This is a genomic window from Nocardia iowensis, assembly GCF_019222765.1.
GTDB lineage: Bacteria > Actinomycetota > Actinomycetes > Mycobacteriales > Mycobacteriaceae > Nocardia > Nocardia iowensis.
The window spans coordinates 2,519,207-2,749,892 of sequence record NZ_CP078145.1 but is presented as its reverse complement, the minus strand read 5'-3'; the positions used below and the strand labels follow the sequence as shown (position 1 = coordinate 2,749,892).

At 67.8% G+C, this 230,686-nt stretch carries 210 protein-coding genes, 2 tRNA genes and 1 riboswitch (2 of these 213 cut by a window edge); of the genes, 84 read left to right on the top strand and 128 right to left on the bottom strand.

Going from position 1 to position 230,686, the window contains the following annotated elements; translation table 11 throughout:
- Positions 1-107, bottom strand: the beginning of a protein-coding gene (locus KV110_RS12640) for a helix-turn-helix domain-containing protein (protein ID WP_218476129.1). 325 nt of this gene lie to the left of the window's left edge; the window shows 107 of its 432 coding nt (coding positions 1-107); the start codon lies at positions 105-107; its stop codon lies beyond the left edge, outside the window.
- A 145-nt stretch (positions 108-252) separates the two neighbouring features.
- Here KV110_RS12640 and KV110_RS12635 point away from each other — a divergent pair, with 145 nt between their 5' ends.
- Positions 253-966 carry an alpha/beta fold hydrolase gene (locus tag KV110_RS12635; protein ID WP_218476127.1) on the top strand — a complete coding sequence of 238 codons (714 nt, stop codon included), beginning with the start codon at positions 253-255 and terminating at the stop codon, positions 964-966.
- A gap of 165 nt (positions 967-1,131) precedes the next feature.
- Here the strand turns inward: KV110_RS12635 and uvrA are convergent, their stop codons facing one another.
- The 3 genes from uvrA to KV110_RS12620 all read right to left on the bottom strand — a co-directional run bounded on the left by uvrA (position 1,132) and on the right by KV110_RS12620 (position 7,497).
- A complete protein-coding gene (gene uvrA, locus KV110_RS12630; RefSeq protein ID WP_218478404.1) occupies positions 1,132-4,164 on the bottom strand; it encodes an excinuclease ABC subunit UvrA in 3,033 nt (1,010 codons plus the stop codon).
- A 149-nt stretch (positions 4,165-4,313) separates the two neighbouring features.
- Positions 4,314-6,419: an amylo-alpha-1,6-glucosidase gene (locus KV110_RS12625; protein WP_218476125.1), complete on the bottom strand. Its 2,106-nt coding sequence runs from the start codon at positions 6,417-6,419 to the stop codon at positions 4,314-4,316.
- 25 nt (positions 6,420-6,444) lie between these two features.
- The gene (locus KV110_RS12620; RefSeq protein WP_218476123.1) at positions 6,445-7,497 is read right to left on the bottom strand and encodes a glycosyltransferase; all 1,053 of its coding nucleotides are present in this window, start codon (positions 7,495-7,497) and stop codon (positions 6,445-6,447) included.
- Positions 7,498-7,836: 339 nt separating this feature from the next.
- On the opposite strand from KV110_RS12620, the gene KV110_RS12615 reads away from it, so the two are divergent.
- Positions 7,837-8,472, top strand: coding sequence for a response regulator (locus KV110_RS12615; protein WP_218476121.1), 636 nt, complete (start codon positions 7,837-7,839; stop codon positions 8,470-8,472).
- A 6-nt stretch (positions 8,473-8,478) separates the two neighbouring features.
- Positions 8,479-9,678: a sensor histidine kinase gene (locus tag KV110_RS12610; RefSeq protein WP_218476119.1), complete on the top strand. Its 1,200-nt coding sequence runs from the start codon at positions 8,479-8,481 to the stop codon at positions 9,676-9,678.
- A gap of 6 nt (positions 9,679-9,684) precedes the next feature.
- On the opposite strand, the gene KV110_RS12605 is transcribed toward KV110_RS12610, so the two are convergent.
- Positions 9,685-10,461, bottom strand: a complete 777-nt coding sequence (locus tag KV110_RS12605) for a sigma 54 modulation/S30EA ribosomal C-terminal domain-containing protein (protein ID WP_218476117.1) — start codon at positions 10,459-10,461, stop codon at positions 9,685-9,687.
- Positions 10,462-10,575: 114 nt separating this feature from the next.
- On the bottom strand, positions 10,576-11,718 hold the full coding sequence (locus KV110_RS12600; protein WP_218476115.1) for a beta-ketoacyl synthase N-terminal-like domain-containing protein: 1,143 nt from the start codon (positions 11,716-11,718) through the stop codon (positions 10,576-10,578).
- Between the two features lie 256 nt (positions 11,719-11,974).
- Here KV110_RS12600 and KV110_RS12595 point away from each other — a divergent pair, with 256 nt between their 5' ends.
- Both KV110_RS12595 and KV110_RS12590 read left to right on the top strand, forming a co-directional pair.
- The gene (locus KV110_RS12595) at positions 11,975-13,321 is read left to right on the top strand and encodes a diguanylate cyclase domain-containing protein (protein ID WP_218476113.1); all 1,347 of its coding nucleotides are present in this window, start codon (positions 11,975-11,977) and stop codon (positions 13,319-13,321) included.
- 174 nt (positions 13,322-13,495) lie between these two features.
- Positions 13,496-15,784: a HelD family protein gene (locus tag KV110_RS12590; RefSeq protein ID WP_246634495.1), complete on the top strand. Its 2,289-nt coding sequence runs from the start codon at positions 13,496-13,498 to the stop codon at positions 15,782-15,784.
- 70 nt (positions 15,785-15,854) lie between these two features.
- Here the strand turns inward: KV110_RS12590 and KV110_RS12585 are convergent, their stop codons facing one another.
- The 3 genes from KV110_RS12585 to KV110_RS12575 all read right to left on the bottom strand — a co-directional run bounded on the left by KV110_RS12585 (position 15,855) and on the right by KV110_RS12575 (position 18,206).
- On the bottom strand, positions 15,855-16,307 hold the full coding sequence (locus tag KV110_RS12585) for a universal stress protein (protein WP_014983412.1): 453 nt from the start codon (positions 16,305-16,307) through the stop codon (positions 15,855-15,857).
- 484 nt (positions 16,308-16,791) lie between these two features.
- Positions 16,792-17,205 (bottom strand): DoxX family protein, encoded by a 414-nt coding sequence (locus tag KV110_RS12580; RefSeq protein ID WP_218476111.1) that lies wholly within the window; start codon positions 17,203-17,205, stop codon positions 16,792-16,794.
- A gap of 107 nt (positions 17,206-17,312) precedes the next feature.
- Complete coding sequence (locus tag KV110_RS12575; RefSeq protein WP_218476109.1) at positions 17,313-18,206, bottom strand: helix-turn-helix domain-containing protein; 894 nt, start codon at positions 18,204-18,206, stop codon at positions 17,313-17,315.
- A gap of 64 nt (positions 18,207-18,270) precedes the next feature.
- Here KV110_RS12575 and KV110_RS12570 point away from each other — a divergent pair, with 64 nt between their 5' ends.
- Positions 18,271-18,741, top strand: coding sequence for a VOC family protein (locus KV110_RS12570; RefSeq protein ID WP_218476107.1), 471 nt, complete (start codon positions 18,271-18,273; stop codon positions 18,739-18,741).
- Between the two features lie 26 nt (positions 18,742-18,767).
- On the opposite strand, the gene uvrB is transcribed toward KV110_RS12570, so the two are convergent.
- Positions 18,768-20,960 (bottom strand): excinuclease ABC subunit UvrB, encoded by a 2,193-nt coding sequence (gene uvrB / locus KV110_RS12565; RefSeq protein WP_246634494.1) that lies wholly within the window; start codon positions 20,958-20,960, stop codon positions 18,768-18,770.
- A gap of 337 nt (positions 20,961-21,297) precedes the next feature.
- On the opposite strand from uvrB, the gene KV110_RS12560 reads away from it, so the two are divergent.
- Positions 21,298-21,948: a ribonuclease FAU-1 family protein gene (locus KV110_RS12560; protein WP_218476106.1), complete on the top strand. Its 651-nt coding sequence runs from the start codon at positions 21,298-21,300 to the stop codon at positions 21,946-21,948.
- A 47-nt stretch (positions 21,949-21,995) separates the two neighbouring features.
- Positions 21,996-22,520 carry a ribonuclease FAU-1 family protein gene (locus KV110_RS12555; protein WP_218476104.1) on the top strand — a complete coding sequence of 175 codons (525 nt, stop codon included), beginning with the start codon at positions 21,996-21,998 and terminating at the stop codon, positions 22,518-22,520.
- A gap of 57 nt (positions 22,521-22,577) precedes the next feature.
- Here the strand turns inward: KV110_RS12555 and coaE are convergent, their stop codons facing one another.
- The 6 genes from coaE to KV110_RS12525 form a co-directional block, all read right to left on the bottom strand.
- A complete protein-coding gene (gene coaE, locus KV110_RS12550; protein ID WP_218476103.1) occupies positions 22,578-23,780 on the bottom strand; it encodes a dephospho-CoA kinase in 1,203 nt (400 codons plus the stop codon).
- A gap of 598 nt (positions 23,781-24,378) precedes the next feature.
- A complete protein-coding gene (locus KV110_RS12545; protein ID WP_218476102.1) occupies positions 24,379-25,923 on the bottom strand; it encodes a phospholipase C in 1,545 nt (514 codons plus the stop codon).
- A 212-nt stretch (positions 25,924-26,135) separates the two neighbouring features.
- On the bottom strand, positions 26,136-27,539 hold the full coding sequence (locus tag KV110_RS12540) for an MATE family efflux transporter (RefSeq protein WP_218476100.1): 1,404 nt from the start codon (positions 27,537-27,539) through the stop codon (positions 26,136-26,138).
- 3 nt (positions 27,540-27,542) lie between these two features.
- Positions 27,543-28,601 carry a PLP-dependent cysteine synthase family protein gene (locus KV110_RS12535; protein ID WP_393539161.1) on the bottom strand — a complete coding sequence of 353 codons (1,059 nt, stop codon included), beginning with the start codon at positions 28,599-28,601 and terminating at the stop codon, positions 27,543-27,545.
- Positions 28,602-28,657: 56 nt separating this feature from the next.
- Positions 28,658-30,007 (bottom strand): alanine racemase, encoded by a 1,350-nt coding sequence (locus KV110_RS12530; RefSeq protein WP_218476098.1) that lies wholly within the window; start codon positions 30,005-30,007, stop codon positions 28,658-28,660.
- Positions 29,998-30,975 carry an ornithine cyclodeaminase gene (locus tag KV110_RS12525; protein WP_218476097.1) on the bottom strand — a complete coding sequence of 326 codons (978 nt, stop codon included), beginning with the start codon at positions 30,973-30,975 and terminating at the stop codon, positions 29,998-30,000. The genes KV110_RS12530 and KV110_RS12525 overlap by 10 nt, the downstream gene beginning before the upstream one ends.
- A gap of 213 nt (positions 30,976-31,188) precedes the next feature.
- Between KV110_RS12525 and KV110_RS12520 the strand changes: the two genes are divergently transcribed.
- Positions 31,189-32,322, top strand: a complete 1,134-nt coding sequence (locus KV110_RS12520) for a hypothetical protein (protein WP_218476095.1) — start codon at positions 31,189-31,191, stop codon at positions 32,320-32,322.
- Between the two features lie 76 nt (positions 32,323-32,398).
- Here KV110_RS12520 and KV110_RS12515 read toward each other — a convergent pair whose 3' ends face one another.
- Positions 32,399-33,100 (bottom strand): TetR/AcrR family transcriptional regulator, encoded by a 702-nt coding sequence (locus KV110_RS12515; protein ID WP_218476094.1) that lies wholly within the window; start codon positions 33,098-33,100, stop codon positions 32,399-32,401.
- An 87-nt stretch (positions 33,101-33,187) separates the two neighbouring features.
- Here KV110_RS12515 and KV110_RS12510 point away from each other — a divergent pair, with 87 nt between their 5' ends.
- The 3 genes from KV110_RS12510 to KV110_RS12500 all read left to right on the top strand — a co-directional run bounded on the left by KV110_RS12510 (position 33,188) and on the right by KV110_RS12500 (position 36,935).
- Complete coding sequence (locus KV110_RS12510) at positions 33,188-33,874, top strand: NAD(P)-dependent oxidoreductase (RefSeq protein WP_218476092.1); 687 nt, start codon at positions 33,188-33,190, stop codon at positions 33,872-33,874.
- 138 nt (positions 33,875-34,012) lie between these two features.
- Positions 34,013-34,579, top strand: a complete 567-nt coding sequence (locus KV110_RS12505; protein ID WP_218476091.1) for a hypothetical protein — start codon at positions 34,013-34,015, stop codon at positions 34,577-34,579.
- A gap of 127 nt (positions 34,580-34,706) precedes the next feature.
- Entirely contained in the window at positions 34,707-36,935 is a 2,229-nt protein-coding gene (locus KV110_RS12500; RefSeq protein WP_218476089.1) for an MMPL family transporter, read from the top strand.
- Here KV110_RS12500 and KV110_RS12495 read toward each other — a convergent pair.
- Together KV110_RS12495 and rpsA are read right to left on the bottom strand one after the other, a co-directional pair.
- Entirely contained in the window at positions 36,922-37,557 is a 636-nt protein-coding gene (locus KV110_RS12495) for a TetR/AcrR family transcriptional regulator (RefSeq protein ID WP_218476088.1), read from the bottom strand. The genes KV110_RS12500 and KV110_RS12495 overlap by 14 nt on opposite strands.
- Positions 37,558-37,680: 123 nt before the next feature.
- The gene (gene rpsA / locus KV110_RS12490; protein WP_218476087.1) at positions 37,681-39,159 is read right to left on the bottom strand and encodes a 30S ribosomal protein S1; all 1,479 of its coding nucleotides are present in this window, start codon (positions 39,157-39,159) and stop codon (positions 37,681-37,683) included.
- Positions 39,160-39,404: 245 nt separating this feature from the next.
- On the opposite strand from rpsA, the gene KV110_RS12485 reads away from it, so the two are divergent.
- Positions 39,405-40,253, top strand: coding sequence for a class I SAM-dependent methyltransferase (locus KV110_RS12485; protein ID WP_218476086.1), 849 nt, complete (start codon positions 39,405-39,407; stop codon positions 40,251-40,253).
- On the opposite strand, the gene KV110_RS12480 is transcribed toward KV110_RS12485, so the two are convergent.
- Positions 40,250-41,488: an erythromycin esterase family protein gene (locus KV110_RS12480; RefSeq protein ID WP_218476085.1), complete on the bottom strand. Its 1,239-nt coding sequence runs from the start codon at positions 41,486-41,488 to the stop codon at positions 40,250-40,252. The genes KV110_RS12485 and KV110_RS12480 overlap by 4 nt on opposite strands.
- Before the next feature lie 113 nt (positions 41,489-41,601).
- On the opposite strand from KV110_RS12480, the gene KV110_RS12475 reads away from it, so the two are divergent.
- Positions 41,602-42,339 (top strand): MerR family transcriptional regulator, encoded by a 738-nt coding sequence (locus KV110_RS12475; protein WP_246634492.1) that lies wholly within the window; start codon positions 41,602-41,604, stop codon positions 42,337-42,339.
- Between the two features lie 76 nt (positions 42,340-42,415).
- On the opposite strand, the gene KV110_RS12470 is transcribed toward KV110_RS12475, so the two are convergent.
- From KV110_RS12470 to KV110_RS12460, 3 genes are all read right to left on the bottom strand, one after another.
- The gene (locus KV110_RS12470) at positions 42,416-42,568 is read right to left on the bottom strand and encodes a type II toxin-antitoxin system antitoxin (protein ID WP_141717931.1); all 153 of its coding nucleotides are present in this window, start codon (positions 42,566-42,568) and stop codon (positions 42,416-42,418) included.
- A 12-nt stretch (positions 42,569-42,580) separates the two neighbouring features.
- Positions 42,581-43,465, bottom strand: coding sequence for an SPFH domain-containing protein (locus KV110_RS12465; protein ID WP_218476084.1), 885 nt, complete (start codon positions 43,463-43,465; stop codon positions 42,581-42,583).
- 114 nt (positions 43,466-43,579) lie between these two features.
- Positions 43,580-44,935 (bottom strand): FAD-binding oxidoreductase, encoded by a 1,356-nt coding sequence (locus KV110_RS12460; protein ID WP_218476083.1) that lies wholly within the window; start codon positions 44,933-44,935, stop codon positions 43,580-43,582.
- Between the two features lie 71 nt (positions 44,936-45,006).
- Here KV110_RS12460 and KV110_RS12455 point away from each other — a divergent pair, with 71 nt between their 5' ends.
- On the top strand, positions 45,007-45,915 hold the full coding sequence (locus tag KV110_RS12455; RefSeq protein WP_218476082.1) for a LysR family transcriptional regulator: 909 nt from the start codon (positions 45,007-45,009) through the stop codon (positions 45,913-45,915).
- Positions 45,916-45,990: 75 nt separating this feature from the next.
- On the opposite strand, the gene KV110_RS12450 is transcribed toward KV110_RS12455, so the two are convergent.
- From KV110_RS12450 to KV110_RS12435, 4 genes are all read right to left on the bottom strand, one after another.
- Positions 45,991-46,743: an amino acid ABC transporter ATP-binding protein gene (locus tag KV110_RS12450; protein WP_218476081.1), complete on the bottom strand. Its 753-nt coding sequence runs from the start codon at positions 46,741-46,743 to the stop codon at positions 45,991-45,993.
- Between the two features lie 35 nt (positions 46,744-46,778).
- Positions 46,779-47,738, bottom strand: coding sequence for an amino acid ABC transporter permease (locus tag KV110_RS12445; RefSeq protein ID WP_218476080.1), 960 nt, complete (start codon positions 47,736-47,738; stop codon positions 46,779-46,781).
- A 3-nt stretch (positions 47,739-47,741) separates the two neighbouring features.
- Positions 47,742-48,605, bottom strand: a complete 864-nt coding sequence (locus KV110_RS12440) for an ABC transporter substrate-binding protein (protein ID WP_246634725.1) — start codon at positions 48,603-48,605, stop codon at positions 47,742-47,744.
- A 182-nt stretch (positions 48,606-48,787) separates the two neighbouring features.
- Positions 48,788-49,852 (bottom strand): isocitrate/isopropylmalate dehydrogenase family protein, encoded by a 1,065-nt coding sequence (locus tag KV110_RS12435; RefSeq protein WP_218478397.1) that lies wholly within the window; start codon positions 49,850-49,852, stop codon positions 48,788-48,790.
- A 267-nt stretch (positions 49,853-50,119) separates the two neighbouring features.
- Here KV110_RS12435 and trxA point away from each other — a divergent pair, with 267 nt between their 5' ends.
- Positions 50,120-50,494, top strand: coding sequence for a thioredoxin (trxA, locus tag KV110_RS12430; RefSeq protein WP_218476079.1), 375 nt, complete (start codon positions 50,120-50,122; stop codon positions 50,492-50,494).
- Positions 50,495-50,557: 63 nt separating this feature from the next.
- Here trxA and KV110_RS12425 read toward each other — a convergent pair whose 3' ends face one another.
- On the bottom strand, positions 50,558-50,992 hold the full coding sequence (locus KV110_RS12425; protein WP_218476078.1) for a 2-isopropylmalate synthase: 435 nt from the start codon (positions 50,990-50,992) through the stop codon (positions 50,558-50,560).
- Between the two features lie 351 nt (positions 50,993-51,343).
- Here KV110_RS12425 and KV110_RS12420 point away from each other — a divergent pair, with 351 nt between their 5' ends.
- Positions 51,344-51,655 carry a DUF6191 domain-containing protein gene (locus KV110_RS12420; RefSeq protein ID WP_218476076.1) on the top strand — a complete coding sequence of 104 codons (312 nt, stop codon included), beginning with the start codon at positions 51,344-51,346 and terminating at the stop codon, positions 51,653-51,655.
- Positions 51,656-51,921: 266 nt separating this feature from the next.
- Here the strand turns inward: KV110_RS12420 and polA are convergent, their stop codons facing one another.
- The 8 genes from polA to KV110_RS12380 form a co-directional block, all read right to left on the bottom strand.
- Positions 51,922-54,585, bottom strand: a complete 2,664-nt coding sequence (gene polA / locus KV110_RS12415) for a DNA polymerase I (RefSeq protein ID WP_218478396.1) — start codon at positions 54,583-54,585, stop codon at positions 51,922-51,924.
- A gap of 206 nt (positions 54,586-54,791) precedes the next feature.
- On the bottom strand, positions 54,792-56,468 hold the full coding sequence (locus tag KV110_RS12410) for a DUF885 domain-containing protein (RefSeq protein WP_246634491.1): 1,677 nt from the start codon (positions 56,466-56,468) through the stop codon (positions 54,792-54,794).
- Between the two features lie 53 nt (positions 56,469-56,521).
- The gene (locus tag KV110_RS12405; protein ID WP_218478395.1) at positions 56,522-57,217 is read right to left on the bottom strand and encodes an ABC transporter ATP-binding protein; all 696 of its coding nucleotides are present in this window, start codon (positions 57,215-57,217) and stop codon (positions 56,522-56,524) included.
- A gap of 95 nt (positions 57,218-57,312) precedes the next feature.
- Positions 57,313-58,308, bottom strand: a complete 996-nt coding sequence (locus tag KV110_RS12400; RefSeq protein WP_218476073.1) for an ABC transporter ATP-binding protein — start codon at positions 58,306-58,308, stop codon at positions 57,313-57,315.
- Positions 58,305-59,681 carry a branched-chain amino acid ABC transporter permease gene (locus KV110_RS12395; RefSeq protein WP_246634724.1) on the bottom strand — a complete coding sequence of 459 codons (1,377 nt, stop codon included), beginning with the start codon at positions 59,679-59,681 and terminating at the stop codon, positions 58,305-58,307. Before KV110_RS12395 ends, KV110_RS12400 begins: the two co-directional genes overlap by 4 nt.
- A gap of 47 nt (positions 59,682-59,728) precedes the next feature.
- Entirely contained in the window at positions 59,729-60,766 is a 1,038-nt protein-coding gene (locus tag KV110_RS12390; RefSeq protein ID WP_218476069.1) for a branched-chain amino acid ABC transporter permease, read from the bottom strand.
- 97 nt (positions 60,767-60,863) lie between these two features.
- Complete coding sequence (locus KV110_RS12385) at positions 60,864-62,060, bottom strand: branched-chain amino acid ABC transporter substrate-binding protein (RefSeq protein WP_218476067.1); 1,197 nt, start codon at positions 62,058-62,060, stop codon at positions 60,864-60,866.
- A gap of 231 nt (positions 62,061-62,291) precedes the next feature.
- Complete coding sequence (locus tag KV110_RS12380) at positions 62,292-62,909, bottom strand: ANTAR domain-containing response regulator (protein ID WP_218476065.1); 618 nt, start codon at positions 62,907-62,909, stop codon at positions 62,292-62,294.
- A 378-nt stretch (positions 62,910-63,287) separates the two neighbouring features.
- Between KV110_RS12380 and KV110_RS12375 the strand changes: the two genes are divergently transcribed.
- From KV110_RS12375 to KV110_RS12365, 3 genes are all read left to right on the top strand, one after another.
- Positions 63,288-63,371 (top strand) — tRNA-Leu (locus KV110_RS12375).
- Positions 63,372-63,910: 539 nt separating this feature from the next.
- Positions 63,911-64,531: an arsenate reductase/protein-tyrosine-phosphatase family protein gene (locus KV110_RS12370; RefSeq protein WP_218476064.1), complete on the top strand. Its 621-nt coding sequence runs from the start codon at positions 63,911-63,913 to the stop codon at positions 64,529-64,531.
- A 133-nt stretch (positions 64,532-64,664) separates the two neighbouring features.
- A complete protein-coding gene (locus KV110_RS12365; protein ID WP_218476062.1) occupies positions 64,665-65,084 on the top strand; it encodes a hypothetical protein in 420 nt (139 codons plus the stop codon).
- Positions 65,085-65,188: 104 nt separating this feature from the next.
- Here KV110_RS12365 and KV110_RS12360 read toward each other — a convergent pair whose 3' ends face one another.
- The 11 genes from KV110_RS12360 to KV110_RS12310 all read right to left on the bottom strand — a co-directional run bounded on the left by KV110_RS12360 (position 65,189) and on the right by KV110_RS12310 (position 76,854).
- The gene (locus tag KV110_RS12360; protein WP_246634723.1) at positions 65,189-66,016 is read right to left on the bottom strand and encodes an acyl-CoA thioesterase; all 828 of its coding nucleotides are present in this window, start codon (positions 66,014-66,016) and stop codon (positions 65,189-65,191) included.
- A gap of 93 nt (positions 66,017-66,109) precedes the next feature.
- Positions 66,110-67,528: a pyruvate kinase gene (gene pyk, locus KV110_RS12355; protein ID WP_218476060.1), complete on the bottom strand. Its 1,419-nt coding sequence runs from the start codon at positions 67,526-67,528 to the stop codon at positions 66,110-66,112.
- Positions 67,529-67,661: 133 nt separating this feature from the next.
- Positions 67,662-68,330: an amino acid ABC transporter permease gene (locus tag KV110_RS12350; protein ID WP_218476058.1), complete on the bottom strand. Its 669-nt coding sequence runs from the start codon at positions 68,328-68,330 to the stop codon at positions 67,662-67,664.
- Between the two features lie 12 nt (positions 68,331-68,342).
- Positions 68,343-69,071 carry a transporter substrate-binding domain-containing protein gene (locus KV110_RS12345; protein WP_343224198.1) on the bottom strand — a complete coding sequence of 243 codons (729 nt, stop codon included), beginning with the start codon at positions 69,069-69,071 and terminating at the stop codon, positions 68,343-68,345.
- A gap of 217 nt (positions 69,072-69,288) precedes the next feature.
- Positions 69,289-69,780, bottom strand: coding sequence for a TM2 domain-containing protein (locus KV110_RS12340; RefSeq protein WP_218476054.1), 492 nt, complete (start codon positions 69,778-69,780; stop codon positions 69,289-69,291).
- 256 nt (positions 69,781-70,036) lie between these two features.
- Positions 70,037-71,272: a prolipoprotein diacylglyceryl transferase gene (lgt, locus tag KV110_RS12335; RefSeq protein WP_218476052.1), complete on the bottom strand. Its 1,236-nt coding sequence runs from the start codon at positions 71,270-71,272 to the stop codon at positions 70,037-70,039.
- A gap of 87 nt (positions 71,273-71,359) precedes the next feature.
- A complete protein-coding gene (gene trpA, locus KV110_RS12330; RefSeq protein WP_218476050.1) occupies positions 71,360-72,160 on the bottom strand; it encodes a tryptophan synthase subunit alpha in 801 nt (266 codons plus the stop codon).
- A gap of 73 nt (positions 72,161-72,233) precedes the next feature.
- Complete coding sequence (gene trpB / locus KV110_RS12325) at positions 72,234-73,496, bottom strand: tryptophan synthase subunit beta (protein ID WP_218476049.1); 1,263 nt, start codon at positions 73,494-73,496, stop codon at positions 72,234-72,236.
- Positions 73,493-74,311, bottom strand: coding sequence for an indole-3-glycerol phosphate synthase TrpC (gene trpC, locus KV110_RS12320; RefSeq protein ID WP_218476047.1), 819 nt, complete (start codon positions 74,309-74,311; stop codon positions 73,493-73,495). The genes trpB and trpC overlap by 4 nt, the downstream gene beginning before the upstream one ends.
- 183 nt (positions 74,312-74,494) lie before the next feature.
- Complete coding sequence (locus KV110_RS12315; protein WP_218476045.1) at positions 74,495-75,298, bottom strand: TIGR02234 family membrane protein; 804 nt, start codon at positions 75,296-75,298, stop codon at positions 74,495-74,497.
- On the bottom strand, positions 75,295-76,854 hold the full coding sequence (locus KV110_RS12310) for an anthranilate synthase component I (RefSeq protein WP_218476043.1): 1,560 nt from the start codon (positions 76,852-76,854) through the stop codon (positions 75,295-75,297). Before KV110_RS12310 ends, KV110_RS12315 begins: the two co-directional genes overlap by 4 nt.
- 218 nt (positions 76,855-77,072) lie before the next feature.
- On the opposite strand from KV110_RS12310, the gene KV110_RS12305 reads away from it, so the two are divergent.
- From KV110_RS12305 to KV110_RS12290, 4 genes are all read left to right on the top strand, one after another.
- Positions 77,073-77,366: a hypothetical protein gene (locus tag KV110_RS12305; RefSeq protein ID WP_218476042.1), complete on the top strand. Its 294-nt coding sequence runs from the start codon at positions 77,073-77,075 to the stop codon at positions 77,364-77,366.
- 51 nt (positions 77,367-77,417) lie between these two features.
- The gene (locus tag KV110_RS12300; RefSeq protein WP_218476040.1) at positions 77,418-77,879 is read left to right on the top strand and encodes a peroxiredoxin; all 462 of its coding nucleotides are present in this window, start codon (positions 77,418-77,420) and stop codon (positions 77,877-77,879) included.
- 108 nt (positions 77,880-77,987) lie between these two features.
- Positions 77,988-78,569: a permease gene (locus KV110_RS12295; RefSeq protein WP_246634490.1), complete on the top strand. Its 582-nt coding sequence runs from the start codon at positions 77,988-77,990 to the stop codon at positions 78,567-78,569.
- A 201-nt stretch (positions 78,570-78,770) separates the two neighbouring features.
- Positions 78,771-79,211 carry a MarR family winged helix-turn-helix transcriptional regulator gene (locus KV110_RS12290; RefSeq protein WP_246634722.1) on the top strand — a complete coding sequence of 147 codons (441 nt, stop codon included), beginning with the start codon at positions 78,771-78,773 and terminating at the stop codon, positions 79,209-79,211.
- A gap of 15 nt (positions 79,212-79,226) precedes the next feature.
- Here KV110_RS12290 and hisI read toward each other — a convergent pair whose 3' ends face one another.
- Both hisI and KV110_RS12280 read right to left on the bottom strand, forming a co-directional pair.
- Positions 79,227-79,574 carry a phosphoribosyl-AMP cyclohydrolase gene (gene hisI / locus KV110_RS12285; protein WP_218476036.1) on the bottom strand — a complete coding sequence of 116 codons (348 nt, stop codon included), beginning with the start codon at positions 79,572-79,574 and terminating at the stop codon, positions 79,227-79,229.
- Positions 79,575-79,632: 58 nt separating this feature from the next.
- Entirely contained in the window at positions 79,633-80,049 is a 417-nt protein-coding gene (locus KV110_RS12280; protein WP_218476034.1) for a MarR family winged helix-turn-helix transcriptional regulator, read from the bottom strand.
- Between the two features lie 73 nt (positions 80,050-80,122).
- On the opposite strand from KV110_RS12280, the gene KV110_RS12275 reads away from it, so the two are divergent.
- Together KV110_RS12275 and KV110_RS12270 are read left to right on the top strand one after the other, a co-directional pair.
- Positions 80,123-80,479 carry a DMT family transporter gene (locus KV110_RS12275; protein WP_218476032.1) on the top strand — a complete coding sequence of 119 codons (357 nt, stop codon included), beginning with the start codon at positions 80,123-80,125 and terminating at the stop codon, positions 80,477-80,479.
- A gap of 35 nt (positions 80,480-80,514) precedes the next feature.
- Entirely contained in the window at positions 80,515-80,835 is a 321-nt protein-coding gene (locus KV110_RS12270) for a DMT family transporter (RefSeq protein WP_218476030.1), read from the top strand.
- Between the two features lie 139 nt (positions 80,836-80,974).
- Here the strand turns inward: KV110_RS12270 and hisF are convergent, their stop codons facing one another.
- The 5 genes from hisF to KV110_RS12245 all read right to left on the bottom strand — a co-directional run bounded on the left by hisF (position 80,975) and on the right by KV110_RS12245 (position 84,453).
- Positions 80,975-81,748, bottom strand: a complete 774-nt coding sequence (gene hisF, locus KV110_RS12265) for an imidazole glycerol phosphate synthase subunit HisF (protein WP_218476029.1) — start codon at positions 81,746-81,748, stop codon at positions 80,975-80,977.
- Positions 81,749-81,752: 4 nt separating this feature from the next.
- Positions 81,753-82,568 (bottom strand): inositol monophosphatase family protein, encoded by an 816-nt coding sequence (locus KV110_RS12260; protein ID WP_218476027.1) that lies wholly within the window; start codon positions 82,566-82,568, stop codon positions 81,753-81,755.
- A complete protein-coding gene (gene priA / locus KV110_RS12255) occupies positions 82,565-83,296 on the bottom strand; it encodes a bifunctional 1-(5-phosphoribosyl)-5-((5-phosphoribosylamino)methylideneamino)imidazole-4-carboxamide isomerase/phosphoribosylanthranilate isomerase PriA (protein WP_218476025.1) in 732 nt (243 codons plus the stop codon). Before priA ends, KV110_RS12260 begins: the two co-directional genes overlap by 4 nt.
- A gap of 147 nt (positions 83,297-83,443) precedes the next feature.
- Entirely contained in the window at positions 83,444-83,896 is a 453-nt protein-coding gene (locus KV110_RS12250; protein WP_218476023.1) for a MarR family winged helix-turn-helix transcriptional regulator, read from the bottom strand.
- A 50-nt stretch (positions 83,897-83,946) separates the two neighbouring features.
- Positions 83,947-84,453: a hypothetical protein gene (locus tag KV110_RS12245; protein ID WP_218476021.1), complete on the bottom strand. Its 507-nt coding sequence runs from the start codon at positions 84,451-84,453 to the stop codon at positions 83,947-83,949.
- Positions 84,454-84,686: 233 nt separating this feature from the next.
- On the opposite strand from KV110_RS12245, the gene KV110_RS12240 reads away from it, so the two are divergent.
- Positions 84,687-85,148: a hypothetical protein gene (locus tag KV110_RS12240; RefSeq protein ID WP_218476019.1), complete on the top strand. Its 462-nt coding sequence runs from the start codon at positions 84,687-84,689 to the stop codon at positions 85,146-85,148.
- A 10-nt stretch (positions 85,149-85,158) separates the two neighbouring features.
- Here the strand turns inward: KV110_RS12240 and hisH are convergent, their stop codons facing one another.
- The 10 genes from hisH to KV110_RS12190 all read right to left on the bottom strand — a co-directional run bounded on the left by hisH (position 85,159) and on the right by KV110_RS12190 (position 96,546).
- Positions 85,159-85,794, bottom strand: coding sequence for an imidazole glycerol phosphate synthase subunit HisH (gene hisH, locus KV110_RS12235; protein ID WP_218476017.1), 636 nt, complete (start codon positions 85,792-85,794; stop codon positions 85,159-85,161).
- The gene (gene hisB / locus KV110_RS12230; protein WP_218476015.1) at positions 85,791-86,444 is read right to left on the bottom strand and encodes an imidazoleglycerol-phosphate dehydratase HisB; all 654 of its coding nucleotides are present in this window, start codon (positions 86,442-86,444) and stop codon (positions 85,791-85,793) included. The genes hisH and hisB overlap by 4 nt, the downstream gene beginning before the upstream one ends.
- A gap of 20 nt (positions 86,445-86,464) precedes the next feature.
- Positions 86,465-87,598 (bottom strand): histidinol-phosphate transaminase, encoded by a 1,134-nt coding sequence (locus tag KV110_RS12225; protein WP_218476013.1) that lies wholly within the window; start codon positions 87,596-87,598, stop codon positions 86,465-86,467.
- Positions 87,595-88,932 (bottom strand): histidinol dehydrogenase, encoded by a 1,338-nt coding sequence (gene hisD, locus KV110_RS12220; RefSeq protein ID WP_218476011.1) that lies wholly within the window; start codon positions 88,930-88,932, stop codon positions 87,595-87,597. Before hisD ends, KV110_RS12225 begins: the two co-directional genes overlap by 4 nt.
- 113 nt (positions 88,933-89,045) lie before the next feature.
- A complete protein-coding gene (locus KV110_RS12215) occupies positions 89,046-89,648 on the bottom strand; it encodes a maleylpyruvate isomerase family mycothiol-dependent enzyme (protein WP_246634489.1) in 603 nt (200 codons plus the stop codon).
- 28 nt (positions 89,649-89,676) lie between these two features.
- Positions 89,677-91,296: a serine/threonine-protein kinase gene (locus tag KV110_RS12210; RefSeq protein WP_218476009.1), complete on the bottom strand. Its 1,620-nt coding sequence runs from the start codon at positions 91,294-91,296 to the stop codon at positions 89,677-89,679.
- Positions 91,297-91,395: 99 nt separating this feature from the next.
- Entirely contained in the window at positions 91,396-93,147 is a 1,752-nt protein-coding gene (locus KV110_RS12205) for a penicillin-binding transpeptidase domain-containing protein (RefSeq protein WP_246634488.1), read from the bottom strand.
- 73 nt (positions 93,148-93,220) lie between these two features.
- Positions 93,221-94,087 (bottom strand): arylamine N-acetyltransferase family protein, encoded by an 867-nt coding sequence (locus tag KV110_RS12200; RefSeq protein WP_218476006.1) that lies wholly within the window; start codon positions 94,085-94,087, stop codon positions 93,221-93,223.
- A gap of 150 nt (positions 94,088-94,237) precedes the next feature.
- Complete coding sequence (locus KV110_RS12195) at positions 94,238-95,209, bottom strand: alpha/beta hydrolase family protein (protein WP_246634487.1); 972 nt, start codon at positions 95,207-95,209, stop codon at positions 94,238-94,240.
- A 125-nt stretch (positions 95,210-95,334) separates the two neighbouring features.
- A complete protein-coding gene (locus KV110_RS12190) occupies positions 95,335-96,546 on the bottom strand; it encodes an MFS transporter (protein ID WP_218476002.1) in 1,212 nt (403 codons plus the stop codon).
- 107 nt (positions 96,547-96,653) lie between these two features.
- On the opposite strand from KV110_RS12190, the gene KV110_RS12185 reads away from it, so the two are divergent.
- Together KV110_RS12185 and KV110_RS12180 are read left to right on the top strand one after the other, a co-directional pair.
- Positions 96,654-96,995: an ArsR/SmtB family transcription factor gene (locus tag KV110_RS12185; protein WP_218476001.1), complete on the top strand. Its 342-nt coding sequence runs from the start codon at positions 96,654-96,656 to the stop codon at positions 96,993-96,995.
- A gap of 330 nt (positions 96,996-97,325) precedes the next feature.
- Complete coding sequence (locus KV110_RS12180; RefSeq protein ID WP_218475999.1) at positions 97,326-99,374, top strand: hypothetical protein; 2,049 nt, start codon at positions 97,326-97,328, stop codon at positions 99,372-99,374.
- Between the two features lie 124 nt (positions 99,375-99,498).
- Here KV110_RS12180 and KV110_RS12175 read toward each other — a convergent pair whose 3' ends face one another.
- The gene (locus KV110_RS12175) at positions 99,499-99,876 is read right to left on the bottom strand and encodes a MerR family transcriptional regulator (RefSeq protein WP_246634486.1); all 378 of its coding nucleotides are present in this window, start codon (positions 99,874-99,876) and stop codon (positions 99,499-99,501) included.
- A gap of 77 nt (positions 99,877-99,953) precedes the next feature.
- Here KV110_RS12175 and KV110_RS12170 point away from each other — a divergent pair, with 77 nt between their 5' ends.
- Positions 99,954-100,682 carry an SDR family oxidoreductase gene (locus KV110_RS12170; RefSeq protein ID WP_218475997.1) on the top strand — a complete coding sequence of 243 codons (729 nt, stop codon included), beginning with the start codon at positions 99,954-99,956 and terminating at the stop codon, positions 100,680-100,682.
- Between the two features lie 97 nt (positions 100,683-100,779).
- Complete coding sequence (locus tag KV110_RS12165) at positions 100,780-101,958, top strand: winged helix DNA-binding domain-containing protein (protein ID WP_218475995.1); 1,179 nt, start codon at positions 100,780-100,782, stop codon at positions 101,956-101,958.
- A 6-nt stretch (positions 101,959-101,964) separates the two neighbouring features.
- Here KV110_RS12165 and KV110_RS12160 read toward each other — a convergent pair whose 3' ends face one another.
- From KV110_RS12160 to nadA, 4 genes are all read right to left on the bottom strand, one after another.
- Positions 101,965-102,987, bottom strand: coding sequence for an alpha/beta hydrolase family protein (locus KV110_RS12160; protein ID WP_246634485.1), 1,023 nt, complete (start codon positions 102,985-102,987; stop codon positions 101,965-101,967).
- An 84-nt stretch (positions 102,988-103,071) separates the two neighbouring features.
- The gene (gene nadC / locus KV110_RS12155) at positions 103,072-103,932 is read right to left on the bottom strand and encodes a carboxylating nicotinate-nucleotide diphosphorylase (protein WP_218475993.1); all 861 of its coding nucleotides are present in this window, start codon (positions 103,930-103,932) and stop codon (positions 103,072-103,074) included.
- A 115-nt stretch (positions 103,933-104,047) separates the two neighbouring features.
- Complete coding sequence (locus KV110_RS12150) at positions 104,048-105,607, bottom strand: L-aspartate oxidase (RefSeq protein WP_218475991.1); 1,560 nt, start codon at positions 105,605-105,607, stop codon at positions 104,048-104,050.
- A 67-nt stretch (positions 105,608-105,674) separates the two neighbouring features.
- Positions 105,675-106,751, bottom strand: coding sequence for a quinolinate synthase NadA (gene nadA, locus KV110_RS12145; RefSeq protein WP_218475989.1), 1,077 nt, complete (start codon positions 106,749-106,751; stop codon positions 105,675-105,677).
- Positions 106,752-106,827: 76 nt separating this feature from the next.
- Here nadA and KV110_RS12140 point away from each other — a divergent pair, with 76 nt between their 5' ends.
- Positions 106,828-107,586 carry an NUDIX hydrolase gene (locus KV110_RS12140; RefSeq protein ID WP_281427763.1) on the top strand — a complete coding sequence of 253 codons (759 nt, stop codon included), beginning with the start codon at positions 106,828-106,830 and terminating at the stop codon, positions 107,584-107,586.
- Between the two features lie 21 nt (positions 107,587-107,607).
- Here KV110_RS12140 and KV110_RS12135 read toward each other — a convergent pair whose 3' ends face one another.
- The 7 genes from KV110_RS12135 to bioB form a co-directional block, all read right to left on the bottom strand.
- Entirely contained in the window at positions 107,608-107,790 is a 183-nt protein-coding gene (locus KV110_RS12135) for a hypothetical protein (protein ID WP_218475988.1), read from the bottom strand.
- Between the two features lie 123 nt (positions 107,791-107,913).
- Positions 107,914-109,050, bottom strand: a complete 1,137-nt coding sequence (locus KV110_RS12130) for an MAB_1171c family putative transporter (RefSeq protein ID WP_218475986.1) — start codon at positions 109,048-109,050, stop codon at positions 107,914-107,916.
- A gap of 9 nt (positions 109,051-109,059) precedes the next feature.
- Positions 109,060-109,512 carry a hypothetical protein gene (locus KV110_RS12125; RefSeq protein WP_246634484.1) on the bottom strand — a complete coding sequence of 151 codons (453 nt, stop codon included), beginning with the start codon at positions 109,510-109,512 and terminating at the stop codon, positions 109,060-109,062.
- Between the two features lie 168 nt (positions 109,513-109,680).
- Positions 109,681-110,214 carry a DUF1353 domain-containing protein gene (locus tag KV110_RS12120; protein WP_218475983.1) on the bottom strand — a complete coding sequence of 178 codons (534 nt, stop codon included), beginning with the start codon at positions 110,212-110,214 and terminating at the stop codon, positions 109,681-109,683.
- Positions 110,215-110,307: 93 nt separating this feature from the next.
- Complete coding sequence (locus tag KV110_RS12115) at positions 110,308-110,988, bottom strand: DUF2567 domain-containing protein (RefSeq protein WP_218475981.1); 681 nt, start codon at positions 110,986-110,988, stop codon at positions 110,308-110,310.
- Positions 110,988-111,215, bottom strand: a complete 228-nt coding sequence (gene bsaP, locus KV110_RS12110; RefSeq protein WP_246634483.1) for a biotin synthase auxiliary protein BsaP — start codon at positions 111,213-111,215, stop codon at positions 110,988-110,990. The genes KV110_RS12115 and bsaP overlap by 1 nt, the downstream gene beginning before the upstream one ends.
- A gap of 8 nt (positions 111,216-111,223) precedes the next feature.
- A complete protein-coding gene (gene bioB, locus KV110_RS12105) occupies positions 111,224-112,237 on the bottom strand; it encodes a biotin synthase BioB (RefSeq protein WP_218475979.1) in 1,014 nt (337 codons plus the stop codon).
- A gap of 196 nt (positions 112,238-112,433) precedes the next feature.
- Here bioB and KV110_RS12100 point away from each other — a divergent pair, with 196 nt between their 5' ends.
- On the top strand, positions 112,434-113,018 hold the full coding sequence (locus KV110_RS12100; protein WP_218475978.1) for a TetR/AcrR family transcriptional regulator C-terminal domain-containing protein: 585 nt from the start codon (positions 112,434-112,436) through the stop codon (positions 113,016-113,018).
- A gap of 27 nt (positions 113,019-113,045) precedes the next feature.
- Here the strand turns inward: KV110_RS12100 and KV110_RS12095 are convergent, their stop codons facing one another.
- Positions 113,046-114,215, bottom strand: a complete 1,170-nt coding sequence (locus tag KV110_RS12095) for an alpha/beta fold hydrolase (protein ID WP_218475976.1) — start codon at positions 114,213-114,215, stop codon at positions 113,046-113,048.
- A gap of 226 nt (positions 114,216-114,441) precedes the next feature.
- Between KV110_RS12095 and KV110_RS12090 the strand changes: the two genes are divergently transcribed.
- Genes KV110_RS12090 through KV110_RS12080 form a run of 3 tightly spaced genes read left to right on the top strand, consistent with a single transcriptional unit; the run spans position 114,442 to position 117,403 of the window.
- Positions 114,442-115,473 (top strand): FecCD family ABC transporter permease, encoded by a 1,032-nt coding sequence (locus KV110_RS12090; RefSeq protein ID WP_218475975.1) that lies wholly within the window; start codon positions 114,442-114,444, stop codon positions 115,471-115,473.
- Entirely contained in the window at positions 115,470-116,327 is an 858-nt protein-coding gene (locus KV110_RS12085; protein WP_218475973.1) for an ABC transporter ATP-binding protein, read from the top strand. The genes KV110_RS12090 and KV110_RS12085 overlap by 4 nt, the downstream gene beginning before the upstream one ends.
- 50 nt (positions 116,328-116,377) lie before the next feature.
- Positions 116,378-117,403 carry an ABC transporter substrate-binding protein gene (locus KV110_RS12080; protein ID WP_218475971.1) on the top strand — a complete coding sequence of 342 codons (1,026 nt, stop codon included), beginning with the start codon at positions 116,378-116,380 and terminating at the stop codon, positions 117,401-117,403.
- Positions 117,404-117,419: 16 nt separating this feature from the next.
- Here the strand turns inward: KV110_RS12080 and bioD are convergent, their stop codons facing one another.
- The 3 genes from bioD to KV110_RS12065 form a co-directional block, all read right to left on the bottom strand.
- The gene (bioD, locus tag KV110_RS12075) at positions 117,420-118,094 is read right to left on the bottom strand and encodes a dethiobiotin synthase (protein ID WP_218475970.1); all 675 of its coding nucleotides are present in this window, start codon (positions 118,092-118,094) and stop codon (positions 117,420-117,422) included.
- Between the two features lie 52 nt (positions 118,095-118,146).
- A complete protein-coding gene (locus KV110_RS12070) occupies positions 118,147-119,301 on the bottom strand; it encodes an 8-amino-7-oxononanoate synthase (RefSeq protein WP_218475968.1) in 1,155 nt (384 codons plus the stop codon).
- 61 nt (positions 119,302-119,362) lie between these two features.
- On the bottom strand, positions 119,363-120,640 hold the full coding sequence (locus KV110_RS12065; protein WP_218475966.1) for an adenosylmethionine--8-amino-7-oxononanoate transaminase: 1,278 nt from the start codon (positions 120,638-120,640) through the stop codon (positions 119,363-119,365).
- A gap of 169 nt (positions 120,641-120,809) precedes the next feature.
- On the opposite strand from KV110_RS12065, the gene KV110_RS12060 reads away from it, so the two are divergent.
- Positions 120,810-121,754 (top strand): bifunctional helix-turn-helix transcriptional regulator/GNAT family N-acetyltransferase, encoded by a 945-nt coding sequence (locus tag KV110_RS12060; RefSeq protein WP_218475964.1) that lies wholly within the window; start codon positions 120,810-120,812, stop codon positions 121,752-121,754.
- A gap of 79 nt (positions 121,755-121,833) precedes the next feature.
- On the opposite strand, the gene KV110_RS12055 is transcribed toward KV110_RS12060, so the two are convergent.
- Complete coding sequence (locus tag KV110_RS12055; protein ID WP_218475962.1) at positions 121,834-122,286, bottom strand: MarR family winged helix-turn-helix transcriptional regulator; 453 nt, start codon at positions 122,284-122,286, stop codon at positions 121,834-121,836.
- 36 nt (positions 122,287-122,322) lie between these two features.
- Here KV110_RS12055 and KV110_RS12050 point away from each other — a divergent pair, with 36 nt between their 5' ends.
- Genes KV110_RS12050 through treY form a run of 3 tightly spaced genes read left to right on the top strand, consistent with a single transcriptional unit; the run spans position 122,323 to position 127,494 of the window.
- Entirely contained in the window at positions 122,323-122,871 is a 549-nt protein-coding gene (locus KV110_RS12050) for a cupin domain-containing protein (protein ID WP_218475960.1), read from the top strand.
- 58 nt (positions 122,872-122,929) lie between these two features.
- Positions 122,930-125,050: a glycogen debranching protein GlgX gene (gene glgX, locus KV110_RS12045; protein ID WP_218475958.1), complete on the top strand. Its 2,121-nt coding sequence runs from the start codon at positions 122,930-122,932 to the stop codon at positions 125,048-125,050.
- Between the two features lie 11 nt (positions 125,051-125,061).
- Positions 125,062-127,494 carry a malto-oligosyltrehalose synthase gene (treY, locus tag KV110_RS12040; protein ID WP_218475956.1) on the top strand — a complete coding sequence of 811 codons (2,433 nt, stop codon included), beginning with the start codon at positions 125,062-125,064 and terminating at the stop codon, positions 127,492-127,494.
- Here the strand turns inward: treY and KV110_RS12035 are convergent.
- Both KV110_RS12035 and KV110_RS12030 read right to left on the bottom strand, forming a co-directional pair.
- Positions 127,480-128,622: a DUF2235 domain-containing protein gene (locus KV110_RS12035; protein WP_218475954.1), complete on the bottom strand. Its 1,143-nt coding sequence runs from the start codon at positions 128,620-128,622 to the stop codon at positions 127,480-127,482. The two genes, treY and KV110_RS12035, sit on opposite strands and share 15 nt — an antisense overlap.
- A 138-nt stretch (positions 128,623-128,760) precedes the next feature.
- The gene (locus KV110_RS12030; protein WP_246634482.1) at positions 128,761-129,372 is read right to left on the bottom strand and encodes an MspA family porin; all 612 of its coding nucleotides are present in this window, start codon (positions 129,370-129,372) and stop codon (positions 128,761-128,763) included.
- 120 nt (positions 129,373-129,492) lie between these two features.
- Here KV110_RS12030 and KV110_RS12025 point away from each other — a divergent pair, with 120 nt between their 5' ends.
- The gene (locus KV110_RS12025; protein ID WP_218475952.1) at positions 129,493-132,183 is read left to right on the top strand and encodes a helix-turn-helix transcriptional regulator; all 2,691 of its coding nucleotides are present in this window, start codon (positions 129,493-129,495) and stop codon (positions 132,181-132,183) included.
- Here the strand turns inward: KV110_RS12025 and KV110_RS12020 are convergent.
- A complete protein-coding gene (locus KV110_RS12020; RefSeq protein ID WP_218475950.1) occupies positions 132,180-132,410 on the bottom strand; it encodes a hypothetical protein in 231 nt (76 codons plus the stop codon). The two genes, KV110_RS12025 and KV110_RS12020, sit on opposite strands and share 4 nt — an antisense overlap.
- Positions 132,411-132,497: 87 nt before the next feature.
- On the opposite strand from KV110_RS12020, the gene KV110_RS12015 reads away from it, so the two are divergent.
- Positions 132,498-132,932: a nitroreductase family deazaflavin-dependent oxidoreductase gene (locus KV110_RS12015; protein ID WP_218475949.1), complete on the top strand. Its 435-nt coding sequence runs from the start codon at positions 132,498-132,500 to the stop codon at positions 132,930-132,932.
- Between the two features lie 60 nt (positions 132,933-132,992).
- The gene (ilvA, locus tag KV110_RS12010) at positions 132,993-134,348 is read left to right on the top strand and encodes a threonine ammonia-lyase IlvA (RefSeq protein WP_218475948.1); all 1,356 of its coding nucleotides are present in this window, start codon (positions 132,993-132,995) and stop codon (positions 134,346-134,348) included.
- Position 134,349: 1 nt separating this feature from the next.
- Here ilvA and KV110_RS12005 read toward each other — a convergent pair whose 3' ends face one another.
- Positions 134,350-135,597, bottom strand: a complete 1,248-nt coding sequence (locus KV110_RS12005) for a serine hydrolase domain-containing protein (protein WP_218475946.1) — start codon at positions 135,595-135,597, stop codon at positions 134,350-134,352.
- 105 nt (positions 135,598-135,702) lie between these two features.
- Positions 135,703-137,451, bottom strand: coding sequence for a malto-oligosyltrehalose trehalohydrolase (gene treZ / locus KV110_RS12000; RefSeq protein ID WP_218475945.1), 1,749 nt, complete (start codon positions 137,449-137,451; stop codon positions 135,703-135,705).
- Between the two features lie 243 nt (positions 137,452-137,694).
- On the opposite strand from treZ, the gene KV110_RS11995 reads away from it, so the two are divergent.
- Entirely contained in the window at positions 137,695-138,312 is a 618-nt protein-coding gene (locus tag KV110_RS11995; protein ID WP_218475943.1) for a class I SAM-dependent methyltransferase, read from the top strand.
- Positions 138,313-138,545: 233 nt separating this feature from the next.
- Here KV110_RS11995 and KV110_RS11990 read toward each other — a convergent pair whose 3' ends face one another.
- Both KV110_RS11990 and KV110_RS11985 read right to left on the bottom strand, forming a co-directional pair.
- On the bottom strand, positions 138,546-138,866 hold the full coding sequence (locus KV110_RS11990; protein WP_218475941.1) for a type II toxin-antitoxin system PemK/MazF family toxin: 321 nt from the start codon (positions 138,864-138,866) through the stop codon (positions 138,546-138,548).
- Positions 138,863-139,180: a hypothetical protein gene (locus KV110_RS11985; RefSeq protein ID WP_218475939.1), complete on the bottom strand. Its 318-nt coding sequence runs from the start codon at positions 139,178-139,180 to the stop codon at positions 138,863-138,865. The genes KV110_RS11990 and KV110_RS11985 overlap by 4 nt, the downstream gene beginning before the upstream one ends.
- Before the next feature lie 113 nt (positions 139,181-139,293).
- Between KV110_RS11985 and KV110_RS11980 the strand changes: the two genes are divergently transcribed.
- The 3 genes from KV110_RS11980 (at position 139,294) to KV110_RS11970 (ending at position 141,341) form a co-directional block, all read left to right on the top strand.
- A complete protein-coding gene (locus KV110_RS11980; RefSeq protein WP_218475937.1) occupies positions 139,294-139,866 on the top strand; it encodes a TetR/AcrR family transcriptional regulator in 573 nt (190 codons plus the stop codon).
- 79 nt (positions 139,867-139,945) lie between these two features.
- Positions 139,946-141,133 carry a Cmx/CmrA family chloramphenicol efflux MFS transporter gene (locus tag KV110_RS11975; RefSeq protein ID WP_218475935.1) on the top strand — a complete coding sequence of 396 codons (1,188 nt, stop codon included), beginning with the start codon at positions 139,946-139,948 and terminating at the stop codon, positions 141,131-141,133.
- Between the two features lie 127 nt (positions 141,134-141,260).
- A tRNA-OTHER gene (locus KV110_RS11970) sits at positions 141,261-141,341 on the top strand.
- Between the two features lie 16 nt (positions 141,342-141,357).
- Here KV110_RS11970 and dnaE read toward each other — a convergent pair.
- Entirely contained in the window at positions 141,358-144,906 is a 3,549-nt protein-coding gene (gene dnaE, locus KV110_RS11965) for a DNA polymerase III subunit alpha (protein WP_218475933.1), read from the bottom strand.
- A gap of 396 nt (positions 144,907-145,302) precedes the next feature.
- On the opposite strand from dnaE, the gene KV110_RS11960 reads away from it, so the two are divergent.
- The 9 genes from KV110_RS11960 (at position 145,303) to KV110_RS11920 (ending at position 155,524) form a co-directional block, all read left to right on the top strand.
- Positions 145,303-145,752 (top strand): hypothetical protein, encoded by a 450-nt coding sequence (locus KV110_RS11960; RefSeq protein WP_218475931.1) that lies wholly within the window; start codon positions 145,303-145,305, stop codon positions 145,750-145,752.
- 185 nt (positions 145,753-145,937) lie between these two features.
- Complete coding sequence (locus KV110_RS11955; protein ID WP_218475930.1) at positions 145,938-147,137, top strand: sensor histidine kinase; 1,200 nt, start codon at positions 145,938-145,940, stop codon at positions 147,135-147,137.
- 68 nt (positions 147,138-147,205) lie between these two features.
- The gene (locus KV110_RS11950) at positions 147,206-148,003 is read left to right on the top strand and encodes a LytR/AlgR family response regulator transcription factor (RefSeq protein WP_218475928.1); all 798 of its coding nucleotides are present in this window, start codon (positions 147,206-147,208) and stop codon (positions 148,001-148,003) included.
- Positions 148,000-148,368: a hypothetical protein gene (locus tag KV110_RS11945; RefSeq protein ID WP_218475926.1), complete on the top strand. Its 369-nt coding sequence runs from the start codon at positions 148,000-148,002 to the stop codon at positions 148,366-148,368. Before KV110_RS11950 ends, KV110_RS11945 begins: the two co-directional genes overlap by 4 nt.
- A 174-nt stretch (positions 148,369-148,542) precedes the next feature.
- Positions 148,543-150,297, top strand: coding sequence for a sodium/solute symporter (locus KV110_RS11940; RefSeq protein WP_218475924.1), 1,755 nt, complete (start codon positions 148,543-148,545; stop codon positions 150,295-150,297).
- Between the two features lie 167 nt (positions 150,298-150,464).
- Entirely contained in the window at positions 150,465-150,821 is a 357-nt protein-coding gene (locus KV110_RS11935; RefSeq protein ID WP_218475922.1) for a DUF485 domain-containing protein, read from the top strand.
- Between the two features lie 53 nt (positions 150,822-150,874).
- Positions 150,875-152,455, top strand: a complete 1,581-nt coding sequence (locus KV110_RS11930) for a solute symporter family protein (protein ID WP_218478386.1) — start codon at positions 150,875-150,877, stop codon at positions 152,453-152,455.
- A 66-nt stretch (positions 152,456-152,521) separates the two neighbouring features.
- Entirely contained in the window at positions 152,522-154,468 is a 1,947-nt protein-coding gene (gene acs / locus KV110_RS11925; protein ID WP_218475920.1) for an acetate--CoA ligase, read from the top strand.
- Positions 154,469-154,579: 111 nt separating this feature from the next.
- Entirely contained in the window at positions 154,580-155,524 is a 945-nt protein-coding gene (locus tag KV110_RS11920; RefSeq protein ID WP_218475918.1) for an extracellular catalytic domain type 1 short-chain-length polyhydroxyalkanoate depolymerase, read from the top strand.
- A 146-nt stretch (positions 155,525-155,670) separates the two neighbouring features.
- Here KV110_RS11920 and KV110_RS11915 read toward each other — a convergent pair whose 3' ends face one another.
- From KV110_RS11915 to KV110_RS11900, 4 genes are all read right to left on the bottom strand, one after another.
- Positions 155,671-156,063 (bottom strand): type II toxin-antitoxin system VapC family toxin, encoded by a 393-nt coding sequence (locus tag KV110_RS11915; RefSeq protein WP_218475916.1) that lies wholly within the window; start codon positions 156,061-156,063, stop codon positions 155,671-155,673.
- Entirely contained in the window at positions 156,060-156,314 is a 255-nt protein-coding gene (locus tag KV110_RS11910) for a type II toxin-antitoxin system Phd/YefM family antitoxin (protein WP_218475914.1), read from the bottom strand. Before KV110_RS11910 ends, KV110_RS11915 begins: the two co-directional genes overlap by 4 nt.
- A gap of 69 nt (positions 156,315-156,383) precedes the next feature.
- Entirely contained in the window at positions 156,384-156,965 is a 582-nt protein-coding gene (locus KV110_RS11905) for an NADPH-dependent FMN reductase (protein ID WP_218475912.1), read from the bottom strand.
- On the bottom strand, positions 156,962-157,870 hold the full coding sequence (locus tag KV110_RS11900) for an alpha/beta fold hydrolase (RefSeq protein ID WP_218475910.1): 909 nt from the start codon (positions 157,868-157,870) through the stop codon (positions 156,962-156,964). The genes KV110_RS11905 and KV110_RS11900 overlap by 4 nt, the downstream gene beginning before the upstream one ends.
- Positions 157,871-157,985: 115 nt before the next feature.
- Here KV110_RS11900 and KV110_RS11895 point away from each other — a divergent pair, with 115 nt between their 5' ends.
- On the top strand, positions 157,986-161,201 hold the full coding sequence (locus KV110_RS11895) for an AfsR/SARP family transcriptional regulator (protein WP_218475908.1): 3,216 nt from the start codon (positions 157,986-157,988) through the stop codon (positions 161,199-161,201).
- Here KV110_RS11895 and KV110_RS11890 read toward each other — a convergent pair whose 3' ends face one another.
- Positions 161,202-162,392, bottom strand: a complete 1,191-nt coding sequence (locus KV110_RS11890) for a Cmx/CmrA family chloramphenicol efflux MFS transporter (protein ID WP_218475906.1) — start codon at positions 162,390-162,392, stop codon at positions 161,202-161,204.
- Positions 162,393-162,853: 461 nt separating this feature from the next.
- Here KV110_RS11890 and KV110_RS11885 point away from each other — a divergent pair, with 461 nt between their 5' ends.
- Positions 162,854-163,303 (top strand): QcrA and Rieske domain-containing protein, encoded by a 450-nt coding sequence (locus tag KV110_RS11885; RefSeq protein ID WP_218475904.1) that lies wholly within the window; start codon positions 162,854-162,856, stop codon positions 163,301-163,303.
- Here KV110_RS11885 and KV110_RS11880 read toward each other — a convergent pair.
- The 3 genes from KV110_RS11880 to KV110_RS11870 form a co-directional block, all read right to left on the bottom strand.
- The gene (locus KV110_RS11880) at positions 163,300-163,761 is read right to left on the bottom strand and encodes a VOC family protein (RefSeq protein ID WP_218475902.1); all 462 of its coding nucleotides are present in this window, start codon (positions 163,759-163,761) and stop codon (positions 163,300-163,302) included. The genes KV110_RS11885 and KV110_RS11880 overlap by 4 nt on opposite strands.
- 82 nt (positions 163,762-163,843) lie before the next feature.
- A complete protein-coding gene (locus KV110_RS11875) occupies positions 163,844-164,572 on the bottom strand; it encodes a hypothetical protein (RefSeq protein WP_246634481.1) in 729 nt (242 codons plus the stop codon).
- Positions 164,560-165,501: a hypothetical protein gene (locus KV110_RS11870; protein ID WP_393539152.1), complete on the bottom strand. Its 942-nt coding sequence runs from the start codon at positions 165,499-165,501 to the stop codon at positions 164,560-164,562. Before KV110_RS11870 ends, KV110_RS11875 begins: the two co-directional genes overlap by 13 nt.
- A gap of 88 nt (positions 165,502-165,589) precedes the next feature.
- Here KV110_RS11870 and lspA point away from each other — a divergent pair, with 88 nt between their 5' ends.
- Genes lspA through KV110_RS11855 form a run of 3 tightly spaced genes read left to right on the top strand, consistent with a single transcriptional unit; the run spans position 165,590 to position 167,809 of the window.
- Positions 165,590-166,225: a signal peptidase II gene (gene lspA, locus KV110_RS11865; RefSeq protein ID WP_218475901.1), complete on the top strand. Its 636-nt coding sequence runs from the start codon at positions 165,590-165,592 to the stop codon at positions 166,223-166,225.
- Entirely contained in the window at positions 166,222-167,148 is a 927-nt protein-coding gene (locus KV110_RS11860) for an RluA family pseudouridine synthase (RefSeq protein WP_218475899.1), read from the top strand. Before lspA ends, KV110_RS11860 begins: the two co-directional genes overlap by 4 nt.
- Complete coding sequence (locus tag KV110_RS11855; protein WP_218475897.1) at positions 167,141-167,809, top strand: hypothetical protein; 669 nt, start codon at positions 167,141-167,143, stop codon at positions 167,807-167,809. The genes KV110_RS11860 and KV110_RS11855 overlap by 8 nt, the downstream gene beginning before the upstream one ends.
- A gap of 259 nt (positions 167,810-168,068) precedes the next feature.
- Here the strand turns inward: KV110_RS11855 and KV110_RS11850 are convergent, their stop codons facing one another.
- Positions 168,069-168,887, bottom strand: coding sequence for a PhzF family phenazine biosynthesis protein (locus tag KV110_RS11850; protein WP_218475895.1), 819 nt, complete (start codon positions 168,885-168,887; stop codon positions 168,069-168,071).
- Between the two features lie 64 nt (positions 168,888-168,951).
- Positions 168,952-171,390 carry an HAD-IC family P-type ATPase gene (locus KV110_RS11845; protein WP_218475893.1) on the bottom strand — a complete coding sequence of 813 codons (2,439 nt, stop codon included), beginning with the start codon at positions 171,388-171,390 and terminating at the stop codon, positions 168,952-168,954.
- A gap of 35 nt (positions 171,391-171,425) precedes the next feature.
- On the opposite strand from KV110_RS11845, the gene rarD reads away from it, so the two are divergent.
- A complete protein-coding gene (gene rarD, locus KV110_RS11840; protein ID WP_218475891.1) occupies positions 171,426-172,346 on the top strand; it encodes an EamA family transporter RarD in 921 nt (306 codons plus the stop codon).
- Here the strand turns inward: rarD and KV110_RS11835 are convergent.
- The 3 genes from KV110_RS11835 to KV110_RS11825 form a co-directional block, all read right to left on the bottom strand.
- Complete coding sequence (locus KV110_RS11835; protein ID WP_218478383.1) at positions 172,330-175,629, bottom strand: arabinosyltransferase domain-containing protein; 3,300 nt, start codon at positions 175,627-175,629, stop codon at positions 172,330-172,332. The genes rarD and KV110_RS11835 overlap by 17 nt on opposite strands.
- Positions 175,630-175,810: 181 nt before the next feature.
- A complete protein-coding gene (locus tag KV110_RS11830) occupies positions 175,811-176,347 on the bottom strand; it encodes a WKL family lipoprotein (protein ID WP_218478382.1) in 537 nt (178 codons plus the stop codon).
- 162 nt (positions 176,348-176,509) lie between these two features.
- A complete protein-coding gene (locus tag KV110_RS11825; RefSeq protein WP_246634720.1) occupies positions 176,510-177,847 on the bottom strand; it encodes a DNA polymerase IV in 1,338 nt (445 codons plus the stop codon).
- Between the two features lie 403 nt (positions 177,848-178,250).
- Here KV110_RS11825 and KV110_RS11820 point away from each other — a divergent pair, with 403 nt between their 5' ends.
- Positions 178,251-179,138 (top strand): UTP--glucose-1-phosphate uridylyltransferase, encoded by an 888-nt coding sequence (locus tag KV110_RS11820; RefSeq protein WP_218475889.1) that lies wholly within the window; start codon positions 178,251-178,253, stop codon positions 179,136-179,138.
- A 36-nt stretch (positions 179,139-179,174) separates the two neighbouring features.
- On the opposite strand, the gene KV110_RS11815 is transcribed toward KV110_RS11820, so the two are convergent.
- Complete coding sequence (locus tag KV110_RS11815) at positions 179,175-179,678, bottom strand: NlpC/P60 family protein (RefSeq protein ID WP_246634478.1); 504 nt, start codon at positions 179,676-179,678, stop codon at positions 179,175-179,177.
- Positions 179,679-179,957: 279 nt separating this feature from the next.
- Positions 179,958-180,608 (bottom strand): TetR/AcrR family transcriptional regulator, encoded by a 651-nt coding sequence (locus tag KV110_RS11810; protein ID WP_218475887.1) that lies wholly within the window; start codon positions 180,606-180,608, stop codon positions 179,958-179,960.
- A 42-nt stretch (positions 180,609-180,650) separates the two neighbouring features.
- Here KV110_RS11810 and KV110_RS11805 point away from each other — a divergent pair, with 42 nt between their 5' ends.
- Positions 180,651-181,067: an ester cyclase gene (locus KV110_RS11805; RefSeq protein WP_218475885.1), complete on the top strand. Its 417-nt coding sequence runs from the start codon at positions 180,651-180,653 to the stop codon at positions 181,065-181,067.
- 210 nt (positions 181,068-181,277) lie between these two features.
- Here KV110_RS11805 and ileS read toward each other — a convergent pair whose 3' ends face one another.
- From ileS to KV110_RS11695, 22 genes are all read right to left on the bottom strand, one after another.
- Positions 181,278-184,412 (bottom strand): isoleucine--tRNA ligase, encoded by a 3,135-nt coding sequence (gene ileS, locus KV110_RS11800; RefSeq protein ID WP_218475883.1) that lies wholly within the window; start codon positions 184,410-184,412, stop codon positions 181,278-181,280.
- Between the two features lie 293 nt (positions 184,413-184,705).
- Positions 184,706-184,909, bottom strand: coding sequence for a hypothetical protein (locus KV110_RS11795; protein WP_218475881.1), 204 nt, complete (start codon positions 184,907-184,909; stop codon positions 184,706-184,708).
- A 74-nt stretch (positions 184,910-184,983) separates the two neighbouring features.
- Entirely contained in the window at positions 184,984-185,841 is an 858-nt protein-coding gene (gene wag31, locus KV110_RS11790) for a DivIVA-like cell division protein Wag31 (RefSeq protein WP_218475879.1), read from the bottom strand.
- 68 nt (positions 185,842-185,909) lie between these two features.
- Positions 185,910-186,212 carry a YggT family protein gene (locus KV110_RS11785; protein WP_040733487.1) on the bottom strand — a complete coding sequence of 101 codons (303 nt, stop codon included), beginning with the start codon at positions 186,210-186,212 and terminating at the stop codon, positions 185,910-185,912.
- 89 nt (positions 186,213-186,301) lie between these two features.
- Positions 186,302-187,111, bottom strand: coding sequence for a cell division protein SepF (locus KV110_RS11780; RefSeq protein WP_218475877.1), 810 nt, complete (start codon positions 187,109-187,111; stop codon positions 186,302-186,304).
- Positions 187,112-187,378: 267 nt separating this feature from the next.
- Positions 187,379-188,152, bottom strand: a complete 774-nt coding sequence (locus KV110_RS11775) for a YggS family pyridoxal phosphate-dependent enzyme (RefSeq protein ID WP_218475875.1) — start codon at positions 188,150-188,152, stop codon at positions 187,379-187,381.
- Positions 188,149-188,877 carry a peptidoglycan editing factor PgeF gene (pgeF, locus tag KV110_RS11770; protein ID WP_218475873.1) on the bottom strand — a complete coding sequence of 243 codons (729 nt, stop codon included), beginning with the start codon at positions 188,875-188,877 and terminating at the stop codon, positions 188,149-188,151. The genes KV110_RS11775 and pgeF overlap by 4 nt, the downstream gene beginning before the upstream one ends.
- A 197-nt stretch (positions 188,878-189,074) precedes the next feature.
- Positions 189,075-190,301 carry a cell division protein FtsZ gene (ftsZ, locus tag KV110_RS11765; RefSeq protein ID WP_218475871.1) on the bottom strand — a complete coding sequence of 409 codons (1,227 nt, stop codon included), beginning with the start codon at positions 190,299-190,301 and terminating at the stop codon, positions 189,075-189,077.
- A 316-nt stretch (positions 190,302-190,617) separates the two neighbouring features.
- The gene (locus KV110_RS11760) at positions 190,618-191,301 is read right to left on the bottom strand and encodes a cell division protein FtsQ/DivIB (protein ID WP_218478379.1); all 684 of its coding nucleotides are present in this window, start codon (positions 191,299-191,301) and stop codon (positions 190,618-190,620) included.
- Positions 191,302-191,396: 95 nt separating this feature from the next.
- Positions 191,397-192,836: a UDP-N-acetylmuramate--L-alanine ligase gene (murC, locus tag KV110_RS11755; protein WP_218478378.1), complete on the bottom strand. Its 1,440-nt coding sequence runs from the start codon at positions 192,834-192,836 to the stop codon at positions 191,397-191,399.
- Positions 192,837-192,876: 40 nt separating this feature from the next.
- The gene (gene murG, locus KV110_RS11750) at positions 192,877-193,977 is read right to left on the bottom strand and encodes an undecaprenyldiphospho-muramoylpentapeptide beta-N-acetylglucosaminyltransferase (protein ID WP_218475869.1); all 1,101 of its coding nucleotides are present in this window, start codon (positions 193,975-193,977) and stop codon (positions 192,877-192,879) included.
- Positions 193,974-195,422 carry a putative lipid II flippase FtsW gene (gene ftsW, locus KV110_RS11745; protein ID WP_218475867.1) on the bottom strand — a complete coding sequence of 483 codons (1,449 nt, stop codon included), beginning with the start codon at positions 195,420-195,422 and terminating at the stop codon, positions 193,974-193,976. The genes murG and ftsW overlap by 4 nt, the downstream gene beginning before the upstream one ends.
- On the bottom strand, positions 195,419-196,855 hold the full coding sequence (gene murD, locus KV110_RS11740; RefSeq protein ID WP_218475866.1) for a UDP-N-acetylmuramoyl-L-alanine--D-glutamate ligase: 1,437 nt from the start codon (positions 196,853-196,855) through the stop codon (positions 195,419-195,421). The genes ftsW and murD overlap by 4 nt, the downstream gene beginning before the upstream one ends.
- Positions 196,856-196,904: 49 nt before the next feature.
- On the bottom strand, positions 196,905-197,981 hold the full coding sequence (gene mraY, locus KV110_RS11735) for a phospho-N-acetylmuramoyl-pentapeptide-transferase (protein WP_218475864.1): 1,077 nt from the start codon (positions 197,979-197,981) through the stop codon (positions 196,905-196,907).
- A gap of 156 nt (positions 197,982-198,137) precedes the next feature.
- The gene (locus KV110_RS11730; protein ID WP_218475862.1) at positions 198,138-199,652 is read right to left on the bottom strand and encodes a UDP-N-acetylmuramoyl-tripeptide--D-alanyl-D-alanine ligase; all 1,515 of its coding nucleotides are present in this window, start codon (positions 199,650-199,652) and stop codon (positions 198,138-198,140) included.
- Positions 199,649-201,241, bottom strand: a complete 1,593-nt coding sequence (locus tag KV110_RS11725) for a UDP-N-acetylmuramoyl-L-alanyl-D-glutamate--2,6-diaminopimelate ligase (protein WP_218475861.1) — start codon at positions 201,239-201,241, stop codon at positions 199,649-199,651. The genes KV110_RS11730 and KV110_RS11725 overlap by 4 nt, the downstream gene beginning before the upstream one ends.
- Positions 201,242-201,337: 96 nt before the next feature.
- Positions 201,338-203,230, bottom strand: coding sequence for a peptidoglycan D,D-transpeptidase FtsI family protein (locus KV110_RS11720; protein ID WP_393538931.1), 1,893 nt, complete (start codon positions 203,228-203,230; stop codon positions 201,338-201,340).
- Positions 203,227-204,054 (bottom strand): cell division protein FtsL, encoded by an 828-nt coding sequence (gene ftsL / locus KV110_RS11715; protein WP_218475859.1) that lies wholly within the window; start codon positions 204,052-204,054, stop codon positions 203,227-203,229. The genes KV110_RS11720 and ftsL overlap by 4 nt, the downstream gene beginning before the upstream one ends.
- 82 nt (positions 204,055-204,136) lie before the next feature.
- Positions 204,137-205,111, bottom strand: coding sequence for a 16S rRNA (cytosine(1402)-N(4))-methyltransferase RsmH (gene rsmH, locus KV110_RS11710; RefSeq protein ID WP_218475857.1), 975 nt, complete (start codon positions 205,109-205,111; stop codon positions 204,137-204,139).
- Between the two features lie 196 nt (positions 205,112-205,307).
- Positions 205,308-205,739, bottom strand: a complete 432-nt coding sequence (gene mraZ, locus KV110_RS11705; RefSeq protein ID WP_040733463.1) for a division/cell wall cluster transcriptional repressor MraZ — start codon at positions 205,737-205,739, stop codon at positions 205,308-205,310.
- 415 nt (positions 205,740-206,154) lie between these two features.
- Positions 206,155-206,583: a DUF3040 domain-containing protein gene (locus KV110_RS11700; RefSeq protein ID WP_218475855.1), complete on the bottom strand. Its 429-nt coding sequence runs from the start codon at positions 206,581-206,583 to the stop codon at positions 206,155-206,157.
- A gap of 147 nt (positions 206,584-206,730) precedes the next feature.
- Complete coding sequence (locus tag KV110_RS11695; RefSeq protein ID WP_218475853.1) at positions 206,731-207,171, bottom strand: SAV_6107 family HEPN domain-containing protein; 441 nt, start codon at positions 207,169-207,171, stop codon at positions 206,731-206,733.
- Positions 207,172-207,311: 140 nt separating this feature from the next.
- On the opposite strand from KV110_RS11695, the gene KV110_RS11690 reads away from it, so the two are divergent.
- The 5 genes from KV110_RS11690 to KV110_RS11670 all read left to right on the top strand — a co-directional run bounded on the left by KV110_RS11690 (position 207,312) and on the right by KV110_RS11670 (position 212,418).
- On the top strand, positions 207,312-207,923 hold the full coding sequence (locus KV110_RS11690; RefSeq protein WP_218475851.1) for a GNAT family N-acetyltransferase: 612 nt from the start codon (positions 207,312-207,314) through the stop codon (positions 207,921-207,923).
- A gap of 61 nt (positions 207,924-207,984) precedes the next feature.
- A complete protein-coding gene (locus tag KV110_RS11685) occupies positions 207,985-209,550 on the top strand; it encodes a phytoene desaturase family protein (protein WP_218475849.1) in 1,566 nt (521 codons plus the stop codon).
- A complete protein-coding gene (locus KV110_RS11680) occupies positions 209,547-210,380 on the top strand; it encodes a carotenoid biosynthesis protein (protein ID WP_218475848.1) in 834 nt (277 codons plus the stop codon). Before KV110_RS11685 ends, KV110_RS11680 begins: the two co-directional genes overlap by 4 nt.
- Positions 210,381-210,476: 96 nt before the next feature.
- Positions 210,477-211,223 carry an LppM family (lipo)protein gene (locus KV110_RS11675; protein WP_218478374.1) on the top strand — a complete coding sequence of 249 codons (747 nt, stop codon included), beginning with the start codon at positions 210,477-210,479 and terminating at the stop codon, positions 211,221-211,223.
- 7 nt (positions 211,224-211,230) lie between these two features.
- On the top strand, positions 211,231-212,418 hold the full coding sequence (locus KV110_RS11670; protein WP_218475846.1) for a glycosyltransferase family 2 protein: 1,188 nt from the start codon (positions 211,231-211,233) through the stop codon (positions 212,416-212,418).
- Positions 212,419-212,425: 7 nt separating this feature from the next.
- Here KV110_RS11670 and KV110_RS11665 read toward each other — a convergent pair whose 3' ends face one another.
- A complete protein-coding gene (locus KV110_RS11665) occupies positions 212,426-213,163 on the bottom strand; it encodes a hypothetical protein (protein ID WP_218475844.1) in 738 nt (245 codons plus the stop codon).
- A 361-nt stretch (positions 213,164-213,524) separates the two neighbouring features.
- Positions 213,525-213,619, top strand: a riboswitch (SAM riboswitch).
- A gap of 266 nt (positions 213,620-213,885) precedes the next feature.
- On the opposite strand from KV110_RS11665, the gene KV110_RS11660 reads away from it, so the two are divergent.
- The 15 genes from KV110_RS11660 (at position 213,886) to KV110_RS11590 (ending at position 230,364) form a co-directional block, all read left to right on the top strand.
- The gene (locus tag KV110_RS11660; RefSeq protein ID WP_218475842.1) at positions 213,886-214,926 is read left to right on the top strand and encodes an amino acid ABC transporter permease; all 1,041 of its coding nucleotides are present in this window, start codon (positions 213,886-213,888) and stop codon (positions 214,924-214,926) included.
- Positions 214,923-215,708 carry an amino acid ABC transporter ATP-binding protein gene (locus KV110_RS11655; protein ID WP_218475840.1) on the top strand — a complete coding sequence of 262 codons (786 nt, stop codon included), beginning with the start codon at positions 214,923-214,925 and terminating at the stop codon, positions 215,706-215,708. The genes KV110_RS11660 and KV110_RS11655 overlap by 4 nt, the downstream gene beginning before the upstream one ends.
- Complete coding sequence (locus KV110_RS11650) at positions 215,708-216,679, top strand: ABC transporter substrate-binding protein (protein ID WP_218475838.1); 972 nt, start codon at positions 215,708-215,710, stop codon at positions 216,677-216,679. The genes KV110_RS11655 and KV110_RS11650 overlap by 1 nt, the downstream gene beginning before the upstream one ends.
- Before the next feature lie 4 nt (positions 216,680-216,683).
- Positions 216,684-217,205, top strand: coding sequence for a GNAT family N-acetyltransferase (locus KV110_RS11645; RefSeq protein ID WP_246634477.1), 522 nt, complete (start codon positions 216,684-216,686; stop codon positions 217,203-217,205).
- Positions 217,202-218,305, top strand: a complete 1,104-nt coding sequence (locus KV110_RS11640) for an LLM class flavin-dependent oxidoreductase (protein WP_218475836.1) — start codon at positions 217,202-217,204, stop codon at positions 218,303-218,305. Before KV110_RS11645 ends, KV110_RS11640 begins: the two co-directional genes overlap by 4 nt.
- Positions 218,302-219,921: an ABC transporter substrate-binding protein gene (locus KV110_RS11635; RefSeq protein ID WP_218475834.1), complete on the top strand. Its 1,620-nt coding sequence runs from the start codon at positions 218,302-218,304 to the stop codon at positions 219,919-219,921. The genes KV110_RS11640 and KV110_RS11635 overlap by 4 nt, the downstream gene beginning before the upstream one ends.
- Positions 219,922-219,923: 2 nt before the next feature.
- The gene (locus KV110_RS11630; protein ID WP_218475832.1) at positions 219,924-220,934 is read left to right on the top strand and encodes an ABC transporter permease; all 1,011 of its coding nucleotides are present in this window, start codon (positions 219,924-219,926) and stop codon (positions 220,932-220,934) included.
- Complete coding sequence (locus KV110_RS11625; RefSeq protein WP_393538917.1) at positions 220,927-221,793, top strand: ABC transporter permease; 867 nt, start codon at positions 220,927-220,929, stop codon at positions 221,791-221,793. The genes KV110_RS11630 and KV110_RS11625 overlap by 8 nt, the downstream gene beginning before the upstream one ends.
- Positions 221,794-221,795: 2 nt before the next feature.
- The gene (locus tag KV110_RS11620; protein WP_218475830.1) at positions 221,796-223,430 is read left to right on the top strand and encodes a dipeptide ABC transporter ATP-binding protein; all 1,635 of its coding nucleotides are present in this window, start codon (positions 221,796-221,798) and stop codon (positions 223,428-223,430) included.
- Positions 223,430-223,684, top strand: a complete 255-nt coding sequence (locus tag KV110_RS11615; protein WP_218475828.1) for a hypothetical protein — start codon at positions 223,430-223,432, stop codon at positions 223,682-223,684. Before KV110_RS11620 ends, KV110_RS11615 begins: the two co-directional genes overlap by 1 nt.
- Entirely contained in the window at positions 223,684-224,829 is a 1,146-nt protein-coding gene (locus KV110_RS11610; protein ID WP_218475826.1) for an LLM class flavin-dependent oxidoreductase, read from the top strand. Before KV110_RS11615 ends, KV110_RS11610 begins: the two co-directional genes overlap by 1 nt.
- Positions 224,826-226,196, top strand: a complete 1,371-nt coding sequence (locus KV110_RS11605) for an NtaA/DmoA family FMN-dependent monooxygenase (protein WP_218475824.1) — start codon at positions 224,826-224,828, stop codon at positions 226,194-226,196. Before KV110_RS11610 ends, KV110_RS11605 begins: the two co-directional genes overlap by 4 nt.
- Positions 226,193-226,999: a DUF1684 domain-containing protein gene (locus tag KV110_RS11600; RefSeq protein WP_218475822.1), complete on the top strand. Its 807-nt coding sequence runs from the start codon at positions 226,193-226,195 to the stop codon at positions 226,997-226,999. Before KV110_RS11605 ends, KV110_RS11600 begins: the two co-directional genes overlap by 4 nt.
- Complete coding sequence (locus tag KV110_RS11595) at positions 226,996-228,147, top strand: LLM class flavin-dependent oxidoreductase (protein ID WP_218475820.1); 1,152 nt, start codon at positions 226,996-226,998, stop codon at positions 228,145-228,147. Before KV110_RS11600 ends, KV110_RS11595 begins: the two co-directional genes overlap by 4 nt.
- A 189-nt stretch (positions 228,148-228,336) precedes the next feature.
- Positions 228,337-230,364: a CocE/NonD family hydrolase gene (locus KV110_RS11590; protein ID WP_218475818.1), complete on the top strand. Its 2,028-nt coding sequence runs from the start codon at positions 228,337-228,339 to the stop codon at positions 230,362-230,364.
- Between the two features lie 73 nt (positions 230,365-230,437).
- Here the strand turns inward: KV110_RS11590 and KV110_RS11585 are convergent, their stop codons facing one another.
- Positions 230,438-230,686, bottom strand: partial view of a methylenetetrahydrofolate reductase gene (locus tag KV110_RS11585; protein WP_218475816.1) — the 3' end only. It continues 753 nt past the right edge of the window; only the last 249 of its 1,002 coding nucleotides appear in the window; its start codon lies off the right edge, out of view; its stop codon occupies positions 230,438-230,440.

The window sequence follows — 230,686 nt, the reverse complement described above, 5'->3', positions numbered from 1 at the left end:
ATGCGTACCGCGGTGAGCCGCCCGTCGCGCACGTAGTTGCGGATGGTGCGGACATGCAGTCCGAGGCGTTCGGCTACCTGCTCTACCGAGTAGAGTCGATCAGTCACTCAAAAGACTCTAAACTTCCCTATCATTCAGCGCAATAGGGAAGTATTAGGTAAATCGGGAGCAGCCGCACCGGTATCCTTCTCCCCCATGAGCCTCGTTGCGGTGCGGATGAAGATGTCGGCCCAATAGGGCAAAGTAGGCGCCATGGCTACACGGATCGTTTTGGTTCCCGGATTCTGGCTCGGCGCATGGGCCTGGGATGAGGTCGCGACCGACCTGCGGGAGCGCGGCAACGAAGTACAGGCGCTGACCCTGCCCGGACTGGATCCCGCCGATCCCGACCGCCTTTCGGCGACCATGGAGAACCAGGCGCAGGCGATCATCGACGCCGTCCCGGCGGGCGAAACGGTCGTGCTGGTCGCGCATTCCGGTGGCGCGTCCCCCGCCTATCTCGCCACCGACCGTGCGCCGCGGCTCTTCCACCGCGCGATCTACGTCGACTCCGCCCCGGTCCCCCACGGCTTCGTCATTGCCCCCGAACTCGCGGCGACCGGACCCGAATGGCTGCTACCGGACTGGCCCGAACTGGAAGCCACCGGCAACAGCATCGAGGGCTTGGCCGAGGCGACCCTGGCCCGCTTCCGCGAGCGCGCCGTCGGCGAGCCGACCACCATCACGTCCACCCCGCTCGAGCTCAGCGATTCCCCCGCTCGCCTGTCGATCCCGACCACCATCATCTGCAACAGCCTCCCCTCGGAACTGGCCAAGAAGTTCCGCGACGAAGGTGAAGTCCCCGCCTTCACCGAACTGACCCGCATCGACGCCGACTACATCGACCTCCCCACCGGTCACTGGCCCATGTGGTCCAAGCCCACCGAACTCGCCGAGCTCATCCACACCGTCGCCAACCGCCCCTGACTCGAGCCGGGGATCTCACAGCGGGTCCGTACGACTCATAGGGTGTGTGGACCCGGTGAGGCGTACGGACCCGCTGTGAAACCACTCGCTCGCGGCGCTCCCACACCTTTGAGGCGTGCAGACCCGCTGTGAAACCACCGGCGTTGCCGCTCGCCTCGCGGATGGTCAGCGCAGGGCGGCGGCCTTGCGCGCCAGGCGCTTGGTGGCGGTCTTCGCTGCCGCTTGCGCTTCGGTCGGCTTGTCGGCTGCCTTGGCGGCCTTCTTCGCCGGAGCCTTCTTGGCGGCCGCCTTCGTCGCGGACGCCTTCTTCGCCGGTGCCTTCTTGGCGGGGTTCGATGCGGGCGGCTGTTCCAGCGCCTCCCGGAGGAACTGGCCCGTGTAGCTTTCCGCAACGGCCGCAACGTCTTCCGGGGTGCCTTCGGCGACGACCATGCCGCCGCCGGAGCCACCTTCGGGGCCCATGTCGATCACCCAGTCGGAGGTCTTGATGACGTCCAGGTTGTGTTCGATCACGATGACCGTGTTGCCCTTGTCGACCAGGCCGTTGATCACCTTGAGGAGCTTGCGGATGTCTTCGAAGTGCAGGCCGGTGGTGGGTTCGTCGAGGATGTAGACGGTCCGGCCGGTGGAGCGCTTCTGCAGTTCGGCGGACAGCTTGACGCGCTGCGCCTCACCACCGGAGAGGGTCGGTGCGCTCTGACCGAGGCGCACGTAGCCGAGGCCGACGTCGACGAGGGTTTTCAGGTAGCGGTGGATCGAGCTGATCGGCTCGAAGAACTCCGCGCCCTCCTCGATGGACATGTCGAGGACCTCGGCGATGGTCTTGCCCTTGTAGTGCACCTCGAGGGTTTCCCGGTTGTAGCGGGCACCGTGGCAGACCTCGCACGGGACGTACACGTCCGGCAGGAAGTTCATCTCGATCTTCAGCGTGCCGTCACCCGAGCACGCTTCGCAGCGACCGCCCTTGACGTTGAAGGAGAACCGGCCCGGCTGGTAACCGCGCACCTTCGCCTCGGTGGTTGAGGCGAACAGGGTGCGGATCTTGTCGAACACACCGGTGTAGGTGGCCGGGTTGGAGCGCGGGGTGCGGCCGATCGGCGACTGGTCCACCTGGACCAGCTTGTCCAGGTTGTCCAGCCCGTTGATCCTGGTGTGCCGACCGGGCACCTGCCGCGCGCCGTTGAGCTTGTTCGCGAGCACGGTCGCCAGAATGTCGTTGACCAGGGTCGACTTGCCGGAACCCGAGACGCCGGTGACCGCGGTGAGCACTCCGAGCGGGAAGCTGACGTCGATGCCGCGCAGATTGTGCTCGGTCGCACCGACCACGGTGAGCTGGCGCTTCTTGCTGATCGGCCGCCGCACCATCGGCACCTCGATCCGCTCACGGCCGGAAAGGTAAGCGCCGGTGAGCGATTCGGGATCGGTGAGCAGCTCCTGATATGGGCCGCTGTGCACGACGCGGCCGCCGTGCTCACCGGCAAGCGGGCCGATGTCGACCACCCAGTCCGAGGCGCGGATGGTGTCCTCGTCGTGTTCGACGACGATCAGCGTGTTGCCGAGATTCCGCAGCCGCGTGAGGGTTTCGATGAGCCGCCGGTTGTCCCGCTGGTGCAGGCCGATGGACGGTTCGTCGAGCACGTACAGCACGCCGACCAGCCCGGAGCCGATCTGGGTGGCGAGCCGGATGCGCTGTGCCTCACCGCCGGACAGCGTGGCCGCGGCGCGCGAGAGCGACAGGTATTCCAGGCCGACATCGAGCAGGAAGCCCAGGCGTGCCTGTACCTCTTTCAGCACCTGCCCGGCGATCGCGGCCTCGCGCTCGCCCAGGGTGAGCGAGTTCAGGAACTTGGAGCAGTCGCCGATGGACAGGTCGCTGACATCGGCGATCGACTTGTTGTCCCCGCCCGCGTTGATGGTGACCGCGAGGATCTCCGGACGCAGCCGGGCACCGTTGCAGACCGGGCACGGTACGTCGCGCATGTAGCCGTCGTAGTGCTCCTTCATCTGCTCGGACTCGGTGCTCTCCATCCGCCGCTGCAGGAACGGCATCACGCCTTCGAAATCGGCGTAGTACGAACGCTTCCGGCCGTAGCGGTTGGTGTAGGAGACGTGCACCTGGTCGGAACTGCCCTCCAGCACCGCCTTGCGGGCCTTGAGCGGCAGGTCCTCCCACGGCGTGTCCATCGAGAATCCGACGGACGAGGCGAGCCCGGACAACAGCCGGGTGAAGTACTCCGCGGTCTGCCCGCGTGACCAGGGGGCGATTGCACCTTCGTTCAGGCTCAGCGCCGGATCGGGCACCACCAGTTCCGGGTCGACCTCTTTGCGGATGCCGAGACCGGTGCAGTCCGGGCAGGCGCCGTAGGGCGAGTTGAACGAGAACGACCGCGGTTCCAGATCCTCGATATCGAGCGGGTGCCCGTTCGGGCAGGCCAGCCGTTCGGAGAAGCGGCGCTCCCGGTCGTGCGCGTGCTCGTCGCGATCCACGAAGTCGAGCACCACGATGCCGTCGGCCAGCCGCAGCGCGGTCTCGATCGAATCGGTGAGGCGCTGTTTGGAAGCCGGCTTGACGGCCAAGCGGTCCACCACGACCTCGACGTCGTGCTTTTCCTGCTTCTTCAGCTTCGGCGGGTCGGTCAGCGGATACACCACGCCGTCGACCCGCACGCGGGAGTAGCCCTGGGTATTCAGCTGGTCGAACAGGTCGACGAACTCACCCTTGCGGGTGCGCACCACCGGCGCCAGCACCTGGAACTTGATGCCCTCCTCCATGGCGAGCACCTGGTCGACGATCTGCTGCGGCGTCTGCTTGGCGATCAGCTCGCCACAGACCGGGCAGTGCGGGGTACCGGCGCGCGCGTACAGCAGCCGTAGGTAGTCGTAGACCTCGGTGATCGTGCCGACAGTGGAGCGCGGGTTCCGGTTGGTCGACTTCTGGTCGATCGAGACCGCGGGCGAGAGGCCCTCGATGAAATCGACGTCCGGCTTGTCCATCTGCCCGAGGAATTGCCGGGCGTACGCCGACAACGACTCCACATACCGGCGCTGCCCCTCGGCGAAGATCGTGTCGAACGCCAGGCTCGACTTGCCGGAGCCGGAAAGCCCGGTGAACACGATGAGACTGTCGCGGGGAAGATCGAGGTCGACCCCCTTCAGGTTGTGCTCCCGAGCTCCGCGCACAGTGAGGCGTTCCGCCACCAGGTGAGTCCCTTCTCGATCGTGTTCGGCATCGACCAACAGCATCAGCAAACGACGGCGTCGTCAGCCGAGAGACGACGTTCAGACGTATCCCGCCGCCATGCTAGGCGCGCCCACCGACAAGTTTTCCGAGCGGACACCTGCCGAGGTCAGTAGTTCGTTCTCCGCAGGTCACCGGATAGACCGCGGACCTGCCAGCCATCCGCGTCGACGGTGACCGTCAGCACATCCGAGCCCACGCGCAGCCCGCCGACTCGAAGCGGCAGATAGCGGGCGGGAACCACCGGTGCGACCGACAGCACCCCCTCCGGAACGCTCGGTTCCAGTCTCAACAGCGTACGCAGAAACAGCAATGGCGCGGCAGCGGCCCACGCCTGCGGGGAGCAGGAGGTCGGGTAGGGCACGGGGATGTCGAATTCGGCGCGGTCGAAGCCGCAGTAGAGCTCGGGCAACCGGTAGCCGAATCGGGTCGAGGCGTCGAGCACGGCCGCGACGACGCGATTGGCGTGGTCGGTGAAGCCGTAGCGCATCAGGCCGGCGGCGCAGATCGCGTTGTCGTGCGGCCATACCGAACCGTTGTGATAGCTGACCGGGTTGTAGGCGCCCATCGAGGTGGCCAGGGTGCGAATCCCCCAGCCGCTGAACATCTCCGGCGAGAGCATGTGGTCGGCGACCCGCGCGGCCTTGTCGTCGTCGACGATCCCGGTCCATAGGCAGTGGCCGATATTGGAGGTGAGCGCGTCGATCGGCCGCTTGTCCCGGTCGAGGCCGATCGCGTACCAGCCTCGGTCCGGTAGCCAGAACGCCTGGTTGAACGCGATTTTCAGCTGTGCGGCCTTGGCCCGCCAGCGTTCCGCGGTCGGGTGATCGCCGACCCCGGCGGCCAGCGTGGCGCGGGCCAGATACGCCGCGTAGACGTAGCCCTGCACCTCGGCCAGGGCGATCGGCGCCTCGGGCAACGAGCCGTCGGCGAAGTTCACGCCATCCCAGGAGTCCTTCCAGCCCTGGTTGGCCAGGCCGTGCTCGGCGGCGCACTGGTATTCGACGAAACCGTCGCCGTCGACGTCGCCGTAGTGTTCGATCCACTCCAGCGCGCGATCCGCGTGCGGCAGCAGGTCGTCACGGATCCGCGTGTCCAGTCCCCAGCGGTGCAGTTCGCCGAGCAACATCACGAAAAGCGCAGTGGCGTCGGCGGTTCCGTAATACGCGGTGCCGCCGCCGAGCAGCAAGGTGGCCGCCCGCCCGAACCGCACCTCGTGCGGGATCCGGCCCGGCTGCTCTTCGGTCGTCGCCCGCACTTCGGTGCCCTGTAGGTCGGCGAGGCTTTGCAGCGTGCCGACGGCGAGTCTGCGGTCCAGCGGCAGCACCATCCACGAGGTGAGCAGCGAGTCACGGCCGAACAGCGCCATGAACCATGGCGCGCCCGCGGCCACTACCGAGCGCTCCAGATGGTTGGGGTCGAAGATGCGTAACGCACCGAGATCGGTGAGGGTCCGTTGTAGCACCGACGCGAGGGTCTTGTCCTCGGTGTGCACGGTCGGCGAGTTCGCGTACCACTCGCGCAGCCGTTGCGCGGGTGCGCTGCGGTTCACCGGTGTGCCGCACGGATAGCGCGGCGGCACGGCGTCGGTGCCGAGCGCGGGCAGGTACTCGATGCACGCGGACCATTCGCCGCGCCCGGGAAGGTTTATCTCCCAGCGCAATTCGCGGTCGGTGGTGGTGGCTCCGCTGCCGATGACGGTCACCGACATGGCCAGCTCGGGACGGCTGATCTGGACGGCGCCGTTCATCGCGCGCGCCGCGGTGACCACGTCGCGGCCGGTGCGGCCCTCCTTCACCTCGAACAGGTCGGCGAAGTCGGCGTCCACTTCCAGCACGATCGCGCAGTCGAGCGGTTGGCCGGACAGGTTGCGTACGACCAGGTCCTCGCGCATGCCGTCGCCGACATGGCGGCTGATCATCACCAGCGCGGTGCTGTCGGCGGTGCCCGCCCGCGGCGCGGTGCGTGCCAGCAACGTCGCGCTGTACGGTTCGTCGTAGCGCACGGTGAGCGGCTGCGGTTCCAGCCCGTCGACGGTCAGCCGCCAGTGCGACAACACTCTCGTATCGCGAACGAACAAGCCCTCCGCGCGATTCGCGCTGATCCGCCCGCCGGTTTCGCCGATGCAGAAGGTCGAGCCCTCCACCAGGGTGACGCCGGCGCTGATCGCCCGCGGCGTGCCCGTATCGGGTCCGTCGCCCCACGGATGGGTCACGAGCGCGTCCGCGCGGCTGCCCGGGTCACGCCACCGGCGCGGGCACCATCGCCCGGGTTGCCCGCTCGCCTGCCAGGATGCGGCGATACAGCCGCTCGTGATCGCGCGCCATGCGCAGCCTGCCGAACCGCTGCTCGGCCGCCGTGCGGCAGACACGGCGATCGATGGTGTGCACCTGCTCCAGGGCGTCCACCATCTCCTCCACGTCGCGGCACAGGAACCCGGTCTTGCCGTGGTCGACGATTTCCGGGGCCGCACCGTTGGGGAACGCGAGAACCGGTGTGCCGCAGGCCAATGACTCCGCCATCACGAGTCCGAAGGGTTCCGGCCACTCGATCGGGTTGATCAACGCGTCGGCGTGGCGCACCAGTTCGACCCGGCGCGACATCGGTTCCTCGCGCGGTTCAGGATCGTCGGGCCCCATCAGTGGACGCACCCGTTCAGTGTAGTAGCGCCGCTCCTCCGGTTCGCGCATCTTGGTGATCATGAGCAACTTGCGCCGGGCCAGCCGGGCTATCTGCACCGCACGGTGCACGCCCTTCTCCGCATTCATCCGGCCGACGAACACCACGTAACCGCCACCGCCCGGACCGTATCGGTAAGCGTTGAGGTCGATTCCGTGGTGGATCACCTCGGCGATCGGCACGCTGCCCGCCATCCGCCGCTGCGCCTCGGAAATCGCGACGATGTGGGCGTGGCGCGCCATGGAACGGAACAGTTCCTGGCGCATGGCCGAAAAAGGGCCGTGGTTGGTGACCACCACCGGTGGGCCGTCCTGGATGGCGCCGACGAACGGGCCGAGCGAGGTGTGGTCGTGGATGATGTCCATGTCGGCCAGCGTCTCGTAGGCCGCGAGCACGTGCATCAGCTCGGCCTCGCCGATCCCGATCTGCGCGGTCGGATGCTCGTACAAGGAGTATCGCCGCACCGGGCAGGTGGATTCACCCACCGTGAACAGATGCACGTCGTGGCCGAGCATGTCGAGACCGACCGCCAAATTGCCGACAACGGCTTCCGTGCCACCGTAGGCCGGCGGTGGTACCGGTACCCATGGCGGAACTATCTGCCCGATTCTCATGGCAGCCTGCGTTCTTCGACGCCCCGCCCTTTCTCGGCGGAACCCCAGTGCGCGCCGCAGCCGGCGCAACGCAAAAGGACATCCGGAACTTCTTCGAAAGTGCTGACGGCGCTGGATCCACATCCGGGACACGCACGCGGCGGTCCGAAGATCGTGCTGAAATCTAATGTCGCTGAATATGTCATCGCTCGAGTTCCCACACATACGTGAGCCTTATGGCTCCGATGCCCAGGCCCCCTCTGGTTGACTTCATTGCAAGCTTACCCGGAACCTCGTTGTCTACTCGTGGGATTCGCGGGAGCTACTTTCGACCGGACAAACGAAGACAGGGAGGCGGCCGTGCTCGAGGTATTTCTCGTCGACGACCACGAAATCGTCCGGCGCGGTCTGATCGATTTGCTGGAAGGTGATCCCGAACTGACGGTGATCGGCGAGGCCGGTGACGTGGCGCAGGCGATGGCCCGGATTCCGGTGCTGCGTCCCGATGTCGCGGTGCTCGATGTCCGGCTGCCCGACGGCAACGGCATCGAGTTGTGCCGCGACCTGCTCGCCGAGGTCGACGGGCTGCGCTGCCTGATCCTCACCTCCTACACCGACGAGCAGGCCATGCTCGATGCGATTCTGGCCGGTGCCAGCGGTTATGTCGTGAAGAACATCAAGGGCATGGAGCTGGCCGCCGCGATCAAGGCGGTCGGCGCGGGCCGTTCCCTGCTGGACAACCGGGCCGCCGCCGCATTGCGAGCGCGGTTGCGCGACAGCACGCCCGACGACGACGGCCCGCTGGCCGGGCTCACCGAACAGGAACGCCGACTGCTCGCCCTGCTCGGCGAGGGACTCACCAACCGGCAGATAGCGGCCCGAATGTTCCTGGCCGAGAAGACGGTGAAGAACTACGTGTCGAGATTGCTGGCCAAGCTCGGCATGGAGCGGCGCACCCAGGCCGCGGTGCTGGCCAGCAAGCTCGGCGAACGCTGAACGCCGATGCCGGACCCCGTCCCGCACGCCGTGCTCGACACGTTGCGCACCGTCGTGGACTTCGCCACCCGCATCGCCATCGAGAACGCCAGGCTGCACGAATGGGCCCGCACCCGGCAGGCGTGGATCGAGGCGACCAGGGACATCGCCACTGAGTTCCTGGCCGGCACCGAACCGCACCGGGTGCTCGCGCAGGTGGTCGAGAACGCGCGGGTGCTGACCGAGTCGGCGCAGGCGATGCTCGCGGTGGTCGAACCGGGCATCCCGCCCGAGGAGGCCACGGAACTCGGTGTGGCGCACTGGTCGAGGGCGGCCGCGCCGGTGGACGAGCACACCGTGCGGCTCATCGGCACCGCCGCGGGCCAGGCCTTCGCGGAGCGCGCGACGGTGCACCTGGCCGACGCGGGTGGCATCGACCTCGGAGCCGCGCTCGGCGCGACCGGCCCCGCGCTGATCCTGCCGTTGCAGACGGCGGGCGTGGTGCTCGGTGTGCTCATCGTCGTGCGTGCCCCCGCGGCCGCGCCGTACTCCGCTGAACTCGTCGCGCTCACCGCGGCATTCACCGATCAGGCCGCGCTGGCCATGCAGCTCGCCGACGCGCAGCGCCGGACACGCGAACTCGATGTGCTCGCCGATCGCGATCGGATTGCGCGGGACCTGCACGACCACGTGATCCAGCGCGTCTTCGCCGTCGGTCTCGGCTTGCAGGGCATGGCCGCGCGCGTCGATGATCCGCAAGTCCGGCAACGCCTTTCGGACGAGATCGATCGATTGCAGGAGATCGTGCACGAGATCAGGACGACGATCTCCGATCTGCACGGCGGCTCGGGCACCTCGCTGCGGCGACGGCTGGAGGACGCGATCCGGCAGCAGACCGCCGAGACCGCGATCCGGGCGCGGCTGCGCGTCGACGGGCCGCTGTCGGTGGTCGGTCCCACGCTGGCCGATCACGCAGAAGCCGTGGTCCGCGAATCGGTCAGCAATGCGGTGCGGCATTCCGGCGGTAACTCGGTGACGATCGAGATCACCGTCGCCGACGAGTTGACCATCCTGGTGCAGGACAACGGTTCGGGCGTGCCCGCCGACGTAAACCCCAGCGGCCTGGCCAATCTCGCGCAGCGAGCGGGCGAGTCGGACGGCCGGTGCAGCATCGAACGCGGTGCGACCGGTGGGACGCGGGTGCACTGGTCGGCCCCGCTGAGCTGAAGTTCGCTAGTGGACGGGTTCGACCAGCGTGAGATCGCCGTCGTAGCGGCGGTACAGCAGGCGGCCGCGACCCCGGGTCTGGTCGGTGAAGAACAGAAACGGCAGGCCGTGATGGCACAGGATGTGCGCGGCGCGGTCCTCGTCCAAGACGGGCGCTGGCTCGGTATCCATCGTGCGCGGAAGCGAATTGACCGTCGACGGGCTGCTCACCGCCGCATCCTGGCGGGCGAGCCGGACGCCGAGCGGATCACCCCAGTGCACCACGGCCTCGGTGCCGGATTCGCGGTCGATGAACAGGTAGGCGTCGTAATCCATCGCGTCCATCACCGCCGTCGCCTCGACGGGAGTGCCGGTGCGCAGCGCGCACCGCTTGCGGCGCACGATCGGGCGCGGCTCGGTGACCCGCGCGAGCGGTGGACGTGCGGGATCGGGCCAAGCCCTGGACTGGGTGGTGGCGAGCCTGGCCAGCTGCCGGTCCAGCCGCTCGGCGGCGAAGGTGACGGCGAACCCGCCGGGCCCGGGCACCTGCACCCGGGTGGCGAGGCCGCGGCAGCGAACGTTGGCCTGCACCACGGTGGCCGCGTCGGCATCGCCGGGCGCGGTGACACGCACCCTGGTCGCCGCGTCGAGGTGGTGCCTGCGCAGCACCCGGCCGATCGCCCGGACGGCCCGCGTCACGTCCACGTCCGGGACTGCACCGAAGGTGGTCACCGCCAGATCGAGATCGCTTGCGGTCAGCCAGTGTTGTGGCGACGACGACGGCAACAGTCCCGGTGACTTCATGTGACACGTCCTGCCCTCGATATTCACCGCCAAAACCCCATAGCACCATCGCAATGCCGTGGCGAACAGGGCCGAAAGTCCTCCAATGACCGGTCGTTGCGATGCGGGGCCGGCTCAGGCGGGTCCGAGCACCACCACAGAGTTGTTGCCACCCATGCCTAGCGACAGTTTCGCGGTGATACCGCCCTCGAACGGCGTCGGCCCGTCCAGCAATCGGAAGTAGGCGGGCGCGACGATCGGCGCGGCGGGCACGATGCCCAGGTCGTAGCCCATCGCGGCGGCCGCGACCTCGACGCCCGCTGCCGCGCCCTGGCAGTGGCCTGCCAGCGGTTTGAGCGCGTAGACGTGGGGCTGGTCGCCGAACAGGTTGGTCAGCAGATCCCGTTCCGCCTCGTCGCATTGCCGGGTGCCGGTGCCGTGGGCGTTGAAGTAGCGCACGTCCGCCGCGGTCACCCCGGCGTTGTCGAGGGCGCGTCGGGTGCACTCGAAGATCTGCTCGTGGGTGGGGTCGACGGACACCACGTGGTAGGCGTCGTTGCTCATGCCGCCGCCGAGCAGCGCGGCGTAGGGCCGCTGCACCGCGCGGCTCAGCACGAACGCCACCGACGCCTCGCCGAAGCTGAAACCGCGGCTGCCTTCCTGGAACGGGCGGCACCCGTCGAGTGGTTCGGTATCGGTGACCGCCGCGCCGAGTCCGACGAAGTGCTCGACCATGTCGGGGGTGGCGGACATGTCGGTGGCGATGCACACGACGTCGTCGGCGATGCCCGCGTCCAGCCAGAGTTGCGCGGTGATCAGCGCGACATTGGCCGAGCTGCACGCCGCGGAGACGTTCATGGCGGGACCGTGGAAGCCGTATTCCTGCATGAGCACCGAGAGCGGGGTGGACGGGATCAACCGCATGTAGTCGCGGGACCGCCGGTGTCCGTGGTCGACAAGGTAGAAATCGCGCCAGTTGACGACGTCACCGAGCACGATCGCGTGCAACAGACCGACCGTCCGGCCCGGTTGCCAGCCGCGTGCCAGCGCGTCGGCGATCGCCTCCCGCGCCGACTCGTGGATGGCTCGCCCGTACCGGCTCGTGCTGACCGTGTGATCGCCGCCGTCGGGGACCAGCGACACCCAGGCATCCTCGTCGCGACCCGGTCCGTACCCGGACTGCACCGAGGCGGCCGATTTCCCGCTCAACAGGCCGTGCCACAGCGCCTCACGACCCCAGCCGTAGGCCGTGACGGCACCGATTCCGGCGAACGTCATATGATCTTGATGCTGTGGTCGGTTGTTCGGGGTCGCGCCCGGCATAGCATCGCTCCTTCGCCGATTCCCCGGCCGATCAGCGATCGACCAGATATTTCGCAGAGAATCGGTTCTGTAATGATCACCGGACAGAGCCCGATTAAGTGCCCGAACTGTGATCGAAGCAATAGCGTCGACGCTGTGATCTTCTACACGTCGATACCAGAATAATCCCATGTTCCAATGGCCATAATCGGGTCGACGATCGGGGGTTCGAGTGGGTGAGGACAAGGTAGCCGCCGCGGTCGACGCCGCCGAGCAGCTAGCCGAGCGCTACCGTTCTCTGGTCGAGCACACGCCCGACGGTATCTGCGTGCACGAGCGCGGGATGGTCGTCTACGTCAACCCGGCTACCGTGCGTTTGCTGGCCGCCGACAGCGCCGACGACATCATCGGCAAGCCACTCACCGAGTTCGTCCACCCCGGCTCCATCCCCGGCATGCTGGAGCGGATCAGTCACCTCACCACCAAGGGCGCCGCCTCCGATCCCACCGAGATGACGCTGGTCCGGGTGGACGGGGTCACGGTGCCGGTGGAGACCGTGTCGGTGCTCACCGCCTGGCACGACCACCTCGCCTATCAGGTGGTCATCCACGACCTCACCGCCCAGCGCCACGCCGAGGCCGCGCAGCGGTTGGCCGAACAACACTTCACCACGGTCGTCTCGCAGTTGGAGGAAGGCGTGGTGGTCATCGATCCGGAGGGCCGGATCGAATCGATCAACCCGGCGGCCAAACGCATCTTCGGCACCGAGGGCTCCGACGACGAACTGCTCGGCGAGGTGATCCAGGCACTTCCGCTGACCCTGCTGGACGCGAACGCGCAGCCGCTGCCGCCGACCCGCCACCCCATCGCCCGCACCCTGGCCACCGGCGAGACGATCACCGGTTACGTCTTCGGCGTCGACCGGGCCGACGGGCAGCGGCGCTGGCTGTCCGGCAGCAGCCGCCTGCTCAATCCCGACGATCCGCGCTCGTCCGCGGTCTCGTCGTTCGCCGATATCACCGAGTTCCGAGCCAGCAGGCGGCAATTGGAGTACCAGGCCACCCACGACTCGCTGACCGGGCTGGCGAATCGCTCGCTGATCCTGTCCCAGCTGGCCGGCGCGCTGGCCACCAGCGAGGACCTGCCGGTGTCCACGGTGCTGTTCATCGACCTGGACGGGTTCAAGGCGATCAACGACACGCTCGGGCACGCGATCGGCGACACGGTGTTGCAGATCGTCGCGCAACGGTTGCAGCGGGCGCTGCGTGGCGACGATATCGTCGGCCGGCTTGGCGGCGACGAATTCCTGGTGCTGCTGTCCGGGGGCACCCGGCGGGTGGACATCGACGCGCTGGTGGCGCGGCTGCGCTCGACCATGGCCGAGCCGATCATCGCGCGCGGGCACCGGATCGAGGTGAACGCCTCGATCGGCGTCACGCCGCTCGCGGTCGGCGACCGCCGCACCCCCGAAGCCGTGCTGCACGACGCTGACCTGGCGATGTACCGGGCCAAGCCGTCCGGACACCGCGAGGGTTCGGTGAGCAAGGGCCGCAGACCCAACAGCACGCACGCTTCCTGATTTCATGGGCTCGCCGGAATACCAGCGGAGCAACGAAGTGTTGTTCACCAGCGAATACGGCGAGCCCGCCGCAATCGCAGTAGACTCGACAACTCTGTTTTCCGAGCGTTCGCGTGCGCCTTGCCGTTCGCGGGTACCGTGCGCTCGGCTCATCGCGGTGACAAGGAGTTCAGTTTGCCCGACCTCACTCAGGACCGTGCCTCGCAGGAGGGCGCGCCGGAGCTGACCCGCGAGACCGAGCAGGAACAGGCATACCTGTCGGGACTGTACGAACGGCTCGACGAAATGCGCGAATACGCCCGGAACCGGTTGAAAACCGTGCTGCTCGAATCCGGCGGTACCCCGCAGGCCCGCAGCGAACGCGAATCGTTCAGCCAGCTCTACACCGAGGACCTCGCCAAATACGATGCGGCAGAACACGGTCTGTGTTTCGGCCGGATCGACCTGGACGATGAATATCGCTACATCGGCAGGCTCGGCATCCTCGACGAAAAGGACGACTACGAGACGCTGTTGCTCGACTGGCGCGCTCCCCTGGCCCGGCCGTTCTACCTCGCCACCACCGCGGCGCCGGACGGGGTGACCCGGCGCAGGCACATCCGCTCGCGCAACCGCAAGGTCACCGCGCTCAACGACGAATACCTCGATCTGGACGCCGCGCGCCGAGCCGGGGTGACCGACGACGACGGCGGTGTCGGCAGTGAGAGCGCGCTGCTCGCCGCGTTGAATGCCGCCCGCACCGGGCACATGAACGACATCGTCGAGACCATTCAGCACGAGCAGGACGCGATCATCCGCTCGGAGCACAAAAGCGTCCTGGTGGTGCAGGGCGGGCCGGGTACCGGCAAGACGGCCGTCGCGCTGCACCGGGCCGCCTACCTGCTCTACACCTACCGCCAGCAGCTGGCCAAGAGCGGCGTGCTGATCATCGGGCCGAACGCCACCTTCCTGGACTACATCGGCCAGGTGCTCCCCTCGCTCGGTGAGACCGGCGTGCTGCTGTCCACCATCGGTGACCTGTACCCGGGAGTGAAAGCGACCAGGGAGGATTCGTTGCGGGCGGGCGAGATCAAGGGTTCGCTCGCCATCCTCGAGGTGCTCAAGCAGGCGGTGCGCGACCGGCAGGAGGTGCCCGCCGAACCGATCCGGCTCAGCTTCGACGGCTACCCGGTGACGCTGGACCGCAAGATCGCCACCAGGGCGCGCGGCCGGGCCCGCTCCTCGCGCCGCCCGCACAACCTGGCCCGGCCGATCTTCGCGAGCGCGGTGATCGACGCGCTCACCGACCAACTCGCCGAGACCATGGGCGCCGACCTGTCCGGCGGCGCCAGCCTGCTCAGCCGCACCGACCTGGCCGAGATCCGCGACGAGATGCGGGCCGACCAGGCGATCCAGCAGGCCATCGGCAAGCTGTGGCCGCTGCTGTCCCCGCAGGATGTGCTGGCCGATCTGCTGGCCGACCCGAAGCGGCTGGACCGAGCCGCGTCCGCGCTCGATCCGGACGATCGAGCCGAGCTGGTGCGACCGGACAACGGCGAATTCAGCGCCGCCGACGCCCCGCTGCTCGACGAGCTCGCCGAACTGCTCGGCGTGGACGACACCGAGGAACGCGAGCGTGCCAAGCGCCGCTGGCGGGCCCAGCTGGCCGAGGCGCAGGACGCGCTGGACATCCTGACCGGTTCGGCGCCACAGGATCTCGAAGACGAGATGGATCCGGAGATCCTGATGGCCTACGACCTGATCGACGCGAGCCAGCTCGCCGAACGCCAGGACGTGCGCACCAGGCAGACCACCGCCGAGCGCGCCGCGGGCGACCGCACCTGGACCTACGGGCACGTGATCGTGGACGAGGCGCAGGAACTGTCGGAGATGGCCTGGCGGATGGTGATGCGGCGCATTCCGAACCGCTGGATCACCGTGGTCGGCGATGTGGCGCAGACCGGCGATCCGGCAGGCGCCTCGTCGTGGCAGCGGATGCTGGAACCGTATGTGGCCAAACGCTGGAAACTCACCGAGTTGACGGTGAACTACCGAACCCCGGCCGAGATCATGGACGTCGCGGCGGACGTGCTTGCCGCGATCGACCCGTCGGCGTCCGCGCCGCGCTCGGTCCGCGACAGCGGAAACCCGCCGCGCGGGTACCGGGTCGCCGCGGACCAGGTGCACGACGAGGTCGCGCGATTGGTCGCCGCGGAGACCGGGCCGGGGACGACCGCGGTGATCGCGCCGCACGCGCTGGTCGAGGAGTTGGCCGACCTGGCCGGTGAATCGGTGCGGGTGCTCACCGTGCACGACGTGAAGGGCCTCGAGTTCGACGCGGTGTATCTGGTAGAGCCGCAAGGCATCCTGGCCGAATCACCGCGTGGCCTCAACGACCTGTACGTCGCGCTCACCCGCGCGACGCAACGGCTCGGTGTGGTGCACAGCGGTGAACTGCCGGAGGTGCTGCGCGCGCTGCGTTGACGGGTCACGGGAACGCGAAACTCCGCATTGCGCCACCATGCGGCGCAATGCGGAGTTCGTCGAAATTTTCCTAGCGGACGGTATGGACGATCAGGACGTCCGAGCGCGACTTGCGCGCGACGTCCGACGGCACGGAGCCGAGCAGGCGGCCGGTCAGCGTGTTCAGTCCGCGGTTACCGACCACGAGCAGGTCGGCGTCGACTTCCTTGGTCAGGGTGAGCAGCGACTCGACGGGCTCGCCGACCACAGCGCGCTCGACGATGTCCACCGCGCCCGCGGCGGCGGCCTTGTCCCGCGCGGTGCGCAGGATCTCGTTGGTGGGGGCGGACCCGCGCACCTGGTAGGCCTCTTCCTTGAGCACATCGGCGGCGGCGGCCACGTCGCGATCGTCGGTCGGGTAGTAAGCACACGCGATGACCAGGGTCGCGGCGGACACTCCAGCCAGAGCGGCGGCCTTCTCGACGGCGACGTACGACGAGTCCGAGCCATCGGTACCGACAACAATGGTCCGGTAGGCGGTCATTCTGTCCTCCAACTGTGCGGTGTCAGGGTGCCTACGCACGGTGCGAACCCAGGAACACGGCACCGGCGCAGCGACTCGGTTCGACCCTAGCGGCAAACTGAGCGGAAATATCAGAAATCGCAACACATCACATCTGGGGTGTTCCGGCATTGCCGCCACACGTTCGCCAGGAAATGCCGCAAGGGCCTGAGCAACCAGGGCAGACACAATTGCCGCGCCGCGAATCTGTGATCGAGCACAACTACGGCGAACGGTCTTGTCCCCGTGGGATATTCGTCACACACCAGCGACGATCGAACAGCCAGCGGCCCGTCTCGGCGCGCAAATCGCGCACCGGACGGGCCGAGGTGAGCCTGGGACTACCGTGCCATTACGGCCACGGTTGGTAGTTCGCCCAGAATAAGCCCAGAATCGCGCCGATGATGTCCATGCCTTCCTCTCCCTGCAGTAAAAAGGACGCGCAATATTAGCGCGGCACGCGGGGTCAGAGGTCGAAAAGCGGTCCGGTGATGGTCAATCCGAGGTCGTCGACATGCGCGAAGAAGGCAAACAGCATCAACGCGGCACCGGCAAGGGCAAGATTCTTGTTGAAGTGGATCATTTCACCCTGTTTGGCCTGCGGATCCGTCTCCTTCCAGAACGTGTGCATCAGCAGCGCGGTCACCAGCAGCAGCACCGCGAGCAGCAGCGAGCCGAGGTCGGCCCACACGCCGAGCAGCACACTCAACCCGCCCAGGCCGAACAACGCACCCGAGCCGAGCACCGAGAGCTTCGCCATCGGAACACCTTTGCTCTGCGCGTACCCCGCCATCGCCTCGGTCTGCATGACGTGCCCGAGCGCGGAGCTCAGGAACAACACCGAAAACAACACCCGTCCGATCAACACCACGACATCCATATCCAGCTCCTTGTTCGGCTGAGTTAGGTAGTGCAACATTCAACTAAGTGCCTCGGGAGTTATTCCCGGTCCCATGGCCGAATGGTCGAATACGGTCGGCTCAGCAACTATGCCCTGGTCGGCATGACCTTTGCTGTGACCTCGTTGCGCGAGCGTAGCGAATTCTTGGCGTATTCCAGTGGAGCCATTCCGACTTCCGCGGTGAACTCCCGCGAGAAGTGCGCCTGATCGAAGTATCCCAGCTCCACGGCCAATGCGGCGAGGTCTTCGGTACGGCCGCGGGCGAGCAGTTCGGCGCCGTCCTGCAGGCGATATCGGCGCAGCACCCATTTCGGTCCCGCGCCGACGTAGCGGCGGAACATGCGTTGCAGGGTGCGGATCGGCAGGTCGAATCGGTCGGTGAGCTGATCGACCCTGGTCAGGTCCTGGTCGGTGGCCATGGCGTCGACGATGCGGAGCACCAGCCGGTAGGTCGGATCGTCGGGGAAGGCGCGGGCCGCGAGGAAGTCGTGCAGGACGGCGCGGCGCTGGTGGTCGGTGGGGACGTCGAGGACGCGGTCGACCAGTCCGACCGCCTCGGGTATGACCTCGGTCAGTTCGACGTTGGCGTCCCGGAACGCACCGACGTCGAGTCCGGTGAACGCACCGAAACCGCCCGCCCGGAAGCGCACGCCGAACACCTCGCCCGCCCCGCTGAGTTCCCGGACGAACTTGGTCGTGCACACGCCGTTGACGAAACTGCCTGTGCGACTTGCCGATCGCTCGAAGGTGACATTCACGCTCGGATACGGCAGCACCTGCGCCTGATACGGCGGCCGTCCGCACAGATCCCAGCGCACCGACCAGTACCACTCGACGAATCGGTCCACCGGCGGCTCGGCGGGCAGCCGCGCCAGCGTCCGATATTTGGCTTGCTCGTCCGGGTGCAGGATGCCGGTGGTGTCGGCGGGGGCCACCGGGTTGCGGGGTGGCCGCGGGTCGGAATCAGCGCTGCCGGGCATGGTTTCGCTGTCCGTGTCGCTTTCTTACAAGACCGCAGCGAGGCCGCCGACCAGGATTGATGTCATGACGAACACCGTGAACCCCATTGCCGACGGCTACCACTCCATCACCTGTTTCCTCGCGGTCGGCGACGGCAACAAGGCCATCGACTTCTACTCCGCCGTGTTCGGTGCGGAGGTGGTCACCCGCAACGACCTGCCCGACGGCCAGCCCGCGCACGCCGAACTGAAGATCGGCGATTCGACGCTGCAGCTGGGCATGCCCATCCCGGACAACAATGTGCTCGCCCCGAACGGCGAGTGGGTGCACACCTCGATCGTGCACTACTGCCCCGACGTCGACGCGGTCATCGAGCGCGCCATCGCGCACGGCGCCCGCAGTGCCGAAGAACCCCAAACCTTCGTCACCGGTGACCGGTACGGCGTGGTGATCGATCCGTTCGGTCACCGCTGGGCGGTCATCACCAAGGTCGAGGACGTCGCTCCCGAGGAAGCGAAGCGCCGCGTCGACGAATGGATGGCCACCCAGGGCTGACGCCTCCGCCCGATGGGCGCCGCCGGTCAACTCAACCCGGCGGCGTCCATGCCGCGCAGTTCCTTCTTGAGATCGGCGATCTCATCGCGCAACCGGCCTGCGAGCTCGAATTGGAGTTCGCGGGCCGCGTTCATCATCTGCGCGGTGAGTTCCTTGACCAGGTCGGCGAGTTCGGCGCGCGGCATCGACTTGATGTCGCGGCCCTCGTAGACACCGGCGCTGACGGCGCGGCCCGGTTCACCCTGGGCGCGACGGCCGCGGCTGGCGTTGCGGCCGGAACCGCCGACCTCCACCTCGGTCTCGTCGGCCTCCCGGTACACCTGGTCGAGGATGTCGGCGATCTTCTTCCGCAACGGCGTCGGGTCGATGCCCATCTCTTTGTTGTAGGCGACCTGCTTGGCCCGGCGGCGATCGGTCTCCTCGATGGCGTGCTGCATCGAATCAGTGATCTTGTCGGCGTACATGTGCACCTCGCCGGACACGTTGCGCGCCGCGCGGCCGATGGTCTGGATCAGGCTGGTGCTGCTGCGCAGGAAGCCTTCCTTGTCCGCGTCGAGGATCGCGACCAGCGATACCTCGGGCAGGTCCAGACCCTCGCGCAACAGGTTGATGCCGACGAGCACGTCGTATTCGCCGAGGCGCAACTGCCGCAGCAGTTCCACCCGGCGCAGGGTGTCGATCTCCGAGTGCAGATAGCGCACCCGCACGCCGAGGCCGAGCAGGTAATCGGTGAGATCCTCTGCCATCTTCTTGGTCAGCGTGGTGACCAAGACGCGCTCGTCCTTTTCGGTGCGCAGCCGGATCTCGTGCACCAGATCATCGATCTGACCCTTGGTCGGCTTGACCACGACCTGCGGGTCGACCAGTCCGGTCGGACGGATGACCTGCTCGACGACCTCGCCGCCGACCTGGCCCAGTTCGTAGGGACCGGGGGTGGCCGACAGGTATACCGCCTGGCCGATCCGGTCGGCGAACTCCTCCCAGGTGAGCGGTCGGTTGTCCACCGCGGACGGCAGCCGGAACCCGAATTCGACCAGGTTGCGCTTGCGCGACATATCGCCCTCGTACATGCCGCCGATCTGCGGCACCGTCACGTGCGACTCGTCGATGACCAGCAGGAAGTCGTCGGGGAAGTAGTCGAGCAGGGTGGCGGGCGCCGACCCGGCCGGGCGGCCGTCGATGTGGCGCGAGTAGTTCTCGATGCCGGAGCAGAACCCGACCTGCCGGATCATCTCCAGGTCGTACTGGGTGCGCATGCGCAGGCGCTGAGCTTCGAGCAGTTTGCCCTGCTTCTCCAACTCGGCCAGCCGCTGCTCCAACTCGGCCTCGATGTCGCGCACCGCGCGCTCCATCCGGTCCGGACCGGCCACGTAGTGGGTGGCCGGGAAGATGCGCAGCATGTCGACCTGACGGACCACGTCACCGGTGAGCGGGTGCAGGTAGTACAGCGCCTCGATCTCGTCGCCGAAGAACTCGATGCGGACCGCGAGCTCCTCGTAGGACGGGATGATCTCGACGGTGTCACCACGCACCCGGAACGAACCACGGGTGAAGGCCATGTCGTTGCGGGTGTACTGCACGTCGACCAGCAGCCGCAGCAGCGCGTCGCGGTCCACCTCGGTGCCAACCTCGAGCTGCACCGAGCGATCGAGGTAGGACTGCGGGGTGCCGAGGCCGTAGATGCACGACACCGATGCGACCACCACGACGTCGCGCCGGGAGAGCAGGCTCGACGTCGCCGAATGCCGCAGCCGCTCGACGTCGTCGTTGATCGAGCTGTCCTTCTCGATATAGGTGTCGGTCTGCGCGATGTATGCCTCGGGTTGGTAGTAGTCGTAGTACGAGACGAAGTACTCGACGGCGTTGTTCGGCAGCATCTCGCGCAGCTCGTTGGCCAGCTGGGCGGCCAGGGTCTTGTTCGGGGCCATCACCAGCGTCGGGCGCTGTAGTCGCTCGATGAGCCACGCCGTGGTGGCCGACTTGCCGGTGCCGGTGGCGCCGAGCAGCACGACGTCGCGCTCCCCCGCCCGGATCCGGCGTTCCAACTCCTCGATGGCGGCGGGCTGGTCACCGGCGGGCACGTGCTCGCTGACCACCTGGAAGCGCCCCTCGGTGCGCTCGATCGCACCCACGGGACGGTGCTCGGAGTGCGCCAGCGGGGTCTCGCCCGCGGCCCTCTCCTCGTAGCCTTCCGTCGGAATCTCGGTTGCGAATGCCATGCTCACCAGCCTAAGCCCAGCCACCGACAGATTTCTCGGGTCGTCCGGCGGCCGAGGTAGGTCGTGCCGTCGACGAGCCGCGACCCGACCGATCGTGAGCCTGTCCATCGCGGCAGTGACGGTTGCCGCGGTCGGTCAGCGGGCGCGATAGCCGCCCCGTTGCCGCACCGATGCCGTTTCACATTTCTCCCCTAGGCTGTGTCCGAAATGTCCTTTGCGGCAACACAATTCGTGTCGGAAATGATGTCGCGTCATTCCCCCCACACGGCTTTTGCCAGGTGTACTCTGATTTGGTTGTTCGGACAACAAGTTCGGATGTGGCGAAGGACCAAGAGCCATGAGAGGTCTGATTCCATTGCTCAAAACCGTGCCAACCACCGGCTTCGCCGGAAACGTCGCCAGGCATCTCCGCGCCGCGGTACCCCGGCTGATGCACTCCGAACCCGCCGCCACCCCACCGACCACCGAATTACCGCCCGGTCACCCGCCGCACCGGCCCGAGGTCGAGTTCTTCAATCTCGCGGAGCTCACCAGCACCGACAGCAAGGGGTTCGTCCGCCAGGTCGAGCGCTACCAGCAGGAACCGTGGGGCGTGTACATGGCGCGGGTCGTCCCCGTTCCACACCACCACTACCTCGAGTGCTGGCTGCTGCCCGAGTTGTCGCTGCGCGTGTCGCTCACCCGCCGGAACCCGGCGCACCACGTGTGTCACGACTTCCACCTCGATATCGGCGAGTTCACCCAGCTCGAGCCGAAACTCTGGAAGGCCGTCGACCACTATCTCGACATCGAGGTGCACCGCGGCCACACCGTCGAACTGCGCGGCGTCGACGACCTGCTGGCCGCCCACGCGGCCGGATTGGTGGACACAGTGCAGGCGCACCGGGCCTTCGACTGCGCGACGGCCGCACTGGACGGACTCGCCGCCAACGACCACTGTGTGGAGGACTGGCTGGCCACCCAGGGCATCACGCTCACCTGGATGTAACCGCCAGGCCACTCGACGCGGTCGCCGCAGCGGTAGATTCTGAATGCATGACGCAGGCACCTTCCGTTGACGTACATCGACCCAAGGTCGAGTACTTCGACCTCGCGGACCTGACCAACACGGATCCGAAGGGATTCGTGCGGCCGGTCGAGCGGTACCACGTGGAGCCATGGGGCCTGTACATGGCGCGGACCTCCGACCATGAACAGTTCCACTACATCGAATCGTGGCTGCTGCCCGGCTTGGCGCTGCGCGCGACCGTCTTCCACTACCACCCCGAGCACCAACGCGACCAGGACTTCTACCTCGACCTCGGCGAGTACAACCAGGTCGGCCCGCAGCGGTGGAAGTCGGTGGACCACTATCTGGACATCGTCGTGCGCTCCGGCCGCGACACCGAACTGCTCGACGTCGACGAGCTCCTCGCCGCCCACGCCGCCGGACTCCTCACGGCCGCCCAGGCCCAGTCGGCCATCGAACACGCGACCACGACGATCGACGGCATCGCCGCCAACGGCTACAGCCTCGAGCGCTGGCTCGAACCGTTGGGCATCACCCTGACCTGGATCTGACCCGCTCTACCGACTGGACGCCGCGCCGCTCTGCCGACCGGCAGTGCTGGCGCGTCGCTAGCGATCCCGCCAGGCCAGCATGCGTGGATAAGCGGCCGCGAACCAAGGTTCCTTGACCTCCAGGTAAGCGGCCGTCGCTGCCGGACCGGACAAGCGGGACGCTTTCGCTTCACCCTCGCGCTTCACCTCGAGATATTCCGCGCGGGCCGCGGCGTCGGCGCGCAGCCAGTCGCGGAACAACAACGCGTACTGCTGCCCCGGTGACCCCTCGGCGCGCACGTGCACATTGGCGAGGCGACCAGGATCGGCATTCTGGTGAAAACGCTTGCCCCACAACGTGAGATCGGTTCCCGCCGGATCCTCCGGCGTCGGCCGGGGTTCATCCTGCGTGTTCTCCGGCCGGACCGGAAAACCCGCCGCCCCCAACGTATCCCGCAATCCATCGGCCGCCGCGAGGTCGGCGACCGTGATCTGGAGATCGATCACATCCTTGGCGGGAAAGTCCGGCACCGCGGTAGACCCGATATGGTCGATCCGCACCGCCGAAGACCCGCACGCCACCCACAGCCGGGCAATGAGTCGTTGCGCTTGGGCTGCCCATTCCGGATTCGGCGGCACCAGCCGTATCTCTTTGCGCCGCGCGGGGGTGCCCGTGCGCAGGTTGCGCTCGAATGGCACCAGCCGCGCGTGCCACAGCTCGCGCACTGCCTCCTCGACCTCTTCCGGCGCCCCGCTGTTGTCGAGTAACACATCCGCCACCGCATGCCGCTGCTCGTCGGTGGCTTGCGCCGCGATACGCGCCCGCGCGTCGGATTCGGTGACACCGCGGAATTGCACCAGTCGACGCAGCCGAGTTTCGGCATCGACATCGACGACAAGAACCAGGTTCATCAATGGCGCGAGACCATTTTCCACCAGCAATGGAATGTCCTGCACGACAATGGCATCCTGCGGCGCCGCGGAAATGAGTTCGGCGGTGCGTTTACCGACCAGCGGATGCGTTATCGAATTCAATGTCGCGCGCGATTCGTCGTCCGCGAATGCCTTGGCGGCCAAGGCGGGGCGATCCAGGCTGCCGTCGGCGGCCAGGATCTCGGCACCGAACGCATCGACCAGTGCCGCGAGGCCCTCGGTCCCGGGGGCGACGACCTCCCGTGCGATCAAGTCGGAATCGATGACCACCGCACCGAGGTCGGCGAGAATCCGCGCCACCGTCGACTTGCCCGCTCCCATGCCTCCGGTGAGGCCGATCCGCAACATTCGACCAGTCTCGCATCTCGCCCACCGCGGCCCACCCGCCGCCCGGTTGCGCACCGGGGCCGCTCGATGGGCGCGGTGGGCCCGTGTACAGGTTGCGACACAAACAGCTGGATTACCCATCGCGGCGGCACTTTCCACCTCCCGCCGCCGCAATTGCCCGATCCGTGACGAGCCCGAGACCAATTCGCAACAATTACGGCCGGACCCGGTCGACCAGCCACAACTTTTCGACACGCCGGGGCAATTACTTGCGCAAAATACTCTGCGGGGCCCTTTCGTTCGACTAATCTTCGCCGTGGCGATCCAGGCGCCAGCACCAGCAAGCAAAGGAACACCATTGGGCACCAGAAACAACCAGACGGCTCGCCACCGCCTGGGCATGGCGGGCGGAGTTCACTGCGTCCAGATTCCCGCCGTCGCAGCCGCGTTAGCCGAGCACCGTCGCACATGGTTCACCGCGTTGATCAGCCCGGCCCGGCACAGCTTCGCGGCCATGCGGAAACGCTCCGCCGTCTCCTCGGTCCGGTGGGTGCCTGCCACCGCCAGCTGACCTCATACTTCGAGAAGTGGCCCAGCCCCCGCCAGGGCTGGGCCACTCTCATGCCCGAATCAACCCACTCGGCCTGCGCCGGGTACCGGGTTGCTGTGTCGGCATCGCGTTCGGCGGCACCGGATAGGGAATCCCGGTGGTCACCGAACCCAATGCGATATTCGGGCCGCATTGGGCGACCGCGGCATCCATTTTCGGTTTCGGGTCGGGCAGCACCGGTTTCGCGGTATCCGGTGCCGAGCCGAAATCGAAGGTGGAGGTCATATCGCCGGTGACGCCGCGGCGCCACGCGGTCACATTCGGCACCTCCACACCGAATCTGGTTTCCAGCAGTCGCAGCTGTGAGGTGTGGTCGAACGTTTCCGAGGCGACGAGCCCGCCCCGGGCATACGGCGAAATCACCAGCGCGGGAACGCGATACCCCAAACCTATCGGACCGGCGATGCCCTCGGCCGCCGACACGCGGTCGAGCGGCACGGTGAGGAACTCGCCTGGGGTGCCCGGCGGTGGCGTGGGCGGGGTGACGTGGTCGAAGAAGCCGCCGTTCTCGTCATAACTGACGATCAGCGCGGTCTTCTCCCACACCTTCGGATTCGAGGTGAGGATGTCGAGCAGCCCGATGATGCCGAACGCACCGAATGCCGCGGGCAGCGCGGGATGTTCGCAATTGAGCAGCGACGGAATCACCCAGGACACGGCGGGCAGCGTGTCGTTGGCGACGTCGGCCTGAAAATCGTTGGGGTACACCGGCACCCTGCCGCGACGCGCCAATTCAGAGTTCGGGTCAGCGGATTGGGTGAAGCAGCCGAGCATGCCGTCGAGGATCACCGAGGACAGCGGGCCGACGTCGCGGTTGTTGTAGACCTTCCAGCTGACGCCGGCCTCGGATAGGTTCTCCGGATAGGTGCGCCAGCTGTAGACGTGCTGCGGGATCAGCCTGGGGGTTTCCACCAGCGGGCCGCCCGCGTTGCCGTCCGGGTCGATGGTGCCGCTGATCCAGTACAGCCGGTTCGGGTCGGTGGGGCCCAGTACCGAGCAGTGATAGTTGTCGCACAGGGTGAAGGCGTCCGCGAGCGCGGTGTGGACCGGAATGTCTTGCGGCAGGTAGTAACCCATCGCCGCGGGCGCGTTGGCCGCGCCGACGCTGGCGATCGACATCGGCATCCACTGATCGTTGCGTCCACCGTTCCAGGCCCGGTGCATGCCGCCCCAGCTGTGGTCCGGATCATTGATGCATTCGCCGTCGAGCGTTGCGCCGCGGGTGGTGTCGAGCCGGAACGGATTCACATAGCCGTCGGGTGTCGGGCCCGCGCCCGGCGTCCAGCCGTACTGCCGCCAGGCTGTCGCCGCCTCGTCGAACCCGCGCACGCCGGACAGGGTGCCGAAATAGTGGTCGAAGGAGCGGTTTTCCTGCATCAGCAACACGAAGTGCTCGATGTCGCCCAGGCCACCCATCCCGGCGGGGTCGGCGGCGTAGGCCCGTTCGATGATCGGGTCGGCCCAGGATGCCAACGCGCCCACCGCACCGGCCGCCGCCGCCTTCGCTAGGAATTGTCTGCGATTGAGCCCGCTGAACGGCCCTGCTGCGCACATCTCGTCGGCCGACCTTTCCGCCAGGGCTGTCGAGCAGAATTTCGCGATCCGCGCCGACCATACCCGACGTGCTGTGACGCCGCAGAGAAAGATCGTTTAGCCGGACCGTGAAGTGATCCGGACCACGCCGGTGGGCGACCGTTTCGGCGCGGTAGCCGAACAAATGCCCGAATTGCTCCGCGCTCCTGAGTGTTTCACCCCTTTTGCCCGTTTCATCCCGTCGCGGTCACGGATTCCCGCGTGGGCGTGGCCAAGTCGGCGGCACCGCGCAGAAACCTGCGCCACACCAACAATGCCGTGGCGCCGAAGCCGAAACACAGGCCGAGCCAGATGCCGGGGCCGCGCCAGCCGAGGCCGAACCCGAACACGGCCATGGCGGGCACGCCGATGGCGAAGTAGCCGATCAGCGTGCTCTGCATCCCCGCCTTGGTGTTTCCGATGCCGCGCAGCAACCCGATGGACAGGTTTTGCGAACCCTTGCAGTACTGCTGGACGATCGCGAACCACAGCAGCGTCGACGCCGCGGCGATGACGGCGGTGTCGTCGTGGTGCGAACTCAGGAACGGGGCGAGTACCGCGCCGGGAAACAGCACGTAGCCGAGGCCGACCACGGTCATGAACGCGAAGCCGAGCGCGAAGGTCCGCCGGGCGATGCCCGCCACCGCGGGCCCGTCCCCTTGCCCGACGGTTCTACTGACCAGAATCGAGGAGCCTTGGGAGAGGCCGATATTGACCTGATACACGATATAGGCCAGCTGGTTGACGATATTGCTCGCGGCCAGTGCCACCGGCCCGAAGCTGCCCATCAGCACCGCGGCAATGGATGTGATCGCCGCTTCCGCACCGTAAGTCAGCGATATCGGGGTGCCCATCCGGACAATTCGTGTGACCGTCGCGCGATCGGCCTGCCAAAAGCGCAGGGACAGCAGGTCACCGAGCAGTGGGTCACGCCGGACGGTGCGCAGGTACAGGCAGCACGTCCAGACCTGAACCAGCGTGGTGGACAGGCCGATTCCGGCAAGGCCCAGTTTCGGCATGCCGAACCAGCCGAAGATGAACAGCGCGTTCAGCAGCGCGTTGACACCGATCGACAGCAGCGTCACGCGCAACAGCGAGCCCGCGCGCCGCAGGCCGACGGCGAACTGGCGCAACACGTTCAGCCACAGCATGGGGATGAGCCCGGGGGCCAGTGTCCACATGATCGGGCGGGCCAGCGCCAGCACGTCGGGATCCTGACCGAGCCAGCGCAGCGCATAGCCGAGCGTGATCAGGATCAGCGCGCCCGCTGCCGATGTCACCGTGGCCACAAGTGCCGCGGCACGGACATATCCTTGGATCTCGATGCACGCTTGCTCATCGATATCGGCACTGCCGCTGCGTTTTTCACTACTCCCGACCGCCTGGGCGATCATGTTCCCGACACCGGTGATCATGCCGACACACATGGTGCGCAGTTGGTTGTACAGCAGCAACGCCAGTCCGCCTGCCGCGACGGAGGTGACACCGAGCAGTCCCATCATCGCCAGATCCACCGTGGTCAGCGCCACCTGGGCGAGCTGGATACCGGCGATCGGGGCGGCCAGCGCGACGATGGCCCGATACTCTCGAAAGGCCATGGGCTAGGCTCCCGTCCGCTCGACGCCATATGCCGCCAGCCGCACGGATTCGTCGTACGCCCGCAGCAGCCGGACGGTCCGCTGCTGTGCCGCCCGGTCGTACAACCCGCGCTCGTGTAACCAGTCGTCGTCGTACACGGTGTCGAGGTACTTCTCCCCCGCATCGCAGATCAGCACGACCACGGTGCTCCCCGCGGGCAGATGCACCAGTCGGCGCACCGCGACATGGATTGCCGCACCGCCCGTTCCGCCGACCAGGATGCCGGTGCGACGCGCGACCACTCGCGCGGTGGCGAACGCGTCGATGTCGCCCACTCGGCAGCCCTCATCGATCGCGTCGTATTTCACGTTGCCGCCCACCGAGAACCCGGCCGGGCTACCCGCACCGGACTGCCAGTAGCTGCCACCCGCGCCACCGAAGATGATGGAGCCCACGGGCTCGACACCCAGCGCGCGCACTCGCGAGCCGAGCCTGCGTAGTTCCTCGACTGTCCCGCAGAGTGATCCGCCGGTCCCTACAGCGCCCACCAGGTAGTCGATATCGGTGTTGAGATCGGCGAGCAGTTCGCCCGCGAGGTCGCGATAGCCCGCGTTGTTGTGCGGATTGTTGTGCTGGTCCGGTCGGTACGCGCCGGTGCGGGCCGCGATCTCATCGGCGACTCGCCTGCGCTCCACCGTGCTCGGACCGCCGCCGGTGCCGCTGTCGACCGAAACCAGCTGTGCGCCCATCGCTTTCATGGCGCGCAACTTGTCCTTGGCGGCGTGGTCGTCCACCACCGCGGTGAACGTGTAACCGCGTTCGATGGCCATCAGCGCGAGACCGGTACCGGTATTGCCGGAGGTCGGTTCGACGATGTGCCCGCCGGGACGCAATTCGCCGCTGCGTTCGGCCTGTAGCACCATCTCCCGCGCCATCCGCACCTTCGCGGAGCCGGTCGGGTTGAACTGCTCCAGCTTGAGCAGCAAACGGGTGCCCGCGCCGGTGCGCACGAGTTCGAGCAGCGGGGTGGCGCCGATCAGTTCGGAGGCGGCGCGGACGACGTTCTCTCGGCGGCGCGGCAATTGGGCGGACAGCGGTCGCGGCTGCACGGTGTGCGTTTTCACCTGTCCATGCGTGCTCACTTGTCCAAGCGCCACCGAAACCGGCCCTCCGCATCCGTGATAACTACCTTCGGGGGCAGTGGCAGCTGGTGGAATTCGCTCTCGTTCTTGTCCATCTGGTAGCCCGCCGTGTTCGGATACAGCAGTAGGTCGCCGTATTCGGGACGCTGCGGCAGCGGCACCTTGCGCCAGGTGAGCACGTCGTATTCCATGCAGCTCGCGCCGCCGACACAGCTGGCGATCGGCCCGGCCGCCGGATCGTGCTTGCGGGGCACCAGGATCGGGTCCGGCAGAAATTCGCTCCCTTTCCACTGTTCGGACACGCTCATGCTCAGGCCGTGCACAGTCGTGATGCCGTAGTCGGCATTGTGCTTGTAGCCGAGAACCGGGAACACCGTAAAGCCCGCATCGATGAGCAGTGCGCGGCCGGGTTCGATGAAGAGCTGGATATCGTTATCGCGCAGGTGCTTCGCCAACGTGCCGCCCTCGAACGTGGTCGCGAGGATGGCGTCCAGCATGTCGGCACCCGTCGGGTCCTGTGCGTACGGATAGAACTTGCCGAACTGTTTTCCGGCGTGGAACCAGTCGTCGCGCCGGTGGGCGAGGAAGCCGTTCCAGTCGTCCTCACGCAGGTAGCGGCAGGCGAAGCCGCCGCCGATCGACAGCGTGTCGACCGGCAGGCCCTGTGCTTTCGTCGAGGCGCACAACCGGATCAGGTCGAAGGCGAGTTCGGCTCGCGGTGCGACCGCGTAACCGTCCAGGTGGAAAGAGAACCCGATCAGTTCGACCCACGGTCGTAGCCGCACACATCGGGCGATCGCGGTGTCGAGATCCGCTGCCGACAAGCCGAATCGGCTGTCCGGCGCGTTCGGCGGCAACCGCCGCAACAGGATTCGCACCCGCCCCGCGCTGCGCGCGATCTCGGCGATCCGCTCCAGTTCGTCGAGCGCGTCGATGGCGACCACGCAGTCGTGCCGGGCGGCAAGCCGCAGTAGCGCATCGGTTTTGGCCGCGCCGGTCACCCCGATGTCGCGACCGCGGACGCCGTGCGCCAGCGCGTGCACCAGTTCGGGCTCGCTGGCGACATCCACCGCGCCGTCGAGGTCGGCGATCGCGGGCAGCCAGCAGCCCGCCTTATTGGCCTTCTTGCCGTAGTAGACCTGGCCGCGCACCCCGTGCCCGGCCAGCGTTTTCTGGAAAGAGCGGAGGTTCTCGGCGAACTGCGCGGGATAGACCACGTGGAACGGGCCGCCCACCGCGTGGTGGATGTCGAAGAGCAGATGTTGATCCGTCCGAACCCGCCGCTGCCATTCCTGTTCCACCGCGGGCAGCGCGGGGATATCGACGAGTGCGGCGTTCAGGACCACAGTTGCACCCGCTGTCCGCGTCCCGCCGCCACCGCGCGGGTCGCCAGTGCGTGGGCGACCGGGATATCGGTGATGATCATGCCGCTGGCGAAGGCGAATACCCGATCGTCCTCGGTGGACCGTCCCAACGCCCGCCCCGCCACGATGTCCGGCAGTTCGGCGTCGATGACCGGCTGACCGTCCGGCCCCGCCAGCCGGCTGCCGGTGACGCCGAGTTGTCCTGCGCTGGTGGCGATCGCGTAGTCGGCGGCGCGCAGGGCGCCACTCTCGACGCCCTTGCTGGCCACCGAGATCAGCAACCCACCCCGCGGCAGCCATTCGGTTCGTACCTTGGGATGCGCGGCCCGGCCGGACGCCACCACCACGATGTCGGACTCGGCGACCGCCGATGGCACATCGTCGACGAGCTCGAGCTGCCGGTCCGGGAACCAGCGGTGCAGCGCCCCAATACTTTCCGCGATGCCGTCGGGGTGGGTTCCGAACAACCGCAGTTGCCGCAACTCCGGTAGCGCGGTCAGCAAGTACGGCAACGTGTTTCGCCCCTGAATGCCCGTGCCGATCATGAGTGCGCTCGTCGCGCCCGCGCGGGCACTGTGTTTCGCGATGATGGCGGTGGTGGCCGGGGTACGGGCGGCGCCGACGCGCTGGCAGTCCATGAACGCGAACGGCAGACCGGTGGTGTCGTCGTACAGGCTGATCGTCGTGTAGTACTTGTCCGCACTCTCGCTGCCCTGCCGGTAGGACGTCTTGAATCCCAGGTGCTCGAGCGAACTGTCGTAACCCAGCATCGAATACGACACCGCGTCGCGTTCCGGCTTCGGGATCGGCATCATCAGTTTCACCGGACAGCGGGAGTCGCCGCGCGCGAAGGCCAGGTAGCCGTCCTCGACCAGATCGATGACCTCGGCGGGCGGAATGTCGATGTCGGCCAGATCGGTGCGAGTGAGAATGTGTAGTGCGTTACTCATAGAACTCCGATGTCGTGGTGCGGATTACGAATGCCATTGCGGCAGCACATATCCCGATCCGAGGCAAAGCCATAAGAGCATCGTAGACTATCGATAATGATTTTCATTAGCATCTGAGGTGAAATCGGACACATCAGCCAACCCGGGCACGACATGCACGCGCGACGAGGCGAAACACCGGCAACTGGTTAACCTCGAGCTAATCTCCTGCCTGTGCCGATCAGAGATGTGATCCCACGCCGGGCGCACAAGTGGCAGCCGCTGCTGTGGCTCGGCGCATTCGGCGTGTCACTGCTGTTCGCCTTCGGCACCGTCTACTCCTGGACGCACGCCGGGAGCAGCCACGCGCCGATCGCGGAGATCGGTACCACCGTCTCGAATTACGCCGAGGTGGAGAAGGCGGTGACGCCGCACCTGCCGCAGGATCGCGTCGTCCCTCGGCTCTCGACCGGCGTGCTGCTGAACTCGCTCCAGTTCATCAACGCGCACAATGTCAAGGCCACCGGCCACATCTGGCAGCACATACCGCCGGGCTTTCCGGCGGAGATCCAACCGGGGGTGCTGCTGCTCGAGGCCGAGGACCCGCACTGCCTCAAGAAGGTCTTCGAGTATCCGCTCGGCGAGAACCGGGTGCTGGTCTGGTCGTTCTCGACCGTCATTCGCCAGCAGTTCCACTACGAGGACTATCCGCTCGACCACCAGGACATCTGGCTGCGGATGCGCCCGGTCGACATGACCCATCTGGTCCAGTTGGTGCCCGCCTTCGACTCGTTCCCGCCGTGGCGTGGGCACGCGCTCAACGGCTTGGACCCCGGCCTCGTCTTCGGTGACTGGCGCCCCGATTACACGGTCTTCAGCCTGAACCGCCAGGACTACAGCATGCTGGACCATCCCGGGCTGGCCAACACCGACGAGTTGTACTTCAACGTCGGCGTCAGCCGCGGCCTGCTCGGCCCGCTGATCGGCCGGATCGTCCCGGTCATGCTGCTGGCGGTGCTGATGTTCCTGTCGCTGTTCGTCATCACCACCGACCCGGATCGGCGACCGATCTCCGGGTTCACCGCCTTCGCGATCATCACCTTCTCCGTTTCCACGGTGCTGGTCGTCGCGGTCAACGACAACGCGGCCCGACAGGAGATCGGGTCCGCGGGCATCGCCTACATCGAATACTGGTACTTCACCCTGTATGTGATGACCTTGCTGGTCGCCCTCAACGCCACGGTGCTGCTCTCGGGCGCGTTCGGCAAGCTCATCGCCTGGCGCGACAACCTGCTGCCCAAACTGCTCTTCTGGCCGCTGTTCACCGGCATCATGTTCGCGGCGACCATCGGCTATCTCGGGGTCTGACGCACTGATATCAGACGGCTAGCAATCATCCAGACAACAGCAGCGGAGGGGTGTCGGCGAGGCCCATTCGGTATACCTACAGCCCGAGTGAGCGGACCAGATCGAGCATCTCGATGCGGAAAAGCTTTGCGGGATCCCGGGATTGGGGCACCAGGTGGCCGTAGACCTCGAGCGCGATCAGGCCGTGCATGCGACCCCACATGCGCAGCGCCAGCCCGAGGGCCGAGGGCGGGAGGTCGGGGAAGTCCGCGCGGACGTGCTCGACGAGGCCCACGTCGAAATCGGACCACGTTGTGCCGCTGGAGGATTGGCTCTTTTCGGCATACGGCCACGCGGCAGCGGCCAGCCCGACGAGGCCGGTGCAGGCACGCAATTCGGCGGCGGTGGCCGGTCCGCCCGGCGGAGGCTGGTAGCCCGGTACCGGGTCGCCGTAGATGAGCCGGAATTCCGCGGGATGGGTGACCGCCCAGTCGCGCACGCCCTCGCCCCACGCCACGATGCGACCGGCGGGGTCGTCGGCGGGGATCGCGTCGCGGGCCGCTTCGAGCCGGTCCACCAGGGCGGTGTAGACGTCGGAGATGAGCGTGGAGATGAGCTCGTCGCGGGTGGCGTAGTAGCCGTAGATGGCGCCCGCCGTCATCCCCATATCCCGGGCGATGGCGCGCAACGAGATCGCATCGGGGCCTCCTTCGGCCAATAACCGCAGCGCAATCGCCTTGATATCCGCTGCGGCCTGCTCGCGCAGACGCTCCCTGCGACTCTTCGCGACCTCCACCACGGTTTGACACTCTACAGCGTTTGGCTACTATCAGCCGTGCCGATACTGAACGGCGTGTAGTAAATGAACAGCGTTTAGGGAGTGATCGTGGAGATCGGGATTTTCGGGGCGACAGGTGTCATCGGCGCTCGCGTCGTCGCCGAAGCACAGCAGCGAGGGCATCGGGTTACCGCATTCACCCGTGCCGCCGCGCGGTTCCCCGCCGACCGAGGGACCGTCACCTGGAAAGTGGCCGACTGGCTCGACGCCGACAGCATCGCGGCGGCCATCACCGGCCTCGACGTGGTGATCAGCGCGGTCAACGCCGGGCACGGCATCGCCGATACCATCGCCAACGCAGAGAATTTCGTCGTCGGAGCGCAGGCGATGGTCAGCGCGCTCGAACGGCATCCGCGCATCCGGGTGATCACCGTCGGCGGTGCGGGCAGCCTGGAGGTCGCACCCGGGGTGCAACTGGTCGATACCGGCGCGGACTTCACCCGCACCCTCACCGAGGTGCTCGAGGTTCCCGCCGAATACGCCGAAGTGGTGCGGGCACTGCGGGATGCCTTGAACGTCTACCGGTTGTCCAATCGCCACTGGACCTATCTCAGTCCCTCCGCGGGCCGGATCGAGCCGGGCGAGCGCACGGGGCGCTTCCGGATCGGCGGCGATCAGCTGCTCGTTCCCGCGGACGGCGCGGGCGATATTTCCGCCGAGGACGTCGCGGTCGCCCTGATCGACGAAGCCGAACAGCCGCGCCATATCCAACGCCGTTTCACCGTCGGCTACTGATAAACCGGCTGTGCCGCATTACCACCGTGCGGCACAGCCTACCGAAACCTGTCGTACCCCTACGGCACAATAGAAACCAGGTCGGACGTCGATCGAGTTGTTGCCCAACGTAATTGGCAACTCGACCGAGGAGGCACAATGCCTGACGTCCCAGCTTCGATGCCCGACCCGCGCGACCCGATGTGGGACAACCTCGAGCGGCTGGTCGAGCTGGCGGCTGAGGTCGAGCGGCATCGGTACCTGCTGCGCGCCGCAGCCGACGACTATCGGTGGCGGGTCGCCCGGCAGGTGGAATCCCTCGAGCCCTACGAGCGGGATATGCGGCTGGCGCATGCCGAACGGCTGATTGATGCGTTGCTGATCGATCCGATCCGGCACAACGATCTCGACCTGGACGCCTACCGGGCCATCCGGGACGGCGCGCCGATCGAGTTCGACCCGGACAGCCGCGGTTATGTGCTGCGGCGACCCGGCCGGACTCCCCTGCCCATTCGGCCCGGCCTGCCGGAGCACCGCCTCGGCGTGATCGCCCGGCTCGCCGGCCTCGGCCTGCGGCTCGAGCAAATCCAGGTCGTCGCCCTCACCACCGCCCAGGGTGTCGACCCACCCGAGCCCCCGGCCAGCACGCCGGAGGTGAACCGTGGGACGACCAAGCCGTCACGACGCACCCATGGCTCCCGGAAGAAGCGGCACGCCGACAACTGACTTCGGCCCGCCTTCGTGCTCGGCTCCGCCGATATCTGACAGTCCCTTGCAAACTTTCCATCGGTATTCGTATGCTTGCCGACAGAACCTGATAGTGACTGTCAGATATCGAGCCCATGGAGGGGCGATGGCACAATCCACCATCCTCGAACGGCCGCAACCGCCCCGTCCCGAACCGCGGTGGGGCGCCGCCGGGCGGTGGGGTATCGCCATGGCGAAGCACCGCAAGATCGTGCTCGGTGTCTGGCTATTGCTCGTGGTGGCGTGCGGCGCGGCTTACCCCGCGCTGCACGACCGACTCGGGACACCCGACTACTCGGTACCGGGATCCGATTCGGTCGCGGTCGAACACCTTGTCGCGGAACACTTCTCCCGCTTCGGCAGCGAACAGGACCTGATCGTCTTCCACTCGGCGCAGCACACCGTCGACACGCCGGAGTACCGCGCGACCATCGATCGGACCATCGGCATCGCCCGGCAGACGACGGGCGTCGCCGGTGCGATCGGGCCCTTCGACGGCAATGCGGCCCAGATATCCGCCGATCGGCACACTGCCTTCGGCATCGTCGGCCTCAACGGCGACATCTCCGAACGCGTGCGGGTCGTGCAGGAATTGCGGACCGCCATCGCAACCGCGCCCGGCGAGGGTACCCAGGCCATGCTCACCGGTTATGCACCGATCCAAGCCGATCTGATGGAGATCGAGACCGCCGACCTACAGCGCGCCGAAGCCCTCGGCATCCCGGTGGCGACGGTGCTGCTGGTGCTGGCGCTCGGCGCGCTGACCGCCGCACTGCTACCCATCACCGTCACCGCGGCGGGCATCGCGGTCGCCATCGGCGCACTGTTCGGCCTGACCTCCTTCCTCGCGTTCGACTCGCTGGTGCTCTCGGTGGCGACCATGATCGCCACCGGTACCGCGATCGACTACGCGATGTTCATCGTGAGCCGCTTCAACGAGGAGCTGACCCGGCGTGGCGTGCGAAACCGCCGGGACCGCGGCGGTATTCAGCAGGCCGTCGGCGCGGCGATGGACACCACCGGCCGCACCGTCCTCGCCTCCGGTCTCATCGTGATGATCTCGCTGTGCTCGCTGGCCATCGTGGGGCTGCCGATGTTGAACGGGATCGCCGTCGGGGTGGTCACCGCGGTGGTCGCGACCATGACCGCGGCCTTCACCCTGCTGCCCGCTGTGCTCGCGACGCTCGGCCCGGCGGTGAATCGCGGCGCCCTACCCGAGCGGCTGCGTCCGGCGGAGGTGCGCTCGGTGTCGGCGTCGAGTGCCTGGGCACGATGGGCACACACGGTGATGGCGCGGCCGGTGCTGTTCGGCACGATCGGGGTGGCGCTGTTGGTCGTGGCGGCGGCCCCGCTCACCGGTCTGCGCTACGGCGTCGATCTCGGGCTCGACTCGCTCACCGGCCGCCCGTCCGGACAGGCGATCACCCTGGTCGAACAGAACTTCGTCCCGGGTCTGCTTGCCCCGATCGAGGTGGTCGCGACCGGCACCGACGCGGCACCGTTGACCAGCGCCGCACGCGACGAGGCCGACCGGTTCATCGCCGAACTGTCCCGCGATCCCCGGATCGCCACCGTGCTGCCGCAGTACGCGGACGGCCGGATGTTCGCGGCCGTCGTCCCGCACGCGTCGTTCGGGTCGACCGCCGCCACCGACCTGGTTTCCGATATCCGTTCCCGCGCCTCGTCTCTCGGCGACGCCGAGGTGCGGATCGGCGGCACGACGGCGTTGTTCGTCGATGTGTCCCAACGGATTACCAGCCGATTCCCTTGGGTGATCACCCTGGTGCTGGCCGTTTCGCTCGCCTTCCTCGTCGTCGCGTTCCGCAGCATCGTGCTGGCGGTCAAGGCGATCGTGCTGAATCTGCTGGCCACCGGTGCGGCACTTGGCATTACCGTCGCGGTCTTCCAGCACGGCATCGGCGAATCCGCACTCGGCTTCCACAGCAGCGGGTTCTTGCAGATCTATCTGCCGATGCTGGTGTTCGCGGTGTTGTTCGGCCTGTCAATGGATTACGAGGTGTTCCTCATCCGCCGCATGAAGGAACACTGGGATGCCAACCACGACAACGCGGCGGCCGTCGCCGATGGATTACAGCGCACGGCCCGGCCGATCAGCGCGGCGGCCGCCATCATGGTTGCCGTCTTCGCCAGCTTCGTGACCGCGGATGTGTTGGAGCTGAAGCAGATCGGGTTCGCGCTGGCCGTCGCCATCGCGATCGACGCCGTTCTGGTGCGGTTGGTGCTTGTCCCCGCGTTCATGCGATTGTTCGGTCGGTGGAATTGGTGGCTGCCGAAGCGCGGGTCGCGCGTGGACCGGGTGACTATCGGAACATGACCTCGATCTGGTCGATGATCGAGCCGATGGCCTGGGTGTAGACGTCCTTCAGTGGTCCGGCGAAATCCTTTCCGGCCCAATGGTCGAGGGCTGCCACGCAGCCCCAGACCGCGGTCGCCGCGGCCATCCGCACCCGAAGATCGTTGGGGCCGAAGCCGGTTCGGTCGGCGAACAGCGTCCGGAACTGATCCTCTAGATCGCGCATCTGCTTGGTCTGGCCGACCTTGATCTCGGGGATGGCCGCCATGTATTGCAGTCGTTGCCGGATCCGGCGTTCCGACTCCTCGGTCAGCAGTGAATCGATCAACAGCGGGACCAGCATCCGCGCGACGGCGATCAGATCGACGGGTTCGACGGTGGCGGCCCCGCCTGCGGTGCGGATGGCGTCGAGGACCTTCGGATCCGCCTCGTCGTGCAGGACGAGCATCTCTTTGGTCCCGAAGTATCGGTAGACCGAGCTCGGCGATACCCCCGCCTCGGCGGCGACCCGCTCGATCGTCACATTCCGGTATCCGTGCGCGTCGAAGAGATCCAGCGCGACCCGCTGAATGCGGCTCATCGCCTCGATCTTCCTGCGCTCCCAGGAAGTCGACGGAAGCTCTACCGCGGCATCGGACATCATCGCTCAGGATACCGGGAGCCGTCTCCGGAGCGGGCGAAGCGGTGCACGCCGTGCGGCAACCGGGTCCGAAATGGGCGAAGGCCCCGGTCCATTCCGGACCGGGGCCTTCGTCACGTGTACCTATCAGGCGTTGCCGGAGAGCTTCTCCCGCAGAGCCGCCAGCTGCGCGTCGCTGGCCAGCGAACCGCCGGCCGACTCGGACGAGCTGGTGGAGGAGGACGAAGCAGCCTGCGCGCCACTCTCGGAGGAGTAGTTCGAGCCGCCGCCACCGTTCGCGGCCTCGGCCGCGGCGTCGGCCGCCATCTTCTCCATCTGAGCGGTGTGCATCTTGTGGCGACGCTCCGCCTCGGCGTAGCGGCCTTCCCACTCTTCGCGCTGCTTGTCGAAGCCCTCGAGCCACTCGTTGGTGTCGGGATCGAAGCCCTCGGGGAAGATGTAGTTGCCCTGGTCGTCGTAGCTGTCAGCCATGCCGTACTTCGACGGGTCGAACTCGGCGTGGTAGTCCTCGTTGGCCTGCTTGAGGCTCAGCGAGATCCGGCGACGCTCCAGGTCGATGTCGATGACCTTGACCATCGCGTCGTCGCCGACCGCGACAACCTGGTCCGGGACCTCCACGTGGCGCTCGGCCAGCTCGGAGATGTGCACCAGGCCCTCGATGCCCTCTTCGACGCGCACGAACGCACCGAACGGGACCAGCTTGGTGACCTTTCCTGGCACGATCTGGCCGATCGCGTGGGTCCGGGCGAACTGACGCCACGGGTCTTCCTGAGTCGCCTTGAGCGACAGCGAAACCCGCTCGCGGTCCAGGTCGACGTCGAGCACCTCGACGGTGACCTCGGTGCCGACCTCGACAACCTCGGACGGGTGGTCGATGTGCTTCCAGGACAGCTCGGAGACGTGCACAAGGCCGTCGACGCCGCCCAAGTCCACGAAGGCACCGAAGTTGACGATCGAGGAGACCACACCCTTGCGGACCTGGCCCTTCTGCAGCTGGTGCAGGAACTCGCTGCGGACCTCGGACTGGGTCTGCTCGAGCCAGGCGCGGCGGGACAGGACCACGTTGTTGCGGTTCTTGTCCAGCTCGATGATCTTGGCCTCGATCTCCTTGCCGACGTACGGCTGGAGGTCGCGAACCCGGCGCATCTCGACGAGCGAGGCGGGCAGGAAGCCGCGGAGACCGATGTCGAGGATCAGGCCGCCCTTGACGACCTCGATGACGGTGCCCTTGACGGCCTCGTCCTTCTCCTTGAGCTCCTCGATCGTGCCCCACGCGCGCTCGTACTGCGCCCGCTTCTTCGACAGGATCAGGCGGCCTTCCTTGTCCTCCTTGGTGAGAACGAGGGCCTCGACCTCATCGCCCACGGAAACGACCTCATTGGGGTCGACATCGTGCTTGATGGAGAGTTCGCGGGAAGGGATGACGCCTTCGGTCTTATAACCGATGTCGAGCAGGACCTCGTCGCGGTCGACCTTGACGATGGTTCCTTCGACGATGTCGCCGTCGTTGAAGTACTTGATCGTGGCGTCGATGGCGGCGAGGAAATCCTCGGCGGAGCCGATGTCGTTGACGGCTACCTGCGGCGAGGTGACGGTGGTGGGCATATGTCGGTTTGCTCCGGACGGATTGTGGTCGGTTGCGGACATTGGAACTTTCGGTACGCTGGCGAATTCACCGCGGTGGTGTGAAGACGGACACTAGGAACGTACCGCACGTAACGCACGTGAAACTCAGCACGGGTGGTTGACTCCGGTACGGCTGTACTGAAGGCACTCGCGCGTTCAGCGTACGCGACCTTGGTCCGGCCGGGCAAACCGGTCCGGCCGCCACGCCGGGATACGCTGACGGCGTGTCGGAAGATCGCCATGCAGAGGCAAACACACTGCTCGGAACCGCGGGGACCGCGCGAACCCGGATCGACTCGGCCGCGAGCCAGCAGGCCAGCCGCCGCTGGTGGGACGCCGACGCGGGTCAATATCACGAGACGCATGCCGATTTTCTGGGCGTCGATTCCCCAGACGGTGAGTTCATCTGGTGCCCGGAGGGCCTGCACGAGGGCGATATGCGATTCCTCGGTGACGTCGCGGGCAAGCGGATCCTGGAGATCGGGTGTGGCTCGGCGCCGTGCTCGCGCTGGCTGGCCGGACAGGGCGCGCACCCGGTTGGGCTCGATCTGTCGATCGGGATGCTGGCGCGCGGCCGGGCCGCGATGGAGCGCGGCGGGCCGCAGGTGCCGCTGATCCAGGCGGGTGCCGAGACGCTGCCGTTCGGTGACGAATCGTTCGACCTGGCCTGCTCGGCGTTCGGTGCGATCCCGTTCGTGGCCGATTCCGCGCAGGTGATGCGCGAGGTGGCGCGGGTGCTGCGGCCGGGCGGCCGCTGGGTGTTCTCGGTGAACCACCCGATGCGCTGGATCTTCCCCGACGACCCCGGCCCGGCCGGGCTCACCGCCACCATCCCGTACTTCGATCGCACGCCCTATGTGGAGGTCGACAGCGAGGGCGAACCGACCTACGTCGAACACCACCGCACGATGGGCGACCGGGTCCGGGAGATCGTCGGCGCGGGGCTGCTGCTGGTGGACATCGTCGAACCGGACTGGCCCGAGTGGCTGGAGCGCGAGTGGGGTCAGTGGAGCCCGCTGCGCGGCGAAATCTTCCCCGGCACCGCCATTTTCGTCACCGAGAAGCCCCGCTAGATCGACTCGAGCAAGACGATGGCGTCGGCGCCATCGAGTCCGGCGGGGTCGAATGGGGCGTATCGCTGGTCGTCCGAGACGCGTGCGGACACCACCTGTCCGGCCAAGGCGGCAGCCAACGGGCGCGCCGGAAACAGCGCCCGGCTCGCCGTGGCGTCCCCGAGCACCGCCTGGAAGTCGTGCGGTTGTCGCTGAACCGCGGGATTGTCCACCCACCGATCGCAGTCGAGCGCGATGAACGCGTAGCCACTGTCGAGAACAGGCGCGGTCAGCGCGCCCGCGCTCCACCAGTGCACGTCCATGCCGCCGAAACGCATGGCGGACTCGGTGCGCCGCAGGTGTGCGTTCTGGGCGAAGACCAGGCAGGGTCCGTGGTGCGCCTGCACGCGGGCGATGGCGAGCAAATTCTCCGCCATCGTGGCGTCGCGCAACCCGGTCAGCAGGCTGAACCGTTCCGGTCCCGGCTTCGCCATCTCCGCGTGGTAGCGCAGCAGGCCGTGCGCCGCCCTCGCGAGCATCAACGCGCGTTCGAAGTCGTTGTCCGAGCTGGCTTGTCGCAGACCGGGCGCGTGTGCCTCGAAGCGGGCCACGATGTCGTCGGCGGCCAAACGCAGTGCGCGCGCGTTGTCGGTGTCACCGATGGAGTCTGCCGCGTCGTACATGGCGGCGGGGTTGGACCAGTCGGCGTCGGCCCCGAGCAGAGCGTCGAGGGTGTCGCGGTCGTGCGGGACGCGTCCGGCGGGCAGGTGCTCGCGCAGATACTCGTGCGCGCCGAGCAAAGCGGCGCGCGGGCTCGGGGCGGCGGCCATTTCCAGCGGTGCGTCGAAGCCATAGAACCGCACCTGATCGCGGGGGTCGCGGCCCGCGTTGTGCTCACGCAGCCAGGTGACCAACTCTCGATTGGCCGGAGCCGCACCGAAGCCGTGGCTGAATCCGGTGGCGAGGACCTCGTCCAGGTCGCCCGCACCGGTCCGCACGTAGTCGTCCACGACAACTGCTGCGAGGCAATCGCTTTCGAGAGCGATGGCGCGGTACCCCTGCTGCTCGACCAAGTACGCCAGCAGTTGATTGCGCAGTTGGGGGAACGCCTCGACGCCATGTGTCGGCTCACCGAGACCGAGGAGGACGGGCGGCCGTTCGAGCGTGCCGAGGAACCGGCCGACACCGACACCGAGTTCGGTGCTGCCGGTGCCGAGATCGAAGGCGATGTCGCGAAGGGAGAGTTGCCTGGTCATGAGGTGCCTTTCTGGAATTCCGTTCGACACCTTCGACCGTATCGTTGAACACTCGGTTGGCACTTTTCCAAGTACTAGCTGATAAAGGCGGCGTAAACCTTCAAAATAGTGAGATGCCAGCACGAGCTCTGCGGCCCGCCGACCTTGCACACGAACACGGTCTGTCCACCCAGGCGGTCCGCAACTATGAGGACGAAGGAATCCTCCCGCCCGCCGAACGCAGCGACACCGGGTACCGCCGATACACCGAGGCACACGCGCAAGCGCTGCGCGCCTTCCTGGCCCTGCGCCATGGCTACGGGCATCAGACGTCCGCCGCCATTCTGCGCGCCGCGCACCGACCGGACCAGGCGACAATGTTTCGTCTCATCGATCAGGCGCACGCCGACCTCTTGCACGAACGCCGCACCCTCGACGAGGTCGCCGCCGCCCTCGACGCCCTGTCCGCCGACCCAGCCCCCACCGAGAACAGCACCGCCGCAATGACTATCGGCGCCTTGGCGCATCGCGTCGGCATCCATCCCGCGTCCCTGCGCAAATGGGAAGCCGCGGGCATCCTGCGCCCGCACCGCGATCGAGCGACCGGCTACCGCGTCTACCCACCCGACGTAGTGCGCGACGCCCACGTGACCAACCAACTCCGCCGCGGCGGCTACCCCCTCCCCCGCATCAAACTCTTCATCGATCACCTACGCGCCGCAGGCGATTCACCCGACCTAGCCGACGTCCTCGACGAATGGCAAGCCCGCCTCACCCACCGCGGCCACGCCATGCTCACCGGCGGCGCCCACCTGGCCACCTACCTAGCCCTGCTCACCGAGCGGGACACGGCTGCGGCAAAACGCGAATAAGCCCTCCGCTATGTCCCGTTCGAAGAACGAAGACGGGTCCGGGCATAGGCCCGGACCCGTCGGTTGATCGATTCGGCTATTTCGGCTTGCGGCCTGCTTGTTCGAGGGCTAGCCGGATGGCGTACTCGATTTGGGCATTGATGCTGCGCAGGTCGTCGGCTGCCCACTTGGCGATGGCCTCGTGGACGGCCGGATCGAGCCGTAACAGCAGCTTTTTGCGCTCAGCCATGGGCTTCGGCGCTCAGTTGTAGAGGGAGCCGGTGTTCACGACAGGCTGGGTGGCCCGGTCACCGCAAAGGACCACAAGCAGGTTGGAAACCATTGCGGCGCGGCGCTCCTCGTCCAATTCCACGACGCCCTGTTCGGTGAGCCGCTCCAGCGCGAGGCTGACCATGCCGACCGCGCCCTCGACGATCTGGGTGCGGGCGGCGACCACCTGGGCGGCCTGCTGGCGGACCAGCATGGCCTGGGCGATTTCCGGGGCGTAGGCGAGGTGGGTGATGCGGGCCTCGAGGACCTCGATGCCGGCCAGCTCGGTGCGGTCGCGCAACTCGACGGTGAGTTCCTCGGCCACCTCGGCGCCGTCGCGCAGGCTGGTGCGGGTCGCGTCGTGCGAGTCGTACGGGTGCGTGGTGGCCAGGTGCCGGACCGCGGCCTCGGACTGGGTCTGCACGTACTCCTCGTAGTCGTCGACGGAGAACGCGGCCTTGAAGCTGTCGACCACGCGGTAGACCACCACGGCGGCGATCTCGACCGGGTTGCCGTCGGCGTCGTTGACCTTCAGCTTCTGCGTCTCGAAGTTACGCACCCGCAAGGAGATCCGGCGACGGTCGGTGAGCGGGAGCACCGAGTAGAAGCCGGGCTCGCTCACCGAGCCGATGTAGCGGCCGAAGAACTGCACCACCTGGGCTTCGTTCGGGTTCACGATGATCAGACCGGTCGCCGCCAGCAGCAGCACGAGCACCACGAAGGTGGCGACGATCGCGCCGATCAGGGCGGGCACGTTCTGGTCCCGCGCCATCGCGAGGTAGCCCCACGCGGCGGCGCCACCGAACACGAGGGTGAGCACCAGCCACGCCACCAGCACCAAGAAGCCGTTGACGTGTAATGCGGGCCGAAGCTTCATGACATCCTCCAAGTATCAAAGTGATATCACTAGGCTAGCAGACTGATACTCCGATTGGCACTACCGGAAGCTCCCGCGAATCTCGGTGCCGGTTCGCGGGGGCCCGGTAGCGGCTCAGTTCGCGGCGGGGCGAATGTTGCGGTTGAAGCGGAACATGTTGTGCGGGTCGTACTTTGCCTTCAGGGTGGCGAGGCGGGTGTAGGTGCCTGGGGTGTATCCGGCCCGGGTTTGGGCCTCGTCGGCGTCCGCGCCCGCACCGTAAAGGAAGTTGAGGCTGTGGCCGATGGTCCAGGGGGCGAGGGCGGTGCGGATCTTGTCCTTGGCGGCGGTGGCGTCGTCGGAGTCGGTGATGACGCGGACGAGGTAGGCGGCATCGCGGTGGTCGACGACGGTACCGGTCCGGCTCGGCGTGCTCAACGCGCCGCCGAGGTGACGGATGTCGACGACGGCGTCGGAACCCGGTCCCGCCGCAGCGCGCAAGGCGGACAACGTGTCTCCGTTGAGGTCGCTGAGCAACGCGTTGGTGGCGGCGTAGGCATGCGGGTGGTCGGGGTCGCTGTGGATGGTGTGCGACTCGGTGTAGGGCATCGTGCGTAGATCGTCCTTCAGTCGGTCGCCCACCGCGCGCAGCGGCGCCACCAGCCGCTCGCCCGCCTCGGCGGAACCGTTGTAGGCGATGCGGAACGACGCCACATAGCGGCCGCGCAGCGCGGCGGGGACCTGCGGGATGTCGGGGAAGGTCAGCGTGGCGACGGTGGAGGTCAGCTCGTCGGGAACCGTTGCGGCCCATCGCCGCCAGACCTCCAGCGCCTGCTCGACCAGCGGGGCGTCGAATACCAGCTGGCCGCCGTACACCTCGGTGACCGGCAGCAGGGCGAGCTCGACCGCGGTCACCACGCCGAAATTGCCGCCACTGCCCAGCACGGCACCGAACAGCTCGTCGCCGGGGACGAGCCTGCGCATCCGCCCGTCGGCGGTGACCAGTTCGACGGCGCGCACCTGCTCGGCCGCGTAGCCGAATTGCCTTGCCAGCAGGCCGACTCCACCACCGAGCAGATAGCCGACCACGCCGACCGAGGGCGAGGAACCGCTCAGCGGTGCGAGACCGTGCGCCGCGGCGGCCTCGACCAGGGCGCCTGCGCGCACTCCGGCGCCGATCCGTGCGGTCCGGGCGGCCGGGTCGATCTCGACGGCGGTCATCCGGCGCGTGCTGATCAGCACTCCCCCATCGGCCGCGACCGACAGCCCGTGACCGGTCGCCTGCACCGCAACCGGAAGAGCCTGACGCGCAGCGTATTCCACTGCGGCGCGGACGTCCTCGGCGTGCACGGCGCCGACGACGAGGGCGGGCCGGTGCGCGTAGGCGGTCTGGAAGCCCGCGATCTCCTCGTCGTATCCGGTGTCTCCCGGGCGGAAGACCGGGCCGGTGAAGGTGTCAGTGTCGATGTTGTGTGCTGCGTTGTTTCCCATGACTCCGACGATGCTCGCCGTTGAGTCAGAAGTACAACAGATAGATCTTCTCGACTCTAGAATTGATAGTTATGGAACTGCGTCAGCTCCGCTATTTCGTCACCGTGGTGGAGGAAGCCAACTTCACCCGTGCCGCCGCGCGCCTGCACCTGGCGCAACCGGGCTTGAGCGCGCAGATCCGCCAGCTCGAACGCGAGCTCGGGCAGCAATTGCTCGACCGCAGCGGCCGCACGGTGACGCCAACCGAGATCGGGACGGCGGTGCTGAAGCACGCCCGCGCCGCACTGGCGGCGACCGAACGGATCACCCAGACGGTGGACGAATTCACCGGCCTGCTGCGCGGGCACGTCCGCGTCGGCCTCATCTCCGGCGCCGCCACCGAGGAATTCGATGTCGCCGCCGTGCTGGCGGACTTCCACGACGATCACCCGCAGGTCGGCATCAGTCTCACCGAGGACACCTCCGAACGGATGCTCGCGGCACTGAGCCGCGGCGACCTCGACATTGCTTTGATCGGATTATCCGGCGGTCCAATGGATTCCGGCATCGGCCTGGATGTGGTGTTGGAGACGGCGGTGGTCGCCGCCGTAGCGGCCGATGATCGGACGCACGGCGACGAAATCCCGCTCACCGCACTGCGTGACCACCCACTGATCTGCCTACCGCCCGGCACCGGCATCCGCGGCGTCTTCGAACGCTCCTGCGCCGCAGCCGGTTTCACACCGAACATCGCCTTCGAAGCGGCAGCTCCCCCGCTCCTGCTCCAGCTCGCCGCGCGCGGACTCGGCATCGCCGTGGTACCGGCGCTCACCGCCGAGGAGGCAACGGCTTTCGGCGTGCGCACCGTCCGCATCATCCAGCCCGAACTCCACGGCAGACTCGCCCTGGTTTGGCGCACCGACCGCCCAGGCACCCCAGCGGCGAAAGTCCTCCTGGGCCAACTACGCATCGCACTCCGCCAGACCCCAGAACCGTCCTGAAACCGCGGCCGCACACCCTTTCCGTCAGCCGCACACCCGGTGTGCGGCTTGCGGAAAGGGTGTGCGCACCCTGGCTCAGAGGAGACGGGACAGGAAGGCTTGGGTGCGTTCGTGTTTCGGGTTGGCGAGCAGGTCGCGGGGCGCGCCTGCTTCGACGATCACCCCGGCGTCCATGAAGACGAGCTTGTCGGCGACCTCGCGGGCGAAGCCCATTTCGTGGGTGACCACGACCATGGTCATGCCCGACTGGGCGAGCTCACGCATCACCGCGAGCACCTCGCCGACCAACTCCGGGTCCAGGGCCGAAGTCGGCTCGTCGAACAGCATCAGCTTCGGGTCCATCGCCAGCGCGCGGGCGATGGCGACGCGCTGCTGCTGTCCGCCGGACAGCTGCGCCGGGTAGGCGTTCGCCTTCTCCGCCAAGCCGACTCGGTCCAGCAGCTCCTGCGCCCTGGTCACCGCCTCGGCCTTGCGGAGCTTCTTGACCTGGGTCGGCGCCTCGATCACGTTCTCCAGCACCGTGCGGTGCGGGAACAGATTGAAATGCTGGAACACCATGCCGATTTCGCGGCGCTGCCGGGCGGCCTCGCGCGGGTGCAGCTCGTAGAGCTTGCCGTTCTTCTCCTGGTAGCCGACGAGCTCGCCGTCCACATAGAGCCGACCGGCATTCACCTGCTCGAGGTGGTTGATGCAGCGCAGGAAGGTGGACTTGCCTGAGCCGGACGGCCCGATGACACACAACACCTCGCCGCGGCCGACCTCCAGCGAAACACCCTTGAGCACCTGCAACGCGCCGAAGTTCTTGCACACCCGGTCGGCGACGATCATCGGAAGAGTGTCTTTATCAACACTCGCGTCCGCACTCATTTGGCCTTCACAATCGTCTGGGCGTCGGCGAGCTCCTGCAGCTGCTTGCCGGTCAACTGCCGGGACAGGCCGCGCGAGTAGTAACGCTCCAGGTAGAACTGCCCGACCATCAGCACGCTGGTGATCGCGAGGTACCAGGTGGCCGAGGCGAGCAACAGCGGGATCGGGCGCAGGTTCACGGCGGAGATGTCGCGGGCCCGACCGTAGAGGTCGATGCTGAGCGGGATCGCGGTGACCAGCGACGTGGTTTTCAGCATGCCGATCAGCTCGTTGCCGGTCGGCGGGATGATCACCCGCATGGCCTGCGGCAGTACGGTCCGCCGCATTGTCAGACTCCAGGACATGCCGAGCGCCGTCGAGGCCTCGCGCTGTCCTTCACCGACGGAATTGATTCCGGCACGGACGATTTCGGCCATGTAGGCGGCCTCGTTGAGGCCGAGACCGATCACCGCGAAGGTGAATGCCGCCTGCAGGTGCTGGATGTCCAGCTCCAGCAGATGCGGGCCGAACGGGACGCCGAGCACGATCGTCGTATACAGCGACGGGAACAGGCCCCAGAACACCAACTGCACATACACCGGTGTGCCGCGGAAGATCCACAGATACACCCAGGCCGCCGAGCGCAGCACCGGGTTCGGCGAAAGCCGCATTACCGCGAGCACCGTGCCGAGCGAGACGGCGATCGCCATGGCGAGCACGGTCAGTTCGAGGGTGACCACCGCACCGGCGACGATCCGGCTGTCGAACAGGTACTTCGCGTAGATCTCCCAGCGATAGGCCGGGTTGGTCGCGGCACCGTAGAGGAAAAGCCCGACGAGCACCAGGATGAGCACGGCGGCGATCCACCGCCCGGGCCTGCGCAACGGAACCGCTTTGATCGGTTCCGGCTCACCCGACAGGTCTGCCATACCGGGCCCGGGATCGCCGGGCTCCGGCTTGGTTTCGTTCGAGGTCATCGATCAGCTCACGGCACCGTTGATAACCGACTTGGTGATCGCGCCTTCCTCGACGCCCCAATTCTTCGCGATCTCCAGGTACTTTCCGTTGTCCATCAGGTGCTGCACCGCCTTCTGCAGCGCCGCTGCCAGCGGCGAGCCCTTCGGAACTGGCCAGCCGTAGGGAGCGGATTCAAAAGCGGCACCGGCCTTTTCGAGCTTGCCCTCGCTCAGCTTGATCGCGTACGCGGTCACCGGAGAATCGGCCGACATCGCGTCGACCTGGCCGAGCACGACGGCGTTGGTCGCGGCGCTCTGCTCATCGAAGGCCTTCATATCGATGGGGGGCTTGCCTTCGGCCACGCACTTCGCGCTCTTTGCCGGTACCTCTTCAGTGTGCTCGACCGTCGTGGCCTGCACGGCAACCCGCTTGCCGCACGCGTTGTTCGGGTCGATCGGCTTGCCCTTCTGCTGCGCCCACTGGATGCCCGCGCTGTAGTAGGTGACGAAATCGACTTCCTTCTCCCGCTCCTTGGAGTCGGTCATCGACGACATGCCCACGTCGTAGGTACCGGCCTGGATCGCGGGAATGATTTTCTCGAAGGCGGACTCGACGTATTCGGCCTTCAGGCCGAGGGTGGCGGCGACTGCGTCCATCAGATCCACGTCGTAACCGACGATCTTGCCGCTCGGGTCCTTGTACTCGTTGGGCTGGTACGGGACGTTCACGCCGACAATGAGCTTGCCGGACTGCTTGATCTTGTCGGGGAGCTGCGCCGCGATCGCGTCGACTTTCTCGACCCCCTGCACCTTCTCCACGGCAGGTCCGGAGTCTTCGGTATTACTACAGCCCGTCAGGACAAGTGCGCCTCCGGCGAGTACGCACATCGCCTGCAGGGCGCGCCTGCCAAGAACCGATCGAACAGACACAGCAGCCCTCCACATTTCGGATTCAAGAAACCCGGGTGTCACCACCCGTTGGCAATCTAAGCGACCGAGACGCTTCGTGCTGGACAGTAACGGAAGATTGATCCGTTCCTTGCTGAACACTCCGAGCTACCACACTCTGACTACCGGCGGTGGACCCTAGCACAAACCTGTTCGGTGAACTCGCTGGTCGATGCGAGTCCGCCAAGGTCCGCGGTCGCGATACCCGCCTCGAAGGTGGCCGCGACGGCTCGTTCGATGCGCTCCGCGGCGTGTCCAATGGCGCCGTCACCCGCGCGAGTTCCCAACCAGCGCAACAACATTGCCGAGGACAGTTGCAGGGCGGCCGGATTCGCGCTGTTGTGCCCGGCGAGGGTGGGCGCGGCACCGTGCACGGCCTGTGCCATGGCGTGTTCGGCCGAGCAGTTGAGCGAAGCGGCCAGGCCGAGCGAGCCGCTCAGCTCGCCCGCGAGGTCGGAGAGGATGTCGCCGAAGAGGTTTTCGGTGACCAAAACGTCGTAGTCGGCGGCGGCACGGACCAGATGGGCGGCGGTGGCGTCGACGTGTTCGTCGTCCACCCGCACCCCCGGATAAGCGTGGGCAATCTCATAGCAAACGTCGCGGAACAGGCCCATGGTCATCGGCAGCACATTGGCCTTGTGCACAATGGTGAGCCGATTGCGACGCGTCGCGGCGAGCCGCAGCGCCTCGTGCGCGATTCGCTCACATGCCTTCCGGGTCACCACGCCGACCGCCATCGCCACGTCCTCGGTCGGCCGGAACTCCCCCGATCCGGCGAACATATTGCGATCGGCGTAGAAACCTTCGCTGTTCTCCCGGACGATGACCAGGTCGATCTTCGGCGCCGCCGCGTGCACGCCGACGAATGCCCGGGCCGGGCGGATGTTGGCGTACAGGCCGAATCGCTTGCGGATCGCACCGCCCGGCGCGACCGCGGTGCGGTATTGCGCCGGGTAGGAGGCATTGTCGTGCGGGCCGAGGATCCAGGCGTGCACGTCGTCCAGCGCGGTCAGGGTCTGCTCCGGCAGCGGATCGCCGTATTCCTCGATGGCTCGATGGCCCATGAGCAGCGGCACCCATTCGATCGGCGCGGCGCCCACCGCCGACACCGCCTCGTCGACGACCTGCTGGGTGGCACGCACCACTTCGGGGCCGATGCCGTCCCCGTCGATCAGTCCGAGTCGCATCCGCTGCTCATTCGCCTCGTTCACCGCACCATCCTCGCGTCGAGCCGCGAGTGCCCGCGCACCGGCCCATCCAGGCGGGCCGCGACCCGCTATTTCCTGGAGGCAGGGGGTGTAGTCGGCCGAATTAGGGGGGTGTCAGGCCGCCCCTGCCGGGGAAGACCTCATTGAGGACAACAACCCGACTCGGCATCCGTTGGCTGCCTCGGCCGTGGAAGATAAAGACAACGGCCGGCGTTACAGCTGGCATACCGAATACGAGAGGACGTCATGGCCACCCAGACGCTGACCGAACAGAATTTTGACGAGGTAGTCACCGGAAACGACGTGGTACTCGTCGATTTCTGGGCTGAGTGGTGCGGCCCATGCAAGAGCTTCGCACCCACCTTCGAGGCCTCCTCGGAGAAGCACGCCGATGTCGTGCACGGCAAGGTCGACACCGAAGCCCAGCAGGGGCTCGCGGCCGCCGCCAATATTCGCTCCATCCCGACCATCATGGCGTTCCGCGAGGGTGTGCTGGTCTTCGCGCAGCCCGGCGCACTGCCGCCCGCCGCGCTGGAGGACCTGGTCACCCAGGTGAAGGAACTGGACATGGACGAAGTGCGCAAGCAGCTCGCCGAGCAACAGGCCGGCGCCGACCAGTAACTCGTCTCGTCGAATCACAAGGGCCGTTCCTCTCATGGCGAGGAACGGCCCTTGTTTCGGTTCTCAGCTACCGAGCAGGTTGACGCCGGCGATCATCGCGCGAACCGTCGATTCGGCGCCGTCGTCGGCCAGTGCCGCACCCCAGCCGCGCCTGCCGTTGCATTCGCACTGCACGAAGGTCGCGGTGCCTTCGCCGGTTTTGCGCTGGTGGAATTGCAGGATCTCGACGTGGTAGCCCTCCTCGTAGAGGGCGGAGGTCATCGCCGCGACGAGGCTGCCGGAGGCGACAACCGTGCGCAGGTGGTCGGCGAACTCCAGCGTGACGGCGAAATCCGCGGTCCGGCTACCCGCGGGCGACCAGTCGCCCAGCCGGATCGGCCCGGTGTGTTCGCAGTAGCGCTGGTGGAATTGCGCCGGTGTGAGACCGGCACTTTCGGCGCGCAGGCCCTTGGGGGCGGCGGCATGGAACGTGTGGGTATCGAGAGTGAGGATTGTCATTGAAAGTAGGTCTTCCCGAGGAATGTCGTGGCTCAGTTGACAGAGGGGACCAGCACTAACAAGTCATTCAGCCCGCAGCGAGGGGGCCGGTCCGAATCAGACCCCGCTACGGCGGGTTACTACGAGAAGTCGCCGCTGCGCCACCATCGCGGTAAGCGGAAGTAGCACAACGCTGTCGCGGTCTGCGACGTTGAGCGCTGCGCTGTGGCGGTCGGCGGGATTCGGCACGCGCTTGAGGATAGGGACATCTCGGCGCAATAGCAACCATATTTGCTGCCCGTTTTGTCTACTGGCGAGTATTGTTTACCCAGCTCAGGCCCGGCGACCCCGCGGCCGCGTACCTTCGGAGCCATGGGTGCTCTCGTCGCCATGACCATCCCCGGGCTGGCCATCCTGCTCATCGTCGTCGCCTTCGCCGAAGTGCTGTGGAACAGGCTCACCGGCAGCCGGATCCTGCCGTGGACGCGCAAGCGCGCCGGTAGTCCGATCTCGGCCACCGGCTTCGAGGAAGTGACCGCCGTCTTCCAGGGGTCCAAGCAGTACGAGTTCGAGCAACGACTGACAACGCTGATGCACAAGGAAGACAAGTCCGATGGTGCACCCCCGCGCGACGAAGTGGACCTCACCTCCGGCTCGGCCCGCCTCGTCCGCCACCAGCCGTAGCAACTCGCCAACGCCCCACCCCGCACGCCCCCGCCCCGCCGCGCACAACTCATCCCGCCGCGCACCAATCGCTAGCGGATAACTACGCGCGCCAACCGAAAAGGTGCGCACGAGGGGCGATTAGCGCGTCAGTACGCCCCGCTGCGCACAGCTCGGCCGCCGCTCACAACTCACCCTGCCGCACACGAAATCGCTAGCGAATTCGCGCGCACTCTGCGAAAAGGTGCGCGGCAGGCGTGCTTTGGCGCGGCGCCGATCGCTGGTGCTCAGTGGGCGGCGTTATCCCAGCTTCGGCCGGTGCCGACCGAGACGTCCAGGGGTACCGAGAGGTGGATGGCGGCCGACATTTGTTCGCGGGCCAGTGTTTCCAAGGTTTCCCGCTCGCCGTCGGCGACTTCGAACAGCAATTCGTCGTGGATCTGCAGCAGCATCCGGGAGCGCAGTCCGGCCTCTTGAATCGCCTTGTGCACATTGATCATCGCGACCTTGATGATGTCGGCGGCGGTGCCCTGGATCGGGGCGTTGAGGGCCATCCGCTCGGCGGCCTCGCGGCGCTGCCGGTTGCTGGAATCCAGATCCGGCAGGTAGCGACGCCTGCCGAACAGGGTGGAGGTGTAGCCGACCTTGCGGGCCTGCTCGACCACCTCGTACAGGTAGTCGCGGATGCCGCCGAAGCGCGCGAAGTAGACGTCCATCTGCTCCTTGGCCTCGGTGGTGCTGATCTTCAGCTGGGCGGCAAGACCATAGGAGCTCAGGCCGTAGGCGAGACCGTAGGACATCGCCTTGATCCGGCGGCGCAGTTCGGGGGTCACCTCGGCGATCGGGATGTCGAATGCCTTGGACGCCACGAAGGTGTGCAGGTCTTCGCCGGAGTTGAAGGCCTCGATCAGGCCCTCATCGGCGGACAGATGCGCCATGATGCGCATCTCGATCTGGCTGTAGTCCGCGGTCATCAGCGACTGGTAACCCGAGCCGACGACGAAGGTGTCGCGGATCTGCCTGCCGGTGTCGGTGCGGATCGGGATGTTCTGCAGGTTCGGCTCGGTGGACGAGAGCCGGCCGGTGGCGGCGATGGTCTGGTTGAACGTGGTGTGGATGCGCCCGTCGTCGGCGACGCACTTCAACAGGCCGTCGACGGTCACCTTCAGCCTGGTGGCGTCGCGGTGTTCGAGCAGATGTTGCAGGAACGGGTGCTCGGTCTTCTCGAACAGCGATTCCAGCGCGTCGGCGTCGGTGGTGTAGCCGGTCTTGGTGCGCTTGGTCTTCGGCATGTCGAGCTCGTCGAACAGCACCACTTGCAGCTGCTTCGGCGAGCCGAGGTTGATCTGCTTGCCGATCACCTCGTAGGCCGCGTTGGCCGCCTCGGTCACCTTGTCGGCGAACTGGCGCTGCAATGTCTCCAGTTGGTCGGTGTCGACCGCGATGCCCGCGTCCTCCAGGTTGGCGAGCACGCTGAGCAGCGGCAGTTCCATGTCCTCGAGCAGCGGGACGGATTCGATCTGCTCGAGCTCGGTGTCGAGCGCGGCGGCGAGGTCGGCGACGGCCCTGGCGCGCAGCATCTCGGTCTGCGCGACTTCGGCGTCGACGGTGTCCTCGTCGTCGAGCAGCGACAGCTGCGGGGTCTCATTGGTCTCGGCCCGCAGTTCGCGGCGCAGGTAACGCAGCGAAAGGTCGTCGAGGTTGAAGCTGCGCTGACCGGGACGCACCAGGTAGGCGGCCAGCGCGGTGTCGCTGGTGAGTCCGCCGAGGGTCCAGCCGCGACCACGCAACGCGTGCATGGCGGACTTCGCCTCGTGCAGCGCCTTCGGCACGGCCGGGTCGGCGAGCCAAGCGCCGAGTGCCGCTTCGTCTTCCGGGGTCAGCACGGCGACGTCGATGTAGCCGCTCTCGCCGTCGGCCGCCGCGATGGCAACCGCGCGCACGTCGCCACTGCCGGGGGTGCCCGATCCGACGATCGAGACGCCCTGCCGGGCACCGGCTTTCGCGTGCTCGGCGAGCCAGTCGGCCACCGCGCCCACCTCCAGCGCGCCGCCGCTGATCTCGAAGCCCGCCTCGGCCTCCGGCTCCTTCGGGGCCAGCGTCTCGAACAGCCGGTCCCGCAGCACGCGGAACTCCAGGTCGTCGAAGAGCTGATGGATCTTGTTGCGGTCCCACGGCGCCTGCGCCAGCTGGTCGGGTGTGTAAGGCAGCGGCATGTCGCGCACCATCTCGGTGAGCTGACGGTTGAGCACCACGCTGCTCAGGTTGGCCCGCAGTGCGTCGCCGACCTTGCCCTTCACCTCGTCCACCTTTTCGACGAGCGTGTTCAGGTCGCCGTATTCGCGAATCCACTTGGCGGCGGTCTTCTCGCCGACGCCGGGAATGCCGGGCAGGTTGTCGCTCGGGTCGCCGCGCAGCGCCGCGTAGTCCGGGTACTGGCTCGGCGTGAGGCCGTACTTGGTGAACACCTCGTCGGGGGTGAACCTGGTCAAGTCGGACACACCCTTGCGCGGGTACAGCACCGTCACGTTCTCGTTGACCAGCTGGATGGCGTCCCGGTCACCGGAGACGATCAGCACCCGGAATCCCTCGGCCACCGCCCGCGTGGTGAGTGTCGCGATGATGTCGTCGGCCTCGAAACCCTCGATCGCCATCACCGGGATGCCCATCGCGCCGAGCACGTCCTTGGTGAGTTCGACCTGCCCGCGGAACTCGTCCGGTGTGGCGCTGCGGTTCGCCTTGTATTCCGGGTAAGCCTCGGTACGGAACGTCTTGCGGTTCACGTCGAAGGCCGTGGCGATATGCGTCGGCTTCTCGTCGCGCAGCAGATTGATCAGCATCGCGGTGAATCCGTACACCGCGTTGGTGGTCTGTCCGGTCACCGTCTTGAAGTTCTCCGCCGGTAGCGCGAAGAACGCGCGATAGGCGATCGAATGCCCGTCCAGCAGCATCAGAGTCGGCCGGTCTCCCGGTGCGGATTCGCTGGAGCCGGACGCGGTGGCGGGACGCTGAGCAGTCGTGGGTGAACTCACGCCCAAGAGTCTAGGGACCGCCACCGACAAGCTGATACGCCGACACCCGCGGCGGCCCTACCGGGTGTCGACCCCGCCGCACAGTGACGCAGGTAACTACGGCTGCGCGGCGCCCCAGCGCGCACTCACAGGGTCGCGACGAGCTCCCGCAGCACCGGCAAGCTGACCGAGCCGGAGCCGAGCACCACGTCGTGGAAGGCCTTGATGTCGAAGGCGCTGCCGAGGCGCTCGGTGGCCGCCAACCGCTGCCGCCGGATCTCCAGCTGACCGATCTTGTAGCCGACCGCCTGCCCCGGCATGGCGATATAGCGGTCGACCTCGGTGGTGATCTCGGCGATGCCGACCGGCGCGTTGGCCACCATGAAGTCGATCGCCTGCTGCCTGCTCCAGCCTTTCGTGTGCAGACCGGTGTCGACGACCAGGCGGCACGATCGCCACGAATCACCCGACAGCATCCCGAGCCGCCCCAAATCGTCCTCGTACAAGCCCATTTCGTCGGCGAGCCGCTCGGTGTAGAGCGCCCAGCCCTCGACGAACGCGGTGTTCGCGTAGGACTGCCGCTGGAAGCGCGGCAGGTGGTCGAGCTCGTTGGCGATGGTGAGCTGGAGGTGATGGCCGGGGATGGCCTCGTGGAAGGCCACCGAGGCCGTCTCGAACTGCCCGCGACCGGTGGGGTGGTACTGGTTGACGAAATAGGTCCCGGGCCGGGAACCGTCCGCGGCAGGCGGAAAGTAGTAGGCCGCGGGCGCGTCCGCGGCGAGGAATTCGGGCACCGGCACGATGTCGCAGGATTCCTTGGGCAGCCTGCCGAACCAGTTGCCCATCTCGGCGGTCGCCGAGGTTAGTGCCCGGCGGGCGTCGAACATGATCTGCTCGCCGTCGGCGTAGCGCAGCGCGGGATCGTCGCGCAGCCTGCCGAAGATCTCGCCGAGGTCGGCGGTACCGAACAGCCGCTCGCCGATGGTCGCGTATTCCTCGCGCAGCGCGGCGAGCTCGGTCAGCCCGAGGTCGTGGATCTCGTCGGCGCCGAGGTCGGGCAGGGTGGTGTGGTAGCGCAGCTGGCGACGGTAGATGTCCTCGCCGTCCGCACCGAGCCAGCACAGGCCCGGTTTGTCGTCGGGACGACTCACCGGCAGCAGCTCGTCGAACAGCGTTTCCCGGTAGCTCTGGAACGCCGGGCGGATGACTTCCCGTGCCACCTCGGTCAATTCGGCGCGCCAGTCGGCCGTACCGGCCCAGTCCGGCGGACCGGCGAGGGTGACGAACGGGTCTTCGGACAGCTCCGAGGACAGATATCCGTCGAGCTGGTTCAGCGACCGCTCGATGGTGATCCGCGCGGGTACGCGGCCCGCGGCGAGGCCGTCCCGGAACCGCGCGACGGCCTGGCTCAGCATGGTGCCGAACTGCCGGTACCGCTGGACCAGCGCGAGCGCATTTTCCGGCTGCGGCGCGTTGGTCTGCGGCGCCAGCGTCAGCACATAGGCGTGCACGCCCTCCATCTGGTCGGCGGCCATTTCCAGCGGCCGCCACTCCAACCGCTCGACCGCATTGGTCAATTCGGTGCGCAGCAGGCCGCGAGTGATGCGGTCGGTCGGGTCGAGCCGTTCGGCGTCGAGCGCCTCGACCTGACGCAACAGTTCGCGCCAGGTCGAGAGCAACCGCTCTTCGGCCGCGACGGACAGGTCTTCGATGCGATCGTCGAACCGCCGGTCGCCGAGCAGCGTCGCATCACTCGGTTTGGCCGCCAGGAAGGAATCCCAGTACCGCTCGGCCAGACCCATCAGCTCATCGTGACCACTCATGGTCATGATCATGCCTCGAGGACGGCCTTGCGGCACTGGGGTTTACCGCTGAACTAGCCGACGCCCAGGTACGCCGACTTGACCGCGGGATCGGTGAGCAACTCCGCGCCGGAGCCGGTCTTGGTCACCTCGCCCGTCTCCATGATGTAGGCGCGGCTGCTGCGCGAGAGCGCCTGCTGGGCGTTCTGCTCGACCAGCAGCACCGTGGTGCCCTGCTGGTTGATCTCCGAGATGATCCGGAAGATCTGCTGAATGATCATGGGCGCCAAGCCCATCGACGGCTCATCCAGCAACAGCAGTCGCGGCCTGGCCATCAGCGCCCGCCCGATGGCCAGCATCTGCTGCTCGCCGCCGGACAGGGTGCCGCCGACCTGCTTGCGTCGTTCCGACATGCGCGGGAACAACTCGAACACCCACTCGAGGGTCTGGCTGTACTCCGCCTTCTGCTTGAACGGCCTTCCGTAGCAACCCATGTCGAGGTTTTCCTGCACCGTCATGCCGGGGAAGACACCCCGGCCTTCCGGTGCCTGGATCAGGCCCTCGCCCACTCGCTCATGCGCCTTCATGTGGGTGATGTCGCGGCCCTCGAAGATGACCCGGCCACGAGTCAACGGCAGCAGACCGGAAAGCGCGCGCATGGTGGTGGTCTTGCCCGCACCGTTCGCGCCGAGCAGTGTCACCAGCTCGCCCTGCGCCACCCGCAGCGAAATCCCGTGCAGCGCCTGGATTCTGCCGTAGTTGACGACCATGTCCTCGACTTCGAGCAGTGCGTCCGCGCCACTCTTTGCCAGACCCACGGTCTGCTCGCCGGTGCCTGGTTCTTTGTTCGATACCATCGCCGCTCCTACCCATCCGTCCCGTGCGCGCTTGCCGTCCCCGAGCCGGTGTCGTCATCGGGCACACCGAGATAGGCGGCGATCACCGCGGGGTTCTCCCGGATATCCGCTGGCAGTCCGTCGGCGATCTTGCGGCCGAACTCCAGCACCACGATTCGGTCGGTCACGCCCATGACCAGGCGCATATCGTGCTCGATCAGCAGCACCGTGAACCCGTCATCGCGGATCTTGCGGATCAGATCCATCAGCGCCGACTTCTCGCTCGGATTGAAACCGGCCGCGGGCTCATCCAGACACAGCAGCTTCGGCTCGGTGGCCAGCGCCCTGGCGATCTCCAACCGGCGTTGATCGCCGTAGGAGAGGTTGCGCGCCTTCTCCACCGCCTTCGGTGCGATGCCGACGAATTCGAGCAGCGCCATGCCCCGCTCGATCGCGTCGTGTTCCTCGCGGCGATGCCGCGCGGTCCGGAAAATGGCGCCCGGCACCGAGGTTCGGTGCCTGGCGTCGGTGCCGACCACCACGTTCTCCAGCGCGGTCATCTCGTTGAAGAGCCGGATGTTCTGGAAGGTGCGGGCGATACCGAGCCGGGTGATGGCGTTGCGCTTGGTCTTCGTCAGGGGCGCGCCATCGAAATACACCGTTCCAGACGACGGCCGGTAGACACCGGTGATCGCGTTGAAGCAGGTCGTTTTTCCGGCACCGTTGGGCCCGATGAGCCCGAGGATCTCGCCGCGGCGGATCTCGAAGCTCACCGCGTCCAATGCCGTGAGACCGCCGAACTTGACGGTCAGGTCCTCGGTGCGCAAAAGCGGCGCACCGACGGCCGTTTCGATCTCGCGGCTGGAGGCGACGACCTCCGCGACCGTCTCCGCGTCGGCCAGGTCCGGTATCACCGCGGTCAGGTCGACCACACCGGCACTGGGCGCCGCTTCGGGTTCCGCGACATAGCCCGCGGCCATGTCCTCGTTGTCGAACAGCGCGCCACCCGCGCCAGGCCCGGTCATCGGTTCGCTCCGATCGTCTCGTCGCCGAACGGCTTACGCACGGCTTGATATACCTGCCGCCCGTAGGCGAGCAACTTCTGCCGGACCGGGAACAGGCCCTGCGGTTTGAAGATCATGAGCACCATCAGCGTGATCCCGAAGAACAGATACTTGTAGTCACCGAGCGACTGTGCGCCGGGCGCCTGGAACCTGAGCACGTTGTTGAGCACCACGAGCATCACGATCACCGACACGGCCGCCGCGGCCAGATAGCCGAATTTGATCGGACGTTCCTGATTGCGAGCCCACCTGCGCCACACCACGATCAGCGCGACGACGAGGGCGACGGTGAAGGCGAGGGAGATCCAGCCGACCGCCGTCTGACCGACCGCCTGCACCGACAGCAGTCGGTTCGGCAAGTACACGATGATGAATGCGCCGACGATCACGCCGAGCTTGTTGCCCTGCCCGCCGATGACGACCGCGCACAGGAACAGCATCGAGTTGATGATGTTGAACCCGGTCGGGTTGATGAACTGCACCTGACCCGCGTACAGCGCGCCGGACAATCCGCCGACCGCGGCGCCGATCGTGAAGGCCCACAGCTTGAACTTGAACGCGGGCACGCCCATGACCTCGGCCGCGTCCTCGTCTTCGCGGATCGCGACCCAGGCCCGGCCGACTCGGCTGCGCTCGAGGTTGCCGACGATCAGCAGGGTGAGGATCACCAGCACCATGCCGATCCAGAACCACCAGGTTCCGGCATTGGCCTTGTCGAAGATGTTCGCCGAATCCGCGTCGCCGACATTGCCGGAGGAGAAGATGCCGTTTGGTCGCTCAGCCGACTCACCGACCTGTGGGTAGGCGATACCGGACAAGCCGAGGCTGCCGTTGGTCACATCGCCGAGGTTGTCGGCGAGCAACCGGACGATCTCGCCGAAGCCGAGCGTCACGATCGCCAGATAGTCGCCGCGCAGCCGCAGCGTCGGGGTACCCAGGACCAGACCGGACATCGCGGTGACCGCCGCGGCCAGCGGTAGGCACGCCAGCCACGCCCAGTCTTCACTCAGCCAGCCGCCGTCGGTTTGATTCCACGGACTGTTCGGGCTGGTGAGCAGACCGACCGTATAGGCACCGACGGCGTAGAAGCCGACGTAGCCGAGGTCGAGCAGACCAGCCTGTCCGACAACGACATTCAAGCCGATAGCGAGGAGGGCATACATGGCGAACTGCGCCATGACCCCGCCGAAACTGGTGCCCGGGGTATCCAGGAACGGCGGCGGGAACAGCGGAAGCAACGCCAGCGCGATAATGGCGGGAATACCGACGGCCCACTGGGCCGGCCGGGACAGACCACCCCACCAGGAGCGCAAGGCGTCACCGACACCGTGCATCGGCCGCTCCGGTGCGGGCGGGACGGCGGGCTTGGTTGATGTGTTGCTCATGCGCGCGCCTTCCCGAGACTCTCACCCAGAATGCCGGTGGGCCGAATCATCAAGACCAGCACCAGCACCACGAACGCGACCACGTCGCGCCATTCGGTGCCGAACAGGATCTGGCCGTAGTTCTCCGCCAGCCCGAGCAGCAGGCCGCCGAGCAGCGCGCCGCGCAGGTTGCCGATACCGCCGAGCACCGCGGCACTGAAAGCCTTGATGCCGAGGATGAATCCGCCCGAGTAGATGATCCCGTTCGGAATCTTGAGCGCGTACAGCAGCGCGGCCGCACCGGCGAGCACACCGCCGATGAGGAAGGTGAGCATGATGACGCGTTCTCGCGAGACGCCCATGAGCGTCGCGGTGTCGGGATCCTGCGCCACAGCTCGGATGCCGCGGCCGAACTTGGTCTGGTTGATCAGCAGTTCGGTGACGATCGCCAAGATCACCGCGGCGACGATGATCACGATGGTGATGTTGGTGATGTCCGCGCCGCCGAAGCTGAACTGTTTGGTCGGCTCCACCAGCATGATCGGCTTCTGGGCGTTGGTGCCACCCAGACTCGGCCAGATCTTGGGCAGCACGAAGTGCACGATCTCCTGGATCACGAACGAGGCGCCGATGGCGGTGATGAGAAAGATCAGGGGCTTGGCGCCGCGCCTGCGCAGCGGCCGATAGGCGACGCGTTCCAATCCGACAGCCGCGGCACCGGAGACCGCCATGCCGAAGATCATCGCCAACGCCAGATAGGTGATGGTGAGGATGATGCCCTGCGAGTAGACATCACCGCTCGGCGAAAATCCGAGCAACATCAGTCCGACATACTGACCGAACAGGCCGAGCATGAATATTTCCGAATGGGCAAAATTGATAAGCCGCAAAACGCCGTAGACCAGGGTGTAGCCGACAGCGACCAGTGCGTAGATAGCACCATAGGACAATCCGTCGACGGTCAGTCGCCAGAAATCGTCGATCACTCCTTGATAGTTGAAGTCGATCGAGCCGTCGGCGAGTTGTACCGCGCCGACTATTGCAGTGGAAGTCATTCGTAATTCGCCCTCATTCATTCGCCCTCACGAAACAGCAGCACGTATCGGGATTCGCGCGAACCCCGGTACGTGCTGCGCGACTCGTGTGTATGGGTTACTTGACCGTGTAGATCCAGATCAGCGCGTTGCTCAGTTCCCCGTTGGGGCTCCACTTGTACTGACGCGCCAAACCGGCACCGTCGTAGTTCCGGACGAATTCGAGCAGGTCAGGGCGAGTCACCTTGCCGCCGTCGATGCCCTTGGCCAGGATCGTGGCCAGGTCGTATGCCTCCACCGAGTACACACCCGACTCCTGGCCGTTCAACGCCTTGTAGTCCTTCGCGAACTTCTCCGGCGCCGGGCCACACGGGCAGGTCAGCGTCGCACCCTTGGCCGCGCTGCCCGCCTGGGACAGGAACTGCGGATCGTTGACCCCGTCCGGGCCGACGAAGACGCCCTTGAAGCCACCGGACTTCAGCTGCTGGGCGAGCGGCGCGCCCTCGGCGTAGTAACCGGCGAAGAACACGGCGTCCGCGTTCGCCGAGGCGACCTTGGTGACCGTTGCGGAGAAGTCCTTGTCACCGGCCTTGATGCTGGACGAGCAGCCGGGATCGGCAACGGCGCCGAGGCCGTCGGTGATGCTCTTGGCCAGGCCGGTGCCGTAGTCGGTGTTGTCCTGGACGACGCAGACCTTCTTGTAGCCCGCGGTGCCGGTCAGGTACTTCGCCACCGACGGACCCTGCACGTCGTCATGGGCCAGACCGCGGAAGAAGCTGGTCCAGCCGTTCTGGGTGAGCGTGGCATTGGTCGCCGAGGAGCTCAGCGAGGCCAACCCCGCGTCGCTGAGGATCTTGCCGGTCGCCTTGGTCTCACCGGAGAAGGTGGGGCCGAGCAGCGCGACGATCGACCTGTCGTTGACGATCTGCGGGATCACCTGGGTGGCCTTCTGCGGGTCACCCTCGGTGTCGAACGACTTCAACGTGATCTGGCAGCCGGGGTTGGCCTTGTTGTGCTGGTCGATGGCCAGCTTCGCGCCCATGTCGATGTTGATCCCGAGAGCGGCGTTCGGGCCGGTCAACGGGCCGGCGAAGGCGACCGTGGTCGGCGCGCAGGTCGCCTTGCCGTCACCCGCGGGGTCGGCGGCCTTGGCCGGGTCGGTCTTCGGAACTTCTTTGCCGTTGATGTCCACCTGCACTACCGGCTGGATGGACAGGCCGGCTGCACCGTTGGTGCCGGTCGGGCCCGAACCGTTGTCGGTCGATTTGTCACTACAACCGGTCAGCACCAGCGCGGCGGCAGCGCCGATAGCCAAAACCCCTCGCGTCGTACGACTGTGCCATGTCGAACTAAGCACGTTTCACCTCTAAGTCCTGTGCTCCCCCGGGATCGCCGAGGAGGCCGACCACGTCAGCCCGGTCAGAACATAGCGTTGGTACGTTAGTTCCGCATCACATTCGCATCATGAAAGCGACATCGGGTCGAATTTTTTGTTCACGATCGCGTTTCACGTGCGTAAAATTCTCGCCCGGAAGGCAAGCGGAGGTCACTTGGGTGCGAGGTTCTCCAGCACGACCTCGGCAACCGCCTTCATGGTAGTGCGTCGGTCCATTGCGGTCCGCTGAATCCACTTGAAGGCCTGCGGCTCGGAAAGACCCTGCGTCTGCATCAGCACGCCCTTGGCGCGCTCCACCAGCTTGCGCGTCTCCAGCCGGTCGGACAGATTCGCCACCTCGCTCTCCAGCGCGGTGATCTCGTGGAAGCGGCTGGCCGCCAGCTCGATCGCGGGCACCAGATCCGACTTGGTGAACGGCTTCACCAGATAGGCCATCGCGCCCGCGTCGCGGGCCCGCTCGACCAGGTCGCGCTGACTGAACGCGGTCAAGATCACCACCGGCGCAACACGTTTCGACGCGATCTCGGCGGCGGCGTCGATACCGTCGCGGCGCGGCATCTTCACATCCATGATGACCAGATCCGGCCGATGCTCCACCGCGAGATCCACCGCCTGCTGGCCGTCACCCGCCTCGCCGACCACCAGATAGCCCTCTTCGGTCAGCATCTCGACCAGATCCATGCGGATGAGCGCTTCGTCCTCGGCGACGACAACCCGCTTTGCCCCCGTGTCGCGCTTCGTGCTTGCGCCCCCTGCTGCTGTGCTCATGCCTGCACCTCGCTGACGCTCGGTTCCGGCATGCGCACGGCGCGCTGGCACATGATTCGCTCGCTGCGCTCACTCATGCCTGCACCTCGCTGACGCTCGGTTCCAGCATGCGCACGGCGCGCTGGCACATGATTCGCTCGCTGCGCTCACTCATAGGTAGACCCCTCTGCTTCAGATGCCTGTCCCGACCCGCCGGAGGTTGGACGTTGGTCCAACTAGCCGACCATCGACCTCGCCACCGCGCTATCGAGTGATGTAAAGAGTACCTTTCACTTCGGCATAGAACGCATATACCCAGGGCAAACCGCGCTTGCCCGCCGAAGGAAGCAGCCAGTTCGCTTCCGACCCCTACCACCCGCTATCATTTCCCCCCGGTGCGCCGGGTTGGCGGAACTGGCAGACGCGACGGTCTCAAAAACCGTTGTCCGAAAGGACGTGTGGGTTCGAGTCCCACACTCGGCACTCGACGACAGGCGAACTCTGTCCGCGGAACGCGCGGACGGGGGTCGTCTCGTCATCACACTGGGGGTGCAACCCCCAGACCCCGCTCGGCGGGGCTTCGCCCCCCGAACCCCCCTTGCAGTGGTTGCGTGTGTGCGCGAATGGTTGATCTATCGCGGGCCGACAATGTGATGCGCGCAGTCGCGTGCCTTCTACGTCGTGTGCACTCAGCGGCAGGGCTGAGCCGGGTTGAGGGCCAACCGGCTGAGGTCGGGTCGGTGGTGGACGAAAAGACTTACTACAGTAGCGAATTCGAGTAGCTACCCGGGTCGTATCACGAGGCAATCACAACGGTGTGTTTCGATGCTCTGCGCGCAGGGTAAGTGTAGGGGGACACACTCCTGATGATCATTTGCGAATGCGACGTACACCTCACCGCGTACCCTTTGTACGCGGAGGTCCGTGTACGGCACCTGACCTGCAGATGAATATTCCTCCAGCGGGGGCGTTTCGGAGGTTTTCGGACATCGGCGGCGTTATCGAACGTTTACCGTATTCGTATGCACGTCCTGTTCGTCTGCAACGGCAATGTCTGCCGTTCGGTGATTGCCGAGCGCCTCACCCGCGCGCTCGCGGTCGAACACGCCCTGCCGAACCTGACCGCGGAAAGCGCCGGAACGCGTGCGCTGGTGGGCTTTCCGGTCGAACCGCTGGCCGCGCAGGCCATCGCCGGACTCGGCGCGGATCCAAGCGACTTCAAGGCACGGCGGCTGAAGGACGAGATGGTCGACAACGCCGATCTGGTGCTGGCCATGACCCAGCAGATCCGCGACCAGATCAGCGAAATGGGCTTCGGGGTGGCCGCACGCACCTTCACCCTGCTGGAAGCACGCCGGATCGCGCACGTCACCGGTGCGCGCACGATCGCCGAACTGCATCAGGCCCGCAACGATCTGGCGTTCGTCGGCCGGGAGAACATCGCCGACCCGATCGGGCTATCCGAGCAGGCCTACTGCGAGGTGAGCGATCGGATCGCCGAAGCATTGGTTCCGCTGCTGCTCGCGCTTGCGCCCTACGAGCAGTCCCGGCCGGTCGCCGACGAGCGCACCGGCCTGGTCATCGAGCCGGACGCGGCCGACGCACCACTGGCGTCTTTCCTGGCGGCGCACCGCATCAAGTAGGCCCCGGACCGGACAATAGGCCCGCCCGACACAGCAATGCAGGGCTGCTATGTCCATTTTCGCGCAAAAGGTATTACACTCCCGCGGACAACAACTTCCGCCGTTGCTGGTTCGACACACGACAGGAATAGACATGCCGAAACGCATTTCGGATGTTTCGCTCCATGTGTATGTGACACCGGAAACCCTCGAACGAGTCGTCGAGACCGTGCGCGCGGTCGTGGACGACCATCTGCAGGACCGCGAGGTGTTCGCGTGGCGCTTCACGCTGCCGGTGGACACCGACGATCCGATCCACGTGACGCTCGAAACACAGTGGCGGATGGAACATCCCGGCGACGAGCCGGGCGACCGCGGCACCTACGAGATCGCACTCAGCCTGGTCGGCGCGCCGACCGAACTCACCGATGCCGACACGGCGCGACTGGAACAGCAACTGCTGCACGGGATCTACGGCGTCGCGCGCACCGAGCCTGGCCAGAACATTCCGTTCTCGATCCGCGCCAGGCAGCGCGCCGACGTCGACCTCGACATCGAGCGGGAACGGATCTGACGTACCGCCACTGAACGCGCATCAACACTGAATCCGACTGCACCGCAGCGACTTCCCGGCGGATCGACAACCGGGAAGTCGGCTCGGTAGCTATCGGTGCGTGCTCACCCCTTGCGCGCGGACTGCCGCGCCGGGAAGTGGCGAATCAGCCCCTCCTGCACGGTGGTGGCCAGCAGCTCACCGGAGCGGGAGAAGAAGCGACCGGTGGCCAGGCCGCGCGAGCCCGAGGCAACCGGGGATTCGGTGGCGTAGAGCGCCCACTCGTCGAATCGGAACGGCCGGTGGAACCAGATCGAATGATTCACCGTCGCCGCGACGATCCGGTCGAGTCCCCAGGAAAGTCCGTGCGTGGTGATGATCGAATCCAGCACCGTGGTGTCGGATGAATAACCCAGCGTCGCGACGTGCAACAGCGGATCGTCGGGCAGTTTCCCGTCCGTGCGCATCCACACCCGATTGTGGTTGAGCCGCTCCCCCGTGCCCTTCAAAATCCAGGCCGGGTCGTTGGTGTAGCGCATGTCGATCGGGTGCGGCGCCTTGATGAACATCTCCAGCTTGTCTTCCAAGCCTTCGAAGCTCTCCTCCACCCGAGGCAGCGTCTCCGGGTCCGGCACTTCCGGCAGCGGATGCCCGTGCTCGAGCCCCTTGTTCCAGTCCTGGAACGCCGCGAGCATGACGAACAGCTCCTGATCGTCCTGCAGCGCGGTGACGGTGCGGTTGGCGAACGCGCGGCCGTCGCGGTGCCGGTCCACCCGGTACTCGATCGGCTTCTTGGTGTCGCCGCCGCGCACGAAATGCGCGTTGACCGCGTGCACCGGCCGGTCGCCCACCGTGCGGCCCGCCGCGACGATCGCCTGCGCGACGAGCTGGCCACCGAAGGTCCGGCTCCACACCTTCTCCGGATGCTGACCGACGAAGACGTCCTCGTCCATCTGCTCCAGATCGAGCAGACCGAGCAGCACGTCCAGGTCGGACCGCCCGGCCGCCGACGAATCGACCACCGAACCGCCTAGGGAAGCGTTCAATTAATGATCCTCCTCACCGATACGATGCACGTGGATCAGGTTGGTAGAGCCGACCGTACCCGGCGGGGAGCCGGCGACGATCACCACGAGGTCACCCTTCTGGTATCGCTCCATCGACAGCAGTGCTACATCGACCTGGTGGATCATAGCGTCGGTGGTGTCCACCATCGGCACGATGAAGGTCTCGGTGCCCCAGGTCAGCGCGAGTTGGCTGCGGACTTCGGGCAGCGGGGTGAACGCCAGCAGCGGCAGCGGGGTGTGTAGCCGGGCCAGTCGGCGCACCGTGTCACCGGACTGAGTGAACGCGACCAGCGCCTTGGCGTTGAGCCGCTCGCCGATATCGCGGGCGGCGTAGGAGATGACGCCGCGCTTGGTGCGCGGCACGTGGGTCAGCGGCGGCACCCTGGTCGATTCGGTCTCCACCGCGTGCACGATGCGCGCCATGGTGCGCACCGTCTCGATCGGGTAGGCGCCGACCGAGGTCTCGCCGGAGAGCATCACCGCGTCGGCGCCGTCGAGCACCGCGTTCGCGACATCGGAGGCCTCGGCCCTGGTTGGGCGCGAGTTCTCGATCATCGACTCCAGCATCTGGGTCGCCACGATCACCGGCTTCGCGTTCTCCCGCGCCATCTGGATGGCCCGCTTCTGCACCAGCGGCACCTGCTCCAGCGGCAGCTCGACGCCGAGGTCACCACGGGCGACCATGACCGCGTCGAAGGCGAGCACGATGGCTTCCAGGTTGTCGATGGCCTCCGGCTTCTCCAGCTTGCCGATCACCGGCACCCGGCGGCCGACCCGGTCCATGATGTCGTGCACCAGCTCGACGTCGGCCGGGGACCGCACGAACGACAGTGCGATGAAGTCGACACCGAGCTTCAGCGCGAATTCCAGGTCCTCGATGTCCTTTTCGGACAGCGCGGGCACCGACACGTCCATGCCGGGCAGCGAAACACCCTTGTTGTTGGAGACCGGTCCGCCCTCGGTCACCCGACAGACGACATCGTTGCCGTCCACCTTGGTGACGGTGAGACCGACCTTGCCGTCGTCGACGAGCAGGCGGTCGCCCGGCTTGGCATCCGCGGCGAGTTCCTTGTACGTGGTCGAAACGCGGTCATGGGTTCCGTCGACCTCGTCGACGGTGATCCGTACCTCTTCACCCGTCGCCCAGACGGTCTTGCCCTCGATGAAGCGGCCCAGCCGAATCTTCGGTCCTTGCAGGTCGGCAAGGATGCCGACCGCTCTGCCGAGGTGGTCGGAGGCCTGCCGTACCTTCTTGTAGTTCTCGGCGTGATCCGCGTGTTCGCCGTGACTGAAGTTCAGCCGAGCCACGTCCATGCCGCTCTCGACGAGTTCGCGGATACGGTCCTCGGTGGCAGTGGCCGGGCCGAGCGTGCACACAATCTTCGTCCGTCGCATCACGGGTAGAGCCTAGTCCCGACCGGTACCCGCGCCTGCTGTGGCCCAGGTGAAAGCTGCGTGAAAAAATCGGCTCCGACTTGGTGAAACCTACAACCGTTACGCATTGCGCAACATGCCTGGTAAGCGCGGTCGGTCAGCGCGCTACGTGCCGGGCGAGCCGGGTCTCCAATCTGGTCTGCGCGAAACCCAGAATCAAACAGATGATCCAGTAGTAGATCGCCGCGACGCCGTAGAGCGCGAAGAAGTCGAAGGTCGGGGCGGCCGCCAGCTGGGCGACCCGGAGCAGTTCGGTCACCAGGATGGTGGAGGCCAGCGAGGTGTCCTTCACCAACGAGATCAGCGTGTTGGACAGCGGCGGCACGGCGATGCGCGAAGCCTGCGGCAGGATGATCAGCCGCAGTTCCTGCGCATACGACATGCCGAGCGCCTTGGCCGCCTCCCACTGCCCGTGCGCGACGCTGAGGATGGACGCGCGCACCACCTCGGCCGCGTAGCCACCGACATTGAGGCTGAACGCGATCACCGCCGCCGGGAACGGATCGATCACGACGTTGAACTGCGGCAGCGCGTAGAACACGATGAACAGCTGCACCAGCAGCGGCGTGCCCCGAATGATCGAGATGTAGAACCGGGCGGCCGCGGACAGCGGCCACACCGGTGACATCCTGGCCAATGCCACGAACAACGCGATCACCAAGCCGATGGCGAAGCTGATCGCGGTGAGCGGCAGCGTTTTCTCGACGGTGGCCTGCAGCATCGGCCACAGGTTGTGCCAGATCAGTTCCCTGGTATCGGCATCCATGGACGGCGTCGGCTACTTGCTGACGTCGGTGCCGAAGTACTTGTCGGAAATCGCGGCCAGCTTGCCCTCGGCGCGCAGCTCGCTCAGCGCCTTGTCCACGTCCTTGATCAGCGCGTCGTCCTTGCGGGCGGCGAAGGCCTGCTTGCTGGTCTCACCGGTCTTGCCCGCGACCTTCACGCCGTTGTCGCCGGTCTTCTTGGTGTACTCGGCGACGGCGAGGGTGTCGTTGACGGTGGCGTCGACGCGGCCGTTCTTCAGCAGCTGGATGGCCTGCACGAAGCCCTCCACCGCCTCGACCTTCGCGCCGGCGCCCGCGGCGACCTTGCCCCAGTTGCTGGTCGCGGACTGGGCGCAGGTCTTGCCGTTCAGGTCGGCGAGGGTGGTGATGGCGTTGTTGTCGGTGCGAGTGACGATCACGCCGTCGGAGGTGGTGTACGGGGTGGACAGCGCGTACTTGTTCTTGCGCTCGTCGTTGATGGTCACCTGGTTGGCGACCAGGTCGAAGCGCTTGGACTCGAGGCCGGCGAAGATGGCGTCCCACGGGGTCTGCACGAATTCGACCCGCTTGCCGAGCTTGTCGCCGACGGCCTGGATCACCTCGATGTCGTAGCCGGTGATCTTGCCGTCGGAACCCTGATAGCTGAACGGCGAGTAGGTCCCTTCCGTACCGACCTTCAACACGTTCGGATCGCTGCTGCTACCGCAGGCGGTGAGCCCGGTGGCGGCGACGATGGCGAGCATGGCGGCGGCGAACAGCTTGCGACGCACGGGTTCCCTCTCTTCGGTGCATGGAGTTCCACACACAACACGCAAATCCGGCTCATGCTACGCCGGGACTTCTGCGAAGGACATTATCCCGATCATGGTGCGTTTAAGGGTTGTACTCGCGGAACAGCCGCGCTAAAAGCCCGGACGGGCACCGCCGGATCGGCGATGCCCGTCGTCCTCTCGGGATGACTCACTCGCGCAGCGGGCGACCTTCGCTGTCGGTCACCTTGCCGGTCAGCATCAGGATGCCGTCGACGACACCCCAGATCCAGCCGAGCGTGAAACAGGTGACGGCACTGACGACCAACTGGGCGATACCGAGTCCGTTGTGGCCGAGATAGAAGCGGCCGACCCCGAAACTGCCGAGGAAGATCTGCAGCAGACCCGCGACGAGCTTCTGCTTGTCCGAGAGTGGCACACCGAATTGGTCACGGCCGTACGGTGCTTCGGGGTCATTCGGGTTGTAGCCCTGGGGGCCGTACTGCGCCGGTGGGTAGCCACCCGGCTGCTGGCCGTACGGGTTGGGCTGGCCGAACTGCGGCTGCGCGTACGGGTCGGCGGGCTGCTGGCCGTCGAACTGCGGGAACGCCACGGTGTCCTGTGGCTTGTTCAGATCCGGACCCGTACCGGGCGGACCGTACTGTGGTCCGCCGCCTGGGTTCTGCTGGTAAGGGTCGGTCACTAAATGTCCTCCTCATTCGTGCGGGCACCCTCTGCTCGGCCCGGCATCGATCGATCTGCCGAGCGGGAGACGCTCGCGACGATCACGAGACATTGTTGTCAAACGGGTGTTGTTTGTCGCCCCGGTAACCCTCGGCATTCGCCCGGGTTATCGCCCGTGCCGCGGACCGCCGTTATCGGCGGCGGGGAATTCGGCGCAAACCCGGTGCGCGACGAGCGGTGATGCCGCCGCGTAATCGGCGGCGGCACCATCGTTTTCAGGACTTGTCGGAGTCCGCGGCCTTCTTCGGCGCGGTGGGCTGCGCGGAGGTGGCGGTTTCCTCGGCATCGGCTTTCGCCGACTCGGCGTCGGTGTCCGCCGCGTCAGCGGACTTGTCGGCCACAGGGTCCTCGGCATCGACGGAGCCGCTGGTTTCGTCCTTGTCCGGCTCCGTGGATTCCTCGGTGGCATCCACCGCCGTCGCACCGGCGGTCTCCGGGGCCGAATCCTTGACCAGCCCAACCTTGTCCGTGCTCGCCTCGGCCGAGCTCCCGGCACCCTCGGACGCGGCACCCGCCGCACGCAACGCGCTGATCTGCCACGGCCAAGGACGTGGACCCGCGCCCGGTTGCAACTGCTCAGCGGTCTCGCGGCCCTTGGTCGCGAACACGAAATAGGCGATGGCCGCGAGGAATACGACCGCCGAGGTGAACGAGTTGATCCGGATGCCGGCCAGCTTGGTCGCCTCGTCGTCGCGCATCAGCTCCACGAAGAAGCGGCCGAAGCTGTAACCCGCCACATACAGCGCGAACAGGCGTCCGTGGCCGATCCGGTAGTGCCGGTCCAGTCGGACCAGCAGCACCACGATCAGTACGTTCCAGATGAGCTCGTACAGGAACGTGGGGTGCACGACCTTGTCGACGACGCCGTTGGAGACGCCGTTCATCGCGTCCGGCTTCAGGTTGTCGTCGTACCGGAAGTAGATCTCCAGGCCCCATGGGAGGTCGGTCTCGCGGCCGTAGAGTTCCTGGTTGAAATAGTTGCCGAGGCGGCCGATCGCCTGGGCCAGCAGGATCGGCGGCGCGATCGCGTCACCCAACGCGGGCAACGGGATTCGATATACCCGGCAGCCGATCCAGGCGCCGACGCCGCCGAGCAGCACCGCGCCCCAGATGCCGAGGCCGCCGTTCCAGATCTGCAGCGCCGCCATCGGGTCGCCGTCGGCGCCGAAGTACTTCTGCCAGTCGGTGGCGACGTGATAAAGCCGACCGCCGACCAGACCGAACGGCACCGCGAACATCGCGACGTCCAGGATCGTGCCCGGTTGCCCGCCGCGGGCGCGCCAGCGCCGCTCACCCCACCAGATGGCGACGATGATGCCGATGATGATGCACAGCGCGTATGCCCTGAGCGGGAACGGGCCGATGTGCCACACGCCCTGCGGTGGGCTGGGAATGTAGGCCAGCACATCGCTGCGCGCCAAGACGTTGTCTGCCAGGACTCGTAAGGTCACGGGGCCACCGTAGCGGAGAACGCCCGCAACGCTGGAACCACCGCCGAGTGGCGACCGAAACCGCGCGCCGTCACGGCGGCGGCGACCCTAGGAAGCGACGGTCGCCGAACGCACGCCCTCGGCCAACTCGGCGGTGAGCGCACGGACCGCGTCCAGACTCTCGCCCGCGGCCGTCACCAGCGCCGAGCCGACGATGACTCCATCTGCGTAGGAAGCGATTTCGGCCGCCTGCGCACCCGAGCGGACGCCGAGGCCGACGCCGATCGGGATGTCGGAATGCGCCCTGATCCGCGCGCACAGCGCCGGCGCGGCGGAGGACACCGCGTCGCGCGCGCCGGTGACACCCATGGTCGAGGCGGCGTACACGAAACCGCGCGACGCCTCGAGGGTCTTGACCAGACGCTCCTCGGTGGAGGACGGCGCGACCAGAAAGATGCGGTCCAGGTTGTGCGTGGACGAGGCGACGAACCAGTCGTCGGCCTCCTCCGGAATGAGGTTCGGGGTGATGATCCCGGCACCGCCCGCGGCGGCGAGGTCACGCGCGAACGTGTCGACGCCGTACTTCAGCACCGGGTTCCAGTAGCTCATCACCACGGCCTGGCCGGCCGCCGAGGTGATCGCCTCGACGACGGAGAACACGTCGCGGACCCGCACACCGCCGCGCAGCGCCTGGTCGGCGGCGGCCTGGATGGTCGGGCCGTCCATCACCGGATCAGAGTAGGCGACACCGACTTCGACGATGTCGCAACCAGATTCGACCATGGTGCGGCAGACCTCGATGGAACCGGCCAGGTCGGGGTAGCCCGCGGGTAGGTAACCGATGAGCGCGGCACGATTGTCGCTACGGCATGCGGCGAAGGTATTGGCAAGACGGGACTGTTGGCTCACGACTGCGCCTCGCTGACGCTCGGCTCCGTCGACGCCATGGGCGCTGTATTGATGGTTCGCTCGCTACGCTCGCTCACTTCTGTTCGTCCTTCTCGTCCAACAGCCCGAACCAGCGCGCCGCCGTGTCCATGTCCTTGTCACCGCGGCCGGACAGGTTCACCAGGATGATCGAGCCGGGGCCGAGTTCCTTGCCCAGTTGCAGCGCGCCCGCCACCGCGTGCGCGGACTCGATCGCCGGGATGATGCCCTCGCTCCGGCTGAGCAGCAGCAGCGCGTCCATCGCCTCGGTGTCGGTGATCGGCCGGTATTCGGCGCGGCCGATGTCCTTGAGCAGGGCGTGCTCGGGGCCGACGCCGGGGTAGTCCAGACCGGCCGAGATGGAGTGCGACTCGACGGTCTGGCCGTCCTCGTCCTGCAGCAGGTACGAGTAGGCGCCCTGGAACGCGCCCGGTGTTCCGCCGGTGAAGGTGGCCGCGTGCCTGCCGGTTTCGACGCCGTCACCGGCCGCCTCGTAGCCGACCAGCCGGACATCGGCGTCGTCGAGGAAGGCGTGAAAGATGCCGATGGCATTGGAGCCGCCGCCGACGCAGGCGACGACCGCGTCGGGCAGCTGGCCGGTGGCCTCCTGCACCTGCACGCGGGCCTCCAGGCCGATGACGCGCTGGAAGTCACGCACCAGCATGGGGAACGGGTGCGGGCCCGCGGCGGTGCCGAAGCAGTAGTAGGTGTCGTCGGCGTTGCTCACCCAGTCGCGCAGTGCCTCGTTGATCGCGTCCTTGAGCGTCTGCGAGCCGGTGGTCACCGAGATCACCTCGGCGCCGAGCAGCCGCATCCTGGCCACGTTCAGCGCCTGCCGTGCGGTGTCGACGGCGCCCATGTAGATGACGCAGTCCAGGCCGAGCAGCGCGCACGCGGTCGCGGTGGCGACGCCGTGCTGGCCCGCGCCGGTCTCCGCGATAACCCGGGTCTTGCCCATGCGCTTGGCCAGCAGTGCCTGGCCGAGCACGTTGTTGATCTTGTGTGAACCGGTGTGGTTCAGGTCTTCGCGCTTGAGCAGGATGCGCGCGCCACCCGCGTGCTCGGCGAGCCGGGTGCATTCGAACACCGGCGACGGACGGCCGGTGTAGTCGCGCTGCAGCCGGTCCAGCTCGTTGAGGAAGTCCGGGTCGAGCCGGGACTTCTCGTACATCGCGGTGACGTCCTCGATGACAGCCATGAGCGCCTCCGGCACGTGCCTGCCGCCGTAGACGCCGAAGTGGCCGCCGCTATCGGGCTCGTGCGCGCTGCGGTGCGCGATGCCGTCGCTGGCCTTGGGTAGTTCGGTCACTCGGGTCACCGGCCCCGCCGCGCCGGCTTCGGGCAGGACGGGTGGGTGCCCGCGGTCACCAGTTCGGACACGGCCGCGCGCGGATCACCACTGGTCACCAAGCCCTCGCCGACCAGGACGGCGTCCGCGCCCGCGCCGGCATAGGCCAGCAGGTCGGCGGTGCCGCGGATGCCGGACTCGGCGATCCGGATGACCTCGGTGGGCAGGCCGGGTGCGATCCGGGCGAAGACATCCCGGTCGACTTCCAGCGTCTTGAGATTGCGGGCATTCACGCCGATCACCGAGGCGCCTGCCTCGAGCGCGCGGTCGGCCTCTTCCTCGGTGTGCACCTCGACCAGTGCGGTCATCCCGAGCGATTCGGTGCGGTCGATCAGCGAGGACAGCACGTCCTGCTCCAGCGCCGCGACGATCAGCAGGATCACGTCGGCGCCGTGCGCGCGGGCCTCGTGGATCTGGTACGGCCCGACGACGAAGTCCTTGCGCAGGATCGGGATGCTCACGGTGGCCCGGACCGCGTCCAGGTCGTCCAGGGACCCGTGGAAGCGGCGGCCCTCGGTGAGCACGCTGATGATCCTGGCGCCGCCGTCCTCGTACGCCTTGGCCAGGCTGGCCGGGTCGGGGATGTCGGCGAGCTCGCCCTTGGAGGGGCTGGCCCGCTTCACCTCGGCGATGACGCCGATGCCGTCTTCGAGGAGCGCCGCGCGCGCGTCGAGCGGGCTCGGCTTCGCCGCTGCGGCCGCTTTGATCGCCTGGAAATCGAGGAGGGCTTCCCGAGCGGCCACATCCGCGCGGACCCCGTCGAGAATCGAGTCGAGTACCGTCATCTGGCTCGAATCCTTTCTGGGGAGACGGACTTGCTGCCTGAGAATCCCCCCAGGCGCTGTCTCACCGATGCTGACAAAGAATAAATGGCCGTACCGGCCGCGTTTGCGCCGGGGCTTGTTGTGGACCAGGCAACCAGTCCGCGCACAAGGTGGGAACCGACACAGTCACCGCCCGCGGATTCCTCAGCGGACACGTCCGCCTGCCTCGCCGGAGTCCGGATCGTCGGGCCGCCCACCGGAGTTCAGCGGGTCCTCGGTGGGGTCGGTGCCCGCGTCCAAGGCATCCCAGAGCACGCGTTCGGACAGCTGGGTCGAGTTCGGCTCCGCGCCGGGTGTCGCGGCCTCGGTGCGCCGCTGGGTCACCTGCTCGGTGGCGGCGGCGCGGCGGAACACCGGGTTGTCGTACTTGCCGGACAGGCGGGCGGTGTCCTGCGGCATCCGCGCGAGCAAGCCGCCGGCGGCGAAGGCCGCCAGTGCGCCGAGCAAGGCGAGCACGGCCGGAAGTGCCGACGTCGTCGCCGCACCCACCTGCGCCCTGGCCGGAAGTTCGGCCAGCTTCGCCGCCCGCTCGGCGATCTTGCCGGAGTTGGTGAGCAGGGCGAAGGCAGGTACCGCCGCCACCGCGCCGACCAGTGCGATGAGCACGCCCAGCACGCGACGCAGCCAACCTCGGGTGGCCAGCACGGCCGCGATGGACGCCAGCAGTACTAGGGCCAGCGGGGTGAGCGCACCGAACCAGACGCCGCCGTTGAGGTGATCGGTGCGCGGTTCGGTGAGGCCGTCGGCGGACGTGACCGTCACCCAGGTCATCCGCGAGGAACCCCACAGCGCGGCGGCCGCGAGGGCGAGCAGGACGAGGGCGCCGGTCGGATACTTGCGGCGCTCGTCGGACGCGGCTCCCGGCTCGGTACCGGTCTCCGGGGTGACGAGGTCGGGGTCGGGGGTGCGCGCCGGATCGGCGGCCCCGCCGGGCTCGGCCGCCGTCATGCGGGGCCGCTGTTCGTCGCGCCCGGTTCCGTGCTGTATGCGCGCACGGTTTTCGCCGCGGCGACCGCCTTGAGCACCGCCATCGCCTTGTTGCGGGCTTCGAGGTCTTCGTACTCGGCGTTCGAATCGGCGACGATGCCCGCGCCAGCCTGAACGTAGGCGGTGCCGTCCTTCAGCAATGCGGTGCGGATGGCGATCGCGGTGTCCGCGTCCCCGGCGAAGTCGAGATAGCCGACGACGCCGCCGTAGACGCCGCGGCGGGTCGGCTCCAGCTCTTCGATCAACTCCATCGCGCGCACCTTCGGCGCACCGGACAAGGTGCCCGCGGGGAAGCAGGCGCGCACCGCGTCGAGCGCGATCTTGCCCGCGGCGAGCCGGCCGGACACCGTCGAGACCAGGTGCATCACGTGGCTGTACCGCTCGATGTGCCGGTACTCGGTGACCCGCACCGTGCCGGGCTGACAGACCCGACCGAGGTCGTTGCGGCCGAGGTCGACGAGCATCAAATGCTCGGCGTTCTCCTTCTCGTCGGCGAGCAGGCCCTTTTCCAGCAGCAGGTCGTCTTCTTCGGTGACTCCGCGCCAGCGGGTACCCGCGATCGGATGTGTAGTCGCCACACCCTCTTTCACGGTGACCAGGGATTCCGGGCTGGAGCCGACGATGGAGAACGCGGTGCCGCCGTCGCCGTCCGGGACGTGCAGCAGGTACATGTACGGGCTCGGGTTCGAGGCGCGCAACATCCGGTACAGGTCCAGCGGTGCGCCGTCGTAGTCCATTTCGAAGCGCTGCGACAGCACCACCTGGAACGCCTCGCCCGCTTCGATCTCCTTGACCAGGCGACGCACCCCCGCACCGAACTCCTCGGTGGTGCGGCGGCGCCGGAACTCGGGTTCGGGCCGGTCGAAGACCGACACCGTGGACGGTGCCGGGGCGGCGAGCGCCTCGGTCATCCGGTCCAGCCTGGCGAGCGCGTCGTCATAGGCTTCGTCGACCCGTTCGGCGGTGCCGTTCCAGTTGACCGCATTGGCGATCAGCGTGATCGCACCCTCGTGGTGGTCGAACGCGGCGAGATCGGTGGCCAGCAGCAACACCATCTCCGGCAGCTGCAGGTCGTCGAGGGCCAGGTTCGGCAGCCGCTCGATCCGGCGCACCGCGTCGTACCCGAGGTAGCCGACCATGCCGCCCGTCAGCGGCGGCAGCCCCGGCAACCGCTCGGTCTTCAGCAACTCCAGTGTTTCCCGCAGAGCGAGCAGCGGATCACCGCCCGAGGGCGCGTCCACCGGAATGTTCCCCAACCAGGCCGCCGCACCGTCGACCACGGTCAACGCCGACGGACTCCCCGCGCCGATGAACGACCACCGCGACCACGATCGCCCGTTCTCCGCCGACTCGAACAGGAACGTTCCCGCCCGATCTCCGGCCAACTTACGGTAGGCGGAAAGCGGAGTTTCGGAGTCCGCCAACACCTTTCGGGTAACCGGCACCACCCGATGCTCCGCGGCCAGCTGATGAAACTGTTCGCGGGTCGTAGTGGTAGGAGTCGACGCGCCTTGCATGCGCAACATCATCCCAGGCGGTACCGACACCCAGCGCGGCGCACCCCAACCAGCCACGCGCGAGTCTGATAAACGCCCTTCACGGCCGCGCGGCCGATCACACCAGCCACAAACTCGACCGCCCGGTTCTCATGCCCGCGTAGGCCGTGTGACGGACGTCTCTACACTCGCTCCGTTCCATCTCGCACGCGGTATCCATGATCGAGAGGAGACAACCGATGTACCCCTCGCAACCGGAGGGCAGGCACGCCGCCCCTGGCGGTGCGCCGAGCCAGCCCCCACGGATGGTCGGACTGCAGTCGAAGACCGGCGCCCAGGGTGCCCCGAACGCGCTAGCCACCTTCGTCACCTATGCGAAGGCACTGGAAGCCCTGGACAAGAACCATTTCCCGGACGAGTACGCCACGCACGCCGACCGGATCAAGGAGCTCAAGCCGTTCCTGCGCGCGCACGGCATTCTCGATGTCATGCAGATCAAGAACCCCGAAGTTGCGGCGTTGATCGGCGTCTGACGGGCCCGGACAGGTACCGGGTGCGACATGTGCCCGGTACTGTCGCTTTCCATGCAGACAGGTCAGCTCGCCCCGCAGTTCGAGCTCCCCGATCAATCAGGCACCCCCCGTTCGCTCGACGCGTTGCTCGCGGACGGTCCGCTGGTCCTGTTCTTCTATCCCGCGGCGAACAGCCCGGTGTGCACGGCCGAGGCCTGCCACTTCCGTGATGTGGCCGCCGACTTCGCGGCCGTCGGCGCGTCGTGCGCTGGCATCAGTGCCGACGGCGTCGACGCCCAAGCCGGTTTCGCCGACAAGCAGGGCCTCGGTTATCCGTTGCTCTCCGACACCGACGGCAAGGTCGCCGCGCAGTTCGGCGTCAAGCGGGGGCTGCTCGGAAAACTGGTGCCGGTCAAGCGACAGACCTTCGTGATCGATCAGGACCGCACCGTCCGCAAGATCATCACCGGCGAGTTGCGCGCCAACGTGCATGCCGACGAGGCGCTGGCGTTCCTCCGGGAGCGCACGAAGTAATTCCGGCGAGACGCCTAACCCGATCCAGGGCAACACTCGGGACGGACGCACCGGAAACGCCGGGGCGATCATCACGTTTCCGCCGTTCACCCGGCTTACCCTGGCTGCATGACTGCGACCGACGGACAGCTGGAGCAGAAATCGACCGGACCCGCCTGGCGGAGCTGGATCATCGGCGGGCTGGCGCTGCTCGCCCTCCTGTTCATCGCCTACTTCATCTTGTCCGCGTTCATCCCGCGCTGGTGGGCACAGCGGGTCGCGGAGATGGTCAACGGCAGCTTCGCCAAGGGCATCGGCTGGGGCCTGGTCTTCGGCGGCGTGTGCACGGTCGTGCCGCTGTTCCTGTTGCTGTTCGCGGTGCGGGTGTGGGGGCGAAGGGCGGGCCGATTCATGGCGGGTGCGGCCGTTGTCGTTGCCGCGCTCGTCGCGATCCCCAATCTGATGACGCTCACCATCGTGCTGGGGGGTAGCAACGCCGCCCATGCCGGAGAGCGCATTCTGGACGTCGATGCACCCGCCTTCCGTGGCGCCACCCTGGCCGGCGCGCTCGCCGCCGCCGCTGTCTTCCTGGCGGCGTTGTTCCTGGTCATCACGCGTTGGTGGCGGCGAAGGCGCCCCAGGAAGCAGACCACGCGCACCGCACCGCCGACCACCGCCGATCCGACCATGACGCGTCCGGACGGTTTGTGAGTGAGCTCACGTCCCTTAGCAACTTCATGACGGGCGAGCGAAGTCGTGGCAAACTCGGTGTCGCGGGTGACTGTGAACATGCTTTTCAATAATCGATAGGCTTACTAACAAAAACACGTCACTTGGCTTGAAAGAAGGCACACAGTGACGAAGTGGCTCGACCCCGTCGAACAACGAGCTTGGCGCGCGATTGTTGCGCTGATGACGCGCCTACCAGGCGCTTTGGATACGCAGCTGCAGCGCGAATCCGGGGTCACCCATTTCGAGTATTGGGTATTGACCCTGCTGTCCGAGGAACCGGGCCATCGTTTGCAGATGAGTGACCTTGCCCACAAGGCAAATGCATCGCTATCACGGCTTTCCCACGTGGTGTCGAAGCTGGAGCGGATGGGCTGGGCGGAGCGCTCCGCTACCGCCGGGCGGCGTGGGGTCCAGGCCGTACTGACAGACGACGGCTACCACAAGGTCATCGAGGCCGCCCCCGGATATCTGGATGCGGTGCGCCACCTGGTGTTCGACGGTTTGGAGCCCGAGCAGACGGCTCAGCTGGCCGAACTGAGCGAACTGCTCGCCGATCATCTCACCGATGCGTTGAGCCGACTCGGTAATGCCAGCGAGGACGATCGGCCGTCGGACACGTAGTCGGGGCCCTCGACGTCAGGACTGCTCAGCGAGCAGGACATCCGAGTCGAAACACGTGTGCGTCCCGGTATGGCAGGCGGCGCCTTCTTGATCGACGACCAAGAGAATGGTGTCGCCGTCACAATCCAGGCGAACCTCGTGCACGTACTGGGTGTGACCGGAGGTCTCCCCCTTGACCCAATACTGCTGACGCGAACGCGAAAAGTACGTCGCCTTGCGCGTTTCCAGCGTGCGGGCCAGCGCCTCGTCGTCCATCCACGCCACCATCAGCACATCGCCGGTGCCGCGTTCCTGCGCGACGGCCGAGACCAGGCCCGCGTCGTTGCGCTTGAGCCGGGCGGCGATGGCGGGATCGAGAGTCATACGACCGTTATAACAGGGGCGTACCTCGGCCTCCGCTTCGGCAGTGCCCGGTATGGGATCAGACATGAGCCCGGCGCAGGGCGGCGACGGTGTCGTCGTCGGATTCGTCGAGCGCGGCGGTGAGGGTGGCGCGGTAGGTCTCGCCCGCGGCCCGGTGCCGTTCCCGGCCCTTGTCGGTGATCACCGTGTAGACGCCGCGGCGATCATCCGGGCACAGATCGCGGTAGGCCAGTCCGGCGGCGTCGAGCCTGCCGACCAGTCTGGTCACCGAACTCTGGTTCAGGCCGAGGCGGGCGGACAGGTCCTGCATGCGCAGTTCGCCGTCGGAGGCTTCGGCCAGGAAGCCGAGCGCCCGGTATTCCGAAAGCCCGAGGCCGTGCCCGCGCTGAACCGCCGCCGCCAATCGGCCTTCTACCTGGGCGTGCAGGGCGATCAGCCGGTTCCACATCTGGTCGTCGTGCTCAGTATTTGACACAGATTATTTGTACATGCATACTTCTCCTCACGCAAGGTAGTTGCATATACATACAACTAAAGGAGCTGTTCTCATGGCCTGGATCTACCTGATGATCGCGGCGGTTTTCGAAGTGGTGTTCGCCCTCGCGACCAATGCCACCGAAGGATTCACCGTGCTCGCCCCGTCGTTGCTCACCGCGGCCGCCGCGGGGGCAGGCATCTTCTTCCTCAGCCTGGCGTTGCGCACCCTCGACGTCGGGGTGGGTTACACGGTGTGGACCGGCATCGGCTCGGTCGGCACCGTCACCCTCGGCACGGTGATCTTCCACGAGACGCTCAACGTCTGGAAGGTGCTTGCCTTCGTGCTGATCATCGGCGGCGTGCTCGGCCTCAAACTCGCCGACACCCTGGCCAACCGCGCCGCTGCGCCCGCCGCGGTCACCCCCTGATCCCCCACGCCCCCACCGCAACAGGAGTTTTCGTCATGGCCTGGATCTTCCTCGGCATCGCCATCGTCTTCGAGATCGCGTTCGCACTCGGCACCAACGCGACCAACGGCTTCACCAAGCTCTGGCCGTCCGTCTTCACCCTGCTCGCCGCGGCAGGCGGCATCTTCACCCTGAGCCTGGCCCTGCGCACCCTGGATGTCGGTGTCGGATACACCATCTGGACCGGTGTCGGCGCCATCGGCACGGTAATCCTCGGCGCCCTCATCTACCACGAGAAGATCACCCTCCCCAAGGTCGCGTCCTTCGCCGCCATCATCGCCGGCGCAGTGCTACTGAAAGTAGCCGCCGGAGCCTGACCCGGCCCCACGCAACGACCCGCTCGGCACACCGCCGAGCGGGTCGCGCCGTCCCACGCGCACCTTCCCCGCCCGCGCACGAAAGCGCTAGTAATTCCGTGCACAGCAGGTGAATTCGTGCGCGGCGTGACTGGTTGGGCTAGCGGACGACGATGTGCTCGGCGCGCATCGAGTCCTTGACCTGGCTGATGGTCAGGTCGCCGAAGTGGAAGACGCTGGCGGCCAGGACCGCGTCCGCGCCCGCTTGGACGGCGGGGGCGAAGTGTTCGACGGCGCCCGCGCCGCCGCTGGCGATGACCGGGACGGAGACCGAGGCGCGGACGGCGCGGATCATCGGGAGATCGAAGCCGGCCTTGGTGCCGTCGGCGTCCATCGAGTTGAGCAGGATCTCGCCGACGCCCAATTCGGCTCCCCGAGTGGCCCATTCGATGGCGTCGATGCCGGTGCCGCGCTTACCGCCGTGCGTGGTGACTTCCCAGCCGGACGGCGTCGCGGGCTGACCTTCCGGAACCGTTCGGGCGTCGACGGACAGCACGATGCACTGCGAGCCGAACCGCTCCGACATCTCGCGCAGCACCTCGGGTCGCGCGATCGCGGCGGTGTTGACCGAAACCTTGTCCGCGCCGGCGCGCAGCAGCCGGTCGACGTCCTCGACGGTGCGCACCCCGCCGCCGACGGTGAGCGGAATGAAGATCTGCTCGGCCGTGCGGGTGACCACGTCGATCATGGTGCCGCGGTCGCCGGTGGAGGCGGTGACATCGAGGAAGGTCAGCTCGTCGGCGCCCTGCGCGTCGTAGGTGGCGGCCAGTTCGACGGGATCGCCCGCGTCCCGTAGGTTTTCGAAGTTCACGCCCTTGACCACCCGGCCCGCGTCGACATCCAGACACGGAATCACGCGTACCGCCAACGTCATTGCCTCACCCTTCCTCCGCGGCCACCGGATCGGCGACCGTGCAGATCATTTCGAGCAGTTCCTCGTGCACACCGGGCGCGGCGGCCAGCACCGAACCCGAGGTGATGGTCCACGGCGCGCCCTCGAGATCGGTGACAACGCCGCCCGCGGCGCGGATCAGCGCGACCCCCGCGGCGTTGTCCCAGGGATGGTGGCCGAACACGATCGCCCCACCGAGCACCCCGGACGCGGTGAACGCCAGATCGATGCCGGTCGAACCGTGCATGCGCACCCGAGAGGAAAGCCTGCTGAGCGGGCCCAGCAGATCGAAACGGAACTGTCCTGGGATCCGCCCGCGCGCATCCACATTGAACGCGCCGAACCCGATCATCGCCTCGGCCAGCTTCCCGTGCGGCAGCGGCGGCAACGGTTGCCCGTTCAGCAGGACCGGCCCGCCCGCCATCGCGGCGTAACGCTGCCCGAGCAGCGGCAGCCAGGTCAGCCCGAGCACCGGCTCGCCCTCGTGCACCAGCGCGAGCAGCATGCCCGAAAGCGGATGGCCGGACGAGTAATTGAAGGTGCCGTCGATCGGGTCGAGCACCCACGCGGTACCCGAGACGAGCTGCGGCCCGCCGAATTCCTCACCGTGCACATTGATTCCGGTGCGCTGCTGCAACTCAGCGGAGATGGTGCGTTCCAGCTCCAGATCGAGTTCGGTGGCGAAATCGTTGCGGCCCTTGGTGACCGCGCTCGGCGCGCCGACCCCCTCGATGAACCGCGAGGTGACCGAGTCCAGGATCTCGCGGGCGACCGCGAGCAGTGCCGATAGGTCCTGGGTCATCTCACCGCGGCCAGCGCCTCGGGCAGGGTGAACCGGCCCGCGTAGAGCGCCTTGCCGACGATCGAGCCCTCGACGCCCTCCGGCACCAGTTCGGCGATCGCGACCAGGTCCTCGATGGTGGACACGCCACCGGAGGCGATGACCGGCGCGTCGGTGGCTGCGCACACCTCGCGGAGCAGGTCCAGGTTCGGGCCGGTCAGCGTGCCGTCCTTGGTGACGTCGGTGACCACGTAGCGCGAGCAGCCGTCACGCTCCAGCCGCTCCAGCACCTCCCACAGGTCGCCGCCGTCGCTGACCCAGCCGCGGCCGCGCAGCCGGTAGTCACCGTCGATGATGCGCACGTCCAGGCCGACCGCGACCCGCTCGCCGTGCCGGGCGATGGCCTTGGCGCACCACACCGGGTCCTCCAGCGCGGCGGTGCCGAGATTCACCCTGGCGCAACCGGTGGCCAGCGCGGCCTCCAGGGTGTCGTCGTCGCGAATGCCGCCGGACAGCTCCACTTTGACATCGAGTTCGCCGACCACCCCGGCCAGCAGTTCGCGATTCGAGCCACGGCCGAACGCCGCGTCGAGGTCGACCAGATGCACCCAGTCCGCGCCGGCTTGCTGCCAGGCCAGCGCCGCCTCGCGCGGCGAGCCGTAGCTGGTTTCGCTACCGGCCTCCCCCTGCACGAGGCGCACAGCCTCTCCATTGGCAACATCGACGGCGGGCAGCAGCACAAGACTCACGACTGCGCCTCGCTGGCGCTCGGCTCCGTCGACGTCTTTGACGCTGTGTTGATGGTTCGGTCGCTACGCTCACTCACGGGAGCAGCCTAGTAGTCCCCTCCTCACGCCCGGTCTCCGGCCTGCGGGTATACGAACGGCGAACGACGTCTACTTGCCCGACTGGGCGTCGAGAATGCAGGTGAGGAGGCGGACCAGCTCGGCGCGGTCCGCGGCGTTCAGACCGGCCAGGAGTTCGTCTTGGGCGCCTGCCAGCCGCTCGTCGAGTTCGGTGAGGTGGGCCGTGCCCGCGGCGGTGATGGTGACGATCTTGCGTCTGCGGTCGCCGGGGTCGGGACTGCGCTGGACGAAGCCGCGGTCGGCCAACTCGTTGACGGTGGCCACGATGTCGCTGCGATCGATACGGGTGCGCCTGCCCAGGTCGGCTTGACTGATGGAGCCGAACTCGCCGAGCGCGGCGAGCAGTGCGTAGTGATAGGGCCGGGAGCCGGTGGTGTTCAGCGCCCGTTCGGTGGCCCGATTGGCGACGAGGGCGACTTGGTTGACCAGCCGGGTGGGCAGTGCCCGCAGCCTGGCGGGAGCACCCTCGTGCGAGATCTCCATGCCTGCAATTTAACGCTTGTTGGTCACACCCACAATATGTCGCTCCGCCCTCAGGGTTGCGTGGCCAGCACCCGACGGCGGTAGCAGACCAGCGCGGCCGCCACCGCGCACAGCGCGGTCAGCGCCGCCGCCGCGATCCGAAAGCCCTGCCCGATCTGGAATTCGGTGGCCGCACGCTCGATCTCGGCCAAGCTGTGCTCGGCGCGGTCGTCGAACAGGATCGACGCCCTCGGCCACTGGTACAGGATCGACAGCAGAAACTGCCCGCTCACCAACGAGGCCAGCGAAAGTCCCAGCCAGCGCAGCCCGACCCGATAGCGCACCGCCGCCGCGGCCGCGATCAGCGCGCACAGTGTCAGCACACCACCGAGCGGGCGCATGACATCGCCGACCCTTACCACGCTCATGAACCGCTCGGTCAACTCCAGCGACTCCGGGATATCCCGATAAATGTTCGGATACAACAGCACCGTCTCCGCCGCCGTCGTAGCGAAGGCGAAACACGCGACCACCGCATATCCGGTCAGCAGGACCAGTGGGATCGTGACACTGCGCATAATGGCCTCCTCGGTCCGACCGTAGAACCGGGCAGCCGCGGGCGAATCCGGTGTCACCACCCATATCCGTCGCGCACAGCTCAGGGTCTACCCGGAGGCCTGTCGATCACGGTCCGAGCCGCGACGCGACTCGCCATCCGGCGGACCGCCCGCCTGCCACGGAAACCCCCGGTAGTGTCTCGCCTCGGCGATCACTCCGATCGTCTACTCCCCACTCTCCCAAGGGATATCGTATGCCTCGCTCGACACTCGCTGCCGTGCTCGTGATTTCGGCAGCCACCTGCATCGCGGGTATCGCCGCCGCGCCGACCGCCACGGCCGCTCCGCCCGAGGAGGCTCGGCTGGCCGGGTGCGATTTCGGCACCGTCGCGGGCACCTACGACTACGCGCGCTTCGACGAGCACGCGGGCCAGATGCTCGACATCACCACCGGGATGCTCCGGGCCGAGTTCGAGGAAGCCCGGTCGCGCATTCAGGCGAACGCGACCGCGAGCCACACGCGCTCGACGGTCGACTCGGTGGATTGCCGAGTCGTGTCCGGCGACAGGGCCGGCGCGGACGTGACCGTCGACGTGGTGCGGACGACGACCAGCGACGCCACCGACGGCATGCCGAAGACCAACAAGATGTCGCTGCTGGTCACCGTCGAGAACGTGGACGGCCGCTGGCTCGTCAACCGCGCCGAAACCAAGTAAGCGCCCGGGTTTACAGCGACTGCACCCAGTTGCGCAGCAGCTGAGCGCCGGCGTCGCCGGACTTCTCCGGGTGGAACTGGGTCGCCGAGAGCGCCCCGTTCTCCACCGCGGCGAGGAACGGCACGCCGTGCTCGGCCCAGGTGAGTTTCGGGGCGGCAAAGTGTTCGCCGGGCGGAAGTTCCCAGGTCTGCGCGGCATAGGTGTGGACGAAATAGAAGCGGGTGTCGGCATCCATCCCGGCGAACAACACGCTGTCCGCCGGTGCCGACACGGTGTTCCAACCCATGTGCGGCAGCACCGGCGCATCCAGGCGCTGCACAGTCCCCGGCCATTCCGCGCAACCGTCGGTTTCCACGCCGAATTCGACGCCGCGCTCGAACAGGATCTGCATGCCGACACAGATGCCGAGCACCGGGCGGCCACCGGCGAGCCGTTGGCCGATCATCCGCTCGCCCCGCACCTTTCGCAGTCCCGCCATGCAGGCGGCGTAGGCGCCGACGCCGGGCACGACGAGGCCGTCGGCGGCCAGCGCGACCGCCGAATCGGCGGTCACCTCGACCTCGGCGCCCGCCCGCACCAGCGCACGCTCGGCCGAGTGCAGATTGCCGGAGCCGTAGTCGAGCAGCGCCACGGACCGCACACTCACAACGTCCCCTTCGTCGACGGGACGCCATGCACCCGCGGATCCAACTCGACCGCGGCGCGCAAAGCCCGTGCCACCGCCTTGAATTCGGCCTCGGTGACGTGGTGCTGGTCGCGGCCGTACAGCACCCGGACGTGCAGCGCGATGCGGGCGTTCAACGCGATCGACTCGAAGACGTGGCGGTTCAGCACCGTGGAATACGGTGCGCCAGGGCCCCCGAGAGCGGAGCCTGCGGAGCGACCTCTAACAGGAGACCCGGGGATCACGGCGTGTAATAGGTGTTCCGGCTCGCCGGTGTGCACGCAGTAGGGCCGACCCGACACGTCGACGGCGGCGTGCGCCAATGTCTCGTCCATCGGAATGTAGGCGTCACCGAACCGGCGGATACCCACCTTGTCGCCCAATGCTTTTCCGAGCGCCTGGCCGAATACGATCGCGGTGTCCTCCACCGTGTGGTGCGCCTCGATCTCGATGTCGCCCTCGGCGCGCACGGTCAGGTCGAAGCTGGCGTGCGCACCGAGTGCGGTCAGCATGTGATCGTAGAACGGGACGCCCGTGGCGATCTCGGTCTTGCCGGTGCCGTCCAGGTCCAGCTCGACCACGATGCTGGATTCCTTGGTGACGCGCTCCACCCGCGCGGTTCTGTTCGTCATCGTTTCCTCCACAGGCGGATTCATCGGGGCGTGCGGTCGGTGTGGACCAGGACGCGGCTGACCTTCAGCAGCTCGTCGTTCTCCGCGGCGAGACCGATCGTGGCGCGCAGGTAGCCGGGGATGCCGACGTCGCGGATCAGCACGCCGTGGTCCAGGTAGCGCTGCCAGGTGCGGGCCGCGTCGGTGAACCGGCCGAACAGCAGGAAATTCGCGTCGCTGGGGATCACGTCGAAGCCGATGTCGCGCAACGCCGCCGCCACCCGATCGCGCTGCGCGGCCAGTTCCGCGACGCTGCCGAGGGTTTCGTCGGCGTGCCGCAGTGCCGCGCGCGCGGCCGCCTGGGTGACCACCGACAGGTGGTACGGCAACCGCACCAGCAGCATCGCGTCGATCACCGCGGGCGCGGCGACCAGGTACCCGAGGCGGCCACCCGCGAAGGCGAATGCCTTGCTCATGGTCCTGGTCACCACCAGTTTCGTCGGGAACCGATCGATCAACGCGATGGCGCTCGGCTGCGCGGAGAACTCACCGTAGGCCTCGTCCACCACCACGATGCCCGGCGCGGCTTCGAGGATCCGCGCCAGGTCGTCCTGCGCAATGCTGTGCCCGGTCGGGTTGTTCGGGCTGGTCACGAACACCACGTTCGGCGAGCGCTCCGCGATGGCGGTCACGGCGACGTCGATGTCGAGGGCGAAGTCCGCCTTGCGCTCGGCTTCGAGCCACTCGGTGTCGATGCCCTCGGAGATGATCGGGTGCATCGAGTACGACGGCACGAAACCCAGTGCGCTGCGGCCCGGTCCGCCGAATGCCTGCAACAGCTGTTGCAGGATCTCGTTGGATCCGTTTGCCGCCCAGACATTGTCGGTGTCGACCGCGACACCCGTTTGCCGGGTGAGGTATTCGGCCAGGTCGCTGCGCAGCGCCACCGCGTCCCGGTCCGGGTAGCGGTGCAGGTCGGCGGCGGCGGCGCGAATGGATTCGGCGACATCGTCGATCAGCGCCCGGCTCGGCGGGTGCGGGTTCTCGTTGGTGTTCAGTTGCACGGGCACCGTCAATTGCGGTGCGCCGTAGGGCTTTTTGCCGCGCAGGTTCTCCCGCAGCGGTAGGTCGTCCAGGCTGATGTCCGCGCCGGGCACGGTGGCCTGCCTGGTCATGTGAGCGCCTCGAACCGCGCCTGTACCGCCTGGCCGTGTGCGGGCAGGTCCTCGGCATTGGCCAGCGCGACCACGTGACCGGCGACATCCTTCAGCGCCGCCTCGGTGTAGTCGACGACGTGGATGCCGCGCAGGAACGTCTGCACGCTCAAACCCGAAGAGTGCCTGGCACATCCGGCGGTCGGCAGCACGTGATTGGAGCCCGCGCAGTAGTCGCCGAGACTCACCGGTGCGTACGCGCCGACGAAAACCGCTCCGGCGCTGCGCACCCGGGCCGCCACGGCGGCGGCGTCGGCGGTCTGGATCTCCAGGTGCTCGGCCGCGTAGGCGTTCACCACGCGCAGACCCTGCTCGATGTCGTCGACGAGCACCGTCCCGGACTGCTTGCCGCGCAACGCCTCGGTCACCCGGTCGGCGTGCTTCACCACGGTCAGCTGCCTGCTCAGTGCCGCGTCGACCGCGTCGGCCAGCTCCGCGCTGTCGGTGACCAGCACGCTGGCCGCGAGCACGTCGTGCTCGGCCTGACTGATCAGGTCCGCGGCCACGTGCACCGGGTCGGCGGTCGCGTCGGCCAGGATCGCGATCTCGGTCGGCCCGGCCTCGGCATCGATGCCGACCAGGCCGCGGCACAGCCGCTTGGCGGCGGTCACGTAGATATTGCCGGGTCCGGTGATCAGGTCGACCGGCTCCAGCTGCGCGCCGTCGGTATCGACGCCGCCGTAGGACAGCAGCGCGACGCCCTGCGCGCCGCCGACCGCCCACACCTCGTCGACGCCGAGCAGCCGCGCGGCCGCCAGGATCGTCGGGTGCGGCAGGCCACCGAACCGCGCCTGCGGCGGCGAGGCCACCACCAGCGAGCCGACACCCGCGGTCTGCGCTGGCACCACGTTCATCACCACGCTCGACGGGTAGACCGCGTTGCCGCCGGGCACGTAGAGCCCGACCCGCTCGACCGGCACCCAGCGTTCGGTCACCGTGCCGCCGGGCACCACCTCGGTGGTCTTGTCGGTGCGCCGCTGATCGGCGTGCACCTTCCTGGCGCGGGCGATGGATTCTTCCAGCGCCGCGCGCACGGCGGGGTCCAGCTCGGTCAGTGCCTTGTCCAGCTCGGCCGCGGGCACCCGCACGGTCGCCGGGGTCACCCCGTCGAACTGTTCGCTGTACTCCTGCGCCGCCGCAACGCCATGATCACGGATCGCTTCCACCACCGGCCGCACCTGATGCAGCACCGAGTCCACGTCGACTCCCCCGCGCGGCAGCGCGGCGCGCAGCTCGGCAACGGAGGGAGTGCGACCGCGCAGATCAACGCGGGCGAGCTCGATGCGGGATGTCATGTGGTGTCGATCCTTGTCTTCAGCCGAATCCGCAACAGGAAAGTTGCAGCTACCAGCCTAACGTTCCGACGCCAGCCGTTATCCGGACGGTCTGCTCAGGTAGGCCCCGCGTCTCAGGCGCAGCGGCGGCGTAGCTCGGCGACGCCGTCACCGGCCAGCTCATCGACCGCGACTGCGCGTCCGACGACCGCGAGCGCAATCGCCTCCCCCGGGCCGCGCACCTCGGGCCCGCTGCCCTTCGACCAGCTGACATCGGTGGCCACGAACCGCAGTCCCTTGGTGCGACGCCATGGCAGGGCGAACGGGTCGGGATGGTCGAGGACGGTGGTGAGGCGATCCGCCGGGATCGTCCGCGTCCGGCCGAGCGGCCTGCGGATGTCCTGCTGATGGACCATGACGTCCGCCAAGATCAGTCTCGGCGCGTACTTGGCGATCCGTCCTGCTTCGGCTTCGAGCTTGTCCACCAGCACCGTGGTCGGGAGCGCCTTGGCCTTTTCCACCAGCCGCCCGTTCAATCCATCGATCGAGAACCCGGATCGGGCAGCAATCGCGCCATAGGTCGGCAGTGCGATGGTGTCGTAGAGCAGGTGCCCGACGACGTCACGCACCCGCCAGCCGCGACACAGCGACGGAGCCGCCCATTCCTCGTCGCTCAACGTGCGCAGCAACGAAATCAGTTCGGCGCGTTCCTCGGCCAGCATCCCCCGCACATCCATGCCGAAAGGTTAGCGGCACGAACGCCTTTCAGGAAAGGGAGGGAAAGCGGGTATCGCTGTCGAGTAGCAGCTTGCCACCGGAGTTGATCACCCGAAGGGTCATCGGCCTGTCCTGGCCGTCGACAATGAGGCTGGCCAGCTCGATGTCGAGCGAACCGTCGGAGTTGTTGCCCCCTGAGGCCGCCCGGATGCTGGCGAAGTTTTCGACCGTATGCGTATTCCAGTACTGACGGAACGCCGCCTCGGAGCCGTAGAGCTTCTGCGCCGCGGGCGTCAGCGTGGACCACGACCCGCTCGCGTCGTCGTAGAACCGCTTCACCAGCGCCGCCGCGGGCCCCTCGGTGACCTTGCCATCGCTCGGGGTCTTACCGACCGCCCCGGCCGGGGCGGTCGAGCTCGTCCCACCGGTCGGGGAACTGGACGACGGCGGACTCGCCTGCACCGTAGGCGAATTGGTGTCCTGTTTCGTCATGGCGGCGAAGGCGATCGCCGCTACCGCGACGACCGCGCCGATCAGCGCACCGACCATGATGGCCTTGCTCTTGCCGCCGGACTTGCGCGGCGGCGCCGGTCTGGGCTGGGCCGTGGTGCGCGGGTGGGTCGCGGTGTTCGGCTGCGCGGGCCGCGGCGGCGCGGGCCTTGGGCGCGGCTGCCGTTCGGTCGGCTGGTGCACCGGCGCGGACACCGCCGAGGGGCGCAGCGCACGCGTCGCCGATTCCGGCGCGCCGTTGCGGCGGCGCACGAAAGCCTCACTGGCGGGGACGAATCCGGCGGTCACCGGCGCGGGGCCCGCATCGGCGAACGCGGCGAGGTGGTCGAGTGCGGCGCGCATGGTCGGCCGGTCGCGCGGTTCCGGGCTGAGCAGGTCGAGCAGGAAATCCGTTGCGGGACCGGCGTTTCGCGGTTCGCTCACCTGACCGTTGGCCGCCGCGTACAGCACGGCGAGCGGGTTGGCGTTCGCACCGTACGGCGGCTCGCCCTCCAGCGCGTGGAAAAGTGTTGCGCCCAAAGCGAAGACGTCCGACGCGGGGGTGGGGTCGGCGCCGCGGGCCATCTCGGGTGCGAGATAGGCGGCGGTGCCGCAGATCAGGCCGGTCTCGGTGAGCGTGACGTCGCCTGCCGCGCGAGAGATGCCGAAGTCGGTGATTTTCACCGTGCCGTGGTCGTCGAGCAGGATGTTGCCCGGCTTCACGTCGCGGTGCACGATGCCCGCGTCGTGCGCGGCGATCAGTGCCGAGGCGACCTGCTCACCGATCCGCGCGACCTGCGTCAATGGCAGTGGCCCCTGCGCGGACAGCACCCCGGCCAGACTGTTGGATTTCAGGTACTCCATCACCAGGCACGGATCGCCATGATGCTCGGTGATGTCGAACACGACGATCGCGTTCGGATGCTGGAATCGAGCGGCATTGCGGGCCTCTCGAATCGCTCGTTGGCGCACCACATCACGCTCGGCCTCGGGCAGGCTCGGCTTGATGTGGATCTGCTTGACGGCCACCGAGCGTTGCAAGCGCTCGTCGATGGCACGCCAAACAACACCTGTGCCGCCGCTACCAATCCGCTCGACCAGGCGGTAATGCTCCGCGATCAACTGACCGGTATCGATGGCGCCTACTCCGAACCTTCTCGAAATCGTGACATCCCGCATATTGCTTACTGACGCGGTCCGGGGACGAGTGTAGCGGGCCGCGGAACTTCGGTCCGCGCCAGCACGGGCATATTCTCCGCCCAGATCGGCGCGCCGGAACTAGCGCGCCGCGCGCAGCATCCGACCGGCCGCGTCGACCGCAGGACCGGAACTGTTCGCGTCGTTGACGAATACCGCAAACGCCAGGTCATCGGCGATGCCGACGAACCAGCCGTGTGCGTGCTTGTCATCAATGAATTCGGCGGTGCCGGTCTTGCCGAGCAGACCGGGAATGTCGCGCAACTGGGTTGCGGTTCCCGCGGTGACCGTCTCCCGCATCATGGTCTTCACCTGGTCGGCAACGGCCGCGGGCAGTGGTGCGGGGACCTTGTCCGGGGTGCCGGGCCTGCCCTGGACGATGGCGGGCGCTGGCACCGAGCCGTGCGCGATGGACGCGGCGACCAGCGCCATGCCGAACGGTGTCGCCGTCACCTGCCCCTGTCCGATCGCGGACTCGACGCGCAGCGCGGGGGTGTCCGCGGGCGGGACTTTGCCGGTGACCGTGGTCAGTCCGGGTGTGACGTAGTCGACGCCGAGACCGAGCTGTGCGGCCGCGTTCGTCAGCGCGTCGGCGGGCAGTTTCACCGCGAGCGCGCCCATGGTGGTGTTGCACGAACGCGCGAACGCGGTATGTAGCGGGACTTGTCCCAGGTCGAAATTGTTGTCGTTGGGGATCTTGCGGCCCTCGATATTCGCGACCCCGGGGCAGGGCAGCACCGTGTCCGGGGTGACCGTGCCCGCCTGCAACGCGGCGGAGACGGTGACCGTCTTGAACGTCGAACCGGGCGGGTAAAGGCCGGTGAACGCGATCGGCCCCTGCGCGTCGGCGGCTTCGTTCTGGGCGACCGCGACGACATTGCCGGTGGATGGTTGCAGCGCGACGATCGCCGCGGGCTGGGTGATCGGCGCCAGCGCCGCCTCGGCCGCGTGTTGCAGGTCGATATCGAGGGTGCTCGCGATGTCGGCGGTCGGCTTCGGATCCTGGCCGCCCACCCGCTGGGTGCCATCGGCGGTCTGCGCGCGCACCGCCCAGCCCGCGTTGTCGTCGGCGGTCTGCTGCCACAGCTCGGCGAGCCCGGACAGGGTGGGGGCGGCGAGGGCCTTGTCGGTGGTGAGCAGACGGGTCTGTGGTGCGAGCGTCACACCGGGCATGGCGGCCAACTGTGCCTGGATCGGCGCGATGTCGGTGTCGCGCAGGCTGATCGCGGTGATCGATTTGCCTTGCGCCGCAGCGAGTTCCGTTTGCAGTGACTGCGCGGTGATGCCGGGTGAGATCGGCTGGAGCAGCGCGGCGAGTGCGGCGGTGTCGGCGCCAGGACTCACATTGACCAGCGTGACCACCTGCTGAGTCATCAACTCCCCGCCGCTGGCGTCGAGGATGCGGGCAGGCTTCGGATAGACCGGGCTGTAGCTCAGCGGCCCCGCGGCCAATCCCGGTGCGACCGTGTCCGGATTCCACTTGACCTTCCAGCCGTCGCCGCCGTCGTTCGCGGTGCCGGTGGTGGTGTAGGCCCACTCGGCCTTGCCGTCCTTGCCGAGTTTCCAGGTGGCGGCCAGGGTGAAGGTGTCCTTGTCGATCGACCGGACGTCGAAGCGCACCTCCTTGCCGAGGCCGTCGTAGAGCTTGCCGAGGGCGTCGGACGCCTTGGCCGGGTCGTCGGTGAGGTCCGCCGCCGCGGCGACGTCGTCGCGGTTCAGCGCGTCGGCGAACTGGCCTACTACGGTGTCGGGCTGGTCCGGGCCGGACGAGCAGGCGGCGAGCACGAGCACGGGTGCGGCGAACAGGACGAGGGACTTCCGGTGGGTACGCACCCCGCCGACTGTATCGGTCGATCCCGGCCCGGCGGCGGAGGCTGCGCCGAGGTCGACCGATGGCACGCCCGGCTCAGCCTGCCCGTCGGGAGCCCTCGACCAGGGCGGCGGCATCGGCCTCGTCGAGCTCGATGTCGAACAGTTCGGCCAGAATCTTCGGCAGGTCCGCCGCCTCGATCAGCCGCGCGTCGCTCGTTCCGTCCGGCCGCTCGGTGGTCAGCGTGGTGCCGTCGATCGTCAGGTGGACATCCGGCCGGAACCGCTGGGCGTACGGGCGGGTGGTGAACGGCGAGCGGGGGGACGTCGAGACGAAGTGGTTGCCGACCGCGAAGTCGATGCGGTACTGCGGGTTCATCGTGAAGGCGTAGCGCTCGATCCAGCCTTCCTTGCCGAATTCGTGCACCACCCACAGATCGCTGTCCAGCTCGCCGCGGGTAAGCTCCAGCCGGAACTGCCACGCGCCCGCGCTGAATTCGCCGGTTTCCGTGGACAATTCGAAGGGTTCGAGCGGGCCTGCGCCGAATCCGACGTCGCACAACCACACTCGATCATCATCGCTGGTGGTCACGCGCAGCAGGGCGTGGGTGGCGGGGCGCAAGCCGGTCGTCGCGCCCATGCTCACCCGAGCGGTCAGCGCGGTGACACCGAACCCGAGCCGTTCCAGTACCGCCGCGAACAACCCGACGTGCTCAAAGCAGTAGCCGCCGCGACGCCGCTGAATCAGCTTGTCCTGCAACGCCTTCACGTCGAGCAGGATGGGACGCCCGAGCATGATCTCCAGATTCTCGAACGGGATCGAGGTGGTGTGCGCGTAGACCAGCTTGCGCAGCGTCCGCACCGTCGGTGTGCGTTCGCCGTCGAACCCGATGCGCGCCAGGTACCCGTCGAGGTCCAGGTCGGCGCTGTTCCAGTGGTAGGCCGGGTCCGTCGGCTTGCTCATCTCACCCTCACTTCGTCGTCGATATCGAGTACGTCAACCGCCGTGTCCACAATGATGTTCCCGTCCAGGTCGCTCGCCGCCGGTGGCGGCCGTCACGTCGTTCCGGAACTGCCGAGGCGATGGCCAGGCAATTCTGCCCCGCAGCGAGTATCAGGCGGCGCACTTGGCGTCAGGCGGGGCGGCGGGGGCGGTGGCGATGCCGTGTGCGACGTCGACCAGATAGTCGCGATCCAAGCCGTCGGTGGGCTCGGTGCCGAGGAGCAACCGTTCGACAACGCAGCCGCCCTCGAAGAAAGCCGGGCCCACGCTGTGATCGCCGGGGACCACCGCGCCGGTCAGGTCGCGACCGGTGACGATGGTGTACATCGAGGTCGGCTTGCCCGCGGCGAGCAGCCCGGCCCGCATCTCCAGCGTCGTCGCATACGGCACCACATCGTCGCCGGTGCCGTGGATCAGGAACGCGCGCCGCACGTCCATCCGCCCGGCCAGCAGCGCGGGCGAACGCTCGACGTAGGCCTGCGGGCAGACAACGGGCGTGCAGCCGCCCGCGTCGCGTTCGATCTGCGCGGGCAGGTCCGGGTCCACCGCGGACGAGCCCAGCCACATCGTGAAATCGTCTGCGGGACCGTAATTGTCGACCCAGTAGTCGAACAGTCCGCGCGGTCCGTGCGCCACCGCGAGCCCGCTCATGATGCCGCCCTGGCTCCATCCCCACAGGACCGTGCGCGCGATCGAACGGTGCTGGTCCCGGTACCACTGGGTCGCTGCCACGATGTCGCGCCAGCCCGCCCACAGGTTCCACTCGCCGGTCCGCCAGACACTGTCCGCCGAGCGCAGATCCATCGACAGCACCGGCGTACCGGTCCGGCGGGAGATCGATGTCAGATAGCCCGCATAGTCGGCGGACGACCCGTCGTGCCCGTGCACCGCGACGACCAGATCCGTCGGTGGGAGATCGCCCGGCCCGCACCGGAACGGCTCGTACACCCGACCCGTCGCGTCCTCGCCATCCACCGTCAACGTCACCGGCCGCACCGCCACCTGCGTCGAGCACTCCGGCTCGGCCACCGCGGGCGGTGCGACAGCGCCGGTCACCACGAACGCACCCCACAGCGCACTCACCGCAGTTAGAACGTATCCGCGCCTCATCCTCGAATAATGGCACGCCGATCGTCGTGAGCCGCCGCACCCGCCTGCTTGTTTCATCGCTACCGCGGTACCAGCTGCGTCGGCCACCCGCCGACCGCTTACACCGCAGCGGCGGACCGCAGGCTGACCAAAACACCACCGCCGACCGCCGCCGCACTCACCACTATGGCGAAGGCTGTCGCACCGCCCGTCAAACCGATTGCGTCGCTGAGGAATCCGGCAGCCACCGGGAGCACTGCGGCGGGCAGGTAGCCGCCCACGTTCTGCGCGGCGTTCGCCTCGGCGAGCCGGTCGGCGCCGACGCTGGCGCTGATCGCGGTGAGGCCGCCGAATTGGCCCAGGCCCTGCCCGATCCCGGCCAGTACCGCGGCTATCCCGAACAGCGCGAGCGAAGACAGCCGGAGCGACAGGAGCAACGTCAGCATGCTCGTCGTCGTGGCGACCGCGCCGCCGAGCAGAATCGCGCGCACCCGCAACCGCCGCACCGCGAATTGAATTCCGGTGGCGCCGAGGAACATCACGAACGCCAGCCCGCCCGCGATCACTCGATTGGTCGCACCGAGCAGATGCGCGAGCAGAGACGGACCCAGCGACAGCACGAACGAGGTCGATGTGATGCCAGGTGCGAAGACCGCGATACCGAGCAGCACCGCCGTCCGCCCGCCCGGTGCCACCGCGGGAATGCGAATCCACGGCCCGCGCCCGCCCGCGCCTTTCGGCATATCCAGCCGCACAACTACCCCGAAAGCCGAGACGAGCAGCGCGATCTCGACAATGAAAATAGTCACCGTCGGGCCGGGCACGGTCTCCGACAGCACACCGGACAGCAGTGGCCCGAACCCGGCGCCCAACACCATCGCCGACGAAGCCGCCAGTGCGGCAAGCCGTTTGCGCGCCGCGCCACCGACATCGGTCACCGCCGCCATCCCCGCGGACACGGCCGCGCCCACCGCGACTCCGGTGAGCAGGCGGGCAACAGCAAGCACCGCAACCGAACTCGCGGTGGCGAACAGCACACACGCCACCATCGCCAGCGCTATCGCGGGCAGCAGCACCGGTTTACGCCCGACCCGGTCCGACACCACCCCGGCGACCAGCAGCGCGCCGAGCAATCCGACGATGTAACCGGCGAAGATCGCCGTCAGGGTGCCGGCGGAGAAACCGAGCTCGCGCTGCCACACCACGTACAGCGGCGTTGCCGCGTTGGACAGCACGAACACCGCCATCACCGGCCACGCCGCCAACCACACGATGCCGTTCTTCGGCCGGTCCGCCCGCCCGGACTCCCGGTGCGCCGCAAGCATCGCCATTCCGACCTCCACTAGTTCGACTTTTCTCGTACTTATACGACTGGAGTCGAACCTAGCATCTAGTACGATAAAATACGTACAGGGCACCGACGACCTCAGGAGACCCGATGCCATCGGCCACCGCAGCCCCCGATACCCGACTCCCCGAGCCGGACCGCGCCGACCTGCGTCTCGACCAGATCTTCGCCGCGCTCAGCGACCCGCTACGGCTGACCATGGTCCAGAAACTCCTGACCGAATCCCCCGACACCGATCGCTCGTGCGGCTGGTTCAACCTCAAGCGGCCGAAATCCACCCTCACCCACCACTTCCGGGTGCTGCGCGAAGCAGGCGTGACCAGACAGCAGCGCTATGGACTCGAGCGCCGCAGCAAGGTCCGCATCGACGACCTCGAGGCCCGCTTCCCCGGCTTGCTCGACCTGGTCCGCGCCTGGGACCCAACGCCATGACGCGGCCCGCGTGTGACTAACCACCACAGTTGTCACCGGGGGCGGTCGTCGACCTGGGCGTAATCGAGGTGCTGATCACGGTATCTGTCACCGCTTTTCCATCGTATGTGTCACCGATCTTGCTGGTGAACGCGCCGGTAGCCGTGTGCAAGCACTCTCGTTCATCGCGCGACGTTGGTGCCGCGTTCGCTGCTTGTAACGCGGGGGGGTCTTGTCGAACCGTCAGTCCGTGCGCTGCGGAGAATCCCTGTGCGGCTGAGGAAGGCGAGGGTGCGGCCAGTGTTGCCAACATCGCCACCTCGGCCCGGTCAGTGCGCAACGATCGTCTTCGTGACTGCGCAAGTGCGGGCTGACGACATTACGGCGTGGGTAGAACGGCTTACCGCGGCAGCTGAGCGGGGTGAGCCACTCGATCTGGCAGAAGGGCTTGCTGCCGACTCTGCCGCCCGGAATCCGGCCGATGGCGATAAGTGGGGACCTGACCGCCAGATACCGGCGGCCGCGCTGCGCACAGTCTTGATCGACCGAAATCTTGCTGTCGATCCCCATGGGGTTCGGATCAACGGCGCTCGGATCATCGGCCCGGTCGATCTGGAAAACGTCAAGTTCGAGCACCCTCTACACCTCACGGCATGCCGCATCGAGGATCACATCGATCTGACGGGTTCGACGTTAAAAGAACTGAACCTCAACAGTTCCCACATCAAATCACTCGGCCTCGACCAGGCGACGATCACCGGCGGCCTGTTCGCCAACGACGGGTTCACCGCCACCGGGGAGGTCCGGGCCCTCGGTGCGAAGATCGGCGGCCAGCTCTCGCTGAACGGTGCCACCCTCACCAACTCCGACGGCTACGCCCTGTCCCTCGATGGGGCGACGATCACCGGCAGCCTGTTCGCCGCCGACGGGTTCACCGCCACCGGGCAGGTCCGCGCCATCGGCGCGAACATCGGCGGCCAGCTCTCACTGAGGGGTGCCGCCCTCACCAATCCCGACGGCAACGCCCTCTACCTCGATCAGGCGACGATCACCGGCGGCATATTTGCCGACGACGGGTTCACCGCCGCCGGGGAGGTCCGCGCAATCAGCGCGACCATCGGCGGCCAGCTCTCGCTGAACGGTGCCACTCTGACCAACCCAGACGGCGACGCCCTGGCCCTCGATCAGGCGACGATCACTAGCGGCCTGTTCGCCGACGGGTTCACCGCCACCGGGCAGGTCCGCGCCCTCAGCGCGACCATCGGCAACCAGCTCTCGCTGAACGGTGCCACCCTCACCAACCCCGACGGCAACGCCCTGACCCTCGACCAGGCGACGATCACCGGCAGCCTGCTCGCCGAAGACGGGTTCACCGCCACCGGGGAGTTCAGCGCCCTCGGCGCGAAGATCGGCGGCCAGCTCTCGCTGAACGGTGCCACCCTCACCAACCCCGACGGCTACGCACTGTCCCTCGATGGGGCGACGATCACGGGCAGCCTGTTCGCCGACGACGGGTTCACCGCCACCGGACAGGTCCGCGCCCCCGCCGCGACCATCAGCGTTCTCTCGCTGAACGGTGCCACCCTCACCAACCCCAACGGCTACGCCCTCTACCTCGAGTCCAGTGACATCACAACGTTGAGGTTGACCCCAGCTCACGTCGACGGGACAACCGATCTGACCCGGGCCACGATCACCGATCTGCGGACCTCACCGAAGATCCCGCCGCTCGGGCGGCTGATCGCCACCGGTTGGCAGATCACCGATGTCCACGGACTGATCCGTACCGACCGCCTCGCCGCGACACAATGGCTGAAGTCCACTCCCCCAGGGCACGGGTTCACGGCCCAACCCTGGCACGCACTGGCTGCGGTCTACGACCGTAACGGACAACCCGCCGACGCACGCCGACTCCGATTCACCGCCGCGAACGAAACCACCGCACACGCCCCCTGGTCAACGAAACCGCTGCGCTGGATATATCTAGCTGTCGCCGGGCACGGCTACTACCCACTGTGGGCCGCCGTGTGGCTCGCGGGAGCACTACTTCTCGGGGTCTTCATTACCGACCACAACACCGAACACTTCGTCCCCACCGACCGGGCCGCCGCGGACAAAACCGCAGCGGCGCACGCCGCCGAAACCCACACGCCCGCACCCCAACCGATCACCGCCGCCGATTCCTGTAGCCGCTACCCCGCCTATCCGTGCTTCAACACATTCAACTACACCCTCGCCGGTGTCCTCCCCGCCGCGACCGGAGTAACGAAAGCCGACTGGGCCATCAGCTCCACCGCCCCCGCCGTCCTCACCCTCGGTCTCCCCGCCCTACGCACCCTCGCCTGGATCTTCACCGTCGTCCTCCTCGCCGGTGTCACCGGACTACTCCGCAAAGGCTAGCCAGATATCCATCTCACGAGGCCGCTGTCGGCCGCTGCGGAGGAAGGCTCGGCAGACCGTAGCTCGAGCCATCCGCTATACCGCTGAGCGCGAGTTCGATCAGGCGGCGCCGAACCGGCCGCGCCTACGGGTGCGTGTCCGTGATCGCGATGACCTCGTCGAGGCGGTCCAGGGCGGCCTGCAGGTCGTCGACCTTGGCCTGGATGCGGTCGCGCTCGGCGCGAAGCATGGCTCGCTGCTCGGCGTCGGTGTGCCCGGAGTCCCAGCATGGAAGGAGTTCGGCGATTCTTCGGCTGGTCAGTCCAGCGGCGTACATCTGCTGGAAGAAGCGAACCAGGGTGACGGCGTCCTGCCGGTAGAGGCGCTGGCCGGATGGGCTGCGCTCGGCGGTGAGCAGCCCTTGTTGCTCGTAATAGCGCACGGCGCGCACCGAGACACCGGCGCCGCGCGCCACGTCGCCGATACGGATCAGGTGCTCGGTCGCCGTATCCGTGACGGTCATGGTGACTCCTCTCACGCCGCGTTCCGCGGACCCAATGCTTGCCTCTGACGTCAACGTCAGGTTTTAGTGTGCCTGACATGGATATCAACAACTCAGTCGCCCTCGTCACCGGAGCAAACCGCGGCCTGGGCCGCGCCCTGGCCCAGGCCCTGCTCGAACGGGGCGCCCGCAAGGTCTACGCGACGGCTCGTCGTCCCGAAACCGTGGATCTGCCCGACGTCGAGGTGATAGCTCTCGACGTCACTGACGCCGCATCTGTGCGCGCCGCCGCCCACGCAGCGCCCGACGTCTCGCTACTGGTCAACAATGCGGGCATCCAGACGGGCACCGACCTGGTGACCGGCTCGCTCGACAGCGTGCGCCATGAGCTGGAGACCAACGTGTTCGGTGGGCTGGCCATGATCCGGGAGCTCGCACCGGCGCTCGCAGCGAACGGCGGGGGTGCGGTCGTGAACATCCTTTCTGCCATGTCGTGGTTCGGGGTCAACGGCGCCAACTCCTACCACCTGACCAAGGGTGCCGCCTGGGCCATGACCAACGGGGTGCGCCGGGAGCTCGCCGAGCAGGGCACCCTCGTGACGGCGGTTCACTTGGGCCTGGCCGACACCGACATGGCGGCCGGGTGGACGGTGAACAAGCTCGCGCCGTCGGACCTGGCCGCCGCCGTCCTCGACGGTGTCGAGAACGACTCCGCCGAGGTCCTGGCCGACCAGTGGAGCCGGGACGTCAAGTCCAGGTTGCCGCTGACCCCGGAGGAGTTCAACACCGCGATGGACCGCGCCCTCGCGGCGCTGACGGCGGCTTGAGCGGCCTCGGGCGACGCTGCCTTCGGGCAGATATGGTGGTCAGCCGCACTGCGGGCTTCGGGCGTTGATCCGAACCATCGAAAGCTAGGATTCGCCTATGCGTTCGATTGATGTGACCGAGCGGCGCGCTCGGCTGGCCATCCGCCACCGGCTCGCGGCGGCGACCAGGTCCGACGACGTCGCCGAGATCGCCCGGTCACTGGTCGCCCTGCACGCGACCGATCCGGCGACGGTGTTCCTGTCCGTCGGGGCGCGCAGCAACACCGCCACCCCGGCCGATGTCGAGCTGGCGCTCTACACCGATCGGACGCTGCTGCGCATGCTCGCGATGCGGCGCACCATGTTCGTCGTTCCGGTCGAGTTGGTTCCGGTGTTGCAGGCGTCGTGCGCGGATGCGTTGGCGCACAAGCAGCGACGCAATTACGGCAGGTATATCGAGATGGCGGGCGTCGTCGACGGCGATGTGCAGACCTGGCTCGCCGAGGTGGAAGCCGAAACGCACGACGCGCTGCTCGCCAGGGGCGCGGCCACCGGCGCGCAGCTGAGCAAGGATGTGCCCCGGCTGCGCACCCAGGTGAATACCGCGCCGGACAAGGCATATTCGAAGCCGACCAACATCACCACCTGGGTGCTGGTGACACTCGGCTGCGAAGGCCGCATCGTCCGCGGCCGCCCGAACGGCGGCTGGACCAGCAGCCAGTACACCTGGGCGCCGATCGAATCCTGGCTGCCCGACGGTGTTCCGGCGATGCCGATCGAACAAGCACGCGCCGAACTGATCCGGCAGTGGCTGCACGCCTTCGGCCCCGCCCCGATCACCGACATCAAGTGGTGGACCGGCTGGGGTCTCGGCGAAGTCCGCAAGGCACTCACCGACCTCGACCTGGTCGAGGTCGACCTGAACGGCAGCACCGGCCTGCTGCTCGCCGACGACGCGGAACCCGTTGCGGCACCGCAACCTTGGGCGGCCCTGCTGCCCGCCCTCGATCCGACCCCGATGGGCTGGCAGTCCCGCGACTGGTACCTCGGCGCGCACGCACCGGCCCTGTTCGACCGCAACGGCAATGTCGGCCCCACCATTTGGTGGGACGGCCGCATCGTCGGCGGCTGGGCCCAGCGCAAGGACGGCGAAATCGTCTACCGCCTACTGGAAGACGTCGGCGCGGACGCTACGGCCATGATCGAGACCGAGGCCGCCCGAACCGCCGACTGGTTCGGCGACGTCCGCGCCATCCCCCGCTTCCGCACTCCCCTCGAACGCGAACTGACCGCCTGAGTCGGGTCACGCCGCGCAGGTGGCACCGGGTGGCGGCGCGGGGGCGGTGTCGATGCCAGCCAGTACGTCGGTGGTGTACTCGCGGGCTGGGCCGCCCATCGGCTCGCGATCGGTGAGCACGCGCTCCACCACACAGGCGCCTTGGAACCAGACCGGGCCGATCCAATGCGTGCCGGGGAGGACGGCGCCGTCGGGACCCCGGCCGGTGACGATCGTGTACATCGAGTACGGCTGGCCCGCCGCCGCGAGTCCGTTCTTCAGATCGAGCGAATGCTGGTACGGCACAATCGGATCGGCGGTGCCGTGAACCAGGAAGATCCGTTCGGCGGTCAGCTTCGCGGCGAGCGCCGCCGTGGACCGGTCGGCGTAGGCCTGCGGACAGTCCATGGGTGCGCAACCACCGGCGTCGCGCTCGATCTGCGCCACCTGCGGCAGGCCGAGGGTGTTGCCCAGATTCCAGTAGTCGACGGCATTGGACGGACCGGCGGTATTGACCCAGTAGTCGAACAGCCCGGCAGGCCCGTGCGCCAAGGCAAGTCCGCTCGTCATGCCGCCTTGGCTCCAACCCCACAGCATGGTCCGGCCGACCGAGGGATGCTCGTTCTTGTACCACTCGGTGGTGGCCACCACGTCATGCCAACCGGCCCATGGATTCCACTCCCCGGTTTTCCACACGCTGTTCCCGCCGCGTTGGTCGAGCGTCAGTAGCGTCGCGCCGGTGCGTCGCGCGATCGATGACATGACGTCGGGATAGTCGGCGGCCTTCTCGTTGAAACCGTGCACCGCGACGATCAGACTGCGCGGCGCGAGATCGCCGGGGCTGCATTGATATGGCTCATAAGCCCAGCCGTGCGATTGCTCACCGTCCACGGCAACCGCAATCGGCCGCATCGCCACCGCACCGGCCGCGCACTCCGGTTCGGCCGACGCCGACGGCGCACCGAGCCACGACAGCGCGAGCATTGTCGTAATCGACAGCAACGAGGCAAGCAGGCGACACCCGCCGTTCACCACGACATCGGGACGCACGCTGCCCCGATGGTGCTGCGTGACAATGGGGAACCGATCAGGGCGAGACGACACGTCCTTTGATCGGCGCCGGAGATCGTTCCGCTACATGTCCAGGCCGAGATCCAACACCCGGACCGAGTGCGTCAGCGCGCCGACGGCGAGATAGTCGACACCGGTCCTGGCGTAGTCGGCGGCGACATCGATGCCGAGTCCACCGGAGGATTCCAGTTTCGTGTCCGGTGCCGTCGCGTTGCGCCGTTGCACGGCGGCCTGGGTCTGCCACAGCGGGAAGTTGTCCAGCAGCACGAGTTCCACGTTTTCGGCGAGGACGGCGTCCAACTGTTCGAGGCTGTCCACCTCGACCTCGCAGGCAATGTCGGGGGCGAGTGCGCGGACGGCACGCAGGGCATCGACCACCGAGCCCGCCGCGACGACGTGGTTGTCCTTGATCAGCGCGGCGTCGCCGAGCCCCATCCGGTGGTTCACCCCGCCGCCGACCCGGACCGCGTACTTCTGCAGGGCACGCAGGCCGGGCAGGGTCTTGCGGCTGTCCCGGATCTCGCACTCCGTGCCCGCGACCGCATCGACCCAGGCTGCGGTGGCGGTGGCGATCCCGGAAAGATGGCAGACCAGGTTGAGCATGGTGCGTTCGGCGGTGAGCAGGCCGCGGGTGGGAGCGACCACGGTGAGGACGGATTGTCCTGCGGTGACCCGGGTTCCGTCGGCGACGCGGCCGGTGACCTCGTAATTCCCCGCGCCGATCACCTCGTCGAGCACCAGCAGCCCGACATCGAGCCCCGCCACCGTCCCCGCCTGTCGCGGCACCACCGACGCCTTCACCACCGCATCGGCGGGCACCGTAGCCTCCGTCGTGATGTCCGGCCCGTACCGCAGGTCCTCATCCAGCGCAGTCCGAATAAGCGCAAGCACCCCATCCAGATCCAGCCCGCTAGCCAAACCCATCAACCCCACACTCCTACTCTCACGTCATGTTCGTCCGCCGCGTGTGGCACACCGTGGCGGAGGGTTCTCGCTGTTCGCCGAAACGTTGTGCCAGTCACCAACACCGGTCGGCTCTTCATTGGTCCAGCCGGGGACTGCCGTCGTCGTCCAGCACCACCGACAGCGGGCGGCGGAGCCGTTCGTCGGGGGCGGGGTGGTCGGATCGGGTGTGGCAGCCGCGGCTTTCGGTGCGGGCGGACGCTGCCAGGAGCAGACTGCGCGCGGCCACGGTCAGGGCGGCGTCTTCGAGGCCGGTGATCCGCCGGGCGACGGTCGATTCGGCTTCCGCCGGTGTCACGGCGTCGTCCAGCCGTTTCATCGCCTCCGCCAGGCCCGCGCCGTCGCGAACGACCGAAGCGTGCGTGGTCATCAGCTCTTGCAGCACCTCACGATCCGCGTACTCCGTTGCGCGGATGGCAATTTCGGTGACTTGCCGACGCTCGGCGAGGCGTTCGGCGGCGGCAACACCGGCGCGTTCACCGACGACGAGACCTTCGAGCAAGCTGTTGGACGCCAGCCGATTCGCGCCGTGCAGGCCGGTCCGCGCGACTTCACCCGCCGCGTAGAGGCCGGGTACGGCGGTGCGGCCGTGGGTATCGGTCACCACGCCGCCGCATTGGTAGTGCGCGGCGGGGGCGACCGGGATCAGGTCGCTGCGCGGATCGATGCCGATGGCGAGGCAGGACGCCGTGATCGTCGGGAACCGTTGCGCGAAACCGTCTATCGCTCTGGCATCCAAGTAGACGTGATCGGTGCCGAGCGCCCGCATCCGCGCGGCGATCGCCCGGGAGACCACGTCGCGTGGTGCCAGATCGCCGCGCGGATGCACGTCCGCGGTCACCGAATCACCTTCGGAATCCACGAGAATCGCGCCTTCGCCGCGTACCGCCTCGCTGATCAGCGGACGTCGTCCTACCCCGCCGGGCGTGTACAGCACGGTCGGGTGGAACTGCACGAACTCGAAATCGGCCACGCTCGCCCCGGCCCACAGCGCGAGCGCGATACCGTCGGCAGTCGCACCGGGCGGATTGGTACTCAACGCGTACAGCTGGCCGAGCCCGCCGGTCGCCAGCAGCACCGCCGGTGCGTGCACAACGCCGAACCCCTTCTCGGACACCGCGAGAACGCCCTGCACACCGGCAGGCCCGGTGAGAATCCGGCAGGCCGCCGCGCCGAACAGCACCGGAAGCCCGGCCGCGTTCAACGCGCGCTGCACCTCCGCACCGGTGGCATCGCCGCCCGCGTGGATGATGCGCCGGGTGCTGTGCCCGCCCTCGCGGGTCCGCGAGATCTGCCCGTCCCTGGCCAGATCGAACACGGCACCCAGGTCGGTCAGCGCCGCTACCGCCGCCTGTCCGCCTTCGACTATGGACCTCACCGCCTCGCCGTCGCACAGCCCGGCACCGGCCTCGACGGTGTCGTGCACGTGTGATTCCACCGAATCACCGTGCGGCGCAACCACAGCGATGCCACCTTGGGCGTACTGCGTCGACGTGTCGGTGGCGCCGCCCTTGCTGAGGGTGAGCACCCGCAGGCCACGCAGCGACGCGGTGCGCGCCGCCGTCAGCCCGGCGACACCGCCACCGATCACCACCAGATCGGCCTCGGTCTCCCAGTCGATCGACACCGGAGTCATTCGCCCGTGCCTCTCTGTGCGTTGCGTGACTGCCTGCCGACCACCGCCGCTAGGGCAGGAGTCGGACTCACTCACCACCACCGGGATTGCCGATCTCGATCATCCGCTGCACCGAATTACGGCCGCGCGCGGCGGTTTCCGGATCGACATGGACCTCATCGCGGCCCTCGACCAGGCAGCGGAGCAACGCCGCCGGGGTGATCATCTTCATGTACTTGCACGATGCCCGGTCGTTCACGGCCTGGAAGTCGATGCCGGGGGCGGCCTTTCGCAACTGGTGCAGCATGCCGACCTCAGTGGCGACCAGCACCTGGGTCGACTGCCCCTGCTCGCCGTTGCCGAGCCGCCGCTGCTGCACGTCCCGTGCCGCGTCGATCATGCCGCCGGTGGACAGGATGTGCACCCGGTCGGCCGGGAACGCGCCCTCGCCCGCCAGGTACAACGCCGAAGTGGCGCAACCGCATTCGGGATGCACGAACAGGTCCGCGTCCGGGTGGGTGCGCGCCTGTTCGGTCAGCTCGTCGCCGTTGATGCCCGCGTGCACGTGGCATTCGCCGGCCCAGATGTGCATGTTCTCGCGTCCGGTGACCCGCTTGACGTGCGCGCCGAGGAACTGATCCGGCAGGAACAGCACCTCGCGGTCCGGGTCGATCGAGGCGACAACGTCGACCGCGTTGGACGAGGTGCAGCAGATATCGGTGAGCGCCTTCACTTCCGCGGTGGTGTTCACGTAGGACACCACCACCGCGTTCGGGAATTCGGCCTTCCAGGCACGCAGATCCGCCGCCGTGATGGAGTCCGCGAGCGAGCAGCCCGCTCGCTGGTCCGGGATGAGGACGGTCTTGGCGGGGCTGAGGATCTTCGCGGTCTCGGCCATGAAGTGCACGCCGCAGAACACAATGGTGTCCTCGGGTGCCTCAGCGGCGATCCGCGACAGTGCCAGCGAGTCGCCGACGTGATCGGCCACGTCCTGGATCTCCGGCAACTGATAGTTGTGCGCGAGGATCGTCGCGTTTCGTTCGCGGGCCAGCCGCTTGATTTCCCGCGCCCACTCCGGGGTTGCCTCGACACCCGTGAACCCCGACGGCCCGTCCAACACCTGCCCCATCAGCGGAGGCGCCAGTTTCGCACCCATCGTCGCCATGATGGCTCCCTTCGTCGTGCGGTCGGCTCCACCGCCGATTCGCACCAAACCAGGTTTTCGACTTACAATCGAAAACGTGGCCCATAGTAGCACCATCCATGAAACGCTCACCGCGGTGTTCCAGGTTCGCCGCTTCCCCGCGAACATCACCGCAGGTCCGAGCCCTGCCGACGCCCGGAACGAGATCATCGGCCGCTGTCCGCCCGGACAACGGACCGAATTGGCGGTGCTGCTGTGGGAGCGCGCGCTTGACCCTCAAAAGGGCACCTGGTCGCTTCCTGGCGGCCGTTTGCGCGACGACGAGGACCTCGACACCTCGGCGCGCCGCCAGCTCGCCGAGAAGGTCGATGTGCGCGAATTGGCCCACCTCGAGCAGCTGTCGGTCTTCAGCGCCCCGGACCGGGTCCCGCCGCCGCGCCGCATCGCCTCGGCCTATCTCGGCTTGGTGCCGCTAACCGCGGACCCACAGCTACCTGCCGACACCGACTGGCATCCGGTCTCCGCGCTGCCCCCGATGTCCTTCGACCACGGCACCGTCGTCGACCACGCCCGCACTCGGCTGGCCGCCAAACTCTCCTACACCAATATCGCGTTCGCCCTCGCCCCCGCCGACTTCACCATGTCCACGTTGCGTGAAATCTATTGCGCCGCGCTCGGTTACGAGGTCGACACGACGAATCTGCAACGAGTCCTCTCCCGCCGCAAGGTGATCACTCCCACCGGCGAGACCCGCGCACCGGGCCGTGCGGGCGGCCGCCCCGCCGCCGTCTACCGCTACACCGACTCCGGCATCCGCGTCACCGACGAATTCGCGGCACTGCGTCCACCGACCTGAGCCGCCGCTCGAGGCGCCGACTCACGAATCGACGCTCGCCTTCCGATGCTTGCTCCCCCGCCGATACCGCCGCTTGTTCGGCAGCGGTTGCGCGGCATTGCTGCGTCGCAACGCATCTCGCCGCCGCCAAGCAACCAGGTCGGCGCGCTCACGTGCCTCGGCAGGCAGATCCGAAGCAGCTGCCGTCTTTTTGTTTTCGCTCACACCGGACCTCCCTTCCGTAAGCAGGCAATCAAGTCAACCGCCGCACGGTACCCCCGCCCCAGCCATCCCCTCCACCCAATTATGCCGCCTCGACGAGGGACCACTTCATGATCAACGCCGACATCAGGCGCGGCTCGCACTCGGCAAGTCCGCGACGGTGCGAGCTTTGTGCCAATGCGCCGCAAGGGTGGTGAGTTCCGCGATTTCGGCGTCGACGTCACCCGCGGTGGAGGGCAGCGCGAGAACGGCACCCGAGGCGGGCGCACCCGCGGACTTGGCGGCGCAGGCGTGGGCGAGTTGGATGGCGTAGTCCTGTACGGCATGAGCGTCGCCGGTAAGGGAGGCGGGCTCCGGCGCGTAACGGGACAAGATGCGCAGGCAGTCACGGATCTCGATGACGGTGCGGTGCAAGAGGAATCGGCTGCCGAGATCCCCCGCCGGGCCACGGTAGACGAGTTCCGGACACACGGCGGTCAGGTCGGACCACAGCGGCAACAGCCGTTTCCGGCTGCGCGACGCGGCGTCCAACCCCAAACGTTGGGCCAGCCGGAGCAGCAGCGGCACCGTCATGCCGACCACGATGATCACCAACTGATACAGCAGGATGTCGCGATCGGCGGCGGCCAGCAGCGCGGTGAAGACGTTGTGCTCACCGCGAACCAGGAACACCGCCGCGATCGGCGCGCAACTGAATCCGAGCAGATGCACGGCCGGAAACAGCGCGAGCGCCGCGTACGCCAATACCTCACGGCGTTCGGGCCGCTGCCGTAATTGGGCGATGCCCAACCGGATCACCAGGCCGTCGAGCCAGACCATCGGCGGCAGCAGTGCCAGCCAGAAACCCACGGGCGCCCAGCCGGTTTCGTCCGCGATCGCGACACCGTGGTGGCGTGCACCCGTGCCGCAGAGCAGCGCGATCAACGCGCTGCCGACGGCGATCCCGTGCACGACAGCGGGTCGATAGCGCAGACCGAGCGCGTCGGCCAGCACCAGCACGTTGAACCCGACGACCGCACCCATCAGGATTATCGCGAGCTGGAACAGCCAGGCATCCGACAGATAACCCGCGGACAGCGTGACCAACCCGCGCTGCAAGGTGGGTTCGCGCATGGTGGACGCGATGACGAGCACGGCGAGCGCGAGATTGCCACGGTGGTCCAGCAGCGTCGCGCGAAACCTGGTGAGGCGCACCGCAAGCAAGATCCAGGCATAGCCGACCACCGGCAGCGACCACAAGGTCGGCCAGGACGAGGTCACCACAGCGGCGGCTCAGTCCCGGAAGATCGTCCGGCGGACCGGCGAACCCACCGGCGCCGTACGGGATTCGGACAGCACGAGCGAGGCGAAGAGTTCCGCTTGATGTTCGGCGGCATCGTCGTAGTCGCTGCGTTGCAGCACCCGCAGCACGCTGTCCGGATCCATACTCGGGAAGAGCATTTCGATGGTGGCGCGTCTGGCGCGGTCGGCGTCGACGCCCGCGTGATCGAGCAGCAGATGCCCGATCTCGTGCAGCACAATGTGTTCGGCGTGATAACCGGAACTTTCCGCATCGTAGGCGATCACGATGTGATCGGCGCTTTCCAGCAGCACGCCGCACGGCATCCCGTCCGCCAGCCCCGGCGGTAACGGCATCAGCCGAATCTCCTTGCCCACCACGGCCGTGACCTGCGCCAGGAATACCGCGAGGTCCCACGGCTGCGGGATCCGCAACGCCGTCGTCATCCGCCGCACCTGTTCGATTATCGGGTCGGGTCGCCGCCGCCTCATGGTCGACCCCGTCGGCCGAGGACATTCGCTGTGCCGCAGTCGCTTCGCGCGACGAACGCGTCAACCCACCGGATCACCTCGAAACACCGCACGAACACGCCAGAAACGGTACCCCAGCCCAATTCAAGCCGTCTTCATCTGCGGCTCGGGCGGCGGAGCGGCGGTGCGGGTGAACAGGCGCGCGGCACCCCAGAATGCCAACTCCACCAACCAGAACAGGACAAGGAACACCTGGACCACGATCACCGGAATCACCAGGAACACCACCGACGGCACGGCGATCAGCACCCACGTCGCGAGCGCGCCGACGGTCGCCCCGCGCAACCCGCTGGCCAATCGCACCCCCGCCCACATCATCCAGCGCCGCGGCACCGAGACACCCAACTCCTGCAGACAGCGCCGGAAGATTCCGTCCGCGTCCGCGATACTCACCACGTTCGCGGTGCGCAGGTAGTCGTGCAGGATGGCGGCGCGGGTGTAGGCGCCGTAGCGGGGAATAAGCCAGACCAAAGCCCGCGGTACCGAGGCGAAGTCGGTGCGGAAGCCGGCGGGAATCACGAATTCTTGGGAATCGCCTTGGTAGACGAGTGGTTCGACCACCCGCCAGAATTGGGCGTCGATTTCCTCGACGACCGGCCCGCTACCGACGAACGCCACGACTCGTTCCTCTCTGAACGCACAGCGTGTCCTACAATTTTAGGCTTTTTTGGTACGCATGTGCCGTCCCGCGGGCAACGGTTCGGACAACGCTCAGCGGCTGGGACGAGTCTCCGGCAACGAACCGGAACCGGCTTCCGAAGCTGGTTCGTAGCTACGGTAAGGCATCGGGGCGCCACCCGCAGGCTGGGACGCGGTGCCGTACGGGCCGAATGCGCCTGCCGGATCGAACGATCCGGTCTCGGCGGTGGCGCCGGTGCCGGTGCCGGTGCCCAGATCTTCCGACGAACTCAGCGCGGCGAGGAACAACACGAGCAGCGACGCGATCAGCGGCTGGATGATCAGCGCGAGCCAGCTGCCCACCTCGATCGGCAACTCGACGATCTGCCCGACCGGCGGATCGTGCGGCCGGGGATGATGCCACTCGGCCACCAGCTCACCGACCCGCGCCATCAGCACGGCGCCGACGACGGACCCGGCGAACAAGCCGACCTGCAACAGCGGCCCGCGTACCGCGCGCCACCGCCAGGCGGCGACCGCACTCAGCACGCCGAGCACCGCCCCGAAGCACACGAACATCGCCACCCCGTCGAACTGGTGCATGCTCTCCCCGGTGAGCAGGCCGCCGCGGCCGGGCTCGACCACAAGCAGCTGCTCGCTCGGCGCCACCAGGCCCCACAAGACCCCGCCGAGCGCACTGACCAGCAGCACGGCCAGCGCGATCACCGCGGCGGCGCGCGCCTCCCGTCGTACCCCACTCCGAGGCGTCGTCACTAGCGGCGTTCCAGACTGGTCGCGTCGATCACGCCGTGCCGGGAGCACTTGGCCCACCAGCCGTCCGGACTCACCTGCACCACCATCCGGCGGCCGCACTGCGCACAGAAGCGCGGCGGCTCCAATCCCAGCGCGGCGGCCGCGGGCACCGCGTCATCGAGCCCGGGCACTATCCGTTTGCCGGTGAACGGGTTGTAGCGCTCGTCCATGTCCATGACATTACTCATGGGATGCTTCAGAGGGTTTCGTTGAGCGCCTTGATCGGCATCTTCAACTCGCCGAGCAGATCGAGATCGGCTTCGGCGGGCCTGCCGAGGGTGGTCAGGTAATTGCCGACGATGACGGCGTTGATGCCGCCGAGGATGCCCTGCTTGGCGCCGAGGTCGCCGAGGGTGATCTCGCGGCCGCCGGCGAAGCGAAGGATGGTGCGCGGCAACGCGAGCCGGAACGCGGCGACGGCCCGCAGCGCGTCGGCGGCGGGCAGTACCTCGAGGTCGCCGAAGGGGGTGCCTGGACGCGGGTTCAGGAAGTTGAGCGGCACCTCGTCCGGCTCGAGCTCGGCCAGGTTCGCCGCGAATTCCGCGCGCTGCTCCAGGGTTTCGCCCATGCCGAGGATGCCGCCGCAGCAGACCTCCATGCCCGCCTCGCGGACCATGCGCAGGGTGTCCCAGCGTTCTTCCCAGGTGTGCGTGGTGACCACGTTCGGGAAGTGCGAGCGCGAGGTTTCCAAATTGTGGTTGTAGCGGTGCACCCCCATGGCGGCGAGCTGATCGACCTGTTCCTGGGTGAGCATGCCGAGCGAGCACGCGACCTGGATGTCGACCTCGTTGCGGATGGCTTCGACACCGGCGGCGACCTGCGCCATCAGGCGCTCGTCCGGACCGCGCACGGCGGCGACGATGCAGAACTCGGTGGCGCCGGTCTTGGCGGTCTGCTTGGCGGCCTCGACGAGGCTGGGGATGTCGAGCCAGGCCGCGCGCACCGGCGACTGGAACAGGCCGGACTGGGAGCAGAAGTGGCAGTCCTCGGGGCAGCCGCCGGTCTTGAGGCTGATGATGCCCTCGACCTCGACCTCGGGGCCACACCACTTCATCCGCACGTCGTGGGCCAGGGCCAGCAGTTCTTCGAGGTGGTCGTCGCCTAGGCGGAGCACCTCCAGGGTCTGCTCCTGGGTCAGCCCTTCGCCGCGTTCGAGCACTTGCTCGCGGGCGATCGCCAATATGGAGGTGTCAACAGGAGCCTGGGTCACTGCACGAATCCCTTCGTTCGGCCGAGGTGGCCGTGCAACTTGAACGGTGTTCAGGCTAGGGTAGAGCGGACAGTGAGTCAAAACACTGCGAGCACCGCCGCCGAGCACTGCGGCGCGGGCGGGAGACCCGGAGAAGGTAGCCTGCGTAACCACCGAGGGGGCCCGGAGCGCCGCCATCGACACGGAAGGAATTCGGGTGCAACTGCACAGAGCGGACGTGGTCGACGGCGCCATCGCGATTCTCGACCAGTACGGCCTCGCCGACCTGACCATGCGCAGGCTGGCCGGCTCGCTTCAGGTGCAGCCGGGCGCGCTGTACTGGCATTTCCCCAACAAACAGGCGCTGCTCGGCGCGGTCGCGGACAAGATCCTCGCGCCGATGGAGGATCCGATCGTCGCCACCGAATGGTCCGGCCAGATCAGCGAATTGGCGCACCGGCTGCGCGACTGCCTGCTCGCCTACCGCGACGGTGCCGAATTGGTCTCCGCCACCTACGCATCCAGACTCACCACCAGCAAGGGCCGGGAACGCATGGCAGGCGCGGCCATTCGCGCGGGCATGCCCCGCCCCGAAGCCGAACTCACCTCGTTCACGCTGCTGTACTACGTCCTCGGCCAAACCGTCGACGAACAGTCCAGGATGCAAATGGATTCCGCGGGCGCACTCCCCGACGACGAAGCGCCCCTCGACGAAACCCCCGACCCCACCGCCCGTTTCGACTTCGGCCTGCAACTGTTCATCGCAGGCGTGCGCCACCTTCTCGGCACCCGCGTCCGCTGACCCGTCGCCGAGGGTCCAGGTAATCCGTCAGCGCGGCGCCGCGGCGGTCGTTGTCGCCCGGACCTCCTGCTGGTAGCGCTGGATGAACGGCAGGATCTGCTGGTCGATCGCCGCGTTGTATTCGATCGGCCGCTGCATCGGGTTGGCGTGCCCGATATTTCGCGCCCGCACCACCGACAGCGTGCCGTCCACGCCACCGGACTGTTCGATCAACACCCGATGTGAATACTCGACATCGACCACCCGGTCCTGGCTCGGATCGCGCGGCCGGATGAAAACGATGGCGGGGCGCGGCTTTCCGTCCGCCGGAGCGGCCAGCGCCCGCAGATCGTTGGTCGCGCCGCCCGCCACGATCGCGGTGAACTGTGCCTCGATCAGCCCGTTGCTCGCCGCGTTGCGGGAGAAGATCTTCTCCCGCCACACCTCCCCCAGCACCTCGCCGAGCCGGGCGAAGCGGATGCCGGGCGGCACGCCACCGCCACCGCGGGAGACGAAACGGTCCCGGCGCGCATAGGTTTCCACCGCCAGCCGCAATAGGCGGCTCTCCCGCGCGCCGGGTAGCCAGCGCATCCAGCGCACCATGTCCTCACCGCGGCCGCGGCTCTCCGGGCGGACCGCGTTCAGGTCCACCGGCGTGCAGTCCAGGATCACCCCGACCAGGCGGCGGTCGCTGCCGAGGTGGATGTGTTTGGCGACCTCCAGCGCGATCACACCGCCCATGCTGTGCCCGACCAGCACGATGTTCTTCAATCCGGACAGCTCGGTGGCGCGGATGATCAGGTCGGCGATCACCTCGGTGTCGATGCCTTCGTTGTCGTAGCGGATGGCCCACACGACGCCCATTCCGCGCAGCGCGGGCAGCGCGGCAGCGGTCGGCCTGGCGTCCAGGCCACCGAGGCCGACCATGTCCACCACCACGGTGTCCCAATCCTTGGGATCGACCGGGGCGGCGACGGGCAGGATCGCGGGTTCGGTGCGGGCCAGTCGCACCTGCTGTGGTTCGACGTCGTAGGTCAGGTACTGCGCGAACACGATCAGTACGGCGGCGAGTAGAGCGACCACCCGCAGCACCGCCGACCGGGTGCGGCGCAACGTCTTCCACTCGTGCCACAGGCTGGTGTCCCGTAGCCGGGCTCTGCGTCGCGCGTCGTCCCAGTCCGCGACAGTGGACGGGTGCCGATCTTCGAACGGCGACATCTTCCCCACTGTAGGTAAGGGTGTGGACGGCTGCCATTCCAGAACGACCCGGCGATACCGGCGAATCCGACCGAACGGTAGAGTTCGGCCGTCATCCCTGCAGGTGCGGGAATCCGGTGCAAATCCGGAACGGTCGCGCCACTGTGATCGCCTTCACGGCGAAAGTCAGACCTCCCCTGCGCGACACACTCTGGAGAGGCCGCGACTTGCCTGTGGAGAACTACCGATGATCCGTGTCCGCACGGCGATCATCCTCCCCGTCCTCGGGGCGCTGCTGATCTGCGCGATGATCCTCGCCACCGGCTTCGGCGCCGAGACGCTGCCGGTCTCGTCGGTGCTGGAAGTGCTGCGGCACCGCATCCTCGGGCAGCCGCCCACCGACTTCGGTTTGGACACCATCGTCTGGCAGTTGCGGGTGCCGCGCACGGTGCTGGCCGCGATCGTCGGCGCCGGACTGGCGTTGGCGGGCGCCGCCATGCAGACGCTGGTGCGCAATCCGCTCGCCGATCCGTACCTGCTCGGGGTGTCCTCGGGTGCCGGTGTCGGCGCGGCCGCGGTAATCACCTCCGGGCTCTTCGCCGGTGCGGGGGTGTGGGCGTTGTCGGGTGGGGCGCTGGTCGGTGCGTTCGTCGCGGCGGGGCTGGTCTTCCTGATCACCGTCGGTCAGGGTGGGCTGACACCGCTGCGGCTGGTGCTCACCGGCACCGTCCTCGGCTCCGCGTTCGCCGCGTTGAGCAGCTATCTCATCTTTCGGCGGCCGGATCCCGCCGCCGCCCAATCGGTGCTGTTCTGGCTCCTCGGCAGCCTCGCGGGTGCGGACTGGACGCGAATCGCGTTGCCGCTGAGCGTGGTTGCGCTGGCCGGTCTGGCGCTGTTGCTCGCGAGCGGCTGGCTCGACGCACTGACCGTCGGCGCGGATACCGCCGCCTCCCTCGGTGTTCCGGTCAAAAAACTCCGCATCGCCCTGTTCCTGCTGCTGGCGGTGCTGGTCGGGGTGCTGGTCGCGGTGTCGGGTGGCATCGGCTTCGTCGGTCTGGTCATCCCGCACGCCGCCCGCCTCTTGGTCGGTCCGCGCCACCGCAGCCTGTTGCCCGCCTGCGCGCTGTGCGGCGCCCTGTTTCTCGTCGTCGCCGACGCCGCCACTCGAATTCTGGTCCGCCCTACCGAAATCCCGGTCGGCGTCCTGACCGGGCTGATCGGTGCACCCGCCTTCCTGATCCTGATGGGGCGACGGCGCTATCGGTTCGGTGAAGCATGAACGGACCCAGTCGCCACGGGCCAGACCTCGATGGGCTCGTGGTCAGCGGCGAGGTGGCCGAAACAACAAGCGTTGCCGGGGCGCTGGAGGTCAACGGGCTCGCGTGTGCCGCTGGTCGGCGGACGGTGGTCGCCGACACCAGCTTTACGATCCGAGCCGGGGAGACGATCGGGATCGTCGGGCCGAACGGTACCGGCAAGACGACACTATTGCAGGTCCTCGCGGGGGTGCGGCGGCCGGTGCGTGGGCGGGTGACCGTGGATGGTCGAGTGCTGCACACCTTGTCGGCGCGGCAGCGGGCTCGGACCGTGGCCGTGGTCGCGCAGGACGAGCGGCCGCCCGCTGACCTCCGTGCGGGTGAAGTTGTGGCCCTTGGGCTTACGCCGTACCTGCCGCCATGGGGTGGCGGCTCGCCACGCGAACAACAGGCGGTCGATGAGGCATTGGCGACGGTGGACCTGGCCGGCTTCGCCGAGCGACCGGTACATCGCCTCTCCGGGGGCGAGCGCCAACGAGTCCTGCTGGCACGCGCTCTCGTACAGAACACGCCGGTACTGCTGCTGGACGAGCCCACCAACCATTTGGACATCACCCACCGTCTCGAGCTCCTGGCACTGACCCGCACCCTGAACCGCACCGTGGTCATGGCGCTGCACGACCTGGCGCTGGCTGACCGCTACTGCGACCGAATTCTGGTGCTGCACAACGGCATCGCGCACCCCTTGGCCGAACCCGCGACTGCCCTCGCCCCCGCCGTGGTCGACACGGTATTCGGCGTCCACGCCCTACGCGTCCCCCACCCCGAAACTGGCATCCCGCACCTCCTGATAACCCAACGCGACCCGACCCGATGACCCGGCGGCGTGGCACTACTCGAACTGTTGAACACCATGAGAGGCGAAATATGAGGCACACTTTGCGAGTTTTGGTGGCGGTTGCGCTGGCTGCCGCGGCGACCGGGTGTAGTGCGGATAAGGCGGGCGGCGGGGATCTCACGATCCGGAATTGCGAAGTGGATGTGCGGTTTCCGGCGCCCGCGAAGCGGTTGTTCGTCAATGACGGCAATCTGATCTCGATGGTCCTCGCGCTCGGGGCGCAGGAGCAGGTTGTCGCGGTGTCGAGTGTGCAGCGGGATGCGGATACGCTGCGCAGGCACTACGGGCCTGCCGTCGATGAGCTGAAGACCGTTGCGCCCGAATACCCTTCGCGGGAGACGGTGCTGGCACAGGGACCCGACGTGATGGTCGCCGGTTGGAACTACGGCTATGACGAGGCCAAGAACCTGACACCGGACTCGTTGAGCAAGGCCGGTATCGCGGCATACACGCTTACCGAGAGCTGCCGCCAGCGCAATGGCGAACGTCCGCGCGGCATCGTCGAACCGTGGACGGCACTACGCGCCGACCTCACCAACCTCGGCGCTATCACCGGCCACGCCGACCGGGCCACCGAACTCACCGCCGACCTGGACCGACGGCTGGCCGCGCTGACCGCCGCACCGCAAGCGGAGCGCAAGCCGACCATCTTCCTGTTCGACAGCGCCACCGACTCCCTCATGTCCAGCGGCAGTTTCGGTGCGCCCCAAGCGATCCTGGCTGCCGCAGGCGGCCGCAACGCGCTCGACGACGTGGCCGACACGTGGACCAGGGTGTCCTGGGAGCGGCTGGCCGCCGCCGACCCCGACGCCATCATGTTCGTCGACTACCCGCCGCAAACCTTCGCTCAGAAGCTCGAGCTGCTGCGCGCCAAGCCCGGCATCAATCAACTCCGCGCCGTCACCGAGGGCCGCTTCCTCAATCTCCCCTACGCCATGTGGACCAGCGGACCCCTCAACATCGATGCCGCCGAACAGATCCGCCGACAACTCGAAACCTGGAACCTGGTGCCCGCCTCCACCATCCAGCCGCGCACCGACGACGCCGTCCGCTGACCGCCGCCCGCGCCGGTCAGGCGAAAGGGGACCAGGCGGGGTCGAACCAGTTCGGAGCCGCGGCGGTGAAGTGATCGCGGTGCCAGGAACCGGCGCCTTCGGGGATGGTCCCCACGATGTCTACGCCGGTGACGCGGGGTAGGTCGATGCGGTTGCATTCGGCGGCCAGGTCGGGGGCCTTCGGCCAGGAGCCGATTACCAGACCCGCGCAGTGGACGCCCGCCGATTGCAATGCACGGGTGGTCAATTCGGTGTGATTGAGGGTGCCGAGGCCGGGGACGGTCACCAGAAGGACCGGAGCACCGAGCTTTTGGGCGAGGTCGAGCAGAGTGAAATCACCGAGCCGGACCAGCAGGCCACCCGCCCCCTCCACCAGGGTGAGGTCGGCGTCGGCGAGTGCGTCTATGCCAGCGGCGGTTTCGGCCAGCGTCAGCTCCGGCAGACCGGCGCGGCGCGCGGCGGTGTCGGGGGCCAGCGGGTCGGGGTAGCGCGCGAGCTCGACGGTCCGGGTGACCCCACTGAGCCGTTCGACAGCGGCGAGATCACCCGGCTCACCTGGCCCGACACCGGTCTGTCCCGGCTTGCATACCGCGACCGACCTGCCTTCGGCCAGTGCGCTGGCGGCGACGGCCGCGGTCACGACGGTCTTGCCGACATCCGTGGATGTTCCGGTGACCAACAGGATGCTCATGCCGACACCACCTGCGGCGTGCCCGTTCCTACGATCATTGCTCCGTCGATACTCACGCGCGCACCACGTCCAATCCGCGGGCCTCGGCCAGCACGTCGCCGAGAACCGTTGCAATCGTGTCGAGTTCACCGGGGCTGAGGTCCGCGCGGGCGGTGAGTCGCAAGCGGGAGGTGCCCTCCGGCACCGACGGCGGCCGGAAGCAGCCGACGTCGAGTCCGCGGGCCCGGCATGCCTGGGCCGCGTCGTAGGCGACCTGCGCCTTGCCGAGCACGACCGATACCACCGCCGAATCCGGTGCGGGCACAGCGGCAATGCGCGCGATGTCGGCGGCACGCTGCAGTACCCGGCCCGCCAGGTGGGGTTCGCGCCGCAGCACCCGCAGCGCCGCCCGCGCCGCACCGACGGCGGCGGGCGCGAGGCCGGTGTCGAAGATGAAGGTGCGCGCGGCGTCGATCAGGTGCGCCCGCACCCGTCCATCGGCGAGCACGACTCCACCCTGCGCGGCAAGGGATTTCGACAGCGTCGCGGTGATCACCAGGTCCGGCTCACCGGCCAGCCCGAGCTCGTGTACCAGTCCGCGCCCGCCCGCGCCACGCACACCAAGCCCGTGCGCTTCGTCCACGATCAGCACCGCACCACGCGCCCGGGTGACCCGGTGCAGCTCGGCGAGCGGTGCGAGATCCCCGTCGGCACTGAACACCGAATCGGTGAGCACCAGCGCCCGTTCCTCGGTACGCGAGGCCAGCAGGCGGTCGACGGCGTCGACATCGCCGTGCCCGGCGATCTCCACCCTGGCCCGCGACAGCCTGCACGCGTCGACCAGTGACGCGTGGCTGCCCGCGTCGGAGACCACCAGGGCTCCGCGCCCGGCGAGCGCGGTGACCGCGCCGAGGTTGGCGGCGTACCCGGAGGCGAAGACGAGTCCTGCCTCGGCGCCGACGAATTCGGCCAGTTCGGCTTCCAGCAACTCGTGTTCGACGGTGGTGCCGGTGACGAGCCGCGAACCGGTCGATCCGGCACCCCACCGCCGCACCGCTTCGATGGCGCCCTCGATCACCTCGGGATGGCGGACCAGCCCGAGGTAGTCGTTGGAGGCGAGGTCGATCGACGGCGACCGCGCGGGCCGGGGGCGTAGTTCACGGCGCAGCCCGGCGGCCACCCGCGCGGACGCGCGCTCGTCCAACCAACTCAATGGATCGGTAGTCACAGCTCCGCAGCATACTTGAACGCCGTTCAAGAAGTACACACAAGACCGCCTGCGCCCGAGCTCAGACCGTCTGCGCCGCGACGGCCGCCCGCATCCCCGCGGTGATCGCCGCGACCTCCTCGGCGGTGCTGATGAACGGCGGCATGGTGTACACGAGATTCCGGAACGGCCGCAGCCACACCCCCGCGCCGATGGCGGCATCGGTCGCGGTCCGCATATCCACCGGCCGGTCGAGCTCGATCACCCCGATCGCGCCGAGCACCCGCGCTTCGACGACACCGGACCGGTCACGCATCGGAGCGAGTCCCGCTTCCAACTCGGATTCGATCCGCGCCACGTCGCCGCGCCAGTCGCCCGACCGCAGCAGTTCGATCGAGGCCACCGCGACCGCGCAGGCCAGCGGGTTGCCCATGAAGGTGGGCCCGTGCATCAACCCGCCGTGTCCCGCGCTGATCGTCTCGGCGATCAGCGCGGTGCACAGTGCGGCGGCCAGGGTGAGGTAGCCCCCGGTCAACGCTTTGCCGACGCACATCACGTCCGGGCTAACGCCGACCTGATCGGCCGCGAAAAACGTTCCGGTGCGGCCGAATCCGGTCGCGATCTCATCGAGGACGAGCAGCACACCGTGCTCGTCGCACAGCCTGCGCAGATCGGTCAGATAGCGCGGGTGATGCCAGCGCATCCCGCCCGCGCCCTGCACCACGGGCTCCACGATGACGGCCGCGAGTTCGTCGGCGTTGGCGCTGATCATGCGCTCCAGCTCCGCCACATACTCGGGCCGATAGTCGCGCGGCGGCATCGGCGCGAAGAGTTGGTCGACCAGCACGTCGGTCCACAGCGAGTGCATGCCGCCGGTCGGGTCGCACACGCTCATCGGGGTGAACGTGTCGCCGTGATAGCCACCGCGCCAGGTGAGCAGCCGCCGCTTGGCGGGCTTGTCGTGGCAGCGCCAGTACTGCAGGCACATCTTCACGGCGACCTCGATCGACACCGAGCCCGAGTCGCACAGGAACACCTTGTCCAGACCGGCGGGCGTGAGCTCGACCAGCAGCTCGGCCAGGCGCGCGGCGGGTTCATGGGTGAGCCCGCCGAACATCACATGGCTCATCCGCTGCGCTTGCGCCACCAGCGCGGCATCCAGCACCGGGTGCCGGTAGCCATGGATGGCGGCCCACCAGGAGCTCATGCCGTCGATCAGTTCGCGGCCGTCGGCAAGGGTGAGCCGGGTACCGGCGGCTTCGGCGACCACCAGCGGCTCGGTGGTCGCGGGAAACCCGCCGTAGGGGTGCCACACATGCTTGGCATCAATGGCGGTGATCTCGTCAAGGGTCAGTGCCACAGGAATCCTTGCGGTCGAGCGACGGCCCCGGCGTAGCCAGCGGGCTTGAACGGCGTTCAAGTTACCACTGGAGCTGGATCTCAAGTGAGCTGCGGCAATTTCTGTTGCTCGGCAACCATCCGAGGTTATTCTTTGACTAAGTCAACGATTAACGCCGAACGGAGCCCTCGTGACCACTGTCGCCGCCACGGATGTCGCCGCAGTCCGGGAATTCAACCGCCGCTACACCAAGGTCATCGGCACCCTCCGAGAAGGGCTGCTGGACAGCGAGTACTCGCTGACCGAGGTGCGAATCCTGTTCGAGCTGGCCAACTCCGGCACCGTCGAGGTGGTAACCCTGCGGCAGACACTGGATCTCGACGCCGGATACCTCAGCCGCATCCTGGCGCGCTTCGAGAACGCGGGCCTGGTGCAGCGCAACCGCTCCGACAGCGACGGCCGCCGCCAAGAGGTTCGGCTCACCACCCGAGGCAAGGAAATATTCGCCGTGCTCGACCAGCGCGCCAGCGACGAAATCAGCTACCTGCTCAACGCCAAACCACCCGCCACCCGGGCCAGGCTGGTCACCGCCATGCGGACCATCCAGCAGATCCTGGACCATCCCGTCAACGCGGTGGCCGCGCCCCCGTTCGTCATCCGGGACCCGAAGCCGGGCGACTACGGCTGGGTGATCGAGCGGCACGCCCGGCTTTACACCGACGAATACGGTTGGGACGGAACCTATGAGAAGCTGATCGTCCGCATCGTCGCCGACTATCTCAACAGGCACGACGAGCAACGCGAGCGCGCCTGGATCGCCGAATCCGGCGGCGAACCGGTCGGCAGCATCTTCTGCGTCGCCGAAAACGACACCACCGCGCGGCTGCGCCTGCTGCTGGTCGAGCCAACGGCCCGGGGCCTCGGCGTCGGGTCCGCGCTGGTCGATGAGTGTCTGCGCTTCGCCACCGCGGCCGGCTACCGGGAGATAGTGCTGTGGACCAACGACGTGCTCACCGCGGCCAGGCACATCTACCAGCGCGCCGGTTTCGAAATCGTCGAGGAGAGCCCGCACCACAGCTGGGGCGCGGATCTCATCGGCCAGACCTGGCGGCGATCACTCGGGTCGGCCGACTGAGGCGTCAGGGAACCGCTCAGCGCATCGAAAGAGACTGCGCCACAGGCGGAGCGGAGCCGTCCACACCAGAATCGCGCGCTCAATCGGCGGCGGCCGTGGATTCTGCCGCCAGCGCCTCGTCCACCAGAGCCAATGCCCGTCGCAAGTCGCCGAGCCCGCGCTCACCCAACGCGTCGGCGATCATCTGCTCGATGCTCCGAATCCGTTGCGCCGCAACGTCGAGCGCGGCTCTACCGCGGTCGGTGAGCACGACCAGCCTGGCCCGCCGGTCGACCGGGTCGACCTGCCGTTCGACCAGGCCACAGCGCTCCAGATGAGCCACCAACTCCCCCATCGACTGCTGCGTCATCCCCGCCGTCTCGGCCAGCGCGCTGATCCGCGAACCCGCCGGGTCGAGGTGGCGGAAGACGGCGTAATGCGCCGGGCGGAGCTGGTCGTCGAGGCGGGCGCGCAGTTCCCGGTTCAGTGTGCGCTCGTAGGCGGCAGTCGCCCGGCTCAGCAGTTTCAGCAAAGTGGCATTCGAATCAACCATTGACACATTATGAAGGTTACCTTTATATATTGAAAGATGGCAGACAACACGACCCTCACCTTCCGCAACGGGCACCAGGTCACCCTCGTCGCCCGCGGCGAGGACGAGCAGGGTCCCTACCTCCGACTGCGCCATACGCTGCCGAAGGCCGAGCGTCAGGCAGGCCCGCATGTGCATCCCGTGCTCACCGAGCGGTGGACCGTCCGCCATGGACGCACTCGCTACCGGATCGACGGCGTCGAGCACATCGCGAACCCCGGCGACACCGTGACCGCGCCCGCGGGCACCGTGCACGAGTTCTGGAGCGAAGCCGCCGACACCGCGTTCGACCATGAGATCCGGCCGCCGCTGCGGCACTGGGAGATGTTCCAGCTCTGGCACAACCTGGACACAGCGGGCAAGACCACCCGGTCCCGGGTGCCACGTGACCCACTCGCCCTGGCATTGCTGTGGGATTACCAGGACGGCTACCTTGCCGGGATCCCACGCTGGGCGCAGCGCGCCGTGTTGGGTGGGCTGGCCCGCTTGGCCGTCCGGCTCGGCTACCGGCGGCGCTGGCTGGAAACCCCACCCGGCCCCCGTTGACCTACCGGTCGCAACCGTCCGCGCCGAGTAAAACGCCGCTGCCGCTAATGTCATTGCTATGGCTCAGCCCGACGCAGCGTCCGGTGACGCGACACCACTGGGTGTGTGGCCCGGCACCGCCTATCCGCTGGGTGCGACCTACGACGGGGCAGGCACCAACTTCTCGGTGTTCTCCGAGGTTGCCGACGCCGTCGATTTGTGCCTGATCGCCAGGGACGGCACCGAATCCCGGATTCCGCTCGACGAGGTGGACGGGTATGTCTGGCATGCCTACCTGCCCGCGGTCGGGCCCGGTCAGCGCTACGGATTCCGCGTGCACGGTCCTTACGACCCGGAGCACGGCTTACGTTGCGATCCGAGCAAACTATTGCTCGACCCGTACGGCAAGGCGTTCGACGGCGAATTCGACAATCACCCGTCGCTGTACACGCACGGCCTGGATTCCCTCGGCCACACCATGGCGGGCGTGGTGATCAACCCGTACTTCGATTGGGGCACCGACCGCGCGCCGAACCGGCCGTACCACGAGACCGTGATCTACGAGGCGCACGTCAAGGGCATGACCGCCACCCATCCCGACGTCCCGGACGAGTTGCGCGGCACCTACTCCGGCATCGCGCACCCGGCCATCATCGAACATTTGAAAGGCTTGGGCGTCACCGCGATCGAGCTGATGCCGGTGCACCAGTTCCTGCACGACAGCGTGCTGCTGGACCAGGGACTGCGAAACTACTGGGGCTACAACAGTTTCGGCTACCTCGCCCCGCACAACGAGTACGCCGCCATCAAACGCGCCGACTCCGCGGTGACCGAGTTCAAGGCGATGGTGCGCGCACTGCACGCCGAGGGCATCGAGGTGATCCTCGACGTGGTCTACAACCACACCGCCGAGGGCAATCACCGCGGTCCGACCATCAGCTTCCGCGGCATCGACAACGCCGCCTACTACCGCCTGCTCGACGATGATCCGTCGCACTACATGGATTACACCGGCACCGGCAACAGCCTGAACGTGCGCCACCCGCACACGCTGCAGCTGATCATGGACTCGCTGCGCTACTGGGTCCTGGACATGCACGTCGACGGTTTCCGCTTCGACCTGGCCGCGACGCTGGCCCGCGAGCTGCACGACGTCGATCGGCTGTCCACGTTCTTCGATCTGGTGCAACAGGATCCGGTGGTCAGCCAGGTGAAGCTGATCGCGGAGCCGTGGGACGTCGGCGAGGGCGGATACCAGGTCGGCAACTTCCCCGGACTGTGGACCGAGTGGAACGGCAAATACCGCGACACCGTGCGCGACTACTGGCGCGGCGAGCCCGCGACCTTGGGCGAGTTCGCCTCTCGGCTTACCGGCTCCTCGGATCTGTACGAGGCCACCGGGCGCAGGCCGAGCGCGAGCATCAACTTCATCACCGCGCACGACGGCTTCACGCTGCGGGACCTGGTGTCCTACAACGAGAAACACAACGAGGCGAACGGCGAGGACAACCGCGACGGGGAGAGCTGGAACCGATCGTGGAACTGCGGCGTCGAAGGCCCCACCGACGACCCGGACATCCTCGCGCTGCGGGCCAGGCAGAGCCGCAACCTGCTGGCCACGCTGGTGCTCAGCCAGGGCGTGCCGATGCTCGCGCACGGCGACGAAATGGGCCGCACCCAGCACGGCAACAACAATGTGTACTGTCAGGACTCCCCGCTGGCCTGGATGGATTGGTCACTGATGGAAGAGAATTCGGACCTGCTCGAATTCACCCGCACCGTGATCGCGTTGCGGACCGAGCATCCCATCTTCCGGCGCCGCCGCTTCCTCGACGGCAGGCCGGTGCGGTCCAAGGACCGCGCGCGCGACATCGCCTGGCTCACGCCCGAGGGCGCGGAGATGACCACCGCGGACTGGGACAGCGGCTTCGGCAAGTCGCTGACCGTGTTCCTCAACGGTAAAGGCATCCACGAACCCGGCCCACGCGGCGAGCGGATCACCGACGACTCGTTCCTGCTGTGCTTCAACGCCCATGACGAGGCGATGGACTTCACGTTGCCCGGCACCGATTACGGCTTGGCATGGACTGTCGCGCTGGACTGCTCGACCCCGACCGGTTCGGCCGACGCGAGTTACCCCGCGGCGGCCACGATCCCGGTCGAATCCCGTTGCCTGCTCGTCCTCCGTCACGCCGGATGACCCGAACGCCCATGACTACACCGGAACCCACCGAGACGCACGTGACCGACCCGCTCTCGCTGCGCCGCACCCCGGCCAGGCCGACGACGATCCGCAGCACCTACCGGCTCCAGCTGCGCCCCGACACGCTGACCTTCGGCGACGCCCGCGCGATCGCCGAATACCTACAGCAGCTGGGCATTTCGCACCTGTACCTGTCACCGATCCTCACCGCGACGCACGGTTCCACGCACGGCTACGACGTCACCGACCCCACCACGGTGTCGGCCGCGCTCGGCGGCCCCCTCGGCCTCAAGGCGCTGTCCGACGAAGTGCGCAGTCGCGGTATGGGTTTGCTCGTCGACCTGGTGCCCAACCACGTCGGGGTGGCCGATCCGCGGCAGAACCCGTGGTGGTGGGATGTGCTGCGCAACGGCCGCGATTCCGCGTTCGCGCACTACTTCGACATCGACTGGAGCCCGGGCAACGGCGCGGGCGGGCGACTGGCCCTTCCGGTCCTGCAGAGCGACAACGACCCAGCGGCGCTCACCGTCGACCGGTCCGGCCCGGAACCCATGCTGGCGCTGCATGATCTGCGTTTCCCCATCGCACCGGGCACCGACGGCGACAACGCGCTGCGCATCCACGACAAGCAGCACTATCGCCTGGTGAGCTGGAAGGCGGGCGTGTGCACCTACCGCCGGTTCTTCGCGGTCAGCAGCCTCGCCGCGATCCGCCAGGAGGACCCTGAGGTCTTCGAGGCGACCCATCGCGAACTCGCCGCCTGGTGCGAGCACGACCTCATCGACGGCGTGCGGATCGACCACCCGGACGGATTGTCCTATCCCGCAGCCTATCTCGCGCGGGTGCGCAGGCTGATCGGCCCGCACCGGCTGCTGCTGGTGGAGAAGATCCTGGCCAACCGGGAGCCGCTGGACGCGACGCTGCCGGTCGACGGCACCACCGGCTACGACGCGCTCGCCGACTTCGGCGGCGTGCTCATCGACCCGGACGGCGAGCAAGCGCTGACCGAGCTGTCGAAGAAGGTGGCCGGTCACGGCAGCGACCGCGCCTGGATCGGCGAGACCGAACACCGGATCAAGCGGGCGGTCGCGGAAAGCATTCTGGCGCCCGAGGTCCGCCGCCTGGTCGCGGCGATCAAGCGGGACGCCGCCGCGGCGAGCTTCGACACCATGGCGATGACCAACGCCACCATCGAGGTGCTCGCCTTCATGCCGGTGTATCGGGCCGACTACGCGCCGCTGGCCAATATGATCGGCGCTGTCATCGCCGAGGTGGAAAAGCGCAACAGCGAACTCACCGCCCCGCTGGCGGTGCTGGTCACCGCGCTCGCCTCGGACGGCGAGGCCGCGGTGCGGTTCAGCCAGGTCTGCGGCGCGGTCACCGCGAAGGCGGTCGAGGACACCATGTTCTATCAGGCCGCCCGGCTGGTCTCCTTGCAGGAGGTCGGCGGCAACCCGGCCCGGTTCGGCCACTCGCTCAACGAGTTCCACCTGTCCAACAGTGAACGCGCGCAGCGCTGGCCCGCCACCATGACCACCCTGTCCACCCACGACACCAAGCGCGGCGAAGATGTGCGCGCCCGCATCGGCGTGCTCTCCCAGGCGGCCGACACCTGGGCGCAGAGTGTCGAATCCTGGGAGGAGACCACGCCGGGACCGGACGGTGCCACCACATTGTTCTTGTTGCAGAACATGTTCGGGGTGTGGCCCGCCGACGGCCGTCCAGCCGCCTCGGTCCCCGGCTTGCGGGAACGGCTGCATTTGTTCGCCGAGAAGTCGATTCGCGAGGCAGGCACCAAAACCTCCTGGGAGGAACCGGATGCCGACTTCGAGTCCGCCGTGCACAGCTGGATCGACGCGGTGATCGACGGCCCGGTCGGCTCCGAGCTCGGCGACCTGGTGCACGAGCTGGCCCCGCACGCGTGGTCGGACGCGTTGTCGCAGAAGTTGCTCCAACTCTGCGGACCCGGCATCCCGGACATCTACCAGGGCTGCGAGCTGTGGGAAGACACCCTTGTCGATCCCGACAACCGCCGCCCGGTGGACTTCGCGGTGCGCGCGGGCATGCTGCAATCACTCACCGGCACACCCGCTTTGGACACCACCGGCGCGGCGAAGATGTGGATCGTCGCGTACGCGCTATGGCTGCGCCGGGAGCGCCCCGACTGCTTTGTCGGCGGCACCTACCTGCCGCTGTTCGCCACTGGCGAGCAGGCGAGCAGGTTGGTGTCCTACGCCCGGGGCCGCCTCGGTGCGGCCCCGGAGGTGATCGTCGCGGCCACCCGACACAGCGTCGGTCTCGCCGAAACCGGCTGGGGTGATACGACTCTCGATCTCCCGCAGGGCAACTGGACGGACCGGCTCACCGGGCACACTTTCCAGGGCCGGGCTCGGCTGGAGAAGCTGTTCGCTCGGCTGCCCGTCGCCCTACTGGTGCGCTGAGACCCGGCTGACCTTCTCGAGCAGCTCCTCGGGGAACATGCCGCCGAGCCGCTCGCGCCACCGTTGCAGGTTCGGCGGATCGTAGTCGTCGGCCTCGTTGACCAGCGAGGCCAGTCGGACGCCCTGCTCGTGCCCGTTGGCCAGCTGCCGCCAGGAGTCCAGGTAGAACCGCTGGCTGCGCGGATTGCGCATGGTGCGCAGCAGGTTCAGGACGCGGTAGCCGACGCCGAGCGAGGGATGCCGAAGCATGTGCTTATCGCCCCAGGCCTTACAGCCCTCGGACAGCTGCTCCAACCGCTCCCGGTCGAAGGCGAGCCCGACCGACTCGGCCTCGCGCACCATCCAGTGCAGCGTGATGTCGGAGAGCCCGCATTCCTGGTATCCGCCACCAATATCGCTGTGCACCCCCTCGAACCACACCTGCTTGACCCGCTGGAATCCCCTGCGGTACTTCACCTTCGTTTCCACCGGCACCTCCCAGAGGCACGGCTCGAAATTGCGCCGCCGCTCGTCGATGGCCAGCGCCTGCCGGGCGCAGTGCACGGTCGGCGCGAGCTTGACGTCGTGGAACTTGTACCGCAGCGAGGTCACCCCGGGCACGCCGAGCGCGCCGACGGTGTCGAAGACACCAAGGAAGTCGATCTTGGGGACGTCCTGGTGACAATTTTCTTTGCGGAAGTCGGTCCACCGCTGCGGGATCGTGCCGTCGGCCGGTGGCACCTCCTGATGGATCGCCAGTGCTTCCGGATACTTCCCGCCGATCATGGCCTCCGGCGTGAGGATCCCGATGCGGTCGATCAGACCGGCCAGGCTGCGCGCGGTGAACGCGCCGCGGCTGAAGCCGAAGATGTAGATCTGGTCGCCCGGCTCCCAGTTCAGGGCCAGGTGCCAGTACGCGGACGACAGATTCGCCTCGAGTCCGAGCCCGAACGCGCCCCCCATCAGCCGGTCGGCGAGGAAGCCGCGGGCACCGGGCCCGGAAACATAGGTGACCCACTGCTGGATCATCTCCCCCGTCGGACCGGGCGCGTCGAACCGGATCGTCTGCGCGATCTTGATGATGTTCGATACCGTGCTGCTCGACTCTGCTTTCCAGGTGCCGTCACAACACACGACCAGGCGTTTCATGGCCCCCATCCTCCCGCCGGAATCCTGCTGAAACCCGCGTACTCGACTACTCGAATCATCGAGCACGCACGGGCCGACGTTAATGAAAAACGCCTATTTCAACAGGTAGCTGCTCCGGTGCGGGCCGGACGGGAACGCTTACAGCCAGGTCGGATCGCCGAACACGGCCCCGGAATCGTCGACCTCCGGCGATTTGAAATCGACGTAGGCGTACTGCCGGATGGTGACCGGGCCGGTGCAGGAGTTCACCTTGATGTGGAAATCGCGGAAGCTGAGGTAGACCAGCTTGCCCGGCACCATCTCCTTTTCCGCGATCGCGACCTCGCCGACGTCGCCGGGGGCGAGGTTCAGGGTGGCGACCGGGTCCGGGTTGAAGGCGGGCGTCTGGCTGATGATGACGTCGGGTGTCGCGCCGAGCGTGGTGGCGCCGATGGTCACCGCGCAGCCGACGTGGTAACCGATCCTGACCTTGCCCGCGGTCGCACCATCGACCCGGCCGTAGGCGATCGAACTGACCAGCGCTTCCCTGGTGGTCCCCATGAAGTTCAACGGCGGCAGCCGGTTGATGTACTCGTCCCTGCTGCCGACGGTGAACTTCTTCCCGCCGCCGCCCGGCGGGACGAACGACTTCTCGTGCGGCGGCATGCTGATGATCTCGGCGTCCACCGCTGGCGCGAAGGCAACCACGGACGCATAGGCCATGACGACGCCCGCCAGTGCCTTGACCGCCCTTTTCCCGTTCGACGCCATAGTCTCGAACCTTAGTAGCCGATCGCTATACATCCGGCTTACGACACGACGCGGGCCGCGAAGCGATCGCTGCCCCGGCAAGGGCTGAACGTTTGTCCAGCAGACCGCTACGGTGTGGGAATGCTCCATGGACGCGCAGCCGAACAAGCACACATCGATCGGCTTCTCGCGGCGGCCAGGGACGGCCGGAGCAGCGCGCTGGTGCTGCGCGGCGAACCGGGCATCGGCAAGACGGCGCTGCTGGATTATGCCGCCGCCCAAGGCGTTCCGACGGTGCGCAGCGCTGGCATCGAGTCCGAGGCCGAATTGCCGTTCGCCGGACTGCATCTGCTGGTACGTCCCGGCATGGCACTGCTGGACACGCTGCCCGAGCGACAGCGCGCGGCGTTGCGCGGCGCTTTCGGTCTGGCCCAACAGGATCCGGGCGATCGCATGCTGATCGGCCTGGCCGTGCTGTCGTTGCTGGCCGAGGAGGCGGCCGACGGGCCGCTGCTCTGCGTGATCGATGACGCGCACTGGCTCGACCGGGCGACCGCGGAAACCCTGCTGTTCGCGGCGCGACGCCTCGACTCGGAAGGCGTGGTGATGATTTTCGCGAGCCGGCCGGGCGCGGACGACTTTCCCGCACCCGGTCTGCCCGAGCTGATCCTGACCGGGCTGCCGCAGGAGGCGGCCGCCGCCATGGTGGACAGTCGGGACCCGGACCTGTCGCCGGTGCTGCGATATCGGCTGCTCAGCGAGGCGGGTGGCAATCCACTGGCCTTGCGGGAACTGCCCGCCGTGCTCGCGGCGGAATCGCCTGGGGCGGGGCCGAATCCGCTGCCGCTGACCCAACGACTCCAGGTCGCCTTCCACGGTCAGTCGAGCAGGCTGCCCGCGCGCACCCGATTGCTGCTGCTGGTCGCCGCCGCCGCGAGCACCGCCGAACTCGCCACCGTGCTGCGTGCTGGTGCCGACCTCGACGCGCACCTGCCCGATCTGCAACCCGCCGAAGACGCTGGGCTGGTGCACAGCGACGGGCGGACACTGACCTTCCGGCATCCGCTGTTGCGCTCGGCGGTCTACCAGGGTGCGCCGCTGGCCCAGCGCCTCGCCGTGCACCGCGCCCTCGCCGAGGCACTCACCGCGCCCGAGGACGCCGACCTGCGCGCCTGGCACCTGGCCTCGGCGGCGACCGGCCCGGACGACACCACCGCGGCCGCCCTGGAGGACACCGCCGACCGGGTACGCCAGCGCAGCGGATACCACGGCGCGGTCGCGGCCTACGAGCGCGCCGCCGGGCTGAGCACCAACGCGGCGGACCGGGTACGCAGGCTGGTGCTGGCCGCCGAGACCGCCGGGGAGACCGGCCTGCCCGACCTGGCCAGGCAACTGGCCGAACGCGCGGCCGCCCAGACGACCGATCCGCTGGTGCTTGCACGTCTCGACCTGGTCCGTGGCGTCGCGGAATTCGGTGCGGGCAAGCCACTTTCGGCGCATCGACTGTTGCTCGGCGCCGCGGCGGCGGTGCGCGAGTCCGAACCGTTGCGGGCGGCCCGCATCCTCATCCAGGCCGTGCACACCGCTTGGTATCTCGGTGCGCCGGAAGTGGCGGAAGTCGGTGCTGCGCTGACGGCGCTATCGCTGCCCGACACCAATCCGATGGCGCCCATCGCGCGATGCCTGGTCGCGTCGATGACCGGCAGGTACACCATCGATCTGCGGGTGGCCGCCGCCGCGGCCAGGGACGCGGGCGCGGACAGTCCCCGAGACCTGGTGCAGATGTGCGGGATGGGGTTCGTGGTCGGTCAGGACGATCAGGTCGCCGAGCTGGCGGCCGAGCTCATCGCCGAATGCCGCGAGCAAGGCAGGATCGCGCTGCTGCCCACGCTGCTGTTCTTCCGCGCCGAGGCCGAGGCATTCCTCGGTCGGCCTGGCGAGGGCCGCGTCGCCGCGACCGAAGGACTGCGGATCGCCACCGACCTCGGGCACAGCCAGTGGATCAGCCAGCTGTCGGCGTTCCTGGCGTATCTGGCCGCGTTGGAAGGGCGAGCGCAGGAATGCCGGGAAATGGTCGAGCGAGCACTAGCCGAGGAGTTCGGCGGCGGGGCGGCGCCCGGTGCTACCTGGACTCAGCTCGCTCTCGGTCTGCTGGACCTGGGGCTCGGCAAGGTCGACAGCGCGCTGGCCCGACTGGAACTGCTCACCGTGGAACCCGCGCGTCACCAGGTGGGCGGGCTCCGCGCGCTGCCCGAGCTGATCGAGGCGGCGGTCCGGCTCGGCGACCCGAACCGTGCGGGCGACGCGCTCGACCGGCTGACCGAGTGGGCCGCGAGCGCACGACAGGACTGGATCGAGGCGCTTGCCGCCCGCTGCCGCGCCCTCACCGCCCCTGACGTCGAGGCCGAACAGCATTTCCGCACGGCGCTGCGGCTCGGCGGCCGTCCGTTCGAACAGGCGAGAACCCAACTGCTGTACGGCGAATGGTTGCGCCGCAATCGCCGCAAGGCGGACGCGCGGACCCAGCTCTCGCCCGCGCTGGAAACCTTCGAACGCCTCGACGCGGGCCCGTGGGCGGAGCGAACCCGCACCGAACTCGGGGCGCTCGGCGTCGGCACGGCGGCCAAGCCCGCACACGGCGTGCTGGCCAGGCTGACGCCGCAGGAGCTACAGATCGTGCGGCTCGCCGCGCAGGGCATGTCCAATCGGGATATCGCGGCACAGCTGTTCCTGAGTCCGCGCACGGTCGGACATCACCTGTACAAGGCGTATCCGAAGCTGGGTGTGTTGTCGCGAGGTGAGCTCGCGGATTTGCCGCTCGACGCCGACTAGCGGCCGGTCCGGTCGTCCGCGCGACGCGCGACGGCCACTCCGACCAGCCAGCGGGTTGCGCCCACCGCGGCCGCGACCAGCACCGCAGTCTGCGGAGAACCGGTGATCAGGGCAAGGATCAGGCAGGTCACCAGCCCGGCGGCGAGCGCCTCCAGCTTGTAGACCGGCCACGCACTACCCGCGATGTCGATGGTCGCGGAGCGGGCCGACGGGTGAACAACTGCCATCCAGTAAGGATATACGCACTGCGAAGTTCGGGCTACCGAACTTTGTGTTGCCGGGAACACAGCCGATCCGCCTGACGTTCCGCAGATATGCCACTGACAGGAGAGTACGAACCGAGCGCGTCCGCCATGGCCCGCGAGCAGGTCGAGACGATCGAGAACTCCGGCGGCACCAAGGGCACCACGATGCAGGGCAAACCGGTCATCCTGCTCACCACCAAGGGAGCGAAGTCCGGCAAGCTGCGCAAGACCCCGCTGATGCGGGTGGAGCACGACGGGGAATACGCGGTGGTCGCCTCGTTGGGCGGCGCGCCGAAGAACCCAGTCTGGTACTACAACGTCAAGGCCGATCCACACGTCGAGTTGCGCGACGGCACCGTGGTCAAGGATTACACCGCACGCGAGGTCTTCGGTGACGAGCGCCAGCTGTGGTGGGACCGGGCCGTCGAGGTCTGGCCGGACTACGTGGAGTACACGAAGAAGACCGATCGCCAGATCCCGGTCTTCGTGCTGACCCCGCGATAACCAGCCTGTCACTGCTACCCGCCGCGTCCGCCCGACGCGGCGGGTGGCAGCATATTTCGGGTGTCCAATCCGCTTGATGTCATCGACGCACTGTCCGCTTCTCGTCCCGCGCTGAGCGCGGACGAGATCGACGCTGCCGCCAAGCGAATTGCCGACATTATCGAGCCGACTCCGCTGCAGCGCAGCGAGCGGCTATCGCGGCTCACCGGCGCGAACGTCTACCTCAAGCGCGAGGACCTGTCCGCGGTCCGCTCCTACAAGCTGCGCGGCGCCTACAACCTGGTAATGCAGTTGACCGAGAGCGAGCGCGCCGCAGGCGTGGTCGCGGCCAGCGCGGGCAATCACGCGCAGGGGGTGGCATTCGCCTGCCACGCGATGGGCATCAAGGGCCGCATCTACGTGCCGACCACCACCCCCAAACAGAAGCGCGACCGGATCCGGGTGCACGGCGGCGAGTTCGTGCAGCTGATCGCCGTCGGGGAAACCTACGATGCCGCCGCCGCGGCGGCCGCCGCCGATGTCGAGCGCACCGGCGCGACCATGGTGCCGCCGTTCGACGACGCGCGCACCGCGGCCGGGCAGGGCACCATCGCGCCGGAGATCCTGGAGCAGCTCGGCGGCTCGCCCGACCTGGTCGTTGTTCCGGTGGGCGGCGGCGGCTGCCTGGCCGGCGTCGGCACCTACCTGCGGGATCGGTCGCCGCGCACCGCGATCCTCGGCGTGGAACCGGCCGGCGCGGCCTCGATGACCGCGGCGCTGGTGGCCGGCGGGCCGGTGACGCTGCCGGAAATCGATCCGTTCGTGGACGGTGCCGCGGTGCGCCGGATCGGCCGGGTGCCGTTCGCGGCGATCGCCAAGTTCGGCGGCCGGGTGGTCTCGCACGCCTCGCTGCCGTTACTGACCACCACCGAATCACCCAGCGGCGCAAGCTCTTTCCGGATGATGCAGGTCGACGAGGGGGCGATCTGCACGACCATGCTCGACCTGTACCAGAACGAGGGCATCATCGCCGAACCCGCGGGCGCGCTCGCGGTCACCGCGCTCAGCGAGCTCGCGGTGGAGCCCGGCTCGACGGTGGTCTGTCTGGTCTCCGGCGGCAACAACGATGTGTCGCGCTACGGCGAGATCATCGAGCGCTCGCTGGTGCATCGCGGCCTGAAACACTATTTCCTGGTGGACTTTCCGCAGGAGCCGGGCGCGCTGCGGCGCTTCCTGGACGAGGTGCTCGGGCCGGACGACGACATCACCATGTTCGAGTACGTCAAGCGGAACAACCGCGAAACCGGTTCGGCGCTGGTCGGTATCGAGCTCGGGACCCCGGATGGGTTGGGCCCGTTGCTGGTACGGATGGACGAGTCGCCGATCCAGTGCGAGCGGTTGGAGCCGGGCTCGCCCGCGTACCGCTATCTGACCTGAGTCACGCCGCCGCCTCGCGCGTCTCCGCCATGGGGACGCGCTTGGTGGCGCGCAGGCAATTGAGCACGAGCGGTAGCAACCAGAACGCCGCCGACTGGTCGTAGGACAGTTGACCGGCTGAGAGCCGGTTGTGCACGAAGCCGACCGAAAGACCTAGTCGCGGTTCGGCCCAGCCGAAGGAACCGCCGAGACCGATGTGGCCGTATCCGGCTCGGGCGCCCGGCATCGGCAGCGAGTGGTAGCCGAGGCGCCACATCATGGGCGCGTAGAACAGGGCGCTGTCGAGCCGGTAGGTCTGAATTCGGCGGATTGCCTTGATAGTTCGCGGACTGAGGTACAGACGGCCCGCCGCCACACCATTGTTCGCGAGCGCGCCGTACATGGTGGCCAAAGCCGGCGCGGTACAGACACCGTTGCCCGCGCCCAGTTCGGTCCGCAGGATCGGCGGATCCTGCCCCTCCAGGATGGTCTCCAAGCCGGGCAGGAACAGGCAGCGCGTCGCGGCACCCAGGGCGCCGGGAATCAGGTGGCTGCGGCCCAACACCAATGAGCCGAGCGGTTTTCCGATCAAGCTCAGCTGCGAACCCGCCAGCGGGGCGTAGTTGGTGGGTGCGTGCGCGGGCGGGGTGCCGAGATGGATGCCGTCGACGCCGAGCGGCTCGGCGACCTCGGCGCGGAACAACTCCGCCAGCCCGCGCCCGGTGATCGCGCGAGCAAGCCCGCCCATCAGCCAGCCGTAGGTGAGTGCGTGATAGGCCGGAACGCCCAGCAGGCGATCGGGTTTCGCGGCGGCCAGGCGCTGCTCCATCAGCTGGTGATCGAGCACCTCGTCGAGGCCGGCGGCGATCGGAGCGAGGGCGGACAGACCCGCGCTGTGCGTCATCGCCTGCCGCACGGTGATTTTGTGCTTGCCGTTTGCGCCGAATTCGGGCCAGTACTCGGCGACCGGTGCGGTGTAGTCGAGCAGTCCGCGGTCGGCGAGGCGGTGGATGACGGTGGCGGTGACGCCTTTCGTCGCGGAGAAGATGATCGACCCGGTGTCCTGGGTCCACGGGGTGGTGCCCGCGGATCCGGTCCAGATGTCGAGCAATGGCTCGCCGTGCAGGTGCACCGCCAGCGCGCCGCCCGCACCGCGGCGGCGCCCGAAGGTCCTGGCGAAAGCGCGTACCAGTGGGGCGAATTCGGCGGTGGCGCTGCCACCCATCCCGGCAGGGATCGGCGCTAGATCCCCCGAAGCGTCGTTGCTCATGGTTCCACGGTAATAGCGTCCGTCACACCCGGCAATGGATCTGTCTCGGACAGCAGTTCGATCGTGACTTTCCCGCAATCGAATTCGGCGGCGGATGTGCGGATGTCAGTGACGGCGTGGCGACTCCGTTACCCGGTCCTCGAGGATCGCGAACGAGTATGCGGGAATTGTTGTCGCCGACGGCCCTTCAGTCGGCGGTTCCCACGACAGCAGCGAAAAACCGGTGATCGGCACCGTGACCTGGTCTTCGGACAGATTGCACACCAACTGCAATGGACCGCGGCGCAGCACGATCCAACCGGCCGCGGCGTCGTAGTCGACGGAAACGTGCGGGAGCCACGGGTCGGTGAGTTCCGGCCTTTCCCGGCGCATGGCCAGCAGCTTGCGGTAGCAAGAAAGTAGCCGATCATGGCGGGCTTCGTCGAGTTCGGCCCAGTTCAGCTTCGAGCGCAGGAACGTCGACGGGTCCTGCGGATCGGGGACGTCGTCGGTGTGCCAGCCGTGTTCGGCGAACTCGGCCTTGCGGCCGTCCGCGGTGGCGGCGGCGATCACCGGGTCGGTGTGCGAGGTGAAGAACAGGAAGGGGGTGCGGGCGCCCCACTCCTCCCCCATGAACAGCATGGGTGTGTACGGCGAGCACAGCACCAGTGCGGCTTTGATCGCCAGTTGTCCGTCGGTGAGGTAGGCGCTCGGGCGGTCGCCGATGGCGCGGTTGCCGATCTGATCGTGGTTGCAGGTGTAGGCGAGTAATGCGCTGGCCGGGGTGACCCTGGTGTCGATCGGGCGGCCGTGGGTGCGGCCGCGGAAGCTGGAAAACGTTGCGGCGTGAAAGAATCCGTGCGTCAGCGTGTGGGCGAGGCAGTGCAGTGAGCCGAAATCGGCGTAGTAGCCCTGCCGTTCGCCGGAGACCGCGGTGTGGATCGCGTGATGCAGGTCGTCGTTCCATTGCCCGGTCAGCCCGTAACCGCCTGCGGCGCGCGGGGTGATCACCGTGGGGTCGTTGAGGTCGCTTTCCGCGATCAGGGTGAGCGGCCTGCGCAGGTGGGCGGCGAGACGTGTTGTCTCGGTGGCGAGTTCGGTGAGCATATGGGTGGCGGTTCGGTCGACCAGGGCGTGTACGGCATCTAGGCGCAGCGCGTCGATGTGGAAGTCGCGCAGCCAGCGCAGCGCGTTGCCGATGATGTGCGCGCGCACCTCGTCCGAGTCGGGGCCGTCCAGGTTGAGGCTCTGCCCCCAGGTGTTGCGGCCGTCGGTGAGGTAGGGCGCGAAGCGGGGCAGGTAGTTGCCGGAGGGGCCGAGATGGTTGTAGACGACGTCGAGCGCGACCGCTAGCCCGCGCGCGTGGCAGGCGTCGACGAACCGCTGCAATCCGTCCGGCCCGCCGTAGGGTTCGTGCACCGCGTACCAGAGCACGCCGTCGTACCCCCAGTTGTGCGGCCCGTCGAACGCATTCACCGGCATCAGCTCGACCACGGTGACACCAAGGTCGACCAGGTGATCGAGCCGCTCGATCGCCGAGTCGAAGGTGCCTTCCATGGTGAAGGTGCCGACGTGCATCTCGTAATACACCGCCCCCGCCAACGGCCGCCCCGTCCACCCCGCGTCCGTCCACACCGACTGGTCGAGCCGATGCAGCGCCGACCGCCCGTGCACCCCGTCCGGCTGCCGCGCCGACCGCGGATCAGGCAGCACCGTCGGATCATCATCGAGCAAAAACCCATACCGCGCCCCCTCCGCGGCAGTAACCACCACCCGCCACCACCCACCCGCGGCCCGCTCCATCGGGTGAACAGCTCCATCCAGGTCCAACCGCACCCGCTCCGGCCGCGGCGCCCACACCTCGAACAAGGTCACCCCGCCAGCATTCCACGCCCGCCCGCGCCCCGGCCTCTACCCCGCGCCCGTTCTCGCAGCCCGCGCCCGGATTCCTCAGCAATTTCGTGCGCGGCACGCTGAATCGTGCGCGGCCAGCGGAACCACGCGCGGCCGGTAGCCGCAGCCGCGATTGGTGACCTATTCGCAGGGTCGTTGGCCGTGGCGGGGCGTCTGCGCGGGGAGTTGTGGCGCGGGTGGGTGGGGGGTGGGAGAGTGGGCGGGGTGGGTATTTATGGAGATCGGGTTGTGCCGCGGATCGTGGATGTTGCCTGTGGGATGCGGTTTAATGAGCCGCTGCGGGAGCGGGTGTGTGCGGGGTTGCGGGGGCGCGTTGTGGAGATCGGGTTCGGGTCGGGGCTGAATGTGCCGTTCTATCCGGACACGGTGGACAAGGTCAGTGCCGTCGAGCCTGCGGATCTCGGCTGGAAGCTGGCGAGTAAGCGGGTCGCCGCGTCGAAGGTGCCGATCGAGCGGGCCGGGCTGGATGGGCAGTCGCTTCCGTTCGCGGACAACACCTTCGACTCCGCCGTGTCGACCTGGACCATGTGCACCATCCCAGATGTTTCTACCGCCCTCGCCGAAGTCCGCCGCGTGCTCGCCCCCGGCGGCACCCTGCACTTCGTCGAGCACGGACTCGCTCCGGACCGGGGCGTACAGACATGGCAGAACCGCCTGAATCCGCTCCAAAAAACCCTGTGCGGCGGCTGCAATCTGAACCGCGACATCCGCGGCCTACTGACCACCGCCGGATTCGAAATCCAGGACATCGACATCTTCTACGGCGAAGACGCCCCCCGAGTCTTCGCCGCCCAATCCCTCGGCATCGCGGTCTCCCCGTAGACCGATTCCCGCAGCCCCTGCGGTAGTGACCACTCGGAATCTTCCCGCTGATCCTCCGGCCCCGTCGCCGCCCAACCCTGGCCAAGGCGCACCATGCGCACACCCTGGCCGCCGCGCAGAATCCTCTCGACGGTCGCCGTCAAATCCGCGATATCCGCAGACAGCCAACAACCGCCGAGTTCGAGATCCACAACCTCGGCCTGCTTCCCGCAGGTGACTCGTGTTGCCTTACGTCACGGAATGGCAAGCGCGAGCTTCAGCGCCGTGTTGACAGCCATGATCGTCGCTGGGGCTACCGTGCCCAGTAATTCTTTGAGTTCGTCACGACGCAATTGCTGCAGGTCGTCGACGACGATGTAGCCCACGAGCGGATCGCCGGTCGATAACGGGACCACCGTCGGCAAGCTCGCGTACTTGTCCGTCGGCGTGATACGCACCGCCAGCAGGCGCGGCAATTGCCGATTGCGCCGGTTGTTCGACACGATCAGCCACGGTTTGGGGCCGTGACCGATATCCGCGCGGTAGATCTGACCACGGGTTGCGGCGAGTGTCATCCCGGCATCACCTGATCGACGTCGTCGGCGTACCTGCGCACACGCTCCCGAGCTTCGGCTTCGTCGTGCACCTCCGGCCAGATCTCGGCGAGCTGCTGATATCCCTGGTCCAGCGCCTCGTCAATCAGCACCTGCGCGCCGATCGCCATCAACACGCGAATGACGGTTGCCTCGGAGGCGTCGGGGGCAAGGGAGTAACCGAGGTGGGCGGCGATGGATTCGAACAGCACCCACTCGGCCCCCTTCCGGTCACTGAGCGTCGCCAGCGTGCGTTCCTCTCGCTCGGTCAGGGTCAAGGTGGTTCGTCTGGTCATGCATCACATCGTACATCGATATCGATGCGCGATCAATCATCATGCAGTGATGCACCAGTTCGCATCACCAACTTTTGAAACGATCGGTTCAAAACTGTGCTAGCGTCGTTCGCATGGCACGACCGAGACAGTTCGACGAGGAGCAGGCGGTGGACGCCGCGATGCGGGCGTTCTGGAGCGCCGGTTACGAGGCGACCTCGACCCAGGATCTGTGCGATGCGACCGGATTGGGACGCAGCAGCATCTACAACACCTTCACCAGCAAGCACGATCTGTTCGAGCGGGCGTTGCGCCGGTACATGGCGACCAAGAACACCGCGACCTTCGCCTTGCTCGACGGCGACGACTCCGCGAAGTCGAAGATGCGGGCACTGCTGCGGCAGGTGGTCGACGCCCCGGATGCCGACCCGCTCGGCTGCCTGGTCGTCAACTCGATGATCGAACTCGCGCCCCGCGATCCAGAGGTGGCGGCGACGCTGCGCGCCGATCAGGAACTGCGGCTTGCCGCGCTCACGGCGGTACTCGAAAGCGGTAGGCGCGCAGGAGAAATCGACAAGGCCAAGGACGCCCGCGAGCTGGCACATTTCATGAACGCCACCATCGCGGGCATGCGCGTGGCGGCCCGCGGCGGCGCAGGCCGTGATGCGCTGGAAGCTGTCGCCACGACAGCACTGAACGCCCTCTGACCTACGCGACCCGAGACGACGGTCGCTTTTTCGTGAGCCAGTTTTGAACTGAATGATCCAAAACTAGAGAGGTACCCCGATGCCGTTCGCCGTCTACATCCTGGGCTTGTCCATTTTCGCCCAGGGCACCTCGGAGCTGATGCTTTCCGGCCTGCTCACCGAGCTGGCCGCCGACCTGGGCGTCTCCATTCCGCAAGCGGGACTGCTCATTTCGGCATTCGCGCTGGGCATGCTGATAGGTGCGCCGGTCCTCGCGGTCGCGACGCTGCGGTTCCCGCGACGCAACGCACTGCTCGCCTTTCTTGCGGTATTCGTCGGCGCGCACGTCGTCGGCGCACTGACTTCGGACTACTGGGTCCTGTTCGCCACCAGGGCGGTCGGCGCGTTCGTATACGCCGGATTCTGGTCGGTCGCGGCGACCACCGCCATCGGCCTGGTGCCCGCAAACGCGCGGGGTAAGGCGATGAGCATCGTCGCGGGCGGACTCACCATCGCCACCGTCGTCGGTCTGCCCGCGGGCACCGTGATCGGCCAGCACCTCGGCTGGCGCGCCGCCTTCTGGACCGTCGCGATCATGTCCGCGCTCGCCATGCTCGGTGTGCTCGCCAAGATCCCGGCGGGGCGGGCGACGACGACACCGGATCTGCGAAAGGAACTGCGCAGCATAAACAATCCGCGGCTGTGGCTGTCCTACAGCACCACCGCACTCGCCACCGCCGCACTGATGGTCAGCTTCGCCTACCTCGGTGCGCTGTTGTCGCAGACCACCGGCCTGACCGACGGCTGGATCCCGATCGTGCTGGTGGTGTACGGCGTCGGCAGCTTCCTCGGCATCGTCGTCGGCGGCCGCACCGCCGACGCCCACCCGATCCGCACGCTGTACGTCGGCATCACCGGCCTGATCATCACCTCGGTATTGCTCGCCCTCACCGCCGAGCACCCCGCCCCCGTCGTCGCACTCACCTTCCTGCTCGGCGCCTTCGGCTTCGGCACCAACCCCACCCTCAACAGCCGAGTCTTCAACTTGGCCGCCGATGGCCCAACCCTCGCTCCCGCGTTCAACGTCTCGTCCTTCAACGTCGGCATCACCCTTGGTCCCTGGCTCGGCGGCCTGGCCATCGGTGCCGACCTCGGCTACGCGTCGGTCGCCTGGATCGGCGCCGCCATCGGCCTCGCCGCCCTGGGCACAGTCACCTGGGAACAACTAATGAACCGCCGCCCCGCACCAACCCTCACCACCACCAAGCAACCCCAACTAGTCCACTGATTCCATGATCAACGGGACACGGTGGCGGCAAAGTCCGAGAAGACCCGCCATCGTGTCCCGTTGATCATGAACGCAGCTTTTGGGTGAAGGGGGCACCGGGAGGCTTGTCAGCTCGCATACTGGATGCGGAAGCGAGCCTGAACGGAAAAGGGGCCATACCAAGACTGGCTGGGCATTGCCCATGCAGGTTCGAATCCTGCCGCTTCCGCTACCTATCGAGGGACTCAGCCTGCCAGGCAGCCGGGTCCCAACAGTGCCTTCAGGTCGCCCATCAATGCCGAAGACGGCGAAACCCGCAGACTGTCATCGAGTTTCAGCAGTGTCGTCTTCTCCCGGGCACCCACGTGCCGGACGTGCACGTCGGCCGTGCCGGGATGCCGGGAGAGCACCCGCTTGAGTTCACCGATCTTGTCGGGCGTGCACATGCGGGTGGAGATGGTGACCGCGAGCGGCTTGGCGACGCCGATGGAGGACAGGTCCGGCACGGCGAGATCGTTGGCGATCAACGAGATCCGGTCGTCCCGCACCGAGACGCGGGCCTTCACCAGCACCACCGCATCCTCGACAACGTCCATGCCGTACACCGAGTAGGCCTGCGGGAAGAACAGCACCTCGATGCCACCGGCCAGATCTTCCAGCTGTGCCGATGCCCAGGCCAGGCCGTTCTTGTTGATCCGCCGGTTCACCGAGGCGAGAATGCCGCCGACGGTCACCTGGGTGCCGTCCTTGATGTCACCCTCGAGGATCGCCGGGATCTGCGTATCCGACTGCGCCGCAAGAACATGCTCGACACCGTTGAGTGGGTGCCCGGACACGTACAGGCCGAGCATCTCGCGCTCCAGCGCCAGCTTGTGCTTGGCCTCCCACTCGTCCTCGGGCACCTTCACGTTGAACACCGAGGACACCGACTCGTCGGCGTCCACCCCGCCGAACAGGTCGAACTGCCCGATCGCCTCGGCCTTCTTGGTGGACATCACCGCGTCGATGGCGTCGGAGTGGATGAGCAGCAGACCCTTGCGCGGATGCCCGAGCGAGTCGAATCCGCCTGCCTTGATGAGGGATTCGGTGACCTTCTTGGTGCAGGCGACCGCGTCGATCTTGTTCAGATAGTCGGAGAAGTCGGTGAACTTCGACTTCTCCTTGCGCGCGGCGATGATCGAGGACACCACGTTGGCGCCGACGTTGCGCACCGCGCCGAGGCCGAAGCGGATGTCCTTGCCGACCGAGGCGAAGTTCATCTCGGACTCGTTGACGTCCGGCGGCAGCACCGTGATGCCGAGGCGTCGGCAGTCCGACAGGTAGACCGCGGCCTTGTCCTTGTCGTCACCCACGGAGGTGAGCAGTCCGGCCATGTATTCGCCCGGATAGTTGGCCTTGAGGTAGGCGGTCCAGAACGAGACGAGGCCGTAGCCCGCGGCGTGCGATTTGTTGAACGCGTAGCCTGCGAACGGAAGGATGGTGTCCCACAGGGCTTTCACCGCGGCCGCGGAGAAGCCGTTGGCGGTCATGCCCGCGTGGAAGCCCTTGTATTCGGCCTCCAGGACCTCGAGCTTCTTCTTACCCATGGCCTTACGCAGCGCGTCGGCCTTGCCCATCGAGTAGCCGGCGACCTTCTGCGCGATGAACATGATCTGCTCTTGATAAACGATCAGGCCGTAGGTCTCCGAAAGGATGTCCTTCAGCGGTTCCTCGAGCTCCGGATGAATCGGCGTGATCGGCTGACGGCCGTTCTTGCGGTCGGCGTAGTCGTTGTGCGCGTTCATGCCCATCGGACCCGGGCGGTACAGCGCGAGCACCGCGACGATGTCGTTGAAGCCGGTCGGCTGCATGCGGCGCAGCAGGTCGCGCATGGGGCCACCGTCGAGCTGGAAGACGCCGAGCGTGTCACCGCGCGACAGCAATTCGTAGGTGGCCGGGTCGTCCAGTGGCAGATTGTCCAGGTCGAGGTCGATGCCGCGGTTGGCCTTGATGTTCTCCATCGCGTCACCGATGACGGTGAGGTTGCGCAGCCCGAGGAAGTCCATCTTCAGCAGGCCGATGGCCTCACACGACGGGTAGTCCCAGCCGGTGATGATGGCGCCGTCCTGGGCCCGCTTCCAGACCGGGATGGTGTCGGTCAGCGGTTCGGAGGACATGATCACCGCGCAGGCGTGCACGCCCGCATTACGGATCAGGCCCTCCAGGCCACGCGCCGTCTCGTAGATCTTCGCGACGTCCGGGTTGCTCGCGATGAGCTCGCGGACCTCGGCCGCTTCCTTGTAGCGCTCGTGATCCGGATCGGTGATGCCGGACACCGAGATGTCCTTGGCCATGATCGGCGGCGGCAGCGCCTTGGTGATCTGGTCGGCGATCGCGAAACCGGGCTGGCCGAACAGCACTCGCGCGGAGTCCTTGATGGCGGCCTTGGTCTTGATGGTGCCGAAGGTGATGACCTGGGCGACCCGGTCGCTGCCCCACTTCTCGGTGGCGTAGCGGACCATTTCACCGCGGCGGCGATCGTCGAAGTCGATATCGATATCGGGCGCGGACGGCCGCTCCGGATTCAGGAACCGCTCGAACAGCAGACCGTGCGGAATCGGGTCGATATTGGTGATGCCGAGCGCGTAGGCGACCAGCGAACCGGCCGCCGAACCACGGCCGGGACCGACCCGGATGCCGACCTCTTTAGCATGCGACACCAGGTCGCCGACGACGAGGAAGTAGGCGGGGAAGCCCTTCTGCTTGATGACGTCGAGCTCGAAGTAGGCACGGGTGTAGTACTCGTCGGGCACCCCGGCCGGGAAGCGGCGCGCGAGACCGCGCTCGACTTCCTTGCGCAGGAACGAATTCTGGTCCTCGCCCGCTGGCACCGGGAACACCGGCATCCGGTCGCGGAACGCCCACACATCGTCGTAGGACTGCACGCGTTCACCGATGGCCACGGTGTTGTCGCAGGCGCCGGGCACTTCGGCGTCCCAGATCGCGCGCATCTCCTCGGCCGACTTGAGGTAGTAGCCGTCACCGTCGAACTTGAAGCGGGTCGGGTCGCTGAGCGTCTTGCCGGTCTGAATACACAGCAGCGCTTCGTGATTGGTCGACTGGTCCTTGGTGACGTAGTGGCAGTCGTTCGTCGCGATCGGCGGGATGCCGAGCTTCTTGCCGATCTCCAGCAGTCCCTCACGGACCCGGCGTTCGATGGACAGCCCGTGGTCCATGATCTCCAGGAAGAAGTTTTCCTTCCCGAAGATCTCCTGCCACTTGGCCGCGGCCTCCAGTGCCTCGCGATCATGACCGAGGCGCAACCGGGTCTGTACCTCACCCGACGGGCAGCCGGTGGTGGCGATGATGCCCTCGGCGTACTGGGCGATGATCTCCTCGTCCATCCGCGCCCACTTGCCGAGCTGACCCTCCAGTGACGCCAGCGACGACAGCTTGAACAGGTTGCGCAGCCCGGTCGCGTTCTCGGCGACCATGGTCATGTGGGTGTAGGCGCCGGAGCCGGAGACGTCGTCGCCCTTCTGGCTCGGGTCACCCCACAGCACGCGCTTGGTGTCGAACCGGGAGGCGGGCGCGATGTAGGCCTCGATGCCGATGATCGGCTTGATGTCCGCCTTCTTCGCCGAGTTGTAGAACTCGGAGGCGCCGTACATATTGCCGTGGTCGGTCATCCCCACCGCGTTCATCCCCAGCCGTTTCGCCTCGGCGAACAGGGGCGAAATCTTAGCCGCACCGTCGAGCATGGAGTATTCGGTGTGGTTGTGCAGGTGAACGAACGATCCGGACGAGGCGGCCAAGACGGTCCTTCCTCCCAAGGTCTCGACGGGGGTTGGCTGGACCGATTCTAGGGGTCCCCACCGACTGGTTCGGACAGGCGCGCTGCGCCATCGCTGGTGTTCGGCGTGTCGGTGGCAAAGATCACCGGCGCGTCTCGCGACCCACCGTACTTGCGTCCGAATTCCGCTAGTAGAGGCGGGTCCCGGTTTCCCCGCTGGACGAATTTCGGCGCGGACCAATCGTTGTCGAGCGCTCCGCCCTCCGAGCCGGGAGCAAGCGGCAGCCGCGAGGACCGGCTGCGGGCAGGTAGGTGATTCCGCTGAATCGAAGGGGCGAATCGGGGGTATCAGCGCTCGAAAAGGAGCATAGTCACAGGCATACGACAGACGAGTGTTCCCAAACCTGCCGAGGTATTGATGAATTCGCTCAGAGCACTGTTCGCCATCCCCGCCGTACCCGCCGTCGCCGTGGCGGCCATGGTCGCCACCGCGGCTCCGGCCGCGGCCCAGATCGTCGACCCGTTCGAAAGTGTCTACTCGCTGACCCAGGGGCTCTGCGTCGCGCAGGTCAGCTCCTCGGTCGTCAGCAACGCCTATCCGGAGCACGCGGCATTCACCGTGGCGACCACCATGTACGGCGTCGGCGGCTGCAGCCTGCCGCTCACGCTGAACTGGCGAAACGTAGAAACCGGTGCGACAGGCACGTTCACGGTCACCGCGCAGGGCCCCGGATATTGGAGCAACAGCGGCCGTTCCGCACTGTTCCGCCCGGGCATCGGCCGGTTCACCGCCACGTTGACCGTCGGCGCCCCACACATCCCGGAACCGGGCTCGGCCGAGTTCCGGGTCGACCGCTACGAGGGATAAGGCGTACCTCCGCATCCGCTCCGGCCATGCGCGGCCTATGGACGGACTGACGTCCGGCAGCGCCCGATCTGGGTACGCGCTCCGTCCGGCAGCGCCCATCAGGCGAGAATCCGCGGCGGCACGACCCTCGGACGCGATAATCGGCGGATGAACGCACTCCCGGTGTGCCGGTTTTCGGGTCCGCGATGACGACGACGGTGGTCGCCCTCGTCGTCTCGGCGGCATTGATCGCCGGGGCCTTGGTGATCTGGCCGCGGACCCGCCGGGTGGTGACCACACCGGCCGAGCGGGCGGTGCATTCGGCGCTGCACACCGCGTCGCTGGCAGCGATTCCGTTGCGGCGCGGGCTCACCGACCAGTCGGCGCAGGAAGCTGCCCCGCACCTGCGGGCGCTCACCGGAGCCGAGGCGCTCGGCGTCGCCGATCCGGACGGCACGCTGCTCGCCTGGGACGGCCCGCACGCCGAACTCGCCGAGCACTTCACCGAGGCGGCCAAGCGCGCCGTCGCCGGTGAGCGGCCGGTGCTGGTCGCCGGGCCGGGCAGTGGCGAGCACGCGGGGCGGACCCTCATCGCGCAACCGCTGCTGATCGAAAGCAATGGGGTGGCCGGGGCGATCGGCGTGGTCACCACCGGTCAGCCGGGGCCGGGTTGGCTCGGCGCGGTGGCCGAGGTGGCCCGGTATGCCTGCGGCCAGCTCGAATTGGCCGAACTGGATGCCTCCCGGGCCCGGCTCGATCGGGCCGAGGTGCGGGCATTGCGGGCGCAGATCAGCCCGCACTTCATCTACAACGCGCTCAATACCATCGCCTCGTTCGTGCGTACCGACCCGGATCGAGCCCGCGAACTGATCCTCGAATTCGCCGACTTCACCCGCTACTCGTTCCGGGCGGCGGGCGAATTCACCGTGCTGGCCGACGAATTGCGCAATATCGAGCGCTATCTCGCGCTCGAACGCGCCCGCTTCGGCGACGCCCTCGACGTCCGCCTGCAAATCGCGCCCGAGGTCCTCGGCGTCGTCCTGCCCTTCCTCGCCCTGCAACCGCTGGTGGAGAACGCGGTCCGGCACGGTCTGGCAGGCGCCACCCGCGGCGGCACGGTGAGCATCACCGCCGCCGATGCGGGCATCGACTGCCTGATCAGCGTCGAAGACGACGGCGTCGGCATGGACCCCGAACTGCTCCGCTCCGGCGCCCTCGACGCCGTCGAAACCGGCAGCGGCCCCGCGAGTTCCGGCGAATCCGCGCACGTCGGCCTGGCCAATGTCGACGACCGCCTGCGCGCCGCCTTCGGCAACGACTACGGCCTAATCGTCGAAACCGCCCCCGGCGCAGGCACCAAGGTCTCCCTCCGTGTCCCCAAGTTCCGCGCGGGCATCCAGGCATAACCGAGGCGGAGTCGTGAGTGGCACATGGCTGCGGCAACCAGCGCCCGACTGCTTACGATGGAGCGGTTGTGACCCGGGACACTGAGAAAGGGGCCGACACCTTGCGGGTGCTGGCCGTCGACGACGAGAAGCCCGCTCTGGACGAGCTGGTGTATCTGTTGCGCGCGCAGCCTGGTGTGGGCGAGATCCACGAAGCGGCGGACGCGACCACCGCGCTGCGGGTGTTACGCGCCCATCCGGTCGACGCGGTGTTCCTGGATATCAATATGCCCGGGCTGGACGGCATGGAGCTGGCCGGCATCCTGTCGGAGTTCGCGAATCCGCCCGCGGTGGTTTTCGTGACCGCACACGACGATCGGGCGGTATCGGCCTTCGATCTCGGTGCGGTGGACTATCTGCTGAAGCCGTTGCGGGAGGCGCGGCTGGCCGAGGCGGTGCGCCGGATCGCCGCCACCCGCGGCACACCGGCACCGGTCGCCGACGGACCGCGCGCCGACCCGAGTGAGGTGATCCCCGTCGAGCTCGGCGGAGTGACCACGCTGGTGCCGCGATCGAGCGTGAGCTGGGTGGAGGCGGATGGCGACTACGCCAGGCTGCACACCAGCGGTGGGTCGCATCTGGTGCGGATTCCGTTGTCCGCGTTGGAGTCCCGGTGGGAGGATGCGGGATTCCTGCGGGTACATCGGTCGTACCTGGTGGCGCTGCGGATGGTGACCGGCCTGCGCACGGTCGGCACCGGGACGGTGGTCTGCCTGCGCGCCGACGGCAATGCCGCGGCGGTGGAGTTGCCGGTGAGCCGCAGACAGGTGCGTGAGCTGAAACAGCGCCTGGTGCACGGGCCTCGGCAACAGTGGACCGGCCAGTGACCGGACCACAGCACCGACCCGTCCGGCAGCGCGTGGTGCTGTCGGAACGGCGCGGTGCGCGACGAGTGCGCACGCGGGTGGAGGTCGCGGAGCAAACCGAGATCGGCGAGGCATTGATCGGTGGCTTGATCCGCGCCCAGCTCGGACTCGCGCTGCGACTGGGCTTGATCACCGTCGTCGTATTGTGCTCGCTGCCGGTCCTTTTCGGGATCGGCTCGGTGGGCTCGGTGGTCGTGTTCGGCCTGCGCCTACCGTGGCTGCTGCTCGGCGTCGCGGTGTACCCGCTGCTGTACCTGGTCGGCCGGTTGTATGTGCGCCTGGCCGAACGCAACGAGCAAGACTTCCTCGATTTGGCCGAGGACTGACGTGCACCCCCGCACCGCTGCCCCGCCGCCCACCCCCGGCATCGCTCGCCGCGCCTGTTTCCGCTTGCCACGCAAAGGTTCGCTAGCTGTTTCGTGCGCAGCGGGCCAAACGGTGCGCGGCACGCGAAGGTGCGCGCCTAGCGGGCGCTGGGAAGCATCGCTAGGGGGTGTGTGGTGACCGCGGGGTCAGTGCCGCTGTTGACGGTTTTCGCGCTGTTGTTCGCGGCCCTGGCCACCGTGGCGATCGGTGCCTATGGAGTGCGGTTGGCCCGCACCACATCCGATTTTCTCGTCGCCTCGCGCAGTGTCAGGTCCGGGTGGAATGCCGCGGCGATCTCCGGTGAATACCTCTCGGCCGCTTCCTTTCTCGGTGTCGCCGGGTTGATCGCGAAGTACGGTGCGGATGCGCTGTGGTATCCGGTGGGTTTCACCGCGGGATACCTGTCGCTGCTGTTGTTCGTGGCGGCGCCGCTGCGACGGTCCGGCGCCTATACGGTGCCCGACTTCGCCGAATTCCGTTTGGGCTCGGTGCGATTGCGCAGGCTGGCCGCGACCGTGGTGGTGCTGGTGTGTGCGGTGTATCTGATTCCGCAGTTCCAAGGTGCGGGATTGACGTTGCGTACATTGCTGGGCGTGCCCGATTGGGTGGGCGCGGTGGCGGTGGGCACCATCGTGATCGCGAATGTGGCCGGTGGCGGCATGCGGTCGATCACGCTGGTGCAGGCGTTCCAGTACTGGCTGAAGTTGACGGCGGTGGCTATTCCCGCACTGGTGCTACTCGGCCATTTCCTCACCGAGGACCGGGCACTCGGCGCGCCCGCTCCCCCGGTGGTCACCGAGCGCACCGTAGTGGATGTCCGCACCGATGTAGTGGTGCAGGTCGCTGCGACACAACAGGTTTCGATCGACGGAAAGCTCGACGACCGCCCGGTGGCCGGGCAGACGCTACTGACCCCGGGTGCACACGAACTGTCGGCGGGCACCGAGCTGGTGCTGGAGGCCGGTGCCGCGGTACCGGTGGTGGCCGGTGCGCCCGCGGACGGCGCCGGCTGGCTGGAACCTGGCGGTGGCTTCGGCGGGGCACACCCGACCTATCAGGTGTATTCGCTGATCATCGCGACGTTCCTCGGCACCATGGGCTTGCCGCATGTGCTGGTGCGTTTCTATACGAATCCGGATGGCCGGGCCGCGCGGGCGACAGCGGTGGCGGTGATCGGGCTGGTCGGGTTGTTCTACCTGTTCCCGGTGCTGCTTGGCGTCTTCGCGCGACTGTATGTGCCGCAGTTGCTGATCACCGGCATCTCCGACGCGGCGGTGGTGCTGATGCCCGGCTCGGTGGTGGGCGGACTACCAGGGCAGTTACTGGCCGCGTTGGTGGCGGCCGGCGCGATCGCGGCGTTCCTGTCCACCTCGTCGGGCTTGCTGGTGAGCATCGCGGGCGTGCTGAGTACCGACATGCTGCGCGGCCGGATTCGCGACTTCCGGGCGGCGGCCGTGGTCGCGGGTGGTGTGCCGCTTGCCCTTTCGCTCACGGTGGCGTCGCTGGATCTGTCCCGCACCGTCGGTCTTGCGTTTTCGGTGGCCGCCTCGACTCTGTGCCCGCTGCTGGTGCTCGGCATCTGGTGGCGCGGACTCACCGCGGCGGGCGCGGCGGCCGGACTGATCGCGGGCGGGCTGGCGTCCGGCGGAGCGACGGTGGTGTCGGTGGCCGGGGGGCTCTCCGACGAGGTGGCGGGCGGGTGGCCCGCCGCACTGCTCGGCTATCCGGCGGCGATCAGCGTCCCGCTCGCGTTCGCCGCGATGATGCTGGTCAGCAAGGTGACCCCCGGTCCTGGAGCCCGACGGGTGGGCCGCGTCTTCGTGCGGATGCACGCACCCGAGCGGCTCGGCATGGGCGCCGACCGCGAACGCAGCCTGCGCTCGAACTGACTCGTCTGGCGCCGACACGGATCGAGCCCGACCGCTCGTCGCGTCACACCGACCGTTCACCGCACAATGGGCCGCCTTCCCGGAGTGACCCACACCACAGCCTCATTTCCGCGCGGGGCCTGGCTACGGTGCTCAGCAAGTAAGCCATGTCACAAGCTAGGACGACCATGACAAGTACAGAACTCGACGGCAGCGCCCCCCGGCGCACGCCGAGTGCAGACGAATTCGTCGAAGTGCAGGCCAGCCCGGAGTTCCAAGAGCTGCGAACGCGGCTGCGCCGCTTCGTATTTCCGATGACCGCGCTGTTCCTGCTGTGGTACGTCAGCTATGTGCTGCTCGGCGCCTACGCGCACGACTTCATGGCGCACAAGGTCTTCGGCAACATCAATGTCGGATTGCTGCTCGGCCTCGGCCAGTTCGTCTCCACCTTCGCCATCACCGCGCTCTACGTCCGGTTCGCCAACCGCGAGCTGGATCCGCGCGCGGCGGCCATCCGTAACCGGCTAGAGGGAGGCCAGGCGTGAATCACGTCAGCATTTACGCCGCGGGCGCGGCCGTCGGCAATCCGGTGGCCAACATGGCCATCTTCGGTGTCTTCGTCGCGATCACCATGGTCGTGGTGATCCGGGCCAGCCGCAGCAATGCCACCGCCGCCGACTTCTTCACCGGCGGACGCGGCTTCTCCGGCCCGCAGAACGGCATCGCCATCGCGGGCGACTACCTTTCTGCCGCAAGCTTTCTCGGCATCGCAGGCGCCATCGCGGTGTACGGCTACGACGGGTTCCTGTACTCCATCGGATTCCTGGTCGCCTGGCTCGTCGCGCTGCTGCTTGTCGCCGAAATGCTCAGGAACACCGGCAAATTCACCATGGCCGATGTGCTGAGCTTCCGGCTCAAGCAGGGGCCGGTGCGCACCGCCGCGGCGTTGACCACCCTCGCGGTGTCGCTGTTCTATCTGCTGGCGCAGATGGCGGGCGCCGGTGGCCTGGTCGCGCTGCTGCTCGACATCTCCGACAAGACCGGGCAGTCCATCGTGATCGCCGTGGTCGGCGTGCTGATGATCGTGTATGTGCTGGTCGGCGGCATGAAGGGCACCACATGGGTGCAGATCATCAAGGCCGTGCTGCTGATCGCGGGCGCCGGACTGATGACGGTCATGGTGTTCGCCAAATTCGGCTTCAACCTCTCCGACATTCTCGGCTCGGCGCAGCAGCACGTGTCCGAGTCGACGAACAAGGGCGTGGCCGCCCGTGACGTGCTCGCGCCCGGCGCGCAGTACGGCGGCAGCGCCACCTCGAAGATCAACTTCCTGTCTCTCGGTCTGGCGCTGGTGCTCGGCACCGCGGGTCTCCCGCACGTGCTGATGCGCTTCTACACGGTGCCGACCGCGAAGGAGGCGCGCCGATCAGTTGTGTGGGCGATCGGGCTGATCGGTGCGTTCTACCTGTTCACCCTGGTGCTCGGCTACGGTGCCGCCGCGATCGTCGGCCCGGACCGGATTCTGGCCGCGGCAGGCGGACAGAACTCGGCGGCGCCGCTGCTGGCGTTCGAACTCGGTGGCGTCATCCTGCTCGGCATCATCTCCGCGGTGGCGTTCGCCACCATCCTCGCGGTGGTCGCCGGGCTCACCATCACCGCGGCGACCTCGTTCGCGCACGACATCTATGCCGGAGTCATCAAGCGCGGCAAGGTCGATGACGCCAAGCAGGTGCGGGTGTCCAGGATCACCGCGCTGGTGATCGGCGCGCTCGCGATCGGCCTCGGTATTCTCGCCAACGGCCAGAACATCGCGTTCCTGGTGGCACTGGCGTTCGCGGTGGCGGCGGCGGCGAACCTGCCGACGATCGTGTACTCGCTGTTCTGGAAGCGGTTCAACACCACCGGCGCGCTGTTCTCCATGTACGGCGGGCTCATTTCCACCATCGTGCTGATCGTCTTCTCCCCCGCGGTGTCGGGCACCAAGACCTCGATGCTGTCCAGCTTCGATTTCGACTGGTTCCCGCTGTCCAACCCCGGAATCGTGTCCATTCCACTGGCTTTCGTGCTCGGCATCGTCGGAACGCTGCTCGGCAAGGCCGACGAGAACCCGGCCAAGGCCGCCGAGATGGAGGTGCGTTCGCTGACCGGCGTCGGCGCCGAGAAGGCGGTGGTGCACTGATCGCTGCCGGGTAGTCACCCGCCCCGATGATTTCAGTCCATTTGTTCTCTCGTTAGGAGATATCGCGTGACCAGCGCAACCACCGATTCCCGCGACACCACCGCACCGGTGGCCTACCCACCCGGCGAGTCCTTCGCCGCGACGGCGAATGCCGATGCGGCACTGTACGACCTGGCGGCGGCCGATCGGCTGGCGTTCTGGGCCGAGCAGGCGCGCAGGCTGCACTGGGCGCAGCCGTGGACGCGGGTGCTGGACTGGAGTGCCGCGCCGGTGGCGAACTGGTTCGTCGGCGGCAAGCTCAATGTCGCCTACAACTGTGTGGACCGGCACGTGCTCGACGGGCACGGTGACCAGATCGCCATCCACTGGGAAGGCGAGCCGGGCGATTCACGCGATATCACCTACGGCGAACTTCGGGACGAAGTCTCCAGGGCGGCAAACTATCTGACCGAGCTGGGACTTCGGGCCGGTGATCGGGTCGCCATCTATATGCCGATGGTGCCCGAGGCCATCGTGTCGATGCTGGCCTGCGCCCGGCTCGGGCTCACCCATTCGGTGGTGTTCGCCGGCTTCTCCCCCACCGCCCTGCGCCAGCGGGTGGACGATGCCGGGGCGCGGCTGGTGATCACCACCGACGGGCAGTGGCGGCGCGGGACCGCGGCGCCGCTCAAGGCGGCCGTCGACGAGGCGCTCGGCGGTGTGCACGCGACCGTCGAACACGTGCTCGTGGTGCGCCGCACCAATGTCGACGTGCCGTGGACCGAGGGCCGCGACCTGTGGTGGCACGACACCGTCACCGACGCCTCGCCGGAACACGAGGCGCAACCGTTCGATGCCGAGCATCCGCTGTTCATCCTCTACACCTCCGGCACCACCGGGAAGCCCAAGGGCATCCTGCACACCTCCGGCGGCTACCTCACGCAAGCTGCCTACACCCACCACAACGTCTTCGATCACAAAGCGGGACAGGACGTCTACTGGTGCACCGCCGACATCGGCTGGGTCACCGGGCACAGCTACATCGTCTACGGCCCGCTCGCCAATCGGGCCACCCAGGTGGTGTACGAGGGCACGCCCAATGCACCCGACGAGCACCGCCATTTCCAGATCATCGAAAAGTACGGCGTCAGCATCTATTACACGGCGCCTACGCTGGTGCGCACGTTCATGAAGTGGGGCCGCCAAATCCCCGACGCCCACGATCTGTCCTCGCTGCGGCTGCTCGGCAGTGTGGGTGAGCCGATCAACCCGGAAGCCTGGCGCTGGTATCGAGAAGTCATCGGCGGCAACCGCACTCCGATCGTCGATACCTGGTGGCAGACCGAGACCGGCGCCATCATGATCTCCCCGCTGCCGGGTGTCACCGCGACCAAGCCCGGTGCGGCGACGGCCGCGCTGCCCGGCATCTCGGCGAAGGTGGTCGACGACGACGGCACCGAACTCGACCGGGGCGCCGCCGGATTGCTGGTGCTGGATCAGCCGTGGCCGTCGATGCTGCGCGGCATCTGGGGCGACCCGCAGCGGTTCCGGGAGACCTACTGGGACCGGTTCGCCGGTGACGGCTGGTATTTCGCCGGTGACGGCGCCAAGCTCGACGACGACGGCGACCTGTGGGTGCTGGGCCGGGTCGACGACGTGATGAACGTGTCCGGCCACCGAATCTCCACCGCCGAAGTCGAATCCGCCCTCGTCGGGCACAGCGCGGTCGCCGAGGCGGCGGTCGTTGGTGCCAGCGATGCCACCACCGGTCAGGCGATCGTCGCCTTCGTCATCCTCACCGCAGGCGCGGCAAACACCGGAGATGCCCTCGTCGCCGAGCTGAAATCCGCTGTCTCCCAAGAGATCAGCCCCATCGCCCGTCCTCGCGAAATTCATATCGTCCCGGAGCTGCCGAAAACGCGCAGTGGCAAGATCATGCGCCGCCTGCTCCGCGACGTCGCCGAAGGCCGGGAATTGGGCGATACCTCGACCCTGGTGGATCCCAGGGTCTTCGAGGCCATCGCCCGCGGGTAACTCCCGCCCCGCGACGGACCCGGCCACCCGTAATGGCGATGAGGGGACGGGTCCGTCGCCCAGGGAATCGAGGGCATGTCCGCCGGATCGATGGGCGGTTATGCTGCCAGCGTGCGAGTCACCGCGCTCCGCCTCTCCGCCGTCCTCGGCGCTGCCCTGCTGATTGCCGCCTGTCTGCTGACCGGCGCGCCGCAGGCGCAAGCGCAGCTCGACAGGCGCTGCTACACCAATGCCGCCGGGACCCGCTGCTACTACCTGCATCTGCCGCCCGGCGGGACTGTGGGCAGACCCTTGATGGTGTACCTGCACGGGTGCGACGATTTGATCGCCTACCCCGAGCCGACCGGCTTCTCGCTCACCAGGGTCGCCGACGAGATGGGTTTCGTCCTCGCGTATCCGCTGCAAGACCGGGCGTCGAACAAGCAACTGTGCTGGAACTGGGACAAACCCGAGCATCGCGAGCGCGGCCAGGGCGAGCCGTCCATTATCGCTGGCATCACCAGCACGGTGATCGATGAGCTGGGACTCGATCGTTCCCGCGTCTACCTCGGTGGGTACTCCGCGGGCGGCGCGACCACGACCAATCTCGGCGCCACCTACCCGGACCTGTACGCGGCTATCGCACCGATGGCGGGCGCACCGTACCGAACCCAACTCGACGGCCAGGTCATCATCGACGCGATGGGCCCACGCGCCCGTCCGATGCCCACCTACTTCCTGCAGACCCTCTTCGACCAGATCAGCACGATCGTGATCGGGCGGGCGAACCTCAACCAGTGGCTGGAGGCCGACAATCTCGCCGATCCGGGTTCGGCGCCGACACTCCCGACCGGCGTGCAAGTTCTCGTTCCCGGCGAGGGCTTACCGATCCCACTCACCGTCGAGCACTACGCCAGCCCGCGAGGCTGTGAACTGGCCCAGTTCACCACCCCCCTGCTCGCCGAGCACGCCATCGGCGCAGCCCTGGTCCAGCGGGATATCGGCATCGAAATCCAACGCAACCTGATGCGATTCCTACTCGCCCACCGCATGCCCCCACCCCACCAAGCCTGCTAGCCCCGCACCGAACCCCGCAGCGCCCCACAAGATCCCCCGCCCACCCCCGAGGTTTCCCAACCAATCACCAAGGGGTAACCCCACATCGGCGGACCCGGCCACCGCAACGATGAGGGGGACCGGGTCCGCCGCCTGCCGAACACATGTCAGAGCTTGATGATCCGCAAATCCGTCATGGCAGCGTAATCGCCATCCTGGGTCACGATGGGGATGTTGTAGGCCATTGCGGTGGCCGCGATCCAGCTGTCATTTATCGGCACTTTGCGTCCGGCCGCCCGCAAGCGCGAGACGAGCAGCGCCCAATGCTCGGCGACTGTTTCGTCTACTTCCAACGGCTGAAACCGTTGCGCCAGCTGGTATGTCGACAGCCGTCGCGCCGCCGACTCCGGATCGGTCGCATGAAGAACGCCCAAGCGCAGTTCACCCAAGGTGATCACTGAGACGCCCCACTCATATCCCTCGATCAGCGCCGGATCGAAGCGTTCCGCTTCCAAGCCGATGAAAACAGAGGTATCAGCCAGCGCCTGCTCAGCGTTCACCACCGCAGGTCATCCGTTGTCTCGGTCAGGGTTTCGCGCAACTCTTCGCTGAGACCCGTGCTATCCGGCCCGAGCCGGACCAGTTCCTTGACTATTTCCGACGCCGGAATCCATTGCCTCCGCCGAGGTAGCGGGATGATCTTCGCCACCGGACGGTTGTCCTTCAGGATTTCGATCTCTTCTCCGGCTTCGACCCGTCGGAGGATCTCCGCGGTGTGATTGCGGAGATCACGGGCGGGCAGAGCTGTCATGCTACGACTGTAGCGCTTCGCTACAGTCGTAGCAACGACCTGGCTGACGCGGCCCCACCAGGCCTTCAGTTATCGCACGAAGGGGGTGGTGGTGCGGGCGGTGCGTAGGGCGGTGGCCCACCAGAGGAGTTGGTCGAGTAGGCCGTTGACGGCTTCTTCTAGTTCGGGGTCGCGGCGGGGCCAGCTGCCGTCGGCGGCGAAGCGCTGCCATGCCTTGGCGATGGTGACGGTGCGGCGGATGGGGACGGCGTTCAGTTCGCCGAATACCTGACGTAACTGGGCGGCGGCGTGACCACCGTCGGCGTCGCTGCCGTAGCCGACGACGGTGACCGGTTTGGCTGCCCATTCGGTGTCGAACCAGTCGATGGCGTTTTTCACCGCCGCCGGGAAGCTGCGGTTGTATTCGGGGGTGACCACGACGAAGGCGTCGGCGGCGGTCAGCCGGTCGCCGAGTTGCCGCACGGCGGCGGGGGCCGGTTCGTCGTGGCCGGTCAGTTGGTCGGGCAGTCCGGCGGTGGCGAGGTCGATGCGGTCCAGGTCGAGATCGCGGCGCCGCAGCCGACCGGCGAACCAGTCGGCCACGGTGGGCCCGAACCGCCCGGTGCGGGTGCTGCCGACGATCAGTGCCACCCGCAATCGGTCGTCGGTCATCGGGCGTCCTTGATCGGGGCGTCGAGGAAGGCCGGGATCATCGGCAGCAGCAATTCGGGACGGTGCACCAGGGTGATGTGCGAGGTGCCGGGCAGGATGGCCAGCTGCGAGTTCGGCAGACCTTCCGGGGTGTCGCCCATGATGCCGCCGCCGAACAGCCGGAACATCTCGACCGCGTGCTCGGGCCGGACGATGTCGGAATCACCGATCACGGTCAGCGTCGGTGCCTTGATCTGGCGCGCCGCGTCCGCGGGCACCGCCGGGATCGCGTTCTGGTCGTGCTCCCGAACCCGGTCGACCAGCCGCGGGAAGTCTTCCGGGCGTGGGGCGTTCTTCAGGTAGTCGTCGTGGAACGGCGAACCGTGCAGGTGTTCGGGCTTCAGGTCGGCGATGCCGTCCAGCAGACCGGGGTGCATCGCGCTCGCGTCGAGCCCGCCCGCGGCCAGGATCTGCTTGCGCACCAGGTCCGGATGGTTGAGCGAAATCTGCAGGGCGACACCGGCACCCATGCTGTAGCCGAGCACGTCGGCGCGCTGCACGCCGAGGGTGCGCAGCAGCGCCACGGTGTCCTCGGCCATCTGCGGGGTGCGCAGCGGACGGTCGATGTCGGCGGTGCGACCGTGCGCCTGCTGTTCCACGGCGATCACCTGGCGGGTCTTGGACAGTTCCGGGATGAGCTGGCCGAAGTCGGTGCCGATGCCGGACAGCGCGCCGTGCAGCAATACCAGCGGCGGCTGCTGGGTCGGGGCGCCGTGCACCTCGTAGTACATGTGCAGGCCGTTCACGTCGGCGTAGGCACCGGGATTGGCGGGCTCGGACTTCGTGGTCTCGTCGGCGGATCCGCAGCCGGACAGCAGGGCGGTCGCGGCGAGTGCGGCGGCGGCGAAGACGGTGGTGAGTTTCATGTCGGTGCTCCTTGTGCTGGGGTTGGTTCCGTGTTGTGACCAACTCTGGCCGGGGCACCTTCCGGTTTGTTTACGGTCCGATTCCGCTCGGCGACGGCGTCGCTAAGCTGCCCGTATGCGTTTCGGTGTGCTCGGTCCGTTGACGGTCTGGACGGACTCGGGCACCGTCGTGCCGATCCCCGGCGCCAAGGTGCGCGCGCTGCTGGCCGACCTGCTCGTCAGCGCCGGACAGCCGGTATCGGGCGACCGGCTCATCGATGACATCTGGGCCGACGATCCGCCCGGCAATCCGGCGGGCACCCTCGCCGCCAAGGCATCCCAGCTGCGCCGGGCACTGGAAGACGCCGAACCCGGCGGCCGTGATCTGGTGGTCTCGCCACCGCCCGGCTACCGGCTCGCCACCACCGCACTCGACGCACTGCGGTTTCGCGCGCTGGTGGCAACCGCGCGGGAGACGACCGAGCCGACCGACCGGGCCCGCGCGCTCACCGAAGCGCTCGGCTTGTGGCGCGGTCCCGCGTTCGCCGACTTCCGCGACGCCGCCTTCGCTCAGCCCGCCATCGCGCAACTGGAAGAACAACGCGTCGTCGCGGTGGAAGAGCTCGCCGAGGCGCGGCTCTCGCTGGGCGAATACCGCGACGTCGCCAGTGATCTCGCCACGGTCGTCGCCGAACATCCACTGCGCGAACGACTTCGCGCCGCCCAATTGCGCGCGCTGTACGGCGCGGGTCGGCAGGCGGAAGCGCTGGACAGCTACGAAGACCTGCGCAGGCAGCTCGCCGACGAGCTCGGCCTCGACCCGAGTCCCGAGCTGGTGGCGTTGCACCGGTCGATCCTCGGCCAGGACTTGGAACTGGCCGCATCCCGGCCGGAAACCGTGCTGCGGCGGCGCAGTTCGAACATTCCCGCGCAGCGCACCGAACTCATCGGTCGCGAGGACGATCTCGCCGAGCTCCGTCGTGCCGTCGGCGCGGCCCGGCTCGTCACGCTGACCGGCCCCGGCGGGGTCGGCAAGACGCGGCTCGCCTTGGCCGCCGCGGCAACGTTGACCGACCGATTCCCGCAGGGCACTTGGCTTGTCGAGTTGGCACCACTGCAACCGACCGCCGCCGACGGAGCGAGCTTCCTCGTCGAGGCGGTCTCCCAGGTGCTCGGCATCCGAGCCACCGACGGCACCGACCCGGCCGAGCTGTTGTGCGAGGTGCTCGCCGAGCAGGAAGTGCTGCTGGTCCTGGACAACTGCGAACACGTCGTCGAGCACGCCGCCGATCTCGCCGAATTGCTGCTCGGTGCGGCACCGAACCTGCACATCCTGGCCACCAGTCAGGAGCAGCTGCGGCTGCCCGGTGAGGACGTCGTCGCGGTGCGGCCGCTGGCGGTGCCGGTACCTGACGCGGACGTCACCGTCCTCGAACAAGCCAGCGCGGTACAGCTTTTCGTCACTCGCGCCCGCGCGAGCGCCCGCGACTTCGTCCTCGACGCCGACACCGCCGAACCGGTCGCGACCCTGTGCCGCAGGCTCGACGGCATTCCGCTTGCCCTGGAATTGGCGGCGACCCGCGTGCGCGCGCTCGGCGTCCACGAGATGGTCGCCCGCCTCGACGACCGATTCCGGCTGCTCGCCACCGGTCACCGTGGCGCGCCACCACGGCAGCAGACACTGACCGCGATGATCGACTGGAGCTGGGGCCTACTCGACGAGACCGAGCAGGCCGTGCTGCGCAGACTGGCGGTGCACGCGGGTGGCTGCACGTTGGCGGCCGCGGAAGATGTCTGCGCCACAACAGAGCTTGACTCGTCGAACGTCGCCGATATTGTTGCGCGGCTGGTGGATCGGTCCCTTGTGCAGGCGGTGGGGCGACGGTATCGGCTGCTCGAGTCGGTGGCGGCGTTCAGTCTGGATCGGCTGGCCGAAGCGGGCGAGTTCGAGGCCGTGTATCGGGCGCATCATCGGTATTACCTGGCGCTGGCCGAGCGGGCGGGGCCCGAATTGCACGGGGCGGATCAGCAGCGGTGGTTACGTCGGCTGGATGCCGAGGCCGCGAATCTGCGTGCGGCACTGGATGGATTCGTCCGAGCCGGTGCCGCCGACGAGGCATTGCGGCTGGTGAACGCACTCGCCTGGTACTGGCTGTTGCGTGGGCGGTTGACCGAGGCGCGGCGCTGGTTCGATGCCGCGCTGGCACTGGGTGGTTCGGCGCTGCGGCGCGCGCCCGCCTTCGCCTGGCGACTCGGGTTCACGTTCCAACAGGGCGAATTCACCGACGGCGCGGCCAGGCGCAGCGAGGTCTCGGCGCTGTACAACACCGTCGATGATCCGGCTGGGCGGGCGCGCGCCGAGCTGTTCCTCGCCTTCTCCGCATTGGAGTCGGGCGACCTGCCAGAGCTGGAAGCCCTGGTGCGCCGGGCACTTCCGGTGTGCGAGCGGCTCGGCGATCGCTGGGGTGTCGCGCTCGGACACGTCGCCTTAGCGAAGGCCTCACACAGCCGGGTCGATCTGGTGGCGCTCGAGCAGCACGCTCGCGCTGCCGCGCGGCTGTTCGCCGAGATCGACGACCGCTGGGGCAGGCTGCAAGCCGCCGAATGGCTCGGCGGCCTCGCCGAATTGGTCGGCGACCTGTCCGGCGCCGCCGACATCCACGCCGAGGCATTGGGTTTGGCGCGGGAACTGGAGCTGTGGGGCCAGGTGTGCACCCACCTGTGCTGGCTCGGCTGGATCGCCATGCAGCACACCGAGTTCGATCGCGCCCAGTCCCTCGGCGAACAGGCCATGCAGGTCGCCGCCGAACACGGCTACGGTCCCGCCCGCTTGTTCGCCTCGGTCGTCCTCGCCTTCACCGCCCGCCGCACCGGCAATCCCGATGTCGCCGAACATATCCTGCGCGAACTGCTGGCCTTCGCCGGGCCCGACGCCGAGGAAACCCCGCTGTTCCTCCCCATGGTCCAGGTCGAACTCGGCTACCTCCTCGAACAACGCGCCGAACCCGCCGCCGCCTTCGCCATGCACCTGACCGCCCTCGACGGAGCCATGCGCATCGAAGCACCGCGCGATACCGCCTTCGCCCTGGCCGGACTTGCCGCGGCCGCCGCGGCGCTCGACGAATTCGACACCGCCGCACGGCTGCTCGGTGCGGCGGAGGCGGTCCGCGAAGCCAATGGCATGCCCTTGCTGCCCGCGGAACGCCCGGACATCGACCGCCCGACCGCGGCTGTCCGGGCGGCACTCGGCGACACCGTCTTCGACTCGGCACATACCGCGGGATCGAAAATGTCCGTGCTCGAAGCCCATACGCTGGCGGCCGCGTCAGCGGGTACCACTGCCTCGGCGTAGTCAACGGGAGATCAGCACCTCGTCGGCGGGGGTCGACCTGATCCGACGTACCACCTCGGCCGCGCCTGCCGCGACGAATGCCGCCGCCACCAGCACCGCGCTGACCCCCAGCGGAGAGCGGAAGCCGAATCCGGCGCCGATCGCCAGGCCGCCGAGGGCGGGGCCGACCGCCGCGCCCACATTCAGCGCGGCGGTCGCGAAGGCACCACCCAGCGACGGCGCCTCGGTCGCCGCGTACAGCACCTGCGCGATCAACGTCGATCCGACCGCGAACGACAGCGCTCCCTGCACGAACACCAGCGGGAGCGCCACCATCGCGCTGCCCGCGGCTACCGTACCGAGCAGCCACCCGGCGAGCAGCACGATGCCGCCGGGAATCAGCAGCCGCAGCGGCCGCGAATCCGCCAGCCGACCGCCGACGGTCACACCGGCGAACGACCCGAGCCCGAACAGCGCCAGCGCGGCCGGTACCCACGCCTGGGTGAGTCCACTGACCTCGGTCACGAGTGGCGCCAGATAGATGAACGTGCAGAAGGTGCCCGCATTGACCAGTGCCCCGCAGAGCAGCAGGACCAGCAGTCGAGGACGGCGCAGGACGCGTGCTTCCCGGCGGGCGCCGGGAGCAGCCGTGGTGCCGCTGGCCGGGACGGTGTTCGGCACCGATCGGAGGATGGCGTAGGCGGCCGGTGCGGAGACGACGGCCACCGCCCAGAACGCCGAACGCCACCCGAACGCCTGGCCGAGCACGGCACCCGCGGGCACCCCGGCGACACAGGCGAGCGTGATGCCGCTCAACAGCACCGAGGTGGCCCGCCCCTTCGCGTTCGGCTCGACCATGCTGGTCGCCGTCGCCAGGCCGACGGCGAGGAAGCCGGCGTTGGCCAGCGCGCCGAGGACTCTGGTCGTGACGAGCACGGCGAAGCTGGTGCTGACCGCGCCGACGACGTGCACGATCAGAAACGCGAGCAGGAAGACGAGCAGTGCCCGGCGCCGCGGCCAGCGCAGGGACAGCACCGCCATCAGCGGCGCCCCGACGCTCATCCCCACGGCGAAAGCCGAGGTCAACGCCCCTGCGGCGGGGACGGAGGCATTCAGTTCGGCGGCGATGTCGGGCACCAGGCCGGACAGCATGAATTCGGACGTTCCCTGGGCGAATACCGCCAGTCCCAGGACGTAGATGACGAAAGGCATGAGCAGAACTCCACGGTCGCAGTGGTGTGCGATCACAGGCACGCCGCGACGGCCGGGCACCGGCTGCTGACGCAGCGGGTCCAGGCGGGGCGTGCGGAGGTAATCGCATAGCGGAACGCGAGACCGGCATAGCGGGAATCGCGGAAAGACAGTCCGTGCGACGGTGATTCGGCGGCGCGAGTGGGATCACAGGTAGCCACCGAAGAACCGGTGGCTAGTGTCTGGACGCCTCGGGACTGGACATGAGCCAGACGCTAGCGGAGAGTGTGCGCGCTCGTCCACCCCATTGTTCGCGCGCGCAATTCGTGCGTCGACACGCCGATTCGCGGGTGTCGTGCATGTCGGTTCGAACCGTTGGCCGCGCTGCCTCGTTTGACAATGCAAGGAGCGGTACCGGCGCAGCGTGGAGTTCGGGGATCGCTTCGGCCGGTATGTCGACGGCCGCACATCGAGGAGACCCCATGACGCACGACGAATCGGTTCTCACCCGCCGCGGTGTGGTCGCGGCAGGCGCTGGCGCCGTTGTCGCGGCGGCGACGCTGACCGCATGCACCACCGACGGCAAGGAGAAGTCCACTGCCCCACCGACTCCCACGCCGGACGGGAAATCGGCGACAGCGGACCAGACCGGCGGCAAAGCGCTCGCCAAGACCGCCGATATTCCCGTCGGCGGCGGGGTGATCGTCGGCGACACCGTGGTGACCCAGCCGCACGCAGGCACTTTCGTCGGCCTGTCCGCGGTCTGTACGCATGCCGGTTGCAAGGTGACCTCGGTGTCCGACGGCACCATCAACTGTCCCTGCCACGGCAGCAGGTTCGGCCTGGACGGTGCGGTCTCGAACGGCCCGGCGGCCAAGCCGCTGCCCCCGAAAGCTGTTCGGGTCGTGGGTGATTCGGTGCTGGCAGGCTAGCCGAACAGTTCCGCCATCCGCCGATCCATCTCGTCCGGCGGGACATCCTCGATGTGGGTGGCCACGGTCCAGCGATGACCCCACGGGTCCTCGAAGGCGCCGCTGCGGTCGCCGTAGAACTGCGTGGTCATCGGGGTGAGTTCCCTGGCCCCCGCGGTGAGTGCGGCGGAAAACGCGGCATCCGCGTCCTCGACGTACACGTACAGGTTGACCGGAGTGCCACCGAACCGCTTCGGGTCGAGGAAATCCATCTCCTCGGACGGGTCGCCGACCATGACCAGCGAATTTCCGAACATCAACTCGCAGTGCGCGACCTTGCCGTCCGGCCCCGGCATGCGCATCCGCTCCGATGCGCCGAACACGTGCTTGTAGAAATCGATCGCGGCCGCGGCGCCGTCGATCGCGAGTCCCGGTGACACCACCGGATACCCGTCGGGAACGGGCTTGACATCAGACATGAGGAACCTCCGTCGAGGCGATGTGTCGGACGTTGTCGAGCGTAGCCCGGCCGAATGGCAGAGCACGGCGAATCCACCCTGATCAAGGCCCCGAAACACCGTGCAACCGACGCACCTGCGCGGCGGTGAGATCGCTGAGCACCCTGGCATCGACCGGTTCCGGTGCGGTCACCGCCACCTGTGCCAGCGTGCTGCCGACCTGCACGATCGCGACCGAGGAATGCAGCGTCAGCCCATCACTGGTGGCGCGCACCTCGAACGCGGTGACCGCGTCCCCGGCTTGCGGCGGCGCGAAGCCACAGACGCGGTAGTCGATCGGAATATCGGTGGCGTCGGCGCCGGAATAGTGGGTGCAGCGGCGCAATGTCGCCTGCACGTCCGAAAACGCGGACGCCACCGCGTCATTCGGGAAACTCGCCGCATCGATGTCGATGCTGGAGAAACTCGGACCCGCGTACTGAACGGCGGCCGTGGCCAGCGCGCCGGACCGCTGCGCGCCCAGCGGTGTCAGCACTGTCGCGCATTCCGCCGGATCGGTCGGCGCTGTCTGCTTGACACCCGCGGGCGCGTCGGCGCGGGTGGGTAGCGCGGTGAAGTTCGGCGGCAGGTTCGCCGTCGTCAGCAGTTGCTCGCGCAACCGAGCGGCGTCGGCGGTCGGTGTCCCGGTCACCGGCGCCGCGGCCGTGACCGGACCGAGCGGCGGCAACTCCGCCGAGTCGGGGGCCGCTGATTCCGATGATCCGCATGCCGCGGCGAACGCGGCGGTCACGACGGCCAGCAAGAGGCCGCGGCCGCGGGTCACTCCGTCCACGACACCTGCGTGTCGATCGTCTGCTGCAGCACGCTCGAGCTGCGCGGATCGTGATAGCCCTGATGTCCGCCGACCGTGATGGTCCCGGAGACCGGCAGCGGCAGGCCGAGATCGACGGTGATGGTGCCGGTGCCCTGCATGACGTAATCCTTGATGTCGAGCTTGCCCGCGTTGTTGGGCAGGTTCCACACCGTGGACTTCGGCTGCTGCGTGACGTCCAATTCGATGGTCAGCCGGTCACCGTCGCGTTTGGTCAGCGTCGCCGTGGTGATCTGCTCGAGGGTGACCCCGCCGCTGACTTCCTGGCGCACCGTCCACACCGCGCCCTCGCCGACCGGCTGGTCGGGGAATGCGATCGAGCGGTAGACCGCCTGATAGAAGGCCTGTTCCAGCGCGGCCCTTGCCGGGTTGGAGGTGTCAGGGGCAGGTTCGAGCCGCAGCGCGGTGATGGCGCCGAGGTCGCTCAGATCGAACCCGGCATGCGAACCACCGGTCTTGGTGAACGCCTTGGCCAGCGACGGGTCCGGGGTGGTGACGGTGCCGAGCGTGAGATCGATGCCGTCCGCGTCGGTGTGCGCGGTCATCGGGATCGACAGGTCGGGCGCGGAGAAGTCGCGCGCGGGCTGATCGTTGATCTGCTGCTCGATGCGATGCGAGGTATGCAACGTCACTTGCTGCACGGTGCCCGCCGGATAGTCGGGGCGCAGCAGCGAGCGCGGCTCGGCGCCCGGCGAGACGACGGTGGTGATCGCGGCCGGGATCGGCACGGTCACCCCCTTGCCGATGCCGAGCGGCTCGGTGCTGTCGGACTCCGAACGCGACTCGGCGCCGTCGCTGCAACCGGTTCCGAACGCGGTCAGCCCGACCGCGAGCACTAAGAGCAACACACCCGAGCGCGCGAACCTGGGGATGTGGTGGGAAGACAACACCGTCACGAGCAACAGAGTACGACCGGTTCCTGAGTGTCAGCTGGGACTTGCGGGTGACCACCGCACAAGGTGTCGCGTAGCTCGAGAGATGATGGTGCGTGTGAGTGATGCCCCGCCGCCCGAGGAGAACCCAGCAAACACCGCCGAGGAGGCGAACCCAGCGACTCCGCCCCAGCGGCTGCGGACCTTACTCGTCATCGCGGTAATCCTGCTCGGACTCGACCTGCTCACCAAGAGCATCATCGTGGCGAACCTGAAACCGGGCCAGCCGGTATCGATCATCGGCGACTTCGCCCGGCTGAGCCTGGTGCGCAATCCCGGTGCCGCCTTCTCGATGGCGACCGGCATGACCTGGCTGCTGACACTGGTCGCGACGGCCGTGGTGATCGGCGTGGTGCGCATCGGGCGCACGCTGCGGTCGCTGTGGTGGGCCATCGGGCTCGGCATGGTGCTCGGCGGCGCGCTCGGCAACTTGGTGGACCGCATGTTCCGCGCGCCGGGACCGTTGCAGGGGCACGTGGTCGACTTCATCGCGATCGGCTGGTGGCCGGTGTTCAACGTGGCGGACTCGTCGATCGTCTGCGGCGCGATCCTGCTGGTGGTGTTGACCCTGTTCGGCTTCGAGCCGAACGGGACCCGCACCGGGCGTGGCGAGCCGGCGGGCACCGACGCTGCGGCCGAGACCACCAGCAAGAAGTCCACCAGCGAAGGGAACGCGGCATGAGGGAAACACGAACCATGCCCGTTCCCGACGGGCTCGACGGCATGCGGGTCGACGCGGGCCTGTCGCGGCTGCTCGGCCTGTCCCGCACCGCCGTCGCCGCCCTCGCCGAGGAAGGCGCCGTGCAGCTCGACGGCGTCGCGGCGGGCAAATCCGATCGGCTGGCCGCGGGCGCCTGGCTCGAGGTGATCTTCCCGGAGCCGAAGCGGGAACTGTCCATCGAGGTCGCACCGGTCGAGGGGATGCGGATCCTCTACGCCGACGACGACATCGTCGCGGTGGACAAGCCGGTCGGCGTCGCGGCGCACACCGGCGTCGGCTGGACCGGTCCGACCGTGATCGGCGGACTGGCCGCGGCCGGGTACCGGATCTCCACCTCCGGCGCGCACGAACGGCAGGGCATCGTGCACCGGCTCGACGTGGGGACCTCCGGGGTGATGGTGGTCGCGCAGTCCGAGCACGCGTACACGGTGCTCAAGCGCGCGTTCAAGCAGCGCACCGTGGACAAGCGGTATCACGCACTGGTGCAAGGACATCCGGATCCGAGCAGCGGCACCATCGATGCCCCGATCGGGCGGGCCCGCGGCAACGACTGGAAGTTCGCGGTCACCGCGGACGGGCGACCGAGCATCACGCACTACGACACCGTCGAGGCGTTCCAGGCGGCGAGCCTGCTGGATATTCATCTGGAAACCGGCCGCACGCACCAGATCCGGGTGCACTTCTCCGCGATCCGGCACCCATGCTGTGGCGACCTCACCTACGGCGCCGACCCGCGTCTGGCCGACCGACTCGGGCTGGAAAGGCAATGGCTGCATGCCCGTTCGCTCGGCTTCAACCATCCCGCGGACGGCCGCTGGCTGGAGATCACCAGCGAATACCCGGACGACCTGAAGCACGCACTGGACGTCCTGCGCAATGCCTGACCGGCGGGCGCTGTCGCGGGGGCCGCTCGCCCTCGTGGCGGCGGCCGTCGCGCTGGTTGTCTTCATCGTGCTGCTCGGCGTGCTGAACCCGCCGCGCAAGGCGGGTGTCTTCACCGATCGACTCGGTCCGGAGCGCGGCGAGCAGGTCTCGGATTACCTTGCGCGAGCCAAGAATTCACTGAACGGCACGGACACCGCCGACCATTGGGCCCTCGTTTCGTTCACCGAACCCCTTGCGCCGGAACACATCCCGCCACACAGCGGTGGCATGCGGATATCCCAAGTGCTCTACCAGGTTTCGATCCCCCGCGTGCAAACCCCCTTGATCGCCGTCCCGGTCCCCGCGGGCGACGCCGCCGCGATCGCCTCCGCGGAATCGGCCGCATGGTCACTCCCCCGCACCACCCCCGACGATCGCTCCGCCCGCATCGCCGCCCTCACCGCCGCCCGCCTCCGCTCCGGCTGCGCCTGCACCGTCGGCCTGGTACTCCGAGGCCCGCTCACCGGCCTCCGAAACCTCGCCGCCCAGTCCGGCATCCGCGCGGTAGAAGCCCTCCCCGCCGACGCCGTGGCGGGCCGCTTCGCCGTAGTCCCCCTTCCGCCAGACCAACACGACGTCGTCCTCCCCGGCCCGGACGACGGCCCCATCCCCGACCAGTAACCCTCGAATCCTGGACGCGCGGGCACGAGTGGACACCATCGAGAGCCCTGCTCGACATTTGCCCCGGCCATGTGCCACGCACCGCCCGTCGTTGCGGCCCCGGAGGGACAGACCTTCGCCGGGATGATTCAACCCCGCTTCATCCCGGCGAAGGCCTGAGATCACCACGCCGCGTAGGTGGTTCGTTGCGGCGCGGTGACAAAGCGCGACTCGGCGCGCGAGACTTTGTGACAGCACGCGCGAGTCGCGATGGCCCGGGTCAATCCGGAAGGCGCACAACGCCGTCCAGATAACGGCGGCAGCGGCCCACGAGCAGCACGCGGTCACCAGCGAGCTCGCAGCGCAGGCTGCCGCCCCGCCGGGACAGCTGGCGGGCGGTGAGTTCGGTACGGCCGAGTTCGTCGGCCCAGAGCGGAACCAGTTGGGCGTGCGCCGATCCGGTGACCGGGTCCTCCATGACTCCCACGCCGGGGGCGAAGAAGCGGGAGACGAAGTCGGCGGTCTCGCCGCGCGCCGTGACGATGACGCCGCGGGCCACCGGGGGGAACGCGGTGAAAATCGGCGCGGTGTCGCGGACTTCCTGCTCGGTGGCCACCACGATGACCTCGTCGGTACCGGTGTATGCCCGCACGGGGCGCACGCCGAGCGCGGCAACCAGCGTGATGTCGGGTTCCACCGCGGTAGCGGGCACCGCGGGCAGATCGAGCACGAATTCGTCGTCGTCGGTGCGGTCGACGTGTAACCAACCGCTGCGTGTGAAGAAGCTCACTCGGTCCGCGCCGGGGTGCATGTCCTCCAAAATCTGTGCGGCACTGGCCAGCGTGGCGTGCCCGCACATGTCGACCTCGACCAGAGGAGTGAACCAGCGGAGGTGGAAGGCGGGCCAGTCTCCCGGCGGCGCACCCGCCTCCGGCGGTAATTCCGCGGTGTAGAAGGCGGTTTCGGCCAGATTGTTCTCCTCGGCCAGGTGTTGCAGCAACGAATCCGGGAGCCACGACGGGAGCGGCATCACCGCGGCCGGGTTGCCCGAGAACGGTGCGTCGGCAAACGCGTCGATCTGGTGCAGCAGTACCTCCATATTCGGAGAAGGTACTCCAACACTGAATGATCGCTTCGCACAAGGCTTCTCGCGGCGCGCCGGGTCAGGTGTCCAGTTCGTCGTCGGCGCCACCCGCCGGCGTCGGGAACAGCTGCCCCTTCTCGCCGAGCAGCGACGCGCTGATCCACCAGGCGACCTCGACGAGCACGATGCCGATGGCGCCACAGATCACCGCAGCGGTGGTAAGCGCCACGTTGGAGGGGTCCAGCTTGAAGAATTCCCTAGTGAACGGGACGGTAAACAACAGCAGGTAGGCGGCGACGGACGTCGCGATCAGCACGACCTTCCACCACACGTACGGCCGCGCCACGATGGCCAGCACCCACACGGCGATCATGATCAAGGTGATCAACGCGGTGGTGCCCGCCTGCTCCTTCTGCTGCGCGCTCGCCTCGGGACCGGCATAGGCGATCAGGTAGGCCACGAAGGTGGCGATACCGATCACCACACCGGACGGGATGGCCAAACGCATGACGCGCCGGACGAATCCGCTACGCGCGCGCTCGTTGTTGGGGGCGAGCGAGAGGATGAACGCCGGGATGCCGATGGTGAACCAGGCGGCGATCGTGACGTGCCGCGGCAGGAACGGATACCCGATCGGGTCGTAACCGAAGATCTGCGAACCGACGCCCGCGATACCGACCAGGAAGGCGAGCAGCACCGAGTAGACGGTCTTGGTGAGGAACAGATTCGAGACCCGCTCGATATTGCCGATGACCCGGCGGCCCTCGCCCACCACATACGGCAGGGTGGCGAATTTGTTGTCCAGCAACACGATCTGCGCCACCGCGCGGGTGGCCGGGCTGCCCGCGCCCATCGCCACGCCGATGTCGGCATCCTTGAGCGCGAGCACATCGTTCACGCCGTCGCCGGTCATCGCGACGGTGTGGCCGCGCGATTGCAGTGCGGCCACCATGGCCCGCTTCTGGTCCGGGCGCACCCGGCCGAAGGTGGTCTCGTGGTCGAGCACGTCGGCGAGTTGCTCGCGGTCCTCGGGCAATCCCCGCGCGTCGACCGCGTGGTCGCCGCCGGTGAGGTCGAGCGAGGACGCTACCGCGCCCACCGAGACGGCATTGTCGCCGGAGATCACCTTGATCGAAACATGCTGACTGGCAAAGTATTCGAGGGTCTCCTTGGCGTCCGGCCGGACGCGTTGCTCGAGCACGACCAGCGCGGCGGGCCGGACGGTGCCCGGCGCGTCCGCGGCGTCGACCGGCCGGTCGCTGCGAGCGAGCAACAGGATGCGCAGGCCCGATGAGCCGAGTTCCTCTGCCATCCTTGCGTCGTCGGAGTGCGCGTCGAGCAGCACGTCGGGCGCGCCGAGCAGCCAGTCGCCGTGCTCGCCGTAGGAGCACCCGCTCCACTTCTTGGCCGAGGAGAACGGCGCGACAGCGGTCCGCTGCCAGCCGGGACCGTCCGGCAGCGCCTCCGCGATCGCCTGCACGCTCGCGTTCGGCCGTGGATCGTCGGCCGCCAACGCGGCGAGCGCCTGCCGAACCTCGTTGTCCTCGAAGGAATCCAGCGTCTTGATATCGGAGACCCGCATGCCGTTCTCGGTGAGTGTGCCGGTCTTGTCCGCGCACACCACGTCCACTCGGGCCAGGCCCTCGATGGCGGGCAACTCCTGCACCAGGCACTTGCGCCGGCCGAGCCGCACCACACCGACCGCGAAGGCGACCGAGGTCATCAGCACCAGACCCTCCGGCACCATCGGCACCAGCGCCGCGACCATGCCGGTCACCGCGGGCCGCCACGATTCCTTGCTGGAGACCAGCTGGTTGTAAATGCTCAGCAGACCCGCCGGGATCAGCAGGTAGGTGATCACCTTGAGGATGGTGTCGATGCCGCTGCGCAGCTCCGACTTCACCAGCGTGAACTTGCTGGCCTCCTCGGCCAGCTTCGCGGCGTAGGCGTCCTTGCCGACCTTGGTGGCGCGATAGCAGCCGCCGCCGGAGACCACGTAGCTGCCCGACATCACCTGGTCGCCGATTTGCTTGTCGATCGGATCGGCCTCGCCGGTGAGCAGCGATTCGTCGATTTCCAGCAGCGAGGCCTCCTCGACCTCGCCGTCGACCACGATCTGGTCGCCGGGGCCGAGCTCGATCAGGTCGTCGAGCACCACCTCGCGCGGCGCCACGTCGACCGCCTTGCCGTCGCGGCGCACGGTGGGCTTGGCCTGGCTGACGATGGCCAGCTGGTCCAGGGTGCGCTTGGCGCGAACCTCCTGGATGATGCCGACCGCGCTGTTGGCGACGATCAGCAGGCCGAACATGCCGTCGATGATCGATCCGGTGGCCAGTACCAGGATGAACAGCACGCCGAGGATGGCGTTGATCCGGGTGAAGACGTTCGCCCGGATGATGTCGCGGACCGAGCGGCTGGCCCGGTCCGGCACGTCGTTGCTGAGCCCGTCGCGGCGACGTTGCTCGACCTCCGCCGTGGTCAGTCCGGTGGCGCGCGATGCCTGCACGGTAGTCGACATGACCGCAAGGCTACGTGAGAAGTAGCGTCGGAAGCGTGCGGCAGAGCAGGTCTATCCCCGGTGTTGTCTTCGGTACGAGTGCCTTTTTCCTGTGGGGGTTGTTCCCCGCGTTCTTCGGGTTGCTGGCGTTCGCCAGCGCCACCGAGGTGGTGGCGCAGCGGATTCTCTGGACCCTGGTGGTGGTGCTCGCGGTCCTGGCGGTGCGCGGGCGGCTACGGGAGTTGTTCGGCATCGGCGCGCGGATCTGGCGGCTGGCCGCGGTGGCCTCGGCGGCGATCGCGATCAACTGGGGTGTGTACGTGTACGGCGTCACCTCGGGGCATGTGGTGGAGTGCGCGCTGGGGTACTTCATCAATCCGTTGGTCACCGTGGCGTTCGGGGTGCTCATCTTCCGTGAGCGGCTGGCCAAGGCGCAGTGGGCCGCGCTCGGGCTCGGGGCCGCGGCTGTGGCGGTTCTCACTGTCGACTACGGCAGGCCGCCGGTCATCGCGCTGGTGCTCGCCTGCTCGTTCGCGACCTACGGTCTGGTGAAGAAGGTGATCCCACTGGACGCGCTGCGCGGCATCGCCGCCGAGGGCGTGGTCGCCGCGCCGTTCGCGCTCGCCTTCGTCGTCCTGCTCGCCGTCACCGGCCGCAGCGAATTCGGTTCCGGCGCAGGGCATGCCGCACTCATGATGGCCACCGGCCCGGTCACCCTCGTCCCGCTGCTACTGTTCGCCGTTGCCGCCCAACGGGTTCCGCTGTCCACCATGGGCCTGCTCCAATACCTCACCCCCGCACTCCAGATGGCCTGGGGCGTCGCCGTCGCCCACGAACCGATGCCCGCATCCCGCTGGGCGGGCTTCGCCCTCATCTGGACCGCCCTGGCCATCTTCACCACCCACGCCCTGCTACGCGCCCGCCGCACCCATCTGGACGCCCGCGGCGCCGCCGCTGGGGCTACCAGGCGGTGTTGATGTGGCCGGGGGTCCAGGTGCCCCAGCGTTGGGTTCGGTCGATCTGGACGGTTGCGGGGTGGGCGTTCGGATCAAGTGGCAGGTATTGCTCGATCGATCCCCAATCGCGGTCCCAGTCGTTGTTCAGATAGGCGGGCAGGGCGCGGGCGGTGAACAGCAGTTGGGTCCAGCCGAGCGGGCCGCCGCCGTCGTGCGCCTGCCAGAGATTGGTGATGGTCGCACCGTTGCGATCGGGCAGGATGCGGTAGCTGGGCAGGTCACCGACGCCGGCGTGGGTAGCGACCAGGTTCTGGCAGGGGTAGGTCATGGCGACCTCCCAGTCCAGCAGCACCGGCGTCCGCGAACCGACCAGGTCGGTCAGGGTTTTCGTCTGCGGCACGCGCGGCGGGGTCACCGCGAGCCACTGATCCTTGCCGAGATCCTTGTCGCTCGCGACGATTCGGACGACGTCAGCATCGCCGGGCAGCCAGTCGAACGGAACGCGCATATTGCGCCACGACGGGGACGGGCCGATGTCGATCGGGTCGACACTGCCGAGCGCGACGGCCGTGCCGTCGGCTTCCGCGCGGCCGTACTCCAAGCGCAGGTCCTGTCCCGGGTGGACGATGCCGTCGCTGTCGACGTGCCGGATCCGGCCGGCGACCGCGATCGAGATGATCGGGCCACGACTTCCATTGCTGTCCTTGGGAAGTCGATACCACCCTGTCGTCAGATCGGCGGGCTCCTGGGTGCCTTCCCGATAGCTGCCGAGTACGGGGGTGGTTGCCGGATCCAGGCCGAAGGGCAGTGGGACACTGCTGCCGTTGACTCCCGCGCCCGTGGACGTGCCGGTCTCCGAACCCGGCGACTTCGACCCGGCCTTCGGATCCGCGGGCTCATCGGCATCGGTGCTGGCGACGGAATTCGCCTTGCCCGTAGTGGATTCGATCTCATCGGAGGTGAGGTCGGCCGCCACGCCGTTCGGGGTGAATCCGGTCGAGTCGGCGCCGGCCAGCGCCGTTGCGGCATCGCCGGTAAGCGGGCGCAGCACCGATGCGTTGGGGTCGGTCTCGACCAGCACGTGGTCCGCGAGGCCGCAGCCACCGGAGAAGGCCGCGGCGAGGTTCGATTGGGCGATCGAATACGACGGATACTGTGCCACCGCCGCTTTCGCCATCGACAGCACTTCGAACAGCACCATGGCGGCCGCGACGACGACCAGTACGGGAACGCGCGCGACCCGACCGGGTACCGAGTCGGGACGCGGCTGGGTTTCCGGGCGAATGTGGAACCACGCCGCGACAGCCAGCGCGAGGATCGACAGGCCCGCCGCGAAGGTAGACAACCCGAAACCGGCGATCATCGGCGCCTTGTCCCACCATGGAACTCCCCAGGCCGACACCCACCAGTAGCCGTTGGCGCCGATGAAAGTCAGTGCCAGGACGAAGAAGACGGCCGCGGCGAACAGTGCCCGGTTGCGCAGCGGACGGGTGATCCGGGGACTGATCGCGACGGCGGTGAGCGCCGCGACGCAGGCGGCCAGCCCGGCGAAGACGCCGAACTGATGGATCCACTTCGTCGGCGAGAACATCATCAGCACCATGGCGGCGAAGGTGATACCGATCAGTCGTCGCGACGGACTGACGGCGGTGCCGGGGATGTGCCCGCCGCGGCGCAGCATCGTCACCACGCACACGACCAAGGTCAGCAGCAGCATGAACATGCCGAAACGCCGGGTGAGCCAGCCGTCACCGCTGGGCTGCAGCAGATACTGGTAGCGCAGGAACTCGAAGAACCACGACTCACCGGGACCGATCCGGTTGTGCACGTAGAAGAACTCACGCACTCCGGCGAAGGTCCGGTCCGCGAAGACCACGGTCAGCACCGCCACACCGGAAGCAAGTAGGGGCAACAGCAGCGCCAGATATCCGGTGCGCTTCGCCCGCTGCATGATCACCGCGGTCATCGTGCGTGCCCCGGCGGCCAACGCGCCGATACAGATCAAGCCCGAGGGCGCGGCGGTCAAGGTCAGCGCCGCGATCATGATCGCGAATGCGTAGGGCAGCAGCCGCCGGGTCGCAATGGCCCGTTCGACCGAGGCCCAGGTGAGGATCACGCCCACCGCCACAAAGGGTTCGGCGCGCAAGCCGTTGTTGTAGGGCAGCCAGAACGCGAGGAACACCAGTGCGCTGGTCCATACGGCAATCGCGTTGGCGCGCAGGGCGGCGCCGAGCCGCGGTAGTAGCTCGCGGCTGATCACCCACCAGGCGATGACGCCGACAAGCAAGGTGGGCAACCGAACCCATGGACTCACCGACGACACGTGGGTGAGCAACCCGATCATGTCGGTGTACGGCGTGTAGAACGGCCCCTCGTCGACGCTGAACCACCGGTAGTAATTCGACATGAACCCGGAGCTGCGCGCGGCGCGAGCCATGCCGAGGATATAGCCGTCATCGGAGGTGTTGGCACCGATGAAGTGCCAGACCAGCAGGGTGGCGAAAACCAGGTAGTCCGCCGGTTGCAACCGCCACCATCGGGCAGGCAGGAACCGCCGCGACTTTCGGCCGTCGAGGCCGTCCAAGCGATACAGCGCGACCAGCGCGACCAGTGTGGCCAACGCGGCCAGCACCATCGCGGCCAGCTTCAACGGTGTCGGCGAAGCCGAAAAACGGGAATCTACTTGCACATTCACGTGCAACCCCGACGGTGCAGCGCCGGTCAGCTCGCTGAAGACACCGACCACCTGCGGGCGGATATCGGTCGCGAACTCCTTGTCCGAATCCGCGAGGCCCGGTGCCGACACCGTGCTGCGCTGCGTGTTCATCTCGATGGCGACCGAACAGGACCGATCGCGGACGGCACTCAGCGGCGACGACCACAGCAGCGTGTTGCGCGACACCACGTCGACCCGGCCCGCGCGATCCGCCGTATCGGGGACGACCTTGACCACGAAGCCGTAGCGCTCCAGATCGGGTGACTGCCGCGGAATCGTCGACACCACAACGCCGCCCGAATCCGCCAGCGCGCCGAAGGCAGCGCACGGGATCTGAGCAGCGAGATTCGTCGGGGCGTAGGTGATCAGCGGCGCCGTCACCGATGTCACCGCAGCCGTCTGCGGCCACACCACACTGGATTGGTCCTGCCGGACCGGAAGGAACGGCAGCGACACCGCGGTGAGGAACGCGAGAAGTCCACTGACGAGTGCCAGCAACCTGATTCGACGAGAGGCAGCGCCAGCGAGGTGCGTGCCCGGATCGTGCTGATCTCCCCGCTGCGCCGACGGTTGAGCGGATTCGCGCACAGCGTCACTGACAGTCACGACGGTGGATGCTAGCGCGAAATCATTGGATGACACAGAGTCCCAGCTATCGGCTCTCGAATCGCTTACGCCGACTGCGTCCTTCGAGCACCCGGCGGGAAAGCATCGCGCCGGGGTCGTTCGACGCGGCCGACTCGCGGGGAGCCGGCCGCGGCGGCACGAATCAGCTGCAGGCCGTCGAGGTCTGGCCGAGGTTGGTCAGCATGGCGCAGGCCCAGGACTTCTGGATCTTCCACTTGCCGTTGTCGGCGACGAAGGGCACGTCGACGATGTTCTCCTGGCCGTTGACGACGAACTTGGCCTTGGCGTTGACACTGTCGCCGAAGCTGGTGACGTCGGTGACCTCGATCTTCACGTCCGCGCCCTTGGCTGCCTGGGAGAGGCGGTCCGGCAGGGTCGGGTCGGCCTCGGCGCCCTGGACGCCGTCCAGCTTCTCCGCCGCCGGGACCGCCGGGTCCAGCGCGCGGGCCAGGGCGGTGTTCAGCTCCGCGACGGTCGGGACCGGCGGCAGGTTCGCGGCGCTGGCCGACGCCGACGCCGCGGCGCTGGTCGTCGTCTTGGCGGCCGGCTTGCTGTCCTTGTCGTCGCCGCACGCGGTCATGCCAAGCGCGGCAACGATGGCCAGGCCGGCGATCGCGATGCGTCCAGTCTTACGAAGCTTCAACTGCTCGTCCTTTGCGTTCGAGTAGGTCCGTGTCATGTCCAGCAATGGCAGCCTCCACCCGAGCCGGCGGCGCTGCACGAGCTCCCAGGCTACCGGCACAGAAGACCACCGCGTGGACCCACACGGGACTGACTGATGTCGTCGGCAGCGAACGTACGCGGTGGAATCGGCGATGTCGAGCCGTTCGCCGGGGCGTGGTCACCGCAGACTGCGCAGCGGATCGGCTCTGGTCAGGCTCGGATCGTCGGCGGCGAAGGTGCGGGCCGGGCCGGGACCGGTCGAGCGGGTCTCGAATCGGACCGTCACGACGCCGTATCCACCGCCCTGTACCCAGCCGTGACCGTAGTCGGGATGTTCGACATCCATGCCGCGGTGCCAGAGCGGGATGGCGAGTGCGGGTGCGGCCTGCCCTTCCGGCGGCTCGGCTGCGCCCGTCGGCGCGGCGGCCGGTTCGTGCTCGCCGCCTTCCCACCCGCCGTCCGCGCCGACCGGCGCCTGATCCAGCTCGGGGAACAGGGACTCCTGCCGCACCATGGACAATCCGCCGTAGCCGACGCCGACCAGCCGGATCGGGCCGAGCTCGGTCGGGTCGATCGCGGAGCGCTGGGCGGCGGTGGACAGCGTTGTGAGGTCCTCGGTCGCATACGGCAGGGTGAACGAGCGCGTCACGATGCTCATGTCGGACTTCTTCAATTTCAGCACCACGGTGCGTGCGGCGCGCCCGTCGTCGAGCAAGCGGCGATGTGCCGCCGCCGCCATCGCTTCGATGGCCGGACGGAGTTGCGCGAGCGTGACGATGTCGGTCTCGTAGGTGGTCTCGGCGCTGATCTGTTTGGCCTCGGCGCGTTCGGCGACCGGGCGCTCATCGATGCCGCGCGCCAGCCGGTGCAGCGCGGCGCCGACCGCACCGCCCAGCGTCGCCACCGCCTCGGATTCGGGCAGCGCGGCGAACGCGCCGACGGTCTCGATGCCGAGCGAGCGCAGCTTGTGCTCCGCCACCGGGCCGATCCCCCACAGCTTGCGCACCGGAAGCGCGGCCAGCAGCTGTTGCTGCTCGACCGGCGAAACCACCCGTATCCCATCAGGTTTGGCGAGCCCGGAGGCGATCTTGGCCAGCTGCTTGCCGGTGCCAGCGCCGACCGATGCGGTGAGACCCGTGCGTTCGCGCACCACCGTGCGCAGCTCCTCGCAGAATTCGTGCACCCGCGCCACCGTCGCGCCGGCCAGTTCGGCGGGTTCGCCGAACGCCTCGTCGAACGACAGCGTCTCCAGCACCGGGATCCGGCTGCGCAGCGCGTCGAACACCTGCCCGCTGAGCACGCCGTACACGGCGCCGCGCGGCGGCACCACCACCGCGTTGACACCGACCAGCCTGCGCGCCTGATGCATCGGCATCGCCGAACGCGCGCCGTACACCCGCGCCTCGTAGCTGGCGCCCGCGACGACGCCGCGCCCGCCGATGCCGCCGACCAGGACCGGCCGACCGCGCAACGTGGGACGCGTCAACTGTTCGGCGGAGGCGAAGAACGCATCCATATCGATGTGCAGCACCCAGCGCCGGGCAGTGCTCTGCGCGTCGGCGCGCGCGAGTGGATGCTGTTCGCTCACCGTGGCTTCGCCGCGGGTTCCCCGGACTCGGGTACCCGCGCCGGAAGCACGTCAGTCGCCTTGTCCGTACGCACGACGGGAAATCTACGCCCGCCCACCGACAAATCCGGACAGGTGCCGAACGCTGGGTGATCGCTGGCCACTAGCTGTTGGTTTCCTGCCAGGATCACCTGGCCCGCCCCGCCCGGCGGCGAGCAGCCCTCGAACCCCTCGACCAGCGATGAGCTGGGCGAATATCGGCCGCATCCACGCACTACACGGTTTCGGTGAACAGTCGGCGAAGCGCGGGGACCGGCCTTACGGGCCGCCTTCATATGTGATGATCGGACCTATGAAGATCCGCAAGGCCGTGATCCCGGCCGCCGGTATCGGTTCCCGGCTTCTCCCGCTGACCAAGGCCATCCCGAAGGAGATGCTGCCGGTCGGCGACAAGCCGGTCATCGAGCACACCGTCCGCGAACTGGTCGCGTCGGGCATCACCGACATCACCATCGTGGTCAGCAGCGGAAAGTCGTTGATCCAAGACCACTTCCGGCCCAACCCAGCCTTGGTGGCGCAGCTGCGCTCGGATGGGAAGACGGCATACGCCGACGCGGTCGAAGAGGTCGGCGAGCTGTCCCGGCTCGGGCACATCACCTACCTCGACCAGCACGGCCCCTACGGCAACGGCACCCCGGTCCTGAACGCGGCCCGCAATCTCGGCGACGAGTCGATGCTGGTGCTGTGGCCCGACGACGTGTTCGTCGCCGAAATCCCGCGCGCCCAGCAGTTGATCGACGCCTACGAGGCGACCGGCGCTCCGGTGCTCGCGCTGATGCCGATGGACCCGGCCGAATCGCAGCGCTACGGCGTCCCGGTGGTCGCCGACGACCAGGGCAACGGGCTGCTGCGCATCACCGGCCTGCGGGAAAAGCCCAAGCCCGAAGACGCCCCGTCGAACTTCGCCGCGATCGGTGGCTACGTGGTCACCCCCGGCATCATCGACGAGCTGCGCGCCCAGACCAAGGCCTGGTACAAGCACCGCACCGGCGAGGTCTACCTGACCGACGCGATCAACGTGCACGCCGCCGACAACCCGGTCTTCGGCCAGGTGATCCGGGGCCGCTGGTACGACACCGGCAACCCGGCCGACTACCTGGTCGCCCAGTTCGCGTCCGCGCTCGCGAACCCGCAGTACGGTCCGCTCCTGCGCACCCTCGCCGAGGAAACCGGCGACTGAACAACCCTGGACGGCCGAAAGCCTTGCGTCCCAGGGTCAGAAGCGGCGGATGGTGTAGATGTCGAACTGCCGCAGCGGGCTGAGTCCGACCGGGACACCCCAGTCGTAGGCGTTGAAGATCTGGCCCAAACCGGCGTAGATCCCGACGTGCGAACCGTCGGTGTTCAACACCACCACGTCGCCGGGTGAGAGCGCGAAGAACGGGACGGGCGCGCCTGCCCTGGCCTGCTCCCAGGTCGTGCGCGGAATGTGGACGCCGACCTGCCGGAACGCCCACTGCACCAGTCCGGAGCAGTCCCAGGCGAATGGTCCGGTGCCGCCCCATTGGTACGGCTTGCCGGTCTGGGTGACGGCCGCCGCCAGCGCGCCGACTCCGTGCGAGCTGGGCAACGGGATCATGGCCGATCCGGATGCCGAGGCGGAGTCGGCGCTGCCGGTGCCGCTACCGGTATCCGACCAGACGGGACCCGCCAGAATCAACGTCGCGACGGTCGCCAGGAGTAATCCGAAGGCGATCCGGCGCAAGGGTTTTCTGTTCACGTGCTCGTCCCTTCCGGCTGCCCGGCACCCGGGCAACCATCCGGCGGCCCCGGCTGACGCCCGGCTCGAGCAGCGTCATCCAGAAGGAGCCGCAGCCGCCACGCCCGGCGAACGCACCCACCAAGCGCAGCTCAATGCAGTTAGGACAATCCACGAACTCACTGCTGCCACAGGAGTCGATCTCCGCAACAACAGCACCACTGCCGATTCTGCCGCGCCCTCCGGACCAGCGACGATGGTTCAGCAAATAATCAGCATGTGATCTATATCACATATTAGCTAACCGGACTTCACCTCGGCCACGGCAGCCCGAACCAGGGCGCGGGCCGCCCAGCTCATCGTCTCGGTGGCCGCGGCGGGATCGAGGCCGCAGGTATCCCGGGTGGAGACCAGCGCCTCGACACCGAACACCAGGACGACCGCATTCACCAAACGCTCCAACCGCTCCGGCGACAACGTGTCCGCCAGCGGCGCCAGCGCGACCCGCGCCATCTCCAGCCGAGTCACCCCGCGCACCGGAACCCGTTCCGCCTCAGCGACATCGACCTGACTGAACCAGCGTTCGAGGGTCGCCCGCAGCACACCGCGCCACACCACCTCGTCCGCGAACTGGAAGGCGCAGCACTCGCGCACCACCTTGTCGATGCGCTCCTCCGCGCCTTCGGGCAGGTCGTCCAGGAAATTCGGATAGCCGCCGACGAAGTTCGCCTGCCGGGTGGCCATGTCCGACCACAGCGACTGCGGATTGGGGAAGTACCGGTAGGCGGTGGCGGTCGAGACCTTCGCGGCCTCGGCGACCTCGGCGATCGAGGGCGAATGACCGTTGCGGGCGAGTTCGAGTCCGGCGTTGATCAACGCCTCCCTGGTGCGCATCTTCTGATTCGTCGCGCGACCACTATTGAGAATCTCGTCTCGCCGTGAGAAAGTCATCTCACCACGATAGCAGATTCTCATTTTCAGGAGGGCGTGGCGATGACCCATGAAGAGATGGACGAGCTGTTCGAGCGACACTGCGCGGCCGAGGCGGCCAACGATGTGGCCGCGATCATGGCGACCCTGACCGACGACGTCGAGCACGATGCGGTCGGCGATCCACAAGGCACGCTGCGTGACCCGGCCGCGATCGCCCAGCGCTACCGCGACCTGTTCGACGCGATCAGCGAAGACAAGATGGAGAGCGTGCACCGGTACTACGGCGAGGACTTCTTCGTCGACGAATCCCATTGGTACGGCAGGGCGACCGGCACATTCCTCGGCATCCCCGGCGGCAATCGGCCGATCGACTTCCGGATACTGCACGTCTGCGAGGTCCGCGACGACAAGATCAGCCGGGAGAACGTCTGGCTGGATACGGCCGCGATCGTCCAGCAGTTGACGGCGCCGGTCTGATGGGCGCCTACAAGGCCGCCAAGCGCGGGGTCGCGGCGGAGCGGCGGGAGCGGCGCGACGAGCGCCGAGAAGGCGCGGCGGAGTATCTGTTGCCGCCGCTCGGGAGTTGCGTGTCGGCCACCCCGGCGAGAACGGGCCAGACCGGACCGAGCCGGTCCAGGGGTTAGCCGAATCGGGGCGGGACCCGCTGGTCCCGCCCCGAACCGACGGTCAGGCCTTGGTGACCTGGGCGCGCACGCCACCGACCAGGTCGGCGGCCTCGGCGCCCGCGTCGCCGAAGGTGAGGGTGGTGGCGAGGATTTCGCCCGCGATCAGGTCGCGGTGGGTTTCGGCCCACCCGGCCCGATCGGCGGGCACCTCGAGTACCACCGTGATCCGGTCGGAGACGTCCAGCCCCAAGGACTTTCGGGTTTCCTGCAGATCACGGATCAGGTCACGGGCCCAGCCCTCGGCCTCCAGTTCCTCGGTGACCACCGAGTTCAGCACCACCAGGCCCGCATTGCCGGGCAGCGCCGCGGTGGACTCGGGCTCGGCGGCGACCAGACGCTGGGTGTATTCCTCGGGGAGCAGGGCGATTCCGGCGGCGGTGACGACGCCGTCGGCGCTCTCTGACCATTCGCCCGCCTTGACCGCCTTGATCACCGTCTGCACGTCCTTGCCGAGGCGCGGACCCGCGGCACGGGCGTTGACGACCAGTTCGAAGCGGCCGTGCACGGCGACGTCGGTGGTCAGATCGACCTTCTTGACATTGACCTCGTCGGCGATGATGTCGGCGTACGGGGCCAACCGCTCGGCGTCGGCCGCGGCGATGGTGACCTCGGCCAGTGGCAGGCGCACCCGCAGGTTCTGCGCCTTGCGCAGGCTCAGCACCGTGGAGCAGACCACCCGGGCCTCGTCCATCGCGGCGACCAGCTCCGAATCGGCGGGCAGCTCACCGTCTTTGGGCCAGTCGGTCAGGTGCACCGACTCGCCGCCGGTGAGCCCACGCCAGATCACCTCGGTGATCAGCGGCAGCAGCGGCGCGGCCAGTCTGGTGACCACCTCGAGCACGGTGTGCAGGGTGTCCACCGCATCGGGGTCCTCGCTCCAGAAGCGCGAACGCGACCGGCGCACATACCAATTGGTGAGCGCGTCGGCGAACCCGCGCAGCTGTTCGCAGGCGCCCGCGATGTCGTAGACCTCGAGCGCCTCGGTCATCGCGTCCCGGGTTTCCGCGAGCTTTGCCAAGATGTAGCGATCCAGCACATTCGGCGAATCTGTGCGCCAGGTACCGGATTTCGAGGCGTACAGCTGCAGGAAGGTCCACGCGTTCCACAGCGGCCGCAGCGCATGGCTGACGCCCTCGCGGATGCCGCGCTCGGTGACGATGAGGTTGCCGCCACGCAGGATCGGCGAACTCATCAGGAACCAGCGCATGGCGTCGGAGCCGTCCCGGTCGAACACCTGGTTCACGTCCGGGTAGTTGCCCTTGGACTTGCTCATCTTCAGGCCGTCGTCACCGAGCACGATGCCGTGCGCGGCAACGGTTTTGAAGGCTGGGCTGTCGAAGAGCGCGGTCGAGAGCACATGCAGGGTGTAGAACCAGCCGCGGGTCTGCCCGTTGTACTCGACGATGAAATCGCCAGGGAAGTGACTGTCGAACCACTCCTTGTTCTCGAACGGGTAGTGCACCTGCGCATACGGCATCGAGCCCGACTCGAACCAGCAGTCGAGCACCTCGGGCACCCGGCGCATGGTCGACTTGCCCGTCGGGTCATCCGGATTCGGCCGGGTCAGCTCATCGATCATCGGCCGGTGCAGATCGTCCGGGCGCACGCCGAAGTCGCGCTCCAGCTCGTCGAGCGAGCCGTACACGTCCATCCGCGGGTAGGCCGGATCGTCGGAGACCCACACCGGGATCGGGCTGCCCCAGTAGCGGTTCCGGCTGATGTTCCAGTCCCGCGCGCCTTCCAGCCACTTGCCGAACTGGCCGTCGCGGATGTGTTCGGGCACCCAGGTGATCTGCTTGTTCAGCTCGACCATCCGGTCGCGGAACTTGGTGACCGCGACGAACCAGGACGGCACCGCCATGTAGATCAGCGGCTGACCGGAGCGCCAGCTGTGCGGGTAGGAGTGCTCGATCGTCTCGTGCCGCAACAGCTTTCCCGCGGCCTTGAGGTCCTTGATGATCACCGGGTTCGCGTCGAACACCATCAGGCCCTCGTACGGCGGCACCATCGAGGTGAACTTGCCGCCCGCGTCGAGCGGTTGCACGATCTCGATGCCGTTCGCGGTGGCGACATCCATGTCCTCCTCACCGAAAGCCGGTGCGAGGTGCACGATTCCGGTACCGGAGTCGGTGGTCACGTAGTCGGCGTTCAGCACCCGGTGCGCACGGGGGTGGCCGGCGAAGAAGTCGAACGGCGGCTCGTACGACAGGTCGGTCAGCGCCGCGCCGTCGTACTCGCCGAGCACCTCGGGCTGCTCACCGAATTCCCGGGTGTAGTGCGACACGCGTTCGGCCGCCAGCAGATAGCGCTTGCCGTCGGCGGCGCGCAGCTGCACGTAACGGATGTCGGGGTGCACCGCGATCGCCAGGTTCGACGGCAGGGTCCACGGAGTGGTGGTCCAGATCAGCGCGTTGGCGCCGTCCAGCTCGTGCAGCGGATGCTCGGCGGGCACGCGCAACACCATGTCGACGGTGACCGCCGGGTCCTGGCGCATCTTGTACGCGTCATCGAGGCGGGTTTCCTGATTCGACAGCGGCGTCTGCTCGTACCAGCTGTAGGGCAGCACCCGGAAGCCTTGGTAGATCAGCCCCTTCTCGTGCAGCGACTTGAACGCCCACATCACCGACTCCATGAAGTCGAGATCGAGTGTCTTGTAGTCGTTGTCGAAGTCCACCCAGCGGGCCTGACGCGTCACGTAATCGCGCCATTCTCCGGTGTAGCGCAGTACCGAGGATTTGCAGGCCGCGTTGAATTCGGCGAGGCCCATTGCGTCGATCTGTGATTTGTCCGTGATACCGAGCTGCTTTTCCGCCTCGATTTCCGCGGGCAATCCGTGACAGTCCCAGCCGAAACGCCGGTCGACACGCTTGCCGCGCATCGTCTGGAATCGCGGTACCAGATCCTTGACGTATCCGGTGAGCAAATGCCCATAATGTGGCAGACCGTTGGCAAAGGGCGGCCCGTCGTAGAAGACGAACTCCGCTGCCCCGGAACGGTTTTCGATGCTCGCTCGGAAGGTGCCGGCGGCCGCCCACGCGTCGAGTACGCGGCGCTCCAGATCGGGGAACGACGATCCCGAGCCGACACCAAGGTCGACCCGCGGGTACCCGCTGTTGCTGGAAGTTTGGTCCGCCATCGCGGATGCGTCTCCTCGTGCCGTCTTCGTTGGCACGGGGACGATGCCGACGCCCGGTGCGCCGAAACCGCGGTACCACCCCGCTTGTCCGGCCAGAGCTGCCGAACCTCTCATTGCGAGCTGTGACGGGCTCACCCGTTCGGTTCTACTGGGCGGCGCCGCCGAGCGGGCAGCACGCGCTGTTCTTCCGAAGGCTCCCCGGTGATAGCCGGATCGACACCGTGTTCATGTTTGATTCTAGCCAGTACGGTCAACCCTGTTTTCGGCGCACCTGCCAGGGCGACGGTACGCCCTCAACGTTTGGCATGACGCCCAGGTGGCGGCGGAGTGGAGTCTCCGTCCGGCCGACGCATGGACAGGGCACTTACCAGCAACAGCACCGCGCCGAGTACGCAGACCACGATGCAACCCCACGCCCAGATCACCGATCCGGTGGTCAGCGCCGCCACTAGCAGGGCGAATCCGATGGCGGCAAGAACAAGCGTCAAGACGAGCATGGGGACCCCCAAGGCATGCCAGGCGGCTCGACAGTTCTTCTAGTTGTACGAACTGCGGTGCTCGGTGTGAGCGGCTACTTGCCACCCTTGGCAAACGTGGCGGGCTGCAGGTTGTTGGCCGTGTTGGCATCGGCGAACGCCTCGCCACCGTCGACGGGGACCGCTGAGCCGCGATTCTCCAGCTCCTCGAGCTGCGACTCCAGGTAGGACTTCAGCCGCACCCGGTATTCCCGCTCGAAGGTCTTGAGCTGCTCGATCCGGCTCTCCAGCACGCTGCGCTGCTGGGTGATGGTCGCCATGATCTCGGTGTGCTTGCGCTCGGCGTCCGCCTGCAGTGCGTCGGCCTTTTCCTTGGCCTGACGGAGCTGGTTGTCCGAGCGGGACTGCGCGTCCGACAGCATGGCGTCGGCCTTCTGGCGGGCGTCGGCAATCATCGCCTCGGACCGGGTCCTGGCATCGCCGACCAGACGCTCAGAGTTTGCCCTGGCGTTGGACAGCAGGTTCTCCGCCTCCACCTTGGCGTCACTGGTCAGCCGGTCCGCCATCTCCTGGGCGAGGCTGAGCACCTTGGCGGCCTGCAGGTTCGCGTCCGCACTCGGCGCGTCCTTCTGGACCGGCGCGGCGGGCATCGGCGCAGGCGGGGCGACCGGAACCGGCGGCTTGATCGGCTCGGGCTGCGGCGGCGGTGCCTGCTGGACAGGCGCTTTCACGTTGTTCGGGCCGACCGGGCCGCGATTCTTCTTGGCATCAGCCAGTTCTGCGTCGAGTTCGGCGACCCGCTGACGCAGATCAGCGTTTTCCTCGATCAGACGCGAGAGCTCCTGCTCGACGAGATCCAGGAAGGCGTCGACTTCATCCTCGTTGTAGCCGCGCTTCCCGATCGGCGGTTTGCTGAACGCGACGTTGTGCACATCGGCTGGAGTCAGCGGCATGGAAGGATCCCTTCACGCGTCTTTTGGAGATCTAGCAGATCTAGCAAGCTACTTCACGGCCCATTCTGTCACACCGGGGCTACCGGTTGCCCGAGCCTGCCCACGATCGACATCAAGATGAAGACGATGAAAAGCAGGACCATAATGGACAGATCCAGTCGAATTCCCCCCAGTGACACCGGTGGTATCAAGCGCCTCAGGAGTTTCACCGGAGGGTCGGTGATCGTGAAGATCACCTCGAGGATCACGACAACGACACCGGTGGGGCGCCAGTCACGAGCAAAGCTACGGATGAACTCGACGATCACCCGGCTGATCAGCAACAGCCAGAAGATGAACAGTACGAAGTACAGCACCGCGAACAAGGCCACGACTTCACTCTGCCGCAAAATCCGCTTTGCGCAAAATGACCGCGCCGCCCCGCATGCGACCGGTCTGCAACTCCCCCCAGATCACGACCTTATTTCTGGTTGTAGAAGCCGGTTTCGGCGATGCGTCGGCGTTCTTCGGCTGATACGTCGACATCGGCCGGTGAGAGGAGGAACACCTTCGTGGCCACCTTGTCGAACGAGCCACGTAACGCGAACGCGAGCCCGGCGGCGAAGTCGACCAGCCGCTTGGCGTCGGCGTTGCTCAGCTCGACCAGGTCCATGATCACCGGGTTGCCCTCGCGGAATCGCTCGCCGATGATGCGGGCCTCGCTGTAGTCACGCGGGCGCAGTGTGGTGATCTTGGACAAGGGGCCTCCGTCCTCGAAGATCCCCGGCCTGCGCGCGGGTGCCGGCTCGGGGCGCACGCGCTCCTCCAGCCGCCGCTCTTCGGCCTCGGGATCGACGGCGAGCGCACCGCGGGTAGCGCCGCGCAGCGACGGCGCGCTGCCGCCCGCCCGGAACCGGCCCGACGACGGCGCGGCCTCGATCCGGGTGGGACGCCGCGGCGCCTCGTAGCGGTCTTCGCCGTAGGGCTCGTCGGCGTAGTCGTCGCGGCGGGAAACGGGGTACCCGGCCTTGTACGGCGACTTGTAGGCGGGCTCCGGGTAGTCGACCTCTTCGCGATCGAACCCGTCGGCGCCGTAATGGTCTGCGCCGTAACGGTCTTCGGGGTACCGGTCGGCACCGTAGCCGCCGCGGTCGGCGTAGTCACGGGGCCGTGGCCTGCGCGTGCCGCGCTCGTCACCGGCCCGGGGAGCACGATCGTCGACGTAGTCGTCTTCGTAATCCTCCAGCGGAACCATGCCGAAGTAGGCCTTGAACTTGTGCAGCGTGCTCATGACCGTGCCTCGCTGTCGCCAGGCTCCGGCTTGACCACGGACGTGACGACGTCGACTGTTCGCTCGCTCCGCTCGCTCATGACCGCGCCTCGCTCTCGCTCGGCTCCGTCATGACCACGATGGTGGCTGCGTCGATTACTCGCTCGCTGCGCTCGCTCATTTTGGTCGACCTTCCTTCGGCCCCGGTGGCGGCCGGGTGTTGAAGTCTTGCTCAGCCCTCGTCTGTCCCAAGCATATGTGTCGAATGTGACTGATGAGGTTTCTTTGCTACGCCGAGGTTATCGGTCGAGCGCCCATCAAGGCGGTACCGACACGCACACACGTCGAGCCGTGTTCGATCGCCGATTCCAGATCGCCCGACATTCCTGCGGAAAGTTCTGTCGCACCGGGATGCTCGGCGAGTAGCAGCGTGTGCAAAGTCGCAAGTCGCGCAAATGCCGCATCAGACTCAGCCCCCAATGGCGGAATAGCCATCAGACCGGACAGTCGTAATCCCGAAGATGCCGCAACGTGATCCGCGAGTCGGGTCAATTCGCCGGGCCCGACACCGCCGCGCGACGGATCCTCGTCCAGGCTCACCTGCAACAGGACGCGCACCGGCTCGGTCCGCTCCGCCGCGGCCAAGGCGGCCCGCGCACCCGCGTCAAGGGCTGTTGCCAGGCGTTCGCTGTCGACCGAGTGCACGGTGTGCGCCCACCGCGCGACGATCTTCGCCTTGTTGCGCTGGAGCCGTCCGATCATGTGCCACTGGACATCCGAGAGGTCTTCGTCACCCACCAGCTCGGGCAGCGCCGCCACCTTGGCCGTCGCCTCCTGCTCGCGCGATTCACCGAACTCGCGCCGACCGAGGCGGTACAGGATCGCCACGTCCTCGGCCGGAAAAAATTTCGTCACGGGGAGTAGACGCACCGAGCCCGGATCCCGCCCCGCCGCAAGGCAAGCCGCGTCGACTCGCTGCAGTAGCCCGGCCAGGTTCGTGGCCAATTCGGCAGTCCGCTCACCGATTGCCGCCGCGGTCTCCGGTTCCGCCGCCCGGCTCATGCGCCCGCCTCGGCCCAGATCACGCTGCCGAGCCGCCCGGTGGGTGCGCCGCGGCGGTGGCTGAACAGGGTGCGATCTTCGATGGTGCAGCGCGGGTCGACGGCCACCCCGCTGACCCCCGCTTCGATGAGCTGCCTGCGGATTCCGGCGCGCAGGTCCAGTGATGGGGTGTTGCGCACCGTGGTGGCGGCACTGCCCGGCAGCTGCGCCTCGACGTCGGCGCGCATGGCGGCGGGCACTTCGTACTGGCGGCCCGAGGCGGCCGGACCGAGGAACGCACCGATCCGATCCACCCGAGCACCCACCGACACCATCGCCTCGAGCACCCGGGGGACGATCCCGATCCTGGCGCCGATCCGCCCCGCGTGCACCGCGGCGAGCACACCCGCCTCGTCATCGGACAGCAGGATCGGCACACAGTCGGCAGTCAGCACCACCAGCGCGAGACCGGGCACAGTGGTGACAATCGCATCGGTGGCAGGCACCGGCTCGTCCCGTGGGCCGTCGATGATCTCGACATTGCGCCCGTGAATCTGTTCCATCCACACCAGTCGGTCCGGGCTCAGCCCGATCCCCTCGGCCAGCCGATCGCGATTGCGCCGCACCGCCGCCGGATCGTCACCGACATGATCGCCGAGATTGAACGACTCATACGGCGGCGCCGAAAACCCGCCCGCCCTGGTCGTCGTCACTCGTCGAACCGTCAAAGTCGGAGCAGAAGTCATCCCACAACCCTAGTCAACCGCCCCACCATCACCCCCGTCCGCGATCTCACAGACCCGCCATACGGTTCACAGCCGCTAGAGGCTCCGTGGGCAGTGTGGACCGCCTGTGAGATCAACGACTTTCGAGCGCGACGGGTACCGACGACGAAGGCCCTGATCCCGCGGGATCAGGGCCTTCGGTGGTTCAGCTGGCCGCGTTACCGCCGCATGAAGGAGGGCACGTCGACGTCGTCGTCATCGTCGTCGGGGGGCTCGATGTGGGTGCGGGCGTTGTTCGCCACCGTGGGTTCGGCCAACCGGGCCCGTTCGGTGTCCCGGTAGCTCGGCACCGCGCCGCGGGTGGCGGTGCTCGCGGTGGCGGCGGCTACGTCGCTGCTGCGTGCCGCGACCTCAGCGGTACGGCTCTGACCGACCTCGCCTGCGCGGGCCGATCCGATGGCGCCCCGGCTCGCGGTGTCGAAGGTACGCCGGGCGGGTCCTCCACCGTCAAAACCCGCTGCGATCACGGTGACTCGCACTTCGTCGCCGAGCGAGTCGTCGATCACCGTGCCGAAGATGATGTTGGCCTCGATGTGCGCGGCCTCCTGGACCAGCGACGCGGCCTCGTTGATCTCGAATAGGCCGAGGTCGGAACCGCCCGCGATGGACAGCAGCACGCCGTGCGCACCGTCCATGGACGCCTCGAGCAGCGGCGAGTTGATCGCCGATTCGGCGGCCTTCACCGACCGGCCCTCGCCACGCGCGGAGCCGATGCCCATCAGTGCGCTGCCCGCACCGGACATCACGCTCTTGACGTCGGCGAAGTCGACGTTGATCAAGCCAGGGGTGGTGATCAGGTCGGTGATGCCCTGCACACCGTTGAGCAGCACCTCGTCCGCCGAGCGGAACGCGTCCATCAGGCTCACCGCCGCGTCGCCGAGCTGGAGCAGCCGGTCGTTCGGGATCACGATGAGCGTGTCGCAGGACTCGCGCAGCTGGGTGATGCCGGTTTCGGCCTGGCCGCCGCGCCGCTTGCCCTCGAACGAGAACGGGCGGGTGACCACACCGATGGTGAGCGCGCCGAGCTTGCGCGCGATCTGGGCGACGACCGGCGCGCCACCGGTACCGGTGCCACCGCCTTCGCCCGCGGTGACGAAGACCATGTCGGCGCCCTTGAGCACCTCTTCGATCTCGTCCTTGTGGTCCTCGGCGGCCCGGCGGCCGACTTCGGGGTCGGCGCCGGCGCCGAGGCCACGGGTCAGTTCGCGGCCGACGTCGAGCTTGACGTCGGCATCACTCATCAGCAGGGCCTGCGCGTCGGTGTTGACCGCGATGAACTCGACACCTTTGAGGCCCTGTTCGATCATCCGGTTGACGGCATTCACACCGCCGCCGCCGATACCGACGACCTTGATCACGGCAAGGTAGTTGTGCGGGGGCGTCATGGGCTCTCGCCTTCCTTCGATCTAAAGCCTGTCGTTTTCGGATTCGAGACATTCCGCCGGTTCGCCTGAGCGGCTTCACTCAGTGATCCGCCGCCCGGGCAAACCCTAAACCTCAACCATAGGGTTAGCGTTATGTCAAGTATCCGACTGCTGCGGAACGCTATTCGTCGCCGCCGCAATACGCGCGCAGGCGCGCCGAAACGAGCGACAGAATCTTGTGTGATCCCTCTCGTCTCGCAGCCCCACACGACGTATGGTGAACGGTTGCCCCCCGGCGCTCCGCGCGGCAATTCGACGCGGGCGCAATGGGTATCGATCACTTTACCGTGACCAGATTAGGACTCGAAACATCGAACACCGTTCCAGGGCGGGTCAGCAGCGGAAGAACGACCGCCGACTTGCGTTCGCCGTCGTTCATCCCACCCCAGAGTACCGTGCGGCCATCCTTCAGATTCAGCGAAATATCCGAAATGGACCGTGCCACAACCTCGTCCACCTGAATCGCCAGCGCAGGCGGCAGCACCGCGAGCACCGCGACGGCGGCCCTGGTGACGGGGGCGTCACTGGCCGGGTGCTCGGTCACCAACTTGGGTACCCCGATCGGCGCCGCCTCGATCGCGAATTCGACGCTCTCGGCGTCAAGCAGGTGCGCACCCTGCGGACTTTCGAAAAACAGCACGGGAACGCGCTCGACAACGGTCACCTTCACCGTCGACGGGAATACCCGCTGCACCCGCGCCGTGCGGACCTTCGGAATACTCGCGACCCGCCGGGCGATCTCGGTCGTGTCGATCCGCAGCATCGAGCGTCCGGACGGGATTTCGAGCAGTTCACGGACCTGCTGTTCGGGCACCGCGACTACGCCCTCGACTTTGACGGTACGCACCGAGAGCACCGGCGTGAACCATGCGACGACACCGACGACTGTAAGGACGCACACACCCAGCAATCCCCACACCCGGATCCGCCGCCACCCGTCGGGGCCGAGCCGCGCACCGATCGATCGCGCCGCGCCGAAGCCCGTCCGGCGCGCCGACCCGACGTCACGCCCCGAACCGCCAGCACGCCCCGAGCCGCCACCACGGGTCACGCCGGTCACCGCCCGTACTGGGGCCGCGCCCGTAGGCCGTCGAGGATCTGGCTGCCGAGCATCGTCACATCACCCGCACCCATGGTGATCACGACGTCGCCGGGCAACGCGAGCCGCGCGACCTGACGGCCGACCCGCGACATATCCGGCTGGTAGTGCACGGGTTTGGTGACCGACTGGGCCACCAGCGCACCGTTCACGCCGGGCAGCGGCTTCTCGCGCGCGCCGTACACGTCCAGCACGACGACCTCGTCGGCCAGACTGAGCGCGGCGCCGAAGTCCTGCGCGAAGGTCGCGGTGCGGCTGTACAGATGCGGTTGGAAGACGACGATCACCCGACCCTGCCGGGATCGTGCGCCGTCGCGGGCTTCCTGCTGCACCAGCTCGGCCGCGGCGCCGAGCACGGCCCGCACCTCGGTCGGATGGTGGGCGTAATCGTCGAAGACGCGCACCCCGTTCTCCCGCCCGGCGAACTGGAACCGCCGGTGCACGCCACCGAAACCCTCCAGGCCCTGGATGATTTCGTCCACGTCCGCGCCCGCGGCCCGCGCGGCAAGCAGTGCGGCCAGCGCGTTCAACGCCATATGCCGACCCGGCACCGACAACCGCAGGGTGCGCGGCGCCGCTTCGTCGGCGAGCTGGAACTGGGCGATGCCGCCGACATCGCGCGGCTCCCAGCTGTGCAGGCGCACGCCGACCGGGATCGGCGCGTCGGCGAGTTCGCCGGAGCCGTAACCGAGGACGCGAATGTTCTTCTCCGCCAGCCGGGGGCCGACCCGTTCGGCCAGCGCCAAGGAACCGGGATCATCCAGGCAGACCACCAGCAGGCCGCCCTCGGCGAGCCGGTCGGCGAAGTCGTCGAAGACCTGGACGTAGGCCTCGTCCGTGCCGAAGTAGTCCAGGTGGTCGGATTCGATATTGGTGACCACCGCGACGTCCGGGTCGTATTGCAGCAGCGACCCGTCGCTCTCGTCCGCCTCGGCGACGAAGATGTCGCCGGTGCCGTGGTGGGCGTTGGTGCCCGCTTCGTTCAGCTCACCGCCGACCGCGAAGGACGGGTCGAATCCGCAGTGCTGCAACGACACGATGAGCATCGAGGTGGTCGAGGTCTTCCCGTGCGTGCCCGAGACGAGCAACGTGCGGTGTCCCTGCATCAGCGACGCCAGCACAGCGGGCCGCAGCAGCACCGGGATGTCGCGCCGATTCGCTTCCAGCAGTTCGGGATTGGTCTTCGGGATGGCCGCGTAGGTGGTGACCACCACGGTCGGCCCGCCGGGTAGCAGATCGAGGGCGCTGGCGTCGTGGCCGATGCGCACCTGCGCGCCACGCGCCCGTAGCGCGAGCACGCCGCGGCTCTCCTTGGCGTCCGAGCCGGACACGGCGCCGCCACGGGAGAGCAGGATGCGCGCGATCCCGGACATCCCGGCACCGCCGATCCCGACCATGTGCACCCGCGCCAGCGAGGGCGGCAGGGCGGAAAGGTCGTCAGCCACCGATTACCTCCAGCACGATCCGCGCTACCTCGTCGGCGGCGTCGCGGTGCCCGGCGCCGGCCGCGGCGCGGCCCATCTCGATCAGCCGTGCGGAGTCCATGAGCAGCGGAATCACCTCATCGATCACGTATTTCGGCGTCAGCTCCGAATCGGGGACAATTCTGCCACCGCCCTGCCGGACGACGGGCCTGGCATTGAGCTCCTGCTCACCGTTGCCGTGCGGCAGTGGCACATAAAACGCGGGCAGCCCGACCGCCGACACCTCGGCGACCGTCATCGCGCCCGACCGGCAGACCACCGCGTCGGCGGCGGCGTAGGCGAGATCCATCCGGGAAAGATACGGCACCGCCACATACCGTGCGCTCGCGCCACTCTCGGCGACGTCGAGGGTGTTCTTGGGTCCGTGCGCGTGCAGCACCGAGATACCCGCCGCGGCGAGTTGCGGCGCGGCCCCCGATACCGCCTCGTTCAGGCTGCGGGCGCCCTGCGATCCGCCGAACACCAACAGCACCGGTCCCTCGGCGGGCAACCCGAAGTGGGCGCGGGCCTCGGCCCGCAGCGCGGCGCGATCCAGCGTGGTGATCGCGGCCCGCACCGGGATGCCGACGACCCGCGCCCCGGCCAGCCCCGAATCCGGCACCGCGGCAAGCACTCGCGCGGCACGGCGCGCACCCACCTTGTTCGCGATGCCCGCCTTGGCGTTCGCCTCGTGCACCACCACCGGTACCTTGCGCCGGCGCCGCAGCAGGCCGGGCCCGGCGGCCAGGTACGCGGGCAGCGCCACATAGCCGCCGAAGCCGACGATCACGTCGGCCTCGACCGCGTCGATCACCGCTCTGGCTCGCGCCACCGAGGCACGCACCCGGCCGGGCAGCCGCAGCAGATCCGCGGTCGGCTTGCGCGGCAACGGTACCGGCGGGATGAGCTCGAGCGGATAGCCACGCTCGGGGATCAGGCGGGTCTCCAACCCGCGTTCGGTGCCGAGCGCCGTCACCCGGATCGAATCGTCGAGCCGCCGCAGCGCGTCCGCCACCGCCAGTGCCGGCTCGATGTGGCCCGCCGTGCCGCCACCCGCGACGATTACCGAGATCACCTAGATTTTCCTCGTTCTCTTGTGTGGTTGACCGGATAACTTGGCTCCCACGCCCTGGTGGCACGCAGCGAGCTGGTGCCACGGCTCTCCGGTGAGCGGCGCCGTCCCGGCTCGGGCTGCGGGCGCCGCACCGGCGGCAGCGCCGACTGTCTGCCCTGCCGAGGCGCTTTGGCCCGCTGCGCGGACTTCGCCCTGGCGGCACTGGCCCGTGCCGGGGAGTACACCTCCGGCTTGGGCAGCCGCAGCAACTTGCTGAACCTACCGTCCTGCCCGGCATGCAGCGCCGAGACCGCCTCCGGTTCGTGCCTGGCCGCGTTGGCGATGATGCCGAACATGAACAGTGTGATCGCCAGCGACGAACCACCGGCGGAGACCAATGGCAACTGCAGGCCGGTGACCGGAAGCAGGCCGACGACGTAGCCGATGTTGATCAGCGCCTGACCGGTGATCCACGTCGTCGCGGTCGCCGTGAGCAACCGGAGGAACGGATCCACCGAGCGGCTGGCAATGCGAAGCCCGGTGTAGACGAACAGCGCGAACAGTCCGAGGACCAGCGCACAGCCGAGGAAGCCGAGTTCCTCGCCGATGATGGCGAAGATGAAGTCGTTGTGCGAGTTGGGCAGGTAGCTCCACTTGGCCCGGCTCTGGCCGAGGCCCCTGCCCCAGATGCCGCCGTCGGCCAGCGAGTACAGCGCCTGCCGCGCTTGGTAATTGATGCCCTGCGGGTCGTCACCGGGGTTGAAGAACGCGCGCATCCGATCCGAGCGATAGCCCGCCGACAAGGCAAGCACGCCCGCGGCGATCAGGCCGGACACCGAGATCGTCACGAACAGCCGCAACGGCAGCCCGCCGAACCACAGCAACGCGGCCAGCACGATGCCGAGCGCGATCGTGGTCGACAGGTTCGGCTCGACCACGACCAGCAGGCACACCAGCAGACCCGCCGGAACCAGCGGCATCAGGATGTCCTTCAACCCGGCGTGCTCGGAGCGTCGCGACGCCAGCAGGTGCGCACCCCACACCACCAGCGTGACCTTGACGACTTCGGACGGCTGCACCGAGAAGAAGCCGAGGTCGATCCACCGCCGCGCACCCTGAACCTTGGAACCGATCCCGGGGATCAACACCAGTACCAGACCGATCACCGACAGCACGAACAGCGGAAACGACCACTGCCGCAACCGGCGCAGCGGGATCCGCAGGGCGAGGTAGAACAGCACCGCACCGATCGCGGCGAACATCGCCTGCTGGATGAACAGCGAATACGCCGATCCCCCATCGGCATACGCCTCGACGCTGGACGCGGAGAGCACCATCACCAAGCCGAGCACGGTGAGCAACGTGGCGATGGTGACGACGAGATGGAACGACGCGAGCGGCCGCGCCAACCAGGCCACGAACCTGGCTCCGGCCCGGGGGTCCTTCCGCCGCGTCGTGTCCGTCATAGTTGCCGCCCGACGTCACCGTCTTCCAGTGCGTGCACCGCCGCCGCGAAACTGCGGCCCCGGTGCGTGTAGTCGGCGAACATGTCCAGGGAAGCCGCGGCGGGCGCGAGCAAGACGGTATCGCCTCGACTGGCGAACCCGGCCGCGGCTCGCACGGCGCGCGCCATCACGGCGTCGGCCTTATCTCTCGACGCGTCACCCATCCCTGCATCGTCTCCCGCGATCAGCTCGACCACCGGGACCTCGGGCGCGTGTCGCGCCAACGCGGCGGCGAACACCGGCGCGTCGGCGCCGATCAGCACCACCGCGACCAGCCGGTCGGCGACCTCCTCGACCAGGTCCTCGATCTGCGCGCCCTTGAGCTGACCGCCGGCCAGCCAGACCACCTGCGGGTGCGCCAGGATGGCGGTGCGGGCGGCGTGCGGGTTGGTGGCTTTGGAGTCATCGATGAAATCGACGCCGACGACCTCGCGCACGAACGCGGACCGGTGCGGGCCGACCTTGTGCTCGATCAGACCTTCCCGGATGAACTGCGGCGCAACGTCGATCGCCCTGGTCAGCGCGGCGGCGGCGAGCGCGTCCGCGACACCGGCCGGTCCGGGCGGGCTGATGTCGCCGACCTCGGCGAGGATCGCGGCCTTGGTGAACGCGCGATCGAGCAGCTTGCCGTCGACCACGCCGAGCTCACCATCGGCCGGCACGCCGATCCGGAAACCAACGGTGCGGCGGGCTTTCGAACGACGGGCCAGCGAGGCCGCCACCGGATCGTCGAGCCCGACCACGCCGACGCGACCGACCAGCGCCCGCGCCTTGGCGGCGGCGTACGCGTCGAGTCCGCCGTGCCAATCCAGGTGATCCTCGGCCACATTGAGCACCACGCCCGCCTCGGGGCGCACCGACGGCGCCCAGTGCAGCTGGAACGAGGACAGCTCGACGGCGAGTACCTGTGGACCCGGATTGCGCCGCAAGGCGTCCAGGATCGGCAGGCCGATATTGCCGCAGGCGACGCTGGCGATGCCCGCGGCGCGCAGGATGGCGTGTGTCATCTGCGTGGTGGTGGTCTTGCCGTTGGTTCCGGTTATCACCAGCCACTTGCGGACCGGACCGTAGATCCTGGCTTGATCGACCCACCAGGCGAATTCGACGTCGCCCCAGACCGGCGTGCCCTCGGCGACCGCCGCGGCGAGCACCGGGGAGTCCGGCCGCCAGCCCGGGCTGGTGATCACTAGCGCGAACCGGTTCCAGTCGGCGGATTCCAATTCGACGCAGGTGGCGATGTCCAGGCCGAGTCCGGCCGCCTCGGCGAGCGCGGCGGCGCCACCGTCGGTGACCACCGGACGCGCGCCGATATCGCGCAGCGGCTCGATGAGCGAGCGCCCCGACACACCCCAGCCCGCGACGAGAACGTCACGGCCACGCAGGAATTCGAGCATGGGCCCAGGTGATCGCAGGGCCCGAGGAGAATGTTCGACCATCGCTAGTTCACCCGACCGCAGAGAGATATTCGCTGTAGAACAAGCCGAGGCCGACGGCCGAAGCCATCGCGGCCAATAGCCAGAACCTGATGATCACCGTAGTCTCGGCCCACTTGCTGAGTTCGAAGTGATGATGGAACGGCGCCATCTTGAACAACCGGTTGCGCGTGGTGCGGTACACCGCCACCTGCAGCACCACCGACAAAGTCTCGGCCACGAACAGCGCGCCGATCACGATCATCAGCAGCTCGGTGCGGGTGGTGATGGACAGTCCGGCCAGCAGGCCGCCCAACGCCAGCGAACCGGTGTCGCCCATGAAGATCTTGGCGGGCGCGGCATTCCACCACAGGAAACCGACGCACGCGGCGGCGCCCGCCGCGCAGACCAGCGCCAGGTCGAGCGGGTCGCGGACGTTGTAGCAACCGGCCTCGGGCTTGGTCTCGCAGGCGTGGTAGTACTGCCAGAACGTGATGACCACGTAGCCGCCGAGCACCAGGCTCATCGATCCGGCCGCGAGACCGTCCAGGCCATCGGTGAGATTCACCGCGTTGGACCAGGCCACCACGACCAGGCAGACGAAGACGAGGAACACGACGACACCCATCGTCACCGTGCTGATGTCACGCACGTACGACAGATGCCTGCTGGCCGGGGTCAACCCGCTCGCCCCACGGAACTGCAGTGCGAGCACGCCGAAGACGACAGCGGCGGTGAGCTGACCGAGGTACTTGCCCGCGGCGGTCAGGCCGAGATTGCGCTGCTTGCGGATCTTGATGAAGTCGTCCACGAAGCCGACACCGCCCAGCGCGGTGGCCAGGCCGAGCACCAGCAATCCGGAGGCCGACGGTCCGTCGGCGTTGTAGCCGATGCCGATCAGGTGCGAGCCGAGGTAACCGGCCCACATGCCGATGATGATGGCGACGCCACCCATGGTGGGGGTGCCGCGCTTGGCCTGGTGACTGGCCGGGCCGTCGACCCGGATCTCCTGGCCGAAGCCCTGCTTGGCGAACATCTTGATCAGCAGCGGGGTCAGCAGAATCGATACGGCCAGCGCGATCGCCGCCGCGAAAAGAATCTGTCTCACGACTGCGCCTCGCTAACGCTCGGCACAGCCGTTCGACCGATGGTCGCTGCAATATCGGTTCGCCCGCTGCGCTCCCTCACGACTGCGCCTCGCTAACGCTCGGCACGACCGTTCGACCGATGGTCGCTGTAGCGTCGGTTCGCTCGCTGCGCTCTCTCACTCGAAGGCCTCCGTGCTTCCCTGGCGTCCGCTGGGTGGCTCTGTACCGATCAAGTGTTCGGCGACCTCCCAGAGGCCCACCGACTTCGATGCCTTGACCAGCACCACATCACCCGCCTCGACTTCGTCGTCGAGCAACGCGATGGCCGCGCCGATGTCGGGCACGAGGATCGACTCCTCGCCCCATGAGCCTTCCATCACCGCTCCCTGATGCATCGCCCGGGACGGCCTTCCGGTGCCGACGACGACCAGCCGGTGCACGTCGAGCCGCACCGCGAGCCGTCCGATCCGGTCGTGTTCGACCACGGATTCTTCACCGAGCTCGCCCATTTCGCCGAGCACCGCCCAGCTGCGGCGCGGGGTTTCGCCCGCGCGCGACATGGTGACCAGCGCCTTCAGGGCCGCGCGGACCGAATCCGGATTGGCGTTGTAAGAGTCGTTGACGACGGTCACGCCGCGCGCGGTGGTGCGTACATCCATCCGGCGCGCGGAGGCGGCGCGGGCGTCGGACAGCGACCGCGCGATGGTGTCGAGGTCCGCGCCGCACTCGAGGGCGACCGCCACCGCGGCAAGCGCATTGCCGACCTGATGTTCGCCGTGCACGGCCAAGTGGATCGGGCTGCTGCCAACCGAGGTGTGCAGGGTGAACCCCGCGCGTGCTTGGTCGTCGAGCCGGATATCGGTGGCCCGCACATCGGCGTTGTCGGATTGTCCGACGGTGACCACGCGGGCCGATGTCCGCGACGCCATCGCGGCGACCTGCGGGTCGTCGGCATTCAGCACGGCCAGCCCGGACGCCGGAAGCGCCTCCACCAGTTCGCCTTTGGCCTTGGCGATGGCCTCGCGGCTGCCGAACTCACCGAGATGGGCGGTGCCGACATTGAGCACGACGCCGATGCTCGGCGGCGCGACCTCGGCGAGCGCGGCGATATGGCCGGTGCCGCGCGCGGACATCTCCAACACCAGGAAACGGGTGTCGGCATTGGCGCGCAACGCCGTCCAGGGATGGCCGAGCTCGTTGTTGAACGAGCCCGGCGGGGCGACGACCGGCCCGAGCGGGTCCAGCACGGCCGCGAGCAGGTCCTTGGTCGAGGTCTTACCGGATGAGCCGGTCACCCCGACAACGGTGAGAGTTCCCGCCGCGGTGAGGCGTTCGACGCTGACCCGGGCCAAGGCGGCGAGCGCGGCGAGCACCGCGGCTCCGGAGCCGTCCGAATCCGCCGCCAGGGCAACCGAACTCGACGGCACCAGGCCGGGGCTCGGCGTGACGACGATGGCGGGCACACCCACCGGGCGGGCCGCGAGCACCGCGACCGCACCGGCCGCCACCGCCGCGGCGGCGTAGTCGTGGCCGTCCGATCGCGCACCCGGCAATGCCAGGAACAGATCGCCGGAACCGACTCGGCGCGAATCGAATTCGGCCGAACCGGTCACCCGGACCTCCGGGTCGGGGACGTCGTGCAGCGTGCCGCCGACGACGTCCGCGATCTCCCGCAGTGTCATCTCGATCATGAAACCGTCAAGTCCTCCGCGTCCGCGTGGTGCGGACTTCGCTTGTCCAGTGCCGCCGCGAGCACGTCGCGGTCGTCGAACGGGTGCTTCACACCCTGGATCTCCTGCCCCGCCTCGTGCCCCTTGCCGGCAACCAGTATCACGTCTCCGGTTCGAGCCCAATTCACCGCCGCCGCAATGGCTTCGGCGCGATCGCCGATCTCGCGTACGACGCCACGCTCGGCCTCGGACACGTCAAGCGCACCGGACCGCAGCGCGGCCCGGATCTGCGCCGGGTCCTCGCTGCGCGGGTTGTCGTCGGTAATGATCAGCAGGTCGGCGCCGCGCGCCGCCACCTCGCCCATCAGCGGACGTTTACCCGCGTCGCGATCGCCACCGGCGCCGACCACCACGGCGAGGCGACCGGGTGATTCCGGTGCGTCCGCCGCGAGATGTCCACGCAGCGTAGCAATCACCGATTCCAACGCCGCGGGCTTGTGCGCGTAATCGACGATCGCGAGGAAGTCCTGCCCACGCTCCACCCGCTGCATCCGGCCGGGGACATCGACGGTGGCCAGGGCGGGCGCGGCGACCGCCGCATCGACACCGGCGGCCGCGCACACGGCGACCGCGAGCAGCCCGTTGGCGACGTTGTAGCGGCCCGGAAGTCGCAGCCGCACAGCGACATTGCCATCCGGCCCGGCAGCGGTGAATTCCTGCTCACCACCGTGCGCCACGATCGGCCCCGCCAGCTGCCAGTCACCGGCTCCGGTGGTGCACACCGTGATCGGGGCGTCGAGGCCGTCGGCGAGCCGCTGACCCCACTCGTCGTCGATACAGATCACCGAGGTCCGCGCGGCGACCGGCGACTCCGGTTCGAACAGCCTGCGCTTGGCGGCGAAGTAGTCCTCGAAGTCCGCGTGGAAGTCCAGGTGGTCCTGCGAGAGATTGGTGAACGCGCCGACCGCGAATCGGACACCGTCCACCCGGCCCAGCGCCAGTGCGTGGCTGGACACCTCCATCACCACCGCGTCTACCCCCTGCTCGACCATCAGCGCGAACATCGCGTGCAGCTGCGGGGCCTCGGGGGTGGTCAGTGCGCTCGGCACGCGGCGGCCGCCGATTCTGGTCTCGATCGTGCCGATCAACGCGGTCGACAGGCCCGCGGCGGCCAGACCCGCCTCCACCAGATAGGAGGTGGTCGTCTTGCCCGAGGTACCGGTGATGCCGACGATGCGCAGCCGCTCGCAGGGGTTGCCGTAAATGGCGGCGGACAGCTCCCCGAGCACCGCGCGCGGATTCTCCCGCACCAGCACCGGAACATTCAGCTCACCGGCCAGCTCCGCCCCAGAGGCGTCGGTGAACACCGCGACCGCGCCACGTTCGACCGCGGCCGCGGCGAACCGGGCGCCGTGCGCCTGCGCGCCGGGCAAGGCGGTGAACAGGTCACCGGGCCGCACCGCCTGCGATCGCTGTTCGATGCCGGTGACGTGGATGTCCGCGAGCGCGGGTCCGGTCGCCGTGGCGCCGGTCAGCGCCAGCACGGCGGTCAGCGCGGTCGACGGAGGCCGGGCGGGCCGGAGCGCGTGCTGGCTGGACTGCGCAGGCACATTGCTCCTCTCAGATACGGGCGGGACTGGGACGACGAGTCAGGTTACCGACGGGCGGTCACGGGCGAACAACGTAGGTCCCACACCGCCGGAGATTCAGCCGGCCTGCAGGACGAATTGCCGGACCGGCTCGGGCGACGGCGGAATGCGATCGCGCTGCAACGCCCAGGAGGCGATGTTGTGGAACAGCGGTGCGGCCGATTGGCCGCCGCTGCCGTCGGAGCTGCGGACCGGATCGTCGAGCATGAGGCCGACGACGTAGCGCGGGTTGTCGGCGGGGGCCATGCCCGCGAAGGTGATGTAGTAGCTGTCGCTGGAGTAGCACTGGCAGCGCGGGTCGGTCTTCTGCGCGGTGCCGGTCTTACCCGCGATCTGATAACCCTCGACGGCGGCGGGCCCGCCGGTACCGTTCTGATTGGCGTTCATCGGGTCACGCTGCACCACCGCTTGGAACATGGTGCGCAGCGTCGCCGCGGTCTGCGGGCTCACCACCCGAATGCCGTCGGGCTGCGGTTCTTCGGTGCGGGTGCCGTCCGGTGCGATCTTGGCCCGGACGATGCGTGGCGGGATCCGCACCCCGTCGTTGGCGATGGTCTGGTACATGGCGGTCATCTGCAGCGTGGTCATCGAAAGTCCCTGTCCGATGGGCAGGTTCGCGAACGTGCCGCCGGACCACTGGTCGCGCGCGGGCACCCGCCCACTGCTCTCGCCGGGCAAGCCGACGCCGGTGCGCTGGCCGAGCCCGAATCGGTGCAGCATGTCCGCGTAGCGGTCCTCGCCGACCCGCTGGGCCAGCATCAGCGTCCCCACGTTGGACGACCTGCCGAAGATGCCGGTGGTGGTGTACGGCGCGACGCCGTGTTCCCACGCATCGCCGACGGTGACACCGGCCATCCGAATGCTGCCCGGAACCTGGTGCACCTCGTCGGGGGTGGTCAGGCCGTATTCGATGGCCGCGGACGCGGTGACGATCTTGTTCACCGAGCCGGGCTCGAACGGGTCGGTGACCGACGGGTTGCCCATCGTCGCCGGGGTCCAGGTCTGCGCCGGCTGCTGCGGATTGAAGGTGCCGTCGTTGGCCATGGCCAGGACCTGACCGGTCTTGGCGTCGAGCACCACCGCGGAGGCGTTCTGCGCACCGGACATATCCCTGGCCTGCTGTACCTGCTGCTGCACGTAGTACTGCAGATCCGAGTCCAGGGTCAGCTCGACGCCATTGCCGTTCACGGCATCCTGCTTGTCGCGCCAACTGCCCGGAATGACCGCGCCGTCCGAACCGCGGTCGTAGGTGTGCGAGCCGTCGGTGCCCGCGAGCACCGAGTCGAGCGACGATTCCAGCCCGATCTGACCGTGCCCGTCCCAGCCGGTGGCGCCGATCACGTTGGCCGCCAACGATCCGCCAGGATGTTCGCGCAGGTTCTGGGTATCGGCGCCGACCTCAGGAAACTGCGCGCGGATATCCGCGGCGATCCTCGGATCGACCCTGCGCGCCAGGTACACGAAGGTCTCGTCGCTGCGCAGCTTGGCCAGCAGATCCGCTTCCGAAGGGCCCGACTTGCCGAGCTTGTCGTGCACGGTCTTGGCGATGGCCTTCAGTCGCTCGTCCGGGTCGGGGGCCTTGTCGTCCTTGGCCTTCGCGTCGGCCAGCCGCTTGCGGACCGGAACCGGCTGGAAGGTCAGCTCTTTCGCCGACACCGTGAAGGCGAGCGATTTACCGTTGCGGTCGGTGATCGGGCCGCGCACCGCGTAGTCGGGCTCGTGCGTGGTGCGCTGGCTGGCCGCCTGCGCGGAAAGGCTCGGGGCGTTGATGGTTTGGATCCACAGCAATTGCAGCGCGACGACACCCAGCGCGATCAGCATGATGATCCGGCCCGCGCCGAGCCGTCTGCGCAGTGGCCGGTCGTTCTTGGGCGGAGCGGAGCGTGGTCGGGCCGCCTTGGCGGGACCAGGCCCGCGTCGACGGCGCGGCGCGGGCCTGGTCTGCGTCACCGCTCGCCTCCGCCTGGAAGTGCCTGCGGCTGCGGCGTTTCGGCCGGTGCCGGTGCGACATCCGCAGGCGCGGGCGGAGTTTCGGCCGGGGCCGGTGCTGCCTGCTGCGGTGCGGCGTCGGCCTGCGGTGCGGGCGCCGGTGGCGTCGGCGGAAGCGGGCTGGCCGGAACCGGGCTCGCCGGTGCGGCGTTGACCTGAGCGTTGCCCGCCGGGGCTGGGGTCGGCTGCGCGGGCGGGGTAGTCGGCGTGGTCGTCACCGGCACCACGCGTTCACCACGCGCCTGCACATTGCCCGTCGGCGGCGGGGTCGGTGCGGCAGGCGACACGTTCAGCGGCGGCACCGGAGCGCCCTGCGCCGGAGTGGGTTTGCCGATCACCGTCACCGTGCCGTCCGGGCCGATCACCAGCCGGGCCGGATCCTTGGCCGGGATCATGCCGAGTTCGCGCGCGCGGGCCGCGAGCTCCGGCGCGGAATCCGCCGCCTCCACCTCGCGCTGCAGTGCCGCCCGCTCGTCGGCAAGCCGCTTGTTGGTCGCCCTGATGTCACCGAGCTGGTAGCTGTCCTCCGCGGCGCGGGTGGTCAGCAGGAGGGTGAGCGCGAGACCGCAGCCGAGCAAGGCGATGATCGCCGCGACGAACGGAATGCGCGCGGCCATGACCGAAGCGGGCCGCAGCGGCAGATCAGGTGTGTCCGACCGGGTTTCGGCGCGCAGTCGGCGCCGGGCGTAAGCCCGTTGTGCGGCACCCGATTTCACTCGCTCGGATTCGTGGACCCGGCGGGCGATCCGCCCAGGTGCCTCGACGGTGCGCGTCCGAATACTCATAGTGTCCCCTCGTGAGTCTGTACGGGACATCCGGCCTCCCTTGTCCAGGTCCCGCACCCGGTCCGCCGGACGAGCTCATGTCTCATCCGACCTCCTGAATTCGCTCCGCCGCGCGCATCCTGACGGGTGCCGCCCGCGGGTTTTCCGCTATCTCCTCTTCGGTCGCCTTTTCCGCGCCACGGGTCAGCATCCGGAATTCCGGGCCCATGCCGGGCAATTCGACCGGTAGGTCGACGGGTGTGCGGGAGGCCGCGCGCGGCGCGAACTCCTGCTTGACCACCTTGTCCTCCAGTGACTGGTACGACATCACCACGATCCGGCCGCCGACGCGCAGCGCGTCCAGCGCCGCGGGCAGCGCGGCGCGCAGCGAATCGAGCTCGCGGTTGACCTCCACCCGCAGCGCCTGGAAGGTGCGCTTGGCCGGATGTCCGCCGGTCCGGCGGGTCGCCGCTGGTATCGCCGCGTAGAGCAGCTCCACCAACTCCGCGCTGGTGGTGAACGGCTTCTGCTGGCGGCGGCGCAGCACCTCGGAGGCGATCCGCCCGGCGAAGCGTTCTTCGCCATAGGTTTTCAGCACCCGGGCCAGGTCACCGTGGCTGTAGGTGTTGAGCACGTCGGCGGCGGTGGGTCCGGTGGTCGGGTCCATCCGCATGTCCAGCGGGGCGTCGATGGAGTAGGCGAAACCGCGGTCGGTCTCGTCGAGTTGCATCGAGGACACGCCGAGGTCCATCAGGATGCCGGAGACCGATCCGGTGGCGGCCAGCCCGGCCTCGGCCAGCGCGTCGGCGATGCCGTCGTATCGGGTGTGCACCAGGGTGATTCGGTCCGCGTACGGGGCGAGCCGTTCACCGGCCAGCTTCAGCGCGGCGGTGTCGCGGTCGAGACCGACGAGCCGGAGGCCGGGATAGGTGCGCAGAAAGTGTTCGGCGTGTCCGCCGAGACCGAGCGTCGCGTCGAGATACACCGCGCCGGGTTCGGTGAGTGCGGGTCCGAGGAGCGCGTCGGCTCGACCGAGCAGAACAGGAACATGGCGGGGGCCGTCCTGTTCACGGTTCACCTCGACCTCCCGGGATCTGCCTCGCTTCGTCGCGCACCGCGCACGGGTCGCCTTGTTCCACAATGCTTTTGCATAAAGAAACGCTGCCGGAGACGAATGCCCCGTGGTCTCTGACCGAACCTCGGCACCTGGCGTCGGGGAAGTACGTCAGGGTCCGCGTCCGGGCAGAGGCCGCGCGGCACTCGTTCGCTCGGGGCTAGAAGATTCCGCCCAGCGACTCGTCTCTCGCTTGCGAGAAGTCCTCCTCGTGCTCGGCGAGGTAGGAGTCCCACGCCTGCTTGTCCCATATCTCGAGGAAGTCGACCGAGCCGGTCACCACGCAATCCCGTTGCAGATTCGCGTAACGACGATGTTCGGCCGACAACACGATCCGGCCCTGTGCGTCCGGACGTTGTTCGTCCGTTCCGGCCGCTAGTGCGCGGACGAATGCGCGCGCCTGCGGGTTACTTCGAGACGCCGCCGCGGCCCGGCGAGCGAGCGCGGTGAACTCTTCCTTGGGGTACACGGCAAGGCTGTGGTCCTGACCCTTCGTGACCATCAACCCTCCCGCCAGATCGTCTCGAAATTTCGCAGGCAACGTGAGTCGCCCCTTGTCGTCCAGCCGAGGTGTGTAGGTACCGAGAAACAACCCGATACCTCCCTAGTCGATCACCTCGATGGTCGGCCTTTCCTGTAGTGCGCGCTCCACATTACCCCACTTTCCCCCACTTTCAATCGAAACTGCCGGTGATCTGGCTCCCGGCCCAGACGATTTCGCAGGTCATCCCAGCTATCACCGTGGTGGAGAACTTTTTGCGTGTTCTGCCGACACGCACAGTCCGCATGGACAAAGGCCCGGAAACACCCAGCAAACGCCCAGGTGCGGTCCGACTCGGCCGATGATGGGGCGATGTGGGGGATCTTGTGGGGAGATGTGGGGGAAGCGCCGCGAACCCGCGCCGAGATCACCGGCGACGCATGCGCCCGCACACGCGAGCCAGCGACGCCGCACCGGATCGGTGCGGCGTCGCCGGCTGTGCTGAAGTTGTCAGGCTACGGGCGAGCTAATCCTGCTCGAACCGTCGCCGGAATCGGTCTTCCATCCGCTCGGAGAAACCGCCGGACTTGCGTTGGCGGCCACGTTGTCCGGTCGTTCCACCGGTCGGACCACCGGGCGTGGCGTCGCCGCCGGACCGGTCATCCTTGGCGATGCCCTTGGAGCTGCCGACCAGCAGCAGCACGCCGGCGGCGAACATGACGATGAATCCGACCAGGCTGATGATCGGAAAGCCGCCGGGCTTCACTGGAGCGGCGATGCCGGCGACGAGTAGGAACAGACCAAGGACGAACAAGGCCGCGGCCTGGAGTCTGCGACGACTCGAGGTCGAGCGAAGGCGCCCGCCGCGGACGGACGACGCGAACTTCGGATCCTCAGCATAGAGCGCGCTCTCGATCTGTTCGAGCATGCGCTGCTCGTGCTCGGAGAGTGGCACGGTACCTCCCCCGGCACTAGGCGTGGCTGTCGCCTCCGGGTAGGCGACTGATAGCCGACCTTGGCGGCTATCTGTCACCAATGATACGAGTTCGATCAGGGCCGTACCACCTAGTCGCCCATAACTATGTGGGCGTGCCGCCTGTCACTATCCGGTCATGCCGTCTGTCCACCCCGGTGCGGGCCGCAACCGTGCCGATGCGGTAAGGAGATCTTCGACGTCGTGCAGGAATGCTCCTACCCGCGAATAGAACTCGTCGGCCTCGTGATCGTCGATGTCGCGATCGAGTCCGGCCTCCAGCGCGGCCCTGATCTCCGAGCGCGCGCTGAAGTAATCGGCCCACATCACGAACTCGGGCGCGGCGGACTGCATCAGCACCCACGCATTACGCGAGCGAGCCCGCGGCGCGTTGTCGGCGCCGGTGAGTGCGATCACCGCCCCGGCCCCGCGCAACGCCGCGAGATAGGCGGTGCGGAACCGCTCCCGCGGGTCCAGCTCCCCCGCCGCCTGCATCAGCAGACCATCGGCCCGCTTCAGCAGTTTGCCCGCTCGACCGGGCTGCCCCGGATGTTCGATCCGACCAGACATCTCCCCGTCCCTCCGCATCGCACCTGAAGCCAACACTGCCTTGGTGTGACCGAACAGGTATTCGAACGTTTGAATTGAGATTGAATATAGAGACGCCCACCGACAAACTTCCGCGCCCGCTCAGCGGACCTACGAGAGCCATGACCGCCGTCAAGCCAAATCACACCCCCGCACCTGTCGTCATCGACCTCTCCGTCGCGGCACTGCGCTCCCGGCTGCACGATGCGCTGGCGGTGTATGTCGCGGCGATGGACTATCCGCGCGGCACCGAACACCATCGCGCGCCCATGTGGACCGAGCACACCACCCGCTCCGGCTGGCAGGCCGTCGCCGCGGTGGTCCCCGACGATTCGGGGCAGGTCGATCTGCGGTCCGCGCCGATCGTGGCGATCGCCTACGGCTACCGCGGCGCCGCTCAGCAGTGGTGGCACCAGCAGGTGCACAGCGGGATGCGGCGCTCCGGCTGGCCGGAACATTCCGCGCGCGAACTGCTTTCGGACTACTTCGAGCTGACCGAGCTGCATGTGCACCCGTCCGCGCAAGGGCTCGGCATCGGCGGCACGCTGCTGGAACGGCTACTGCGGCAACGGTCCGAGCGGGCGGTGCTGCTGTCCACCCCGGAGGTGGACCAGGAGGACAACCGGGCCTGGCGGCTGTATCGGCGGCAGGGATTCACCGACGTAGTGCGCAATTTCGTGTTCGCGGGTGACACCCGGCCGTTCGCCATTCTCGGACGGCGGCTGCCGCTGTGAGGGCCGTGCCTTGGCGCACAACGCCTTCGGGGCGCCGACTGACTACCGGCATGCGGGTCACGTGACGATCGCGGTGGTCGGTTCGGGCCACAATGCGCTGGTCGCCGCCTGCTATCTCGCGCGCGCCGGGCATGCGGTGCAGGTGCTCGAACGTGACGAGGTGCTCGGCGGGGCGGTGTCGACGGTCGAGCGGTTTCCCGGTCACCTGGTCGACCGCGGGTCATCCGCGCACATCATGGTCCGGCACACCGGGATCATCGAGGAACTGGAGCTCGCCCGCTTCGGCCTGCGGTACATCGATTGCGACCCTTGGGGTTTCACCCCGGCTGCGGGCGGGCGCGCACCACTGGTGTTCCACCGCGATCTGGCTGCCACCTGCGCCTCGATCGCCGCCGCCTGCGGTGCCAGGGATGCGGCGGCGTATCGGCGTTTCGTCGAAGTGTGGGGGCCGCGCAGCGCCCGGGTGATGCGCGCGTTCGGCGGTGGGCCGACGCCGGGCCGGTTGCTGCGCTCGTTCTGGGGACTGGACGCCAAAGACGGCGGCAGTGCGTTGTCCCATGAGTTCCTGCAGTCCGGGGACGCCTTGCTGGACACGTACTTCCAGGACGAACGGCTCAAGGCGTCGCTGGCGTGGTTCGGCGCTCAGTCCGGTCCGCCGATGTCGGAACCGGGTACCGCGCCCATGGTCGGGTTCGCCGCTCTCATGCACACGCTGCCGCCCGGCCGGGCGGTCGGCGGCAGCGGGGCCTTGACCGAGGCACTGGTGCGGCGGCTGCGCTCCGACGGTGGCGAGGTGACGGCGGGTGACGCGGTCACCTCGTTGCGGCGCAATGGTGACAGCTGGCAAGTCGGTACCGCCTCGGGGCGAATCCTGCACGCCGACACCGTGATCGCGGGCACGCACGTGCTCACCACGCTGGATCTGTTGCGTGACGGCGGCTTCGACGGCAAGGTGCTCGACGACTGGCGGCGGCGCATCCGGGTCGGGCCCGGAATCGGGATGGTGGTACGGGTCGCCACCCGATCGTTGCCGAACTATCCCGGCAGCTCGATCGAGGAATCCGCCCGTGGCCTGCAATTTCTCGTGTCCGACCGGCGGCAGCTTCGGCTGGCCCACGGTGCCGCGTCGGCCGGTGACCTGCCGCCGCGGCCGGTGGTGCTGGCGATGAGTTTCAGCGCACTGGACCCGAGCATCGCCCCGCCCGGCGAGCATCAGCTCTCGCTGTGGGCACAGTGGCACCCGTACCGGCTGGCCGACGACAGCGACTGGGCCGAGCACGCCGACCGGGAAGCCGACCGCATCATTGCCGAAGTGGACTCCTACGCACCGGGTTTCGCCGATTCGGTGCTGCGCAGGCATGTGCAGACGCCGGTCGATCTGGAGCGGGAGATGGGGCTGCTCGGCGGCAATGTGATGCACGTGGAGATGTCGCTCGATCAGATGATGCTGTGGCGGCCGCTGCCGGAACTGTCCGGGCAGCGTGTGCCGGGCGCACCGGGGTTGTATCTGACCGGTGCGTCGACACATCCGGGTGGCGGTGTCTCCGGCGCCAGCGGGCGCAGTGCCGCCGACCTGGTCATCCGTGACCTGCGGCGCGGCCGATTCCCCTTGCTGCGCAGGCGATGACGAAGCCCGCGGCAGCGCCGCGCGTCGATCTTGTGCCCATCGCGCTGGCGGCGCTGCTGATCGTCGCGCAGATCGGGTACCCGCTGACGTCGGATGTTGCGCGAGACCGGGTCACCGCGGTGGTCGTCTTGCTCTCGGCGGGCACGGCATTGGCGCATGCGTCGGCGACGCGCGGGATTCGTTACGCGGCCGGGTTTTTGGTGATCGTCTCCGGGCTCGGGCTCACCGCCGAGATCGTCGGTACCGCAACGGGGTTCCCGTTCGGGTGTTACGAGTACGCGGTGGATCGGTTGGGTCCCGCGCTCGGCGGGGTGCCGCTGGTGGTTCCGCTGGCCTGGACCGGTGGGCTGTATCCGGTGTGGGTGGTGGTCGGGCTGATATCGCGCCGAGCGCTGTCACGGATCGGACTGACAGCGGTGGGTGCGGTCGGGTGGGATCTGTTCTTGGATCCGCAGATGGTCGCCGATGGGCAGTGGCGGTGGTGCGACACCGACTCAGGCCTGCCCGGCCTCGCCGAGATTCCGTACACCAACTACCTCGGGTGGTTCGCGGTGACACTACTGATGGGTGTGCTGTTGACCGTCTGGGATCGCGCGATCCCGTCAGTAGGGCTGGACGACACAGCGCGACACACTGGGCCGGGAACCGGTTCGGTCGCGGTGCCGGTGGTGGTTTTCCTCTGGACCTGGCTCGGGTCCACCCTCGCGCACGCCGTGTTTCTCGGCCTGCCGTTTTCGGCTGCCTACGGCGGCGTCGGGCTGGCCATAGTGGGCGTCCCGCTGCTGCGTCACCTCCACTTTTCCCGCCTCGGACCCGATCCGGTGGGCTAGGCGAAGCACATCGCGAGCCTCGTTCCGCCCGTCGCGTGGCCATCTGGACGGATGGCCTGGCACGATGTCCCCGTGCAGCCGAGTCCCGTCACCACGATGCCCGATGCCCCGGTACTACCGACGCCGCGGCAGCGCCGCCTTGGCGCGCGTATCGCCGCGGCCGTCCTGCTCGCGGCGTTGCTGGTTCCCGTACTCGCGGGCTGCCTGCGGGTGCAGGTATCGATGGGCGTCTCGTCCAATGACCGGGTGTCCGGGCGGATCGTCGCCGCGGTCGTCCCCACCGAGCCCAACGACAAGGGTCCACAGCTGAAAGCGCCCGACTCGCTCGCGGCGAAGGTGCGGGTGGAGCCCTACACCCAGGACGGCTACGTGGGTAGCCAGGTGTTCTTCGAGGACATGTCGTTCGGCGAGGTCGGACAGCTCGGTCAGCTGTCCGAACAGACCCAGGGCATGTTCCAGCTGGGCTTCCAGCGCACCGGCGACCTGGTCAGCCTCAGCGGCCGCGTCGATTTGAAGTCCGTGCCACCGCACGGCTCCGACGTGCAGTTCACCGTCGCGTTCCCGGCCCGCGTCGCCAAGACCAACGGCACCCGTGAAGGCGACAACATCGTCTCCTGGAAACTCCCCGCCGGCGACGTCTCCACCGTGCGCGCCGAGGTCAGCTACGCCGACCCCAACACCCGCTCCTTCGCGGGCTGGGCCGGCATCGTCGGCGGCATCACCCTCGCCGTCGCCGCCATCATCGCCACCATGGCCTACATGGACCGCAACCCGCCTGCCCCCGGCGCCCCCACCGGCCTCTCCTGGAGCCGCTGGTGGAAAACGGTCAAGCAGGGCCGTTGAACGGGACATGACGGAGGCTCCACTTGCGCTTTGCCGCAGGCAGGTCCCGTTCGTCGGATGGGTGACGCTGGTCGGGGCCGGTATCGCGGTGGGCGGGGCGGGGATCGGGCTGTTCAACCGGATGACAGTGCGGCAGCTGACGGACGCGGCGGGCGGTGTGACCGAGCCGGTGACCGTGTGTGTTCCGGCTCGTGACGAGGCGGAGCGATTGCCCGGGCTGCTTGCGGACCTGCGGGTGCAGCAGGGGGTGGCGCGGATGAGTGTGTTGATTCTCGATGACGCGTCGGGCGATGACACGTTTGCGGCGGCGATCGAGGCGGCCGGTGGCGATCCGCGAATCACGGTGTTGCGCAACGACACCGAACCAGCGCCCGGGTGGACCGGGAAGGCCGCCGCGTGTGCGCGATTGGCCGAGGCGGTGGCGACGCCGGTGCTGGTGTTCGTGGACGCGGATGTGCGACTGGGACCGGGTGCGGTCGCTGCGGCGGTCACCGAATTGCGCAGGCGGCGGGTCGCGTTGCTGTCACCTTGGCCGATGCAGCGGGCCGAGTCCGTGGCCGAGGCGTTGGTGCAGCCGCTGCTGTGCTGGTCGTGGGCGGCGACATTGCCGATTTCGGTGGCGAATCGGAGTCTGCGGCCGTCGACTTCGGTTGCCTGCGGCCAATTTCTGGTGTTCGACACCGCTGCCTACCGGGCCGTCGGCGGGCACGCCGCGGTGGCCGCCAGTGCCACCGAGGACCTTGATATCGCCCGAACACTGCGCCGCGCAGGACAACCCACCGCCCTCGTGGGCGCGGGACGGATGGCAAGCACCCGAATGTACTCGGGCGTACACGAACTCGACGACGGCTACACCCGCTGGCTGTGGTCGGCCTACGGCGGCACGATCCCGGGCGGCGCGGCCGTGGGACTTCTTGCCGCCCTCGGCTATTGGGTGCCACCGTTGGCGGCGTCGTGTGGTCGCGGCACCGTCCGCCGCATCGGACTCCTCGGCTACGCCGCCGCCGTCACCGGCAGGCTGTTGTCCCGCTCCCTCGAAACCGGCGGTCCGGTCGCCCCCGCCGATGTCGTTGCCGCACTGGCCCACCCGCTGTCCATCGCCGCCTATCTCCGGCTGTGGGTACGCTCCCACCGCGCCCGCCGACGCGGGACGCTGCGCTGGAAGGGTCGCGCGCTCGGTTCCGTCGGCGCCTAGCTGGGGCTTACCGAACCTCGGTGATGCCAACCGTGGGCAAGAAGAAGCAGGACTTTCCGCCGTTCTCCACCGTGCCGAAAACCGCGGCCAGCACGGTGCCGGTGCCGGTCTCGACGGGTACGGCGCGGACGCCGCCCATCGGGAGGGCGGCGAAAAAGAAGTCCTGGATGGCACGTTCGGCCATCGGGCGCAGGGCGGGCGGGACTTCGGCGGGAATCATGCCACCGAAGACGGTGGACAGCGGGCCCATGGCGGCCAGCCCGCCTCGGCCGCTCGTCAGGTTCATCCAGGCGACATGCATGCCGGTGGTGTCCGAGCCGTCGTGGCCCAACCCGTACGGGATGAAGGTGAACATGGTCTGCCCGGCCTTGACGGCGGTCAGGTCGAGGCCGGGAATGGCGACCGTGGTCTTGGGCCATGGGCCCGGCACGGCACCCGCCACCGCGGGGGCCAGTCCGTAGGTGGTGCCGTCGAGGCAGAACGCTGCCGCGGTCGGGTAGAGGAACGGCTGCATACCGAAGGAACGCAGGCCCTCGATCGCGGTGTTGTACACGCCGAGGACATCGCCGGGCGCGGCGGTACCGGTCTGGGCGGGACGATCCCCCGTCGTGCGGACCTCGCCAGGAGCGGGCGGCGCCGGGGCCGCACTCGCGACAGGAGCGGCCAGGGCCAGTGCGACCGAGCAGGTCGCGACAGCAGACAAAATGGTCAGACGGCGCATCACGGTCACGGAGACCTCTCTCATCGTCGACGCAATCGAAGGTCGACGGTACTCCGGCAAACCCGCTGAACTGGCTGTATTACGCCCGGCAAGTCATCGGCGTGTCCTGCGGACGACCTGCAAGGGGCCCCGCACAGCGCGAGTCGTACGCTGCTTCCGGCAGTACCGCCCGAATACGTGAGCAGCACACCGTCCAGGTGGCGCGGCACTGTCGCCGGAAACCGATCAGGCTGTGTCAGCACATGTCCGGCTATCGGATTTACTCCGCGAATCGGACCCCGGCAAGATCTACGCTCACCGTGATTACTTCCCTTGCCCCAGGGTTCGCCTGCTGGGCATGATAATTCGGCTCGACCCTGGCATCACCCGATGTCCGGATCGGCGACAACCATCCAGAGCGACCGAGAGACCTGGCTCGTCGACGTCGCAGCAACCCCCCGGTTCACCGGGTGCGGGTGCTTCCGCCGGGACCGATGGAGGAACCGAAGTGATCATTTCCGCTGCTCGCGGCACCCGTTGGGGCCGTCGCCATATCGATCAGTGCAAAGTGACGTCCGCGAGCTGTCGGGGCTGACCCGCAGCCAGTCTGTGCACCCGTCGCTGGCCGGGTGATGTGACCGCGGCCCGAGTGGCGCGGTCTCGTTCGTTCTTCCGAAGGACCCGTCATGAGTGAGCGTAGCGAGCGAACAAAAGGCACAGCTGCCAAACGCAGTCATGACGGAGCCGAGCGCCAGCGAGGTGGAGTCATGAGTGCGTCCGCCGCACCCGATGCCGCCGCCGTCCCCGGCGAAACCGACGCCGATACCGGCACGCCGGTTGCTGTCGACACCGCGACCGGTGCCGAAACCGCCGCAGACCCGGGGCAGGCCGCCCCCGCACCAACCGTGGCCAAACAGTGGCACCCGTGGCGGTGGGTGATCAGCGCCGTCGCGCTGATCCTGCTCGCGCAGTTCATCCATGGCCTGGCCACCAACCCGGGTTGGGATTGGCCGACGTTCGCCAAGTACGTCACCGCGGAATCAGTGCTGGCAGCGCTGAAAGTGACGCTGGAACTGACCGCTTGGGGAACGGCACTCGGCTTCCTGCTCGGCACCGCGCTGGCGATCGCCCGATTGTCGAACAACCCGGTGCTACGGGTGATCTCGTGGTGCTACATCTGGGCATTCCGCTCGATCCCGCTCATCGTGCAGCTGCTGTTCTGGTTCAACATCGCCTACCTGTACAACACGCTGTCGCTCGGAATCCCGTTCGGCCCCGCGTTTTTCACCTTCGAGGTGAACGGCGTGATCAGTGGCTTCACCGCGGCGGTGATCGGGCTGGCCCTGCATCAGGCGGCGTATTCGGCCGAGATCATCCGCGCCGGCATCATCTCCGTGGACGCGGGCCAGCTGGAAGCCGCTGCGGCGCTCGGCATTCCGCGCCTGCGACAGTTCCGCACCATCGTGGTCCCGCAAGCGATGCGGTCGATTCTGCCCAATGCGACCAACGAGGTGATCAGCCTGTTCAAGGGCACCTCGATCGTCTCGGTGATGGCGATCGCGGAACTGTTCTACCAGGTCCAGGTGATCTACGGACGCAACGGCCGGGTGGTGCCGCTGCTGATGGTCGCGACCGCCTGGTACATCGTGCTCACCACCGTGCTCTCGGTGGCGCAGTACTACATCGAGCGCCACTACGCCAAGGGCACCCAGCGCACCCCACCGCCGTCGCCGGTCGCGCGGGCCTGGCAGAAGCTGCGCGAGATCGCCGAAAACAGCACCACCGCACCACGAGGAGCGACCCGATGACCGCCGCACCCGCCGTCGAAATTCGCGGCGTCCGCAAATCCTATGGTGCGCACGAGGTGCTGCGTGGCGTCGATTTGACCGTGCGCTCCGGCGAGGTGGTGACGGTGATCGGTCCCTCCGGCTCCGGCAAGTCCACGCTGCTGCGGGTGGTCAATCATCTGGAGTCGCTGGATGCGGGCACCGTGCACATCGACGGTGAGCTGATCGGATATCGGCTGCGCCGCAACATGTTGCACGCGCTGCCCGATCGTGAGGTGCGCAAGCAGCGTTCCCGGATCGGGTTCGTCTTCCAGCAGTTCAACCTGTTCCCGCATTTGACGGTGCTCGACAATGTCACGCTCGCACCGCTTTCCACACACGGCCGCACAGCGGGCAAGCGCCGTGACCGCAAGGAGGTCGAAGCCGAGGCGCGGGTGCTGCTGGAGCGGGTCGGCATCGGCGAGTTGGCCGACGCGTATCCGCGCCGGCTGTCCGGCGGACAGCAGCAGCGGGTGGCGATCGCGCGGGCACTTGCCCTGCGCCCCCGAGTGATCCTGTTCGACGAGCCGACTTCCGCATTGGATCCCGAGCTGGTCGGCGAGGTGCTCGACGTGATCCGCGATCTCGCGCACGGCGGCACCGCACTGGTGATCGTCACCCACGAGATCGGCTTCGCCCGCGAAATCGCCGACACCGTCGTGTTCTTGGACGCGGGCGCCATCGTCGAACAGGGCACGCCGCAGTCCGTCCTCGATAATCCGCGCCACCCGCGCACCCGCGCCTTTCTGTCCCGAGTCCGCTGATGAACAGGTACCCGATGAAGCTTTCCGCCCTGGCCACCGCCGCGACCGCGGTCGTGCTGCTGGCCACCGGCTGCACCGACCCCGATGCGGATTCCGCGGGCCAGCCCGCCGGTGCGATCACCTTCGACCTCTCCGCCGCCCAGTCCGGCCGCGTCCGCGCCGCCAAGGTGGACAGCATCGCCGCCGAAGTGCCGCAGGCCATTCGGGACCGCGGCACCCTGGTGGTGACCGGCTCGTCCGGCACCGCGCCGCCGCTGCGCTTCTACGCCGAGGACGACAAGACCGTGGTCGGCTCCGAGGTCGATTTCGCCTCGCTGATCGCCGACATCCTCGGCCTGAAACTCGATGCGCAGGTGGCGGATTGGTCACAGAACTTCGTGCGCATCGATTCCGGTGAGGTCGACGCCTTCATCTCCAATGTCACGGTGACCGAGGAGCGCAAGGAGAAATATGACTTCGCCACCTACCGCAAGGACACTGTGGCGCTGGAAGTACCCAACCAGAGCACCCTGGCGTACCAGGACCGTAAGAGCCTGGCGGGCAAGCGGATCGGCGTCGGCAGCGGCACCAATCAGGAACAACTGCTGGTGAAGTGGAATGAGCAGAACCGCGCCGAGGGCCTGGCGCCCATCGACATCGCCTACTTCCAGCAGACCAGCGACTACTACCTCGCGCTCGCCTCGCAGCGGCTCGACGGCTACATCGGCCCCAACCCGACCGCGATCTATCACTCCGCCACGGCGAAACAGACGAAGATCCTGGCCACCTTCTCCGGCGCGGGCGACGCGTTGCAGGGCGAGATAGCGGTGCTCACCAAGAAGAACACCGGCCTGGCCGCCGCCATCCAGCACGCCCTCGCCTACGCCATCGAACATGGCACCTATCAGCAGGTGATCGATCGGTGGGGGCTGCGGACCGAGCAGGTCACCGAATCGCGGATCAACCCGCCCGGCCTACCGAAGGGGCGGTGAACCGGTGCCACAACAACTTTCGGCCCAGCACCTGCGGGTGCACCAGGTCGCCCAGGACGATCCGCTGGCCGCGCCGCTGCTCGCCGAGCTCGCCGTCGAGTACAGCAGCCGCTACGGCCGCAGCGCCGGTGAGATGCACGCGACGCTGCGCGACTATCCGGCCGCCGAGTTCGCGCCGCCGCACGGCGCGCTGCTCGTGGTCACCCGCGACGGCGAGGCGGTGGCGGGCGGCGCCTTCCAGCGTTATGACGCGGAAACGGCCGAGCTCAAACGGATCTGGACCGCACGCGAACATCGTAGGCAGGGGCTCGGGTTGTTCGTGCTGAAGCAGCTCGAAGCCGAAGTCGGGCGGCGCGGGTATCGGCGCATCTACCTGACCACCGGTCCGCGCCAGCCGGAAGCCGTCGGCCTCTACCTGGCCGCGGGCTACACCGCACTCTACGACCCGGCGGTGCCTGCCGAGCAGATCGGCCCGCACCCGTTCGAAAAGTACCTACCCGTCGACGAACTGGGAGCAACCGCATGAAGTTCCTGCTGTTCACCCTGGTCACGCGGGTGCCGGACCCGACGACCTTGCGCATGCCCGGCACCAGGGAACGGCTGCGCGACGTCGTCGAACAGGCAAGGCTGGCCGAGGATCTCGGGTACGACGGATTCGCCGTCGGTGAGCGGCACGAGGATCCGTTCCTGTCCGCCGCTCCCCCGGTGATCCTCAGCCATATCGCCGCGGTCACCTCGCGGATCACCTTGTTCACCGCGGTCACCACGCTCAGCCTGCTCGACCCGGTGCGCGCCTTCGAGGACTACTCGACGCTGGACAACCTGTCCGGTGGCCGGTTGGAGCTGATCATCGGTAAGGGCAACGGGACCGCGCAGGCCGAGCTGTTCCAGGTCACCACCGACGACCAGTGGGATCGCAATCGCGAAGGCTACGACCTGTTCCGGGCACTGTGGCGCAGCGACAACGTCACCTGGTCGGGCCGGTTCCGGCCGGAGTTGACGAACGCCAAGGCGCTGCCGCGGCCGTGGCAGCCGGAGATCCGGATCTGGCACGGCAGCGCAACCAGCCGCGACTCGGTGGAACTCGCGGCGCGCCATGGTGATCCGTTGTTCTCGGCGAATGTCACCAACCCGATCGAGCCGTACGCCGAACTGGTCCGTTACTACCGGGAGCGCTGGGAGTTCTACGGGCACAATCCCGCCGACGCGCTGGTCGGCGCGGGCACGGCCGGATTCCATGTCGCGCGAACATCCCAGCAGGCTCTTGACGTCTATCGGCCGATCTTCGAGGCGCGACTCGCGTCGGCACGCAGGCTCGGACTGCCGATCGTGTTCGAGACCCTGGACGATTTCGTCACTCGAAGTTCGGCGCTGGTCGGCAGCCCGGAGCAGGTGATCGACAAGGTCGGCAGGCAGCACGAGCGGTTCGGCCACGAGGTGATCCACCTGTCCGTCGAACGCGACGGCCGCCCGCAGATCGACTATCTGGACAGCCTGGCGCTGTTCCAGACCGAGGTGGCGCCGGAGCTGCGCCGTCGAATCCCCAGCCGCCCGTTGGCGACCGGCGCCGATCCGGACCCACGCGACGCGCTCGTCCGTACCGAAATATCTGGAGTAGCACCGTGATCCGAACCCGCCGCCGAATACTCGTGCTGGCAGCCGCACTTGCCACGGCCACCACCGTGGCTGCCTGTGGCAGTGATTCGGCCGCACCCGGCGGTGCCGCTGGCCCGCCGCAGCCGGGTGGCACCATGCGCTACGGCCTCTCGCAAGCGCCGACCTGCTCGGATCCCGCGCAGTCGGGCAGCAACCAAACCCTGTACGTGACGCGGCAGATCGTCGATTCGCTGACCGACCAGGACCCGGCGACGGGTGAGCTGAAGCCGTGGCTCGCGCGCAGCTGGGAGGTCACGCCGGACGCGAAGGTGTTCACCTTCCACCTGGTCGATGGCGTCACCTTCAGCGACGGCACCCCGCTGACCGCCGAGTCGGTGCGCAACACCTTCGATTCGATCATCCGGCTCGGTTCGGCCAAAGCACCGCTGGCCGCCAGCTACCTCACCAACTATGTCGGCACCACGGCCGTGGACCGGCTGACCGCACGGGTGGAGTTCAGCAAGCCCAACGCGCAATTCCTGCAGGCATCCTCGACCACCCAGCTCGGGATTCTGGCCGATGCCACCACCGGCAAGTCCGCCGAGCAACGCTGCCTCGGCGACAATATCGCCAGCGGTCCGTTCACCTACGGGAGCTACCGCCAGGACGCGTCGGTGACGCTGGCCAAACGCGCCGGTTACCAATGGGGTTCGGCGGTGTTCGGGCACCGTGGCGAGGCGTACCTGGACAAGATCGAATTCACGGTGGTGCCCGAATCCGGCGTGCGCACCGGCAGTCTCGCCTCGGGGCAGCTCGATGCCATCAGCGATGCGCTGCCGCAGGACACCCCGCAGATCGAGGCGACCGGCGGACGGGTATTGAGTACCGCGAATCCGGGTGTGCCGTTCGGCTTCCAGCCCAATGTGACCCGCGGTCCGTTGCGCGATCCCGCAGTCCGCCAAGCCCTGCTACCCGCGATCGACCGTAAGCAGCTGGTGGACACCGTGCTCGGACCGCAGTTCAAGCCCGCATCCAGCACGCTGGCCAGCAGTACGCCCGGCTATCAGGATCTTTCGGCGCGACTCGCGCACGACCCCGAGAAGGCGCGCGGCATTCTCGACCGGGCCGGTTGGGTGCCGGGCGGGGATGGCATCCGGGTGAAGAACGGTGAGCGGCTGTCCTTCTCGGTGATTTTCAGTCAGGTGTTCGCGGGCAATCAGGCGATCATCGAGCTGGTGCAGCAGCAACTGCGGCAGGTCGGGGTCGAACTGAAGCTGGACCTGTTGTCGCTCGCCGAGACAACGGCGCGGCAGAACGCGAAGGATTTCGACAGCACCTACTACAACACCACCCGCGCCGACGGGGACATCCTGCGCACCACGTTCGGCCTCGACGGCCGCAATCTCAATGCGCGCGACCGCGTCCCGGCACTGGACGACGCGTTGGACGGTCAGCTGAGCACGGCCGACACCGATGCGCGAACCGCCCTCGTGCACACCGCCCAGCAGCAGGCGCTCGACGCCGGGCTGTGGATTCCGACGGTGGAACTGTCCCAGGCGATCGGTGCGAGCGGCACCGCCCAGGACCTGAGGTTCGAGGCGTCGGCGCGACTACAGTTCTTCGACACCTGGCTGAGCGGGCGGTAGCGATGGCGCGCTATCTGACGCTGCGGGTGCTGCAAGCGGCATGGGTGCTGTGGGCGGCGTTCACCATCTCCTTCGTGGTGCTCTACCTGTTGCCCGCCGATCCCATCTCGATCGCGGCCGACGGCGCCGGTGCGGGCACACCGGTGGACAAAGCGGCCATCGCCGAACTACAGGCCCGCTACGGACTGGATCGCCCACTGTGGGAACAGTATTGGACGGCGCTCGGGCATGCGGTGCACGGCGACCTCGGACATTCGATCGTCACCGGGCAGCCGGTCACCGACGCCATCGGCGACGCGCTGCCGTCGACGCTCGGATTGGCCGGGCTCGCCTTGCTTTTCGCGACTATCGGCGGCGTGGCGCTGGCGCTGGCCGCGACCTACACCCGGCGACCATGGCTGCGCACCGCACTCGGCGCGCTGCCCTCCCTAGGGGTGTCGGTGCCGACCTTCTGGACCGGTCTGCTACTGCTGCAACTGTTCTCGTTCCACTGGCGGCTTGCTCCCGCCTTCGGCGGTCACGGCTTCTCGGGCACGGTACTGCCCGCGCTGACCCTGGCCATGCCGATCGGTGCGGTGATCGCCCAGGTGCTGGCCTCGGGCCTGGCATCGACCTGGCGGCAGCCGTTTGTGGATGTAGCGCTGGCGAAGGGTGGTTCGCGCTGGTGGGTGCAACGCAAGCACGTGCTGCGCCCGGCCAGCGTGCCCACCTTCACCATCGCTGGCGTGTTGGTCGGCAACATGCTCGCCGGATCGGTCGTGGTGGAAACCGTCTTCGCCCGCCCTGGCGTCGGGCGCCTCACCCAGACCGCCGTGCTGGCCCAGGACATTCCGGTGGTGCAGGGCGTCGTCCTGCTCACCTCGCTCGTCTTCGTGACGGTGAATCTCGCGGTGGACCTATTGTATCCGCTGCTCGACCCGCGCATCGCCGCGCGTTCCTGGCGCGCGGCCCCGGCTGAAAACACGCCCGCCGAGCTCGGCGGCACTGCCGAAAAGGTGGCCATACATGGTTGACGTCATCGATGAACGACGGCGCGCGACCTTCCCGCGGCTGCGCGGCCCCGTCCTGCACTGGAAGTGGTTGCGTGACAATGCGGTACTGACATTGTCCGGGCTGGTCGCGGCGCTCGCCGTCGGCTGGGCGCTCTTTCCTTCGGTATTCGCCAGTGGCGATCCGCTGACCGGGATACCTGCGCAGAAGTTCCAAAGCCCCAGCGCGCAACATTGGTTCGGCACCGACAATCTCGGGCGCGATCTCTACACGCGCATGGTGCACGGCGCGGGCCTTTCGCTCACCGCCACGCTTGCCGCGGTCGGCATCGCGCTCATCGCGGGATCGGTCCTCGGCCTGCTGTCCGGGGCGGCCGGTGGGGTTGTCGACACCGTGGTCATGCGCTTCGTCGATGTGCTGCTGTCGATTCCGGCGCTGCTGCTGTCGCTGGCACTGGTCACCGCGCTCGGCTTCGGCACCCGCAATGTGGCGATCGCGGTGGGTGTCTCGCTGGTCGCCAACTTCGCGCGAGTGATGCGATCGGACGTGCTGCGGGTGCGCCACGCGGTGTACGTCGAGGCCGCGCAGGCATCCGGTGTCCGCTGGTACACGGTCCTGCTGCGACACGTGCTGCCCAACTCCTACCAGCCGGTGCTCGCGCTGGCCGCCGTCGAGTTCGGTATGGCCGTGCTCTCGGTCTCGGCGCTGAGCTTCCTCGGCTACGGCGCGAAACCACCGATCCCCGAATGGGGTTCGCTCATCTCCGAGGGCCGCAACTACCTCGCCACCGCCTGGTGGATGACCACGCTCCCCGGCCTGGTCATCATCGCGGTCGTCTTGGCCGCCCAGCGTCTCGGGCGCGCCGCAGGAAGGAACGAATAGCCATGACCACTTCTCCGTCTCGGGCAACCGGTCCGCTGTTGCGGATCGACAACCTCCGCGTCCGTTACCGGACCGACTCCGGCCCGGTCACCGCATTGGCCGGGGTGTCGCTGAGTGTGTCGCGGGGCGAAGTGGTGGCGCTCGTCGGCGAATCCGGCTCGGGCAAGTCGACTCTCGCGCAGGCGGTGATCGGCCTGCTCGGGGCGAATGCCGAAATCACCGCCGGGACGATCGCCTTCGACGGGCAGGTCATCGATACACGCTCCGAACGAGCTTTGCGGCAGCTGCGTGGTGCCCGGATCGGCTTCGTGCCGCAGGATCCCGGGTTGTCGCTGAATCCGGTACGGCGCGTCGGCGACCAGGTGGCCGAGGCGCTGGTGGTGCACCGGTTGGCCGACCGCCGGTCGGCGCGCGGGCGTGCGGTCGAGCTGCTGGCCGATGCCGGACTGGATCGGCCGGAACTGCGGGAGGTGCAGTACCCGCATGAGCTGTCGGGCGGGCAACGGCAGCGGGTGCTCATCGCGTCCGCGCTGGCCTGCCAACCGGAGCTGGTGATCGCGGACGAGCCGACCAGTGCGCTGGACGCCACGGTGGCGCGCCGGGTGCTCGATCAGCTGGCGACCCAGATCGCGGCCAACGGCACCGCGGTGCTGCTGATCACGCACGATCTCGCGGTGGCCGCCGAGCGTGCGGATCGGATTGTCGTCTTGAGCGGCGGTGAGATCGTGGAGAGCGGACCGACCGCGACCGTGCTGACCGAGCCGCGCCATCCGTACACGAAGCGGCTGCTCGCGGCGTCACCGAGCCTGGCGCCCGCGGGCGCCTACCGGACACCGAAGCCGCGTACGGGTGCCCCACTGCTCGCGCTGCGCGAGGTGCGCAAGCGTTTCCGCGCGCAGGCGGGCGGGTCGGTGACGGCGGTCGCCGGCGTCGGCTTCGAACTCGGGCGCGGCGAAACCCTGTCGCTGGTAGGCGAATCCGGTTCCGGTAAGTCGACGACGGCGCGAATCGCGCTGCGGCTCACCGAGCCCGACAGCGGACGCGTCACGTTCGACGGGCACGAGCTGACCCGGGTCCGCGGATCGCGGCTGCGGGCGCTGCGCAAGCGGTTCCAGGTGGTGTATCAGAACCCGTATTCGTCGCTGGATCCACGGTGGCGGGTTGGCACCATCATCGCGGAACCATTGCGCGCCTATGGCGTCGGCGATCGCGCGGCCAGGCAGGCGCGGGTCGCCGAACTGCTCGGACAGGTGGCGCTGCCGGAGCACTTCGCGCAACGCCGCCCCGCGGAACTGTCCGGCGGACAACGCCAGCGCGTCGCCATCGCCCGCGCCCTCGCCCTGCACCCGGACCTGCTGGTGCTGGACGAACCGGTCTCCGCCCTCGACGCCTCGGTCCAGGCCCAGATTTTGGAGCTGCTCGACCGGCTGCAAGCCGAACTCGCGCTGAGTTACCTGTTCATCTCGCACGACCTCGCGGTGGTCCGCCGGATCAGCGATCACGTGGCGGTCATGCGGCACGGACGCATCGTCGAATCCGGGCCCACCGCAGAGATTTTCGGCAACCCGCAGCACGAATACACCCGTGAGCTGTTGTCGGCCATCCCCACCCACGCCGTCGCGAAAGGACCATCCTGATGTCGGATCCGACCTACCGGCACAGCCGGATACTCGTCCGCACCGACCGGCGCGCGTGCTGCCGGAGCCGACCGGAGCAGGCCCCATCGCTGCCCGCCATGGCGAAACGCTGGTGGCGCACGCACCTGCGCGCGCCCGAGCACTCCGCCGCCGCAGCCCTATGGCAGCACGCGCTGTTTTTCGCACCCGACGCCGCGGGCACCGGCAGCCACCCGGCGGCACGGCAGTGCCTCGACTGGAAGGAAACCTACTGATGGCCGATTCCGACTTCTTTGTGGCGGTGGAACTCGCCGGGACGGGCGTGCATCCGGCGTCGTGGCGGCGAGCGGACTCGCGGGCCGAGGATCTGTTCACCGGTGCCTACTGGGTCGATGTCAGCACGGCAGCCGAAAACGCCGGTGTCGACGCGGTATTCGTGCCCGACTCGTTCGGATTGCAGCCCGGTGGGCCCGGCGCCGAGCGCGGCAGGCTCGACGCGGTGGCGATCGCCGCGCGGGTGGCGGCGGCTACCCGGCGCATCGGGCTGCTGCCGCAGGCGCCCGTGACACACACCGAGCCGTTCCATCTGGCCAAGGCCATCCAGAGTCTGGATTTCGCCACGCTAGGGCGCGCGGGCTGGGAGGTCACCGTCTCCGAGGGGGCCGAGCAGGCACGGGCATTCGGGCGGAAGAGCGCGCAGGACGCGGCGTCGCTGTGGCACGAGGCGGACGAGGCGATCGAGGTGGTCACCCGGCTGTGGGACAGCTGGGAGGACGACGCGGAGATCCGTGATGTGCCCACCGGGCGCTTCATCGACCGGGACAAGCTGCACTACATCGACTTCGCCGGGGACAATTTCTCGGTGCGTGGGCCGTCGATCACGCCGCGTTCCCCGCAGGGGCAATCGATCATCGCGGTGCGTGCGGAGGACGACGCGAGTACGGCGGTAGCGGTGCAACGCGGCGATCTGATCCGCGTTGCCGCAGGCGATCTCGATTCGGCGCGTGCCAAGCGTACCGCGCTGCGCACGGCCGTACTGGCCGCTGATCGCGACCCCGATTCGGTGCTCGTCTTGCTCGACATCGACCTCCACCTGGCCGATTCAGCGGCCGCGGCGAACGATGAAGTGGTTCAGCTCGACCGGTGGGCGGCGGCGTTCGCCGAGCCGGCCGCCCCGACCAGCCTGCGCCACATCGGTACTCCGGCAGCGCTGCGCGAATTGCTGACCACCATCGAAACTTCCGGTGCCGCCGACGGTGTCGTACTCCGCCCGCTCGCGGTACCGGCCGCGGTGCGTCACCTCGGCGTATTGGCACGCGAACCGCACTCCGGCGGCACATTGCGCGATCGTCTCGGCCTGCCTCGACCGGTCAGCCGCTACACCGACCGCACCACGATCAACGAAGGGACAGCGTCGTGACCGGCAAACCACGCAAGCGCATCCACCTCGCGGCCCACTTCCCCGGGGTCAACAACACCACCGTCTGGGCCGATCCGGCGTCCAAGAGCCAGGTCGACTTCGAATCGTTCGTGCATCTGGCGAAGACCGCGGAACGCGGCCTGTTCGACTTCTTCTTCCTGGCCGAGGGTCTGCGGCTGCGCGAACACCTCGGGCGCATCCACGACCTGGACGTAGTCGGCAGGCCGGACACCTTCACCGTGCTCAACGCGTTGGCCGGGGTGACCGACAAACTCGGCCTCGCGGGCACCATCAACAGCACCTACAACGAGCCGTTCGAACTGGCCAAGCAGTTCGCCTCACTGGATCACCTGTCCGGCGGTCGCGCGGCCTGGAACGTCGTCACCTCCTCCGACGCGTTCACCGGCGAAAACTTCCGCCGCGGCGGTTATCTCGAGCACGGTCAGCGCTACCAGCGCGCCGCGGAGGTCGTCGAGGTGACCCGCAAGCTGTGGAACAGCTGGGCCGCCGACACACTGGTCATCGATCGAGCCGCCGGGGTGTTCGCCCGCGAGATACCCGAAACCCGGCACCGCGGTACCCAATTCGACATCGCGGGCCGGTTCGTGCTGCCCCCGAGCCCGCAGGGGCACCCCGTGTTGTTGCAGGCGGGTGATTCCGACGACGGCCGTGAGTTCGGGGCCGCTGCCGCCGACGCGATCTTCACCGGCCACGGCACGCTGGAGGCCGGACAACGCTTCTACGCCGACGTCAAGGGCAGGCTGGTGAAATACGGCCGGACGCCGGACGAGCTGAAGATCCTTCCAGCAGCCACCTTCGTGCTCGGCGACAGCGCGCAGGACGCCGAGGACCGCGCCCGCCACATCCGGCGACAGCAGGTCGGCCCGCAGACCGCCATCGCCTTCCTCGAACAGGTCTGGGGCCGTGACCTTTCCGGCTACGACCCGGACGGCCCGCTGCCCGACGTCGAACCGACCGACAATGTCACCATCACCCGCGGCCGGGTGCGCCACGCCAAGGACCCGCGCGCCGTCGCCGAAGCGTGGCGCGCCAAGGCCGAGGCCGAAAAACTCAGCATCCGTGAGCTGATCATCGAGGTCACCGCGCGCCAGCAGTTCGTCGGCACGCCCGCCGCGGTCGCCGAGCAGATCGACACCTATGTCCAGGCCGACGCCAGTGACGGATTCATCCTCGTCCCGCACCTCACCCCGGGCGGGCTGGACGAATTCGTCGACCGGGTCGTCCCCGAACTGCAGGAGCGCGGCAGCTTCCGCACCGAATACCGCGGCACCACCCTGCGCGACCACCTCGGTCTACGCCATCCGCACCGGCACACCACCGCCAACGAAGGAGCACGAGCGTCATGACAACCAGCATCAGCACCGTTTTCGAAACCGAGTGGGCCCGGTGGCAGCACGCCAGGGAAGAGCAGCTGCGCGACCCGCTCGGCTTCCTCAGCCTGACCGGATTGCATTGGCTCACCGACCAACCCGAGCGGCTGCCCGACCTGCCCGGCACCTGGTGGGTCACCGACAACAAGGTGTTCATCACCGCACAGCCCGCCGACCGTTTGACGTTCGACGGCGTCGGCATCGCGGGCGTGCAGATCATCAAGCCCGCCGAGGGTGCGCCGGGACTCAGTGTGCGGCACGAGCATCGGGTGCTCGAGGTGATCCGCCGCACCGGCCGGTACGGGGTACGGGTGCACGATCCGGCCGCGCCGACGCTGCTGAGTTTCGACGGCATTCCCAGCTACGCACCCGACCCGCGCTGGGTCGTGCCAGGCCGGTTCACCCCGTTCGACGAGCCGCGTGCGGTGACCACCGGTGCGGTGATCGACGGACTCGAGCACCACCACACCGCCTCGGGCACCATCGAATTCAGCATCGGCGAGGCCACCGAGCGAGTCATCGCGTTCGGCGATCCCGCCGACCTTCGACTGCTGTTCACCGACGCCACGAGCGGTATCACCACCTATCCGGCGGCGCGCTCGCTCGCCGTCGGCCCGCCGGACGCGCACGGCACGGTGCGCCTCGACTTCAATCGCGCGGCGAATCTGCCCTGCGCTTTCACCGATTTCGCGACCTGCCCGCTCGCGCCCGCGGAAAACCGGCTGCGGGTGGCCATCGAAGCGGGCGAACAGCATCCACGGCTGGGGAGGAATTCATGACGGTCCCACTATCGATCCTCGATCTGTCCCCGATCAGCGCCGGATCCACCGCGCAGCAGGCGTTGCGCAACACCATCGATCTCGCGCAGCACGCGGAACAGTGGGGCTACCACCGTTATTGGCTCGCCGAGCACCACTTCGTCTCGGTGGCCAGTTCCGCGTCGATCACGTTGATCGGACTGGTCGCGGCGGCCACTTCGCGAATTCGGGTGGGGTCGGCGGCCGTTCAGGTCGGCCACCACACCTCGGCGTCGATCGTGGAAGCATTCGGCACCATCGACGCGCTGTATCCGGGCCGCCTCGACCTCGGGCTCGGCCGGTCGGGCCATCGCCGCAGCCAGTACGGATCGGAACCGTCGCACCCGAAGGGCAGTCACCCCAAGGTCGACACGGCCACCGGGCGGACCACCATCCGAGACGGCGTGGTGGTTCCGCCGCCGTTCGATCCGGGCCGGATCGCCGACCGCTCCAAGTTCCTCGCCTCGATCAGCGCGCTGCAACAGCGCGGCGCGCAGCCGCTGGACTTCGCCGAACAGGTCGACGAGGTGCGCGCGCTGCTCGGCGGGCACTTCGTGAGCCCGGAAGGTGTTGCCCTGCATGCCGTTCCGGGCGAGGGCGCACAGGTGGAGCTGTGGTTGTTCGGCAGCTCGGGTGGCGAGAGCGCGGTGCTCGCCGGTCAGCTCGGGCTGCCGTTCGTGGCGGCCTATCACGTGTCCCCCGGTACCGCCCTGGACGCCGTCGATGCCTACCGCACGGCCTTCCGCCCGTCCGATCGGCTGGCCGAGCCGTACGTGGTGGTCTCGGCGGATGTGGTCGTCGCCGGTGACGACGCCGCCGCGCACCGCCTCGCCGCCACCTACGGCCACTGGGTGCACAGCATCCGCAGCGGAGCGGGCGCCGCCGACTACCTCGACCCGGCCACCGCCACCCCGCTGACCCCGGAGCAGCACCGCCTCGTCGCCGACCGCCTGGCCACCCAATTCGTCGGCGCGCCTGGCACTGTCGTCGAGCGGCTGGCAGCACTGCAGCACGTCACCGGCGCCGACGAACTCCTGGTCACCAGCGTCACCCACCGGCACGCCGACCGGTTGGCATCGCACCGTCTGCTCGCCGAGGCATGGGGACTGCGCGCGGCCCGCGCCGCCTGAGTCACGGCGGCGGCCACCGTTACAGCGCCGAGGCCAGCGGATGAGCTCGCCGTGTCGGTATCGCGGAACCCCTGACCCGGCGATACCGACACGGCGAGCTTTCCGAAATCGGCATGCTTTCCGGAATCCCTCACGAAACATACATCCCTGCATGTATATTTCCGCTCGATCAGATGACGGAGGATGTGGATGAGGAATACCGCTGCCCGCCGGGGAACCCGCTGGTTCGTCGGAGCGCTCGCCCTGCTCGCGGTTTCACAGCTGCTGGTGGCGCCCGGCGCACCGGCGGCACCCGAGGGCGCGGCGGAGTGGACGGCGCTGCACGATGGGCCGCAGCGGTATCCGTCTATGCACATCGAGTGGGATGTGCCGATCACGATGAGCGACGGCACGGTGCTGAAGGCGAATGTGTACCGCCCGGCGGACGCGAACGGTCCGGTCGCGACGCCACTGCCGACCATCGTGAACCTGACGCCTTACACGAAGCTGTTGTCGATGATCGCGCAAACCGCGCTGTCCATACCGGTGCTCTCGGACGCGGTGGTCGGATTCCTTCGCGACTTCGAGTTGCCCGGCACGCCATTGGAAGCCCTGACCGACGCCACGCGGGTGGCGGGTGGCGGGTTCGGGCGCGCTTTCGCAGTGGACCCCAACCTGGTTCGCAGCGGCTACACCCAGGTCGTCGTAGATGTGCGGGGAACCGGCTTCTCCCAAGGGATCTGGGAACCGTGGGGGCCAAAGGACCAGCAGGACACCCCGGAAGTCATCGCCTGGGCAGCCGCCCAGCCGTGGTCGGACGGCAACATCGGCATGACCGGTGCCTCTTATTCGGGAATCAACCAGGTACAGGCGGCCGAAAAGCAGCCGCCCGCACTGAAAGCCATCGTGCCGGTGGTTCCGGGCAACGATCTGGTGCGCGACATGATCGCCCCGGGCGGCGCGGCCATCGGCATCCTGCTCCCCTACCTGCTGGCGGTCAACGCGGCCAAGCTGATGCCGGACCTCATGTCGCTGCTGCAAGGCAGATTCGACACGCAGTGGCTCGCCGATCGGCTGGCCAGCCCGATGTCGTTCATGGACGTCGGGATTCAGACGATGACCACCAATTCCTTCGACGCAATTCCCCCGCAACTGGAGCAGGTACTCGATCCGGCGAGTCCGATCCGCCAGGCCTGGCTCGGGCATCCCGAACGCATCACCGTACCCACCTTGGTGATCGGCGGCTGGCACGACAACTTCGTGAACGGGGAACCCCGGATCTACCAGGACATTCCGCTGCCGCCCGGGCAGAAGCAGCTGATCATGGGCAACAGCTACCACGTGAACGCGGGCTTCGACATGCGCGGCAAGTCCGGCGAGCCACCCCGCATCGATGTGCTGCAGCGCGTGTGGTTCGACAAGTGGCTCAAGGGCATCGACAACGGCATCGACAGCTACGGGCCGGTGACGATGTGGCAGCAGGGCGGCGGCTGGACCAGCGCCGAGCAGTTCCCCCGGCCGGCTGCGAGCCACCGGCGGCTGTACCTCGCCGCGACGCCGAGCGGCACCACCAGCACCAGCGTGCACGACGGAACCCTCACCACCGCACCCACTTCCGAGACGACGCGACTCACCGTCGCCCCCGGCCTTGCCAGCCTGTGCTCGGCCGACTCGGTTCAGGGCACCGCGGGCCTCCTGGTCTTCACCGGCTGCGGCAAGGACGCCAGGGTGCAGGAACTCAGCGGGCTCACCTTCACCAGCCCGCCGGTGGCCGAGCCGACAACGATCTCCGGACCGATCTCGGTGCATTTGAACACCGTGCACGACGCCACCGACGGCTACTGGACCGCGACGCTGAACGATGTTGCCCCCGATGGCCGTTCGGTCACGCTGAGCACCGGTCAGCTGCTGACCTCGATGCGCGCCGTCGACGAAGGCAAAAGCCGCCGGTCGCCCGACGGGGCTTACACCGATCCGTATCCGCTACTGTCCCTGGCCGCCCGACAGCCCGCTGTCCCCGGCGAGCCCACCCAGCTCGACCTCGGCCTCGCCGCCACCGACGCGATTTTGCAACCCGGACACCGGCTTCGGATCGACATCTTCGCGGGCAACTACCCAAAGGGCCTGCCCATCCGCCCCATGCTGGACGCCACCGAGCTCAAACCCCAACACCTGCAACTGGACCCATCGACGCCCAGCTACGTCAACGTCCCACTCGCGGGCGCGCCGGGCTGGTAGCCGCGCATCTTTCGGCTTCCCGCGCACCGAATCACCGGCAGGAGAAACCAAAAGGCACGCGCCGGTAGGTGACTTACGCGCTCATCGGGGCCGCGGTGACGCCGTAACCGAGGTTGGTGAGCACCTCGGTGGTCGCCTTGGCGAAGTTCAGCGTGATGAAGTGCAGGCAGGGGGCGCCCTCGTCGATCAGCCGCTGCGCCATCTCGGTGGCGATCTCGATGCCGACCTCGCGCACCGCGGCCTGGTTCCCGTCGGGTGCGTCGCCCGCGGCCTTGTTCAGCCGGTCGAGTACCGACGCGGGCAGCGCACGGCCGCACAGTTC

Excerpts from the sequence above, each read along its gene's own strand:
- KV110_RS12200 (WP_218476006.1), bottom strand. The coding sequence starts at position 94,087 with ATGAGCAAGCCGACGGACCCGGCCTACCACTGGAACAGCGCCGACCTG.
- ftsW (WP_218475867.1), bottom strand. The coding sequence starts at position 195,422 with ATGACGGACACGACGCGGCGGAAGGACCCCCGGGCCGGAGCCAGGTTC.
- KV110_RS11975 (WP_218475935.1), top strand. The coding sequence starts at position 139,946 with ATGCCGTTCGCCGTCTACATCCTGGGCTTGTCCATTTTCGCCCAGGGC.
- KV110_RS11620 (WP_218475830.1), top strand. The coding sequence starts at position 221,796 with ATGACCACTTCTCCGTCTCGGGCAACCGGTCCGCTGTTGCGGATCGAC.
- KV110_RS12460 (WP_218476083.1), bottom strand. The coding sequence starts at position 44,935 with ATGGGAAACAACGCAGCACACAACATCGACACTGACACCTTCACCGGC.
- KV110_RS11600 (WP_218475822.1), top strand. The coding sequence starts at position 226,193 with ATGACAACCAGCATCAGCACCGTTTTCGAAACCGAGTGGGCCCGGTGG.
- KV110_RS12090 (WP_218475975.1), top strand. The coding sequence starts at position 114,442 with ATGATCCGTGTCCGCACGGCGATCATCCTCCCCGTCCTCGGGGCGCTG.
- KV110_RS11630 (WP_218475832.1), top strand. The coding sequence starts at position 219,924 with ATGGCGCGCTATCTGACGCTGCGGGTGCTGCAAGCGGCATGGGTGCTG.
- KV110_RS11855 (WP_218475897.1), top strand. The coding sequence starts at position 167,141 with ATGCCTGACCGGCGGGCGCTGTCGCGGGGGCCGCTCGCCCTCGTGGCG.
- KV110_RS11845 (WP_218475893.1), bottom strand. The coding sequence starts at position 171,390 with ATGTCGACTACCGTGCAGGCATCGCGCGCCACCGGACTGACCACGGCG.
- KV110_RS12185 (WP_218476001.1), top strand. The coding sequence starts at position 96,654 with ATGCCATCGGCCACCGCAGCCCCCGATACCCGACTCCCCGAGCCGGAC.
- KV110_RS12015 (WP_218475949.1), top strand. The coding sequence starts at position 132,498 with ATGCCACTGACAGGAGAGTACGAACCGAGCGCGTCCGCCATGGCCCGC.
- KV110_RS12475 (WP_246634492.1), top strand. The coding sequence starts at position 41,602 with ATGCCAGCACGAGCTCTGCGGCCCGCCGACCTTGCACACGAACACGGT.
- nadC (WP_218475993.1), bottom strand. The coding sequence starts at position 103,932 with ATGGGTTTGGCTAGCGGGCTGGATCTGGATGGGGTGCTTGCGCTTATT.
- bsaP (WP_246634483.1), bottom strand. The coding sequence starts at position 111,215 with ATGAGTAATGTCATGGACATGGACGAGCGCTACAACCCGTTCACCGGC.
- KV110_RS12540 (WP_218476100.1), bottom strand. The coding sequence starts at position 27,539 with ATGGCCTTTCGAGAGTATCGGGCCATCGTCGCGCTGGCCGCCCCGATC.
- KV110_RS12085 (WP_218475973.1), top strand. The coding sequence starts at position 115,470 with ATGAACGGACCCAGTCGCCACGGGCCAGACCTCGATGGGCTCGTGGTC.
- KV110_RS12245 (WP_218476021.1), bottom strand. The coding sequence starts at position 84,453 with ATGCGCAGTGTCACGATCCCACTGGTCCTGCTGACCGGATATGCGGTG.
- KV110_RS12250 (WP_218476023.1), bottom strand. The coding sequence starts at position 83,896 with ATGGAGATCTCGCACGAGGGTGCTCCCGCCAGGCTGCGGGCACTGCCC.
- KV110_RS12400 (WP_218476073.1), bottom strand. The coding sequence starts at position 58,308 with ATGACCGGGCCTGGCGCGGGTGGCGCGCTGTTCGACAACGAGGACATG.
- KV110_RS11805 (WP_218475885.1), top strand. The coding sequence starts at position 180,651 with ATGACCCATGAAGAGATGGACGAGCTGTTCGAGCGACACTGCGCGGCC.
- polA (WP_218478396.1), bottom strand. The coding sequence starts at position 54,585 with ATGCTGCTGGACGGGCATTCGATCGCCTATCGCGCGTTCTTCGCGCTA.
- KV110_RS12395 (WP_246634724.1), bottom strand. The coding sequence starts at position 59,681 with ATGCACGGTGTCGGTGACGCCTTGCGCTCCTGGTGGGGTGGTCTGTCC.
- KV110_RS12080 (WP_218475971.1), top strand. The coding sequence starts at position 116,378 with ATGAGGCACACTTTGCGAGTTTTGGTGGCGGTTGCGCTGGCTGCCGCG.
- KV110_RS11825 (WP_246634720.1), bottom strand. The coding sequence starts at position 177,847 with ATGGATGCGTTCTTCGCCTCCGCCGAACAGTTGACGCGTCCCACGTTG.
- KV110_RS11590 (WP_218475818.1), top strand. The coding sequence starts at position 228,337 with ATGAGGAATACCGCTGCCCGCCGGGGAACCCGCTGGTTCGTCGGAGCG.
- KV110_RS11695 (WP_218475853.1), bottom strand. The coding sequence starts at position 207,171 with ATGTCTGGTCGGATCGAACATCCGGGGCAGCCCGGTCGAGCGGGCAAA.
- KV110_RS11980 (WP_218475937.1), top strand. The coding sequence starts at position 139,294 with ATGGCACGACCGAGACAGTTCGACGAGGAGCAGGCGGTGGACGCCGCG.
- KV110_RS12020 (WP_218475950.1), bottom strand. The coding sequence starts at position 132,410 with ATGGCAGTTGTTCACCCGTCGGCCCGCTCCGCGACCATCGACATCGCG.
- KV110_RS11640 (WP_218475836.1), top strand. The coding sequence starts at position 217,202 with ATGAAGTTCCTGCTGTTCACCCTGGTCACGCGGGTGCCGGACCCGACG.
- KV110_RS11615 (WP_218475828.1), top strand. The coding sequence starts at position 223,430 with ATGTCGGATCCGACCTACCGGCACAGCCGGATACTCGTCCGCACCGAC.
- KV110_RS12240 (WP_218476019.1), top strand. The coding sequence starts at position 84,687 with ATGCCTCGCTCGACACTCGCTGCCGTGCTCGTGATTTCGGCAGCCACC.
- KV110_RS12390 (WP_218476069.1), bottom strand. The coding sequence starts at position 60,766 with ATGACTTCCACTGCAATAGTCGGCGCGGTACAACTCGCCGACGGCTCG.
- KV110_RS12365 (WP_218476062.1), top strand. The coding sequence starts at position 64,665 with ATGCCGAAACGCATTTCGGATGTTTCGCTCCATGTGTATGTGACACCG.
- KV110_RS12035 (WP_218475954.1), bottom strand. The coding sequence starts at position 128,622 with ATGAAACGCCTGGTCGTGTGTTGTGACGGCACCTGGAAAGCAGAGTCG.
- KV110_RS11990 (WP_218475941.1), bottom strand. The coding sequence starts at position 138,866 with ATGACACTCGCCGCAACCCGTGGTCAGATCTACCGCGCGGATATCGGT.
- KV110_RS11960 (WP_218475931.1), top strand. The coding sequence starts at position 145,303 with ATGAATTCGCTCAGAGCACTGTTCGCCATCCCCGCCGTACCCGCCGTC.
- KV110_RS11730 (WP_218475862.1), bottom strand. The coding sequence starts at position 199,652 with ATGATCGAGATGACACTGCGGGAGATCGCGGACGTCGTCGGCGGCACG.
- KV110_RS12315 (WP_218476045.1), bottom strand. The coding sequence starts at position 75,298 with ATGACGGCGGCCGAGCCCGGCGGGGCCGCCGATCCGGCGCGCACCCCC.
- KV110_RS12370 (WP_218476064.1), top strand. The coding sequence starts at position 63,911 with ATGCACGTCCTGTTCGTCTGCAACGGCAATGTCTGCCGTTCGGTGATT.
- KV110_RS12290 (WP_246634722.1), top strand. The coding sequence starts at position 78,771 with ATGACGCGCCTACCAGGCGCTTTGGATACGCAGCTGCAGCGCGAATCC.
- KV110_RS12575 (WP_218476109.1), bottom strand. The coding sequence starts at position 18,206 with ATGCCCGGCAGCGCTGATTCCGACCCGCGGCCACCCCGCAACCCGGTG.
- glgX (WP_218475958.1), top strand. The coding sequence starts at position 122,930 with ATGGCTCAGCCCGACGCAGCGTCCGGTGACGCGACACCACTGGGTGTG.
- KV110_RS12600 (WP_218476115.1), bottom strand. The coding sequence starts at position 11,718 with ATGACGTTCGCCGGAATCGGTGCCGTCACGGCCTACGGCTGGGGTCGT.
- KV110_RS12495 (WP_218476088.1), bottom strand. The coding sequence starts at position 37,557 with ATGATGTCCGATGCCGCGGTAGAGCTTCCGTCGACTTCCTGGGAGCGC.
- KV110_RS12050 (WP_218475960.1), top strand. The coding sequence starts at position 122,323 with ATGGCAGACAACACGACCCTCACCTTCCGCAACGGGCACCAGGTCACC.
- nadA (WP_218475989.1), bottom strand. The coding sequence starts at position 106,751 with ATGGCGACGATGGGTGCGAAACTGGCGCCTCCGCTGATGGGGCAGGTG.
- KV110_RS12210 (WP_218476009.1), bottom strand. The coding sequence starts at position 91,296 with ATGCGGGATGTCACGATTTCGAGAAGGTTCGGAGTAGGCGCCATCGAT.
- KV110_RS11795 (WP_218475881.1), bottom strand. The coding sequence starts at position 184,909 with ATGCTCGTCTTGACGCTTGTTCTTGCCGCCATCGGATTCGCCCTGCTA.
- KV110_RS11665 (WP_218475844.1), bottom strand. The coding sequence starts at position 213,163 with ATGAGAGAGGTCTCCGTGACCGTGATGCGCCGTCTGACCATTTTGTCT.
- KV110_RS12440 (WP_246634725.1), bottom strand. The coding sequence starts at position 48,605 with ATGTGCGTACTCGCCGGAGGCGCACTTGTCCTGACGGGCTGTAGTAAT.
- hisF (WP_218476029.1), bottom strand. The coding sequence starts at position 81,748 with ATGACGTTGGCGGTACGCGTGATTCCGTGTCTGGATGTCGACGCGGGC.
- KV110_RS12500 (WP_218476089.1), top strand. The coding sequence starts at position 34,707 with ATGGCACAATCCACCATCCTCGAACGGCCGCAACCGCCCCGTCCCGAA.
- trxA (WP_218476079.1), top strand. The coding sequence starts at position 50,120 with ATGGCCACCCAGACGCTGACCGAACAGAATTTTGACGAGGTAGTCACC.
- KV110_RS12170 (WP_218475997.1), top strand. The coding sequence starts at position 99,954 with ATGGATATCAACAACTCAGTCGCCCTCGTCACCGGAGCAAACCGCGGC.
- hisI (WP_218476036.1), bottom strand. The coding sequence starts at position 79,574 with ATGACTCTCGATCCCGCCATCGCCGCCCGGCTCAAGCGCAACGACGCG.
- KV110_RS12505 (WP_218476091.1), top strand. The coding sequence starts at position 34,013 with ATGCCTGACGTCCCAGCTTCGATGCCCGACCCGCGCGACCCGATGTGG.
- KV110_RS11680 (WP_218475848.1), top strand. The coding sequence starts at position 209,547 with ATGACGAAGCCCGCGGCAGCGCCGCGCGTCGATCTTGTGCCCATCGCG.
- KV110_RS12420 (WP_218476076.1), top strand. The coding sequence starts at position 51,344 with ATGGGTGCTCTCGTCGCCATGACCATCCCCGGGCTGGCCATCCTGCTC.
- KV110_RS12620 (WP_218476123.1), bottom strand. The coding sequence starts at position 7,497 with ATGAGAATCGGGCAGATAGTTCCGCCATGGGTACCGGTACCACCGCCG.
- ftsZ (WP_218475871.1), bottom strand. The coding sequence starts at position 190,301 with ATGACGCCCCCGCACAACTACCTTGCCGTGATCAAGGTCGTCGGTATC.
- KV110_RS12030 (WP_246634482.1), bottom strand. The coding sequence starts at position 129,372 with ATGGCGTCGAACGGGAAAAGGGCGGTCAAGGCACTGGCGGGCGTCGTC.
- KV110_RS12425 (WP_218476078.1), bottom strand. The coding sequence starts at position 50,992 with ATGACAATCCTCACTCTCGATACCCACACGTTCCATGCCGCCGCCCCC.
- KV110_RS12455 (WP_218476082.1), top strand. The coding sequence starts at position 45,007 with ATGGAACTGCGTCAGCTCCGCTATTTCGTCACCGTGGTGGAGGAAGCC.
- KV110_RS11775 (WP_218475875.1), bottom strand. The coding sequence starts at position 188,152 with ATGAGCCGGGCGGCGGAACCGGAGACCGCGGCGGCAATCGGTGAGCGG.
- KV110_RS11820 (WP_218475889.1), top strand. The coding sequence starts at position 178,251 with ATGAAGATCCGCAAGGCCGTGATCCCGGCCGCCGGTATCGGTTCCCGG.
- KV110_RS12635 (WP_218476127.1), top strand. The coding sequence starts at position 253 with ATGGCTACACGGATCGTTTTGGTTCCCGGATTCTGGCTCGGCGCATGG.
- KV110_RS11935 (WP_218475922.1), top strand. The coding sequence starts at position 150,465 with ATGACAAGTACAGAACTCGACGGCAGCGCCCCCCGGCGCACGCCGAGT.
- uvrB (WP_246634494.1), bottom strand. The coding sequence starts at position 20,960 with ATGGCATTCGCAACCGAGATTCCGACGGAAGGCTACGAGGAGAGGGCC.
- KV110_RS12450 (WP_218476081.1), bottom strand. The coding sequence starts at position 46,743 with ATGATCGTCGCCGACCGGGTGTGCAAGAACTTCGGCGCGTTGCAGGTG.
- KV110_RS11625 (WP_393538917.1), top strand. The coding sequence starts at position 220,927 with ATGGTTGACGTCATCGATGAACGACGGCGCGCGACCTTCCCGCGGCTG.
- KV110_RS12165 (WP_218475995.1), top strand. The coding sequence starts at position 100,780 with ATGCGTTCGATTGATGTGACCGAGCGGCGCGCTCGGCTGGCCATCCGC.
- KV110_RS11890 (WP_218475906.1), bottom strand. The coding sequence starts at position 162,392 with ATGCCTTTCGTCATCTACGTCCTGGGACTGGCGGTATTCGCCCAGGGA.
- KV110_RS11905 (WP_218475912.1), bottom strand. The coding sequence starts at position 156,965 with ATGACCGACGACCGATTGCGGGTGGCACTGATCGTCGGCAGCACCCGC.
- KV110_RS12580 (WP_218476111.1), bottom strand. The coding sequence starts at position 17,205 with ATGGATGTCGTGGTGTTGATCGGACGGGTGTTGTTTTCGGTGTTGTTC.
- KV110_RS12295 (WP_246634490.1), top strand. The coding sequence starts at position 77,988 with ATGACTGCGACCGACGGACAGCTGGAGCAGAAATCGACCGGACCCGCC.
- KV110_RS11860 (WP_218475899.1), top strand. The coding sequence starts at position 166,222 with ATGAGGGAAACACGAACCATGCCCGTTCCCGACGGGCTCGACGGCATG.
- KV110_RS12275 (WP_218476032.1), top strand. The coding sequence starts at position 80,123 with ATGGCCTGGATCTACCTGATGATCGCGGCGGTTTTCGAAGTGGTGTTC.
- KV110_RS11850 (WP_218475895.1), bottom strand. The coding sequence starts at position 168,887 with ATGGAGGTACTGCTGCACCAGATCGACGCGTTTGCCGACGCACCGTTC.
- trpC (WP_218476047.1), bottom strand. The coding sequence starts at position 74,311 with ATGACGGTACTCGACTCGATTCTCGACGGGGTCCGCGCGGATGTGGCC.
- KV110_RS11930 (WP_218478386.1), top strand. The coding sequence starts at position 150,875 with ATGGCCATCTTCGGTGTCTTCGTCGCGATCACCATGGTCGTGGTGATC.
- KV110_RS12410 (WP_246634491.1), bottom strand. The coding sequence starts at position 56,468 with ATGAGTGGTCACGATGAGCTGATGGGTCTGGCCGAGCGGTACTGGGAT.
- KV110_RS12215 (WP_246634489.1), bottom strand. The coding sequence starts at position 89,648 with ATGGATGTGCGGGGGATGCTGGCCGAGGAACGCGCCGAACTGATTTCG.
- KV110_RS12270 (WP_218476030.1), top strand. The coding sequence starts at position 80,515 with ATGGCCTGGATCTTCCTCGGCATCGCCATCGTCTTCGAGATCGCGTTC.
- KV110_RS11780 (WP_218475877.1), bottom strand. The coding sequence starts at position 187,111 with ATGAGCACGCTGCACAAGTTCAAGGCCTACTTCGGCATGGTTCCGCTG.
- ftsL (WP_218475859.1), bottom strand. The coding sequence starts at position 204,054 with ATGAGTATTCGGACGCGCACCGTCGAGGCACCTGGGCGGATCGCCCGC.
- hisB (WP_218476015.1), bottom strand. The coding sequence starts at position 86,444 with ATGACGAACAGAACCGCGCGGGTGGAGCGCGTCACCAAGGAATCCAGC.
- KV110_RS11610 (WP_218475826.1), top strand. The coding sequence starts at position 223,684 with ATGGCCGATTCCGACTTCTTTGTGGCGGTGGAACTCGCCGGGACGGGC.
- KV110_RS12125 (WP_246634484.1), bottom strand. The coding sequence starts at position 109,512 with ATGACGACGGCGTTGCGGATCCCGCAGCCGTGGGACCTCGCGGTATTC.
- KV110_RS12435 (WP_218478397.1), bottom strand. The coding sequence starts at position 49,852 with ATGCGACTCGGACTGATCGACGGGGACGGCATCGGCCCCGAAGTGGTG.
- KV110_RS11885 (WP_218475904.1), top strand. The coding sequence starts at position 162,854 with ATGACGCACGACGAATCGGTTCTCACCCGCCGCGGTGTGGTCGCGGCA.
- KV110_RS12470 (WP_141717931.1), bottom strand. The coding sequence starts at position 42,568 with ATGGCTGAGCGCAAAAAGCTGCTGTTACGGCTCGATCCGGCCGTCCAC.
- rpsA (WP_218476087.1), bottom strand. The coding sequence starts at position 39,159 with ATGCCCACCACCGTCACCTCGCCGCAGGTAGCCGTCAACGACATCGGC.
- KV110_RS12560 (WP_218476106.1), top strand. The coding sequence starts at position 21,298 with ATGAGAGGTCTGATTCCATTGCTCAAAACCGTGCCAACCACCGGCTTC.
- KV110_RS11675 (WP_218478374.1), top strand. The coding sequence starts at position 210,477 with ATGCCCGATGCCCCGGTACTACCGACGCCGCGGCAGCGCCGCCTTGGC.
- KV110_RS12345 (WP_343224198.1), bottom strand. The coding sequence starts at position 69,071 with ATGCTCGCCATCGTCGCCGCCACCGGGCTCACCGCCTGCGGTAGCAGC.
- KV110_RS12445 (WP_218476080.1), bottom strand. The coding sequence starts at position 47,738 with ATGACCTCGAACGAAACCAAGCCGGAGCCCGGCGATCCCGGGCCCGGT.
- KV110_RS11880 (WP_218475902.1), bottom strand. The coding sequence starts at position 163,761 with ATGTCTGATGTCAAGCCCGTTCCCGACGGGTATCCGGTGGTGTCACCG.
- KV110_RS12225 (WP_218476013.1), bottom strand. The coding sequence starts at position 87,598 with ATGACCAGGCAGGCCACCGTGCCCGGCGCGGACATCAGCCTGGACGAC.
- KV110_RS11650 (WP_218475838.1), top strand. The coding sequence starts at position 215,708 with ATGAACAGGTACCCGATGAAGCTTTCCGCCCTGGCCACCGCCGCGACC.
- KV110_RS12175 (WP_246634486.1), bottom strand. The coding sequence starts at position 99,876 with ATGACCGTCACGGATACGGCGACCGAGCACCTGATCCGTATCGGCGAC.
- KV110_RS12360 (WP_246634723.1), bottom strand. The coding sequence starts at position 66,016 with ATGGACGAGGACGTCTTCGTCGGTCAGCATCCGGAGAAGGTGTGGAGC.
- KV110_RS12610 (WP_218476119.1), top strand. The coding sequence starts at position 8,479 with ATGCCGGACCCCGTCCCGCACGCCGTGCTCGACACGTTGCGCACCGTC.
- coaE (WP_218476103.1), bottom strand. The coding sequence starts at position 23,780 with ATGTTGCGGATCGGCCTCACCGGAGGCATGGGAGCGGGCAAGTCGACG.
- KV110_RS12150 (WP_218475991.1), bottom strand. The coding sequence starts at position 105,607 with ATGACTCCGGTGTCGATCGACTGGGAGACCGAGGCCGATCTGGTGGTG.
- pgeF (WP_218475873.1), bottom strand. The coding sequence starts at position 188,877 with ATGACTTCTGCTCCGACTTTGACGGTTCGACGAGTGACGACGACCAGG.
- KV110_RS11595 (WP_218475820.1), top strand. The coding sequence starts at position 226,996 with ATGACGGTCCCACTATCGATCCTCGATCTGTCCCCGATCAGCGCCGGA.
- bioD (WP_218475970.1), bottom strand. The coding sequence starts at position 118,094 with ATGAGCATCCTGTTGGTCACCGGAACATCCACGGATGTCGGCAAGACC.
- KV110_RS11985 (WP_218475939.1), bottom strand. The coding sequence starts at position 139,180 with ATGACCAGACGAACCACCTTGACCCTGACCGAGCGAGAGGAACGCACG.
- murD (WP_218475866.1), bottom strand. The coding sequence starts at position 196,855 with ATGCTCGAATTCCTGCGTGGCCGTGACGTTCTCGTCGCGGGCTGGGGT.
- wag31 (WP_218475879.1), bottom strand. The coding sequence starts at position 185,841 with ATGCCGCTGACTCCAGCCGATGTGCACAACGTCGCGTTCAGCAAACCG.
- KV110_RS11830 (WP_218478382.1), bottom strand. The coding sequence starts at position 176,347 with ATGACACGGACCTACTCGAACGCAAAGGACGAGCAGTTGAAGCTTCGT.
- KV110_RS12300 (WP_218476040.1), top strand. The coding sequence starts at position 77,418 with ATGCAGACAGGTCAGCTCGCCCCGCAGTTCGAGCTCCCCGATCAATCA.
- KV110_RS11895 (WP_218475908.1), top strand. The coding sequence starts at position 157,986 with ATGCGTTTCGGTGTGCTCGGTCCGTTGACGGTCTGGACGGACTCGGGC.
- hisD (WP_218476011.1), bottom strand. The coding sequence starts at position 88,932 with ATGACATCCCGCATCGAGCTCGCCCGCGTTGATCTGCGCGGTCGCACT.
- lspA (WP_218475901.1), top strand. The coding sequence starts at position 165,590 with ATGATGGTGCGTGTGAGTGATGCCCCGCCGCCCGAGGAGAACCCAGCA.
- KV110_RS12095 (WP_218475976.1), bottom strand. The coding sequence starts at position 114,215 with ATGTCGCCGTTCGAAGATCGGCACCCGTCCACTGTCGCGGACTGGGAC.
- KV110_RS12570 (WP_218476107.1), top strand. The coding sequence starts at position 18,271 with ATGACGAACACCGTGAACCCCATTGCCGACGGCTACCACTCCATCACC.
- KV110_RS12525 (WP_218476097.1), bottom strand. The coding sequence starts at position 30,975 with ATGAGTAACGCACTACACATTCTCACTCGCACCGATCTGGCCGACATC.
- KV110_RS12405 (WP_218478395.1), bottom strand. The coding sequence starts at position 57,217 with ATGGTCGTCAACTACGGCAGAATCCAGGCGCTGCACGGGATTTCGCTG.
- KV110_RS12055 (WP_218475962.1), bottom strand. The coding sequence starts at position 122,286 with ATGGTTGATTCGAATGCCACTTTGCTGAAACTGCTGAGCCGGGCGACT.
- KV110_RS11655 (WP_218475840.1), top strand. The coding sequence starts at position 214,923 with ATGACCGCCGCACCCGCCGTCGAAATTCGCGGCGTCCGCAAATCCTAT.
- KV110_RS11955 (WP_218475930.1), top strand. The coding sequence starts at position 145,938 with ATGACGACGACGGTGGTCGCCCTCGTCGTCTCGGCGGCATTGATCGCC.
- KV110_RS12350 (WP_218476058.1), bottom strand. The coding sequence starts at position 68,330 with ATGGATGCCGATACCAGGGAACTGATCTGGCACAACCTGTGGCCGATG.
- KV110_RS11670 (WP_218475846.1), top strand. The coding sequence starts at position 211,231 with ATGACGGAGGCTCCACTTGCGCTTTGCCGCAGGCAGGTCCCGTTCGTC.
- KV110_RS12465 (WP_218476084.1), bottom strand. The coding sequence starts at position 43,465 with ATGAAGCTTCGGCCCGCATTACACGTCAACGGCTTCTTGGTGCTGGTG.
- KV110_RS12555 (WP_218476104.1), top strand. The coding sequence starts at position 21,996 with ATGACGCAGGCACCTTCCGTTGACGTACATCGACCCAAGGTCGAGTAC.
- KV110_RS12310 (WP_218476043.1), bottom strand. The coding sequence starts at position 76,854 with ATGCAAGGCGCGTCGACTCCTACCACTACGACCCGCGAACAGTTTCAT.
- KV110_RS12380 (WP_218476065.1), bottom strand. The coding sequence starts at position 62,909 with ATGAGCACAGCAGCAGGGGGCGCAAGCACGAAGCGCGACACGGGGGCA.
- KV110_RS12605 (WP_218476117.1), bottom strand. The coding sequence starts at position 10,461 with ATGAAGTCACCGGGACTGTTGCCGTCGTCGTCGCCACAACACTGGCTG.
- treY (WP_218475956.1), top strand. The coding sequence starts at position 125,062 with ATGACTACACCGGAACCCACCGAGACGCACGTGACCGACCCGCTCTCG.
- KV110_RS12260 (WP_218476027.1), bottom strand. The coding sequence starts at position 82,568 with ATGACCCAGGACCTATCGGCACTGCTCGCGGTCGCCCGCGAGATCCTG.
- KV110_RS12305 (WP_218476042.1), top strand. The coding sequence starts at position 77,073 with ATGTACCCCTCGCAACCGGAGGGCAGGCACGCCGCCCCTGGCGGTGCG.
- KV110_RS12005 (WP_218475946.1), bottom strand. The coding sequence starts at position 135,597 with ATGAGCAACGACGCTTCGGGGGATCTAGCGCCGATCCCTGCCGGGATG.
- KV110_RS11690 (WP_218475851.1), top strand. The coding sequence starts at position 207,312 with ATGACCGCCGTCAAGCCAAATCACACCCCCGCACCTGTCGTCATCGAC.
- KV110_RS11900 (WP_218475910.1), bottom strand. The coding sequence starts at position 157,870 with ATGAAACTCACCACCGTCTTCGCCGCCGCCGCACTCGCCGCGACCGCC.
- KV110_RS12545 (WP_218476102.1), bottom strand. The coding sequence starts at position 25,923 with ATGTGCGCAGCAGGGCCGTTCAGCGGGCTCAATCGCAGACAATTCCTA.
- ileS (WP_218475883.1), bottom strand. The coding sequence starts at position 184,412 with ATGGCGGACCAAACTTCCAGCAACAGCGGGTACCCGCGGGTCGACCTT.
- KV110_RS12585 (WP_014983412.1), bottom strand. The coding sequence starts at position 16,307 with ATGACCGCCTACCGGACCATTGTTGTCGGTACCGATGGCTCGGACTCG.
- KV110_RS11660 (WP_218475842.1), top strand. The coding sequence starts at position 213,886 with ATGAGTGCGTCCGCCGCACCCGATGCCGCCGCCGTCCCCGGCGAAACC.
- KV110_RS12025 (WP_218475952.1), top strand. The coding sequence starts at position 129,493 with ATGCTCCATGGACGCGCAGCCGAACAAGCACACATCGATCGGCTTCTC.
- KV110_RS11810 (WP_218475887.1), bottom strand. The coding sequence starts at position 180,608 with ATGACTTTCTCACGGCGAGACGAGATTCTCAATAGTGGTCGCGCGACG.
- murC (WP_218478378.1), bottom strand. The coding sequence starts at position 192,836 with ATGGTCGGGATCGGCGGTGCCGGGATGTCCGGGATCGCGCGCATCCTG.
- KV110_RS12480 (WP_218476085.1), bottom strand. The coding sequence starts at position 41,488 with ATGACCAGGCAACTCTCCCTTCGCGACATCGCCTTCGATCTCGGCACC.
- KV110_RS12190 (WP_218476002.1), bottom strand. The coding sequence starts at position 96,546 with ATGGCGATGCTTGCGGCGCACCGGGAGTCCGGGCGGGCGGACCGGCCG.
- KV110_RS11910 (WP_218475914.1), bottom strand. The coding sequence starts at position 156,314 with ATGACAGCTCTGCCCGCCCGTGATCTCCGCAATCACACCGCGGAGATC.